Below are 226,289 nucleotides of genomic sequence, written 5' to 3'. Positions count from 1 at the left end.
TGGCGGGCGCCGTCGATGACGACGAGTTCGGTGGGACCGGCCACCAGCGCCGCGGCGGCGGTGAGCTCCTCGATGGAGCCGAACGGGTCGGAGGTGCCGTGGGTGAATACCGTGGGCACCGTGATGTCGGGCAGATGCTCGGTGCGCGCCCGTTCCGGCTTGCCCGGCGGGTGCAGCGGATAGGAGAAGAGCGTCAGTACATCCGGGCCCGCCCCGTTCGCCGCGACCATCGAGGTCATCCGGCCACCGTAGGAATGGCCGCCCGCGAGCACCGGGCCGTCGGCGAGCCCGCGGGCCAGCGCGATCGCCTCGGCGATGCCCTCCCGGTCTCCTGCCGCCGAACCCGACGGCGGTCCCTTGGGCCTGCGTCGGCGATAGGGCAGGTTGTAGCGGATGGCCAGCCAGCCGCGGGAGGCCCATTCGTCGCAGAGCTTGACCAGCATCGCCGAATCCCGGTTGCCGCCCGCACCGTGGGTGAGCACCACGACACCCGCCGGGGTGGCTCCGGGTTCGTGGGCGACGCCCGCGATCGCGTCGAGGTTCATGACTGCAATCGGAACAGGGCGTTCACCGGGCCGTGGCCGTGGCCCAGCGGATAGGCCGCCCGGATACATTCGGTCACCCAGGCCTTGCCGAACTCCACTGCCTGGGGAACCGAATAACCGTGTGCCAGTGCGCAGGCCGTCGCCGCAGCCAGGGTGTCGCCGGCCCCGTGGTCATTGCCGGTGTCGATCCGCGGCGCGGCGAACTCGTGGAACTCCGTGCCGTCGAACAGCAGATCCGGGCTGGCCGACGACGAGCGTAGGTGCCCACCCTTGACCAGGGCCCACCGCGGACCCAGCGCGTGCAGCGCGCGCGCCGCGTCCCGCTGGGAGGCCTCGTCGACGACCTCGACACCCACCAGCAGTCGCACCTCGTCCAGGTTCGGGGTGACCAGTGTGGCCAGCGGGAACAGTTCGGTGCGCAGCGCGTCCAGGGCGCTGTGGTGCAGCAGCGGATCGCCGTGCATCGAGGCGCACACCGGGTCGACGACCAGCGGTACCGCTTCCAGTCCTTCGGCCCGCCAGGTCTCGGCGATCGTGGTGATGATCTCCGAGGAGGCCAGCATGCCGGTCTTGGCGGCCTGGATCCCGATATCGGAGGTCACCGCGGAGATCTGTCCCGAAATCACGTCGCGGGGGATCTCGTGAAAACCCTTGACGCCGACCGAGTTCTGCACCGTCACCGCGGTGACCGCGACGCAGCCGTGCAGGCCGAGCATGGCGAAGGTCCGCATATCGGCCTGGATTCCGGCACCACCGCCGGAGTCGGACCCGGCGATCGTCATCACCCGCAGGGGGGTGTCACCCGCGGGGGTCAAGGGCAGGAAGTTCACGTCGGCCTCACGTGGTCAAGGGTAGATAGACGCGGTTGCCGTGGTCGGCGAACTCCTGGGATTTCTCCGCCATGCCGCGCTCGATATCCTCCGGGGCCACCCCGTCCGGGTAGGCGTCGCGGATGTCCTGCGTGATGCGCATCGAGCAGAACTTGGGGCCGCACATCGAGCAGAAGTGCGCAGTCTTGGCCGGTTCGGCGGGCAGCGTCTCGTCGTGGAACTCGCGGGCGGTGTCGGGATCGAGCGACAACGCGAACTGGTCGTGCCAACGGAACTCGAAGCGCGCCTTGGAGAGCGCGTCGTCACGCTGCTGGGCGCGCGGGTGTCCCTTGGCGAGGTCGCCGGCGTGCGCGGCGATCTTGTAGGCGATCACCCCGTCCTTGACGTCCTTGCGGTCGGGCAGCCCGAGGTGTTCCTTGGGGGTGACGTAACAGAGCATCGCGGTGCCGGCCTGGGCGATGATGGCCGCGCCGATCGCCGAGGTGATGTGGTCGTAGGCCGGGGCGATATCGGTGGTCAGCGGGCCGAGCGTGTAGAACGGTGCCTCCTCGCACCATTCCTCCTCCAGGCGCACGTTCTCCACGATCTTGTGCATCGGGACGTGGCCGGGGCCTTCGATCATCACCTGCACGCCATGGGATTTCGCGATCGTGGTCAGCTCACCCAGGGTGCGCAGCTCGGCGAACTGGGCTTCGTCGTTGGCGTCGGCGATCGACCCGGGCCGCAACCCGTCGCCGAGTGAGAACGTCACGTCGTAGCGGGCCAGGATCTCGCAGAGTTCCTCGAAGTGGGTGTACAGGAACGACTCGGTGTGATGTGCCAGGCACCAGGCCGCCATGATCGACCCGCCGCGGGACACGATGCCGGTGACGCGCTTGACCGTCAGCGGAATGTAGCGCAGCAGCACCCCGGCATGCACCGTCATGTAGTCGACGCCCTGCTCGCACTGCTCGATCACGGTGTCGCGGTACATCTCCCACGTCAATTTGGTGGGGTCGCCGTTGACCTTCTCCAGTGCCTGGTAGATCGGCACGGTACCGACCGGAACCGGCGAGTTGCGCAGGATCCACTCGCGGGTCTGGTGGATGTCCCTGCCGGTCGACAGGTCCATGATGGTGTCGGCCCCCCAGCGGGTGGCCCACACCATCTTGTCGACCTCTTCGCCGATCGACGAGGTGACGGCCGAATTGCCGATATTGGCATTGACTTTCACGCCGAACGCCTTGCCGATGATCATCGGCTCGGCCTCGGGGTGGTTGTGGTTGGCCGGGATCACGGCGCGGCCGCGGGCGACCTCGTCGCGCACCAACTCGGGCGAAACGCCTTCGCGCTCAGCGATATACGCCATCTCAGCGGTGATCTCCCCGGCGTGGGCCCGCTGCAGCTGGGTGCCCCGATCCGTCACCACCCCGACCCGTGGCGGCAGGCCGGCGTTCAGATCGATCACCGCGCCGTCGTCGGTGTACGGGCCCGAGGTGTCGTACAGGTCCAGGTGCTCACCGTTGGTGAGGTTCACCCGGCGGAACGGCACGCGCAAGGTTGTGCCGTCCTGGTTGATCTCGCGATAGACCTTGGTGCTTCCGGTGATCGGACCGGTCGTCACGGATGGGTCGGCTGTGCCCTTGAAAGCGGCGTCAAAAACATCACTCATTTTTCATCTCCCTACGCCGGCATTACCCGGTCAGGTTCGTACGGTCGACGGGCCTACCCGTCCTCTCAGTGCGCTCGTGCGCACTCCCGCGTGTGGATTGCAGGCCCCAACCTAGCGCAGAACCGGCGGCCGGGGGGAACCGGATGTCTCCCGATTTCGACGCCTGGGCGGCATTGAGCGTGCTGATACGACCCTCCGGTAGAAATCGGCGAGGTCCGCCGACGGCTTGGAGTTGCCCCACATTGATTTGCATAGCTAACATATGTGTTTTGCACGCTTCGGGCCGCCGATGGCCCCGATGCGGCCCTCCACGCGATCTGAGATGCGAACACCGAATGACGACTGAAGCCGAACTCGGCAACCCGCCAGGGGGCGACGCCGCCCCGGCCGAGACTGCCGATGGAAGCGGACGCCTGGATCACGACCACCCGTTCTACAAGTGGGTGGTGCTGTCCAACACCACGTTGGGCATCTTGCTGGCGTCGGTCAACGCGTCGATCGTGTTGATCTCGCTGCCGGCGATCTTCCGCGGCATCGGGCTGAACCCGCTCGCCCCCGGCAACGTGAGCTATCTGCTGTGGATGCTGATGGGCTACCTGGTGGTGACCGCGGTGCTCGTCGTTCCGTTCGGGCGTCTCGGAGACATGTACGGCCGGGTCCGCATCTACAACCTCGGCTTCGTGGTCTTCACCGTGGCCGCGATCGCGTTGTCCTTCGACCCGTTCCAACTCGGGGGCGGTGCGGTCTGGCTGATCGGCTGGCGCGTGATCCAGGGCATCGGTGGCGCCATGCTGATGGCCTCGTCGTCGGCGATCCTCACCGACGCCTTCCCCGCCAACCAGCGTGGGATGGCGCTGGGCACGAACATGGTGGCCGCCGTTGCCGGATCATTCCTCGGGCTGCTGATCGGCGGATTCCTGTCCGAGTGGCACTGGAAGGCCATCTTCTGGGTGGGCGTGCCGATCGGGATCATCGGCACGATCTGGAGCTACCGCTCACTCAAAGAACTGGGTGTCCGCACCGCCGGGCGCCTCGACTGGGCCGGCACGTTGACCTTCGGGCTGGGCCTGACGGTGCTGCTGATCGGCATCACCTACGGCATCCAGCCCTACGGCGACTCGACCACCGGCTGGACCAATCCGTGGGTGGTGGGCTCGATCGCCGTCGGCCTGCTGCTGCTGGTGGCGTTCTGCATCGTCGAGCTGAACGTGCCGTCGCCGATGGTCGACGTCCGGTTGTTCAAATCGGCGGCGTTCGGGATGGGCAACCTGGCCGGGCTGATGTCCTCGGTGGGCCGGGGCGGGCTGCAGTTCATGCTCATCATCTGGTTGCAGGGCATCTGGCTGCCGCTGCACGGCTACAGCTTCGAGTCCACCCCGCTGTGGGCCGGCATCTACCTGCTGCCGGTCACCGTCGGGTTCCTGGTCGCCGCACCGATCGCCGGGTCGCTCTCCGACCGCATCGGCGCGCGGCCACTGACCGTCGGCGGCATGCTGCTGATGGCAGCCACCTTCGTCGCGCTCCTGCTCATCCCGGTCAACTTCGACTACTGGGTGTTCGCCATCCTGGTGTTCCTCAATGGCCTGGGCGGCGGCATCTTCACCGCCCCCAACACTGCGGCGATCATGTCGAGCGTGCCGGCCGGCCAGCGCGGGGCGGCCTCCGGAGTGCGGTCCACCTTCTTCAACGCCGGCAGCTCGCTGTCGATCGGCATCTTCTTCTCGCTGATGATCGTCGGACTGGCCAACACCCTGCCGGCGGCGTTGACCACCGGCCTGACGCAGCAAGGTGTTTCGGCCTCGGTTGCCCACGACGTGGCGAACCTGCCCCCGGTCGGGAGCTTGTTCGCGGCGTTCCTGGGCTACAACCCGATGGCCGAGCTGCTCGCGCCCTACGGCGCGCTGCACCAACCGGGCGTGAACGCGGACGTGATCACCGGGCAGACGTTCTTCCCGCAGCTGATCACCGAACCGTTCCATTCCGGTTTGACGGTGGTGTTCACCGCCGCGGCGGCGATGATGGTGATCGGCGCGGTGGCGTCGATGTTCAGCGCGGGCCGCTATGCGACGGAGCCCGGAGCCGACGACGGGGCCTGAGCGGCCGGTCAGCAAACCGAATTCTGGTCGCCTCATGCGATACTCGCCGCCATGGTCGCTCAGACATTGGCCGCCGCCGGAAGCGGCGCAGAATCCGCGGGCTACGCCATTGGCACGGTCATTGGCATGCTGCTGATTCCCGGGTTGGGGCTGCTACTGCTCATCCTCGGTCTGGTCCGGCGTTCGTCGTCTGGGGCAAAGCTGAGCGGCCAGCCCGGGTACCCGCAGAGCTACCCACAACCTGGGTATCCCCAGGGCTACCCGCAGCCGGGTTACCCGCAACCTGGTTACCCGCAGGGTTATCCACACCAGGGTTACCCGCAGCAGCCCGGCTACCCGCCGGCCCCGCCGCAGGCCTACGGTGCGCCACCCAAGAAGTCGGGCACGGCACTGATCGTGATCGGTGTGGTGCTGCTGGTGCTCGGCCTGTTGGGATTGGCGGGGCGGATGGCCACCCGCGCGTCGGAGTCGAGCTCGAGTTCGGAGTCGAGCGCGAGCTCGCGCTCAGTGCCGAGCTCAGTGCCGAGTTCAGATCCCGGGTCCTCGAAGTCCCGGGGCGCTGGTGACTTGGCGGTGGGGGAGTGCATTACCAGCGATCAGTACGCCACGGCGGGCATGGACCTCACCCCGGCCGGCTGCAGCAACCCGGAGGCCATTTACAAGTTGGCGTCCAAAGGTGGCGGATCCGCGACATGCCCGGACGGCAAACGGGCCGACTCTGACTACTCCGTGCTCGCCGTCTGTGATTCCTTCTCACGCGCGGTGGCCTTCCCCGAGCCGGCGCGGCTCTACTGCGCGGGGAAGCCGTCGTAGCCCACCTACACTCGGGCTCGTGACCACCACACAGCGCCGCGGATTCAACGATGCGATCACGCGCTTCTGGAGTTTCGCCGCACCGGCCTACGACCAGGGCTGCCTCCAACGGTGGGTATACCGACCCGCCCAGGATGAAGTGATCGCCCAGCTGCAGCAGCGCGGTGCCCGTCAGGTCGCCGATATCGCCTGCGGCACCGGCATCCTGGCCGACCGTATCCAGCGTGAACTGCTCCCCGACGAGGTCTACGGCCTGGATATGTCCGACGGCATGCTCGCCCAGGCGGGCAAGCGGTCCGATCAGGTGCGGTGGAAGTCGGCCCCGGCCGAGGAACTGCCCTTTGCGGACGGCTTCCTCGACGCGGTGGTGACGACCTCGGCGTTCCATTTCTTCGACCAGCCCGCCGCGCTTGCGGAGTTCTACCGGGTGCTGGCCCCCGGCGGCATGGTGGCGGTGACGACGATGAGCCCCCGTGGGACCTTCCTGCCGCTGCACGCACTGTCGGCCGACCTGGGCGCACCCGCGCACAGCCCCACCGAGAAGGAGATGCGCGCGCTGTTCGAGGCGGCCGGATTCACCGTCGCCGAGCAACATCGGGTCCGCCGGCCGGTGTGGATACCGATGTCCGACGTCATCACCGTGGGGGTCAAGCCGACGTGACCGAGAACGACGACAGCCAGCCCCAGATTCGCGGTCCGGTGCAACTGCGCCGCGAACGTTGCATCACCACGACCGCCGACCAGCGCCTGCTGGACCGGCGCGGCCCCAGCGATTGGGTGCACACCGATCCGTGGCGGGTGCTGCGCATCCAGGGTGAGTTCGTCGACGGCTTCGATGCGCTCGCCGAAATGCCGAAGGCGGTAACGGTTTTCGGGTCGGCCAGGACGGAGCCGCATTCGCCGGAGTACCGGCTGGGCGAGGAACTGGGCGTCGCGCTGGTGCAGGCGGGCTATGCGGTGATCACCGGGGGCGGCCCGGGCTCCATGGAGGCGGCCAACCGCGGCGCCAGCCAGTCCGGCGGCTACTCCGTCGGACTCGGTATCGAGTTGCCCTTCGAACAGCGCCTCAACCACTGGGTCGATCTCGGTATCAACTTCCGCTACTTCTTCGTCCGCAAGACGATGTTCATCAAGTACGCGCAGGCGTTCGTGTGCCTGCCCGGCGGATTCGGCACCCTCGACGAGCTGTTCGAGGCGCTGACCCTGGTGCAGACCCACAAGGTCACCAAGTTTCCGATCATCCTGATCGGCGTCGACTACTGGTCGGGTCTGGTCGATTGGATCCGCAACACGGTGCTGCGCGAAGGAAAGATCTCCGAACCCGACCTGGCCCTGATCCACTGCACCGACAGCGTGGCCGAGGCCGTGGAGCTCGTCGCCGCGTCGACGCGGTAGCCGACGGCCGACAAACCTCAGCCGAGGTCGACGACCACCGGAGTGTGATCGCTGGGTGCCGTGGTGCCCTTCTTGGGGCGACGCTCGTCCTTGGCGATCTCGGCGTGGGTGACCCGTGCGGCCAGGCCGGGGGAGCCGAGGATGAAATCGATGCGCATGCCGCGGCGCTTCTGGAACGCCAGCTGGGTGTAATCCCAGTAGGTGTAGATCCCCGGGCCGGGCGTGAAAGGCCGCACCACATCGGTGAATTGGGCATCCTGCATGGCCTGGAAGGCAGCCCGCTCGGGCTCGGAGACATGCGTCTTGCCGTCGAACGCGGCCATGTCCCAGACATCTTCGTCCTGCGGCGCGATGTTCCAGTCACCCACCAACGCGATGGGCTGCTCCGGGTCGTCCTTGAGCCAGCCGGTGGCGGTATCCCTCAGGGCGGCAAGCCAATCCAGCTTGTAGGCGAAATGCGGGTCGGCCAGCGAGCGGCCGTTGGGCACATACAGGCTCCACACCCGCACCCCGCCGCAGGTGGCGCCCAGGGCGCGTGCCTCGGCGATGGCGTCCTCCTCGGGCTTGCTGCTCCAGGTCGGTTGACCCGCGAACCCGATCTCGACGTCGTCCAGGCCGACGCGGGAGGCGATCGCCACGCCGTTCCACTGGTTGAGCCCGACGTGCGCCACCTCGTAACCCAGCGCCGCGAACGGCATCATCGGGAACTGCGCGTCGGTGCACTTGGTTTCCTGCATGGCCAGCACGTCGACGTCGGCGCGTTCCAGCCAGTCGACCACGCGGTCCACTCGGGTTCGGATCGAGTTGACGTTCCAGGTGGCCAGGCGCATGGGGGTAGACCCTATCGGGTCAGTGTGAGCCGAGGGCATCGTCGGCAGTGACATAACGGGTTTGGTGGTGCAACCGGAAACCCAGCGAGGTGTACAGCGCGATGGCCGCCTGGTTGTCCACCTCCACCTGGACATAGGCCTGCCGGCCACCCGCCTCGGCGCCCCAGGACAGCAGTGCCTCGCACACCGCCAGGGCGTGGCCTCGGCGGCGGTGGGCGGGGGCGACGCGGACCGAGGAGATGCCCAGCCAGGCCGTGCCGTCCGGTGCGTGTGTCACTGCGCCGCGGCCGACCGCGCGATCGGGCAGCGTCGCGAAGGTCAGCTGCCCGTCGACGACGGCGGTCAACACGTCGACGGGGACGTCGCGTTCGTAGCTCCGGCGCCACTGGGCGTCCGGTTGCTGCGCCAGCGTGACGCTCGGCGTCGAGGGTTGCGCCGGCGTGACATTGGGCGCGGTGGCCGCGAGCGCGAGGGGTCGCACCATCACCCGGGCCGGCTTGATCCCGGGGGTGCGAATCGGCAGCAGCCGCTCGGGCAGGGCCAGCCAGGCCGGCAGGTCACGTTCCCGGTACCAGTCCCGCACCGCGTCCAGGTCGGCGATCTGCGCCGACACGTCCAACGGGATCGCGGAGTTGGCGCGGCTGGTGATTCCGCGTCCGGCGCGCAGCAGCCAGCCGCCCAGCCAGTGCTGCTCGACACCCGGCCACGCCAGTGCCGCCGCATGCTCGAGCGCGCGGATCTCCGAGGCCCGCACCGGGGCATGGGACAGCTCGCGCACGCTGACGATGTCGGTCGGCGCGATGTCCACGAGCGCACCGTCCTTGGTGCGGATCAGCACCGTCGGCTCCCGTTGTTCGAGGTGTCCGATGACGTCGGTGAGCGGCTTGGCCGACCCGACGGGCAGCTGATACCGCAGGCTGACGCGGGACCCGAGCGCGGGTAACTCAGACATCGGTGAGCGGCCTCAGTGGCCGAACGGGTCGGGATCCTCGCCGGGCATCCACGACAGCCCGGGAACACCCCAGCCGTTGCGCTTGACGGTCTTCTTCGCGGCCCGCGCGTGCCGGCCCACGAGGCGGTCGATGTAGAGGAATCCGTCGAGGTGCCCGGTTTCGTGCTGCAGCATCCGGGCAAACAAGTCGGTGCCCTCGAGCGTGACCGGGGAACCGTCGGCATCCAGGCCCGTGACCCGTGCCCAGTCGGCCCGGCCGGTCGGGAAATTCTCGCCCGGCACGGACAGGCAGCCTTCCTCGTCGTCGTCGGGGTCGGGCATCGTCTCGGGAACCTCGGAGGTCTCCAGTACCGGGTTGATGACGACTCCGCGACGCCGCGTCACCTGGCCGCGTGTCGGGGCGCAGTCGTAGACGAACAACCGCTTGGCCACACCGATCTGGTTGGCGGCCAAGCCAACCCCGTTCGCCGCGTCCATGGTCTCGAACATGGTCTGGATGAGGTCGGGCAGATCCGCGGGCAGCGAGCCGTCCGGGCCGACGGGCACCGGCTCGGTCGGTGTGTGCAGAACGGGATCCCCGACGATGCAAATTGGTACGACGGCCATGGGGGAAGCTTAAGGTGGCAATCCTTCACACCCGACTCGCGGGTTTATGTGTCAGCCCAACCCAGCAAGCCGTGGTTGAATAATCGCCGAACCACAGCGATGTTATTTCTCAAGTGTCGGAAGGGTCCAGGGAGCAATATGGACGGCGCCATGGCGCGGACTGAGCAATCCGGGGACGACTCTGACCTGGGTGACGGGCTCACCCGGCGCGAGCACGATATTTTGGGCTTCGAACGCCAGTGGTGGAAATACGCCGGCAGCAAGGAAGACGCGATCAAAGAGCTCTTCTCGATGTCGGCCACCCGGTACTACCAGGTGCTCAATGCGTTGGTGGACCGTCCCGAGGCGCTGGCCGCCGACCCGATGCTGGTCAAGCGGCTGCGGCGGCTGCGGGCGAGCCGTCAGAAGGCGCGCGCTGCGCGGCGACTCGGCTTCGATATCACCACCTAGAGGTCACGGGATGAGGCATCGGGCGGTTCGCTCGATACAGTGGTGCCGATGAATCAGCGAGACTCCTCCGGGTTGCCCCTACGTGCCATGGTGATGGTGCTGTTGTTCCTCGGGGTCGTGTTCCTGCTGGTCGGCTTCCAGGCGCTCGGCTCCGACGACGACTCGACGGATCAGTCGTCGTCCGTGTCCACCTCGTCCTCGACGACCACCACGAAGACATCGGTAAAGGCCGCACCCGCCCCCGAGACCAAGGCCGACGTGCGGGTGTACAACATCTCCGACGTGGCAGGTGCCGCCGAGACCACGGCCAACCGCCTGCGTGAGGTGCACTGGAATGTCACCGAGACCGGCAACCTGACGTTGGAAGGCGTCGCCGGCACCACGGTGTTCTTCGGTGACACTCCGGGCGAGAAGGAAGCTGCCGAAGCCGTGGGCAAGGCGATCCAGGCGCCCGTCGAACCGCGACGCCCCGAACTTCTCGAGCAACCACCGGGCGTGATCGTAGTCGTCACCGGCTAGGCTTTGGGCCATGCTGAAGCCCGTCAGTGTTGCCGTCCTGTTCGCTGCCCCTGTTGTCGCGTTGAGCGCCTGCAGCCCTCCCGGCCAGGTGCCCTCCGACACGCCCGGTACCACCCCGGCGATCTGGACCGGATCGCCTTCGCCCTCGGCCGCTCCCGGTGAGCACGGCAGCGGGCACGGTGCGCCGGGCCCCACCGGCGGCGAGACCCTGACCGCAGAACTCAAGACCGCCGACGGCACAGCCGTGGCCACCGCCGACTTCCAGTTCGCCGACGGCTTCGCGACCGTGACCGTCGAGACCACCACTCCGGGCAAACTGGCTCCCGGATTCCACGGTCTGCACCTGCACTCGGTCGGCAAGTGCGAGGCCAACTCGGTGGCCCCGACCGGCGGCGCACCCGGCGACTTCAACTCCGCCGGAGGCCATTTCCAGGTGCCCGGACACACCGGACATCCCGCCAGCGGTGACCTGAGCTCGCTGCAGATCCGCGCCGACGGCTCGGGCAAGCTGGTGACCACCACCGACGCGTTCACCGCCGAGGATCTGTTGGCCGGCTCCAAGACCACCATCATGATCCACGAGAAGTCGGACAACTTCGCCAACATCCCGCCGGAGAAGTACCAGCAGGTCATCGGCGGAGCCCCCGGCCCCGATCAGGCGACCATGGCCACCGGCGACGCCGGAAGCCGGGTGGCGTGCGGTGTCATCGGCGCAGGCTGACAGCCGCATCGATTTCGCCGGGTCACCCCGGCCCACCGTCGGCGTCGAGTGGGAGTTCGCTCTCGTCGACGCCGACACCCGCGATCTGAGCAACGGCGCCGCCGAGGTGATCGCCGAGGTCGGTGAGACCCCGCATGTGCACAAGGAATTGCTGCGCAACACCATCGAGATCGTCACCGGAATCTGTGCGAACACCGGTGAGGCGATGGATGACCTGCGGGGCACGCTCGGCCCGGTGCGCAAGATCGTGCACGACCGCGGCATGGAGTTGTTCTGCGCGGGCACCCATCCGTTCGCGAAATGGTCGGCGCAACAGCTGACCGATGCGCCGCGGTATGCCGAGCTGATCAAGCGCACCCAGTGGTGGGGCCGGCAGATGCTGATCTGGGGTGTGCACGTGCACGTCGGGATCTCCTCTGCCCACAAGGTGATGCCGATCATCTCCTCACTGCTCAACCACTACCCGCATCTGCTGGCGCTGTCGGCGTCCTCTCCGTTCTGGGACGGTGAGGACACCGGATATGCGAGCAACCGGTCGATGATGTTTCAGCAGTTGCCCACCGCCGGCCTGCCGTTCCAGTTCCAGGCCTGGTCGGAGTTCGAGGGTTTCGTCCACGACCAGAAGAAGACCGGCATCATCGACCACCTCAACGAGATTCGTTGGGACATCCGGCCGTCACCACACCTGGGCACCATCGAGGTGCGGGTGTTCGACGGAGTGTCGAATGTGCGTGAGCTCGGCGCGCTGGTCGCGCTGACCCACTGCCTGATCGTCGATCTGGATCGCCGGCTCGACGCGGGCGAGCAGTTGCCGACGATGCCGCCGTGGCATGTGCAGGAGAACAAGTGGCGCGCCGCCCGGTACGGGCTGGACGCGGAGATCATCCTCGACTCGGACAGTAACGAGCGGCTGGTCACCGAGGATCTCGACGAACTACTGAATCGCCTTGAGCCGGTAGCCGAGTCGTTGGGATGCGCCGACGAGCTGGCCGCGGTGACCGACATCTACCGCGGCGGCGGCTCCTATCAGCGGCAGCGGCGCGTGGCCGAGGAGAACGACGGCGACCTACGCGAGGTCGTCGACGCCCTGGTCGGCGAACTCCAACTGTGAGGGTGAGGGGTATGGGCGATGGCGACCGTGGTCGAGGCGATCAACAACAAGGTTCCGGGCTGACTTCCCTGGGGTGAATTGCCTTGTAGTACACCGCGATATACGGCCAGGCCTGCATCGCGGTCACCCCGTCCAGGCCGCGGATGCTCTCGTCGAGGACGTTGAGCAGATGCTCGTCACGGGCCGTCACCACCTCGGCCAGGACGTCCCAACGCCCCGCGGTCAGCGCCACATACGACACGGACTCCAGACGGGTCAGCGCCTCGGCGACCCGCTGGGCGCCGGACCGGCCGTCGGTGCGGATCGCCACCCAGCTGCTGTGCCGGTAACCGAGGCGCAGTGGGTGGGCGATGCACATCACCCGGGCCGCGCCGGTGTCCACCATCCGGCTGTAGCGCGAACGGATGGTCGTCTCGGACAAGCCCAGTGCGGAAGCAAAGTCGCGGAAAGCGGCCCGGCCGTCGACGGCGAGCCGGGTGAGGATCGCCCGGTCGATGTCATCGAGCGGGCGCGGCCGCACCGCGCCGTCAGCGAGCGCACCGGACAGCCGGGCCTGCTGATAGTGCAGCCGCAGGTAGGGGAGCAACTCCACCGAGCGCACCCCCGGCAGGGCCGCGATGCGGCCGAAGGCCACATCGTGCAGTTCCCGGGCGTCGGTGCAGACCAACTCCGCCACCACCCCGTACGGTCCCGTCGTGGCCGTCACGTAATCGGCTTCGGGTAACTCGGCGATCTCGGCGGCGAGTTCGACCGGGGTACGCGATCCGTCGACGGTCAGCAGGGCCAGACCCAACGCGTTGAACCCGAGGACGGCCGGATCGGTGACCGCGGCGACGGTCATGTACCCCTCGCTCAACAATCGCGAAACACGGCGTCGCGCAGTCTTTTCGGTGATTTCTGCCCGACGACCCAGCTCTGCGTAGGGGATGCGGCCGTCGGCCTGAAGCAGTTCGATCAACTGGCGGTCGACCGCGTCGAGGTCGGTGTAGCCCGGATCGGACAGCAGCGTGCGGGCTCGCTCAAGCTCCGCTGACGGTGACATCACCCGAGGCTACCGGCTCGTGCACATTGACCAAACCGCAGGCGAGGACGATTCTGGCCCCATGACGGTGTCACCGATGTTTCCTCTCGAAGTGGCGATGCTGCCCGGTCAGGAGCTGCCGCTGCGGATCTTCGAACCGCGCTATGTCGCGATGGTGGGCGACTGCATGGCCACCCCGGAGCCGTCTTTCGGGGCGGTGTTGATCTCGGCCGGTCGCGAGGTCGGCGGCGGTGACCGTCGGTGCGACGTCGGGGCCCAGGCCTTGATCGTGGACTGTCAGGAGTTCGGGGTCGGCAAGTACCGGCTGTTGTGTGTGATGGGTGAGCGAATTCGGGTGCAGCGCTGGCTCGACGATGACCCGTACCCGCGGGCCGACATCGAACTCTGGCCCGATGAACCGGGTGAGCCGGCGGACAACGCCCGGATCAGCGACGTCGAAGACCGGATGGTGGCATTGCTCGACCTGATCGGGCAGGCCCGAGGCACGCCGATCCGCAGCCGCGAGATCGTGGAGTCCGCCGGCCTCGACCCGGAGAACCGCCTGTACGCCTTGGCAGCTCGGCTGCCGATGGGCCAGGCCGACCGCTATTCACTGTTGGCCGCTCCGTCGGAGGCGGCCCGCGTCGAGGTGCTCAGCGAGGCCGTGGATTCGGTCACCGCGATGGTGGAGTTCCAGCTCTCGGAGTAGCCGCGCGTGATGCTTCGCGTCGGCAGGGCTGGTTACCGCGAATATGCCTCGGTCAGAACACCTTCGACGAACTCAGTGGACATGGTGCCCTCGGTGGTATCGGCGGGCAGGACGCGGTGATAGCGCGCCATCAGGTCATCGGCAGGTAATGCCGCCGCGTCCCAGCGGTGTTCACTCAGCCAGTCGGGGACATAGGCGCGGTCCTCGATGAACCACAATCGTTCCGGATCCGGCATGTCGTCGCCCGCGTCGGCGGCCCGGGCGCGCATCTGCTCGATGCGCTCACGGCGAAGCGCCAGGTGTTCTTCGGAGAAGAACGTGTCGCTGAACGCCTCGACGGCGATCCGGCTGTCCCGTGCCGACAGTGCGGTGATGCGCTCGAACAGCAGGTCCTGTGCTTCGGCGGGCAGGTAGGGCAGTAGTCCCTCGACTGACCATGCCGTGGGTTCGGCGGTATCGAAACCCGCGTCCTGCAAGGCTTTCGGCCAATCCTGACGCAGGTCGATCGGAACCGCGACATGCCTGGCCTTGGGCGCCACCCGATGCGCGGCCAGGACGTCCTCCTTGAACTGCAGCACCTGCGGCTGATCGATCTCGAACACCACGCTGTCGTGCAGCCAGGGCAACCGCCAGGCCCGGGCATCCAGTCCGGCCGCCAGGATCACCGACTGGCGGATACCCGCAGCACCCGCGGCGACGAAGAACTCGTCGAACCACTTGGTCCGGGAGGCGGCGTAATTGCCGATGGCTCGGATCCGCTGGGCCATCGCGCCGGCGGGTGGGCGCCAGCCCTGTGCGACGGCGGCATCGAGAAACATCTGCGCACACGGGTCGGTGAACAACGGAGTGTCGGATGCGGTCTCGTGAGCGCGGGCCATCGCCACCCCGAGCGCGGTGGCACCCACGCTCTCGGTGATGTCCCAGCTGTCGTCGTCAGTTCTCGTCATCGCTGTCAGTCTGCCCGAACTCGGTCAGCTCGTCGCGGGTCAGCAGGTCATCGCGGATGTTCTGTTCCTGATACGCCAATTGTCCGACGCGATTGGCGATCACCGGTGCGGTGATCACGGTGAACAACCCGGTGAGGATCACCATGCCGATATCGGCGTGGCCGCGCAGTCGGATCGCCGCACCCGCCAGTACCAGCAGCAGGCCGAGTACCTGCGGTTTGGTGGCCGCGTGCATGCGGGACAAGGTGTCGGGGAATCGGACCACTCCGATGGCTGCCGTCAACGACAGAATCGACCCACTGAGAATCAGTACGGCGGTGAGGATATCGAGGACGTTCATCGCTGCCCCCGCGGTGGCTGCGGCCGTGGATGTCGCCGGGGCCGGGGGTCGTCGATGTCGCGCACGCGGAACCGGGCCACGCTCACCGACCCGACGAAGCTGATCAACGCCAGCGCGGTCAGGCTGTAGGTGACCGTGGTGTCGAGGCTGAAGGCCGCCCAGGTGCCGATGCCGCACATCGTCACGGCGATCAGGGTGTCGAGCGCGACCAGTCGGTCCAGGGTGCTGGGCCCGGCCAGCACGCGGAACATGGTGATGGTGGCGGCGGCAGTCAGCATGACTGCGGCAACGATCCAAACAGTGGTCATGCGTGGCCCGCCCCCCGCTCGGCCGACGGCTGCCAATCGCTCTCCCGCTCGAAGGCCGCCACCAGCAGGCGCTGAATCTGGTCGACCTGACGGTAGAACCGCTGCACCGTGCTCTCCGAGCCGACGTCGATGACGTGCATGTAGAGAATGCGGCGGGCCTGGTCGATCTCCAGCACGATCGTGCCGGGAATCACGTTGAAGATGTTGACGGCCAGAGCCAGCACCAGATCTGACTTCAGAGCCGGCAGGTTGGCGCGCAGCACGGCGACCAGTGGTGGCGGGCCGGGCCGGATAGCCATCCAGGCCACCTGGAACGACGACAACGCCAGGTAATAGCCGACCACCACGATGAGTTTCAGCAGTGACAGCGGATGGAGCTTGCCTTCAACCGGCACCGACGGCATCGGCAGCAGCACCGTGATGACGAGGGCGACTGCCAGCCCACTGGCCACATTGCCGGCCGTGACCTGGCCCCACAACAGAACCCAGACCAGAATGAGGAAACACACCAGCCAGATCCGCAGCACGAAATGCCTCATCGAGACGTTCCCCCCAGCACCGCAGAGACATACTGCCCGCGGTCGAGCACCTCGGCGGCCGAGCGTTCGGTGTAGGCGAAGATCGGTGCGGCCGCGACGGTCAGCGCCAACCCCACGGCGATCAGCGCAGCCGTCGGCACCAACATGCCCGCGGGCATCCGTCCCACACTGTCGCGGTCGGCGTACTCGATGTCCTCGATGTCGTCGAGCAGCACCGCAGGCGCCGCCCCGGCCAGGTGCCCTTCGGGAGCGTCGGCCCGGGCCCGCCAGAACGCCTTCGTCCACACCCGAGCCACCACGTACAGGGTCAGCAGGCTGGTGACGACGCCGCCGGCGACCAGTGTCCAGGCCAGTGCCGACCCGTTCTCGGCGCCGGCCTCCATCAGCGCCACCTTCCCGATGAAGCCCGAGAACGGCGGGATACCACCCAGATTGAGCGCCGGGACGACGAACACGAACGCCAGCACCGGGCTGGCCGTGGCCAGCCCACCGAGCCGGTGCAAGGTGGACGCCCCGGCCTGACGTTCGATCAGTCCGACCACCAGGAACAGCGTGGTCTGCACGACGATGTGGTGGGCGACGTAGTAGATCGCACCGGCCATTCCCAACTGGTTTCCCAGCGCGACCCCGAACACCATGTAGCCGATGTGGCTGACCAGGGTGAACGACAGCAACCGCTTGATGTCACTCTGCGCGATCGCGCCCAGGATGCCGATGACCATCGTCAGCAGACCGGCCACCAGTAACACCGCGTCGAGGCTGCCACCGGGGAACAACAACGCGTGGGCCCGGATGATCGCGTACACACCGACTTTCGTCAGCAACCCGGCAAACACCGCAGTCACCGGTGCCGGCGCCGTCGGGTACGAGTCGGGCAGCCACGCCGACAGGGGGAACACCGCCGCCTTGATGCCGAACGCCACCAGCAGCACCGAGAACAGCGCATTGCGGGTGCCGGCGGGCACATCGTCGAGGCGCACGGCCAGCTCCGCCAGGTTCAGTGTGCCGGTGGCGGCGTACACCAGGGCGATGCCGATCAGGAAGATCAGCGACGACACCATCGACACCATCACGTACGAGATGCCGGCCCGGACCCGTTCCTCGCTGGCGCCGATGGTCAGCAGCACGAAGCTCGCGGACAGCAACACCTCGAAACCGACGAACAGGTTGAACAGGTCCCCGGCCAGGAACGCGGTGCAGACACCGGCCGAGAGCACCAGATAGGTGGGCATGAAGATCGACACGGGTTGGCGTTCGTCGCCGTCGCGGATGCCCTGCCCGATGGCGTAGGCGACCACCGCCAACAGCACAATCGCCGACACCAGCAGCATCATGGCCGAGAGTCGGTCGACGACGAGCGTGATGCCCAGTGGCCCCATGCCAGGCACGGTCTGGCCCCAGCCGCCGACGTGCAACACCAAGGTGCCGTCGCGGTCGGCCAGGTAGACCAGCGCCGCACACACCGCGACGACGGCGACGAGCGCGAGCTGGGTGATGAGCCGCTGCAAGTGCGGACGACGACCGGCGACGAGCGTGAGCGCCGCGGCCAGCGCCGGGATCAGCACCGGCAACGGGATCAACGCCTGGGCGGTCATTTCGAACCCTCGAATCCGGGCAACGCATCGAGTTCGTCGGGGGCATCGGTGTCGCGACTGATGTCGGCCTGGGGAATCTCGTCTTCCTCATCTTCGGCCTCGCGCTGCTGCGAAACGCGGGTGTCCTCGGGGTCGTTGCTGACCTCTTCGACGGTGGTCAGTCGGTAGGACCGGTACGCCAACGCCAGGACGAAGGCCGCGATGCCCATGCTGATGACGATCGCCGTCAAGATCATGCCCTGCGCCAGCGGGTCAGCCGTGGTGGTGGCGCCATTGCTGGTGCGTCCGCGGATCGGTGGATTGCCACCTGCCCCGCCCACCGTCAGGATCAGCAGGTTGACGGCATTGCCGGCCAGCAACAGGCCCAACAGCATTCGGGTCAGGTTGCGCTCGAGCAGCAGGTACACCCCGGCGCTGGTCAGACCGCCGATGAGGATCAGCGGAATCAGGACGGTCGTCATCGCGCCACCGCCTTCGAGGTTGCGGGAGCACCGGCCGTTTCCACGTCCACCCGCGCACCGAGGCTGCGCAGCACATCGAGCACCAGACCGACCACGATGAGGTACACACCGAGGTCGAAGAACAGCGCGGTCACGAGCTTGACGTGGCCGAACACCGGAATGTCGAACTGCAACACCGCCGAGGACAGTGCGGGCGCGCCCAGCAGGATCGAGGCGACGGCCGTCCCGGCGGACAGCCCCAGCCCGGTGCCCAGGATCTTGCCCGCGTCCAGCGGCAGCGTCTCGCCGAGCTCGTAACGCCCGCCGGCCAGATAACGCAACACCAGCGCCAGGCCGGCGGTGAGCCCGCCGGCGAATCCGCCGCCGGGCGTGTTGTGCCCGGCGAAGAAGAAGTAGGCCGACAGCACCATGATGAGCGGGAAGATCATGCGGGTGGCGACTTCCAGCACCAGCGACCGGTACCGCGGATCGCGCATTTCCGAGCCACGCAGCCAGGTGACGTCGCCGATCGCAGGGCTGTAGGCACCGACCGGACCGATGTCGGGTTGGCCCGCGGCCGTGCTGACCCGCGGGGCGGCACCGAACCGACGGTGCCGGAACACCAGTGAGGCCACACCCGTCGCGGCGACCAGTAGCACCATGATCTCACCCAAGGTGTCCCAGGCGCGGATGTCGACCAGCAGCACGTTCACGGTGTTGGCGCCGTGCCCGCGGTAGTAGGCCGCATCCGGCAACAACTCGGCGATGCCCGCGCCGGTGCGGGCGGCCATCGCGTAGACGGTCAGGGACGTGACGGCCGCACCGACTGCCAGCGCCAGCAGGATCCGGGGAAGGCGGTGGCTGTTGATCGCTTCGGCGTCGGCCTCGGCCGGCAGCGTCCGCAACACCAGCACGAAGATCACCAAAACCAGTGTCTCGACCAGGAATTGGGTCAGGGCCAGATCCGGGGCGCCGTGGAAAGCGAAGATCGCGCCGCATCCGTAGCCGGTCACACCGACCAACAGCACCGCGGCCAGGCGGTTGCGCATCATCGTCGCGCCGATCGCCGCAGCCAGCATCAGCAACCCGACCACCACGACCAGCGGCGAGTCCCACAGCGCGAAACCCGGTCGGTCGCGGGGGCCGAGCACCAACGTCGCGACCGGCAACGCGACGAGCGTGCACAGGATCACCGATTGCGTGGCCGGCAGCGAACCTCGCTGGGTCGACCCGGTCAACCGCAGCGAGAGCACGTCCAGGCCACGGATGGTGGCGTCGTACATGCGGTCGGCGTTACCCAGTGGCTGGTAGGCCAACCGGGCCCGGGGCAACCGGGTCCGTGCGATGAACGCGGCGGTACCGACTGCCAGCACGACGGCCGAGAGCAGGAGCGGAAGACCCGGCCCGTGCCACAGCGCCAGGTGGTAGCCCGACCCGCCGGGCAGGGTGCCTGCGTATTCGTTCAGCACCGCGTCCATCCCGGCGGGCCACAAGCCGAAGACCAGGCCGGCGATGGCGAGGAGGGCGGGTGCGGTCAGGAAAGTGGCTGAGGGACGGTGCATTTCGGCAACTCGGGTGCTGGGTTGCGACGCACCCTTGGTGGCGAATGCGCCCCATATGAACCGCAGGCTGTAGATGGTGGTGAACACCGAGCCGATCACGATGCAGGTCAACACATATGGTGCGGCGGCACCGAGAGCGGGGCTGTGCGCCACCGTCTCCAGGTCGGCCTCCTTGGCGACGAACCCGAAGAACGGGGGCAGGGCCGCCATGCTCGCGGTGGCCCCGACAGCGATGGCGAACAACGGTCGGTGGTGGCGTCCCAGCCCGGCCAACCGGCGGATGTCGCGGGTGCCGGTGGCGTGGTCGATCACGCCGACCACCATGAACAGCGCCGCCTTGAACATCGCGTGCGCGCACAACATGGCCAGCCCGGCCAGCATCATGTCGCTGCCGCCCGCGCCGACCATCACGGTGATCAGGCCCAACTGGCTCACCGTGCCGAACGCCAGGATCAGTTTCAGGTCGTATTCGCGGACCGCCCGCCAACCGGCCAGCAGCATGGTCGTCAGGCCCAGCCCCACCACCATGGGACGCCAGAACGAGGTGTCGGCAAACCCGGGCGTCATGCGTGCCACCAGGTAGACCCCGGCCTTCACCATGGCCGCGGCGTGCAGATAGGCGCTCACCGGGGTGGGCGCAGCCATGGCGCCCGGCAGCCAGAAGTGCAGCGGCACGATGGCCGATTTCGACAGGGCGCCGACGAGGATCAGCGCCACTCCGACCGCGGCGGCCGTCCCGGTCGGGGGAGCAGCGATCAACTCGGACAGTAGGTAGGTGCCGGCCAGGTTTCCCAGCACGACGATGCCGACCAGCATGGCCAGGCCGCCGAACGTGGTCACCAGCAGGGCCTGGGTCGCGGCCCGGCGACTGGTGGCCCGCTCGGCGTAGTGGCCCACGAGCAGGAACGACAGGACCGTCGTGGTTTCCCAGAAGATGTAGAGAACCAGCATGTTGTCGCTGATCACCAGGCCGAACATGGATCCGGAGAACGCGACCAGCTCGGCCGCGAAGCTGGGCAGCCGTTTCTCGATGCGGCCGTCGTGGTGATGGAAATACTCGCCGCAATAGAAGATCACGACCGCACCTACCGCCAGGACCAGCACACTCATGATCGCCGCGAGAGAGTCGAAGCGCAGCGTGATGTCCATCGACAGCCCGTCGACCCACGGGATGTTCAGGGTGGGGACCCGCTCATCGTTGGGCCAGTTCAGGGCGACCCAGGCCAGCGAACCCAACGGGACGAGTGCCAGTGGATAGAACGCCATCCGCCCCCATTTGGCCACCAGAAGCGGCGCCAGCGCGGTGGCGACCGCGTGGGCGAGCAGAACGGCAAGCATGGCACTCCGATCGGGTTGGGGTCGGGGTGTCGGCTGCCGATGAGCGCTTGCGCGAAGAGCATCGGCATGAGTGGCAATGGCTTTTCACGCATTCTACGTGGGCCGTTATGGCGACCAGTAGCCTGCGGTGGCTTCCTGCTCGGCCAGCGCCAGGCACACGTGCACGCGACTGCGGTCTGCGTCAGCCGTCGCGCCCCAGCCTCCGGATCATGCTGCGACGTCTGGTTGTGGACGTAGTTGTCGCGCAATGCGTGTGAGCGTTCGGCGCACGGCCACCACGTGGGCTCCCGAGCTGATCACCAGCGCGCGGTAGATCTTCCCGTGGATACCGGGGAAGGCCGCCCAGGTTTGTGACCGCACCCGGGTGCGATGGGGGCCGAGCTCGTCGAGTTCGAACACCCACTCGTAGATCGCGAAGGGGTGGCGGCCCTTGAGAACCAGGCGATGGCGCGGAGTGCACTCGCCGATGGCGAACCCGAACGGGGCGCGCGGTTCGACCGGGTCGCGGCACAACGTGCGTAGGACGGCGGCCCATGTCGTGGCGGCGTCGGCGTCGACGGTTATGGCATGCTCATCGATATAGGGTAAACGTTCCATATAGAAGGACTGTACTAGATCATGGCGCCTCCGCGGAAGCATGAAACCGACGCGATTCTGGATGCGGCGCGGGCATTGGTGCTCGGCGAAGGGCCCAGGGCGGCAAGTGTTGCCGCGATTGCCAAGGTCAGTGGGGCGCCGGCGGGAACCCTGTATCACCGGTTCGGCAATCGCAATGGAGTGCTGGCCGCGGCCTGGTTGCGGGCGCTCGAACGGTTCCAATCCCAGGCGATGGCGGCGTCCGGGGCGGACGCCTTGGAAGCGGCGGTCGCGATGGGTGTGGCCGCCGTCGGTTTCGCCCGCGAGGTTCCCGAGGACGCCCGGTTGCTGCTCACCCTCCGACCCCGTGACCTGCTCGACGGCGCTCCCGATGCGGAATTCACCGCGACGCTGGCGGCGATGAACGCCCCACTCATGGCACGCCTACGCGAACTGGCGCGCGGTATCTATGGTGACGACGACGCCCGCACGATGGATGCCATGTCGCGAGCCGTCGTCGACCTGCCCTACGCAGTGGTGCGGCGCTACGCCAACGATGCCGAGTTGCCGCCGTGGGTGGAAGAAGACCTGGCCGACGCCATCCGGAAGCTGCTGACGGTGTAGCGGATTCGTCACGGCCCGGCGCTTGGGTGTCGTTGTGCCCGCCTATCAGCGACAATCGAGCGACAATCGCCACATCCATCACCCCGGCAACTGTTGTCACAGGGTCGTCGTTTACTCGCATCACTGCGGCCTCATTGGCCTCGTGCGCAACGGTTTTCGGGTTGCCCACCTATCAGCGACAGTGTCGCTGTCAATCGGGCGGTGGGCTGGTGGGGCTGTGGAGGTCTCAGGTGCGCACGAGTCGGATGTGGCCACCTGCCCTGAGGTCAGTGCTACGCCTGTGACTCAGGAGACGATTGTCGCTCGATTGTCGCTGATAGCCGGGCAAGTGCAGTAGGCCCTCGGCAGCCGTGGCGCGTGGGGCATGTGTGACTCGCGGCCGGGATGCGCCCCGGCCGGAACCATCACCGCCCGGCGGCGAACTCCCGCAAGGACGCCACCTGCTCGGCCTCCAATGACGGCCGCACGGCCTCACGAGCTTTGGCGACATCGGCGGCGGTGACGTCGGCCGCATCGATGGACCGGCGCATCGCCGTCAACGCCGCCTCGCGCAGCAGTGCCACGCAGTCGGCTGCGCTGTAGCCGTCCAACTCGGACGCCAGGGCATCGAGATCGACCTCCGGGGCCAGTGGGATGGACTTTCCCGCGGTCCGCAGGATTTCGCGACGTGCCTCGGCATCGGGTGGTTCGACGAACACGAGTCGCTCGAGCCGACCCGGCCGCAGCAGCGCGGGGTCGATAAGGTCGGGGCGGTTGGTCGCGCCCAGCACCACGACGTCGCGCATCGGTTCGATGCCGTCGAGTTCGGTCAGCAGGGCGGCCACCACGCGGTCGGTCACCCCGGAATCGAAGCTCTGCCCGCGTCGCGGAGCCAGCGCGTCGATCTCGTCGAGAAACACCAGTGACGGTGCCGAATCCCTGGCCCGAGCGAACAGTTCGCGCACGGCCTTCTCGGATGAGCCGACCCATTTGTCCATCAGCTCAGCGCCTTTGACCGCGTGCACGGAGAGCTTTCCGGAGCTGGCCAGTGCCCGCACCACGAAGGTCTTGCCGCAACCGGGCGGACCGTACAGCAGCACACCGCGCGGGGGCTCGACGCCGAGGCGCTGGAACGTATCCGGATGCTGCAGCGGCCACAACACCGCCTCGGTGAGTGCCTGTTTGGTCTCGACCATGTCGCCGACGTCGTCGAGTGTCACCGAGCCGACCGACACCTCCTGGGCCGCCGACCTCGACAACGGTCGGATCACCGTCAACGCCCCGGTCAGATCCTCCTGCCACAGCACCGGCTCGTTGCCGTCGGCACTGGCTCGCGACGCTGCCCGCAGCGCTCCCTCGCGGACCAGGGCGGCCAGGTCGGCAACTACGAAACCTGGTGTACGGTCGGCAATTTCGTTCAGATTGAGATCGGCGGACGGAACTCCCCGCAGCAGCACCTCCAGCAGTGCCTTTCGGGTGGCGCCATCGGGCAGGGTGAGGGCGAGCTCGCGGTCGCAGAGGTCCGGCGCCCGTAGCCGGGAATCCACCCCGACAGGCACCGCCGACGTCGCGACGAACGCCACGCCGCGGGTGGCGACGGCCTCACGCAACTCGCCGATGATCAGGGCGGCGACCGGCTCGGGAGCCCGGTCGGCGGGGGCGGCCGGGAGCAGCGCGTCGACGTCGGAGATCAGTAGGACCCCGCCGTCGTCGCGCACGGTAGCGACCGCGGCGGACACGCGGCTGAGCCGGTCGTCGGCGGCCAGCGCCCCCACTTCGGGGCCATCGAGCTCCACCAACCGCCGCTCGGCGCACACCGTCCGCACCATGGTGGCCTTGCCGACGCCGGCCGGACCGGTCACCAGGACGCCGAGATGTGGTGTTGCCCCGAGCTTTTCAAGGAGCTGGGGTTCGTCGAGGGACAACTTGAGCCAGTCGGTGAGCTTGCCGGCCTGGGTGTGGGAGCCCTTGAGATCGTCGAAGCTGACCGCAGGCTCGGCGCGGGCGGGGCTGACCGTGTGTGCGCCGGTGGAATCCGACGACCCCGGCCCGGCACTCTCAAGGCCGGACCCCCACGACACCACCGAATTCGGTTGGATACTCACGGGTCCGGCCGGATCGACACCGGTCACCGTCAGCAGCTCCGAGGTCCAGGTGATGCCCACCGAGGAGCCCAGCGCCGCGGCGGCCGCCGACGTCGAGGTGCCCGGCCCCAGATCGCGGGGCAGCAGCGACACCGTGTCACCGACCGTCATCACCTTGCCCAGCAGCGCCTGGCGCAGCGTCGCCGACGAGATCGATTCGGTCGCCAGCTTGGACCCGGTCACCGTGACCGCGCGGGCGCCGTACACCGTCACCGGCGCCACGATCACGGGGGTGTTCTCCCGTACCCCGGCGTTGGACAGTGTCACGTCGTCGAGCAGGGCGGTCCCGGTCGGGGTGCCGCCGGGGGCCAGACCGACGACGGCGGCAGTGGTACGGGATCCGGTCAGTGACACGGCATCCCATTCGCGGATCCCGAGGGCGGCGATGGCCTCGGGATGCAGCCGAACCACCCCGCGACGCGAGTCGAGTGCCGAGGTGTTCAGCCGGGCGGTCAGGCGCAGATGTCCGAGTGCGGGTTCGTCGTCGACCTCGATCTGCGACATGTCAGCGGCCCGGCTTCCGCAGCCCCAGGCGTGCCATCGAACGCCGGTGCGGCTGGGCCCGGCGAGTCGCGCGACGGGTGGCGCGGCGCTGCTGCGGCTTGTCGTCCCAGGATTCGGGGTGGTTGGCGACCCACTTCTTGGTGCGGATCGCGAATGGAATCTGGATCACGTAGGCCACGATGATCACCATGATGACGATGTAGCCGTAGAACACCGATGCCGCCACGCCGATGCCGACCAGTGCGAGCAAGGGCGCCACCATGTTCGGCGGCACGGAGAACGTGTGGATCTTGCGCATCGGGATCCGGCTGACCACCAGGAGCGAGACGCCGATCATCCAGATCGACACCGCCCACTCGCTGGTCCACCAGCCTTCACCGAACTGCATCTTGGCGGCCAGCAGACCGATCGCGCCGATGGCACCCGCCGGGGCGGGCATGCCGACGAAGTACTCCTTCTCGTACACGGGCTGGTCCACGTCGAGCAGCGCATTGAACCGCGCGAGCCGCAACACGATGCAGACCGCGTACAGCAGCACCACGATCCACCCGATCCGGGAATGCGACAGCAGGGTGCCGTAAACGATGAATGCCGGTGCCACACCGAAATTCACCGCGTCGGCCAGCGAGTCGATCTCCTCGCCCATCTTGGAGGTGGCGTTGAGCATCCGCGCCACCCGGCCGTCCAGCCCGTCGAGAATCGCCGCGACCGCCAGAAACGCCATCGACTCGGTGGGCCGGTCGTCGAGTGCCATCTTGACTGCCGACAAGCCCAGGCAGATGGCGGCCACCGTCATCGCGCTCGGCAGCATCCGCACGGAGAACGGCGGCGATTTCATGCGGCCCTTGATCAACGACGGGGGCCTCACCCGGGGTTTGATCACGGCAACTCCGCCAGGACGGTCTCTCCGGCCAGCGTGCGCTGGCCCCGGGCGACGAGCAGTTTCGAACCGGCAGGGAGATAGGTGTCCAGCCGGGACCCGAAGCGGATCAGGCCGTAGGTCTCGCCGATGGCGAGCTTGTCGCCGACGTGCGCGTTGCACACGATGCGCCGGGCGATCAGCCCGGCGATCTGCACGGCGATCACCTCGGTGCCCTCGGCGGTACGGATGACGACGCTGTTGCGCTCGTTGTCCTCGCTGGCGGCCTCGAGCTCGGCCGAGTGGAAACGGCCGGGGCGGTGCTGCACGGCCACCACGTCACCACCGATCGGCGCTCGCTGCACGTGCGCATCGAGCACCGACAAGAAGATGCTTACCCGCGGGAGCGGGGTGTCGGGCAACCCCAACTCGGCCGGCGGGACCGCGTCCTCGATCAGGCACACCAGCCCGTCCGCGGGGGCGACCACCACACCAGGGCGGGTGGGCGACACCCGGGCCGGGTGGCGGAAGAACGCGGCGTTGGCGCCGGCGGCGAGCAGGCCGGCGCGGCGTACCCAACGGTGCTTGCGACCGAGGGCCGCGACGGCGAGGCTGGCGCCGACGAACGGCAACCCGGCCGAATGCATCGGCGGAACACTGGATCGCACCAGCGCCATGAGGCGTTCTGGTCCGGACTGCTGGAGATCGGGGCGTCTGGCCATCGGGAGGATTCTACGTGCGCCCGGTGACGGAATTGCTAGGTCAGGTCCCACACGGGAACCGTCGACCCGGCCGACAGTTCGGTGACGTCCTCGGCGATCTCCAAAAGACAGTTCGCCGAAGCGAGCCAGCGCAGGTGATGCGAGGCCGGGGGGCCGTAGCTACTGACCGAATCCCCGGTCAGCACACCCCGCCGGAACTGCCGTTTTCCGCGCGGAGAGGTCAGGTTCTCGGTCAGTTGCGCTGTGCGGCGCGGCCGACCCGGCTCAGCGTGGCCCATCGCGGCACGCAGCGGCGAGCGGACGAACACCTCGAAGGACACCAGCGCGCTGACCGGGTTGCCGGGCAGCGTGATGATCGGAACACCACCGACCGTGCCCGCACCCTGCGGCATGCCGGGCTGCATCGCCACCTTGACGAACTCCACCTGATCCGACAGTGAATCCTTGACCACCTCGTACGCGCCTGCGCTGACGCCGCCGGTGGTGATGATGAGATCCGCATCGCCTGCGTGGTCGGCGAGCGCGGTGCGGAAGGCGTCGACGTCATCGGCGGACATCGGGGCGATGGTCGCCTCGGCGCCGGCATCCCGGACCGCCGCGGCCAGCATCACCGCGTTCGACTCGTAAATCTGCCCCGGCCGCAGTTCGGTGCCCGCAGCCACCAGTTCGGTGCCGGTGGACATCACCATCACGCGCTGCCGCGGCACCACGGACAGCGTGGCCATCCCGAGTGCCGCGGCGAGCCCGAGCGCAGCCGGAGTGATCACCTGACCGGCGCGCAGTACCGGGGTGCCTGCGGTGACGTCCTCGCCGGCACGGCGGATGTGCTGGTTCTTCCGGGCAGCCACGCGGATCGTCACGGTGTCCGTCGCGCCGTCGGTCGCCTCGACCGGAACCACCGCGGTCGCACCGGACGGCAGCGGCGCCCCGGTCATGATGCGGTGCGCCGTTCCGGGTTGCAGCCTCAGTGGGTCGGTGCGCCCGGCCGGGATGTCCTCGGCGACCGGTAGTTGCACCGGGGTGTCCTCGGTGGCCGAGGCCACATCCTCGGCGACGACGGCGTAGCCGTCCATCGCGGAGTTGTCGAAGCCCGGTAGTGACAGCGGGGCGACGACATCGGCGGCCAGCACCAGGCCGAGCGTGTCGTTCAATGGAAGATCTTGTGGTGCAAGGGCTTTGATCAGCCCGGCGACCACCAACTGGTGTTCTTCGACGGTCCGCATCATCACACCGGGAAGCTGACGCCGGTGAGCTCTTCGGACACGGTCCACAGCCGGCGTTGCAGGTCCTCGTCGTGGGACTGCTTGCTGGAGGTCACCAGCTTCGGATTGCCGACCATCTCGCGGAAACCGGATGGGCCGTAGTACTGGCCGCCGCGAACATCGGGAGCCGTGGCGGCCCGCAGCGTGGCGAGCGCGCCTTTGGCCGGGCTGTTGGTGAACAGGCTCGCGACCTGGCTGTAGCCCGGCAGGCCGGTTCCCGGGATATGGCGCATGAGTTCGGTGTTGGACAGGCCGGGGTGGGCGGCCACCGCGATGGTCGGCTCGTTCTTTGCCGCCAGACGCCGCTGCAACTCGTAGGTGAACAGCAGGTTCGACAGCTTGGACTGCCCGTAGGCGGCCACCCGGTTGTAGCTGCGTTCCCACTGCAGGTCGTCGAAGTGGATGGCGGCCTGGATGCGGTGGGCGATGCTGGCGACCGCGACGACGCGCGACCCGTCGACCGGCAGCAGGTGATCGAGCAGCAGCCCGGTCAGCGCGAACGCGCCGAGGTGGTTGGTGCCGAACTGCAACTCGAAGCCGTCGACGGTGGTCTGCTTGGGCGGGTACATCACCCCGGCGTTGTTGATCAGCAGGTCGATCCGCGGGTAGGCGGCCTTGAGTTCGTCGGCCGCGGCGCGGACCGACTCCAGCGAGCCCACGTCCAACTGCTGCAGTGTGAGGTCGGCCTTGGGCACGGCGGCGGTGATCCGGTCGACGGCCTCGCGGCCCTTGTCCAGGTTGCGCACCGCGACGACGACGTGCGCGCCCCTGGCGGCGAGCACACGGGCGGTCTCATAGCCCAGGCCGGTGTTGGAACCGGTGACGATCGCGATCCGGCCGGACTGATCGGGGACGTCGGCCTCGGTCCACTTGGAATTGGCGCTCATGGGTCGAACATACGGAACGCGGGTGCTGGACGGCACCTCGGCGCCATAGCAGTCTGGGAACATGCGCACCCTGATTGATCCCGCGAAGCCACCCAGCAGTAAGGCGCCGCTGGTGTGGGCGATGGGCGCAGCCATCCCATGGGCCGTTCTGATACTGGCGCAAATGATCTGGTTCGCGATCGACCAGCAGATGGTGTGGCTGCACGGCCTGGCGGCGGCTGTCACGGTGCTCGGGACGGTGTTCTTCGTCGTGGTGGTCCCGATGTGGCGCTACCGGGTGCACCGGTGGGACATCAACGTCGACTCCGGGACACCCGCCGTCTACACCCGCACCGGGTGGTTGGTGCAGGAGCGGCGGATCGCGCCGATCTCGCGGGTGCAGACCGTGGACACCTACCGGGGCCCGCTGGACCGGCTGTTCGGCCTGGCCAATGTGACGGTGACGACGGCGTCCTCGGCCGGCGCCGTGCGCATCGTGGCACTCGATGACGACGTGGCCGAGCAGGTGGTGGCGCAGTTGACCGACATCACGGCGATCGGCGAACAGGACGCGACGTGACTGACGACGCTTGGCAGCGGCTGAGCCCCCGCATGCTGCTGGTTCACCCGGTACACGAAGTGCTGCAACAGATTCCACTGCTCATCGGCGCGGTGGTGCTGGGCTCGGCGACCGGGAACCAGAGTTGGACGATCGCGGCGATCGTGCTCACCGTCGGCGTCGGCCTGGCGCGGTGGTTCACCACCGGCTACCGCATCGAACCGGACGAGGTGCAACTGCGCACCGGGCTGCTGCAACGCAAGGTGTTGTCGGTGCCCCGCAACCGGATTCGATCGGTATCGACCGATGCGCGGCTGTTGCACCGGTTGCTCGGGCTGACCGTGCTGCGGATCAGCACCGGCCAGGAAGCCAAGGGCGACAGCGAATTCGCCTTGGACGCAGTCGAGGCGCAGCAGGTACCCCGGCTGCGCGCGATCCTGCTCGTCGATGCGGTACCGGCCGCCGAGGCGCCGGCCGGACGCGAGCTGGCCCGCTGGCAGCCATCCTGGCTGCGCTACAGCCCCCTGAGTTTCACCGGCCTGGCCATGATCGCGGCCGCGGCCGGGGTGATCTACCAGGCCGGCGTCGGCGCCGCACTACGGGACTCGGAGCTGGCGCAGTCCGGGATCGCGGTGGCAGAACGCCTCGGGGTCCTGGCCACCGTGGTGGTGGGGGTGCTGGTGGTTCTGGTGGCCTCGGTGGCGTTGTCGGTGCTCAGGTCGTTGCTGACCTACGGAAATCTTGTGGCGCGAAGAGATTCCGACGTTCTGCACCTGGAGCACGGTCTGTTGCGTCTGCGGCAGCACACCTACGACATGCGGCGGCTGCGCGGCGGCACTCTGCGTGAACCACTGCTGGTACGAGCCTTCGGCGGGGCCCGCCTGGATGCGGTGATGACCGGCGTCGGCGGCCAGGGGGAGGCGTCCCTGCTGCTGCCGCCGTGCCCGGCCGGTACCGCCAGGGGCGTGCTGGCCGAGTTGATCGGCAATCCCGGTGCGGTGGACGCGCAACTGGTGGCCCACGGATCGGCGGCGGTGCGGCGACGCTGGACCCGCGCGCTGGTGCTGCCCGGGGTACTCGGCGTGGCGCTGCTGGTGGCCGCGGTACCGGGCTGGCTCTGGGTGCTGTGGGGGCTGACCGTCGGAGGTGCCGGCCTGCTGGCCGCGGACCGGGCCAGATCGCTCGGGCATCTGGTGCGCGACGGGTGGCTGATCACCCGTGCCGGCAGCCTGGAGCGGCGGCGCGACCACCTGGAGGCCGCCGGGATCATCGGATGGACGGTGCGGCAGACGTTCTTTCAGCGCCGCGCCGGCCTGGCCACCCTGATCGCGGCGACCGCCGCCGGCGAGAAGCGCTACGCCGTGCTCGACATCCCGGCGACACAGGCGTGGTCGGTGGCGGCGACTGCCTCACCGTGGGTCGCCGACAACGGGTGGGCGGACGGCCCCGGGTTGCGCTGAACTCTCGGACGTTTACTGTCGCTGCATGGCTATCGGTGGAGTGCTGTTCGACATCGATGGTGTGCTGGTGACCTCCTGGCAGCCGATCGACGGCGCGGCACAGACGTTGCGGATTTTGGCTGAGCAGCAGATCGCCCGGTCCTACCTGACGAATACCACCACCCGTACCCGCGCGCAGATCGCCGATCTGTTGACCGCGGCGGGCATGGATGTCGCGGCCGACGAGGTGATCACCGCAGCGGCCCTGACGGCCGAATACGTCCGCGACCGCTACCCGGGCGCCCGATGTTTCCTCGTCAACAGCGGGCACATCGGTGAGGACATGCCCGGCGTAGACGTGGTGTATTCGAGTGAATTTACCGGGCCTGTCGCACCGGAAACCCCCGACGTGGTGCTGCTCGGCGGGGCCGGACCGGAGTACAACCACCTCACGCTCAGCTGGGTCTACGACTGGATGGCCCAAGGGGTGCCGGTGGTGGCCATGCACCGCAGCACCGCCTGGAACACCACCGACGGATTGCGGGTCGATACCGGCATGTACCTGGCCGGCATGGAGCAGACCTCGGGCCGTAAGGCCACGGCTGTGGGTAAGCCTGCGCCGGAAGGGTTTCTGGCCGCCGCCAACCGCCTCGGCGTCGACCCCGACGAGATGTACATGGTCGGCGACGATCTCAACAACGACGTGCTGGCCGCCCAGGTGGTGGGCATGGCCGGGGTGCTGGTTCGCACCGGGAAATTCCGCCAGGCCACGTTGGACCGTTGGGCCACAGACGAATTCGCGATGCAACCCAACCACGTCATCGACTCGGTGGCCGATCTGCCTGCGCTGCTGGGGCTGTAGGCGCCGCGTCGATCAGGCCGCGTCGATCAGGCCCCGTCGATCAGGCCGCGCCGTTTTCTACACCTGGGTCGCGGTTCTTCGACGAGCGCGACCCAGGTGTAGAAAACGGCGCACAGTGTGCGACTGAAGCGCGCTGCTACACCGTGTAGCGGCGGTCGTAGCCGGCCTGGCGGTCGGCGATCTGCTGCGCGCGGTCGTAGTTGAGCTGCTGCGGGTTGTAGTTGGGATTGTTCGGATCGCTCACGATGCCCTGGACCTCGGACGCCTTCACCACCCGCGTCGTCACCGTCGGCATGTTCGTCGCATCCGGGTCCACTCCCTGGAAACGCATCGAGATGGTGCCCTGGTTGAGGCCGCCGGTGGACACCCAGTTCGCCACGCCGGGATCGCTCTTGGACACCACGATGGTGTACGTGCCGTCCGCGTTCTTGATGGCCTGGCTGTTGTTCAGGCTGGTCTGCTGGTTGCGCGTGTCGTTGGTGATGGTCCAGTCGTTGGTCACCGGCACCACGAAGTACTCCGCATCACCGGGATCGACGGTGATGATCATCGCCTCGTCGTCCTTGAGCTGGAAGTAGCCGGCGCTCTGCAGTTGCGTGGACAGGAACTGCGCGTTGTGCTGTGGCGCCGACAGCGTGTTGGGCGCACCGGTGGCGGTGGCCACGGACATGTAAGTGTTCTCGCCGGTGATGCCGGTGACCAGCATCAGGATGGCGGTCTCGGCGGACGACAACAGCAGCGGCACCCTGTCGAACGGCGGGATGATCGACACCAGGCTCATCAGGATCGGATTCTCGATCACCGTCTTGCCGATGACCGGGATGGCGAACCCGCCGATCTGGCTGAACAAGCTGCTGGGCGGCCCGGCGGTCTTCTCGATGGTCAGCGCGATCGGCGTCTCGGTATTCCAGTTTCCCAACGTGTTTCGGGTGGCCAGGATGGTCGACTCCGGCGGGGCCTGGAGGTAGTTCATGCCCTTCTCGGGGTTGGCCGGCGCCGCGCCGGGACTCACCACGATGGTGAACGTCCCGTCGTCCCTGATGCTCAGCTCCTCGCCGTTGAGATTCGCGGCCGTCACGCCGTTGATTCCGGTCAGCACACTGAAATTGGTGTTGGCAGAGGTGGGGTGGGTGCTCGGGTCGGCCGGGTCATACCCCGCGACCTTGCCTTCGATCTTGTAGGTCGACGCGCCGTTGATGCCGGTGAACCGGTAGACGGTGTCGGGATTGTCGTACCAGATCCGCGTGCCGCCGGCGTTCTGCCCGTACCAACTGTGCGGCGGGTTGACCTGCAGCAGCAGTTTCGGCTCGTTCGAGTTCAGCAGCAGAAACTCGGTGGCCGACTGGTTGGCGAACTCGGTGGCGGCCCGGTTCAGCTGTGACAGGTTCGTGAAGTCGGGGCCGCCGACCGTGGCGAAGTTCTTCGCGGCCTCGACGTACCAGGCCGCCATCAGGACCACCTTGGCCAGCTGAACGAAGGGTGTGTTGACAATCTGGCTGACCTGCCGCTCGGCCGCGAGTTGTTGCTCGGTGGCCAGCATGCTCGTCGGCTCGGTGGTCACCTGGGAGGTCACCTCGCTCGTCACCTGGGAGGTCGCTTCCGGTGTGGTGACGCGTCCGATGGGTACCAGCCCCTGGCGGCCGTCACGGCGTGACCAGCTCAGCAGCGCGGCCATGCCGAGGTCCTGGATGGGGCTCACCGGCGATTCCGGGAGATGCGGTGTGAGCCGCTGCGTCACCGACGCCACCATCTCCGGTACGGTCTGCGTCACCGGGGCCTGGGTGCGGGGTTTCGACGGCGGAATCACCTGTTCGACAACATCTTTCATCACAGACTTGGTGACGACCGTCAGCGTTTCCAGGGGTGCGGCGGTATCGGCCTCGGCCGATGGTCGGTTGTCCAGCGTGGCCCGCCGGTGGCGGGGTGCGTCGGTGGCCGTGGTGAGTGCCCGTGACACCGACTGCCGCACCGTGTCGACCGATTCCCGGCCGTCCGATTTCCGTTCGGTCGATGCGGTTGACGATCGGCGTTCGCCGACCTTCACGCCGCCGAGCGCAGACTCCACCTTGGTGGCCACGTCACTGACTCGTTTGGTCAGCTTCTGCGGGTCCGGGAACGATGGTTTCCGGGGACCCTTCTTCGGGGTCGAGCTGTCCGTCTTCGTCGTGTCGGTGGTCTTTGAATGCGTTCCTGACGAGTCCGAACCACCGGTTTCGGCGGAGGCGATCGCGGTGCCGTTGGCTATTGCCACGCCGATGCCCAGTGCGACGGCGAGCGTGCCCACCCGCCCGATGAATCGGGCGCCTCCAGTGGTAGCGGTCGTCGGCGTCATTGCGTCTCCCCAGCTGTTTTGGCTGCTACAGAACAGAATTGGCCGACTGTAACAAGTTCCAGTTGGGTCTCGGGGGAGTTTGGGCGGACTGCTGTCAGGCCTTCAGATCCCGGATGGCTTCGATGCGCGCTTTCAGTTGATCGGTGGTCGCTGCGGCCACCGGAGGCCCGCCGCAGATACGGCGTAGCTCGTTGTGGATCCAACCGTGCGGCTTGCCGGTGCGGTGATGGGTGATGGTCACCAACGCGTTGAGCTCACGACGCAACTCCCGCAACTGGCCGTGCGTGGTGCGCGACGGCGGCGGACCACCCGATACCGCGGCCTCGGCCGTGCGTTTGGTGAGCTGCTCATCCTGCCTGCGCCGCAACAGGTCTCGCATCTGTTCGGCATCGAGCAGGCCGGGGATGCCGAGATAGTCGGCCTCCTCGTCGCTGCCGGCCGGAGTCGCGGTGCCGAAGGATGAGCCGTCGAAGATGACCTGGTCCAGTTCGGCGTCGGCGCCGAGCGACTCGAAGCCGTTCTCCAGGTCGTCCTTCTCGTCCTTGCGCTTTTCGGCGGCTTCGAGGGCCTCGTCGTCCAGCCCGTCGGATTCCCGGTGCGGCTTGCCCAGCACGTGGTTGCGTTGCGCCTCCATCTCACTGGCCAGCAGCAAGAGACTGGGCACGGACGGCAGGAAGATGCTGGCGGTCTCACCGGCGCGGCGTGACCGCACGAACCGGCCGATGGCCTGGGCGAAGAACAACGGAGTCGAGGCGCTCGTGGCGTACACGCCGACCGACAACCGTGGCACGTCGACACCCTCGGACACCATGCGCACCGCGACCAGCCACCGACTGGTGCTTTCCGAGAATTGGCTGATCCGGTCGGAGGCGCCGGGATCGTCGGAGAGCACCACGGTGGGCACCTCACCGGTGATCTTGGTGAGGAGATCGGCATAGGCGCGCGCGGTGGTCTGGTTGGTGGCGATGATCATGCCGCCGGCATCGGGCACGTGCTGACGCTTCTGCTGCAACCGTTTGTCGGCGGCCGCGATGACCGCCGGCATCCACTCCCCGGTCGGGTTCAGTGCGGTGCGCCAGGCCCGGGCGGTGTGCTCGGCGGTCAGCGGTTCGCCCAGGCGCGCCGCGTGTTCTTCGCCGGCACTGTCACGCCACCGGGCCTCACCGGAGTACGCCAGGAACACCACGGGCCGGACCACGCCGTCGGCGAGCGCATCGGAATAGCCGTAGACGTGGTCGGCCACGGACTGCTGGAAGCCGGCGCCGTCGGTTTCGTAGTTGACGAATGGGATCGGGCTGTCGTCGCTGCGGAACGGGGTACCGGTGAGCGACAGCCGCCGGGTCGCGTCGTCAAAGGCTTCGCGCATCGCGTCGCCCCAGCTCTTCGAGTCACCGCCGTGGTGGATCTCGTCGAAGATGACCAGCGTCCTGCGGTTCTCGGTGCGCACCCGGTGCCGGGTGGGATGGCTGGCCACCTGGGCATAGGTGACGACGACGCCGTGGTACTCCGCCGAGGTCTGCGAGTTGGAGTTGCTGAACTTCGGATCGAGCGCGATGCCATTCCGCGCGGCCGCCTGGGCCCACTGGATCTTGAGATGCTCGGTGGGCACCACCACGGTGATCGCGTCGACCGTACGGTCGTTGAGCAGCTCGGCCGCGATCCGCAGCGCAAACGTCGTCTTACCTGCGCCGGGTGTGGCCACCGCCAGGTAGTCCCGCGGTTTGGCGGTCAAATACCGCACCAGCGCCTTACGCTGCCAGCCCCGAAGTGCCTGGGTGCTGGGCGCTGCATCAGCCCGCACCCGAGGACTCCTCTCAGTCGGAAAGCAGTCTATGGCAGGGCGTTACGTCAGCGCATATCCGCAGGAGCGCGCCGGGCGTGTCGCTCAGATGAAGTGGTTGTCGTTCTTGGCGAACCATTCGGCGCGTTCGTCGTCGTCGAGGTCGGCCAGCTGGGCCAACCCTTCGAAATAGGCCTCCCGCGGCGCGCCGGGAGCAAACAACATCAGCAACGACGTCGGCGCGTCGGCCTCATTGCGGAAACCGTGGATGCCGCCCGGCGGGACGTACAGGAAATCGCCCTGGTTGCCGTCGCACCAGTCGGTGCCGTCATACAGCCTGACGGTGCCCGACAGGACGAAGAACGCCTCGGACATGGTCCGGTGAAAATGCGGGGCCGGGCCGCCGGCCTGTGGGCTGATGTCGACGCGGTACAGGCCGTAATCGCCATTGGTCTGTTGCTGGTTGGCCAGGTAGTGGTACTTGACCAGACCGAAGGAGTCGTAGTCAGGTGGCGCCCCGCCATTTTCGGGCGCGCGCCGGACCCAGGCGCTGACCTCGGGCTCGTCCTCGGTGTAGCGAGCCGGGGGATACGGCGGCACATCTCTGGGGTTCCACAGCGACATGAGCGTCAGCTTAGACGCGGTGACGGTGTTGACGCCGAGATCGACACCAGGGTTGTTCGCGGCGTGGTGAACCAGCCCTGCTGTCGAAAGCGGCGGACCGAATTCGGGCGCGCAAGTCCTGCCAGACGATGCAGACTTACAACGCAGACGTGGCCGAGCGGGTCACCGCGGGGTGTTCGACGGATTACGGGCGAAAGGGCAACGGTGACGACGCTTCATTTCATCTCGGGTCTACCGCGATCAGGGTCGACGCTGTTGGCGGCGCTGCTGCGGCAGAATCCGCGCTTTCAGGCCGGGATGTCGGGCCCGCTGGCCGGGTTGTTCGACGCCCTGCTGGCCCAGATGAGCGCCCGCAACGAGTTCTCGGTATTCCTCGACGACATCAAACGCGAACGGATCCTGCGCGGGTTGTTCGACAGCTACTACGCCGACAGCATCGCCCCGGTCATCTTCGACACCAATCGGGGCTGGTGTGCCCGGATGCCCGCGCTCGCGCAGCTGTTCCCGGACGCGAAAGTCATTGCCTGCGTGCGTGATCTGTCGTGGGTGATCGACAGCATCGAGCGGCTGGTGCAGCGCAACGTGTTCAGCCCGTCGTCGATCTTCAACTACAACCCCGGCGGCACCGTCTACACCAGAGCCAATGACGTTGCCGCACAGGAGGGAATGGTCGGCGGGCCCTACGACGCCCTCAAGCAGGCCTGTTACGGCGCCCAACGGGACCACCTGTTGTTGGTGCAGTACGAAACCCTGACCGTCGAACCGGCCAAGGTGATGAGCGCCATCTACGAGTTCATCGGTGAACCGGTATTCGAGCACGACTTCGGCCACGTCGACTACGACGTCACCGAGTTCGACGAACGCGCCGGGACGCCGGGGCTGCACACCGTGCGCGGTTCGGTGAAGGCCGAGCCGCGCGAGACCATCCTGCCGCCGGATCTGTTCGGGCGCTTCGTCAATGACGCGTTCTGGTGCGATCCGAGCCGGGTGCCAGACGGTCTGCGCGTGGTGTGAGCTGACGCGACAAAAAGAGAGGCCCGCCGTAGCGGGCCTCTCTCTTTTTAGTGTCGGCGATCAGGGATTGCTGGCACCGGTGGAGCCGGTGGTGCCGGTCACCCCGCCGGGCTGGCCGGTGCCGCCGTTGCCGCCGTTGCCGCCAGTGCCGGTCGTGCCCGTGTTGGTGGTGAAGTCGAAGCTGCCACCGATGCCGCCGTTGCCGCCCGCACCGCCCGCACCGTCGCCCACGGCGTTGCCGCCGTCGCCGCCGTTGCCGCCCTTGCCACCGGCATTGACCTGGTTGGTCGAGGTCTGGCCGTTGCCCTTCCAGAAGGTGCTGTTGCCGCCGTTGCCACCGTTGCCGCCGACGGCTCCGCCGGTGCCGTTGAGGCCGCCGTTGCCGCCGTTGCCGCCGGTCGATTTGCCGTTGGTGATGGTGGTGCTGGCTGGGGCCGACGGGTCGTAGGCCTGAATCCAGCCCATACCGCCGTCACCGCCGTTCCCGCCGTTGCCGATGCCACCGTTTCCGGAGGTTGCGGTGCTGCCGGTGATGCTTCCGTTCTGGGCTGCGATGTTGGTGAACCCGCCGGCACCGCCCGTGGCGCCTGCGGTGTTGGCTGCACCGCCGTCACCACCCTTGGCGGTGTTGCCGGTGGCAACGCCGGTGCCTGCGGCCATGATCAGCGAACCGCCACCGTTACCGCCGTGGCCGCCGTTCGTGGCGTTGCCGCCATTGCCGCCGGTGGTGGTGCCGCTGGCGGTACCACCGGTGAGGTTGCCGTACCCGGCTTGGATCTCCGCCCAGCCGCCGTTGCCACCGATGCTGCCGGTACCGGTGGCGGTTCCGCCGGACCCACCCTTCGCGGTGCCGCTGGCGGTTCCGGTGAGGTCGGTAGTAATTGCAGCGTTACCGCCACCACCTCCGACACCACCGTTGGTGCCCGCGCCGCCGGCACCGCCGGTGGCTCCGATCCCGGTGCCGGTCCCGCCGACACCACCGGTGGTGGTACCGGTGAGGTCGCCCGTCACCGAGGTGGCTGCCATGGTGCTGTTCCCGCCGGCGCCGCCCTTGCCGCCCGTCACCCCGGCGCCACCGTTGCCCGCCTTGGCCAGACCGTTGGCGACCTCGCTGCCGCCGGTGGCTGACACGGAAGCCGTTCCGCCATTACCGCCGAGGCCGCCGTTGGCGTCGCCCGCACCGGCGTTGCCACCGATAGCCTGGGTGTCCTTGATCGTGCCGCCGTTGGTGCTGAGCTGACCGATACCGCCGGAGGCCCCGGTGGAGCCGCCGCCACCGGAGGCCGTGCCGCCGGTGATGGAGTCGGCATCGGCGCTGGAGGTGCCGTCACCCTTCGCCGTGATATTGCCCGCACCGCCGTTGCCGCCGTTGACACCGCCCTGGCCCGCGCCGCCGTTCCCGCCGGTCGCATCGCCCTCCGCAGTGCTGTAGTCACCCGCCGCGGAGACGACACCTTGACCGCCGTTGCCGCCGACGACACTGTTGACGCCCACGACGCCGTCGCCGCTGCCACCGGCACCGCCGATGCCGGTGCCTTCGGCGTGCGAGCCGATACTCAGGGCGACTACCTGCCCGAGGGAACCCTTGCCGCCGGTTCCGCCGTTGGAGCCTGCGCCGCCCTTGCCACCGACCGTGGTGCCCGTGGCGGTGGAGTTGTCTCCGGTGGCGAGCACTACCGACATTCCGCCAACCCCGCCGTGACCGCCGGTGGTCGCGTCGCCGCCGGCACCACCGGTCGCTGTGCCCTCGGCCTTGCTGTTGGCGCCGGTGGCGTAGTAACCGGTCTGAATCCAGCCGCCGCCACCATTTCCGCCGGTGCTGCCCACACCGTCGGCGGTGCCACCGGCACCACCGATACCGGTGCCCGTGGCCTCGCTGTTGACCCGCTGAGCGAAGATTCCGCCTTGCGCGCCGGCGCCGCCCTTGCCGCCGCTGGTGGCGTTGCCGCCGGCACCGCCGGTGCCCACGCCGCTCGCATCGGCTCCGGCAGCACTGGCGCGGATCCAGCCGTCGCCTCCGTTGCCGCCGACGCTGCCCGTGCCGTCACCGGTGCCGGCGATGCCGCCGGTGGCGGTTCCGCTCGCGGTACTGCCCGCGCCCAGGGCCTCGATATAGCCCCCGCCGCCGGCGCCGCCCTTGCCGCTGTTGGTGCCCTTGCCACCATCGGTGCCCTTGGCGACACCGTCGGTGATGGCACCACCGCCGGTGGCCGTGACCGAGGCCACCCCGCCATTGCCGCCGATGCCGCCGTTGGCGTCACCGAACCCGGCGTTACCACCGGTGGCTTTGGTGTTGGTGACGGTGCTACCGGTACCGGTGGCAGTCACGGTCGCCGAGCCACCAACAGCGGTGTCGGACCCGACCCCGGCATTGGCGGAGCTGTTTGTGATTGAACCGCCGTTGCTGGCGAGCACGTTGCCGGCGCTCCCCGAACCACCAGTGCTCCCGCCGGCACCGCTAGCCGACGAATCTTTGATCGTGCTTCCGGTGCCGGTCGTCCTGAGCTCGCCTTGGCCTCCGGCAGCGCCGGTGGTGCCGTGTCCACCGGTGGCGATGGCACCGGTGTTGGTGTTGTTGTCGCCCTTGGTGACAATGCCGGCGTCGCCGCCCTTGCCGCCGCTGACGTTGTTCTGACCGGCGCCGCCGTTTCCGCCAGTCGCGGTGCCCTCCGCAGTCGAGTGGATACCACCACCGCCCGAGGTCCCCGAGTAGATCAGGCCCCGACCGCCCGCGCCGCCCGAGATACCGACACCGGTACCACTGCCGCCGGCGCCGCCGGTGGCAGTGCCACTGTCGTGGGTGTCATTGCCCACGGCCGCGATCTGGCCCTGTCCGCCGTTGCCGCCGGTGCCGCCGGCGTAACCGGCGCCGCCCGCGCCGCCGTAGGCGTTACCCGAAACCGTGGCGCCGGTACCCGCGGTGAGCAGGCTGGCGTCTCCGCCCTGTCCACCGTGCCCGCCGCCAGTTGCCTTGCCGCCGTTACCACCGATGGCGGTGCCGGAGGCCTTGCTGTTGTTGCCGCGGCCGTAATAGGACCACCCGGCTTGCACCCAGCCGCCGCTGCCGTTGCCGCCGATGCTGCCGGCTCCGTCGGCTGCCCCACCGGAACCACCGGTGCCGGTGCCTGTTGCTTCGCTACCGGGATACATGGCGAAAACCCCGCCCTGCGCGCCGGCGCCGCCCTTGCCGCCGGTGCGGGTAAAGAAATGAAACAGGTTCCAGCGGGCCGGGGTCTGCTGCTTACCAGGGGTGTCGCGCGATTCCACGGGGGTGCGACGGATGGTCCGCCCCCAATGAATAGCTCGAAAGCTGTGCGACAGAAGCCAGTTCGACAAACCTGAATTTTTGACGCTCGTGAGAATTGATATGAATTTGCCACGGCCTGGTCGGTGTCGTGTCGTGCAGCCTTCGGCCGTTTCCGCCCGGCGGAGGTTTCACAGCGGTGTGGATTATGTTGTTGCAACGACAAGAACCCGCGCTCTGGTGGCTTTCCGGCGCGAGATATCGCTGTTGGCGAGCGTGCTGGATGAGTGTTGCGATACCGCGAAATATGTTCTGGCCCAAAGCAAAACGTGTGTGTTGCTGAACTCGTGTGCGGATCTTGCCGTGGGCGTCGGCACCCCTGATGGTGCTGTTGCCTGACTCGCCATGGCCTGGCGAACCCCGTTCGTCGCCCGGGCTGCGCCGTAGGGGAGAGGTCGAAACCTCTCCGACTGTTTGCGGTGCCGGCACGCCGTGGGGACGCCATCTTCACAGCAAATTCTCAGCCGATGCACCAGGTTGCATTCAAGATGCGGTCCTACCGTCCGGCTGGTGATCACCCGGCGCTCATTCCTGTCGGCGGCGGCCGTCGGTTCGATTGCCGTTGGCTACGCGTTGCGGCCCGGGGTGCCCAGCGCCCACGCCGACCCGAACACCGTCGACCCGCCTTCGGTCGCGGTGCTCAACAAGACGCGGGTACCCACGCAGTGGGGAATGGCGTTGTCCGGAATCGCCACGTCCTTCGCTGCCGGCGGCCGGCAGATCGCCCTCACCTTCGATGCGTGTGACGGTGCCTGCGATGACGCACTCCTGGACACCCTGCAACGAAACGGGGTGCCCGCGGTGCTGATGCTCAACTCGCGGTGGATCGATCGGAACCCGGACCGGGCACGGCAACTGGCAGGCAATCCACTGTTCGAGATCGGCAACCACGGCACCCGTCATGTGCCGTTGTCGGTCACGGGCCGGTCTGTCTATGGGATCGCGGGACCCGCTCGGCCGCGGAGGTGGTCAACGAGGTGTGGGGTAACCACCAGCGATTGACCGCACTGACCGGTCGGCCCCCGATCTGGTTTCGGCCCGGCACTGCTCACTACGACGACGTGGCAGTCGATATCGTGCGCGAACTCGGCGAGCAACCGCTCGGATTCACCGTCAACGCCGACGACGGTGCCACGGCGTCAGCCGCTGCCGTGCGGGCCAACGTGATGAACGCGGCCCCAGGCTCGATCGTGCTCGCCCACATGAACCATCCCCGATCGGGCACACATGCCGGGTTCGCCGAGGCGATCCCGGCGATGCAGGCCGCGGGCTGGCAGTTCGTGACACCGACCGGGCGGGTCGTGCGATAGGGGCCGTCACCGCTTTTCTACCTAGGGGTTGCAACCCGGCGCCGGGAACAGCCCTGAGGTAGAAACCGGCGACGTATGGCGCATATCGCGCAAATGGATATGCGACGAGCGAACAACCTTGCACTCGCCCTGGTCGAGTGCTAAGAATGCAGTTGGCACTCTCGATCAGTGAGTGCCAGGTCGGGACGGTGAGACCGGGGCCGCACCTGCGGGAGCACACCCTGGTCGTCCGTCGCGGGCACTGAACCCGACCACAGAACGTGCGATCCCCGATCCGGAGGAATCACTTCGCAATGGCCAAGACAATTGCGTATGACGAAGAGGCCCGTCGCGGCCTCGAGCGGGGCCTGAACGCCCTCGCCGACGCGGTAAAGGTGACGCTGGGCCCCAAGGGTCGCAACGTCGTCCTGGAGAAGAAGTGGGGCGCCCCCACGATCACCAACGATGGTGTGTCCATCGCCAAGGAGATCGAGCTGGAGGACCCGTACGAGAAGATCGGCGCTGAGCTGGTCAAAGAGGTCGCCAAGAAGACCGACGACGTCGCGGGCGACGGCACCACCACCGCCACCGTTCTGGCTCAGGCCCTGGTTCGCGAAGGTCTGCGCAACGTCGCTGCCGGCGCCAACCCGCTCGGCCTGAAGCGCGGCATCGAGAAGGCTGTCGAGAAGGTCACCGAGACCCTCCTGAAGTCCGCCAAGGAGGTGGAGACCAAGGAGCAGATCGCTGCCACCGCCGGTATCTCCGCCGGTGACCAGTCCATCGGCGACCTGATCGCCGAGGCCATGGACAAGGTCGGCAACGAGGGTGTCATCACCGTCGAGGAGTCGAACACCTTCGGGCTCCAGCTGGAGCTCACCGAGGGCATGCGCTTCGACAAGGGCTACATCTCGGGTTACTTCGTGACCGACGCCGAGCGTCAGGAAGCGGTCCTCGAGGATCCCTACATCCTGCTGGTCAGCGGCAAGGTGTCGACCGTCAAGGACCTGCTGCCGCTGCTGGAGAAGGTCATCCAGTCCGGCAAGCCGCTGCTGATCATCGCCGAGGACGTCGAGGGCGAAGCCCTGTCGACCCTGGTGGTCAACAAGATCCGTGGCACGTTCAAGTCCGTCGCCGTCAAGGCCCCGGGCTTCGGCGACCGCCGCAAGGCCATGCTGCAGGACATCGCGATCCTGACCGGTGGCCAGGTCGTCAGCGAAGAGGTCGGCCTCTCCCTGGAGACCGCCGATATCGCACTGCTGGGTACCGCCCGCAAGATCGTGGTCACCAAGGACGAGACCACCGTCATCGAGGGTGCCGGCGATGCCGACGCGATCCAGGGCCGTGTCGCCCAGATCCGCGCCGAGATCGAGAACAGCGACTCCGACTACGACCGCGAGAAGCTGCAGGAGCGCCTGGCCAAGCTGGCCGGCGGTGTTGCGGTGATCAAGGCCGGAGCTGCCACCGAAGTGGAGCTCAAGGAGCGCAAGCACCGCATCGAGGACGCCGTTCGCAACGCGAAGGCCGCCGTCGAAGAGGGCATCGTCGCCGGTGGTGGCGTGGCCCTGCTGCAGTCGGCTCCGTCGCTGGATGAGCTGTCGCTCACCGGTGATGAGGCCACTGGCGCGAACATCGTGCGCGTCTCGCTGTCGGCCCCGCTCAAGCAGATCGCCTTCAACGGTGGTCTGGAGCCGGGCGTCGTCGCCGAGAAGGTGTCGAACCTGCCCGCCGGTCATGGCCTGAACGCCGCGACCGGTGAGTACGAGGACCTGCTGGCCGCCGGCGTTGCCGACCCGGTCAAGGTCACCCGCTCGGCGCTGCAGAACGCGGCGTCCATCGCGGCGCTGTTCCTCACCACCGAGGCTGTCGTCGCCGACAAGCCGGAGAAGGCCGGAGCGCCCGCGGGCGACCCGACCGGCGGCATGGGCGGAATGGACTTCTAAGAAGTCGCCTGAAGAGGCCCGGTCCCGTTCGCGGGGCCGGGCTTTTTCATGTCCGGTGGCCGACGACGACCGCTACGTGCTGGAAGGGAAACTGGCCGACGCCGAGTCGGAGTTCAAGAAGTCGCTGTCGCTGGTCAGCCAGGAGCGATCTTGTCCGGTGCGAATCAATCTCGAGGTGGTGCTGGAGGCCCTCGGCGATCTCAAGAACGCCGACCAGCTCCGGCACCAGGCGAAACCGTTGTGGATCGAGGCACTGAAGGTGACGCAGGAGGCGCCCGGCGGCTGCTTCGATACGACCACCGAGCCCGATGAGGAGCGCCGCAAGCACCTCAACGAAACCGAGCAGCGCCTCCAGGACAAGTTGAAGGACCCGCCGCCGTCGGAGGGTGGCGGCGGCGGTGGCGGCGGCGGTGGTGACCGGAGCGACGAGGGCCAAGGTGAGCAGGGCGGCCAAGGTGGGCAGGGCAGCCAGGACCAAAGTAGCCAGGGTGGCCAGGGTGGCCAGAACCAAAGCGGCCAAGGTGGCCAGGGCAGTGCCGGCCAGAGCGGTCAGGGTTCGGGTGGTGGCGAAGGCCAGCCAACGCCGGACACCGTCGGCGCGGACCGCATCGCAACCGAATCCGGCGGTGCGGCCACCCACGAGTTGAATCCGGGACAAGGTGACCCGGGCGACGTTCTCAAGCGGCTGCTGGAGGATTCCAACGCCAGCGGGACCGACCGTGAGTGAGCGGCATCGTCATGTCCAGTGGCCAGTTGTTGCACGCTTGGCCGCCAGACGCGTGACGTAACTGGCCACTCGGCACAGATAGTCACGGTGTCAGTTCTCCGACAAGACGATGCAATCGCTGTCGCACTGACCGGGCGGGCCGGGCTTGGCCGCCCTGCGATGCAGCACCGCGCGGCTGGGCACGATCTGATGTGCCTCGTCCTCGGTCGCACCGGCCTGGCCTCGTCCGTCGACGATCAGTGAATAGCCGCCGGGATTGTTCGGCGGACAGACCAGGGTGGCGCTCTCGTGTGAGGCGAGGTTTCTTCGGGTGTGCCCGCCGACCGCGCCGACGTGGATGACGCCGTCGACCAGGTGTGGCTCTACCGCGACGGTGTGCGCGTGGTAGTTGTCGTCGACCGTGACGAGGTAGGCGAACGTGTAGTCCGCCAGCTTGTCGGCCAGCTGGTTGAGATCCACTTTCACGCTCATTACGTGAGAATAGGCCGGTTGAGGACGCCGGGTGCCCGACCTGTCAGACGGGTGTGCACATACCGCTCGACTAGGCTCACCGATACCGGTGACGACGCCGGACGAAGGACTGGTTCTGGTGAGAATTGGGCGCCGCCGGTCGGCGTGGTTGTCGGCGGTGCTCGTGCTCGTGCTCGCCGCGTGCGGACCCGCTCCGGCGCCCCACGCCGGCCGCGAGACCGCACCGCAGCGCATCGTCTCACTCAGTCCCTCGGCGACCGAGATTCTGTGGGCCATCGGCGCCGGCGCCCAAGTGGTCGCCGTCGACGGGCAGTCGAACCATCCAGACGATGTGCCGACGCAGGCCGATCTGTCCGGTTACACGCCTAACATCGAGGCCATCGTGCGGTTCCAGCCCGATCTGGTCATCACTGCGGACGCCCCCGGCTACCTCGTCTCGGGCCTGCAGGCGGCCGGCATCGAGTTACTGACGCTGCCCGCTCCCGGGACGCTCGACGGCGCCTATGCCCAGATCGAGCAGATCGGCGCGGCGACCGGTCACGTCGCCGACGCCGCCGAGTCGGTTTCGCAGATGCGCCGGCAGATCAGGACGACCGTCGAGAGCACCCCCCAAACTCACCTGAGCTACTACCACGAACTGGACCCGGCGTTGTTCAGCGCCGCCGGGACGTCCTTCGTCGGCCGGCTCTACAGCCTGTTCGGCCTGGTCAACATCGCCGATGCCGCGGGCGGCGAGCCGTATCCGGAGCTGTCCGAGGAGTTCATCGTCACCGCGGACCCGGACCTGATCTTCCTGGCAGATGCGCAGTGCTGTGGTGTCGGCGCGGCGTCGGTCGTGGACCGTGCCGGGTGGGCGGATGTACCGGCCGTGCGAAACGGTCACATCTACGAGTTGGATGCCGACGTGGCCAGCCGGTGGGGCCCGCGCATCGTCGACATGGTGGAGAGGATCGCTGCTGTGGTCTCCGAGGTGCAGGCGGGCCATGCCCCTCGGTGACCGCCGCCGCGCCTTGGTGATGGCCGCGGCCGTGGCCGGTGTGCTCGGCGCGGCGTTGCTCGCGATCTTCGTCGGACCGGCCGGATTGCCGGCCCGCGGGATTCTGCTCGCACTGGCCGACGGATTGCCGGGCATCGACGTCGACCACGGGCTGACGGCGGCCCAACACGCGGTGCTCTGGCAGATCCGGCTACCGCGGGTGGTGCTCGGCGCCCTCGTCGGCGGCACCCTGGCCATCGCCGGCGCCGCGTACCAAGGGGTGTTTCGCAACCCACTGGCCGATCCCTATCTGCTCGGCGTCTCCAGTGGTGCGGGACTCGGTGCAACTGCGATGATCGTATTCGGCCTGGCCGCAACTGCTTTCGCGGTCCCCATGGCCGCGTTCGCCGGCGGCATCCTGGCAGTCACCGCCACCTACCTGCTGGGCCGCGGCGTGGGCGGGGGCCGCACCGAAGTGGTCATCATCCTGGCCGGGGTCGCGGTGGCCGCCTTCGCCAACGCCGGACAGACCTTCCTGCAGCAGCGTTACGACGACTCGATGCGCCAGGTCTACAGCTGGCTGCTCGGCCGGCTGAGCACAAATGGCTGGACCGAGGTGGGTGTCGTGCTGCCCTACGTGGTGGCGACGATCGCCGTGATCGTGCTGTTCGGCCGGGTCCTCGATGTGATGGCCGTCGGTGACATCGAGGCCGCCAGCCTCGGAGTCGACCCGGGACGGGTGCGCCTGCTACTGGTGGCCGTCGCGACCCTGGGCACCGCCGCGGTGGTCAGCGTCAGCGGGCTGATCGGGTTCGTCGGCATCGTGGTGCCGCACGCGGTCCGACTGCTGGCCGGACCCGGCCACCGGTTGCTGCTGCCGTTGTCGGTGCTGTTCGGCGCCGCATTCCTGATGCTGGCCGACGTGCTGGCGCGCTGGGTGCTGGCCCCGGCCGAGTTGCCGATCGGTGTGGTGACGGCAGCTATCGGTGCGCCCTTCTTTCTCGTGGTGCTGCGCCACGGTGGGAGGCTGACGTGACCGGTGCGGTGACGTGCGCAGACCTGACCGTCGTTCGGCGGGAGGCGACGGTGCTCGACGCGGTGAACCTGACGGTGTCTGCCGGTGAATGGGTCAGTGTGGTCGGACCCAACGGGGCGGGCAAGACCACGCTGCTCCATGTTTTGGCCGGACTCGTGCCGGATGCCAAGGTGTCCGGGAGGGTGCGGGTCACCGGCCTGGATCCGTTGGCGGTGCGGCGCAGGCAGATTGCCGCCGCGGTGGCGTTGATGCCGCAGCGCCCGATCGTGCCCGAAGGGGTGAGCGTGACCGAGCTGATCGACCTCGGCCGCACGCCGCACACTTCTCGGTTCGGTGCCTCGTCGGCCGTCGACCGCGACGTGGTGGCCGGGGTCATCGAGCGCCTCGACCTGCGGGATATCGCGGCCCGTCCGGCCACCGAGCTGTCCGGCGGTGAACTGCAACGGGTGGTGCTCGCCCGGGCGCTGGCGCAGCAACCGTCGGTGCTGATGCTCGACGAGCCCACCAGCGCGCTGGATGTCGGTCACCAACAACAGGTCCTCGAACTGGTTGACGCTCTGCGGGTGGCCGACGGCATCACCGTGATCGCCGCGATGCACGACCTGACGCTGGCCGGCCAGTATGCCGAACGGATGGTGATGCTGGCCGCCGGGCGGGTGGTCGCTGACGGCACTCCCGCCGAAGTGCTTACCGCACAACGGATCGCGGAGGTCTACCAGGCTCGTGTCGAGGTGGTCGAACGTGGCGGAGGAGTTGCCGTACTACCGGTTCGGGACAGGGCGCGTCGATGGACGTGATGTTGTTGGGCACCGGCAGTGCCGACGGCTGGCCCAGCCCGTTCTGCGGATGCCGGTCGTGTCGGTGGGCGCTGGCGGCCGGAGAGATTCGCGGACAGACCGCTGCCCTCGTCGACGACACCGTGTTGATCGACTGTGGTCCCGAAGCGCCCCGGGCGGCGCTGCGCGGGGGACGGAGCCTGGCCGCCGTGCGGCACATCCTGTTGACCCACGGCCATTTCGACCACGTCGGACCCGCAGCGCTGGTGATGCGGCACTGGGCGGGGCGGACCGAACCGCTCGACATCGTGGGTCCACCCGGCGCGCTGGACCAGTGTCGCGACTGGGTCGGGCCCGATGACCCGATCCGATTTCGCCCCGCACTTCCGGGGGATCAGCTGACCCTGCCGGCACCCGGTGGCGACTACACGGTGCGCGTGGTGGCCGCCGCGCATTCCGACGGGCTCGTCGACGACGCCGTCCTGTACGACGTATCCCGCTCGGGGACAAGACTTCTGTGGGCCACCGACACCGGCCCGCTATCCGACGAGACGCAGTCGGCCATCGCCGGCGCCGGGTTCGACGCGGTGTTCCTGGAGGAGACGTTCGGAAACCGCACCGAGCACGGCACCGACCACCACGACCTGCCCTCGTTTGCGCGCACACTGGCCCGGCTGCGGGAATCCGGTGCGGTCCGGGAACATACCGATGTCATCGCCGTGCATCTGAGCCATTTCAACCCTCCGGGCCCCGAACTGGCCCGGGTGCTGGGCGATTACGGTGCGCGAGCCGGTCGGGACGGCGAGGTGGTGCGGCTGGGTGCTCGCCGAGCGTCAGCGCCGTCGACGCCGACGACGCCTGCGCGCACCCTGATCCTCGGCGGCGTGCGCTCGGGGAAATCGGTGCGCGCCGAACGGATGCTCGCCGGGCAGGAACGGGTCGTGTATCTGGCCGCCGGCGGCCCGCGGGACGGCGATCCGGAATGGGATCGACGTGTTGAACGGCACCGGTCGCGTCGGCCGCCGGAATGGCAGACGGTCGAAACATCCGATATTGCAGCATATTTGCGCAGTGCGGAGTTGCCGGTCCTGGTGGACTGCCTGGGCACCTGGTTGGCGGCACGGATGGATCGTCACGGTTGCTGGGACGGCGGACGTCTGGCGCCCGTGGACGCCGACATCGACGAGTTGGTAGCGGTGTGGCGGCAGTGTGCGGTCCCGGTGGTGGCGGTGAGCAACGAGGTGGGCAGCGGTGTCGTGCCGGATACGGCCTCCGGGCGGCTCTTTCGCGATCTGCTGGGGGTGCTGAACATGCGGGTCGCCGCGGAATGCGACGACGTCGTGCTCATGGTGGCGGGCGTCGCGCTTCCGCTACGCGAGTGACCCTTACGCAGGTGCAGATCGGCGTCCGCGCACGAGCCGGCCAGGCCGGGCGTCGGTCGGCACCCCGTTCTCGGCGATGATCTCACCGGAGACGACCGTCGCGACGTAGCCGTCCGCGGTCTGGTCGAGGCGGCGTCCGCCACCGGGCAGATCGTAGGAGACGATCGGCCGGTGCAATCGCAGCGCCGCATGGTCGATGACGTTGAGATCGGCCTTGTAGCCCACCGCAATGCGACCGCGGTCGGACAGTCCGGAGACTCTGGCCGGCACCGAGGTCAGTTCGCGGACGGCAGCGGCGACGCTCAGCGTGCCCTCGCTCCGGTCGCGGACCCAGTGCGTCAGCAGGTAGGTGGGGAAGCTGGCGTCGCAGATCATGCCGTAATGCGCGCCGCCGTCACCCAGGCCGAGCACCACGTCGTCGCGCCGGAGCAACTCGGCGACGGTGTCGAGTGAGTTGTCGCGGAAGTTGGCCAGCGTGACCAGCAACATGGCGTGCCCGTCGTCGTCGAGCAGCCGGTCATAGGCCTCCTCGAGGGGGTCGACGTCGCGGGCCCGGGCCCGCGCCCCGATGGAATTCGACGGGTCGGGCTCGTAGTCGGGCTGCTCGTCCAGCGGGTACATGTAGTCCCAGGCCTGCACGGCGAACATCAGCGGATGTCCGTCACTGGCCGAGGAATCGGTCAGAATCCGTTGGCGGACTTCGGGTTTACGCATCTCGGCCACCCGGTCGGCGAGCGGTAGGTGGGCGATCTCCCGGTAGCTGGGGTAGAGGACGAACGGGTTGCCCGACAATTCGAGGCCGAGCACGAGCCCGATCGGGCGCGGGAAGATCTGGGCGGTGATCTGTGGACCGTCGGCGCCGGCATTGTCATTGGCCTTTTCGACCATGCGCAGGGCGTCCTCGAAGAACGCCGGGCCGGCGTTGCCGATCGCCAGCGTGAACGTCACCGGCAACCCGACGTCGGCGGCCACGTCGAATACCGTCTGCAGCGCCGGTTCATAGTCGCCTGCGACCAGGTCCGGCACGAACTGGATCAGGCCGCCTCCGGCGTCGTCGACGCCCCGGGCGATCGCCTCGATCTCGGCGTAGCCGGCGTCATAGCTTGGGATGGGCCGCCCGCTCTCGGTCTTGTGAATGGTCAGCCGCGACGAGGCGAATCCCAGTGCGCCGCACTGCACGGCCTCGGCGGCCAGCTTGCGCATCAGCGCCAGGTCTTCGGTGTTCGCGGGCTCTCGATCGATGCCGCGCTGTCCCATCACGTAAACCCGCAGCGGCGAGTGCGGCAGGAACGCCGCCACGTCGATATCGAGCTGTCTGGCCGCCAACGCGTCGAGGAACTCGGGGAATGTCTCCCAGGTCCACGGCAGACCGTCGACCATGACCACCCCGGGGATGTCCTCCACGCCGGCCATCACGTCCACGAGAACGTCGTGATCTCCCGCGCGGCAGGGCGCGAATCCGACGCCGCAGTTGCCCATCACGGCCGTGGTGACCCCGTGTGCCGACGAGGGGTTGAGCCGTTCCGACCAGATCGCCTGACCGTCGTAGTGCGTGTGCAGGTCGACGAAACCGGGGGTGACCAACAGCCCGGTGGCATCGATCTCGCGCTCGGCGGTCCCGGCGACAGAACCGATCTGGGCGATGACGCCGTCGCGCACGGCGACGTCGCCCACGTAGGGTTCACCGCCCAGGCCGTCGACGATGGTGCCGCCGCGGATACACAAGTCGTAGGTCACCTAACCAACGTACGACGCCACAGCCGTTCGGGGAACAGGCGCCAACGTGTCGGTGCCGAATGCGACGATCGACCGGTGATCGATCACTTTGGAATCAACTGCACGGACTGGGCCAAATCGAAGGAGTTCTACGACACTGTGCTGGGCGTACTCGGCTACCGCCGGCAATTGGACTACCAGGTCGCCATCGGTTACGGCAGTGAAGGTAAGCCCGACTTCTGGATCGCCGACGCCAGTGCCGGCGACGCCGGCGGGCCCAATCGGGAAATCCACGTCGCGTTTCATGCGGCCGATACCGAGGCCGTGCAGGCGTTCTACGACGCGGCCCTGAGCTTGGGTGCCGAGTCGCTGCACGCGCCACGCCTGTGGCCCGAATACCACCCGGGCTACTTCGGTGCGTTCGTTCGCGATCCCGACGGAAACAACGTCGAAGCGGTGTTCCACGGGGCGGCGGCGCAGTAGTCCCTAGAGCTGTTCGAGTTCCGAGATCCGCCAGGCGCCGTCGACGCGGGTCAGGCTGACCCGGTAGGCCAACGCGTCCTTGGTCGACGGACCGACGGCGGTCTCGGAACGCTGGTCGACGAACGCCATCACCTTGGCGTCATCGGCGGTCAACGACTCCACTCCGGTGTTGCGGACCGTCGCCTTCTGGGTGACGTCGGCGGGCTTCGCGCGGATCTGCTTCCGGTAATCCTCGACGGCGGAGCCGGTCAGCACCTCGGTCACCGCATCGATCTCACCCCGGCTGATCGTCGGGGTGAAGCTCAGCATTTTGACCACATTGGTCGCCACGAATTCGGTGACCTGTTCGCGCGCCTGGCCGTCGTCGGAGATCGGCACCGGCGCCGGCGCGCTCTTGACCGACAATTGCCAGAACCCGAGCCCGGCCGCGACGACGATCCCCACGACGACGGCGACGACCGACAGCGTCCAGCCTCGCGTGCCTGTGCCCATCAGTTCACGAACTCCAGCTTCGAGGCCTTGTAACTGCCGTCGACGTGCGCGACGGTGACCCTGACCCTCTGCAGCGAAACCACTCCGACCCGGTTGGTCGTGACGGTGACCTTGGTGTCGACGGTGACGAGTACGACGGCCTCGTCGGAGAACAACGATTCGATGCCGGCTCCGGTGACGGTCCCGTCGGTCATCACACCCAGGTCCGTGGCCTTCTTCTTGATCTGGGGGGCCTGGTTCTGCAGATCGGCGCGGAACTCGTCGGTGGCTCCGTCCATGATCATCGCGAGATCGGTGTCGACGGTGTCTGCGCTGACGGTGACGGTATGCAGCGCGAACGTCTCGGCGGCGTCCACGTACGGCTGCCACGACGGGGTGGTTTGCGCCACCGGGACGTCGCGGACGAATTGGCTGATCGCGAAACCGATGGCGCACAACAGGATTACCGCCAGCACGCTGGGCACCACAACCCTTGCCGCACTGACCTTCTGGGGGCGCCGAGGGTGTGGGATCGGGCTCGGTCCCGACCAGTGCGGGGAGGAATGCGGAGCGCCGACCACCGGGTGAGCGGGCGCGGTGAACCCCGGGGCCGTGATGACCCTCGGGGGCTCGGACGAGACGGGTTGTGGCCGTTGCGGTGCCGGGGGCTGCTGCGGGAGCGGGGCCGCCGGCCTGGCCGTCGGTCGGGCGCCGGCGAGCCCCTTGGCGAAATCGCTGCACCGCGGGTACCGGTCGGCCCGGTCCTTGGACATCCCCTTGAGCACCACCTCGTCCAGGTAGGCCAGTTCGGGGCGTTCGGTTCCCAGGCTCGGCGGGAGTTCGTTGAGTTGCTTGCTGATCACCACGGCCGGGTTGGAGTGATGGAAAGGCGAGTGACCGGCCAGGAGATGAAATGTACTGGCCGCCAACGCATATTGGTCGGCGCGGCCATCCACCGGCTGCCCCAGGAGTTGCTCGGGAGCGGAGTAGGCCATCGATCCGACGGCCATGTTCGTGGCGGTGAGGCCGCTGATGTCGTCGATGCGGCGGGCAACACCGAAGTCGGCCAACAGGATTCGGCGACGGGCCACTTCCGGTCCGGTCAGCAGGATGTTGGCCGGCTTTACGTCGCGGTGCAGCAGGTTGCGTTCGTGGGCGTAGTCGAGGGCCTCGGCGATCGCGGTGACGATCTCGACCGCCTCCCGCAGCGGCATCCCGTCGGGGTGACGGTCACGCACGTGTCGCGCGGCGTCGGTGCCGTCGACATAGTCCATCGCGATCCACAGCTGCCCCTCGTATTCACCGCGATCATGCAGGCCGACGATGTGGGGATGCCAGAGCGAGGCGGCGATGTCGGCCTCGCGATTGAACCGGTCGCGATACTGCGCGTCACCGGTCAACGAGGCCGGCATGATCTTCAGCGCGTCCTGGCGGGGGAGTCGCGGATGCCGGGCCAGATAGACCTCGCCCATACCGCCAGAACCGAGCAGGCGTTGAATCGTGTACCCGGCGAACATGTCACCGGAATTCAACGGCATCCCGTGATCGTAGTCGGGCCGGTGACGGCCCGGTTCGCGAGTAGCGTCGAGGCCATGAGTGCCGCTGATTCCGACGCTGATTCTGGTGCCGTCCGCGAACTGCTGCGCGACGGATTCACCCGGCTCATCGAGCATGTCGACGATCTCACCGACGGGCTGACCGAGGAGGTGTCGAGTTACCGGCCGACCCCGCAGGCCAACAGCATCGCCTGGCTGATCTGGCACAGCGCACGCTGCCAGGACCTGCAGTTGTGCGACGTCGCCGGGATCGAGCAGGTGTGGACCCGTGACGGCTGGAAGGACCGGTTCGGGCTCGACCTGCCGAGCAACGACATCGGGTACGGCCACAGCCCCGAGGACGTGGCGAAGGTGCATGCCCCGGCCGACCTGCTGGCCGGCTACTACCTGGCCGTGCACAAGGCGACGCTGGCCTACATCGCCGGGGTGACCGCCGCCGAACTCGGCCGCATCGTCGACACCCGGTGGAATCCGCCGGTGACGGCGAGCGCACGGCTGGTCAGCATCCTCGACGATTGCGCCCAGCATCTGGGTCAGGCGGCGTATCTGCGCGGCATCGTCGCGTGATCGTCCGGTGGTGGCCGGTGGTCGGCCTCACCGCCATGGTGCTGCTCGGCTGGGCGGTACGCACCGGACCGGTGCCGATCGATGACTGGTTTCAGCACGTCGGGGCCGAGCTCGGTTCGTATCGGATCACGTTCCTGGTGTTCAGCAAGCCGGTGGTGGTGGCGGCCGCGTTGCTCGTCGGCATCATCGTGGCACTGCGGCGGCACCGTCGACGGTTGGCGCTCGCCATGGTGGTGTGCCCGCTGTCGGCGATCATCATCGTGCGCGTCATCAAGCCGCTCTTCGGCAGGGAGAAGGGTGGCGCGCTGGCCTATCCCAGCGGCCACACCACCTTCCTCGTGGCCGTGACGAGCCTGCTCGTGCTGCTGGCAGGTATGCGGCTATGGGCTCTGCTCGTGGCGGTCAGCGTCGTCCTGCTCGCCGGGTTCGGCCTGTCGACGACCTTTCACTACTTCACCGACACGGTGGGCGGGGTGCTGCTGGGCGCCTCGGTGGTGGGTATCGCCGCGATTTTCGCCCGCGATGGACACCGTGACGGGGTGGATGGCCCCTCGCCGGACCTTCGCTGAGCGACCGTCTGTCGGCCGCTGCCGGCGCCGGTCATGGCAACGCATGTTGCGCAGCCGCCCGGGGCCGAACCGCGGGCGATTGTCTGCGGGCATTTTCAAGATCGATCAACCATCAAGTACCAGTTGAAAGTTCATGCTCGCTCCCCATTTCCTGGTGTTGCATTGCACAAGACTTTCGGTCGGGCGCCGCATGTCGGCAAACCGTGACCACGGGCTCGAACTGCGCCGATGGCTACTTCTGAGTTTTTGCGGCAACGGCGCAGCGGGCTCAGTTATTTGCATATGCAACGACTGACCGCCGGTCACCTGAGAAAAACCTGAGATCTTGATTAGTAACAGGTAAATTTCTGTGCGGGCCGAGTGTTCGGCCAAGCCCAAACAGCAAGTCATCGAGGGGATTTCATCTATGAACAGTCGTGTCTCGAGCGGTCTCACCGCTTGCGTCGCCGCCGCGACCGCCGGCGTCATCGCGGTCACTCCGGTCGTGTCGTCGACACCTACGCCGCCGCGCGTCGTCAGCGCCCAGGCCGCGCTGATGGCCAGCTTCGAGGGCAAGGATCAAATTGCCTTGACGATCATCGCCGGCGAGCGTCTGGCCGACCAGTTCGTGCAGGCGCCGCTCACTCCCTTCGTCCTTGCGGCCCAGCTCGCGGGCGGTGACAACGAACGACTGTTCTCCCAGATTCGCCAGATCATCGATTCGCCGATCTATGTCGCCGATCCGCTCATCGAGGCGATTGCCATCACCTTGCCGGAGGAGTTCGGCGGCGGTTCGGACCATGTCACCAACACCTCTGCCGGTGACGGCGCCTTCATGCAGTTCCGCAACAACGAGCTCCTGGGCCTCCGGGACGACATCAACGCTCAGTTCGCACAGCTGCTCGACGTCGACACCCCGTGGCCCAACGACAACTACGTCGCGGACCTCGCTCAAGCGCTGCAGGAGTCGGCAATGCGGAGTGTCAACGGCGTAGTGCTCGGGGCGGTGGGCCTGGTGGCCGTCGCACAGGCGATGGCGTCGGGCGACAACCTTCAGGTCTACAAGGCGGTCAAGGAATACATCGACGCTCCGATGTGGGCCGCGGATCCGGCGATCGAGGGGCTTGCCGGAGCGCTGCCGGATTCGCTCGGTGGCGGCACCAATCACGACCCGGCCGACCCGGCCGGTGACGGCGCCGTCATGCAGTTCCGCAACAAGCAGCTGATCGGTGCCCGCGATTCCGTGCGGATCGCTGCCGCCGACGTACTCGGTGTGCGCGACAAGGTGGACAGCACCGGCAACGTGATCACCAACAACAACGACGGCACCCAGCTGCGGTCGGTCACGAACGACGATTCCGACAAGGACTCGGCGGTGAACAACCTCAAGCCCCACGTCACCAGCCTCAACGCCCAGCTCGGAAACGCCAAGGACAAGGCGCAGAAGCGCGCGGACAAGACCAAGGCGAATGTGGACCGGGTGGTGAAGAAGGTGCAGACCGCGGCCGACACCACCGCCAAGAAGCTGGGCCTGAAGAAGTCTGAGAAGTCCGAGAAGTCGCAGAAGTCGCACTCGGAGGACTGAGTTGTGGGGGCGCAGTGGGCGACGAAGGGGGTAGTCGCCCACTGCGCAGCTCCCCACCGTCGAATGTGCACACAGATCGCAAAATTCGGCGTTTGGGCGACCTGGTTGCACGGTCGGCGCCAGCAGGGAACCGCCCGTACTTGACAGGTGTCAACCCCGATGCGACGTGCATCACAAACGGTGATTAACATAGGCCCCATGACAGCGACGCCAGATGTTGATCTGACCGGAGAGTTCACGGGTTCCGGCACCATTCACAACCCCGCGACCGGTGCCGTCGCCGGCCAGGTGACCTGGACCGACGCCGCCGACGTGCCGCGTATCGCGGCCGGACTGCGGGAAGCGCAGAAGGAATGGGAAGCCCGCGGCGCCAAGGGCCGCGCCAAGGTCCTGTCCCGCTACGCGGTGTGGCTGGGGGACCACCGCGACGAGATCGAGAAACTCCTGATCGCCGAGACCGGTAAGTCGGCAATGGACGCCGCGCAGGAAGTCCCGCTGCTGATCATGATCCTGTCGTACTACATCAAGGTGGTCGAGAAGGCGATGGCGCCCGACTCCCGCCCGGCCCCGCTGCCCTTCCTGTCCATCAAGAAGATCGCCGTGCATTACCGGCCGCGTCCCGTCATCGGCATCATCGCGCCGTGGAACTACCCCGTCGCCAACGCCATGATGGACGCCATCGGCGCCCTGGCCGCCGGCTGCGCGGTACTGCTCAAGCCGTCCGAGCGCACCCCGCTGACCGCCGAGGTACTGCTGCGGGGCTGGCTGGATTCCGGTGCACCTGAGGTATTCGCCTTGGCGCAGGGTGCGCGTGCGGTGTCGGAGGCCGTCATCGACAACTCCGACTACATCCAGTTCACCGGTTCCAGCGCGACCGGGGCCAAGGTGATGGAGCGTGCCGCCCGCCGCCTGACCCCGGTGAGCTTGGAGCTCGGCGGTAAGGACCCGATGATCGTGCTGGAGGACGCCGACGTCGACCTGGCAGCCAACGCCGCGGTGTGGGGCGCGATGTTCAACGCCGGCCAGACCTGTGTGTCCGTCGAGCGGGTGTATGCGCTTGAATCCGTCTACGACCAGTTCGTCGCCGCCACCGTGAAAGCCGTCGAGAACCTCAAGATGGGCACCGGCGAGGGCTACCACTTCGGATCGCAGATCGACGAGAGCCAGGTGGCGATCACCGAACGGCACGTCGACGCCGCCGTCGCCGCCGGCGCGAAGGCGCTGACCGGCGGCAAGCGCCCAGAAGGCGGCGGCAGCTTCTTCGAACCGACCGTCCTCGTCGACGTCGACCACTCGATGGCCTGCATGACCGAGGAGACCTTCGGGCCGACGCTGCCGATCATGAAGGTGTCCTCGGTCGAGGAGGCGGTCCGGCTGGCCAACGACAGCCCGTACGGTCTGAGCGCCTCGGTGTTCTCCAAGGACGTCGAGCGGGCCAAAGCGATTGCGCTGCAGCTCGATTGTGGTGCGGTCAACGTCAACGACGTCATCTCCAACCTGATGTGCACCACCGCCCCGATGGGCGGTTGGAAGACCTCGGGCATCGGTGCCCGCTTCGGCGGCGTCGACGGGGTGCGCAAGTTCTGCAAGCAGGAAACCGTGGTGGTGCCGCGCACCAACGTCGGCGCCGGCGGCAGCTACTACAACAACTCCGAGAAGGCGCTGGCCCGGATGAACAAGCTGATGACCAAACTGTCGTTGGCACGCCCGCGTCGTAAGGCCAAGTGACGAGGTATCGACCGTTCACCCCGGCGACACCTTGGTGTTCGACGGGGTGGATAGCGTCGGCCGGTGACTCTGGACATCACCGGCTACACGGTCCGTGACGACGACGATGACGACCCCGTGCTGCTGCTGGAACCCGGCGGCGAAGTCGTGGACACCTGGCGGGAGAACTACCCGTACTCCGACCGCATGTCGCGCCAGGAGTACGAGGAGCAGAAGCGACTGCTGCAGATCGAACTGCTGAAGCTGCAGAAGTGGAGTCAGGGCAACGGGTTGCGGCACGTCATCGTCTTCGAGGGACGCGACGCCGCCGGCAAGGGCGGCACCATCAAGCGGTTCATGGAGCACCTCAACCCCCGCGGAGCCCGCGTCGTCGCACTGGAGAAACCCACCGAAAGAGAACGCACCCAGTGGTACTTCCAGCGCTACGTGCAGCACCTGCCTGCCGCCGGGGAGATCGTCCTGTTCGACCGCTCCTGGTACAACCGCGCCGGGGTGGAGCGGGTGATGGGCTACTGCTCGCCCAGGCAGCACGCCGAATTCATCCGTCAGACCCCGTTGTTCGAGCAGATGCTGGTCAACGACGGCATCAGCCTGACCAAGCTGTGGTTCTCCGTCACGCAATCCGAGCAGCGCACCCGGTTCACCATCCGCCAGGTCGACCCCGTGCGGCAGTGGAAACTCTCACCCACCGACCTCGCATCGTTGGACAAATGGGACGACTACACCGCGGCCAAGGAAGACATGTTCGCCTGGACCGACACCGAAACGGCGCCCTGGACCGTGGTCAAGAGCAACGACAAGAAACGCGCCCGGATCAACGCCATGCGCCACGTGCTCGGTAAGTTCGATTACGACAACAAGGATTTTGAGGTGGTCGGCCACGCCGATCCGCTGATCGTGGGGCGCGCGCTGTCGGACTGACCGCCGCCCGGGAGTAGGAGGACGGCGTGCGATTCGTCATGACGCTGTTCCTGTGGGTGCTGACGACGATCCTGCTCGCCGCGGCGGTGCCGTCGGCGTGGGTGCAGAAGAACATCATCGACCAGCAGGGCTACTCGTCGTTCGCCGCAGGCGCGGCCGCCGACCCACAGTTACAGCAGGCCGTCGCCGGTGAACTCGCCACCCAGGTCCAATCCCTGGCGGCCCAGAGCGGGGCGAACGTGGACTCACGGCGGATCCGGGTCGTGGCCGGCGCCTACACCGCAGGGCCGGACTTCCCCGGACAGTTCGCGCTGGCCAACCAACTCGCGCACACCTGGATGTTCACCGACCGGTTGTCGCGGGATGAGAACGGCAGTTGGGTGATCGATGTGGCCCCGATGCTCAGGGATGCCTCGTTCCGCGAAACCCTGACCGGCTTCGGTATCGAAGTGCCACAGACACTTACGGTCCCCATCGCGTCGTCGGCGCCGGACAGTCTGCGGCCGGGGATCTTACGTCCGCTGGCGGTGTGGGGTCCGTGGGTCAGTGTGGGCGTGACGGTGCTGGCCGGCGTCTTCGCCCTGCTGACTCTGGCTGCCGCCCGAGCCCGCGGTAAAACCCTTGCTGCGCTGGGTATTTCCTCCTTGCTGGTGGGTGCAGCCGGGTGGGCCGGGTTGGAGGCCGGCCGGCGCTACCTCAACGAGGCGCTCAACCACACCAGCGGCGACATCCGCCAGATCGCCGACGCCATGACCGGCCACGCGATCGGCAGCCTGCACCACTGGCTCAACCTCACCCTGGCCGCCGGCGGTGCGCTGGTGGTGTTCGGGATAGTCGTGGCGCTTTTGGGTGGGTTGCGGCGTCGGCCTGTGTGAGCGCCGCCGTTTTCTACCCGGTGGTCGTTCCCGCGCGCTGACGACAACCGTGGCGTAGAAACCGGTGAGCTATCCGCCTCGCACCCGTTCCCACAGCCGCAGGTAGACCTCCGCGCCGTTGAACATGTCGGTCATGATCTGCGGCCCGCCGAGGACGCGGATCGCTTCGAGCCAGTCCGCGTAGCTGCCGTAGGTGGCGGTGCCATCGGTGTTGATATCGAAAGTGCGCTCGCCCCAACGTTCCCGGTCGAATGTCACCTGACCGTCGTGTGAGGTGAACGGGTACGTGACGACGCCGGCGCCGAGTGGCCCGCCCTGGGGTGCCAGGCCGTTCATGTCGGAACCGAAGCCGAAACCGAAGTCCGAGCTCGGGCGCGGCATGGCCCGGTATTGGCGCCACGCGCCGATGGCGCTTGCGGCTGGACCGGCGTACGGGGTGGCGAAACCGCCTACGGCGTAAACACGTTGGATGGTGCGATCTGAACCCCAGCTGTGCGAGGACACCACGCCGGGATACTGCCGCCGTTCGATGATGCTCATGACCTCGTCGGCGGTGACCTCGTCCAGGTGGTCGACCTCGATGAGAAAGCCCTGGTCCATCATGGCGTTGATCAGGTAATTGCCCATCGCTGTCAGACGGCGGACGTTGCAGTGGGGCCCTGGGGCATAGAGCGGCAGCGATGCACCGCCGATCAGGGGTCCGACGAGCCTGGCCAGGAATTGATTGATGTTGCCGGCCAGCGGCACCGAGGGCTGAGTGTTGTCGTGTTCGGGACCGGTGCAGGACTGGACATTCCAGAATGTGCCGGTCTGCATGAAGTTGCCCGCGTTCACCAAGAGGCCGGTGGCATCGCTGTCCATCTTGGTGCCGCCGAACGCGTTGTCGAACTTGTGGATCGGGAAGAAGCTACTGACACCGAGATTCCGGAGTTCTGCGAGCCAGCGGTCGACATCGCCCGGCCCGCATTTCGGCACGCCCAGCACCACACCGCAATTCATCGCGTCGGACACTTCCATACCGAGCACCACGGCGAGCTTGCCGGATGCGGCGACCCGGCGCGCTGAGGCGGGATCGGTGACGATGCGGAAGAACCCTTGCCCTGGCCCGCCGGCCTGGGCATCGATGTAGTCCTGCAGTGCGCGCAGGCTCGCTGCCTGGGTCCGCACGGAAGTCATGTCGTTGCATTGGTTTCGACGGCTGGTCATCAGCATGCACAGTGATTCGTTGTCGACCAGGTCGACGGTCATCATGCGCAGGCCGGCTTTCCAGGTCCGCTCGATACTGGTCCAGTAGGTGCCCTCGGTGCTGAGCACGGACGGCCTGGGCCAGTCGCGGAAGGTCGGCCAACCGCGAGTGTCGGTGGCGTGGAACGGTTCGCCGTAGTCGAGGAAACTGGCGACCAGGCCGTTGGTGCCGCCGCGGTACTGGGAACAGTCGGGCAGCGCGTAGGGCGCGCCGAGGGGATGCCAGGGCCGTCCGCAGTGGAAGTTACCGCCCATGAACTCGTAGGCGGTGACGTGCACATGCGTATCGATCGTTCCGACGATCGACCCGTCCGGGGCGACGCTCGGCCCCGGCATGCCGGTGGTCCCGTCGTCAGCCTCGGGGTACTCCGCGCACCCGGCCGCCGGCACGAAGGTGACAGCTCCGCTGAGCTTGGTTGCAGCGTTGGTGAGCGTGAAACCGGTTGCGCCAGAACCGTCTACCTGCCACACCGAGGTCAGCGACGGGGTGCTGAGGGTGTTGACCGAACCTAGCGTGGCGTTGAGCAGTTGCTGGTTCCGGCCGTAGAGGAGGTACTCACCGAGTCCGGTTGCGTGCATCCGGTAGGGCCCGGCGGCCGGTGCGACCGGTCCGGTCGGGGTGTCGATCAGGTAGCACCCGTTCACCAGCGAGTAGCGGGTCTGGGTGGGGTCGGCGACGGCCGAACCCATGGCCGGCCCGGCCGCCGCGGCGGTCAGCACCACTGCCATGAGCACCGCCAGAGGTTTCAATGGCCTTCTGGTGCTTGCGATCCCCGGGAATTTGCCCATGCGCGGACCAGCCGGCCTCATTCGTCGGAAGCTCCCCTTCTAGCGAACGCAGCACGCTGCGGTTGAAGCCGAAAACCATTGTCTCTGCGGGTGAAGCGGTCACCCAGTCGCCGAGATTACCCGGGCGGTACAGGCGGAGATGCCGACCGGGACCGATTGTCGGCATTTCGTGACCTGTCCGCTAGATACGGCCCTGAGCGGCGCTGAGGGGCGCTGTGGCGAAAGTGCAGCCTGTTGTCGAAAATTCCGGCTCAAAGTCAAGGTGCACCGCCTGGCGAGGTTCAGAAGAGCCCAAAAGGGACTGCCTCCATCTTCTTTGTCGCGCCGTGGCCGGCAAGTTTTTCGGGGCGGTTGCCAGCGGGCATCCGCACCGGCGTCGTGGCCATCCCGTGCGGGGCCGTGTTGAGTTGCCGATTCCCTGTGCCTGACCGTCGGAATCAGTTCTCGCTCGATGGCCGAACCCGCGGCGGCCGGTAAACGTGCCGTAGCCTCGCACAACAAGTGAAACATAATCCTTGACACCGTGTCACAGTTGTAGTTACGTGTGTCATTACTTGCCAGCGGGACCGCCGCATCGGCGCGAGTACCGGCATACTTCGAAGAGGCGAGGCTTGGTCTTGGTCACCTGGAACAACACGGTCAAGCCGATGCGTGAACTCGGCAGCTTCTTCGCCATGGCACTTGACACCATGGTGCTGCTCTTCCGGCCGCCGTTCGCATGGCGCGAATTCGTCCTACAAGCCTGGTTTGTCACGCGGGTGTCGCTCATGCCGACACTCACACTGTCGATACCGTTCACCGTCTTGACGACGTTCATCTTCAACATCTTGTTGGCCGAGTTCGGCGCGGCCGATTTCTCCGGCAGCGGTGCCGCGATCGGGGCGGTCACCCAAATCGGGCCGATTGTGACGGTGCTGGTTATCGCGGGGGCCGGCGCCACCGCAATGTGCGCCGACCTGGGTTCGCGCACCATTCGCGAGGAGCTCGACGCGCTTCGTGTGCTGGGGATCAACCCGGTGCAGCGGCTGGTGGTACCGCGGGTGCTGGCCGCTACGGTGGTCGCGCTGCTGCTGTCGTCGCTGGTGACCCTGGTCGGCCTCAGCGGTGGATACCTCTTTTCGGTGTATTTTCAGCATGTTTCGCCCGGAGCGTTTATCGCCGGACTCCCGCTCGTGGTGGGCCTCAGTGACGTGCTGGTGGCCCTGGTCAAGGCGGCGTTGTTCGGGTTCGCCGCCGGAATGATCGCCTGTTACAAGGGGATATCGGTCGGCGGTGGGGCCGCGGGAGTGGGGAACGCGGTCAACGAGGCCGTGGTGTTCTCGTTCATGGCGCTGTTCTTCATCAACGTGCTGGCCACCGCAGTCGGTGTGCAGGTGTCCAAATGACGACCGCCATGGCCGGCAGACAGCAGCAGCGGCTGCAGCGAATGCTGCGCCGGTGGGCCGACAGCTGGAACAACGTCGGTACCCAAACCCAGTTCTGCGGAACGGCATTGCGGTCGACCGGCGACGCGCTCATCCACTATAAGACCGAGATCATCCGGTTGATCGCACAGATGAGTTTGGGCACCGGGGCGCTGGCGGTCATCGGCGGCACCGTCGTCATCGTCGGATTCCTGACCATGTCCACCGGAGCGTTGATCGCGGTACAGGGATACGACTCGCTGGCCAACATCGGGGTGGAGGCTCTCACCGGATTCGTTTCGGCGTTTGTAAATGTGCGCCTCATTGCGCCGTTGACGGCGGGCATTGCACTGGCCGCAACGATCGGTGCCGGGGCAACGGCCCAGATCGGCGCCATGCGAATCAGCGAGGAAATCGACGCCCTCGAGGTGATGGGCATCCGCTCGATCGCCTACCTGGCGTCGACCAGGGTGATCGCCGGGGTCGTTGTCGTCATGCCGTTCTATTGCGTGGCGGTGCTCAGCTCTTTCACGGCAGCCCGGCTGGGTACCACCGTCATCTATGGACAGTCAGCCGGCGTCTACGACCACTACTTCAACACCTTCCTCAATCCGCTTGATCTGATCTGGTCGTTTCTGCAGGCCGTGTTGATGGCGATCGTCATCATGCTCGTGCATACCTATTACGGCTACACCGCCACCGGCGGACCGGCCGGCGTCGGTGAAGCAGTCGGCCGGGCCGTGCGGGCCTCCCTGATCGCGGCCACCTACGTGTGTGTAGGTGCAGCACTGGCCATCTACGGCCAGTCCGGCAACTTCACCCTGTCCGGATAGGCGCTGAGATGGAACCCCGCCCCGGTGAACGCCGCCTGCATCCTGGCTGGTGGACATTGATCATGTTGGTGACCGTCGTGTCCATGGTGTTTCTGATCGCCGCGCTTTTCACCCGCAGCTTCAACAGCGCTGTGCCGGTTACCCTCACAGCTGACCGTGCCGGTCTGGTGATGGAGTCGGGCAGCAAGGTCAAGATGCGGGGAATCCAGGTCGGTAGGGTGCGGACAATCGACAACGGAGGCGACGATTTCAGCCTCCAGCTGGACATATTCCCCGGTCAAATCAAATACATCCCGGCCAACGTCGGGGCCCAGATTCAGGCCACCACCGCCTTCGGCGCTAAATTCGTCGAACTCGTCTACCCCGCCGATCCGAGCTCGCAGCGCCTGGCGGCCGGCGCGGTGATCCGCTCATCGAATGTCAGCACCGAAGTCAACACGGTCTTTCAAAGCCTCGTCGATGTCATTCACCAGATCGACCCGTCCAAACTCAACGCGGTGCTGACCGCGATCGGCGACGCCGTGCGCGGCAAAGGCGAGCGCATGGGTCACGCGATCACCGACGCCGACCAAGTCCTGCACTCCCTCAATCCGCGCGCCGAAACCTCGCGGCGGGATTGGAAGTCTCTCAAAGGATTTGCCGACACATACGACGCCGCCGCGGACGACATCGTGACCGTGCTGGATGCCGCAACCACCATCGGCACAAGCGTTGTCGACAACGCCAGAGCCCTCGACTCGCTGTTACTGAACCTCGCTGGCTTCTCCGCCAGCGGCATCAACCTGCTGGCTCCGGTCACCCAGTCGCTGGTCGACGCCGTCGATGTCACCGCGCCGACCACCGATCTGCTGCTGAAGTACCACCCGTCATTCACCTGCATGCTGTTGGGCGGCAAGCACTTCCTCGACGACGGTGGCTACGAGATGGCGGGTGGCAACGGAAAGTCGCTCGTCGTCGATTCCACGCTCATGCTCGGCGACGACCCCTATCGCTTTCCGGACAACCTGCCGATCACCGGCGCCAAGGGCGGCCCGGGCGGCAAGCCGGGGTGCGGCTCTCTGCCGGTCGTCTCCGAGAACTGGCCGCAGCGCCAGCTGATCACCGACACCGGCTGGGGCACCGGCCTGGACCTGCGCCCCAACCCGGGGATCGGCTTCCCCGGATGGGCCAACTACTTCCCGGTCACCCGGGGCGTGCCCGAACCGCCCAGTCTGCGTAACCAGGGTGGCCCCGCTCCGGGGCCGGTGCCATATCCCGGCGCACCGCCGTACGGTGCGCAGCTGTACGCCCCCGACGGAACCCCGCTGTACCCGGGTCTTCCCGCAGCGCCCCCACCGGGGCAGCCGCGCGAACCCGAACCCCCACCGCCCGGCTCGGAACCTTTCGTGACGCCAGTTCCGGCCCAGCTCGGACCGACCCTACTGCCGCCACCGCCCTGACCCCACCGACCGTACGCACGCACCGAGAATGGAAGGCGCACAACCGTTGTGAGAGACAACCTCAAAGGCGCAGCCTGGCGCCTGGTGGTCTTCGTGACCGTCTCCCTCTTCGGAGCGTTCACTTTGATCGTCATTTTCGGGCAGCTGCGCTTTGACCGAGGCACCACCTTCAACGCCCTGTTCAGCAATGTGTCCGGTTTGGAGAAGGGAAATTTCGTCCGAATCGCGGGCGTGGAGGTGGGCAAGGTCTCCGAGGTCACGATCAACGACGACACGACGGTCAACGTCACATTCCGGGTGGAGGATTCGGTGGTTCTCACCGAGGGCACCCGCGCCGTCATCCGCTATGACAACCTGATCGGCGGTCGCTATCTCGCGCTGGAAGAAGCGCCCGGAGGGTCAAGGAAACTAGATGGCGGGCAGACGATTCCGCTGTCTCGTACCTCGCCGGCGCTCGACCTTGACGCTCTCATCGGCGGATTCCGGCCGCTGTTTCGCGCGCTGGATCCCGGGCAGGTCAACGCCTTGTCGACACAGCTCATCAGCGCGTTTCAGGGCCAAGGTGCCACCATCGGATCGTTCCTGGACCAGACCGCAGCGCTGACCAATACCTTGGCCGACAAGGATCAGCTGATCGGTCAGGTGATCGGCAATCTGAATATCGTCCTCGGTTCGTTGGGCGACCAGAGCAGCCAATTCGCCAAAGGCGTCGAATCGCTGTCGGAGCTGGTCGCGACGCTGGCCGATCGCAAGGGGGACCTGGCCAATGCCGTGTCCTACGGCAACTCCGCGGCAGGTTCGATCGCTGACCTGCTCACCCAGGCGCGGCCACCGCTGAGCACGGTGATTGACGAGAATGACCGCGCCAGCGGGATTGTCGTGGCCGATCACGAATATCTCGATGATTTCCTCAAGACGCTGCCGCACGCCTATCAGATCCTCAGTCGACAGGGCATGTACGGCGACTTCTTCAGCTTCTACTTGTGCGACATCGTGCTCAAGGTCAACGGCAAAGGCGGGCAGCCGGTCTACATCAAACTCGCCGGTCAACCGACGGGTAGGTGTACGCCGAGATGAAACTGTTCAGCGAACGAAACCCGGTGACCATCGGCCTGATCGGTATCGCGCTGCTGACCGGTACAGCCGTGGCCATCCTCAACTACCACAAGCTGCCACTGATCAATCACGACAAGCACTACTCGGCCTATTTCGCCGAGGCCGGTGGACTGACCTCGGGAGCCTCGGTCCAGGTGTCGGGCAGTCCTGTCGGTCAGGTCGACAGCATCGCTCTCGATGGGTCGCGGGTACTGGTCACGTTCACCATCTCCAACACGCTGCGGATCGGCGACCGCACCGAAGCCGCCGTGAAGACGAAAAGTCTTCTGGGCAACAAGTTCCTGGAGATCCGCCCCCGTGGGGACGGCCGACAGCAAGGTCCGATCCCGCTGGAACGCACCACATCGGCCTACCAACTGCCCGACGCGATGGGGGACCTCAGCGCGGCGATCAGCGGATTGAACACCGACCAGCTTTCGCAGTCGCTTGACGTTCTGGCCACAACCTTCCGTGACACCCCACCCGACGTCCAAGCCGCCGTGGCCGGCGTCGCTCGCTTCTCCGAGGTGCTCAACACCCGTGACACCCAGCTTCGAACACTATTGGCCAACGCCAACAAAACCTCCACGGTGCTTGCCGAGCGGGGCGACCAGATCGCCGGGCTGATCAAGAACACCAATGACCTATTGGTGGCGTTGCAAAGCCAAAGCGCTGCACTGGACCAGGTTTCAGCCAACATCGCTGCAGCCGCCAACCAGATCAGAGGCCTGATCGACGATACGAAGCAGACGTTCAGACCGTCTTTGGACAAACTCAACGGCGTCCTGGCACTCGTCGAGAACCGCAAGAGTGACGTGCAGAAGGCAATCAGGGGACTTAATACCTACGCCCTGTCGCTGGGAGAGTCGGTGGGTTCAGGCCCGTTCTTCAAGGCTTATATCGCCAACCTCATACCAGGGCAGATCCTCCAGCCGTTCATTGATGCCGCATTCTCCGATCTCGGGCTCGACCCCAATGTCTTGTTGCCCTCACAACGTGTCGATCCGCCAGTCGGTCAGCCGGGCACACCGGCCCTGCCGATTCCCTATCCGCGCACTGGCCAAGGTGGAGAACCCAATATGACACTGCCCGACGCGATCACGGGTAAGCCGGGCGATGCCCGTTACCCCTACCGTGAACCGCTGCCGGCGCCCACACCAGGGGGACCGCCGCCAGGACCGCCGGCACCGGCAGCGCCGGGGGTGGCGAGCACGCCGACACCGGAACCGACCTCGATTGAGCTGCCCGCGGCCCCGCCGCAGCCACCGTTACCGGCGCCACCCGCCGGGTCCGGCACCCAGGGAGGGCGGTAACCGGTGCGACAGCGAACCCGGATCGGGCTGGCGTTTGTGTTGATCGCCGTGCTGATCACCGGCACCACCGTCATCGTGCGCGGGCTTCCCGACTTCACCCGCAAGATCGTGGTGACCGCGTATTTCGACAACAGCAACGGCATTTTCGTCGGCGACGAGGTTCGAATCCTGGGCGTCCCCGTTGGCAAGATCGAGCGGATCGAACCGCAGCCGGATCGAGCGAAGATCACGTTCTGGTTCGACGACCGCTATCCGGTTCCGGCACGGGCCAACGCCGTCATCTTGTCCCCGTCACTGGTCACCGCCCGTGCCATCCAGTTGACGCCGGCCTATACCGGCGGGCCGAGGATGGCCGACAACGCAGTGATCCCCCAGGAGCAGACCGCGGTGCCGGTCGAATGGGACGACTTCCGTCGGCAGCTCCAAAGGCTCACCGAGACATTGCAACCCACTCAACCCGGTGGAGTAAGTACATTGGGGGAGTTGGTGAACACCGCCGCCGACAACCTGCGCGGACAGGGCCCAACCATCCGTGACACTGTCATCAAACTATCGCAGGCCATGTCGGCTCTCGGCGATCACAGCACCGACATCTTCAGCACCGTCAAGAACCTGTCGATCCTCGTCTCGGCACTGCAGTCCAGCGGTGATCTGTTACGCAACCTCAACGTCAACCTGGCCGCGACCACCGGGCTACTGGCCAACCAGCCCACCGAGATCGCCGACGCGGTGGCCTCGATCAACGGTGTCCTCGACGAGGTCAAGACTTTTGTCGGCGAGAACAGGGAAACCCTGGGCACGACATCGGACAAATTGGCCTCGGTCACCAGTGCGCTCACCGAGAGCCTCGCGGACATCAAGCAGACACTGCACGTCGCGCCGGGCACCCTGCAGAACTATGTGAACATCTATCAACCCGCCCAGGGCACCTTGTCGGGAGCGCTGAACGTCACGAACTTCGCCAATCCGATCAGCTTCCTCTGCGGCGCCGTGCAGGCCGCCTCCCGGCTGGGGGCTGAGCAATCAGCCAAACTGTGCGTCCAGTATCTCGCGCCGATCGTCAAGAATCGGCAATACAACTTCCTCCCCTTCGGCGAGAACCTCTTCGTCGGCGCCACCGCACGCCCTAACGAGGTGACCTACAGCGAGGACTGGATGCGCCCCGACTACATTCCGCCGAACGGAAATACCGCGCCGCCGGTGTCAGATCGGAGCGGCTCGGCCGCCGGCCTTGCGGGCATGATGCTGCCACCGGCGGGGAGCGGTCATGGGTAGCGTCGTGCGGCGGTTGAGCCGCAGCGTGGTGTGCGTGGTGCTGGGTGCAACCGTGCTCAGCGGATGCGGGAGTTGGCGCGGTCTCAATTCGCTACCTGTGCCGGGTACACAAGGCGATGGGCCAGGATCGTTCACCATCCAGGCGCAACTGCCCGATGTCAACAACATTCAGCCGAACTCCCGTGTGCGCGTTGGTGATGTGACGGTCGGCAACGTGACCAAGATCGAGCGGCAAGACTGGCACGCGTTGATCACCATGAGTATCGACGGTGGTGTGCACCTCCCGGCGAATACCACCGCAACCGTGGGCCAGACCAGCCTGTTGGGCTCGTTACACATCGAACTGGCGCCGCCGACCTCTGACCCTCCGCAGGGTGTACTGCACAACGGATCGTTGATCCCGTTGTCCCAAGGCGGTGCCTACCCGTCCACGGAACAGACCCTGGCCGCGATATCGCTACTGCTCAACGGCGGCGGAATCGGTCAGATCCAAGACATCACCCGGGAATTCAGCCGCGCCTTCGCCGGACGCGAAGCCGATCTACGCAGCCTCATCGAGCAGCTGGACACCTTCGCCGGTTACGTCAACGATCAAACCGGTGACATCATCGCCGCCACCGAAAGCCTGAACCGGGTGACGGGGCAACTCGCCACACAGCAGCCGGTAATCGACAAGGCACTCAAAGCGATCCCCGATGCGCTGGCGGTACTGCGCGATGAGCGCGTGCAATTCGCTGACGCATTGGATCTTCTCGGCAAGTTCGGCGCACTGGCGGCCGACTCGACCATTCGCACGAAAGAAAACCTCGTCAAGGAACTCAACGCCATCGGCCCGGTGTTGAAGTCACTGGCCGACGCCGGCCCGGCGCTGACCCGTTCACTGAGTTTCTTCTCCACCTTCCCGTTCCCGAAAGAGACTCTGGACAAATGGTTTCGCGGTGACTACGCGAACCTGACCGCCGTCATCGACATGACCTTGAGTCGTCTGGATGCGGCGATGTTCACCGGCACCCGATGGGAGGGCGACCTGACCGAACTGGAAATGCAGTGGGGACGGACCATCGGGCAGATGCCCAGCCCCTACACCGCCGGCAACCCGATACTCGTTCCTTACCACTGGAATCAGGGCCCTTGACATGATCTTGAGTCGTCGAATTCTGATCCAACTCGCCCTTTTCACGGTGGTGTCTCTGGCAGCCGGCCTGACGATGGCGCTGGGCTACATCAGGCTGCCTGTTCTGTTGTTCGGCGTCGGCCACTATGAGGTAGGGGTGGAACTGCCCCAATCAGCCGGGCTGTATCCGCGCGGCAATGTCACCTATCGAGGGACCGAAGTCGGCCAGGTCAAATCGTTGCAGCTGACCGATGCGGGTGTTCAAGCCGTGTTGTCACTACGGTCGGACATCAAGATTCCCTCCGATCTGGACGCTGCCGTGCACAGCCAGAACGCGATCGGTGAGCAGTACATCGCGTTGCTGCCGCGCAACGGCAGCTCCGCGCCGCTCAAGGACGGTGACGTCATTCCAGCTAATCGCACATCGGTGCCGCCCAACATCAACCACCTGCTCGATGCCACCAACCGTGGCCTGCAGGCCATTCCGGGCGACAACCTGCACACCGCGGTCGACGAGGCCTACACCGCGGTCGGTGGGCTGGGACCCGAACTGTCCCGCATCGTGGACGGTGCGACTTCGCTGGCCATCGATGCGCGCGCCAATCTGGACTCGTTCACCAACCTGATCGACAACGGTGGAGCGCTGCTGGATACCCAGACAGATACCGCCGATTCGGTGCAGGCCGCCGCTGCGCATCTGGCCACGATCACCTCGCAGCTGAAGACCAACGACACTGCCGTCCGCGGCATCCTGCAGGACGGTCCGGCCGCCGCCGACGCCGGCCGCCAACTGTTCGAGCGGATGCGACCCACGCTGCCGGTGCTGTTGGCGAACCTGGTCAGCCTCGGGCAGGTTGCGGTCACCTACCGCGCCGGACTGGAACAGCTATTGGTTCTGCTGCCCCAAGGTGCGGCTACGATGCAGGCGGCCGGCGTGGCGAACAAGGACACCAAGCAGGATTACAAAGGCGCCTATCTCAGCTTCAACCTCAACGTCAATCTGCCACCACCCTGCACCACCGGGTTCCTGCCGACGCAGCAGCAACGGACGCCGTCGGACGTCGACTACCCGGACCGTCCGGCCGGTGACCTGTACTGCCGAGTTCCGCAGGATTCTGCGTTCAATGTCCGTGGGGCGAAGAACATTCCGTGTGAAACGAAGCCCGGTAAGCGAGCGCCCACGGCGGCGATGTGTGAGAGCGACGAGACGTACGTTCCGCTCAACGACGGCTTCAACTGGAAAGGCGACCCCAACGCCACCCTGTCGGGACAGCCGATTCCCCAGCTGGGGCCCGGCGAGCAGCCGCAGGCTGCGCCGCCGCCACTGTTGGCGGTGACGCCGTACAACCCGGACACCGGAACTTACGTCGGTCCGGACGGAAAGGTCTACACCCAGTCCGACCTCGGTCGGACCGCGCAGGAGAAGACCTGGCAATCGTTGATCATGCCGCCGCAGTGAAGGGAATCTCTTCCATGATGATCGAGTTCCGACCGTCGGTTGTTGCGCTGGCTGCGATCTCGGCCGCCACAGCCGCGATCGTGCTGCCTGCGCCCGCAGCGCAGGCAGACAACAAGCGCCTCAACGACGGTGTCATCGCCAATGTGTACACGGTCGCGCGGCAGGCCGGATGCCGCACCGAGTTGAAAAACGACCCCCGGTTACGGCAGGCAGCGCAATGGCATACCCAGGATGTGCTCAACAACCGAAATCTCAGCGCCGACATTGGATCTGATGGGTCGACGCCACAGGACCGGGCGGCCGCGGCGGGATACCAGGGAACCGTCGCCGAAACCGTAGCCATCAATCCAGCACTCGCGATCAGCGGTATCGAGCTGATTCGCCAGTGGTATTACAACCCCGATTATCTGGCGATCATGCAGAACTGCCGCAACGTCGCGATCGGGGTGTGGTCGGAAAACAGTCTGGACCGCAGCGTCGTCGTTGCCGTCTATGGCCAACCAGTCGACAGCGCTGCGAACCGCCCCAGACCATGATCCGCCCCGTCACCTAGGAGGTCACGTATGCAAGAGAGCCTTGCCGAAGACGGCGACGTTGATGCGACCACCGATGAGCCGACCGACGGCAGTGCCGCCGATACGGAGGTCGACCCGTCCGGTGGTGCGTCCGGCAGTGCGCAATCCGGGTGGCTGAGATATTGGACCTCGCCCGTGGCGCCGGCGATGCTCACGGGTGTATTGATCGTTGCCGTGCTGACCGGGCTGGCAGGCTGGCTGGGTTTCCGGACTCAGCAGTCCGATAATGAGGCGGCGCGGCGGGATTTGTTCCTCCAGGTCGGCAGGCAAAGTGCGGTGAACCTGACAACGATCGACTGGCAGAGCGCCGACAGTGACGTCCAACGGATCCTGAATGGCGCGACAGGAAGTTTCTATGACGACTTCGCCAACCGCTCACAGCCGTTCATCGAGGTGGTCAAGCAAGCCAGATCCCAATCGGTGGGTACCGTCACCGCGGCCGGAATCGAATCAGCATCGGCCGATGCAGCTCAGATTCTCGTCTCCGTGGAGGTGAAGACCTCCAACGCTGGTGTCCCGGAGCAGGAACCACGGGCCTGGCGGATGCGGATCTCGGTCCAGAAGGTGGACGACCACGCAAAGGTCTCCAACGTCGAGTTTGTCGCGTGATCACCGGCCTTTTCGTCGGCGCACGCCGGCCTTCCGACGACACTGCAGGCACGGATCGCCTCGACAACGGTGGCACCGGGACGGTCCGCCGGTTCAGCTGGTCGCGCGCAATCGCCTCAGGGCTGCTACCGGTGATCGCGTTCGCGATCGCCGGGGTCGCGGCATTCCTGAAATGGCAGGACACGTCGGTGCGAGATTCCCAGACAGCCGGCCTCGAAGCGGTGCAGACCGCGCGCGACTCCACCGTCGCGATGCTATCGTATCAACCCGATACCGTCGACGAAAGCTTAACGGCAGCACAGGACTTGTTGACCGGGAAGTTCAAGGACTCCTACATCGCACTTGTCCGTGACGTCGTGGCGCCGGGCGCCAAACAGAAGCAGATCTCGGCGGTGGCAACCGTGCCGGCCGCGGCGGTGGTCTCGGCCGATCCGCGCCACGCCGTTGCTGTCGTCTTCGTCAATCAATCGATTGTGGTGGACAAGGGGGCGCCGACCGCGACGACCTCGGCGGTGCGGGTGTCCCTCGACAAAGTCGATGGACACTGGCTGATATCGAACTTCGATCCGGTCTGAGATCGGTGGATGGCTGTCACGAATGTTGGTGCAGCGGTGCACCTGAAAGCGTGAGCATGGCTTCGCCGAGCGCCTCATTCTGCGTCGGATGAGCGTGCAGGAACGGCCGAACCTCGGTCGGCAGTGCCTCCCAGCCGACGATGAGTTGCGCCTCGCCGATGAGTTCGGACGCGCGTTCGCCGATGCAGTGAACCCCCACGACGGGGCCATCTGCGTCGGCGGCCCCGCGACGAATCACCTTGATGCCGCCCGCTGTTCGCAGAATCTGACTTTTTCCGTTGCCGGCGAGGTCGTACACGGTCGTGGTGATGTCGCCGTATTGCCGGCGCGCCGCCTCCTCGGTGAGGCCGACCGAAGCCACCTCGGGGTGGGAGTACGTGACTCTGGGGATGACGTGGTCGGCCACCGGCGCCGGATTGCGCTCGGCGATCACTTCGGCGACGAAGATGCCGTGAGCGAAGCCTCGGTGTGCGAGCTGCGGACCGGCCACGAGATCTCCGACGGCGTACACGCCCGCATGGTTGGTCGCGAGCCGGCCGTCGACGCGCACGAAGCCCCGGTCGACAGCGATGCCGGCGTCAGCCAGCGCCGCCGACTGCGGAGCACGACCAACGGCGACCAGCAATACATCGGCGGTCAGCGCTTCACCGCTGTCGAGTGTCACGGTGACGTCGTGTTCGGACTGAGTTGCCTCGGTGACTGTCACACCGGTCTTGACAGCCGCACCACGACGGCGGATTGCGCGTTCAAGGCTTTCCGACGTCCAGGTATCCTCGCTGGCCAACAGCCGGGGCAGAGATTCCACGATCGTGACCGAGGACCCCAGTGACGTCCACAGGCTGGCGAACTCGACGCCGATGACTCCGCCGCCCAGCACAATTGCGGTTTCCGGGACATAGGGTAGTTCCAACGCCTGATCGCTGGTGATGATGCGATCGCCGATCGAGATACCGGAAATCTGGCGCGGCGCGGAGCCGGTCGCGAGCACGACGGCGTCGCCGGTGTAGACGGTCCCGTCGACGTCGACGGATCGTTGGCCCACATAGCGGCCGGTTCCGTGCACGACGGTGACTTTCCGGCTGGCGACGAGCCCTTCGAGTCCGTTGTGTAGTCGCGTGACGACGGACTCCTTGTAGGCATGTACAGCGGCCATGTCGACACCGTCGAATCGCGCCCGAATGCCGAAATCCGCAGCGGTGCGGGTGCTCTCGGCAATCTCGGCCGAATGCAGGAGCGCCTTGGTCGGTATGCACCCGCGATGCAGGCAGGTACCGCCGAGTTTGTCGGCTTCGATCAGTGTCACCGCCAGGCCAAGCTGGCCGGCGCGCAGCGCACAGGAGTAGCCCGCGGAGCCGCCGCCGAGGATGAGCACATCGCTGTGCTGGGGCGCAGTCACAGTCGGCCCAATGCTGTGACGGGGTTCTGCACGTAGTCGGCGAAAAGCCGCAGGAATCCGCCGGCCGAGCCGCCGTCGCAGACGCGGTGATCGAAGCTCAGTGACAGCTGGGTGACCTTTCGCACGGCCAGTTCACCGCCGACCACCCAGGGCCGGTCGATGATGCGGCCGACGCCCAGGATGGCCGCCTCTGGGTGGTTGATGATCGCTGCCGACCCGTCGACACCGAATACGCCGTAGTTGTTCAAGGTCACAGTGCCGCCGGACAGCCGCGCCGGCGCGAGTTTTCCATCGCGGGCCAACGCGATCACATCGGCAAGGTTGTTCGACAAGGTCATGGTGTCGAGCGTGTCCGCATGCGAGATGACCGGAACCATCAGCCCGCGCGGCGACTGCGTCGCCACTCCCAAGTGAATGTGGCTGTGCTGCACTATCTCCTGACGTTCAGCGTCGAAGGTGGCGTTCAGCTCGGGGAATTTCCGTAGTGCGGCGATGGTGAGTCGGGCCAGAAGCGCCAGGAGGCTTACCGGCTCTGTCTGGCAGAGGAGTCGCTTCGCTTCGAGCAATCCGGTCGCGTCGGCGTCGACCCAGGTGGTCGCTTCGGGGATTTCGCGGCGACTGGTGGTGAGCTTGTCTGCGATGGCCTTACGAATCCCGGTAACCGGAATGCGGTGTTCGGCGGTACCGACGACCGGGGCCGTCGAGATTGCACCGTCGACGTCGGCGCGGGTGATGATGCCGCCGGTGCCGCTGCCGGACAGCTGCGTGAGGTCGATGCCGTTGCCGAGGGCGAGCTTTCGGACGAGCGGTGAAATCACCTTCGCGGCAGGGCTGATCTGTTGCGTCGGGCTACGCCGCCGTCTGCGCTTGGGCGCGTCATCAACGTTGGTTCCGTAACCGATGAGTACGTTGCCCGAGCCGGCCCGCTCTTCTTCGCGGTGTTGTGCGAACGCGTCACTGTCGGCAGGGTCGTTGGTGCGTACGGTGATCAACGGCGACCCGACAGCCAGGGTGGCCCCCGGCTCTCCGTGGAGTTCGACGATTGCCCCGGCGAAGGGCACGGGTACCTCGACGGAGGCCTTGGCGGTTTCGACCTCGACGACCGGCTGATCGATCACGACGGTGTCGCCGACGCTGACCAGCCAGCCCGCGATCACCGCCTCGGTGAGTCCTTCGCCGAGGTCGGGCAGCACGAATGTCTGATCGCTCATGCGCCGGCCGCCCAGCGGTTGTCGGGTTGGTCATCCCACTGCAGGCGGTCGACCGCGTCGAGGATGCGGTCGCTGGTGGGTAGGTACCATCGCTCGAGTTTCGGTGCCGGGTAGGGGATGTCGTATCCGGACACCCGCAGGACCGGCGCAGCCAAGTGGTGGAAGCAGCGTTCCTGGATCCTCGCGGCGATTTCGGCGGCCACTCCGGCGAAGCCCTGCGATTCCTGGACTATTACGCAGCGGCCGGTCTTGCGGACCGACGCCGTCACGGTCTGGTCGTCAAACGGCGTGATCGATCGCAGATCGATGACTTCGATGTCTCGGCCGTCCTCGGCTGCTGCGGCGGCGGCCTGGAGCGCCGGTTCCACCGACGGGCCATAGGCGATCAACGTGACGTCTGTGCCGGGCCGCAGCACCTGTGCCTGACCGATTTTCACGCCCCGGCCGAGTGTGACGTCGGCGCGGGAGAAGTAGAGCCGCTTGGGTTCCAGAAACACCACGGGATCGGGATCTTCGATGGCCTCGCGCAGCAGGCCATAGGCGTCGGCGACGGTTGCCGGGGTGACGACTTTCAGTCCCGGGGTATGCGCGTAGTAGGCCTCGCTGGAGTCGCAGTGATGTTCTACACCGCCGATGCCGCCGGCGTAGGGCACCCGGATCACCATGGGCACCGACAGCACACCGCGTGTGCGGTTGCGCAGTTTGGCGACGTGCGACACGATCTGCTCGAATGCGGGGTAGGCGAACGCGTCGAACTGTATCTCGACCACGGGGCGGAAGCCTCCCATCGCCATGCCTACCGCGAACCCGATGATTCCCGATTCCGCCAGCGGAGTATCGAAACATCTGTGTGCGCCGTATGTCTCGGCGAGACGGTCGGTGACGCGAAAGACGCCGCCGAGCGCGCCGACATCCTCGCCGAACACCACCACCGAATGGTCATCCACGAGTGCATCGCGCAATGCCGTGTTCAGAGCTTGCGCCATCGTGGTCAGGGTCATTGTCGGTCCTCTGTGAGTTCAGCGGTGAAATCGGCGCGCGCCTGCTGTTGTTGTTCCCGGAGCGAAGGGGTGGGCTCCGCGTAGACATACCGGAACAAGTCATCGATCTCGACGGGCCGATCGCGGTTCATGCCGTCCCGGATCGTGGTGGCCAGGTCTTCTGCCTCGGAAGCCACAGCCGCGGCGTAGGAGTCGTCGATGAGGCCTTCGGCGCGCAAGTAGATCTCCAGCCGTCGGATGGGATCGCGGGCCAGCCACTCGGTCACCTCGTCGTCGGTGCGATACCGGCGCGGGTCGTCGGCGTTGGTATGGCCCGACACCCGATACGTGTGCGCTTCGACGATCACCGGCCCGTTCCCGTTCAGCACATATTCTCGGGCTTCGTTCATCACAGCGAGCATGGCAACAGGATCATTGCCGTCGACCTGCTCACTGCCGATGCCGTACCCAACCCCCTTGTGCGCCAGGGACGGCGCCACTGACTGGCGTGCCAGCGGAACGCTGATCGCGAAGCCGTTGTTCTGCACCAGGAAGATCACCGGCGCCCGGAATACCGCGGCGAAGTTGAGCGCCTCGTGGAAATCGCCTTCGCTGGTGGCGCCGTCGCCGCACAGGGCCAACACCGCCGCGCCGGTGGCCTTGCGGGCCTGGGCGTGTGCCAGGCCGGCGGCGTGGAGGAGCTGGGTGGCCAGCGGTGTGGACTGCGGAGCGGTGTGGTGCTGTGCGGGATCGAAGCAGCAGTGCCAGTCGCCGGCAAGTGATCTGAGGATGTCGACGGGGTCGATGCCGCGGGCCGACAGGGCCATCGAATCGCGGTACGTCGGGAAGAGCCAGTCCTCGGCGCGCAGGCACATCGCTGCCGCGATCTGGCAGGCCTCCTGCCCGCGAGAAGAGGGATAGACGGCCAGCCGGCCCTGTTTCGTCAACGCCGCCGCCTGCTCGTCAAAACGACGCCCCAGCACCATATTGCGATACATGGCGACCAATCGCTGACCGTCGGGCCGGGCGTAGCGGGCGGTGCTGGGGACCGGCTGACCGGTGGGGCCGAGGAACTGCACTGCCGCGTCGGCGGGAAGGAACTTCTGATAAAGCGATACGTCGGTCGATTCGACCACCGTCACGGTGTCCTCCAATGGTAACTTTCTGTCTTGTGATCGTCCGTAGTTGCAGGTGAAATGACAATCGGTCCGGCGATTCTGCGGACGAACTGCTGGTTCTCACTAGCGCAGATGGCGAAATGTCCATTTCGAATGTCATTCGAAGGTGAGCGGTGAACAGATGGATGAAGCGGTGACACACGTTCAACTCGATGAGATCGACCGGAGGTTGATCAGAGAGCTGGTCAAGGACGGCCGGGTGTCGATGCTGGCTTTGGCGCAACGCGCACACGTCTCCCGTACGCACGTCTACGCCCGGATCGAGAGGCTGGAAAAGGCCGGTGTCATCGAGGGTTTCACCGCTCGGATAAACATGGAGAAAGCCGGGCTTTCCACCTCGGCATTGATCGCTCTGACGATTCTGCAAGATTCCTGGCGGGGGCTGTCTGAGCAGCTGAAGACACTTCGCTATGTCGAGCGATTCACTCTGGTCGGTGGAGACTTCGACGTGGTGGTGATGGTGCGCACCCCCGACAATCAGACCCTGCGCGACGTCGTACTCGAGCGGATTCACAGCATGCCCGGAATCCGTTCGAGCCGTACGTGGTTGGTGTTCGAGGAGTGGACCGAGCAGGGCTACGAATGGTTGTGAAGCGTGCCTAGACCGCGACGGCCTCGAGCGAATCGGTGCGCCGACGCGCAAGGGTTCGAGCCGCCGTATCGGTGGAAACTCCCTCTGCGTCGCTGATTTCGTAGACCTGCGTCAGCGTCTGACCGATGCCTCTGATGTGGCCGGCCACTGTGTCGGCATCCCATCCGAGCACCTCGTGGCCGACAAGGTGAAATGCACCGCCCGCGTTGGTGACGAAATCCGGGGCATAGAGCACGTCGCGATCACGTAGGACCGATCCGGCTTCGTCGTCGGCAAGGGTGTTGTTGGCGGCCCCCACTACGGCAGACGCCGGCAGCTGACGCGCGATCGTGCTGTCGATCACTCCGCCCATCGCGCAGGGGGCGAAGATGTCGCATGGCGTAGCGGTCACCTCCGCGGGCGAGACTGGGCTGCAGCCGAAGTCCTGCGCCCACGCAATCCGCTCGCTGTTGACGTCTGTGACCAGTAGGCGAGCACCGGCCTGAGCCGCCATTGTCGCAAGGTGGCCGCCCACCGCGCCGAGGCCTTGGACGAGGACGGTCAGGCCGTCGAGGTCGCCGAGTCCGCGGAACTGTGCGGTGGCCTTCATCGCCTCGAACACCCCGACTGCGGTGTTGAGCGCACTCGAACCCGCGCCGCCTCGGTCGATCGAGCGACCGAACACGAAGTTCGTTGTGTCGCCGAGTATGTCCATGTCGGCGGAGCTCGTGTTGACGTCCGGACCGGTCCAGTACGCGCCGTTGAGCCTGTCGATGTTCTCGGCATGCAGGCTCAGGATTCGATTCCAGGTCGCCGCATCGATGTCCTGACGCGGCGCGGGCAGTGCGATGACGGATTTACCCCCGCCCATCGGCAGGTTGCTCACGGCCATTTTCAGGGTCATGGCGCCGGCCAGTCGGCCTGCGTCCTCCAGCGCGGCGGTAGGCGAGCCGTAGTGGGCTGCCCGCGTTCCACCCGCGGACCGGCCGTGCCGGAGCGAATCCACCCGGATGATGAACGTTGTGCCGGTCTCGGGGTCATGGCGGGTAAGCGTGAGTTCGCCATCCCACCGAAGTGCGTCATCCACATTCATTGGCGTGCCTTTCAATTCGACGAATGTGTATCGACGATAGGGTTTCGTATACAGATGGGATAGCCGCCGGGCGACAGGCCGGACAGAAAGTCCGATTGCCATGGTTGGATGTGACATCTGTCCACGTGCGTTGCTCGTCGCGGCGACCGGTGGACAGTCTGCTCAGGCCCTACCCGACCGGTACCCCGCGATGAATCACCGTGCGTACCCGCTCTGAAAGCCCCTCCACCGAGATCTCTGAGCCGTCCAGGATCACCAGATCGGCCCGCTTGCCAGGGGCCAGCTCACCTATCTCCGCGCCGGCATCGAGTAATTCGGCCGCCGATGTCGATGCGGCGCGCAGCGCATCGGCAGCCGAGATCCCCAGCCGTCCCATCAATTCGAGCTCGCGCAGGTTGTCGCCGTGGCGGGAAATGCCGGCGTCGGTGCCCATCGCAATTCGGACGCCTGCCGCGTAGGCGCACCGCACGGACGCCTCATGCGCCTCAAGCGCCGCGGCGGCTTTGGCCTGCATCGTCTCGGGTATGCCGCCCGAGGTCTCGGCCTGCCGCAGGATCGCGTGCGGCGCCGACAGTGTTGGCACCAACCATGTTCCGGACTTGACCATCATGTCGACGGCTTCATCGTCGAGATAGACGCCGTGTTCGATGGAACGCACACCGGCGCGGATCGCATTCTTGATGCCCTGTGTGCCCTGGGCGTGGGCCATCACATGGACGTGCGCGGCGCGGGCCTCGGCCATCATCACCGCGAGTTCATCGTCGGCCAACTGTGCACGTCGTGGATCGCTGCGTGGACTGATCACACCACCGGTGGTGGCGACCTTGATGACATCGGCTCCCGCGCGGACGAGTTCGCGTACAGCGCGGCGCATTTCGTCCACGCCGTCGACAACGGTGGATGGCCGGCCCGGGTGGGTGGGCCACAGCGCGTGTACGCACTCGCCTGACGGCATCCATTCGTCAGCGTGCCCGCCGGTTTGGCTGAGCATTCCGATGGCGATCTGCATATCGGGACCGTCCACCAACCCGGTGGCGACCGCCTGCTTGACACCGAGGTCGGCGCCCGCCGCGTCCCGGATTGTGGTCACGCCGGCGCGCAAAGTCAGGCGCAGGTTACGTGCGGCCTGAAAGTACCTCAGCGAAAAGGGAGTCTGGATCAGCCGTAACGTGTCGACGTCGTCGAGCATGACGTGCACGTGGCAGTCGATGAAGCCCGGGACCACCAGTTGGCCGGTGGCGTCGATCGCGGTGTCTGCGTCCAAGCCGGTTCCGACATCGAGAATCCGGTCGCCCTCGATGAGGACATCCCCGGGCCCGGCGCTTCCGCCGATCGGGTCAAAGACGTGGCCACCGCGGACCAATAGTCGCGTGGTCATTTGTCGTCCTCCGGGTGGGAAGTATGCCGACGTGCGTGCAGATCCGCCTGGTGGGTGGTCATGCGGTCGAGTTTCGCATAACTCGCACAGCAAGTGAAACAGCAACCTTGACACTGTGTCACAGATGTAGTTACGTAGACCACCACCCGAGCCGGTGCGGCATCTGCGCCACGCGTCCCGGGGTCATAGAAGGGGTTTGACGTAGTGCGACTGAGTTTGTCGTTCACCGGATTCGGCTCGATTCTCGCCGACCTGCCGGCTGTCCATGCCGCCGAGGAGTGCGGGTTCGACGGCGTGTGGTACGCCGAACACATCTGCGCTCACGATGCTGTGGTGCCCGCGACGCTGTACCTGCGGGAGACCGAGCGGCTGGAGTTGGCGCTGATGGGTATCAACGCCGCGGGCCGTCACCCCGGGCTCGCGGCGATGGAGCTCGCGTCGCTGGCCGAGATCGCCCCCGGCCGGGTGCGTGCTGCGATAGGCACCGGCGTGCCGGACATGATCGCCCAGCTGGGGCGCTCGGTGGAGAAACCGATCGCCTCGACCATCGCGTTGCACCAGGCGCTCAAGACGGCGCTTGCCGGCGGCGAAATCACCGAGGAATACCCGGGATTCAGCTTCGCTCAGTACAAGCTGAATCCGCTGGCGGCACCACCGGCATTGGACATCATGGCGGTGCGCCCGCGGATGGTGGATACCGCCGCACGATACGCCGACGGTATCTGTCTCAGTGCCGGCTCGTCGCTTGCCTACCTGTCCCGCACCGTCCAGACGGTCGAAAAGATTCTGGCCGCGACCGGCCGGACGCGAGAAAGCTTCCGGGTCTCGGTGGTGATTCCCGCGTTCATCACCGACGACAGCGAGGGCGCGCGGATGCAGGTCGCGGCCTTGCTGTCGTCATTCGACGCCGGTACCACCGAATATCTTGCGGCCGGAGCGATCCCGCCCGGAGCCTTAGTGGCGGCGGCGGCCTCCGGCCCGGCCGAGGCGATCAAGGTCTTCACGCCGGACGTGATCGATGCCGTGGCGATGGTGTGCTCGCCCGATGGCGTGGGCGAAAAACTCGCGGCCTACGCCGAAACCGGTGTCGATGAGATCGCCGTGGCGCCGTTCATGCCGCCTGAACAAGTGCCCGATGTCATCCGGTTGCTGGCCGCGAATCGGCCGGCAATGACCGCAGCATCTTGACATCACATTTCCACGAGAGAACGGAACGTAGATGACAGACAGCGCCACTGTGCTCGAGGGTGATACCGCCGAGATCATGCGACTGCACCGTGAATTCGTCGACGCCAACGGCCCCCTTGACTCCAGCTATCTGAGACGTCGCGTGACCGCCACCCCCGGCGAACTCGTTTGGTACAACCTCAACGGCCACAACTACATCGGGCAAGACCAGATCGCCGGGTTGTGGGACATGCTGTCGGCGAATATGACCGCACCGGCGCTGAGCACCGAAATCCATGACGAACGCGTCGAGGTGGAGGGTGACGTCGCATGGGTGACGTACCTCAGCCGCTACCAAGCAGATTTCGGTGCTGTGGGCACCTACGACGGTGGTATGCGTTCCACCGAGATCTGGCGCCGCCGCGACGGCAAGTGGGAGATCGTCCATACCCACTTCTCCGCCCCTGCTCCTGCGCAGACAAGCGGACAATGACCCTGCGGCGACGCGTCGTGCCGGGACCGGCCGGGCGCATCAGTTGCCTATGGGGCGAAGCTGATTCGCCGCACGTCCCGGTAGTGTTCGTCCACGGTATCAATGGGGCTGCCACGCAGTGGTCATCGGTGATCGACCAGGTCACCGAACGTGAGGTCCTCGCCGTCGACCTTCGCGGCCACGGTGGTTCGGAACCGGGCGGCTGCTACGGTGCTGCTGACTATGCCGCCGACGTCAGCGCGGCGATGTCGGCGGTGGGCATCACCCGGGCCCACCTGGTCGGCGCCTCGTTCGGAGGCGGTGTGTGCGTCACGCTTGCCGCGGCCGAGCCGGATCGTGTCGCATCGCTGACAATCATTGGTGGGGCACTGGGTATCGGCGCCGCCTCCGCCGGCTCCGATGTCGAAGCCGCAGTCGCCGCGCTGCGGCAGGTGGGCCTGGAGTCGTTCTTCGAGCAGGCCGCTGCGGTCGGCTTCGGGCCGAACACCGATGACGAAATGCTGCGAGAATCGGTGCGGTTGGCCTTGGGCCGGGACATAGCCGTCATCGAGGCGGTCCTACGCGCGGCACTGACTTCAGACGTCTCGGCGGCGGCCGCCCAGACCACGGCGCCGGCCCGGGTGCTGACCGGTGAACATGACCGAACCTGTCCTCCGGAACTGGGCGCGGCACTGGCCGCCTCGCTACAGGCCGACTGCACAGTGCTCCCCGGCCTTGGGCACATGGCTCATATCGAAGATCCAGAACAGATCGCGGGTCTGCTTGCCGCACACCTCGATCACGTCGAGCGCCCCGGCCAAGCCCATACGGTGCGAGGCTGTTGATGCGCCCGGCGCCGTTCGACTATGTCGCAGCCACCACTGTCGAGGAAGCCTGCGCCGAACTGGGTCGCGACCCCGATGGCACCCGGGTGTTGGCCGGGGGACAGAGCTTGATGCCACGAATGGTCCGGCGACAGGAACGCCCACGGTGTCTCATCGACATCACCAGAATCGCCGAACTGCACGAATTATCCACTACCGAAGGCGATTTGCGAGTGGGTGCCGCAGTCACCCAGCGGACAGCAGAGATGTTCCACGCACTGTCGGGTTTCGGTGTGCTGGCCCAGGCGCTGCCCCGAGTGGGTAAGGTGACCACCCGCAATCGAGGCACCATCTGCGGCAGCCTGGCAAACGCCAACCCGGCCGCAGAACTGGGGGTGTGTCTGTTGGTCACCGGTGGCGAGATCACCGCGATCTCCACCCGCGGCGTCCGGCACATCTCTGCGGAGAACTTCTTTCTCGCCCCACGTCGCACCGCCTTGGCTGACGACGAGCTGTTGCACACGGTGCGGTTCAACCGACCTGACGAGGGCATCATCGGGCATTTCGACGAGGTGACGATTCGCGGCGCGGGTGACACCCCGCTGTTGAGCGCCGCGGTCAGCGCCCGGATCGACGGTGACGGGGTCAGTGATGTACGCATCGGCGTGGGCGGCGAGGGGCAGCAGCCGGTGCTCGCCCCCACTGACATCACCGCGGCCCTGGCTGGATCGCTCGATGACGCCGCCATCGAGCACGCCGGCCGCTCGCTGGCCACAGGACTCGACTTCAGCGGTGACGCACGCGGCAGCGCCGATCACCGTCAACGACTCGCGATCAATGTTGTCGGTCGCCTACTGCGCCGGTTGAGAGAGGATCTGCCGTGACCCGGGCAAACGGACTGGACATCGAAGTACGGGTCAACGGCCGAACAGTTCAAGCTCACGTGCCGGCGCGAATGACACTCGTCGATTTCCTCCGCGAGCGGCTCGGACTGACCGGTACCCACATCGGGTGCGGCGAGGGGCTGTGTGGATCCTGCAACGTACTCTGCGATTCCCGCTCCACCCGCTCATGCCTGACGCTGGCCGCTCAGGTCGACGACATGGAGATTGTCACGATCGAAGGGCTCAGTCCGCCCGGGCGCCCCTCGAAAGTGCAGGAGAGCCTGGTGCGCCACCATGGGCTGCAGTGCGGCTACTGCACACCCGGCTTCGTCGTTCTGATCGAGGAGTTGCTCGCGGAGGTCGATGCGGGTCGGCGTCCGACGTCGACCCAGATCCGCGGGCACCTGAGCTCATCACTGTGCCGCTGTACGGGTTACGCGCCGATTCTCGCCGCGACCGAAGAATTGGTGGCCGAGAGAATCGCCGAGCTCCAACGATCGCCGGCGACCGCTCCCCGCGGCCACTGACCACAAGAACACATCAACTACGTACGGAGGCAGCCCCAATGAAGTACGCATCTCAGGAATGGTTGACCCGCCAGACTGAGCTTCAACAGTCATTCGAACTGCGCGCGGGAGCAACGGCGCGGGTGCAGTACCGGCTCACTGATGCACCCGGTGGTGGCGAGATCCGCTACTACGCCGATGTCCGCGACGGCAGGGTTGTCGAACAGCAGTTGGGCGATGATCCCGCCGCCGATGGCACCATGAAGTCGTCATTCGCCGATTCTGTCGCAATGCTGCGTGGCGAACTGGCGCCGACGACGGCGTTCATGGAAGGCCGAATCAAGCTAAGCGGTGATATGGCCAAACTCGGCAAGCTGATGCCGATCACCCAAACAGCGGAGTACAAGAAGCATTTCACCCAGCTGTGTGAGGAGACCGACTTCTCGTGACATTTTCCCTGCTCGCCCGCGATCCGGTCACGGGGCAGCTCGGCGTAGCGTCGCAGTCGCACTATTTGGGCGTCGGTTCCGTCGTGACATGGGCGGAGGCCGGTATCGGTGTGGTGGCGACGCAGGCGTTCGCGGTCCGAGGTTACGGGCCGCGCGGTCTGGCGCTGATGCGGGCCGGTAGTCCCGCGCCGGATGCACTTGCCCAACTGCTCGGAGCGGATGCCGACTGTGAGATGAGGCAGGTGGCTTTCCTGGACGCAGCGGGGGAGTTCGGAATCCACACCGGCACACGATGTGTCGGTTCAGCAGGCGTCGCTCGGGGCGAGCACGTCGTCGGGTTGGGTAACATGCTCGACAACGGAGATGTACCGCAGGCAATGGTGCGTGGCTTCCACGGTGACGACGGTGACCTCGCTCACCGGCTGGTTGCCGGCCTGCTTGCGGCCGATGAAGCCGGCGGTGATATCCGCGGCCGGCAATCCGCCGCGGTTCTGGTTGTCGACGGTGCGCCGACCGACGCACCGTGGGATGGCATCGTGCGAGATCTGCGGGTGGACGACCATCCCGATCCGATCGGGGAGTTGCATCGGCTGCTGGACCTCAACGATGCCGTCGACGACATGTCGCAGGTGGTGTTCGCTCCGAACGGTCCGATTCTTGGCCCGCCGCAACCCGACAGCGCCTATCGCTCGGCCGCCGCATCGTTGGCGGCAGTGGCGGAGCGCCTCGGCGACAACCCCGAGGCGACATTCTGGGAGGCGGTGCTGCAGGCTCGCTGGGGACGCGCCGGCGAGGCCAAAGGGCTGCTGGAAACCGCTGCCCGGCACAATCCGCGACTACCGACGTTCTTCTCCCGACTGGCCGACGCCGGAATCCTCACCCCCGAAAACATCTCCGGCCTGGTTTAGCTCCTCACAGTGTCTATCCATCATGAATCCGCAGTCAACGGAACCGAATTCGCGCGGCAGATGCTCGCCGACGATCGTGCCTCCGCGCATCTGGGCATGCGCCTTCTTCGCTGTGAGCCCGGGTCCGCGATGAATTGACCGCCCAAGCCGTTGAATGTGTCCGTCGCGGCCGCAGCGGGATCTGTGACGTCACGGTGCGGTGCGGGGAAGCGACGATCGCGGAGTGCCGGGGTAACAGCCGCGAGATTTCCTGCCCTGCTTCAGAAGGCGTTTCCTCGCAAGACCTCTGATGGTTGCAGTTGGCGCGCGGGCAGGGTGGGCGAGTCGATCGCGGCGAGCAGGCGATCGGCGGTGATGGGGATGGTGTCGACGATATCGGCGTGCTCGTCTCCGATGGCATCGCGGATCGCGTTGGCCAGTGCGGCAGGGACCGCAATACAGCCGCTTTCCCCGGTTCCTTTGGCTCCGTTGAGGGAGAAGGGGGAGGGTGTCTCAAGGTGGACCAGCTCGATCGGGGGCATGTTTCCCGGCAGCGGGGGTAGGTAGTCCCACAGCGATTGGACCATGGGTTGGCCGTCGCTGGTGTAGGGCAGCTGCTCATAGAGTGCCGCACCGATTCCCTGTGCAGTACTGCCGTGAATTTGTCCGGCGACCAGCGCGGGGTTGAGTTGGATGCCGCAGTCGTGTCCGAAGACCAGTCGCTGGACCGACACCGTGCCGGTGTCGCGATCGATTTCCACCACGACCGCTACCGCGCCGAAAGTGAAGGCGAAGTTTCGTGGATCGTAGGTATAGGACGATTCGAGCCCGGGTTGGGTGTCGGGAGGGAGATCGGTGGCGCGCCAGGCCGCATCGGCGACCTGGCCGACCGTGACGTGGGACCCGGATTCATCGGCGAAGCCGCCGGATTCGGTGTCGTGGACGGCGGCCGGATCAGAGACCTCGAGCAGGTGTGCGGCGAAACGACGCATCTGCTCGCGCAGCCCGCGTGCGGCCATCATGACGGCAGAACCGGCGACGCCGGCGCCACGGCAACCGCCGCTGGCGTAGCCGGTGTATGGGCTGGCCTGGGTGTCCCCGAAGAGCACCGAAACAGACTCCAGCGCAACGCCGGCGCCGTCGGCGGCGACCTGTGCCAGGGCCGTCTCCAGCCCCTGACCCATCGGGACCTGCCCGGTCAACACCGTCACCGAGCCCGTCGCGTCCATCCGCACCACCGCGCGGTCGTGGCCGGGGTTGTTGATACCCATCATCGCGGCGGCCGCCGACGGGCCGAAGTTGGTTGCCTCGACGTAACAGGAGGTGCCGACGCCGACCAGCCGTCCTGCGGCGCGGGCCTCGGCGGCCTCGCGCTGGGTCTGCGCCCAGCCGAAGCGATCGACAACCAGGTCGAGCAGTTCGCCGTAGCGCCCGCTGTCCAGGCACATCATCGTGGGCGTCCAGTACGGCAATTCGTCGGGGCGGAGCAGGTTGCGCCGCCGGATCTCGATCGGATCGATGCCGAGGCGTCGTGCTCCCTCGTCCAGCGCACGCTCGATGGCCAAGGTGGCTTCTGGCATACCGAACCCGCGGTAGGCCCCGATCGGGGTCTTGTTGGTCACCACCGCCACCAGCTCGCTGAGTGCGTGCGAGACCCGGTACGGGCCGGTCAACATGGCCGTCGTGACGATCCCGGACCCTGCGCCGGCCATGTATGGTGTTGCCCCGCAGTCGAGTACGACGGTGGCCCGGATGCCGGTGATCGTGCCGTCCGCGTTGAGGCCCAACTCCAGATCGACCGCCGTTCCCCGCCCGTGAACCGTGGCGGTGAACGCCTCGGATCTACTTTCGATCCACCGGACCGGACGGCGTACGGCGCGCGCGGCGAACGCGACCAGGGTTTCCTCGATGTACGCGCACGCCTTGTTCCCGAACGCACCTCCGACATCGGGGCAGAGCACGCGCACCCGGCTCTGGGGCATCCGAAGTGTGGATGCCAAGGAGGCGCGCACTTGATGAAGCGCCTGCGTCGAGGTCCATACGGTGACGGAGTCGCCGGTGATGTCCCACGCGGCGCGCACCCCGCGCGTTTCCAGCGAGAGTCCTGCCACCCGACTGCTGGTGTAGCGCCCGGCCACGACCAGCGCCGCATCCGCGAGGGCGGCCACCGGGTCGCCTGCCTCGAAACGGGTGCGGCCGAAGACGTTGTCCGGCCAGTCGTCATACAGCAGTGGTTCGCTGTCGGTGGTCGCTTCGACCACCGCGGGCAACCTGTCGTAGGTGACCTGCACGAGTTCGGCGGCGTCCTCGGCAAGATAGGCGTCGTCGGCGATGACGGCTGCGATCGGTTCACCCACATAGCGGACCCGATCGCCGGCCAGGCACCACGTCGGCGCCTCGGCCTGTGTCTGTGCCGTCCAGATCATCGCCATCGGATCGGTGGCGGGACGCACATCGGAGCCGACGATGACGGCGTGCACGCCCGGGGCCGCGCATGCCCTGCTCGTGTCGATCGAGATGCGCGCATGTGGTTCGGTGGCGCGGATCACCACCAGGTGAAGCTCGCCGGCGGCCTGCTCATCGGCGAGATAGCGACCTCCTCCGGCGGCCATCCGCGGGAGGTTACGTCCCGGCGGGCTTTGGCCGACGTTGCGCACGCGTGTTGTTTCGGGAGGCACGTTTCCACCACTTCTTTGACTCGTGGCCGATAAGTCGTAGCCGGTGCAACCGGCGCATCAGAGCGAACGTAACTACAGGTGTGACAACGTGTCAATGTTGTTGTTCAAATTGTAGTCAGCTAGGCTGCGTCGGCGACACGTTAATGCTCAACTAGATGTCTGCAGCCGCATTTCAGGTTCACAGACGCACTCCGACCGCAGGTAGGCTGATCGTCCTGACCACTCGACAAAGCGATTTGCAGGCGCGCAGACGCGAGCATCGGCGCAATGCCCGTCGCCGGCTGCTGGACGCCGCGCACGATCTGCTCGAACGGCAACGCTGGGCTGAGATTTCGCTCGATGACATCACGTCGGCGGCCGACGTCGCACGAACAGCGTTCTACCGCTATTTCGAAGACCGTCAGCAGCTGCTGATGGCGATGCTCGACGATGTCGGCATCGAGTTGGACCACGTCGCTGACAATTGGATGGCCGAAGCCGACGATCCGGTGGCCGAGCTGCGCGCGAGCCTCAGCGATCTGATAACCCTATTCGTCGAGCACGGGCGTCTCATCCAAGCCATCTCTGACGCGGCCCGAACCGATCCGGAGATCGGCGCGCTGTATCTCACCTTGGCCGAGAATCTCGCCACCGCGACCACGCGCCGAATCGAAGCGGATGTCGAGGCGGGACGAAGCAACATCGCTGAGCCAAAAGAGGTGGCCCGAGCGCTGACGTGGATGAACGAACGCTATCTGCTCGCATCCTTTGGGCACCCCCCGTTCACCGACGAGACAGCGGTCACCGAGGCCCTGACCATCGTCTGGCTCAACACCCTGTACGGGCCCGCCCACGTCAGCTGACTTCGGGAATGAACACGTCCCTCTTGTCCTGCAGCCATGACGTCAGCGAAAGCGCCTCGAACCCGAGCATTTCCGGTGTGAGGTGGCGTTCTCCGCCGCGCAAGTCGTTGCCGTGTCGCAAGAGCTCGTTGATGAACGGGACCTCGTGATGGCATTCCGCGAGGATGTGTTCGGCCGCGTCGTCGTGCTTGTAGTACCTGCGCAAGGCGGGCCCGAGGTCACGCAGAAACTCCTCGTCGGTACCGGCGTAGGCGATCGGCACGCCCCAAGCGGCGCTCATGATGTCCGCGATCTTGCTGAACTTGATCATGGTGTCGATGCCGTTCTCCAGGTGGAGTGTTTCGCCGGCCTCGGTCAGCGACGGATCGAGCAGCAGCTCAGCAGCACAACGGCCGATATCGCGGGTGGCGATGAAGTTCATCGGTCGGTCGGCCGCCATGACAAATGTGCGCTTGTCGCGGATCGGGTCGAGTAAGAATTCGGAGAAGTCTTCGAAGAACCACCCCGGGATATTCATGTAGACGACTGGTAGGCCTGCTGCCGTCAACACCTTGCGGGCCCGCAGGTGATGCAGGGCCGTTTCGTTCTGGTAGTCACTGCCCCGTAGTGCCAGCACCTCGGATTCGTCGCGGATTCCCGGTGGGTCGCCGATCAGCCGGATGAGCCGGACGAGCATTCCGGACGCTTTGACGGCACTGGCCACATTGGCCATGGCGACCTTCTCGTCGATGAAATCCGGGGTGAGGACGAACGCCGCGTGGATCCCGTCGAAGGCCGCGACCATGTCGTCGGCATTCAAATAGTCGGCGATCATGACCTCACCACCGGGGTGCATCTCAGCCAGATCGGCGGCCATCTCGGGCCTACTGGACACGATCCGGATGTGAGCCGTGGGGTGTCGCTCGGCGAGCCATTGAGCACACGGACGTCCGATGTGTCCGGCAGCGCCGAAAACGAGAAATGAGGGGTCGGGCGGTAACGTCACCATTGATTTCCTAAATCGCCGTGGGGTGTCTGGATGAACGAGCGGCCGCGAAACGCAACGAAGCGGCGTGTAACCCGGCCGAGGGCCGGCACACCGCTTCGGTGCGGTCAGCTGGTCAGCCCCGATCGATCTCTTCGGTGCGGTAGAGGGTCACGCCGCCGGTGGCGAAATTCGCGACATCGGCACTGGCAGCAGCCATCTCGGGCGACTTCAGCGCAGATTTCAGATCCTCGGCGGAGCTGAACATCAAGCTGGCGATCATGTAGTAGGGGGCGTCTCGGCCTGGCATCAGCGAGCGGGGCTTGCCCGTCGTGAAGCCGGCGAGACCGGGGACCTTTAACGTCAACGGCGTGTGCGTACTGGTGTAGTGCGCTTCGAATGCCGCCGGGTCGGTGGGTTGTCCGTAACAGACAGAGATGCGAAACATGGCTTTCTCCTTCGGCTTCAGTGGTCAATCCTGCTTCTTGGCGACGAGGGTCAGGACGTCGTAGGTGGCCACCGGCTCGTCGTCCTGATTGGTGACGACGGCATCCCAACGGACTTCGCCGTAGTCGGCGGATAGCCGCGGTGTCAATTGCTTCGCTGTCAACGTCACGGTGAGCGCGTCGCCGGCCTTCACCGGGGTAAGGAATCGCAAGCCATCGACACCGAAGTTCGCAAGCACCGGACCGGGGTTGGGTTCGACGAACAGCCCGGCAGCCAGCGACACCACCAGATACCCGTGCGCGACGATGCCGCCGAACAGCGGGTTCTCGGCTGCGGCCTTCGGGTCGGTGTGGGCGTAGAAGGTGTCGCCGGTGAATTCGGCGAAGTGGTCGATGTCTTCCAAGCTGACCACGCGGGGGCCACCCACGATGGTGTCGCCGATCTGCAATTCCTCCAGGTGCTTGCGGAATGGATGCACGTCGGTGGTGGTGCGGGCAGAGCCGGTGGTCCAGCGGCCGGTGATGGCCGTGAGCATGTCTGGGCTTGCCTGAATTGCACTGCGCTGCATGAAGTGCAGGACGCCACGGATGCCGCCGAGTTCCTCACCGCCGCCGGCCCGGCCGGGTCCGCCGTGCACCAGCGTCGGCAACGGTGAGCCGTGGCCGGTGGACTCCTTGGCGTCGTCACGGTCAAGAACGAGCACGCGGCCGTGGTGGGGCGCGATGCCGGTCACCACCTTGCGCGCCACCTCGGAGTCGTGGGTCACCAACGACGCGACGAGGCTTCCGTTGCCGAGGGCGGCGAGCGCGACGGCATCGTCGAGGTCGCGGTAGCCGATGACGGTGCTGACCGGACCAAAGGCCTCCACCTCGTGTACCACCGCGGCGGCGGGATCCTCGGCCCGCAGGAGCAGCGGCGGAAGGAAGGCCCCCGTTGCGGGGTCGGCGCCTTCGACGCTGAACGAATCTGGATCGCCGAAAACCAGTGTGGCGGAATCCGCTAGGCGCTGCAGTGACCTCAGCACCTCGTCGCGCTGATCCATGCTGGCCAATGCGCCCATCCGCACGCTGTCTACGGCCGGGTTGCCGACTACGATCTTTGACAGGCGAGCGATGGTGGCCTCGACAACGGCATCGAGCAATACATTGGGAACCAAGGCGCGACGGATCGCCGTGCACTTCTGGCCGGCCTTCGTTGTCATCTCTGCGACCAGCTGCTTGATGTACAAATCGAATTCGGGCGTATCGGGACTCGCGTCGGGGCCCAGAATCGAGCAGTTCAATGAATCGGCCTCGGCGTTGAACCGCACGCCGGCTTCCACCACGTTCGGGTGGCTACGCAGCTTGGCCGCAGTGGAGGCCGAGCCGGTGAACAGCACGGTGTCCTGGCCGTCGAGGTGGTCGAGCAGCGCATGCGGGCGGGCGCACAACAGCTGCACCGACCCCTCCGGTAACAAGCCGGAGTCGATCATCACGCGGAAGACGAGCTCGGTGAGGTAGGCGGTTTGATGGGCCGGTTTGACGATCGAGGGCACTCCGGCCAGGAACGCCGGGGCCAGTTTTTCCAGCATGCCCCAGACCGGGAAGTTGAAGGCGTTGATTTGGACTGTGACACCCGGCCTGGAGGTGTAGACGTGTTGTCCGACGAATGTTCCTGCGCGGCCCAGTGATTCGACTGGGCCGTCGAGGTAGATGGTGTCGTTTGGCAGTTCGCGGGTGCCCTTGCTCGCATAGCTGAAGAGGGTGCCGAAGCCGCCGTCGAGATCGATCGCGGAGTCGCGGGTGGTGGCGCCGGTGGCCGCGGACAACGGATAGAACTCATCCTTACGACTCATCAGCAGCTTGCCCAGCGCCTTCAAGGCGCCTGCCCGCTGGTGGAAGGTCAGGGCGCGCAAGGCGGGCCCACCGACCTCGCGGCCGTAGGTGATCGCCGCGGCGATGTCCAAAGGGCCCGTGGCAAACCGGGCCACTTCCTCGCCAGTGACGGCGTTGACGAGTGGAATCGATTCCCCGTCCGGGACGACCCACTTCCCGGTCACATAGCTTTCCAACACAGCAGTCACTGTCGACACTCCTTACCAACCGTCCATTCGTTCGGTAATCACTGTGTCAGCGTGGGTGTGGACACGTCAAGGCCCGGGAGGGGTTTGATGCAAGCCGACCGAACGGTCAGTGGGCAGCTGGGCGGGTGCGCAACCCGTCGAAAATCATCGTCGTCACCGCTTCGGAGACTTCGTCGGCCGCCAGGGTGCGGCTGGGCCGGTACCACTCGATCAGCGAGTTGACGGTGCCGAAGATGAGCCGGCTGGTCAGTCCGGGGTCGACGCCGGCGCGGATGCTGCCCTCGTTGCACGCTTCTTCGACCAGGTTGCCGACGATGTCATCGAGTTCCCGGCGGCGGGCCAGCGCGCGTCGTTCGGTGGTGGTGTTTCCGCGGATCCGCAGGAGTAGCGTGACGTACGGCAATTCTTGGGCCAGTACCTCGATACTGCGCTTGACCAGGTTTTCCAGCCGATCGATGGCCGGACCCGTGGTGGTGTCGGGAGCTTCGGTCGCGGCGAAGAGTGCATCAAGGGCGCGATCGACGGCGAGGCGTAGAAGTTCCTCTTTGCTGCTGACGTGGTGATAAATCGACGACTTGCTGATGCCGAGTCGCTTGGAGAGATCTTCCATCGACGTGCCGTCGTAGCCGCGCTGATTGAACACACCGACGGCAACGGTCAGCAACGAGTCCAAATCGTAGCCCGGTCGGCCCACCTGGCCACTGGAGCGGGTACGGGGCGTGGCCATGTCGACCATCTTCTCATGGCGCTGCCGCTCCGGCGGCGACTCTCCCCGGCGTCGCCATCGGTGTAGACAACCGACCGAACGATCGGTTATTAATGAAAACGATCGGAAGGAGTCCGCAGTGGAACAGGTCTTTGTGGTCGATGGGGTCCGCACGGCGCAAGGGCGCTACGGCGGAGCGTTCGCTTCGGTACGACCAGACGACCTCGGCGCCGTGGTGGTCGCCGAGGTGGTCGCGCGGGCCGGCATCCCGGCCGACGCGATCGACGAGGTGATCCTGGGCGCGGCCAACCAGGCAGGCGAGGACAACCGAGACGTCGCCCGGATGGCTGTCCTGTTGGCCGGATTGCCGAACACCGTCCCCGGCTACACGGTCAACCGCCTGTGCGCCAGCGGGCTGACCGCAATTGCCTCTGCGGCGCAGGCGATCCGATCGGGCGACGCCGACATTGTTGTCGCCGGAGGCATCGAATCAATGACGCGAGCGCCGTGGGTGATGGCCAAGCCCGGCACGCCCTGGGCGCGCCCCGGCGAAGTGTCCGACACCTCGCTGGGTTGGCGGTTCACCAATCCGCGGTTCACCAAGATGGACGCCGGCATCCCCGCCGACGCCGGACCCGGGACGGTGAAGATGACGCTGTCGATGGGGGAGACCGCCGAGGAAGTGGCGGCCCTGGACGGCATTACCCGTGCGGACTCCGACACCTTCGCCCTACGCAGCCACGCACGCGCCATTGCGGCACAGGACGCGGGCCGTTTCGTCAAGGAAATCGTTCCCATCGAGACCAAGGCCGGCATCGTCGATACCGACGAGGGACCGCGGCGTCAGGCGACGCTCGAGACGCTTTCAGCCCTGCGTCCGGTATTCCGAGCCGGCGGCATCGTGACTGCCGGGTCGTCTTCTCCGCTGTCCGACGGAGCCGCTGCCGTGCTGTTGGCGAGCGAAGACGCCGTGCGCCGACACGGATTGTCTGTGCGGGCACGGGTGGTGGCGGCCGCGAGCGTCGGCGTGCAGCCCAATCTGATGGGGTTGGGACCCGTTCCCGCTACGCAGAAGGTGCTCGACCGAATGGGTTGGCGCGTCGACGATATCGACGCTGTCGAGCTCAACGAGGCATTCGCCGCACAGAGTGTGGCGGTGATGCGGCGCCTCGGCCTCGATGACGGCATCGTGAACGCCGACGGGGGCGCGATCGCCCTCGGCCATCCGCTGGGGTGCTCGGGCGCACGTCTCATCGTCACGTTGATGAATCGGCTCGAACGCGAAGGCGGATCCCGTGGCCTGGCCACCTTGTGTGTGGGCGTCGGGCAGGGCGTCGCGATGTTGATCGAGGCGCTGTGACCGAATATCAAACCCTGCGCGTCACAACCGGCGACGACCGGGTGGTCGTCGAGTTGCATCGTCCCGCGCAGCGCAATGCGATCAACGCCGCGATGGTGGCCGACCTCCACGCTGTCTGCGCCCTGATCGAAGTCGAACCCCGGATCCTTGTCCTCACCGGCGCCGGCACGGACTTCGCGGCCGGTGCAGACATCGCCGAACTGCGCGGCCGGGGACGCGACGAAGCGCTGGCGGGGATCAACCGCACGGTGTTCGATCGGATCGCTGCATTACCGTTGCCGACGATCGCCGCAGTGGAGGGCAATGCGCTCGGCGGCGGTGCCGAACTGGCCTACGCCTGCGATCTCCGTGTCGCCGGCGCCTGCGCACGCTTCGGGAATCCCGAACCGGGACTTGGCATTATGGCTGCCGCGGGCGCGAGTTATCGGCTGACCGATCTTGTCGGCAAATCGGTGGCCAAGCAGGTGATTCTGGGCGGGCGCATTCTCGACTCTGCGGCCGCACTGCGGTGCGGCCTGGTCGCTGACGTCGTGGCCGATGGCGAGGCGCTGTCCACCGCCTCTGCATTGGCCGACCGCATCACCAGGCAGGCGCCGTTGGCCCTGCGACTGTCCAAGGCTGTTCTCGACGCCGAGTCGGCGCACCCGCTGATCGACGACATCGCCCAAGCGGTGCTGTTCGAGAGCACCGACAAGTCCGACCGCATGACGCGATTCCTGGAGAGGAAAACCACATGACCACCTACCCCCGGAAACTCCCCGCGATTGTCTCCGTGATCGGTGGCGGCCGCATGGGCGCCGGTATCGCGCAGGTGTTCGCGACCGCAGGCGCGACGGTCACGATCGTCGAAGCTGATCGCGCGGCCGCCGATGCCGCACTCCAGCGGGTGAGCGCCGGCATACACCGCGCGGCTGAAAAGGACGGCCTGGTCGATACGGCTGAACACGTCCTGTCGCGCCTGGGCACCGTCTGTTCGATCACCGAACTGCCCGCCGATTCCGAGCTGGTCGTCGAGGCGGTACCTGAAATCTTCAGTGCCAAGGTTGACGTGCTCACCGCCGTGGAGAAGGTCGTCCTGCCCACCGCGGTGCTGGCATCCAACACCAGTTCGCTCTCCATCACCGATTTGGCTGCGGCACTGGAGCATCCGCAGCGTGTGGTGGGCATGCACTTCTTCAATCCGGTGCCGGCGTCAGCGCTGGTCGAGATCGTGCGTGCACCCGAGACGTCAGACGAGATCGTGCAGACCGCGCTGGGATGGGTCCGAACTCTGGGCAAATCCGAGGTGGTGGTGTGTGATTCGTCCGGATTCGCCACCAGTCGGCTTGGAGTCCTGCTGGGACTGGAAGCGATCCGCATGCTCGAGGAAGGCGTCGCCGACGCCGAATCGATAGACCGGGCGATGGAGTTGGGTTACCGCCATCCAATGGGCCCATTGCGTTCCACCGATCTTGTCGGGCTGGACGTGCGGTTGGCGATCGCCGAGCATCTGTACGCCACCCTCGGCGCCCGCTTCCAGCCGCCGCAGTTGTTGCGTGACAAGGTCGCCAACGGCGACCTCGGCCGCAAGACCGGGCAGGGCTTCTACCACTGGCCCCGCTGAACACACTTCCCAGAGGAGAAATCATGACTGGAATTGATACGACCGCCGTCGCCTACTCGGTGGACGCCGGCGTCGCCACAATTGCGTTCAATCGTCCAGCAGCGTCGAATGCGCTCAACCGTGTGATGAAAAATGAACTGCTGCAAGCATTGTCGGCGGCAGATAGAGACTCCTCGGTACGGGCCGTGATCATCACCGCCGCCGGGAAGAACTTCTGCGTCGGCCAGGACCTCGCCGAACACGTCGAGGCGCTGCGGGCCGATCCGTCCCATGCGATGGACACCGTGCGCGAACACTACAACCCGGTCATGCAGGCCTTGGAGGCGATCAAGGTTCCGGTTGTCGTTGCGGTCAACGGCGCGTGTGTCGGCGCCGGTCTGGGATTGGCGCTGGGCGCCGACATCCGAATCGCCGGTTCCCGCGCGAAGTTCGGAACTGCGTTCACCGGTATCGGGCTGGCCGCCGATTCCGCGTTGTCGGCATCGCTGCCCAGGCTCATCGGGGCCAGTCGGGCGACGGCGATGTTCCTGCTCGGCGACAGCATCGACGCCGCCACCGCCCAGGCGTGGGGACTGGTGCACCAGGTGGTCGACGACGGCTCCCTGCTCGATGTCGCAACCGGCCTGGCCGGCCGCCTTGCGGAGGGGCCCACCGCCGCATTTTCCTCGGTCAAGACGCTGATCAGAGACAACGCTGTCGCACCGCTGTCGGACATCCTGGAACGGGAGGCCGTGGCCCAGCAGCGACTCGGGGACTCGCGCGACCACAGCACCGCCGTGGAGGCATTCCTGGCCAAGACCAAGCCCGTTTTCACCGGGCGCTAACCCCAATGCCACTTGTGCTCGAATCTGCGATCCGGCACACTGCAATAACCGATCATTCGGTCGGTAATTAGGAGGAATCGATGACTCTCGGCGACGCATCAACGCACGTTGGTACTGCTCTGGCTGATGAGTTCGACGCTATCGTCGCCGACGGTCTGCGTGTCGAACCGCGAGACTGGATGCCCGATGGCTACCGCAAGATGTTGATCCGCCAGATCGCCCAACACGCGCATTCGGAGATCATCGGCATGCAGCCCGAAGGCAACTGGTTGACCCGCGCGCCCTCCCTGCGCCGCAAGGCCATCCTCATGGCCAAGGTGCAAGACGAAGCAGGTCATGGGCTCTACCTGTACTCGGCGGCAGAGACCCTCGGCGCCGACCGCGCGGATCTCACCGCCAAGCTGATCGAGGGCAAGCAGAAATACTCGTCGATCTTCAACTACCCCACGCTGACCTTCGCTGACGTCGGGGTGATCGGGTGGCTGGTCGACGGTGCGGCGATCTGCAATCAGGTTCCACTGTGCCGCAGTTCCTACGGTCCCTACGCCCGCGCCATGATCCGGGTGTGTAAGGAAGAGTCGTTTCACCAGCGGCAAGGCTACGAACTGCTGATGACCATGATGTCGGGAACCGGCGCCCAACGCGCCATGGTCCAAGGTGCCGTCGATCGGTGGTGGTGGCCCGCGCTGATGATGTTCGGACCGCCCGACGCCGACTCGCCCAACACCGAACAGTCCATGGCGTGGGGCATCAAACGGCACACCAACGACGAACTGCGACAACGCTTCGTCGACATGAGCGTGCCGCAGGCGCAGATACTCGGTGTGACACTGCCGGATTCACAGCTGCGCTGGAACGAGGAGCGCGGGGCGCATGACTTCGGCACACCCGACTGGGACGAGTTCATGAATGTCGTCAACGGATTTGGGCCGGGTAACGCCGAGCGCATCACAAACCGGAAGCAGGCCCACGACAACGGTGAGTGGGTCCGCGACGCAGCAACCGCATTCGCCGACAAACACCGCGAATCAGAAGGTGGATCAAAGTGATGAATGTCGATTCCGACCCCGGTGACGGTCCGGACGGCACCGCGTCTGCGTCGGATGGCGCTCAAATCGCCCCGGAATGGCCTTTGTATGAGGTATTCGTCCGCGGCAAGCGCGGCCTCAACCACGTTCATGTCGGGTCGCTGCACGCCGCAGACGACGCGATGGCGTTGCGGCATGCCCGCGATCTGTACACCCGACGCAATGAAGGCGTCAGCCTATGGGTGGTGCGCTCGGTCGACATCGTGGCATCCAGTCCGGCCGAGAAGGATCCGTTCTTCGCGCCCAGCGGCGACAAGGTCTACCGCCACCCGACGTTCTACGACATCCCCGACAACGTCCCCCACATGTGAGATAGGAGGGCCGATCACCATGATTGACCACGACTCTGCCTACAGCAGCCTGGTCGACTCCGATGCGCATGACCAATGGGCCTTCGGCACCAGCTTCGACGATCCGCTGGCCGGCGTCGACACCACTCTGGCTGACGGCATCGACGGCGCCGATCTGGCGGCCTACTGCCTGATGCTCGCCGATGACGCCCTGATCAGCGCGCAACGACTGGCGCAGTGGTGCACTCGGGCACCCGAACTCGAGGAAGAGGTCGCACTGGCCAATATCGGGCTCGACCTGCTGGGCCAAGCGAGGTTGCTGCTGGCCCGCGCCGCGGCGGCCGATCCGACCATCGTCCCCACCCTGCCCGAAGGCTCACCTGTGCCCGCCGAGGACGCGCTGGCCTTCTTCAGAGACGAGCCGTTCTTTCGGTGCGTGCGACTGGCCGAATTGGACAACGGCGACTTCGCCGAGAGCATCGCGCGCCTGCTGATGTTCTCCTGCTATCGATTGGCCGTACTGGATCGGGTTCGCGAGTCCCGCGATCCCGTGCTGGCCGCCGTAGCCGCCAAAGGTGTCAAAGAACTGACCTACCATCGTGATTACGCTGCCCGATGGTTCATCACGCTGGCCGGCGGCACAGCTGAATCGCGGTGCCGAATCGAGCGGGCGATCACGTCGGTGTGGCCCTACGTGGACGAGCTGTTCACGCCGAATCCTGTGGAGCAGCGACTTCACGCTGCCGGCGCCGCGGTGGACTCGTCGACCCTTCGAGGTGAGTTCGACACCGTTGTCGAGCAAGTTCTGCGGGCATCCGAGTTGCCTTGGCCGACGGTGCGGGCGGCCGCGTTGGTGGCCGGTAGATCCGGGCGTGAGGGAATCCACACCGAAGCGTTGAGCTACCTATTGGCCGAGATGCAGTCCGTTGCCCGCGCGCATCCCACCGGGGCGTGGTGATGACGACGGACACCTGCGCACCGGACTCGTTGACCCGCGCCCGTGACATCTCCTGCACCGTAACCGATCCCGAGATGCCGATGCTGACCCTGGTCGACCTCGGTGTGCTGCGCGACGTTCGCCAAGACCTCGATGGCACCATCATCGTCACGATCACGCCGACCTACTCGGGTTGCCCGGCGATGGCCACCATGCGGGCCGATCTCGAACGTGCGCTTGCCGCCGCCGGTTACGACCGGGTGGAGGTGCGCACATCGCTGGCACCGGCGTGGAGTTCGGACTGGATCACCGACGATGGCCGGCGAAAACTCAAGCAGCACGGTATCGCCCCCGCGCATGTGGTGCGCGCCCAGTCTTCGGGACCCATCCCGCTGACGCTGGTTCGCCATCGCCCGATGGTGCAGTGTCCGCAGTGCGACTCGTTCGACACCGAGGAAACGTCCGAATTCGGTTCAACCGCCTGCAAGTCGCTACACCGATGCAGATGCTGTGGCGAACCGTTCGACCGAATCAAGGAACTCTGACATGACCACCGCCGAACTGTCCGCGTCCACCGCGGGGCGTGGCAGGCGCAACCGGCCGTTTCGCACGGTGCGGGTCGCCGAAGTGCAGAAGCTGTGCGACGACGCAGCCGCCATCGCGTTCACCGTGCCTGACGACTACGCCGACGAATTCACCTTCATGCCTGGCCAATCCGTAACCGTGCGGCGCAGTATCGACGGAGTCGAACAGCGCCGAACGTATTCCCTCTGCTCGCCGGTAGGGACCAGACCCCGCATCGGGGTCCGCGAAGTACCGGGTGGAGCGTTCTCGGGTTGGCTGGTACACGAGCTGTCGCCGGGGGACGAGATTGATCTGCAACCGCCGTCAGGAAGCTTCACCGCAGACACCGATACAGCGGCACACCACGTGCTGATCGCCGCCGGATCGGGTATCACACCGGTGCTGTCGATCGCCGCATCGGTGCTGGCGCATCCGCAGTCCCGGGTCACGCTTCTCTACGGCAATCGGCGAGCCAACACCGTGATGTTCGCCGACGAACTTGCCGACCTCAAGGACTCCTACGGCGCCAGATTGCAACTGATCCACGTGCTTTCACGCGAGCCGCGCGCGGCTGACCTCTTCAGCGGCCGACTCGACCGCAACCGCATTCGCGGGTTGTTGCAGAACCTGGTGCCGATACCCGCCATCGACCACGTCTGGCTGTGCGGCCCTTTCGGTATGGTCACCGACGCCCAGCAGGCGCTGCACGACCTGGGGGTGCAGGCTGACCGCGTCCACCAGGAGCTGTTCTTCGTCGAAGAAGCCGCACCGGCTCCGGTACGGCACGCTGAAGCAACGACAACGGGCCCGGTCAGTGATGTCACCATTGTGTTGGACGGTACGAAGAGCACCCTCAGCCTTCCCCGCGGCGCTTCGATTCTCGATTCGGCCCAGCGATCCCGGGACGACCTGCCATTCGCGTGCAAGGGCGGCGTATGCGGTACCTGCCGTGCCAAGGTGACCGCCGGTTCCGTCGACATGCGCCGTAACTACGCCCTCGAGCCGGCCGAAATCGAAGCCGGATTCGTGCTGACCTGCCAGTCCTATCCGACCACCGACTCTTTGACTGTCGACTTCGACGCCTAAAAATCCACCACCACACCGGAGTACGCCATGACCGAGATCGTCGACCGTCCGGCAGGCTGCAGCGTGACGCGTTCACCTGATGAGCTGGAGCCTATCGAGACTGCATCGCGTGACGAGATATCCGCACTGCAATTGATCCGGCTGAAGTGGTCGCTGCAACACGCCTACGACAACGTCACTCACTATCGAAAAGCGTTCGACCAAGCTGGAGTTCATCCCAGCGAGGTCAAAGACCTCGGTGATCTGGCCCTGTTCCCATTCACCACCAAGGCCGACCTCAGGAACAACTACCCATTCGGCATGTTCGCCGTTCCGCAATCGCAGGTGGCGCGGGTACACGCATCCTCAGGAACCACCGGGCGTCCGACCGTGGTCGGTTACACCGCCGCAGATATCGAAACCTGGGCGAACCTCGTGGCCCGTTGCCTGCGTGCGGCCGGCGTGCGATCAACCGACAAGGTTCACATCGCCTATGGCTACGGCCTGTTCACCGGCGGATTGGGAGCCCACTACGGCGCAGAGCGTCTTGGGTGCACCGTCATTCCGATCTCGGGCGGCATGACAGAACGTCAGCTGCAACTCATCACGGACTTTCAGCCAGACGCCATCATGGTCACGCCGTCATACATGCTCACCCTGCTCGACGCGATGGAGAGCGCCGGCATGGATCCGCGCGGCACCTCGCTGCGCACCGGAGTCTTCGGCGCCGAGCCTTGGACCGAGCAGATGCGTACCGAACTCGAACAAAAAATCGGTATCAACGCTGTCGACATCTACGGGCTGTCCGAAGTGATCGGGCCCGGTGTGGCTCAAGAGTGTGTGGAAACCAAAGACGGATTACATATCTGGGAAGATCACTTCTTTCCCGAGATCATCGATCCGGAGACCGGACGGGTTCTGCCGGACGGATCCGAAGGTGAGCTGGTGTTCACCTCGTTGACCAAGCAGGCGCTGCCCATCATTCGCTACCGAACCCGCGACCTCACCGCGTTGCTTCCCGGCACAGCCCGCAGCATGCGGCGTATGCGCAAGGTAACCGGCCGCTGCGACGACATGATCATCCTCCGTGGGGTGAACCTTTTCCCCACCCAGATCGAGGAACTGATACTCGGAATCGACGTGCTGGCACCACATTTTCACTGCGTGCTCGACCGCGTGGGACGGCTCGACACCCTTACCGTGCGGGTGGAGAACCGCCCTGGTGCGACACCCGACCAGCGCGCAAGCGCCGCCGGAACCCTGGCCAAGCGGATCAAAGATGGCATCGGGGTGCGGGTAGCGGTGGAGATCGTCGAACCGAATGCGATAAACCGGTCTGAAGGCAAGGCGAAACGGCTTTTCGACAACCGCTCGCGGGACTGAGCCGGTCACCGATCGTCCGCGCCATAGGCGGGTGCTGTTGCTGATGGCGAAAAGTGCGAACCGAAGATCGGTACCTACGTAGGTAGAAGTACTGGTGCCGAGGAAGGAGCGTGCACGACAGAATCGTGTCTCCAACAAGACAACCCACGACGATGGAGACAAGTAATGCGATTTGTGCTCTTCCAAGAGAACGGCGTCCTGCGAGGCGAAACCCATCACCGGCGCTTCATGGACACCATCGAGGAAGCGGTGTTCGCAGAAGAGATGGGCTTTCATGCCTGGGGAATGTCGGAGCACCATTTCTTCAGCGACATGGCGGTTACTCCAGTGCCCGAGTGCCTGGTCTCCGCGGTCGCGGTGAAGACCAACCGCATCAAGCTGCGGTACATGAGCCGCTTGATCTCAGCCATCCATCCGATCCTCATCGCGGAGCAGACTGCCGCTACCGACATCCTGTCCAACGGGCGAGTCGAGGTCGGTGTTGCGCGAGGAAACACGCTGCTACAGCTGGACGCCTTCGGAGTGTCCTTGGACGAGACCAAGGAGCGCGCCGAAGAAGCGCTCGATCTCATCATTCGCGGGCTCAGCGATGACACGTTCAGCCACGACGGAAAGCACTGGGGCAAGATCCCCGAGCGTCGGCTGACCCCGAAATGCGTTCAGGAGCCACACCCTCCGTTCTTCAAGATCGTGCAATCTGCAGAATCCGCTCGTGATGCGCGTCGCCGTGGCCTGGGCATGATCACCAGCGACATGTACACGGGGTGGCCGGCTCTCGCCGAGTATCTGGCGGCCTACAACGATGTCCCGGAAAGCGATCTCGCACCGGTTGTGCGCCGTCCGGTGAAGTCCGCCGCAGCGTTCGTCGGCACCGTCCGATGTGCCAAGACCAACGATTTGGCTCTGGAAGCCGCATTGGGCGACATGACCACGACGGCTCGCGCCATCATCAATGACATCTATGTGCAGCTTGCCGAACGGTCGTCGGCCGGATATGCGCACTTCGATCACATTCGCGAGCTGCGCGATAAGATCGATGATCCTGAGTATCTGCGGAACTGCGGTCCGACCGTCCTCGTCGGCGATCCCGATCACTGCATCAATCAGATTCACCGGATGGCAGAACTTGGTGCAGACGAGGTCGTACTACGGATCGACTACGGTACGCATGACGAAATCATGTCGACCATCGAGGCTTTCGGACGGTGGGTTATTCCGCACTTCAGTAATCCGGGCTCTGTCGTGCGCGACGGCTCAGTCGGCGTACTCCCCGGCGACCCACGTCAGCGGCCGAGCTACACGGCGAAGGCATACGCGTGATTGCCGTCAGCGACCTGAACCAACGGACGCTGCCGCTGTTTCACGAGGCTCTTGGCCGCGCGGTAACAGAGCGGGACGCCGCCGCGGTCGTCGAACTGTACACCGAAGAGTGCACGCTGATCCTGCCTGACGGCGCGGTGCTGCGCGGACGGAAGCAACTCGCGGAGGCGTTCAATCAGTGGGTTGGCGCGGGTTTCGCCGAACAATACGTCGAGAAGGTCACCGATCTGTTGGTCGGTGACTCGCTAGCCATCGAGGAGGGTGTTTCGCGTGGCATTTTCGTCACCGCCGATGGCCCAGTTGTCAAGCGCAACAACTACATCATCACCTTCGTGAAGGGCGAGAATGGAATGTGGTTGATGGACAAGGACATCTGGACGACCATTCCCGAGCTGCTTTCAGGGACACCGAGTTACTGATGCTCAGTTTTGACGAATACGCGCAGTTTGACGCGACCGACCTGGCAGAGCTGATCGGCACTGGCGAACTCTCGGTCGAGGAAGTGCACGAGTCAGCGCGATCAGCCATCGCGGCCCTCGACGAGAGGGTGCACGCCCTCGTCGAGGGCCCGTGGCCCACTCCGTTGAACTTCGCCGCCGACTCGCCATTTCGTGGAGTCCCGTTTGTTCTCAAGGACATCGGATGCCACGCCAAGGGCGTCAAGATGCGTATGGGCACCCGAGCACTGTCAAACGGATATGACTACGACGCCGACTCGATCCTTATGGCCCGGTTCAAGGCCGCGGGACTGGCGACCCTGGCGACGACGAAAACACCGGAACTGGCGTTGAACGCGGCTACCGAACCGCTGCTCAACGGATCGGTACTCAACCCGTGGAACACGCAGCGAAGCTCCGGGGGATCCAGCGGCGGCTCGGCCGCGTTGGTCGCCGGCCGGGCCGTGCCGATTGCTCATGCCAGTGATGGTGGTGGATCGATCCGGGTCCCGGCCTGTCACAACGGACTGGTCGGGCTGAAGCCGAGCCGCGGGCGCATTCCGGTAGGACCGAATCAGCAGGAAATCATGTTCGGCAACGCAATCGAGTTCGCCCTCACCCGCTCGGTCCGGGACACCGCTGCCCTACTCGACCACGTGCACGGATACGCGCCCGGTGAACGCTACGGCGCCCCGGCGCCGGATGGCTCGTTCCTCTCGGCAGTCGGGCGTCAACGCCGGCTTCGGGTAGCCGTCTCGACCCGGCAATGGTCCGAAACCAAAATCGACGATGGCGTGCGCACTGCCATGAGTTCGTTTGCGGGAGCGGCTGCCGACCTTGGACACCACGTCGAGCTCGTCGACCCGCCGCTGGACTGGGAGCAGTTGGCAGATGCCTTTACTACCATTTGGTGCTTCTGTACCGCCGCGACCGTGGACATGCTTGCCACCATGACCGGTAAACCCAAGAATCGGAACTGGTTCGAGGCAACTACCCTGGCCGCAGCGGAGGCCGGACACAAACTCGGCCCGATGCAATTGATGAATGCACTCGACGGGATGAACACCGTATCGCGCCGGATCGCCGACTTCATGGCGGATTGGGACATCTTGGCTACCCCCACCTGCAACACCGCGGCCCCGCCGATTGGCCACCTCAACCAGGACAATGTTGACGATACGGCCGCCGAGTGGGTGCGCCGCATCCTTAACCCCTATCCGACGTGTGCGCTCTACAACGTCACCGGGGCGCCCGCGATCAACGTTCCGGCGGGATTCAGCACGACCTTCGGCGTCCCGATCGGGATCCAGCTGGGGGCACGGATATTTCAAGAGGCGGACCTGATTCAGCTCGCGGCCGAGCTTGAATCGACTCGCTCATGGCACCACCGGATGCCCGCCATCTCAACCGAACTGTCAGACAACCTGCTCCGGCACCGAGCCGAGTGAACGAAGAAGGCAATGATGACTGAACTCACCAACTTCATCGGTGGCAAGTGGGTGCCGTCACACACCAGTGATGTCCTCCAGACGGTGGACCCATCGACGGAGCAGGTCGTGGCGCTGCTGCCTGCGGGTTGTAGTGCTGACGTGGATGCTGCGGTGGAAGCGGCGAAGGCAGCCCAAACCGGTTGGTGTAACACTCCGTTGGGCGAGCGCCTCGCGCTTCTCGAAGCGATGGCGGTTGACATCGAATCCATCGCTGGTGAACTCGCAGAACTCGAACACCGAGAGATGGGCAAACCCGTCAGCATCGCCCGGATGTTCATCGATGCGGGCCTGGCGGCTTTCCGTGAAGGACTTGCCGACGCGCGCAGCTACGCCTTCACAGAAGAATCGACAAGCCATCCCGACGGGCGAAGCTTTGTGGTCCACAATCCCATCGGCGTGGTGGCCAAGATCGTGCCGTGGAACGTCACGGTTGCACAGACACTCCTGGGGCTGGCCGCGATCTTGTCAGCCGGCAACACCGTTGTGATCAAGCCGTCGGAGAAGGCCAGTTTGTCCGCCCAACGAATGTTCGAGGTCATCGACTTACCACCCGGTGTGGTCAATCTCCTACTCGGCGACCGGCGTGCAGGCGATCCGCTGTCCAACCATCCCGATGTGGGTTTGGTGCACTTCACCGGCTCGGTAACCACCGGCCGCTCGGTGGCGGCCGCAGCCGCTCGCAAACTTCACCGCACGGTCCTCGAGCTTGGTGGAAACGACGCCGCGATCGTCGATGAGGATGTTTCTGTGGCGGATACCGCCACCGCGGTGGCGGTGGGTTGTTTCGCAAACACGGGCCAGATCTGCAACTCGATCGAGCGAATCTATGTACACCGCTCAATTTTCACGGAGTTCGCCGCCGCGCTTGCCGCCGAGGCACGAGCGGTGACTGATCAGCTAGGACCGCTGGTGGACAGGCATCAAAGAGATGTCGTCGTCCGCCACGTGGACGACGCGGTCAGCAGGGGAGCGACGGTGCTGGCCGGCGGCAGTGTGCCGGACCGGCGGGGATTCTTCTATCCGGCGACGGTCTTGGTCGATATACCATCGGATTGCCTGCTGATGCGTGAAGAGACGTTCGGTCCGGTCGCACCGCTGATCGCTTTCGATGACTTCGACGAAGCTCTTGCGCTGGCCGCTGAAGGCGAGTTCGGCCTCGCAGCAACATTATTCAGCAACAACGCCGAACACATCACTCGCAGCGGAACGCTCCCCGTCGGTGTGCTGTGGGTGAACAAGTGGCAGGGCGGAAGCGTCAATAGATGTTATGAACCAGCCGGGATCAGTGGAGTGGGGGCCGCCGGCGGTCGCGCCGCGTTCGATGCATCGACCAGACCCTCCACGATCTTTATCGCAGCACCGTAGCCGACCGGCAGCGCGGGGCCAGATCTCCAGCCGAGATATCTATGCGCGTCGTAGATCCCTGGCATCCGCGCCCGCAGCGCCAACGAGGTTCGCCACCTCCGACCGGCGGGAAACCCCGAGCTTGGCCAATATATGCGCCACATGGGTGTCGACGGTCCGGCGACCGATCACCAGCGCAGCGGCTATCTCCTTGTTCGTCATACCCTTGGCGACAAGCTGCGCAATCTCGTATTGGCGGTCGGTGAGGTCCGATAGCGCAGTCGATTCGAGGGGACGGCCCACGGGGACAAAGGCGTCCAGCTGGTGTGCGGTGGCGGGCTCCCTCGCGGTCGACACCCCTTCAATCACATCGGCCAGTTGCCGGAGCGTCGTGATAGCCAACACCGCCCCTTGCGCGAGGCGGTGTTGGAGTTGTTCTGCTCTGAGAGGGTCCACGCGAGAGTCTCGGCAACGAGAGCGACCCCGTGCTGATTCTCCGTAGCGGTCCGGAGATGTAGCGCGCGTACTGCATGATGTCGGGCTGCGACGAAATCTCCTTGGCGGTGACTGATCAACGTCCTGACCCACAGTACGTACAACAGAAGCCATTCATCGCCGTGATCGATGCAGATCATCTCCGCCTGAACGCAATCCGTTTCGGCGCCCCGAAAGTCCCCGCCAAAGCACCTGACCTCAGCCCGATTCTGCAGCAAGACAGCCAGACTCATCGGTTCACCGCCCTTCTGGGCGGCTTCGACGACCTGGTCGTACTGGTCGGTGGCGATGGAGAGGTCTGCGTCTACGGCCGCGCAAGCCGCAAGCAGCCCCTTCGACAAGCAGAGCCCGCTGACGTCGCCCTCATCCGCGGCGCGGACAGCGGCTTCGGTGACTAGATCGCGCGCGCCGGGAATGTCGCCGGACAACAGTGAGATCCACCCGCCGGTCCACAGTGATGCAATGCTCGAAGCACGGTTGAGCCGTTGGAATTGTCGGTGCAGCTTGTCGGCCCATGCACGGCCTTCTGCCAACCGCGCACTGACCCAAAACAGCCACAATCCCGAGAAAAGTGTATCGGCGACGTCATGGAATTCCGCACTCTCCAGCGCGTATTCGAATGCGACTCGAAGATCGGAGATGTTGGCCGCCGTAAGCTGGCTCGACTCTTGCTGTGCGCTGCCGAACCATTCGGTCGAAAGGGCCGAAACGAAATCCGCGTAGTACTGCAGATGCCGAACGCGCACCGGAGGCAGGGCGGAGTCGGGATCACTCTCCGAGAGCGGGGCCCATCGGCCGAATTCGCGTATGGTGTCTAGCATTCGAAACCGAATGCCCCGCTGCGTGTCTTCGACCGCCAGCAATGACTGCTGCACAAGTCCATCGACAACCCGCGTCGTGTCCGCGCCGCCGAGGTCACATATGCTCGAGACGGCGTCCATTGGCACCGCTCCCGCGAAGACGGAGAACTGCGTCCAGAGGCGCCTTTCCTCCGGGCTGCAATAGTCCCAACTCCACCGCAACATCGCATTGAGACTGTGATGGCGGACGGGCGCATCACGAGGGCCCCCGGTCAAGAGGTCGAAGCGTTGATCGAGGCCGGCCGAGATCTCCGGTACTGACATGATCCGGGCCTTGATTGCAGCAAGTTCGATCGCCAACGGCAGTCCGTCAAGGCGGACGCAAAGGTCGTTCACGGCGGCAAGATCCGACTGATCGAAGTCGCGGCCGGTGACGGCCCGGGCCCGGTCGATGAACAGACTCGCCGATTCGCTGGCCTTATCTACATCGCCCGACTCGATGCCGAGCGGTGCCACCCGCATGATGTGCTCACCAGTGATGCCAAGCGGAACCCGTGTCGTGGCGATGATCGCGACGCTTGGGCACCACGCCAAGATCTGCGAAGCGATCGAGCTGACCTTCTCAATGAGATGCTCGCAATTGTCCAGTACGAGTAGCAGTTCGGTGTCCGACAACTGGGCCACCAGTGTGCCCGCGTCGCGGACACCGGGGGTTGCATCCCGGATGAGCCGCACGATGATTTCGTCATCGAAGGCCTGGCCGAGATCGATGAACCGCGCGCCGTCGCGAAACGATCGGTACAGTCCGCCAATGGCTGCCTTGGCGAGTCGGGTCTTGCCGACACCGCCCGTGCCGGTAAGTGTGAGGAGGCGGGTGCGCACAAGAAGGTCGCGGATCTCTCGGAGCTCATGGGCCCGACCGATAAACGAAGTCGCTTCACTGGCAACGTTGTTCACTCTCCGCTGCGCGCGATCCGTGCATCGCCGAATTTTACGCCCTGAGGACTCGACGTTGGCTTCAGTAGGTATCTCGGCAATTGCACGGATGTGGTACACCGGCTTGCTCCGGCAGGCTGAACGATACAGGCGAACCCTCGCCACCAGGCCTGCGGAACCTAGGTGCAAAACTTCCAACTCTAGGCGGGATCGATGACGGCTGAGCCCATTCTCCTTGGCGATATCCGGATTGATCGTCATGGTCCACAGCGTTCGATCACCGTTTTCGTGGACCAGTCCGGGTGCGCGAGCCAATACTCCTTCATCGCGACGAGTGTGAGCACGCGACGACCGGTACTGGTCCAGGCCGACGACCTTCGATCCGCCTTGAGGGTCTCCAAAAGGCTGGATGCTGATCGAACGGATCAACAGCCGATGCCGATATTGGTGGTCAACGCGTCATCGGTCGACAGGCTACGAGGTCGAGGGGTGCGAGCCCTCCCGATTCCCTCGGCGATCGCCAGCCTCCTCTTCGACTGCGCCTTGATCAGACTGGCCGACGGAGCCGTGGTCGTGGTCGATCCCGAGATTGTCTCTGCTCCGGCGTTTCTGGATGAAGTCGCGAGGATTCTTCGGTCGCGAGGAATTATCGTCAATACCGAAATCGCGGGCTGGGAGCTGCGAGTTCGAACTGGTCAGGGTGGTCGTCTACAGGGTTAGGCGCGGTCCCCCAGCGTCTGCCAGAGGAACTCGTACGTCAGCGCCGCCTTGAACGCGGACTGCTTGTTGTCGGCCGCGCCGCCGTGGCCACCTTCGATGTTCTCGTAGTACAGCACCCGGTGCCCGGCGGCCTCCAGCGCCGCCGTCATCTTCCTGGCGTGCCCGGGATGCACCCGGTCATCGCGGGTCGACGTGGTGATCAGGATCGGCGGATATGGCGCTGACTCCGAAACATTCTGGTACGGCGAATATTTCGCCATGAACTTCCAGTCCGCCGGATCGTCGGGGTTGCCGTACTCGGCCACCCAGGACGCCCCGGCGAGCAGCAGGTGGAACCGCTTCATGTCCAGCAGCGGCACACTGCACACCAGTGCCCCGAACAGCTCCGGGTACTGCGTCAGCATCACACCCATGAGGAGACCGCCGTTGCTGCCGCCGGACGCGCCGAGCTGCGCAACCGTGGTGATGCCGCGGTCCACCAGGTCGGCGGCGATCGCCGCGAAATCCTCGTACACCAGGTGGCGGTTCTCCCGCATCGCCTGCGTGTGCCAGTCCGGACCGTACTCCCCGCCGCCGCGAATGTTGGCCTGCACGTATGTGCCGCCGCGTTCCAGCCAGGCACGCCCGGCGCCACCGATGTACCCCGGCGTCAACGAGTTCTGGAATCCGCCGTAGCCGTAGAGGTGGGTCGGGCTCGGTTCGTCACGGCGCCCCACGACGAAGTAGGGGACCTTCGTGCCGTCTTTGGAGGTCGCGAAGAACTGCTCGACGTCGATGCCGGTGGCGTCGTAGAACGCCGGTGCGGACTTGACTTCGACCAGCGCACCGCCGGCGGTGCCGTGTAACAGTTTCGACGGGGTGGTGAATCCGCTTGAGTTGTAGAAGACCTCGTCGCCTTCGCGATCGATGTCGACGACGATGGTGTCCGTCGCAGGCGGAATGTCCGGTGCGTCCCTGCGCTCCCACGTCCCGGGCGTGACGACCTCGACGTGGCTGGCGACATCGCGCAGTGTGATGAGGATCAGCTTGTCTCTCGTCCACTGGACACTGGACAGACTGCTGTGCGCGTCGGGCTCGTAGATCATCGTGAGATCGGTGGTGCCGGAAAGGAAATCATCGAATCTGGTGCCAAGCAGGGCTCCGGCCGGGTAGGTGACCGCACCCACCTGCCAGTCGGTGCGCAGTGAGATCAGCAGCCACTCGCGGTGCAACGACAGCGACGAATCGGTCGGGACCTCGATCTCGATCAACTCGCCGTCACGAACCTCGTAGCGGATGCGGTGGTAGAAGTCGGTGTAGCGGCCCAGGCGGGTGTGCTCGAACCCCGGCGTCCGGTCGACCGAGGCGATCACCCGCACGTCCGTCGGCTCGGCCTCGTACACGGTCTCGGCGTCGGCCAACGGCTGGCCGCGGCGCCAGCGCTTGGCGATGCGCGGATAACCGGATTCGGTCATCGAGCCTTCGCCGAAATCGGTGCACACCAGCAGGGTGTCCTCGTCCTCCCAGGACACCGAGGACTTGGCTTCGGCCAGCTCGAATCCGTTGCACACGAATTCCCTTGTCCGCATGTCGAACTCGCGCACCACGGTGGCGTCGGCGCCGCCGCGGGACAGGCTGATCATGGCCAGTGTGTACTCCGGCTCGATCACCTCGGGCCCGGCCCACACCCAGTTCTCGTTCTCGGTACGCGCCAGCTCGTCCACATCCAGGATCACGTCCCAGTCCGGACTATCGGTGCAGTAGCTCTCCAAGGTGGTGCGCCGCCACAGGCCGCGCGGGTTCGCCTCGTCGCGCCAGAAGTTGTACAGGTACTCACCGCGCCGGCCCGGATAGGGGATCCGCGCATCGGTGTCGAGGATCTCCAGCACCTCCGAGCGCATCGCCTCGAATCGCTCACCGCTCAACTGCGCGATCGTCGGCTCGTTGTGCGCCCGCACCCACGCCAATGCGTCGTCGCCGGTGATGTCCTCGAGCCACAGGTAAGGGTCCTTCGCCACCCGCCCATTGTTACCGCGCGCGTACTGTGAGCTGAACAACACCACGGTCGGCGGAAGCGAGGATGCGATGGGCCACCCACCCTCACGGGCCCTGATCACCGCCGCTGCCGCCGACCTGTTGGCGCGGCTCCAGGAGCGTCACGGGTCGCTGATGTTCCACCAGTCCGGCGGATGCTGTGACGGGTCCTCCCCGATGTGTTACCCCGACGGTGAGTTCATCGTCGGCGACCGCGACATCCTGCTCGCGATCCTCGACGTCGGCACCGGCGTACCGGTGTGGATCTCCGGCCCGCAGTTCGAAGCCTGGAAACACACCCAACTGGTGATCGACGTCGTCCCCGGTCGCGGCGGTGGCTTCAGCCTGGAAGCACCCGTTGGCATGCGGTTCCTGTCCCGCGGCCGGGCCTTCACCGACGCCGAGAACGACGCGGTGGCCGAGCAGCCACCGGTGACCGGCGCGCAGTACGGCGCCGGCGCCCGACCGCCCGATACCGGCAGCCACATCGTCGCCGAGGCCGCCGACGCCTGCCCGGTCCCCGGGGGACGCGCCGCGCAGATGTAGCGGTCGTCGGGGGTTGCGGCGTTATCGTCGAAGGGTGATTCCGCTGCCACGGGCGTGGCTGCTGACCAGCGCGATGTTGGTCGGCGTAGCGGTCGGGCTGCTGGCCGGGATCGCGACGACACTGCTGGTGACGGTCACCGTCCGACCCGATCTGGTGATTGCGCTCGTCCTCGGGGTGCCAGGTGTCCTCGGGATCCTGATGATCCTGGTTGCGGGTCGGCGGTGGGTCACCACGCTCGGCGCGTGCGTCCTGGCCATCGCGCCCGGCTGGTTCGGCGCGCTGGCGATCATCCAGCTGGCATCCCATGGCTGAGAACGTCGACACCTCCACCAAGGACTTCTCCCCGCTGTTCGACACCGGGGAGAACGAGATCGTCAGAGCTGAAGCCGACGAGGCGCCGGTCCAAACGACGTCCGCGGAGGACATGACCCCGGACCAGACGGACTCCGACGACGCGCCGTCGGCCCCGTTGCCCGCCCCGGCCCCGCCTCTCGTGGTGGAAGGCACCTACCTGTCGGTCAAGTGGTGGACGTTCGTGGGCATCCTGGCCGGGGTGTGGTTCGTCTCCGCGGCGGCAGGGGCGGGCCTGTACTACTACTGGTACCAGTCGGCCGACAAGACCTGGCCGGTGTTCGTCGCACTCGCCTACGTCGTCGTCATCACGGTCGGTGCGCTGGTCGCGTCGACGGCTCAGCGCAAACCCCTGGTATCGGCCCTGGCCATGGCACTGATGTCGGCGCCGCTGGCGGCGATGGCCGCCGCGGCGGTTTTCTACGGTGCCTACGTGTTCGGCTGGATCGCCCGGTAGAACCATTGCGCCGCCCATTAGGGTGGGGTCGTGACCCACTTTGACGTTGTCGTTCTCGGAGCTGGTCCCGGTGGATACGTCGCGGCTATTCGTGCCGCCCAACTGGGGCTGAACACCGCAATTGTCGAACCCAAATACTGGGGTGGCGTGTGCCTCAATGTCGGGTGTATCCCGTCCAAGGCGTTGCTGCGCAATGCGGAACTCGCACACATCTTCACCAAGGAAGCCAAGACCTTCGGCATCAGCGGTGAGGCCACGTTCGATTACGGCGCCGCCTTCGACCGCAGTCGCAAGGTCGCCGACGGCCGCGTCGCCGGCGTGCACTTCCTGATGAAGAAGAACAAGATCACCGAGATCCACGGCTACGGCGCCTTCACCGGGCCCAAGGCGATGTCGGTCAAGCTCAACGAGGGAGGCTCAGAGGAGCTCACCTTCGACAACGCGATCATCGCCACCGGATCGTCGACCCGCCTGGTGCCGGGTACCTCGTTGTCCGACAACGTCGTTACCTACGAAACCCAGATCCTCTCGCGTGACCTGCCCGGTTCGATCATCATCGCCGGCGCAGGCGCCATCGGTATGGAGTTCGCCTACGTTCTGAAGAACTACGGCGTCGACGTCACCATCGTCGAGTTCCTGCCGCGCGCGCTGCCCAACGAGGACGCCGAGGTCTCCAAGGAGATCGAGAAGCAGTACAAGAAGCTGGGTGTCAAGATTCTCACCGGCACAAAGGTCGAGGCGATCGCCGATGACGGCTCGACGGTCAAGGTCACCGTCAGCAAGGACGGTAAGACTGAGGAGCTCCAGGCCGACAAGGTGTTGCAGGCCATCGGCTTCGCCCCCAACATCGAGGGCTTCGGCCTGGAGGCGGCCGGGGTTGCACTCACCGACCGCGGCGCCATCGCCATCGACGACTACATGCGCACCAACGTGCCGGGCATCTACGCCATCGGCGATGTCACCAGCAAGCTCCAGCTGGCCCACGTCGCCGAGGCGCAGGCCGTCGTGGCCGCTGAAACCATCGGTGGCGCTGAGACTCTGGAGCTGGGCGACTACCGGATGATGCCGCGCGCCACGTTCTGTCAGCCGCAGGTGGCCAGCTTCGGGCTCACCGAGGAGCAGGCCCGAGAAGAAGCGGCACGACGAGGGTCTGAGATTGTCGTCGTCAAGTTCCCGTTCACCGCCAACGGCAAGGCACACGGCTTGGCGGACCCGACCGGTTTCGTGAAGCTGATCGCCGACAAGAAGCACCTGGAGCTGATCGGCGGACACCTGATCGGGCCGGATGTCTCCGAGCTGCTGCCGGAGCTGACCCTGGCTCAGAAGTGGGATCTGACTGCCAACGAGCTGGCCCGCAATGTGCACACTCACCCGACCCTGTCGGAGGCGCTGCAAGAGTGCTTCCACGGTCTGGCCGGCCACATGATCAACTTTTGAGAAACGAAATCGTTGCCGGCATAGCCGGATTGGTGGCCGGCCACATTCTGTGGCTGGCTGCCATCACGTTGGCGACCGAGGGCTCGCGGGTCAATATCTGGGTGCTGTTGGTGGCGGCCCTGTCCTTCATCGGCGGTGCCGCAGGCTGGTACTTCGGCCGGCGCAAATACCGGGAGAAGTCCCGGGTCTGGGCGGCGTTCCTGTGGGCATTGCCGGTGTCCCCGGTGGCGTTCTCACTCGTACTGCTGGGCGTCACATACCTCTAGCCCTTCGGGCGCGCCGATTTCTACGCCGTGGTTGTGCATTTTCGGCGGCCACTGCCCAGAGGGAGAAAACGGTAACGGCCCGGCCCCGGGGGTGGGCCGAAATCGCTCAGTCCGGGAAGTCCAGCGGGATGCGCAGCGTCGTCATCATGGCGGCCAAGCCGTCGTATTGGCCTGCCAGCATGCAGAATTCGATGAGCTGCGCCTTGGTGAAGATCGCCGACAGCGCGGCCCAGGTTTCCGCCGAGACCGACCGGGTGACGACGAACTCGTCGGTCGCGGTGATCAACACCCGCTGCCGGTCGGTCAGTCCCTCGGCGTCGGGGCCTTCGAAGATGCGGGCCTGGGTCTCGGCATCCACGCCGCGGCTACGGGCCAGCCGGCGATGCTGCTGCAACTCGTATTCGCAATCCCGCAGATGGCCCACCCGCAGGATGACCACCTCGGCGTCCTGACGCGGCAGCTTGCCGAGCGGGCCGAGCAGCATTCCGGAATACGGCAGCCACGCCAGGAACAGCAGCTTGTGCTGGCCCAGCACGTTCATCAAGGTAAACCGGGGTGCCCGGATGGCTCGGGCCCCCAGTTTGGCGATGGCCCAGTTGACCGGGCCCAGCTCGCGGAATCCGCCCGGCGCGATGCGGGCCGGCTCGAGTGCACTCACCCCGCCGAGTCTGTCACAGGTGGGGTGGCCGGGTGAGCGCACCGGTTTCTGCGGCTGGGCTGTTGATCGACGATTTCCACAGCCGACAGGTAGAAACCGGTGCAGGGCAAGCCACGGAAGCTACGGCTCGCGCACCAGGTACGGCGACACGGTCGAGCGGTGTTCGTTGAGGTCCAGGGCTTTGCCGAGTGCGGGGAATGCGCGTTGCGGGCAGTTGTCGCGTTCGCACACCCGGCAACCGGACCCGATGGGCGTGGCCACCTCGCCGGAGAGGTCCAGGCCTTCGGAGTACACCAGCCGATGGGCATGGCGCAGTTCGCATCCCAGCCCGATGGCGAAGGTCTTGCCCGGCTGGCCATAGCGTGAGGCGCGGCGCTCCACGGTGCGAGCCACCCACATGTAGTTGCGGCCGTCGGGCATCTGGGCGATCTGCACGCCGATCTTGCCAGGATTGCCGAAGGTCTCGTAGACATTCCACAGTGGGCAGGTGCCACCGGAGGAGGAGAAGTGAAAGCCGGTGGCGGACTGTCTCTTTGACATGTTTCCTGCGCGGTCGACCCGGACGAAGGAGAACGGCACCCCGCGCATCGACGGGCGCTGCAGGGTGGACAGCCGGTGTGCGATGGTCTCGTAGCTCGCCGAGTAGAACGCCGACAGCCGCTCCACGTCGTAGCGGAAATTCTCGGCCACGTCATGGAATTGGCGGTAGGGGAGCACGGTGGCGGCGGCGAAGTAGTTGGCCAGGCCGAGCCGGGCCAGGGTGCGGGATTCATCGCTGGTGAACATTCCCTCGTCGACCATTCTGTCGATGAGGTCGCCGAATTCCAGGAAGGCCAGTTCGGCCGCCATCTTGAACACCTGCTGGCCGCGGGACAGGTGGCTGCCCATCTCCAGGGTCTTGGTGGCCGGGTCGTAACGGTGCAGCACGATGTCGCCCAGATCGATGCGCCGCACGATCCGCACCCCGTGCTCGGCGGTCAGCCGGTTGGCCAGCTCGCCGGCCAGCTCACCGCGGTGCATCCGGATCTTGGCGGTCAGCTCTTCGGCGGCGGTGTCGAGCTCGTGCAGGTAGTTCTGCCGTTGGTAGAAGTAGTCGCGCACCTCCTCGTGCGGCATGGTGATCGAACCGCTGCCGCTGCCGTCGGAATAGCGGTCTTCGGTGGCGGCCGCCAATTGTGTGGTGGTCAACCGGTATCGCCGGTGCAGGTTGACCATCGCCCGGGCAAAATTCGGGTGGGCCGCCACCAGGTCGGCGACTTCGGTGACATCCATGTCTGCGCCGAGGTCGCGGTCCATCGCGACCTCACGCATCTCGGCAACCAGCCGGGTGTCGTCCTGTGGGGCGAAGAACGTCGCGTCCACCCCGAACGCCTCGGTGATGCGCAGCAGCACCGCGACGGTGAGTGGCCGTACGTCGTGCTCGATCTGATTGAGGTAACTGGGGGAGATCTCCAGCATCTGGGCCAGCGCCGCCTGGCTGAATCCACGCTCGCTCCGTAGTTGCCGCACCCGCGACCCGACGAACGTTTTTGCCACGTCAACGAGCCTAACAAGCGTGTGAAGGCGGTCTTTGCATTCTTGGCAGATCAGTCGGTACTGGCAGTATCGGGCTGCCTGGCATGATCGGCTCAGGCGACAGCTGACTGGGGAGATGATCATGACGGACGCCGTGCAGAAAACGACCACCGGGCTGAACAAGGTGATGATGCCGGTGCCCGATCCCCATCCCGACGTCTTCGACGTGGAATGGCCGCTGCGGATGGCCGATGTCGACCGCACCGGCCGACTGCGGTTCGACGGCGCGTGCAGGCACATTCAGGACGTCGGCCAGGACCAGTTGCGGGAGATGGGATACGAGGACGTCCACCCCGCGTGGATCGTGCGGCGCACGATGATCGATCTGATCCGGCCCATCGAGGGCGGTGACATTCTGCGGATGCGGCGGTGGTGTTCGGGTACGTCCAACCGGTGGTGCGAGATGCGGGTGCGTATCGACGGACGCAAGGGCGGCCTGATGGAGTCCGAGGCATTCTGGATCCACATCAACCGCGACACGCAGGGGCCCTCCCGGATCTCCGACGACTTCCTGTCCGGCCTGCGCCGCACCACCGACGAGTCCCGGCTGCGCTGGAAGTCCTACCTGAAGGCCGGCAGTCGTGAGGACGCCGCCGAGATTCGCGAGTACCCGGTGCGGGTGTCCGACATCGATCTGTTCGACCACATGAACAACTCGGTCTACTGGACGGTGATCGAGGACTACCTGTACTCCCATCCCGATCTGCTGGAGAAGCCGCTGCGGGTGACCATCGAGCACGATGCCGCGGTGGCCCTCGGCGAGAAGCTCGAGATCCTGTCGCATGTCCACCCCGCCGGATCGACCGACAAATTCGGCGAAGAGCTCTCCGACCGCACTGTTAGAACGCTCACATATGCCGTCGGCGACGAGACAAAAGCGATCGCATCACTGTTCTCGCTCTGACCCATCCCGGTTTAACAGTACGAGCGTACTGACCTGCGACTTTGAGCTACCTGTTGGTAGCTTCTGAACCGGTACAGCCATCATATTTCTTCGCAATCTTTGCAAGTTAACTAAGCGCTTTGGCTAAACTTGGCAACTGAAACGGGTGGACCTGCGGATATGGGCTGTGACATGGTCTGGTTAGCAATCCAGTGAAGCCGCCCCGACGTTAGCAATCAACGAGGCGAACGACGCGGCGGTGGAACTAGGGCGACTGAAACAAACCGAAGGAGCAGTCCTATGTCGACCGTGGGCACCCCCAAGTCACCGGAGCAGATCCAGCACGACTGGGATCACAACCCCCGCTGGAAGGGCATCACCCGTACCTACACCCCGGCCGACGTGGTTGCCCTGCAGGGCTCCGTCGTCGAGGAGAACACCCTCGCCCGCCGCGGCTCCGAGGTGCTGTGGGATCAGCTGCACGACATGGACTTCGTCAACGCGCTCGGCGCGCTGACCGGCAACCAGGCTGTGCAGCAGGTCCGCGCCGGCCTGAAGGCCATCTACCTGTCCGGGTGGCAGGTCGCCGGTGACGCCAACCTGTCCGGCCACACCTACCCCGACCAGAGCCTCTACCCGGCCAACTCGGTGCCGCAGGTCGTCCGCCGCATCAACAACGCGCTGCTGCGCGCCGACCAGATCGCCAAGGTCGAGGGCGACACCTCGGTCGAGAACTGGCTGGCCCCGATCGTCGCCGACGGTGAGGCCGGCTTCGGTGGTGCACTCAACGTCTACGAGCTCCAGAAGGCCATGATCGCCGCCGGTGTCGCCGGTTCGCACTGGGAAGACCAGCTGGCCTCGGAGAAGAAGTGTGGCCACCTCGGCGGCAAGGTGCTGATCCCCACCCAGCAGCACATCCGCACCCTGACCTCCGCCCGTCTGGCGGCCGACGTGGCCGACGTGCCCACCCTGGTCATCGCCCGCACCGACGCCGAGGCCGCGACCCTGATCACCTCCGATGTGGACGAGCGCGACCGCCCGTTCATCACCGGTGAGCGCACCAAGGAAGGCTTCTACCGGGTGCAGAACGGCCTCGAGCCGTGCATCGCCCGCGCCAAGGCCTACGCGCCGTACTCGGATCTCATCTGGATGGAGACCGGCACCCCGGACCTCGAGCTCGCGAAGAAGTTCGCCGAGGGCGTCAAGGCCGAGTTCCCGGACCAGATGCTGTCCTACAACTGCTCGCCGTCGTTCAACTGGAAGCAGCACCTGGACGACGACACCATCGCCAAGTTCCAGCGCGAGCTGGGCGCGATGGGCTTCAAGTTCCAGTTCATCACGCTGGCCGGCTTCCACGCCCTCAACTACTCGATGTTCGACCTGGCCCACGGCTACGCCCGCGAGCAGATGAAGGCCTACGTCGACCTGCAGGAGCGCGAGTTCGCCGCTGAGGAGCGCGGTTACACCGCCACCAAGCATCAGCGCGAGGTCGGCGCCGGCTACTTCGACCGGATCGCCACCACGGTTGACCCGACCAGCTCGACCACCGCGCTGGCCGGTTCCACCGAAGAGGGTCAGTTCCACTGAGCTTGCGAAGTGGAACCGACCAGCCGGAGCCACTGAGAACCTCTGAAGGTTGACAGCGCAGGCCCCGCTCAGAATTCTTGGGCGGGGCCTGTTGCGTTGTTCGAGTAGTGAGAAAGTGAACGTCCCGCACGCGAGGAGGACAGGACAACTATGAGCAATCAAATTGAACGTGTAGGTGTGATCGGTGCCGGCCAGATGGGCGCGGGTATCGCCGAGGTGTCCGCCCGTGCCGGCGTGGACGTGCTGGTGTTCGAGACCTCCGACGCCCTGGTCACCGCGGGGCGCAACCGCATGACCAAATCACTCGAGCGCGCGGTGAGCGCGGGCAAGGTCACCGAGCGGGAGAAGGACGCCGCGCTGGACAAGCTGAAGTTCACCACCACGATCGACGATCTGGCCGACCGGCAACTGGTCATCGAGGCCGTGATCGAAGACGAAAACGTCAAGGCAAAGATCTTCGCCGATCTGGATCGCGTGATCACCGACCCCGACGCGGTGCTCGCGTCCAACACCTCGAGCATCCCGATCATGAAACTCGCAGCGGCTACCCAGAATCCTGCCAGGGTGTTGGGCCTGCACTTTTTCAACCCGGTTCCGGTTTTGCCGTTGGTCGAATTGGTCAGCACCCTGGTGACCGCTGACGCGGCCGCTGCGCGTGTCGAGGAATTCGCCGGCACGGTTCTCGGGAAGCAGGTTGTGCGTTGTTCTGACCGGTCCGGTTTCGTGGTCAACGCGTTGCTGGTTCCGTACCTCTTGGCGGCGGTCCGGATGGTCGAAGGTGGCTTTGCCACAATTGACGATGTCGACAAAGCTGTGGTCGCCGGGTTGTCTCACCCGATGGGGCCGCTGCGGCTGTCCGATCTGGTCGGGTTGGACACGCTCAAGCTCATCGCCGACAAGATGTTTGACGAGTTCAAAGAGCCGCTGTACGCCGCACCGCCGCTGCTGCTGCGCATGGTGGAGGCGGGACAGCTCGGCAAAAAATCCGGCCAGGGCTTTTACAAGTACTGAGAATGGCCGCGCTGGCACTATGGCCGAGGCTTAGCTAGTCTACCCACAGTGGGGCCTGTTGGCTCGCTCTATAGAGTCTGCATGTAAACCAGGAGGCGGCCCCAAACCATGGGTCGTCAGCAGCAGAAACGCAAAGAGGTAATTTTTCGTATGTCTAATGTCGAGTCCGATCTTGCTCCGTACTACGAGGAGTCGCAGTCGATCTACGACATCTCGAATGAGTTCTTCGCCCTCTTCCTCGGGCCGACCATGGGCTACACCTGCGGTTACTACGAGCGCGAGGACATGAACCTCGAGGAGTCGCAGAACGCCAAGTTCGATCTGGCCCTGGGCAAGCTCGACCTCAAGCCGGGTATGACCCTGCTCGACATCGGCTGCGGCTGGGGTGGTGCGCTGGAGCGTGCGCTGATCAACCATGACGTCAACGTCATCGGGATCACGCTGAGCAAGGAACAGTCGGACTACGCCCGCAAGCGGCTGGCCAAGATCGACACCAACCGCAACGTCGAGATCCGGCTGCAGGGCTGGGAAGAGTTCAACGAGCCCGTCGACCGCATCGTCTCGATCGGCGCCTTCGAGGCGTTCAAGCAGGAGCGCTACCCGATCTTCTTCGAGCGGGCCTACAGCATCCTGCCGGAGAACGGCGGCCGCATGCTGCTGCACACGATCCTGGCGCACACCCAGCAGTTCTTCCGTGAGAACAACATCAAGCTGACGATCAGCGACCTGAAGTTCATGAAGTTCATCGGTGAGGAGATCTTCCCCGGTGGGCAGCTGCCTGCGGTCGAGGACATCGAGAAGCTCGCCGACGACTCGGGCTTCAAGCTGGAGCGCACCCACCTGCTGCGTCCGCATTACGCGCGCACGCTGGACATGTGGGCGGCCAACCTGGAGGCGGCCAAGGACGAGGCCATCGCACTGCAGGGTCAGGAAGTGTACGACCGGTTCATGAAGTACCTGACCGGTTGCGCCGACTTCTTCCGTCGCGGCATCACCAACATCGGCCAGTTCACGCTGGTCAAGTAGTTTCTTTCCAAAAGCGCCCCCGACACGGTCGGGGGCGCTTTTGTTTGTGCGAGAAGCTAGGCCTCAGCCAACCGCTTCTTCTCCACCTTTACGTCGAAGTCCGGCGGCGGCCACGCCATGTTGAGGCCTTTGAGCGCCTCGATGAGCAGTTCGGTGATGGCAAGCCGGCTGTACCACTTCTTGTCACACGGCACGATGTGCCAGGGTGCGTAGTCGGTCGAGGTCTTCTCCAGCATGGCCTGGTAGGCCTCCTGGTACTTGGGCCACAGCAGGCGCTCGTCGATGTCGGCCGGGTTGTACTTCCAGTACTTTTCGGGCCGTTCGAGCCGCTCGGCCAGCCGGCGCTTCTGCTCGGCGAGTGAGACGAACATGGCCACCTTCACCAGAGTGGTGCCGGCATCGACCAATTCGCGTTCGAAGGTGTTGATCTCGTCATAGCGGGTGCCCCAGACATCCGGCGGCACCAGGTTGTGCACGCGGACGATCAGCACGTCCTCGTAGTGCGAACGGTCGAACACCCCGATGTGTCCGGCCGGCGGAAGGGCGTTGCGAATCCGCCACAGATAATGGTGGGCCCGTTCCTCCTCCGTCGGTTTGCCGAAGCTGGTGTATCGGATACCTTGCGGATTTGCAGCTCCCACAACATGTTTGACGATGCCGCCCTTGCCTGCGGTGTCCATGCCCTGCAGGATCAACAGCACCGAGCGGTTGTCGTCACCACTCTTGCTGCGGGCGTAGAGCATTTCCTGCAGCGACGCGAACCGCAGGTTGCGCTCGATCTGCAGGGTGGGTGCGTCGCTCTTGTTCCCGCGGAATCCCGGTGTGCCGTGTGCGTCGATACGTGCGACTTCGTCGCCTGGGCGGAAGACCAATTCGTCGTGTGGTTCGTGGGTCCACAGGGCAGGCAGGTCGTTGTCGTTCACCCGCTCAGTCAAGCAGTTGTGGCGGCAAAACCGGTGACGGGTGGGGCAGCGAGTTGAACTTCTCCAGCGATCCGCCCACTTCGACGATGCCGCGCAGTGCGTTCCAGGACAGCATCGTGAGGTAGTCGATCAGGTCATCGGCGGTCATCCGGGGGTTCGACATCCAGGAGTGGGTGGCCAGCTGCACCCCGCCGACGGTGTGGAACGCCCACGCCTCGGCACCACGGGTGTCCATCCCGGCCTGGGCCATCCGACGGCGCAGCATCACGGCCAGCATGCGCGCGATGATCTGCTCGGAATCGGCGACGGCTTTGCTCTTGCTGGCCGAGTTGTTCGCCATCACGAACGGATAGATCTCGGGTTCGGCGGCAACGGTTTCCACGTACACCTTGATGATTTCGCGGGTGAGGTCGAAACCGTCGAGGTTCGAGGACAGGGCCGCAGCCATATTCGGGATCAGCGTGGTCTGGGCGAACCGCATCATCACGGCGGTGGTGAGGTCGTTCTTGTCGACGAAATAGCGGTACAGCACGGTCTTGGACACGCCGATCTCGGCGGCGATCTCATCCATGCTGACATTGCTGCCCCGGCTCCGGATCGCTTCCAGGGTGCCGTCTACAAGTTCGTTGCGCCGCTCCACCTTGTGCTGGTGCCAGCGCCGCTTCCGTCCATCGGTCTTCACCGTCGCCGGCGGAGTCTGCTGTGCCACAGTCGCAGTAGTCCCATTCCCTAGTTCCACTTGATACTACGGCGAATCTGCGGATACGGGCCTGAGGGTCGGACCGTCAGTCGCGGCGATAGCGCAAGATGGAATCGTGGCACATCGAACCGACGCGGGAGCCCGCGCGCATACGGGCCCGCGGCAGAGTTTTGCCGAGACGCTGGCCGGTGCGGACAGCGCTGCCGACGCCGAACGGCTACGGGGTTTGCGGACCATGAAGCTGGTAGCGCTGAGCTTCCTGGTCGGCGCTACCGTGATCTTCCTTTTGTGCACGTGGGCGCAGTCGCGGGGAGCGGGACCGGGGGGTCCGGCGCCGTGGATCGGATATGTTCGCGCGGCAGCCGAGGCCGGCATGGTCGGCGCGCTCGCCGACTGGTTCGCGGTGACCGCGTTGTTCAAGCATCCACTCGGTATCCCCATCCCGCACACGGCCATCATCAAGCGCAAGAAGGACCAGCTGGGCGAGGGGTTGGGAACGTTCGTCCGGGAGAACTTCATGTCTCCCGAGGTGATCGCGACCAAACTGCACGACGCCGAGGTGGCGGGCCGGTTGGGCAAGTGGCTGTGCGACCGTCCGCATGCCGAGCGGGTGGCCGCCGAGGCGTCGACCGTGCTGCGGGTCGGGGTCGAGATGCTGCGCGACGAGGACGTCCAGCACGTGCTGGACCGGATGATCGTCAAGCGCATCGCCGACCCGAAATGGGGCCCGCCGATCGGCCGGGTGCTCTCCACGCTGCTGCAGGAGGGCCGTCAGGAAGCGCTGATCCAGCTGTTGTGCGATCGGGCGTTCCAGTGGTCGCTGAACTCCGGTGAGGTGATCGAGCGGGTGATCGAGCGGGATTCTCCGACGTGGTCGCCGCGCTGGGTGGATCACCTGGTGGGCGAGCGGATCCACCGGGAGCTGATGGATTTCACCGACAAGGTACGCCGCAACCCCGACCACGAACTGCGCCGCTCGGCCACCCGGTTCCTGTTCGAGTTCGCCGACGACCTGCAGAACGACGAGGCGACGATTCAGCGCGCCGAGAACGTCAAGGAACAGATCATGGGCCGCGACGAGGTGGCGCGGGCGGCCGAGACTGCGTGGGCGGCGGCGAAGCGGATCATCCTGGAGTCGGTGGACGACCCGTCCTCGGCGCTGCGTACCCGGATCGCCGACTCGGTGATGCGCATCGGGGAGTCGTTGCGTGACGACGCCGAGCTACGCGACAAGGTCGACAACTGGATCATCAGAGGGGCAAAACACCTGGTCGCAGAGTATGGGACCGAAATCACAGCAATCATCACCGAGACCATCGAACGCTGGGATGCGGACGAGGCGAGTCGCCGGATCGAGCTCCATGTGGGCCGTGACCTGCAGTTTATCCGGATCAACGGCACCGTGGTGGGCGCGTTGGCGGGTCTGATCATCTACTCGGTAGCCCAACTACTCTTCTGACCTGCGCTAACTAGTGCTTGCAAAAGTTAGCACCCCGTCGTAGCGTGAATTGTGTCGTTAACGGATACAGGCCTACGAGGGGAATGACATGGCGCAAGACGAAAATCTCGCGGCTGTCGTCTCCAGCGCTGCGCAGGACATCGGAAGCTTCATCCGAGCCCAGCGTGAGGCGGCGCAGGTGTCAGTTCGGCAGTTGGCCGAGAAGGCCGGTGTCAGCAACCCGTACCTGAGCCAGATCGAACGAGGGTTGCGGAAACCTTCCGCCGACGTGCTCAACCAGATCGCGAAGGCACTTCGGGTGTCCGCCGAGGTCCTCTATGTGCGCGCCGGGATGTTGGAGCCCAGCGAGCCCAGCGAGGTCCGCGACGCCATCGTGAACGACGTGGGGATCACCGAGCGGCAGAAGCAGGTGCTGCTCGATATCTACACATCGTTCCGGCAGCAGAACGAAGCCGAAGCAGATGAGGAGCAGACATCTGAACCGACTGACTGACACCTCATCAGCTAACCGATAACTATTCGCACGAAAGTCATCCTGGGAAAGGAAATTCGCATGACCGACAAGACTCAGCCCACCATCGAAGACCTCAAGGCCCCGCTGCTGGCCGCCGTCGGCGCTGCCGATCTGGCCCTGGCCACGGTCAACGAGATCGTCGCCAGCCTGCGTGAGCGTGCCGAGGATGCGCGCACCGACGCCGAGGCCCGCGTCGAGGAAGGCCGCGCCCGGCTGACCAAGCTGCAGGAAGACCTGCCGGTCCAGTTCGACGAGCTGCGCGACAAGCTCTCCTCCGACGAACTGCGCAAGGCCGCCGAGGGCTACGCCGATCAGGCCACCGCGACCTACAACAAGCTGGTCGAGCGCGGCGAGGCGGCGCTGGAGCGCCTGCGCAACCAGCCGGCCATCGAGGAAGCCGCCAACCGGGTCGAGGGTTACACCGACCAGGCCGTCGAGCTGACCCAGGAGGCCCTGGGCACCGTGGCGACCCAGACCCGCGCGGTCGGCGAGCGTGCCGCCAAGCTGGTCGGCGTGGAGCTGCCGAAGAAGGTCGAGAAGGCCGCAGCACCGGCTGCCGCTCCCGCCAAGAAGGCCGCACCCGCCAAGAAGGCGCCCGCCAAGAAGGCCGCCACCCCGGCTGCCAAGAAGACCGCGGCTCCGGCCAAGAAGGTCACCCAGAAGTAGTACCGGTCGAGACCGTGTTCACAGGGACCTGAGCCCTGGGCGGTCGACGCTGACGATGAGGCCCGCATAGGCTGGTGAGGTGCAACTCGCCAACCTTGCGGGCCTCATTATTTTGGCGCTCGGTTATCTGGTCGTTCTCGCGGCCGTGTACGCCTTCGTGCATGCGGCCCGGCAGCGTCCCGACGCCTATACGGCCACCGGCAAGCTCACCAAGCCGGTATGGCTGGCCATCCTGGGTGTGAGCGCGGTGCTGACGCTGCTGGTGGGTGGGGTGTTCATCCCCGTCATCGCGGCCTGCGCCACCGGTGTCTACCTCGTCGACGTGCGGCCAAAGCTGCTCGAAATCCAGGGAAAGTCCCACTGACCCGATGCGTTCGCCACTGGCCGCACTCGGCGCGGTGTGCCTGACGCTGAGCGCGACCCTGACCTTCGTGCCCTGCGCAGCCGCCGAGCCCGGCCTCGAGCACAGCTACGTCGACCACGTCGAATGGGCGAAATGGGGCGACCTGTCCAGCCTGCGCGTCTATCCGACCGACGCCGCGCGGGCGCTCACCCGTCAGCCCGGCAACGCCGCGGACGCCGATCAGGCCTGGGCCCAGGTGCTGGCCCTGGCCCCGGATGCAGACCTTCCGGGGATGCGTGCGCAGTTCCTGTGCCACTGGACGTTCGCCGAACTCGTCGAGCCGGGTAAGACCAGTTGGAATCTGGAGCCGTGGCGGCCCGAGGTCGCCCCCGAGGTGATGCTGGCCGGCGGATGCAATCCCGGCGGCAGTGAGGAACCGTTCTGATGGGCAGCTACACCCGGGCTCAGGTCGCCGCACTGGTCGACCACACGCTGCTCAAGCCGGAAGCCACCGTGGTCGACGTCGAGAAACTGGTGGCCGAGGGCGCCGACCTCGGGGTGTTCTCGGTCTGCGTGTCGCCGTCGCTGGTGTCCGCCGCGGCCGCGGTCGCCCCGGGCGGCCTGGCGGTGGCCGCGGTGTCCGGTTTCCCCTCGGGTAAACACCTGGCCGAGATCAAGGCCCGCGAATCGCAACTGGCCGCGGCCGCGGGCGCCGTCGAGATCGACATGGTGATCGACGTCGGGGCCGCGCTGACCGGCGACCTGGACGCGATCGCTGCCGAGGTCGCCGCGGTGCGCGCGGCAGTACCCGGTGCCACGCTCAAGGTGATCGTCGAGTCCGCGGCGCTGCTGGAGTTCGCCGGCGAGGCGCTGTTGCAGGACGTCTGCCGGGCCGCCGTCGGCGCCGGGGCCGACTTCGTCAAGACCTCCACCGGCTTCCATCCCAGCGGGGGCGCCTCCACCCGTGCTGTCGAACTGATGGCGCGCGCGGTGGGTGACGGCGTCGGGGTCAAGGCCAGCGGCGGCATCCGCACCGCCGAGACGGCGGTGGCGATGCTCGACGCCGGGGCCACCCGGCTCGGCCTGTCGGGCACCCGGGCGGTACTCGACGGCCTCGCCGGTTAGGGCCGGGCTACAGCTTCGCGAAGCAGGGGTCGTCGGTGGGCTTGGGCATCGACGCGTTCGTCGCGGAGAACCTCGCCTGCACGCCGCTGTCGGTGACCTGCACGCTGTCGGCGTGGATCCCCATCGGATAGTTCTCGGTCAGCTGGGCGGTGAACTTGTCCAGGATCGGCTGCAGGGTCTCCCGCGGCCAGGACAGGCCGATCGCGCTCAGGTCGATGATCTGCAGCGAGATGCCCTTGTTGACCACCGTGGGCTTGGCCGTGATGGTGCCGAGCAGGCCTTTGAGTTCGATGGTGCCCTTGGACGGGTTGGTCCGCACATCCGAGATCGCCGAGCCGATGAACGGCAGCTGGACCATGTCGCCCACGGTCTCGCGGAGGCCGTCGGTGCTCCAGTCGATGTTGGCGACCAGCGAGCCCACGGTGCCGCTGGCGTCGGCGGTTTCCTTCACCCGCACGTCCCGGATGTCCAGCTTGACCTTCATGCCCTTGGCCTCACGGATCTGGTTGCCCGCGGTCTCGACGTTGATGTTCGTGTAGTGACCGGTCACGTGCTGCATGAGGAACGGCGGCAGCGGATCGAACGAGGCCTTCGCGCCGTCCCCGACGACGCATTCCACGATCGAGGCGACGATCTTGTCGGCACGGTTGCGGGCATACAGCTCGCCGCCGAGTACGCCGGCCGCGACCAGTGCCAGCACGATCACGAAGACCAGTACCACCGACAACGGATCCGACAGCAGCTTCTTGACCTTCGCCAGGGCCGACGTGTCCTGCGGCTGCTGAGCGTCGGATACCGGCTGCCCGGGCTGCTCAGGCGTCGGCGGCTGCGGCGGCACGTCCGCCGAAGGAGCTGGCGGGGACTGGTCGGTTGGGCGAGCCCAGGGATCGGTCACCCCAGCGATTGTGCCCTATCGGACTGAGCGAACTGTGAGCGGTTCTGCAGCACCGCGATGGTGTCGCGGACCTGGTTGGCGGCATCGAGGTCGACGTCGTAGACCAGTAGGTGCGGGTCGGCGTCGGCCGCGGCGAGAACCTCGCCGGTGGGGGAGGTCACCAGACTGCCGCCGACACCGGTCGGCCCGGCCTTGGCGATGTCCTCGCCCGGATAGGCCTGGTCGACCGCGGCGATGAATCCGGTGGTGTCCAGCGCGCGGGCCCGGGCCAGCAGGGTCCACTGCTCCAGCTTGCCGGGTCCCGATCCCCACGAGGCGTGCACGGTGATCAGTCGGGCGCCGCGACGGGCCAGCTCCACGTACAGCTCCGGGAACCGGATGTCGTAGCAGGTGCTCAGGCCGACGGTGACGTCGTCGACGGTGATCGTCACCGGCTCGAAACCCGGTGCCACAGTGCGTGATTCGGTGAATCCGAAGGCGTCGTAGAGATGGATCTTGTGGTAGTGCGCGTTCACCCCGCCCCCGGTGGCGATCAGGGTGTTGGTGACCCGCCCGTCCTGGCTGGGGACGAACATCCCGGCCACCACGACGACCCCGGCCTGCGCGGCGATGTCACGCACCGCCGTCGCCCACGGCCCGTCGAGATCCTCGGCGACGGGGCCCAGCGGCACCCCGAACCGGCACATCGTGGCCTCGGGGAACAACACCAACCGGGCGCCGTCAGCGGCGGCCCGCCGCGTGTACTCGTCGACCAGCGCCAGATTCGACGACGGATCTGTGCCGGTCGCGATCTGCGCCAGGGCGATTCGCATGTGGTTCAGCTTAGTGGCGCGACGGCTGCCCACGGGACCGTGAGTATCCCGTCCCGCATCCGACGGCGCGGTGCGGCGACGGGAAGCCCTTCGGCGCGCAACAACTCCACCATGGCCCGCCAGCGCACCCGCGGCCCGAACACCCCGTGTCCGGCCGCGCTGGCCCAGGCGCGGTCGGCCGCGCCGAGCAGCGCGTGGATCGGCTGTCCTTCGACGTTGTGGTGGATGAGCACCTTGGGCAGCCGTTCGGCCAGGTCCGACGGACGCTCGATGCGCAGCGGGTCACACGCCAGGGTCAGGCTCACCGGCCCGTCGGTGTCCAGCAACACCCAGCAGCATCGGCGGCCCAACTCGTCGCAGGTTCCGTCGAGGATCAGCCCGCCGGGCGCGAGCCGGCGCGACATCGCCGCCCAGGCCTCGGGTACCGCCTCGACCGGGTACTGGCGCAATACGTTGAACGCCCGCACCAGCACCGGACGCAGCCCGGCCAACTCGAACCCGCCGAGGGCGAAGTGGACGTCGCTGCTGCCCGCCAGCGCGCGTGCGGTGGCCACACGTTCGGGGTGGATCTCCAGGCCTACTACCCGGATACCGTCGCGGATCGATCTCAGCCGCGCGGCCAATTCGAGCGTGGTCACCGGCAGCGCCCCGTACCCGAGGTCGACCACCAGCGGATCGGCGGCGGCGCGCAGCACGCTGCGCACCCGCGGCGAGTGCGCCAGCCAACGGTCGCTGCGGCGCAGCCGGTTGTACCCGGTGGTGCCCCGGGTGACCGCTCCGACGGGTTTAGACGTGCTCGGCGATCCACTCAGCGGTGAACGCCCCCTCGATCGTGAACACGTCGTTGACGGACTGCAGGACCAGGTCTTCGAGTTTGCCCCCGATCAGCGGCATCGGCACTTTGCACGTGCTGTCGACCTGCAGCCGGCTGCCCGCCGAGACCTCGGTGAACACATAGCGGCCATCGAGCCGCCCCGGCACGTGTGACACGGACGCGGTGTAGTGGCCACTCGCGCGGCCCGCGCCGTTCGGGTCGAAGGGGCCGAAAGAATGCTTGCGGATGATGGCCATATCGAGCGGTATCACCGACCGCAGGATGGCGGGCAGCTCCGCGCGCGGCAGCACCTGCCGGAACTCGACCTCGATCCCGCTCTCGTCGGCGTTGAAGGCCGTGAGGTCGGATTTTCCGGGAGTGAGGTTGTCGTAGCGGTCCATCATGGCCTGCCAGTACGCGGCGTTCGCGTACACGGCGTAGATGGTTTCCACGGGTGCGTCGAACGGCATCGTTGTCTGCCGGGATCGGCTCATGGTTACCGAAGATACCGCCGGGCTCAGTGGTGTTCGGTGATCCACACCGAGGTGAACCGTTGCTCGGCGGTCAGGAGGTCGACCAGCTGCGTGCCGATGAAACTCTCGATCTTGCCGCCGACCAGCGGCACCCTGACCTCGACCGTGATGTGTACCGACAGCCGGGACCCGCGGTCGGTCGCGGCAAGCGTCGCGGTCCCGGACAGCGACACCGGCGCCCCGGCGACCGAGCCCCGCACCGTGCCGTGCGACGCGCCATGCCGGATCGGCTGCCACCGCTCCTCGCGCCGGATGTGCAGATCGCCGCGGTGGAACTGCGACACCAGCCCGGGCAGCTGGTTGGCGCGCAGGGTCTGGGTGGTGACCGCCGTGATATCGCCGGCGTCGGTCACGGTCAACGCGTCCAGCGCGGTCGCGTCGGCCCCGGAATCGGCCAGCCGGGCCAGCCAATACTGTTCGTCACCGAATGCCCGGTGGACCTGTTCGACGCTGCCCTCGTAGTCGCTGGCCATGTCGAATGATCGCGGCATACCTGGTCACGCTACCGTTACGGCCCGTGGTCAGTTCGTATGTTGCCGGTGTCGCGGTCGACGAGTCGGTTGCGCTGGCCCCGCTGACCACCCTGCGGGTCGGGCCGGTGGCGCCCAGGGTGTTGACCTGCACCAGCACCGATCAGCTCATCGATGTGCTGCGCGCGGTGTCCGATCCGATCCTGGTGCTCGCCGGCGGATCCAACGTCGTGCTGGCCGATGACCTGGCCGACACCATGCCGGATCTCACCGTGGTGCGCGTGGCCAACACCGCCATCACCGTCGAGGGTGATCTGCTGCGCGCCGAGGCCGGTGCCGTGTTCGACGACGTCGTCGTCGCCTCGCTGCAGCACGGGCTGGGCGGGCTCGAATGCCTGTCCGGGATACCGGGATCGGCCGGGGCCACCCCGGTGCAGAACGTGGGTGCCTACGGGGCCGAGGTCGCCGACACCATCAGCCGGGTCCGGTTGCTCGACCGGCGCACGGGTGAAGTCCGTTGGGCTGCAACGGAAGAGCTCAAATTCGGCTATCGCACCAGCATCCTCAAACACTCCGATGCCGTGATCGTGCTCGAGGTCGAGTTCACCCTCGATCAGACTGGCCGAAGCGCACCGCTGCGTTACCGCGAACTGGCCACCGCACTGGGTGTCGAACCGGGGGAGCGCGCCGACCCGATGCGGGTTCGCCAGACCGTGCTGGGTTTGCGCGCCGGCAAAGGGATGGTCCTCGACGCGCACGACCACGACACCTGGAGTGTCGGGTCGTTCTTCACCAACCCGGTGGTGTCGCAGGCCGAGTTCGAGCGGGTGCAGGCCGGGGCCGACGCCGCGGGGAAGGGGGCGGTGCCGAACTACCCCGCTCCGGACGGGGTCAAGCTCGCTGCAGGCTGGCTGGTCGAGCACGCCGGGTTTGGTAAGGGATACCCCGGTGACGGTGCTCCGGCACGGCTGTCGACCAAACATGCGCTGGCTCTGACCAATCGTGGCGAGGCGAACACCGCTGATGTGATTGCCCTGGCCAGAGCGGTGCAGGCGGGTGTTCTGGACCGCTTCGGCATCACTCTGCAGCCCGAACCGATTCTGTTTGGGTGCGATCTATCAGTACCCTAGATCCACGTGAGCCCTGCCGATGATATAGAGGCCGGTGCGCCGTTGCTCAATCGGCGGCGCGCCCTGACGGTGCTGACCGTCGGAATGGGTGCCGGGGTGCTGGCTGCCTGCTCGGCAGGATCATCGGTCTCCGGACCTCAGGCCCAGGAATCGACCGCGCCGACGGTGACGTACGAGCCTGCCGCCGACGCCGAGGACGTGCTGCCGACCGCGCCGGCCGGAGTGAAGGTCGACAACGGTGTGTTCCAGCGCGTCAGCCTGACCAACGCCAACGGCAAGGTGGTCGCCGGCAAATTCAACAGCGACCGCACCGCGTTCACTGTCACCGAGCCCCTCGGCTACGACTCCACCTACACCTGGGCCGGCTCGGTGGTGGGCCCGGACGGCAAGGCCGAATCCGTACAGGCCACCTTCTCCACGGTCGCCCCGCAGAAACAGGTCAGCGGTCAGTTCCAGCTCGCCGACGGACAGGTTGTCGGCGTGGCCGCGCCGATCATCCTGCAGTTCGACGCCGCGATCGACGACAAGGACCGGGCGACCGTCGAAAAAGCCCTTCAGGTCACCACCACACCGCCGGTCGAGGGCAGCTGGGCGTGGCTGCCCGACGAGGCCGGAGGCTCGCGGGTGCACTGGCGGACCCGGGAGTACTACCCGACCGGAACCAAGGTCAGCGTCAAGGCGCCGTTGTACGGCGTCAGCTTCGGCGATGGCGCCTACGGTGCGGCCGACTCGACGCTCGACTTCGAGATCGGACGTCGCCAGGTGGTCAAGGCCGAGGCGTCCAGCCACCGCATCCAGGTGCTCGACGGGGCCGGCGCGGTGATCATGGACTTCCCGTGCAGCTACGGCGAAGGCGATCTGGACCGCAACGTCACCCGCAGCGGCATCCACGTGGTGACCGAGAAGTACGAGGACTTCTGGATGACCAACCCGGCCGCCGGGTACTCCAATGTGCACGAGCGCTTCGCGGTGCGGATCTCCAACAACGGTGAGTTCATCCACTGCAACCCCAACAGCATCGGTTCGCAGGGCAACACGAACGTCACCAACGGTTGCATCAACCTGAACCTGGAGAACTCGCAGCAGTACTTCAACAGCGCGATGTACGGCGACCCGGTCGAGGTGACCGGCACCCGCATCGACCTGTCCTACGCCGACGGCGACCTCTGGGACTGGGCGGTGGACTGGAGCGAGTGGAAGTCCATGTCGGCGCTGTCCTCGCAGGATTCGCCGGCGAATCTTCCTGCGACGGCCCCGGCGACGCCGACCGACGCTCCGACCCTGTCCGGCATACCTACGACCACCACGCCGCCCAAGCCCACACCGGGCGGGTAAATCGGTCGCCGTTTTCGACTCAAGGGTCGTGAAAATTGAGTCGGCGCGGCCGTGAGGTCGAAATCGACGAGCCGCAGGAGGCGTGGATGCCTCCGGCGCATCACACTTTCCGGCTGAAGCGTCCGTGCGGGGCCTGATCGCGCGGCCGGATCACGATCTGATCCAGGTTGACGTGTGACGGGCGTGACGCGACGAACCCGATCACCTCGGCGACGTCCTCGGCCACCATCGGGGTGATGCCCCGGTACACGTTGTCGGCGCGTTCCCGGTCGCCGTCGAAGCGCACCAACGAGAACTCGGTCTCGACGGCACCCGGCGCAATCTCGGTGAGCCGCACCGGTTTTCCGAGAAGCTCACCGCGCAGCGTGCGGTGCAGGGCACCCTGGGCGTGTTTGGCCGCGGTGTATCCCGAGCCGCCGTCGTAGGTCTCGAATGCCGCGATCGAGGTGACGGTGACGATCAGGCCGTCGCCGGAGGCGATGAGCTTGGGCAGCAGCGCCCGGGACACCCGCAGGGTGCCGAGCACGTTGGTTTCCCACATCCACCGCCAATGCTCCAGGTCAGCGTCCAGGACGGATTCCAGCCCCCTGGCCCCGCCGGCGTTGTTCACCAGCACATCCACCCGATCCAGCTGGGCCGCCAGGGCGTCGACCGCGTCCTGGTCGGTGACGTCCGCCACCACCGCGGTGCCGCCGATCTCCTCGGCCAGTGACTGGACCCGATCGGCCCGACGGGCCGCGCAGATGACGTGAAAGCCCAGGGCAGCAAGGGATCTGGCTGTCGCGGCACCGATTCCGGCGCTGGCGCCGGTAACCACTGCCACGCGTTTGTCTGACTGTGGTGTCGTCATCTGACCAAGACTAGATGGCGTGCTAGGTTCTCCGTATGTCCCGGAATCTCCAGTCCCGCTCCGCGCGGCGTGCGTGTTGTTGTCGCGCACCCCGCCGCGCCTGACTGACCCGGACCTGTTTTCCCGTCCTGCTGAGTCGCCAGGTGTGGTCCCACCCCACCTAGTCGACAACCAGTAAGGACCATTCTCGTGACCACCGCCATTGCCGCTCCCCGCCGCAGCTCCACCCCTACGGTCCGGCCGATATCCGCCGCCGCGCGCTACCCGCAGTCGCGGCTGCTACAGATCGTCGCCCCGTCGCTGAAGGTGCCCGACACCGCCGTGGCGTCGGTGTTCAGCGCCGTCCGCGCCCGCGGGCCGATCGCCCGGGATGCCGTCGCGCAGCTCACGCAGTTGAGCATCGCGACGGTCAACCGTCAGGTCACCGCACTGCTCGACGCCGGAATCCTGCGTGAGCGTGCCGATCTCGCTGTTTCGGGGGCCATCGGCCGGCCCCGCGTGCCCGTCGAGGTCAACCACGAGCCCTACCTCACGCTCGGTATCCACGTCGGTGCGCGCACCACCAGCATCGTGGCCACCGACCTGTTCGGTCGCACGCTCGACGTGGTCGAGACGCCCACCCCGTCGGGGCCCCAATCCGCGGCGTTGGCCACGCTGGCCTCCAGCGCACGCCGGTACCTGAGTCGCTGGCACCGTCGCCGCCCGCTGTGGGTCGGGGTGGCCGCCGGCGGCGTCGTCGACAGCATCACCGGGTATCTCGATCACCCGCGGCTGGGCTGGTCCGATGCCCCGGTGGGTCCGGTGCTCGCCGAAGCGCTGGCGCTGCCGGTGTCGGTCGCCTCGCACGTCGACGCGATGGCCGGTGCCGAACTGCTGCTGGGGGGACGCCGTCCGTTCCCCGAGACCACCGGCGCTCCGGCGCGGACCAGCCTCTACGTCTACGCCCGCGAAACCGTCGGCTACGCGTTGTCGATCGACGGCCGCGTGCACACCCCGGCCGGCGGGCCCGGAACGATTGCCGGCCTGCCCGCACAGTCCGAATTACTCGGTGGCTCAGGGCAATTGGAGTCCACGGTGAGTGACGAGGCGGTGCTCAACGCGGCCCGCGCGCTGCGGATCGTCCCGGCCGAAGGTCCGTCCTCGACGCTGCCGGCGGTGCTGCGCGCGGCCCGGCAGGGCAACGGGAAGGCCCGCGAACTGCTGGCCGATCGGGCCCGCGTGCTCGGCGAGGCCGTCGCGTTGCTGCGCGATCTGCTCAACCCCGACGATCTGGTGCTCGGCGGCCAGGCCTTCACCGAATATCCCGAGGGGATGCCCGTCGTGGAGCAAGCCGTCGCGCACCGTTCGGTACTCGGACCCCGCGACATCCGGGTGACCGCGTTCGGCAATCGGGTCCAGGAGGCCGGTGCGGGAATCGTTTCGCTGGGCGGCCTGTACGCCGATCCGATCGGCGCCATGCGGCGCGCTCAAACCCGCCGATCCGCGGCGGTGTAGACATGTCTGTGTGCGTCTAGCCACGGACCTCGAGACTCCACGCCGAGTTGCGGTCATATCCGTACACACGTCGCCGCTGGCGCAGCCGGGTACCGGTGACGCCGGCGGGATGAATGTCTACGTGCTCCAGACAGCGTTGCAGCTGGCTCGTCGGGGCGTCGAGGTGGAGATTTTCACCAGGGCCACCTCGTCGTCGGATGCCCCGGTGGTGGCGGTGGCGCCCGGCGTGGTGGTGCGCAACGTGGTGGCCGGGCCGTTCGAGGGCCTGGACAAATATGACCTGCCCACCCAGCTGTGCGCGTTCACCGCGGGGGTGTTGCGCGCCGAGGCGACCCACGAACCCGGCTATTACGACGTCGTCCACTCGCATTACTGGCTGTCCGGTCAGGTCGGCTGGCTGGCCCGGGATCGCTGGGCGGTGCCGCTCGTGCACACCGCACACACCCTGGCCGCGGTGAAGAACGCCGCACTGGCCGCCGGTGATCTGCCCGAGCCGCCGCTGCGCGCCGTGGGGGAGCAGCAGGTGGTCGATGAGGCCGACCGGCTCATCGTGAACACCGAACATGAAGTACAGCAACTAGTTTCGCTTCACCACGCCGATCCGGGACGTATCGATGTGGTGCATCCAGGGGTCGACCTGGATGTCTTCACCCCCGGGGATCGCGACGCGGCGCGGGCAGTGCTCGGCATTGCCCGCGACGAGCAGGTGGTCGCGTTCGTGGGCCGCATCCAGCCGCTGAAGGCGCCCGACGTGCTGTTGCGTGCCGCCGCGAAACTGCCCGGGGTCCGGGTGCTGGTCGCCGGTGGGCCCTCCGGCAGCGGCCTGGCCGAGCCCGACACCCTGATTCGTCTGGCCGACGAACTGGGTATCACCGATCGTGTGACGTTCCTGCCCCCGCAATCCCGCGAACAACTGGTCACCGTGTTCCGCGCCGCCGATCTGGTCGCAGTGCCCAGCTACTCCGAATCCTTCGGCCTGGTCGCGATCGAGGCCCAGGCATGTGGGACGCCGGTGGTGGCGGCCGCGGTCGGCGGTCTGCCCGTCGCGGTGGCCGACGGGGTCAGCGGTGCCCTGGTCGACGGGCACGACGTCGACGACTGGGCGGCCGCGATCGACGAGGTGCTGCAGCGCGATCCGGCTCCGTTGCGCCTGGCCGCCGCGGCTCACGCCGCGCAGTTCTCCTGGGCGCACACCGTCGATGACCTGCTGAACAGCTACGCCCACGCGATGAGCGACTACCGGTCCCGGCACCGCAGGCCCGCTGCCCGACGTGCGGGACGCCGGTTCGCGCTGCGCCGGGGGGTGCGGGCATGAGCGTCGAAAAACTGATCACCGACACCCTCGACGAGCACGAACTCGTCTACCACCGGCATGACGGCGCCCACGGCGGCCTGCCCGGTCTCATCGTCGAACTGCCGGGGGAACGCAAGCTCAAGACCAACACCATTCTGAGCGTCGGCGAGCATTCGGTACGTGTCGAGGCATTCGTGTGCCGCAAACCCGACGAGAACTTCGAAGGTGTCTACCGGTTCCTGCTCAAGCGCAACCGCAGGCTCTACGGGGTCGCCTACACCCTCGACAACGTCGGCGACATCTATCTCGTCGGCCGGATGGCGCTGAGTTCGGTCACCGCCGACGAGATCGACCGGGTGCTCGGCCAGGTGCTCGAAGCCGTCGACTCCGACTTCAACACCTTGCTGGAACTGGGCTTCCGCTCATCCATCCAGAAGGAGTGGGAGTGGCGGGTCTCGCGCGGTGAGTCGCTGAAGAACCTCAAGGCGTTCGAGCACCTGATCGACGATTAGCCGCCCGTGAGAAGATCACGGGCATGCCGACGCTGATCCTGCTCCGCCACGGTGAGAGCGACTGGAACCAGAAGAACCTGTTCACCGGATGGGTCGACGTCGACCTCACCGAGAAGGGCCGCGCCGAGGCCGTCCGCGGCGGCAAGCTGCTGGTCGAGAACGGCCTGCTGCCCGATGTGCTCTACACCTCGCTGCTGCGCCGCGCGATCACCACCGCCAACCTGGCGCTGGACGCCGCCGATCGGCACTGGATTCCGGTTCACCGGGACTGGCGGCTCAACGAGCGGCACTACGGCGCCCTGCAGGGCCTGGACAAGGCCGCCACCAAGGACAAGTACGGCGAAGAGCAGTTCATGGCGTGGCGGCGCAGCTACGACACCCCGCCGCCGCCGATCGAGAAGGGCAGCGAGTACAGCCAGGACGCCGATCCGCGTTACGCGGAGATCGGTGGCGGCCCGCTGACCGAATGCCTCCAGGACGTGGTGGCCCGGTTCGTGCCGTACTACGAGGCGACGATCTTGCCCGACCTGCGGGCCGGCAAGACCGTGCTGATCGCGGCCCACGGAAACTCGCTGCGTGCGCTGGTCAAGTACCTCGACGGAATGTCCGCTGAGGACGTCGTCGGCCTGAACATCCCGACCGGCATCCCGCTGCGCTATGAACTCGACGACAACCTCAAGCCCCTCGTCGCAGGCGGTGAGTACCTCGACCCCGAGGCCGCCGCTGCCGGGGCCGCCGCGGTTGCCGCGCAGGGCGCCAAGAAGTAGTTCGCCCGACCTTCGGGCCTGCGGGCAAACAGCAGGTTACCGACGGTTAACGACAGCCGAACAGCTGTATTTGGCGGTGTGACTTGTCCCGTTTTGGTCGCACGCTGCTGGGATGACGTTCACCGGATGCGTACGCTTTTCGCGTGAGCTTGATGTCGGCGTTACTGCTGACGGCGGTCGTGGCGTTGCTCGCGCTGATCGTCGGTGCGGGGGTGGCCGCCGTGGTCGCCCCCCGCATCGTGGCCGCACGGCAGCGGCGCGAGGCCGATGAGGCCGGCCTGACGGTGTCGCAGATGCTGCAGCACATCGTGTCCGCATCGCCCAACGGCATCGTCGTCGTCGACACGTTCAACGACGTGGTCTATGCCAACGACCGGGCCACCGAACTCGGTGTCGTGCGTGACCGGCTCCTCGACGACCGGGCCTGGCGCGCTGCCGAGCAGGTGTTCGCCACCGGTCAGCCCATCGAGGTCGACCTGTCCCCGCGCAAGCTCCCACACCCCGGACGCCTGGGCATCTCGGTGCGCGGCTGGGTGCGGCCACTGAGCACGGAGGACCGCCGCTTCGCCGTCGTCTATGCCGACGATGAGTCCGAGCACGCCAGGATGGAAGCCACTCGCAGGGATTTTGTGGCCAATGTCAGCCATGAGCTCAAGACCCCGGTGGGCGCCATGCGGGTGCTCGCCGAAGCGCTGCAGGCCTCCGCGGACGACCCGGACATGGTGCACCGCTTCTCCGACAAGATGGTGGCCGAATCGCTGCGGTTGGCCGACATGGTCGGCGAGCTGATCGAGCTGTCCCGGTTGCAGGGTGGCGAGCGGCTGCCCGACCTGGACGTCGTCGACGTCGACTCCGTGGTGTCCGAGGCGCTGTCGCGGCACAAGGTGGCCGCCGACAAGGCCGACATCTCGATCACCACCGACGCCCCGACCGGCTACCGGGTCCTGGGCGATCAGACGTTGCTGGTGACCGCCGTCGCCAATCTGGTGTCGAATGCCATTGCCTACTCGCCCAACGGATCCGGCATATCGGTCAGCCGGCGCCGGCGTGGCGGCAGTGTCGAGATCGCGGTCACCGACCGCGGCATCGGAATCGCCAAGGCCGATCAGGAACGGGTCTTCGAGCGGTTCTTCCGGGTCGACAAGGCCCGTTCGCGCGCCACCGGCGGCACCGGGCTGGGCCTGGCGATCGTCAAACACGTGGCCGCCAACCACAACGGAACCATCCGGCTGTGGAGTCAGCCGGGGACCGGGTCGACGTTCACGTTGTCGATCCCGGCGTATCCCGAAACCGACGAGTCCGCAGGTGACTCGAACGACCGAGAGGATTAGCGAGACCGATGACCAGCGTGTTGATCGTTGAGGACGAGGAGTCGCTGGCCGATCCCCTGGCCTTCCTGCTCCGCAAGGAAGGTTTCGAGGCCACCGTGGTGGCCGATGGTCCCTCTGCACTGGCCGAGTTCGAGCGCTCCGGCGCCGATATCGTCCTGTTGGACCTGATGTTGCCGGGGATGAGCGGTACCGATGTCTGCAAGCAACTACGTGCCCGCTCCAGCGTGCCGGTGATCATGGTCACCGCCCGCGACAGCGAGATCGACAAGGTTGTCGGTCTCGAGTTGGGTGCCGATGACTATGTCACCAAGCCGTATTCGGCCCGCGAGCTGATCGCGCGGATCCGGGCGGTGCTGCGCCGCGGCTCCGACACCGACGACGGTGCGATCGGTGACGGCGTACTGGAGGCCGGCCCGGTCCGGATGGACGTCGAACGTCACGTCGTCAGCGTCAACGGCGATCAGATTACGTTGCCGCTCAAGGAGTTCGACCTCCTGGAGTACCTGATGCGCAACAGCGGACGGGTGCTCACCCGCGGTCAGCTCATCGACCGGGTGTGGGGTGCGGACTACGTGGGCGACACCAAAACCCTTGACGTGCACGTCAAGCGGCTGCGCTCCAAGATCGAGGCGGACCCGGCCAACCCGGTGCACCTGGTCACCGTGCGCGGTCTCGGCTACAAGCTGGAGGGCTGAGGGGGCTACTGGGCGGCGCGGGTCGCGGGATGCACGGCGACCAGTCCGAGGGCACTGCGCCGCCGGCACATCGCGGCCAGCTCGGCGTAGGCCTTCTCGCCGAGCACCGCGGTGAGTTCGGGGCCGTAGGACTCGAACACCGGGCGGGCGCCCACATGGGCGGCGGGATCACCGGTGCAGTACCAATGCAGGTCCGCTCCGCCCTCGCCCCAGCCGCGCCGGTCGTACTCGGTGATGACGGTGCGCAGGACCTGCGTGTCGTCGGGCCGAGTGACCCATTCCTGACTGCGCCGGATCGGCAATTGCCAGCACACGTCGGGCTTCATGGTCAGCGGCTCGACACCGAGCTTGAGCGCCTTGCTGTGCAGGGCGCACCCGATTCCGCCGGCGAACCCCGGGCGGTTCAGGAAGATGCACGCCCCCTTGTACTTCCGGGTCCGCTGGTTGGGCTTGCCGTCGTACTCGTCGTCCTCCAGATAGCCCTTGCGGCCCAGGCCCTTGTCCCGGAACTGCCAGTCCTCGTCGGTCAGCTGGGCGACCGCGTCGTCGAGCCGCGCACGATCGTCGTCATCAGAAAGGAACGCGCCATGCGAGCAGCAGCCGTCGTCCGGGCGGCCCTCGACGGTGCCCTTGCAGGCCGGTGTGCCGAACACACACGTCCAGCGGGACAACAACCACGTCATATCGGCCGCGATCAGATGCGTCGCGTCCTCCGGGTCGTAGAACTCCACCCATTCGCGGGCAAAGTCGAGTTCGACTTCGCCGGGATGCACATCTGCCACGGCGCAAACGGTACTCCCATATGCCTGAACACATTTCCCGACCGCGGCGTGACGCGTCGTGGGACGCACCACAATCCCGGCGTGCGGGTGCGGCGGTTCGGAGGAGGTCCGGCCACGCCGCGCTGGTCGGCTGCGGTTAGGTTGGTTCAGTGCGGTTAGGCGTGCTCGATGTCGGGAGCAACACGGTGCATCTCCTCGTGGTGGATGCCCGTCGTGGCGGACACCCGACCCCGATGAGCTCCACCAAGGCCGCACTGCGCCTGGCCGAGGCCATCGACGACTCCGGCAAACTGACCCGCAAGGGCGCCGACGGGTTGGTGGCCACGGTGGACGAGTTCGCCAAGATCGCCACCAGCTCGGGATGTGCCGAATTGATGGCGTTTGCCACCTCTGCGGTGCGCGACGCCACCAACTCCGAGGAAGTCCTGGCCAGGGTGCGGGCCGAGACCGGGGTGTCCCTCGGTGTGCTCAGCGGTGTCAACGAATCCCGCCTGACGTTCCTGGCGGTGCGCCGCTGGTACGGCTGGAGCGCGGGCCGCATCATCAACATCGACATCGGCGGTGGCTCGCTGGAACTGTCCAGTGGGGTCGACGAGGAGCCCGAGGTGGCGCTGTCGCTTCCCCTGGGGGCGGGCCGGCTGACCAGGGAGTGGCTGGCCGAAGACCCACCTGGGCGACGCCGAGTCGCGATGTTGCGGGACTGGCTGACCACCGAGCTCGCCGATTCCGGCACCACCATGCGTCGGGCCGGAAACCCGGACCTCGCGGTGGCGACGTCGAAAACCTTCCGGTCGCTGGCCAGACTCACCGGGGCGGCCCCCTCGGGCGCCGGCCCGCGGGTCAAGCGGACCCTCACCGCGACGGGATTAAGACAGCTCATAGCTTTCATCTCTAGGATGACAGCGGCTGACCGTGCCGAACTGGAAGGAGTGAGTGCCGAGAGGGCACCACAGATCGTGGCCGGTGCTTTGGTAGCTGAGGCTAGTATGCGAGCACTGGAGATCGATTCCGTCGATATTTGCCCCTGGGCATTGCGAGAGGGGTTGATTCTTCGGAAGCTCGACAGCGAGGCCGACGGTTCAGCCTTGGTAGAGACGTCGGCGCGGGACGCCGGACGTTAAGGAAAAGCTAGTCCCGAAGGCAACGTAGGTATGACAGGACCAGAGAACAGCCCATCCGGCACCCGACCGATCTCGGTCGCGGAGTTGCTGGCGAAGAACGGGACGATCGGGGCGCCCCCGGTCGGCGGTCGCCGTCGGCGTCGCCGCGGAAACAGTGACGCGGTGACCGTCGCCGAACTCACCGGTGAGATCCCGGTCATCACCGACGACTACGAACCCGAGCCCGCACGTCGCGACGAGCCGGTTCCCGCGCCTGACCCGCTGGTCGACACTGCCGTCGTGGCGCCCATCCTGGACGAGCCGCGGGTCCGCAACGGCGGCCTCCGGTCTCCCCGGGTCAAGCCGCCCATCAGGTCGGCCGAACCCGACGACGTCCGCACCGAGGCCGAGGACGATTACGACGCGCATCTGGCGGCGCGTGACGTCGATCCCGAGCCCGTCGAGTTCCGGCCACGTCCGCGCCGCGGTCAGTCCAAGCCGGCGCGTGACTACCGATCGTCGGGCACCGGTGCCGAGCGGATGAGCCCGGACCCCCTCGACGACCTTGACGCCGACGATGCGGCCGGGTCGGCCGACGCGCTGGTCGAGTCCGACGGTCGCGATCTGCACGGCGCGGTCGACACCGATTACGGCGACTACGCGGACGACGACTATGACGGCGACTACGGCGATAGTTCGTACTCGTCGCTCGGGCCGTTGTTCGGCGCAGGATCGTTGGCCGACAAGGACCTGTCCGAGGGCACCGGCGACTACGACGAGCACGACGAATTCGACGAATTCGATGATGATCAGCCGCCCCCCTCACCGCTGGTTCGCGGGATGTGGATCGTCGGTCAGTGCGTGATCGCGGTGGCCTTCGGTGCCGGCCTGTTCATCGCCTTCGATCAGCTGTGGAAGTGGAACACCATCGTCGCGCTGGTGCTCGGCGTGCTGGTCATCCTCGGCCTGGCCGGGGGTGTGCGGGTGGTCCGCAAGACCGAGGACATCGGCAGCACACTGACCGCGGTGGCGGTCGGGGCCCTGGTCACCTTCGGTCCGTTGGCGCTGCTACAGGCGAGTTAGGTCCCCGCACACGCGAGGAACGAAAGCACGTCAGTACACAATTGGGTTGTGCGCCCCGCCATCAAGATCGGTCTGTCCACCGCCTCGGTCTATCCGCTGAGGACGGAGGCTGCGTTCGAGTGCGCCGCGCGCCTGGGTTATGACGGTGTCGAGCTGATGGTGTGGGCGGAGTCGGTCAGCCAGGACATCGACACGATCGCCAAGATGTCGGCGCACTACGGCATCCCGGTGTTGTCGGTGCATGCCCCCTGCCTGCTGATCTCGCAGCGGGTGTGGGGGGCCAATCCGATCTCGAAACTCGAACGCAGCGTGCGGGCCGCCGAACAACTCGGCGCCCAGACCGTTGTCGTGCACCCGCCGTTCCGCTGGCAGCGCCGCTACGCCGAGGGGTTCAGCGAGCAGGTCGCCCGGTTGGAGGCCGACAGCGAGGTCCTGGTGGCGGTGGAGAACATGTTCCCGTTCCGGGCCGACCGGTTTTTCGGGTCGGGTGGCACATCCGTCGAGCGGATGCGTAAGCGCGGCGGCAGGCCCGGCCCCGGCATCTCCGCGTTCGCGCCGTCCTACGACCCGCTGGACGGCGATCACGCGCATTACACGCTCGATCTGAGCCATACGGCCACGGCCGGCACCGACGCCATCGAGATGGCCCAACGAATGGGCGACGGCCTGGTGCACCTGCATCTGTGCGACGGCAAGGGGGCATCCACCGATGAGCATCTGGTTCCCGGGCGGGGCACTCAGCCCACCGTCGAGGTGTGCCAGATGCTGGCGGCGGGCAATTTCTCCGGCCACGTCGTCCTGGAGGTCACCACGTCGGCTGCCAAGACCACCGCCGAACGCGAGGCGCTGCTGACCGAGTCGCTGCAATTCGCCCGCACCCACCTCCTGCGCTGAAAACCCCCACCTGCAAAGGACCGCACATGACCGGCTCCACCCTGTTCACCGATGCCATGGCACTGACGCCGGCCGGCGACGGCGTCTATCACGGCGAGCTCAACGAGCACTGGACGATCGGGCCCAAGGTGCACGGCGGCGCCATGCTCGCGCTGTGTGCCAATGCCGCCCGCACCGAGCTGGGCGCGTCCGCGCAGCCCCTGGCGATCTCGGGAAACTTCCTCTGGGCGCCCGATCCCGGTCCGATGCAGGTGGTCACGACGGTGCGTAAGCGGGGCCGCCGGATCGGCCTGGTGGACGTGGAGCTGCGCCAGGAGGACCGCATCGCGGTGACGGTGTCGGTCACCCTCGGCGAACCCGAGCATCACGTGCCCCCGCTGCTGTCGTTCAACCCCGTGGTGCCGCTGATGACGCCCGAACCGCCGCCCGGGCTGGAGCCGATCGGCCCCGGTCATCCGATGGAGCATGTCGTGCACCTGGCGCATGGTTGTGACATCCGCCCTGCGCTGCACACGATGGGGCCGCGTACCGACGGTGGGCCGCCGGTGTTCGAGTACTGGGTGCGTCCCAAGGGTGTCGCTCCCGACGTGCTGTTCGCGCTCCTGTGCGGCGATGTGTCGGCTCCGGTGACGTTCGCTGTGGAACGCACCGGTTGGGCGCCCACGGTCCAGCTGACGGCCTATCTGCGGGCACTACCGGCCGACGGCTGGCTGCGGGTGATGTGCACCTCGGTGCAGATCGGTCAGGACTGGTTCGACGAGGACCACATCGTCGTCGACTGCGAGGGCCGGATCATCGTGCAGACGCGGCAGTTGGCGATGGTCCCCGCGCGGGGCTGACTCCGCCGGGACATGGAATGCTGTCGCCCATGTCGAGAATCGCGATAATCGGCGGCGGAAGCATGGGCGAGGCGCTGCTGTCAGGGCTGTTGAGGGCCGGCCGGCAGGTCAAGGACATGGTGGTCGCGGAGAAATACCCGGACCGCGCCAAGTACCTGTCGGAGAAGTACTCGGTGCTGGTGACCTCGGTGGCCGATGCCGCCGACAACGCCGCCTACGTGGTGATCGCGGTGAAGCCGACCGACGTCGCGAATGTGATCGACGAGATCGCCGATGCGGCGGCGAGCGCCGATTCCGACGCCGCCGAGCAGGTGTTCGTCAGCATCGCCGCCGGTGTCAGCACGTCGTACTACGAGAACAAGCTGCCGGCCGGGTCTCCGGTCATCCGCGTGATGCCCAACTCCCCGATCGTGGTCGGCGGCGGGGTGAGCGCGTTGGCGGCGGGCCGGTTCGCGACTGCCGAGCAGCTCAAGGAGGTCTCGTCGATCTTCGATGCGGTCGGCGGCGTACTCACCGTGAACGAGTCGCAGTTGGACGCGGTGACGGCGGTGTCCGGGTCGGGGCCGGCGTACTTCTTCCTGATGGTCGAGGCTCTGGTCGACGCGGGCGTGGAATCGGGTCTGTCGCGTGCGGTGGCCACCGATCTGGTGATCCAGACGATGGCCGGCTCGGCGGCGATGCTGCTGGAACGTCTCGATGAGGTAAACGCCGCCGGGGGCGCCGCGCTGGACACCACACCGGCTCGATTGCGGGCGATGGTGACCTCGCCGGCCGGCACCACCGCCGCTGGGCTGCGGGAACTGGAGCGTGGGGGATTGCGGGGCGCGGTGTCCAATGCCGTTCTGGCCGCGAAAACGCGCTCTGAGCAGCTCGGAATTACATCTGAGTAATTAGATTAATTCAAACTGATTAGCCCACACCCGTCGCAGTAACCCCACCCGCCACGCTATTCTCCCTTTGTATGCGCGGGTCGGTGCCAGCGGTGGGGAAGCCGCTGGAACTGCCTGTGCCTGATTGATTGGGTTGCGATGACGTCTATGAACGGGCCATCGGCGCGGGATGCTGGCGACGGTCAGCCTCGAGCTCAATTTCTGACGGTCGCCGAGGTGGCGAGCTTGATGAGGGTCTCGAAGATGACGGTGTACCGGCTGGTGCACAACGGTGAACTGCCTGCGGTTCGAGTGGGCCGATCGTTCCGGGTCCACGCCAAGGCAGTCCACGATCTGCTGGAGTCTTCGTACTTCGACGCGGGCTGACATCCCGGTTCGACAGCGCGGCCGTACCAGCTGAGCGCCCAGAGCAGGCTGGCGTTTTCCGTTTCGGTGACCGGCCTGGGTAAAGTAACCAGGTCAATCATCAGCGTCAGTAGCGGAGACACCAGGGTTTATGGGCTCAGTCATCAAGAAGCGGCGTAAGCGTATGTCGAAGAAGAAGCACCGCAAGCTGCTTCGCCGTACCCGGGTGCAGCGTAGAAAACTCGGCAAGTAGCCAACTGCTGCGGCCGCTAGGCTGAGCCGATGGATTCTGAAGGTCGTTCAGGGGGACGCCCGACGGGAGTCCCCGGATCCGGTTCGGATACTTCCGGTGCGGGACAGGCCGCAGATGCGTCGCCCGCTCCGAAAGTAGTTCTGGTCACGGGTGCGTGCCGGTTCCTCGGTGGTTATCTGACCGCCAGGCTGGCGCAGAACCCGTTGATCGAGCACGTCATCGCCGTTGATGCGGTGGTGCCGAGCAAGGACCTGATGCGTCGGATGGGGCGGGCGGAGTTCGTCCGCGCCGACATCCGCAACCCGTTCATCGCCAAGGTGATCAGAAACGGCAACGTGGACACCGTCGTGCATGCCGCGGCGGCGTCCTACGCGCCCAGGTCCGGAGGCCGGGCCACGTTGAAGGAACTCAACGTGATGGGCGCGATCCAGCTGTTCGCGGCCTGCCAGAAGACACCGTCGGTACGTCGGGTCGTGCTCAAGTCCACCTCCGAGGTGTACGGCTCGAGCTCGCGTGATCCGGTGATGTTCAGCGAGGAGAGCAGTGCTCGCCGTCCGCCGGGTGACGGGTTCGCCCGCGACAGCATGGACATCGAGGGCTACGCCCGTGGCCTGGCCCGGCGTCGCCCCGACATCGATCTGACGATCCTTCGGCTGGCCAACATGATCGGGCCCGCGATGGACACCGTGCTCTCGCGGTATCTGGCCGGGCCGGTGGTTCCCTCGGTCATCGGCCACGACGCACGGTTGCAACTGCTGCACGAACAGGACGCCCTCGGTGCCCTGGAACGTGCGACAGTGGCCGGCCGGGCGGGCACGTTCAACGTCGGCGCCTTGGGCATCATCATGATGAGCCAGGCGATCCGGCGCTCGGGACGGGTGCGTTTGCCGGTGCCGAGCGGGGCGTTGTCGGCGATCAATTCGCTCAGTCGCGCAACGGGTTCCGCCGAGATCGACCGCGATCAGATGAACTATCTGAGCTACGGCCGGGTGATGGACACCACGCGAATGCACAGGGATCTGGGCTACAGTCCCAAGTGGACGACCGCCGAGGCATTCGACGACTACGTCCGTGGTCGTGGATTGACGCCGATACTCGATCCGCGATGGGTACGCTCAATGGAGAGTCGCGCCGTGGGGATGGCGCAGCGTTTGGGACATTAGTAGTGGCTCTATCCGGGGTGGGAGAAGGTATCGAAGTGGCGGGTGAATCAAAAGCGAAAGTCATTCCGCTGCATGGCAACTCGAATCGTTCTGCGGCACGCCGTGCGGCCGCTCGGTCCGACAGTGCCCGCCGACATCCTTCGGTCCTGGCCGATCCGGGAAGCCGTGCCACGGCCGAGCAGATCGCCGCGGTGGTGCATGAGATCGATCAGGCACGCGGTGGCGCCTCGGGCCAGTCGGGCACCGACGACGGCCCCAGCGAACTCGCCAAGGGCATCGCGGCGGTCTCGGAATTCGTCCGCACCCGGATGGCCGGTGAGTACTCGGTGGACGAGTTCGGGTTCGACCCGCACATCACCAACGCAATCTTCTTGCCTTTGCTGAGAACGTTTTTCAGGTCCTGGTTCCGGGTCGAGGTGTCGGGCATCGAGAACCTGCCCTCCAACGGTGCGGCGCTCGTGGTGGCCAACCACGCCGGGGTGCTGCCCTTCGACGGACTGATGACTCAGGTGGCGGTGCACGACCACCACCCGCTCAACCGCGATCTGCGTCTGCTCGCGGCGGACCTGGTGTTCGATCTGCCGATGGTCGGGCAGGCCGCACGTAAGGCCGGGCACACCATGGCCTGCACCGCCGACGCGCACCGGTTGCTCGCCAACGGTGAGCTCACCGCCGTGTTCCCGGAGGGCTTCAAGGGGTTGGGCAAGAACTTCAAAGATCGCTACAAGCTGCAGCGGTTCGGCCGCGGCGGCTTCGTTTCCGCAGCTCTGCGAGCCCAGGCGCCGATCGTGCCGTGCTCGATCGTGGGCTCGGAGGAGATCTACCCGATGATGGCCGACGTCAAGCTGCTGGCCCGGTTGCTCGGTCTGCCGTACTTCCCGGTGACGCCGCTGTTCCCGCTGGCCGGCCCGCTCGGCCTGGTGCCGTTGCCGTCGAAGTGGCACATCCAGTTCGGTGAGCCGATCGCGACGACCGGCTATGACGAGAGCGCCGCCGACGATCCGATGATCACCTTCGAGCTGACCGATCAGGTCCGCGAGACCATCCAGCACACGCTGTACCAGCTGCTGGCCGGCCGTCGAAACATGTTCTTCGGCTGACCCTTACACCGCTCGCGCAACGAAAAATCAGGCGCCGGACTTTTGCCCGGCAACCATCTTGGCGATCGCGGCGTCGCGCGCCGCGGCGATCTGTGAACTGATCTCGTCGGCTTCGTCGATGGCCGCCTCGCCGAGCATGGTGACGATGCTGGTGGCAACCGGGTTGCCGTCGTCGTCGGTGACCTCGGCCCGAACCTCGGCGATCACAGTGCCGTGCGATTCGATGACCGAGTCCAGGTAGGAGTCGAACCACAGCTTGTCGCCGACCATGATCGGCCGGTGGAAGATCAGCTTCTGGTCGCGGTGCAACACCCGCTCCAGGTTGATCGGGATGTCGAAATTCTCGAACAGGTCCAGCTGAACGCGTCGACCGGCGACCGCCAGGAACGTCACCGAGGCCACCACCGAGTCGTAGCCGTACTCCTTGGCGGCCTCGGCGTCGTAGTGCGCGGGATGGTCGTCCTTGACCGCGTGGGCGAACTCACGGACCTTCTCCCGGCCGACCTCGAAGTAGTCGGGGTACCGGTAGTGCGTTCCGATGATGTTTGCGGCGATGCTCATATTCCCTGCGCTGTTCGGTATGCGGTGCGCGGTGCGCACAAACGTGCCTGACTGCCAAGCCGCTGGCGCGGCCCGCCGCGGAAGCTTATAACGCGGCCTGCTACCTCAGCGAATGTCGTGGCGGCGTGACGCGGCAGCGGCCAGCGCGCCACCCAGCGCACCGAGCGCCAGCGCCGAGGGCACGCCGATGCGCGCGGCCTTGCGTGCGGTGCGGAAGTCGCGGATCTCCCAGCCGCGCTCCCTGGCCACGTCGCGCAGCGCGGCGTCGGGGTTGATCGCCACCGCGGTACCGACCAGCGACAGCATCGGTACGTCGTTGAAGCTGTCCGAGTAGGCGGTGCACCGGCGCAGGTTCAGACCTTCGCGGATGGCCAGGGACCGCACCGCGTGGGCCTTTCCGGTGCCGTGCAGAATGTCGCCGACGAGCCGGCCCGTGAACACTCCGTCGACCGACTCGGCGACCGTCCCCAGCGCACCCGTCAATCCCAGCCGCTTGGCGATCGTGGCGGCCAGCTCGTAGGGGGTCGCGGTGACGAGCCACACCTGCTGACCGGCGTCCAGGTGCATCTGTGCCAGCGCTCGCGTCCCCGGCCAGATCTTGTCGGCGATGATCTCGTCGTAGATCTCCTCGCCCAGCGCCACCAGTTCGGCGGTGGACCGGCCCTCGATGAATGCCAGGGCCTTCTGCTTGCCCTCGGCGACGTCGTCGCTGTTCTCCTTGCCGGTGAACTGGAACTTGGCCTGTGCGAATCCGATGCCGAGGATGTCGCGGTAGGTGAAGTACTTGCGTGCCGCCAGGCCGCGGGCGAAGTGCACCAGTGACGATCCGTGGACCAGGGTGTTGTCGACGTCGAAGAATGCCGCGGCAGTCAGATCGGGCGGCGGTGCCGGTGTGGGGGCGTCGTCGGTGTCGGGCTCGAGCTCGGTGACGGCGAGTTCGGCGCTGGCCTCGGCGGCAAGCTCCTGTTCGAGTGCATCGGCACTACCGGATTCGGGCACGTTTTCACCCTAAGTCACGCAGCCGGGATACTGGCGGTGTGGAGTGCGAGCAGGCGGGAACGGGCGGCCGAACCACTGTGACGTTGCTGACCAGGGCCGGCTGCAGCATGTGTGAGCGGGCCGCGCACCAGCTGGCCGTGTTGCGTGACGAACTGGACTTCGAGCTGGTGACCACCGATATCGACGAGGCCGCCGCAGCGGGCGACTCGGCGCCGCGGGCCCGGTTCGGCGATCTGCTGCCGGTGGTTTTGCTGAACGGGATCCAACACAGCTACTGGGAAGTCGACGAGCAGGGGCTTCGGGCCGAGATAGCACCGAGATGAAATTTGGTGGCCGGGCCGGAAACGATTACCTTGGTGACGTGGTGATGACGCCGTGAGTGTGCTGCTATTCGGGGTTTCGCACCGCAGCGCGCCGGTGTCTGTTCTCGAGCAGTTGAGCACCGACGCATCGGATCAGGCCAAGATCATCGACGAGGTCCTCCGGTCCTCGTTGGTCACCGAGGCCATGGTCCTGGCCACGTGCAACCGCGTCGAGGTGTACGCCGTGGTCGAGGCTTTCCACGGCGGCCTGTCGATCATCGGGCAGGTGCTTTCCGACCATTCCGGCATGTCGCTGAACGACCTCACCAAGTACGCCTACGTGCGTTACGCCGAAGCCGCTGTCGAGCATCTGTTCGCGGTGACCAGCGGCTTGGACTCGGCCGTCATCGGTGAAGCCCAGGTGTTGGGCCAGGTGCGTCGCGCCTATGCGACGGCCGAGGAGCACCAGACCGTCGGGCGCACGCTGCACGAGCTGGCCCAGCGGGCCCTGAACGTCGGCAAACGGGTGCATTCGGAGACCGGCATCGACGCCGCGGGCGCGTCGGTGGTCTCGGTGGCCCTCGGGATGGCCGAAACCAAACTCAGCGGCGGGCTCGCCGGGCGGACCGCGGCCGTGATCGGCGCGGGCTCGATGGGCGCACTGGCCGGTGCGCACCTGCTGCGGGCGGGGATCGACCGGGTCAACGTGGTGAATCGATCGCTGCCGCGCGCCCAGCGCCTCGCGGCGAACCTCACCGAGCAGGGCGTGCCTGCGCAAGCGTTTTCCCTGGACGAACTCTCCGAAGCGCTGGCCGATTCCGATGTCGTGGTCAGCAGCACCGGGGCGGTACGGCCGGTGGTATCCCTGGCCGACGTGCACCATGCACTGGCGCAGCGCAACCCGGCCGCCGTTGATCGGCAGCTGGTCATCTGTGACCTCGGTATGCCCCGCGACGTCGATCCGGCGGTGTCCGGGCTGCCCGGTGTCTGGGTCGTCGACATGGACCGGATTCAGCGGGAGCCGTCGGCACGGGCCGCGGCCACCGATGCCGATGCGGCCCGCACGATCGTGGCCACCGAGGTTGCCAACTACCTGGCGGGCCAGCGGATGGCCGAGGTCACCCCGACCGTGACGGCGCTGCGGCAACGCGCCGCCGACGTGGTGGAGGCCGAGCTGCTGCGCCTGGACAACCGGCTGCCCGAACTGGAGTCGGCGCACCGCGACGAGGTGGCCAAGACGGTCCGCCGCGTCGTCGACAAACTTTTGCACGCACCCACGGTGCGGGTGAAACAACTCGCCAGTGCACCTGGCGGGGACAGCTACGCGGAGGCTTTGCGGGAGCTGTTCGAACTCGATCCGCAGGCCGTCGAAGCTGTGGCGGCCAGCGAATTGCCCTTCATGACAACAGATCTCGATAAGTCTGAGTAGGCATTGGTAGAAACGCGCGATACGGTGATCCGGATCGGCACCCGGGGTAGCCTGCTGGCGACCACGCAGGCCGGCACTATCAGAGACGCTTTGCTGGCGGCAGGTCACCCCTGCGAGTTGGTGATCATCACGACCGAGGGCGACCGCAATCAGGGGCCGATCGCCCACATGGGCGTCGGGGTGTTCACCGCCGCGCTGCGCGACGCGATCCACGACGGCCGTGTCGACATGGCCGTGCACTCCTACAAGGATTTGCCCACCGCACGGGATGAACGGTTTGTGATCGCCGGGGTCCCGCGCCGCGAGGACCCCCGCGACGCCCTGGTGGCGCGTGACGGCATGGTGCTCGGGGAGTTGCCGACGGGCTCCACGATCGGCACGTCGAGCCCGCGCCGGGCCGCGCAGCTTAGAGCACTGGGTCTCGGTTTGGAAATCCGCCCCCTACGAGGCAACCTAGATACCAGGTTGAACAGGGTTACGAGTGGTGATCTCGACGCCATCGTGGTCGCCCGTGCGGGTCTCGCCCGTATCGGACGTGTCGATGCAGTCACCGAGACGCTCGAGCCGGTGCAGATGTTGCCAGCGCCGGCTCAGGGTGCGCTCGCGTTGGAATGCCGCTCCGGCGACACCGAGCTGATTTCGGTGCTGGCGGAGTTGGACGATGCCGACACGCGCGCCGCGGTCACCGCCGAACGGGTCCTGCTCGCCGAACTGGAGGCGGGCTGTTCCGCACCGGTTGGCGCGATCGCAGAAGTGGTCGAGTCGATCGATGAGGACGGCAATGTCTTCGTGGAGCTGTCGTTGCGCGGCTGCGTAGCGACGCTGGACGGATCCGACATGATCCGTGCGTCCGGCATCGGAACTCCCGATCGGGCCGCTGAGTTGGGTGTCTCGGTGGCGGCGGAGCTTTACGAGCTGGGTGCACGCGAGCTGTTGGTAGAGCGCGGGAGTGAAGAATGACCATGCGAGGTCGCAAGGCCAAGCCCGGCCGCATCACATTTGTGGGTTCGGGCCCGGGAGATCCGGGGCTGCTGACGGCACGGGCGCAGACTGTACTGGCGCACGCCGAGTTGGTGTTCACCGATCCCGACGTCCCAGAAGCCGTACTGGCGCTGATCGGCACGGAGCTGCCCCCGGCGTCCGGCCCGGCACCGGCTGAGCCGGCCAAGGCCGCCGCCGCAGGCGATGACGCCACCGGAACCCCCGACGCGGCGCAAGCCGCCGTCATCGCGGGTGGTCCCGAGGTGCGCCCCGCGCTGGGCGATCCCGCCGAGGTGGCCAAGACACTGGTCTCCGAGGCCCGCCACGGCTACGACGTGGTGCGCCTGGTCGCCGGTGACCCGCTGTCCGTGGACGCCGTCATCACCGAGATCGGTGCGCTGGCCAGGTCCCATGTGAACTTCGAGATCGTCCCCGGTCTGCCCGCCACCAGCGCAGTGCCCACCTACGCGGGCCTGCCGCTCGGGTCGTCGCACACCGTGGCCGACGTCCGCGGTGACGTGGACTGGGCGGCGCTGGCCGCCGCACCCGGGCCGCTGATCCTGCACGCGACCGCGTCGCACCTGCCGGACGCCGCGCGCACCCTGATCGAATTCGGTCTGGCCGAGAACACTCCGGCGGTGGTGACCGCGAGCGGTACCACCTGCCAGCAGCGTTCGGTGGAGACCAGCCTCGGTGGACTGACCGACAAGGCGGTGCTGGAGAAGCCGGCCGGCAGTGAGCTGGCGGGCCCGCTGGCCGGGCCGCTGGTGGTCACCATCGGCAAGACCGTGGCCAACCGGGCCAAGCTGAACTGGTGGGAGAGCCGCGCCCTGTACGGCTGGACCGTGCTGGTGCCGCGTACCAAGGATCAGGCCGGCGAGATGAGCGACCGGTTGGTGGGCCACGGCGCCCTGCCGATCGAGGTGCCGACCATCGCGGTCGAGCCGCCGCGCAGCCCCGCCCAGATGGAGCGCGCAGTCAAGGGTCTGGTCGACGGCCGGTTCCAGTGGGTGGTGTTCACCTCGACCAACGCCGTGCGTGCGGTCTGGGAGAAGTTCAACGAGTTCGGTCTGGATGCGCGGGCCTTCTCCGGGGTGAAGATCGCCTGTGTCGGACAGGCCACCGCCGACAAGGTGCGGGCGTTCGGCATCAACCCCGAGCTGGTGCCGTCGGGGGAGCAGTCCTCGCTGGGTCTGCTCGACGAGTTCCCGCCGTTCGACGAGGTTTTCGATCCGGTGAACCGGGTGCTGCTGCCGCGCGCCGACATCGCCACCGAGACGCTGGCCGAGGGCCTGCGTGAGCGCGGGTGGGAGATCGAGGATGTCACGGCCTACCGCACCGTGCGTGCCGCTCCGCCACCGGCGCAGACCCGCGAGATGATCAAGACCGGCGGGTTCGACGCGGTCTGCTTCACCTCCAGTTCGACGGTGCGCAACCTGGTCGGTATCGCCGGCAAGCCGCACGCCCGGACCATCGTGGCCTGCATCGGGCCGAAAACTGCTGAAACCGCAGCGGAATTCGGCCTGCGGGTGGATGTGCAGCCCGAGACGGCCACCGTGGGGCCGCTGGTCGACGCGCTCGCCGAGCACGCCGCTCGACTGCGGGCCGAAGGGGCACTGCCCCCGCCGCGCAAGAAGAGCCGCCGCAGGTAGATTTCGCCGAAACGGTATTCCAGCAGGCCTGCACTCGAAGTTCTTCTGCCGGAATACCGTTTCGCGGAGAAGCGCAGAAGGAGGCCCCGCAGTGTCCTATCCACGGCATCGTCCCCGTCGTCTGCGCTCGACACCTGCGATGCGCCGCCTGGTGGCCCAGACCTCTTTGGAGCCGCGCCATCTGGTGCTGCCGATGTTCGTCGCCGACGGTCTGTCGGAGCCGCGGGCCATCAGTTCCATGCCCGGCGTGGTGCAACACACCAGGGACTCGCTACGGCAGGCGGCCGCGGATGCGGTGGCGGCCGGTGTGGGCGGGCTGATGCTGTTCGGGGTGCCCCGCGACGAGGACAAGGACGCCGTCGGCAGCATCGGTACCGATCCGGACGGCATCCTCAACGTGGCGCTGCGTGATCTGGCCAAGGATCTCGGTGATGCCACCGTGCTGATGGCCGACACCTGCCTCGACGAGTTCACCGACCACGGACACTGCGGCGTGCTGGACGCCGCGGGTCGGGTCGACAACGACGCGACCAATGTGCGCTACACCGAACTTGCTGTGGCACAAGCGGAGTCGGGTGCCCACGTGGTGGGTCCCAGCGGCATGATGGACGGTCAGGTGGCCGCCATCCGCGACGGGCTCGATACGGCCGGACACACCGATGTCGCGATCCTGGCGTATGCGGCCAAGTTCGCCTCGGCGTTCTACGGCCCGTTCCGGGAAGCGGTCTCGTCGAGTTTGCAGGGCGATCGGCGTACCTACCAACAGGATCCGGGCAATATCCGCGAAGCCGTGCACGAGGTCGAACTCGACATCGACGAGGGTGCCGACATCGTGATGGTCAAGCCTGCGATGAGTTACCTGGATGTGGTGCGCGCCGCCGCTGATATTTCACCGGTACCCGTTGCCGCGTACCAGATTTCGGGTGAGTACTCGATGATCTGTGCTGCCGCGGCCAATGGCTGGATCGATCTGCAGGCGGCCGCCCTGGAATCCCTGACCGGAATCCGGCGGGCCGGTGCCGACATCGTGCTGACCTATTGGGCGGCCGACGTGGCCGGCTGGCTCGCGTGACCGGTCAGCAACCGAGCCCCACCGGACGTCCCGAGGACGTCGACACGGGATTCTGGTTGTGGGCGGCCGCGTTGGTGCTCATGGTGGTCGGGTACCTGATCGACGTGCTGACCGGATCCGGTGGCGGCGTGCAACGGTCCATGACCGTCGTCTTCTCGGCGATGTTCCTGGTGGTGTTGTCCTCGATCGTGGTGGCGTTCCTGATCTTGATGCGCCAGGGGTATCGCTGGGCCCGCACCCTGCTGACCAGCGGCGGACTCGTCTCGGCCCTGCACGCGATCAGCAGCCTGCTGACCGGTGAACGTCAGGCCGCGGCGGCGGTGGGCTACGCACTCACCGCGATCGTCGGGTCCGTGCTGATCGCGGGCGGGCTGTACCTGCTGTACCGCAAGGACGCCGACGGCTTCTTCGTGCGTTGATTTCGCTAGGCTTCCCGACAATGTCCTCATCTCCGGCGTCCCCATCCGCGGCGTCGCGCCGCGCGACCATCGCGTTCAGTTGTTGGTTGGTCGGTGCTGTGTTGTTGATCGTCGGTGGACTGATCGCGGCCTCGGTGTCGTGGCCCAGCGCCGAGAGCACCCTGTTCCGCGCCGTGGGTGTGCTCACGTCGCTGGCCGGTGCCGGGATGGCGTACCTGGCGGGCCGCAGCCGTTCGGGCAGTGTGCGACATCGTCGCGCCGCCGTTGCACTGTCGATGGCGATCGTGGTGGTGGTCGGGTTGATGGCGACGCTCAGGCTGGCTCCGGTGCACATCCTCACGCTGCTGGCGCTGCTGTTGCTGATCGTAGGAACCGGCTTGAGCGCTGCACCGTTGCGAAGGGGTGATCATGGAGAGTGAACCGGTGAACAAGGTTGCCGCTGACGTGCTGTTCTACGAGCAGGGCGCCAGTTGGGCCTGGCTGCTGTTGGGTCCGTTCGCAGGGGGCGGCATGGCGATTCTGCAGATGACCGGCGGATACGGTCACGATCTGTGGATTCCGATCCTGTTCCTGGTCTTGGTGTCGGCATTCGTGGCCATCCAGATCAAGGCCGCGCGCATCCACACCTCGGTCGAGTTGACCGCCGAAACCCTGCGACAGGGCGCCGAGATCCTGCGGATCGACGAGATCGTGAAGATCTTCCCCGAAGCAGAGCGTTCGGAGTCGCCGAAATGGGAGTCCGATCGCGCCCTCGGCGAATTGTCCGGGATACCGCGGGGCCGCACCGGCATCGGGCTGAAACTCACCGGCAACCGTGGGGCCCAGGCCTGGGCGCGCAAGCACCGGAAGCTGCGGGAAGCGCTGACGCCGTTGGTCGAGGAGCGCACTCCGTGAAACCGCGGGCCGTCCTGGAGTTCGTGGTTGCCGCCGTTGCGGCGGTGGGCTGTGTGCTGAGCTGGGTCGCGGCCGCGACGACGATCGAGGTGGCGCCCGTGCTGGAGGGTGAGCCGACTACGACGGCCGTCAGTTACTCGGCGCCGCTGCTGGTGCTGGCCTTGGTGCTGGCGGGTCTGGCGGGCGTGCTGATCGTGTTGGGTGTCGCCCGGTTGCGCCGCTGACGCCTGTGACCGACTGGGAGCCCGTCACAGCGGGTGAATCCGGCGCCCGGGTGTTCCGCAGTGCCGACGGTTCCCGTTACGCGAAAGTGGTCGGCCCGACGACGGCAGCCGATCTGGCCGCGGAGCGGGACCGGGTGTCGTGGGCGCACGATCAGGGATTGCCGGTCCCCGCCGTGATCGACTTCGGCGGCGGCGAGGATGGCGGTGCGTACCTGGTCACCAGTGCCATCGGCGGCGTCGCGGCCGATCAGCTCGCGGAAGCAGACCTACGGACGGCGTGGCCCTCGGTCGTGCGGGCGATCCGCGACCTGCACGGCATCCCGATCGACGACTGTCCCTACGGGCGCGACCTCGACGGCATGCTGTCGCTCGCCCGGTCGGTCGTCGCCGCGGGCGCGGTCAACCCCGACTTTCTGCCCGACGAGGACAAGGACGTCCCGCCTGCCGAGCTGCTGATGCGGGTCGAACGGGAGGCCGACCGGCGTCGCCGCCAGGAGGCCGCCGATCGGGTGGTGTGCCACGGTGACCTGTGCCTGCCCAACGTCCTGATCGACCCGGACCGGCTCGCCGTCGAGGGCTTCATCGACCTGGGCCGGCTGGGTCTCGCGGACCGGCACGCCGACCTCGCGTTGGTGCTGGCCAACACCGCCGACACCTTTCCCGGCTTCGCCGCGGACGCGTCGGCAGGTCTGGCCGCGGGCTATCCGGCGGCGGTAGATGAGGACCGGCTGCGGTTCTACCTCGCATTGGATCCGCTCACCTGGGGGTGAGAGCCCAAGGCGCGGTTCAGGAATCGAGCCAGGCCAGCTCGTCGGACAGGTGCGCGCGCCAGAAGTCCTGATCGTGGCCGCCGGGGTAGAAACCGACGGCCGGGGTCCTGGGCAGTTGGTTGACGAACATTCGGGTCGCGGCGTAAAACCCGTCCCCGGTGCCGCAGTCGATGCGCAGCGGGATCGACCCCAGCGCCGGTAGCAGTCTCAGCGCTGAGTTCTGCTGCCAGTCTTCCAGGCTGTCGAAGGCATCCGGCGGCGCGCCCCAGTACGTGAGGTAGAGCGCCGGGCTGATCGCGCAGACCGCCGCGGTGCGCGCGGCGCCCAGTCTGGCACCCAACAGCATGGCGCCGTAGCCGCCCATCGACCAGCCCATGAAGGCCACTCGTGAGGTGTCGATGCCCTTGGTGGCCAGCATCGGGATCAACTCGTTGAGCACCATCGCCCCCGAGTCCTCCCCGGAGGCCCGACGGCGCCAGAACGAGTTGCCGCCGTCCACACTGACCACCGCGAACGGCGGCCGGCCGGCCGCGGTCAGTTGGGCCAGCGCTTCCGGGATGCCCAGGCTCATCACGCCGGCGGCATCGTTGTCCATCCCGTGCAAGGCGATCACCGGACGCAATGGGCCGTGCTGGCCGGGTGGGCGGGCGATGATCCAGTTGGTTTCCACACCGCCGCGGGCCGCGGAGGTGAACGACCCCGAATCGCGGGTCGGCAACGGGGCGCCCGCCGGGCCCGTTTGGTTGGGGCCCGGAGACGCGCGGGGCAGCGGCGGATTGAGCAGGCTGCCCAGCGTCATCAGCCCCGCGGCACCCGCACCGGTGATACCTAGACGCAGTGCGTCACGGCGGGTCAGCGAAGTCACCTGCGCATCATTCCAACTAGGGGTCTCAGCCCGCGACACGGTGCGGCAACGGGGCGATAACGCCGCCCACCACTCGGTGACCCCGATCACATAACACTTGGTACAAAGTGCGAAATCTGTAACACTGTGTCTATGACCGAACTGGCCGATCAGCCGCAGCAGACCGACGCCCTGCCCCTGGGACCGCAATCGCTGGTCTGGAAGTACTTCGGGGACAACCGGATGTACCTGATCGGGCCGCGGCCCGCCGTCCTGCAGAACATGCTGGCCGAGCTCGGCCAGGGCGTGCTGGACCATTCGGTGTTCTTCGCCGACACCTCGGCGCGGATCAAGCGCTCGCTGCCGCCGATCTACCGCACGGTGTACGGCGCCGAGGACGACAACACCGGGACCCAGGTCCGCGACTTCCACCATGGCATCAAGGGCGACATGCCGGACGGATCGCGGTACCACGCACTGGATCCCGATACCTACTTCTGGGCGCACGCCACCTTCGTCGAGCAGGTCCTCTACTTCGCCGACACCTTCGTCAAGCGGCTCAGCGACGCCGAGAAGGAGCAGATCTACGCCGAGTCCAAGACCTGGTACCGCCGCTACGGGGTCAGCGATCGGCCGATGCCGGCCACCTACGCCGAGTTCGAGCAGTACTGGGACCGGATGCTGAACGAGGTGGCTGTCCCGCACAAGTCCGCCCGCTACGGCGTCGGCTATGTCACCAAGGGCTTTCCGTGCCCCAAGGGTGTTCACCCGGCGGTGTGGCGCGTGGTCGCGACGGTGTTCGACCCGGCCGCGGCCTTCCTCACCGCGGGAGGCCTGCCGCCGCGCGCCCGAGACCTGCTCGACCTGCCGTGGAGTGACCGCCAGGAACGCAACTACCAGCGATTCGCGGCGTTGTGGCGGTCGGCTCCGGTGAACTGGGTGTGGGATCATCTTCCGATGAGCGTGCGCTACAACAAATTTGCGCAAAAGGGCTATGCCCAAAGCTGATCCGGTGCAGGGCATCCTGGACGCGGCCCTCGTCGAATTCGAGCGGCACGGCCTGCGCCGCGTCGCGCTCGACGATGTCGCGCGCCGGGCCGGGGTCAGCCGCACCACGATCTATCGCCGATTCACCAACCGTGACGAACTCGTTGCCGCCGTGATCGAGCGGGAGAACGTCGCGCTGTTCTCCGATATCGCCCATGAATTGAAAAATGCCGGGCCGCAATCGAATTACTACGTCGAGGCGTTCACGTTGTCGATCCTGCGGTTCCGTCGTCATCATGTCCTCAACAAGCTGATCGCGGACGAGCCGGCCCTGGTCATGGAGATGCTGCACACCCACTACGGCGCGGCGATCGAGCGGATGGCTGCTGCGCTCAAGGTGATCTTCCCGGCCGGGTTCGCCGACCGGATCGGCGAGCAGGCGGTGAACGACCTGGCCGACACCATCCTGCGCTACGCGGGGATGGTCCTGCTGCTGCCCAGCGTCGAACCCCTCGACACCCCCGAGGACATCCGGGCGTTCGCCACCCGCCATTTCCTGCCCAGTCTGCCGCTCTCGGTTCGTACCGTCACCGCCTGATTGCCATCGACGGGTGGCGCCAAGTGTTGTTTGGCGGCGCGTATTTCCGGGCAGCCGTGAGGTATGAGTACCGAGAAGCCGCCACCTGTCACCGAACAACACCACAAAGAAGCCGAACGGATCATGCAGTCGTATGACGAGTCCCGGCCGACCGCCACCCTGCCCGGCAGCCTTGGCACGGTCTCGGGCACCGCTGTCAACGACTGGCTGGACGACGACGGTAAACCGATCTACGGCCGGCGCGATGGCGAGCGGTAACCGCGAACCCGTCTCCCCATCGTCTGGCCGATGCCTACTGTGGCTGGTGTGACTGCGGCCCCGCTCGAACGAATTGCGCCTACTTTCGTGACGATGGCCCACGAGATCGTGTGGGCGTCGGTGGCCACGGTCGACGCCGACGGTCAACCCCGCAGTCGGATCCTGCATCCGATCTGGGAGTGGGACGGCACCGATCTGTTCGGGTGGATCGCCACCGTGCCCAGCCCGGTCAAGCGGGCGCATCTGGCGGTGCATCCGTATGTCTCGGTCAGTTACTGGACTACCAACCACGACACGTGCGCGGCGGACTGCCTCGTGGAGTGGTACACCGACGACGAGACCTGCACGCAGGTGTGGGACCGCTTCGCCAACGGCCCGGCGCCGGTGGGCTATGACCCGCACATCATCCCGCAATGGAGCAACGGGCCGACCTCGGATCAGTTCGCGGCACTGCGGTTGACTCCTTACCGGCTGCGGGTGATGCCGGGCACCGTCATGACAGCGGGGTCCGGCGAGGTGCTGAACTGGCAGGCGTGACCTCGGTACCGCCCACCACCGGGTTCAGCGGCCACCGCCGCCGATTATCGGCGGCGGCGCCCTGCTGCCAGGTCACGACGGCATCCGCGACGTCGCGAACGTCGTCGGTGTCGAGCACCGCATAGCGGGCCACGAGTTCGGGCAATCCGTTGACCAGGCATTCGTAGCTGATCCGGTGTGTGAGGCCACGGGTCCACTGCAGCGCGATCGCCCGGCGGCCAGGAGGTAGCCGCCGGGCGTCGCAGATCAACAGGACCCGACGCGCCCCCACGGTGAGGGCCGTTGCGGTCGCCAACTCGCATGCTTCGTTCGCGTCGGCGCGTAACCTCCGACGCGACACCCGACGGCCCCCGAAACGGGAGTCCACCCAGTCTCCGTCGAAGATCGCGATCACCGATTCGATCGAGTCGATCTCCGCGGCACTCAATGCGAACCCGGGCACCCGAACACCGGGCGGGTGTGTGTGCCGGACCGCGATGCCGTGGCGTTCGAGCTCCGCGACGATCGACCTGGACACGTCGGTCAGCCAGCCGAACATCAGCACCTGTGGTCCGGCGGCCTCATGTTGTGCCACCGCAAAATCACCACTCGTTCTCGAATTTTTCCGGAAATTGGCATGCGGTGATAGCGCATTATTTTTTGCACGACAATCCACGGTCATCGAATAATGTGGCGTGCGGTCGGGTGACAAAAAATCACCACGAGAAATAGCGGAATTTCGGTGCGAATCTATTCCGTCACGATCCGTTTTCAGGTCGCGGCGGTACCGCGCACCGAGCCTGGTAAACCCAGAAAGCCTGCACTGCAGGCGGCTACGCGCGTTCCGGCCGCTTCCTTCTGGAGATGATCTCGCCGGACTCGGCGGCCTTGTCCCGTTTCGCTGCCCGTCGTTCTTTGAGCGACATTGCCGGTTTCTTTTGCGCGCGACTCTTATCAGCCATCGTTGCTCCTTTTACTCGCAAACAATCACTGAGGCCGACCATACCGTAGAAAAAATTAAAAGCCAGTCGGCAGTTTTCGACCGCCACGCCACGTTGAACTGCCGCTATGCCGGCCGGTGTCTGACCTTCGGCGTGGGGGCGTCGTGGCCCGCGTGCAGTCCGGGAACCAGCATCCCCACCCGGCGCCGGTAGTTGAGGTACGGATCACCCAGGTGGTCCACCAGGTCGCGTTCTTCGAGTTGGATCGCCACCAGGATGTAGGCGGTGCTGACGGCGGCGAACAGCAGATGGCCCGCGGTCATCGTCGGGGTGGCCCAGAACGCGACGATGAACCCGGCCATGATCGGGTGCCGAATCACCCGGTAGAACATCACTGTCTGGAACCCCAGTTCGCGATACGGCCGGCCGCGCCAGTTCAGCCACACCTGCCGCAACCCGAACAGGTCGAAGTGGTTGATCATGAACGTCGAGGCGAACACGGTCGCCCAGCCTGCCCAGAACAGTGCCCACAGAATCGCCCGTCCCGCAGTGGATTCCACGTTCCATACGATCGCGGGCATGGTACGCCACTGCCAGTACAGAAGGAGCAGTGCGAGGCTGGACAGCAACACGTAGGTGCTGCGTTCGATGGCGTGCGGGACGATCCGCGTCCATCGGTCCTTGAACCACGGCCGGGCCATCACGCTGTGCTGAATGGCGAACACCGACAGCAGCAGAAGGTTGACGAGCACCGCCTCGGCGATGGGTGCGGCGATGGCGGAATCGACCGTGCGTGGCACGACGAAGTTGCCGACGAAGGCGATCGCATAGAGGAAGGACACGACGAACAGGAGATAGCTCGCGATGCCGTAGCCGATGATGAGTAGGCGCTTCATGGTGACCTCCTGCCACCGATGGGACAGATGCCGCGCCCTGCTGCCGGCCGCAGTAGTGACCTATCAACGGTAGACCTTGTATCCCCAGGTGAACAGGGCTAACCGGCCGCGTCCGCAGCTACTCGACGGGTGCCTCTACTTACGCGGAGCGCTCCGCCCTGGCGGCCTCGCGGGCCAGCATGCGGTCCCGTTGCTCCTCGAACCTGAGAACCTGCTTCTCGAGGTCCTCCAGGTAGGTGGCCAACTGTTCGCGGCGCTTCTCGCCGACCGCGGTCACGTCGTTGCGCTCGAAGATCCGCCACTTCTTGACGTTGGGCATGACGACCTCTTCGAGGTGCTGACGCAGATCGTAGATGCCGTGCTTGGCCATGATCACGCTGTTGCGCCGCCAGTTCGGCATTCCGCGCCCGGGCATCCGGAAGCCTTCGATGATGGCGCACACAGCCTCCATCGCCTGGTCGGGGGCGAGGTCGAAACCGGCGGAGAACACGTTGCGGTAGAACACCATGTGCAGGTTCTCGTCGGTCGCGACGCGCTGCAGCATCGACTCGGCGAGCGGATCGTCGCAGATCTTGCCGGTGTTGCGGTGGCTGACGCGGGTTGCGAGTTCCTGCAGGGTGGCGTACGCCGAGATCATCAGCGGGCCTGGCTCGTGGATCTCGCGCTCTTCCTCGTCGGGGTCGTATCCGTTGCGCATGTGCTCCATGCGCATGCGCTCCAGGGCGACGGGGTCCACTCCGCGGGTGACCACGAGGTAATCGCGGATGACGATGCCGTGGCGGTTCTCCTCGGCAGTCCACTGGTTGACCCAGTGACCCCAGGCACGGTCGAGTGAGAAGTGATTGGCCGCCCCGCGGTGATAGGAGGGCAGGTTGTCCTCGGTGAGCAGGTTGGTGATCATCGCGACCTTGGCGACCTCGGACAGCCCGGACTGCTCCGGTGCCCAGTCTTCGCCGCCCAGCGCCGCGAAGTTACGGCCGAGGTCCCACGGAACGTAGTCGTGCGGATGCCACTCCTTGGCGACCTTCAAATGGTGATTGAGGCCTTCTTCGGCAACCGGCTCGAGCTCGTTGAGGATCTCGGCGTCGGTCAATTGTCTCTGCATCTGCGTCCCATCACGTCGTCACCCGAAGGTTGTCTAGCTACGACGGTAGCCCGCGCACCCCGTACCGCGGTCGGTCGACGCTTCGAATCAGCACAATGGGCGGGCTCCGGGGGCCTAGATCGGCATGCGGTAGCCGTAGTATTCGTGGTCCTCGTTGTAACCGCCGTGTCCCCATCCGACCGTGCGGAAGTCGGCCACGAATTCGATGGCTCCGATCCATTTGATCGCCTTCCTTCACGGCCGCTGACCGCCGAGCGTCGAGGGGCGGCGGTCAGTGACGCGCCCGTGGGCGTCAGATCCGCCGCAGCAGCACCGCCTGCTCGAACGGCAGCCGGGGGAATACCCGCCGCATCGGCCCCTTGACGTGGGGTGCAGCCTCGGACTTGGACACCACTTGAGGATCGGCGAGTCGGATGGTCCGGCCGTGGCGGCGCATCTCGGCACCGCCTGCCGCGGTGATGTTCTTGAGCCAGTCGCGGTTGGGACCGTAGGTCAGCAGGATCGCCACACCGGTATCGGTGGAGAAGACGGTCAGAGGAGTCCGATATGTCGTGCCTGACCTGCGGCCGACGTGTTCGAGGATGCCGAATGTGGGCGCCCATCCAGCCCAAAGTCGCTGGATGGGGTTGGTTACGTGCCGATTGAACCGGGCCAGCCATTGCGGGAGTTGCATGGCCCCATTCAATCGCTGCCGTGACGGCGGTCACAACCTACTGTGGCCGGATTTTCAGTCACCCACTTCAGCCGGCTCGCTTGAGCAACAGCGTGTGCTCGACACCGGCGTACCCCAGCAGTTGGCGCCACGGCGCCTTCAGATGTGGCAGGGCCTCGGTCGTGGGCACGATTCGGGGCTGATCCACGGCGAAGGTGCGCCCTTCGAACTTCACCCGGCCGCCACCGGCGCGCTGCAGATTCTTCACCCAGTCTCGTTGCCGTCCGTAAGGCAGCAGCACCGCCACTCCGTCGTCGGTGCTGAACACCGTCACCGGCGTGCGGTAGACCGCGCCGCTGCGTCTCCCGGTGTGCTCGATGATCGACCAGATCGGCAGGTACCCGGACAGGGGCCGGAAGATCGGGTTGGTGACGCGTCGGTTGAACCGTGCCCGGCGTTCTGAGAATCGCACCATCGCCCCATCTTGCCGTGCCGGGCGAGTGAGCCGAGACTGAAGTCATGGCCTATCTCAAACCGCCGTGGTTCGTCCGCACGGTGTTCAACCGGATCGCGATGGCCACGGGTATCGGCCACAGCGAGACCCTGACCGTCACCACCCGGACCAGCAGGCAACCACAGCAGATCCCCGTCGTGGTTCCCGAGGTGGACGGGGTGAAGTACCTGGTCTCCACCCGTGGTGAATCGGCATGGGTGCGCAATATCCGGGCCAACCCGCAGGTGACGTTGGGGAAGTCCAGCTACGTCGCGGCCGAGGTTCCGGTCGAGCAGCGGGCGCCGATCATCGCGGCCTACCGTCCGTTGGCCGGCAAGGTGGTGGAGGGTTACTTCCGCGACCTGCCCGACGACGCCGACCACCCGGTGTTCGCGCTGACGCCGGTGGGGTGACGTGGTCAAGTGATACTGACCACTACACCCTGTAGTTGACGGGTTTGCACCGGCTGGGACACTGGTGGCCATGCCTGTGGAAAAGCAGACTGAGCGATCGGCCCAGCTGTTCGCCGACGCCTGCGCAGTGATCCCCGGTGGCGTGAACTCCCCGGTGCGTGCCTTCAGCTCGGTCGGCGGCACCCCGCGGTTCATCACCTCGGCCAAGGGCTACTGGCTGACCGATGCCGATGACAACCGCTACGTCGACCTGGTCTGTTCGTGGGGACCGGCGCTGCTCGGCCACGCCCATCCCGCGGTTGTCGAGGCCGTGCAGAAGGTGGCGGTCAACGGGCTGAGCTTCGGCGCCCCGACCCCGTCGGAGACCGAACTGGCCGCCGAGATCATCAACCGGGTGGCCCCCGTCGAGCGGCTACGTCTGGTCAACTCCGGCACCGAGGCCACCATGAGCGCGATCCGGCTGGCCCGCGGCTACACCGGCCGCGCCAAGATCATCAAGTTCTCCGGCTGCTATCACGGGCACAGCGATGCGCTGCTGGCCGACGCCGGTTCGGGTGTGGCCACCCTGGGGCTGCCGTCCTCGCCCGGTGTCACCGGTGCGGCCGCGGCCGACACCATCGTGCTGCCCTACAACAACGTCGCCGCGGTGGAAGAGATCTTCGGCCGGTTCGGCGACGAGATCGCTTGTGTCATCACCGAAGCCAGCCCCGGCAACATGGGCACGGTGCCGCCGCTGCCCGGCTTCAACGCCGCATTGCGCCGGATCACCGCCGCCCACGGTGCGCTGTTGATCCTCGACGAGGTGATGACGGGCTTCCGGGTGAGCCGTGCCGGTTGGTACGGCCTGGATCCCGTCGACGCCGACCTGTTCACTTACGGCAAGGTGATGAGCGGCGGCCTGCCCGCCGCGGCGTTCGGTGGCAGTGCCGAGGTGATGGGGCGCCTGGCCCCGCTGGGGCCGGTCTATCAGGCCGGAACCCTGTCCGGGAACCCGGTGGCGATGGCGGCGGGCCTGGCCACGCTGCGCAACGCCGACGCCGCCGCCTACGCCCGGGTGGACGCCAACGCCGACCGGCTGGCCGGACTGTTCACCGATGCGCTGACGGACGCCGGGGTGGCGCACCGGGTGCAGCGCGCGGGCAGCATGCTCAGCGTGTTCTTCACCGACGAGCCGGTCAACGACTTCGCCGCGGCCAAGGCCACCGAAACCTGGCGGTTCCCGCCGTTCTTCCACGCCCTGCTGGAAGCTGGCGTGTACCCGCCGTGCAGTGCGTTCGAAACCTGGTTCGTCTCAGCGGCATTGGACGACAAAGCGTTCGAGCGCATCGCCGACGCGCTGCCCGGAGCGGCCCGCGCCGCCGCGGAGGCCAAGCAGTGACACGAACGACGGTGCACGTGATGCGTCACGGCGAGGTGTTCAACCCGGAGAAGGTCCTCTACGGCCGGCTGCCCGGCTATCACCTCTCCGAGCGGGGCCAGGCCCAGGCCCGGGCCGCCGCCGACTGGCTGGCCGGCAGGGACGTCGTCCATGTGGTGGCCTCCCCGCTGGAGCGGGCGCAGGAGACGGCCACGCCGATCGCCGAAAGCCACAAGCTGCCGATCGCCACCGACGGCGACCTCATCGAGTCGTGGAACATGTTCGAGGGGGAGCGGGTGGCCCCCGGCGACGGCGCCCTGCGCGACCCGAGGAACTGGCCGAAGCTGCGCAACCCCGCCAAGCCCTCGTGGGGTGAGCCCTACGCCGAGATCGCACCCCGGATGATGGCGGCCATGCACCGGGCGCGCGAGAAGGCCGCCGGGCACGAGGCGGTCTGCGTCAGCCATCAGCTTCCGGTCGAGACGCTGCGCCGGGCGATGACCGGGCGCAAGCTGGCCCACCTGCCGTTGCCGCACAGCCGGCTGTGCAATCTGTCCTCGATCACGTCGTTCACCTTCGAGGGCGACACGCTGATCCGATGGGGCTACACGGAGCCCTGGGGAATCTGAATGACGTCGTGGGTCGCCCGGGTGGGTGCGGCAGTGCTGGCCGGGCTGGTGCTGCTCACCGGATGTTCCACGGGTGACGACGCGGTAGCCCAGGGTGGCACCTTCGAGTTCGTCGCACCCGGCGGTAAGACCGACATCTTCTATGACCCTCCTGAAAAGCGCGGCACCCCAGGTGAATTGAGCGGCCCCGACCTGCTCGACCCGGCCAAGACCATCTCGTTGGACGATTTCGCCGGCAAGGTCGTGGTGATCAACGTGTGGGGCCAGTGGTGTGGGCCGTGCCGGGCCGAGATCGGCGAGTTGGAAAAGGTGTACACCGAGACCCGCGACCAGGGCGTGGCGTTTCTCGGCATCGACGTCCGGGACAACAATCGCGAGGCCGCAGTCGATTTCGTCACCGACCGCAACGTCACCTTCCCGTCCATCTACGACCCGGCGATGCGCACCATGATCGCGTTCGGCGGCAAGTACCCGACCACGGTGATCCCGTCGACCGTGGTGCTGGATCGTCAGCACCGGGTGGCCGCGGTGTTCCTGCGTGAACTGCTGGCCGAGGATCTGCAACCGGTCGTGCAACGCCTGGCAGCCGAACGGCCTGTGCAGTGACCGGATTCGCCGAGATCGCCGCCGCCGGACCGGTACTGCTGGCGCTGGGGGTCAGTGTGCTGGCCGGGTTGGTGTCGTTCGCTTCGCCGTGCGTGGTGCCGTTGGTGCCCGGCTATCTGTCCTATCTGGCCGCCGTCGTCGGGGTCCAAGAAGCCCCGGTGGCCGACGAGGCCGGATTGACGAAGCAGGCCACCAAGACCGCTCGGTTGCGGGTGGCCGGCGCGGCCGCCCTGTTCGTCGCAGGTTTCACCGTGGTGTTCCTGCTCGGTGCGGTGGCCGTCCTCGGGATGACCACCACGTTGATCGCCAATCAGGTTCTGCTGCAACGCATCGGCGGTGTCGTCACGATCGCGATGGGTCTGGTGTTCGTCGGCTTCGTCCCGGCGTTGCAGCGTCAGGCCCGGTTCGCCCCGCGGCAGTGGTCCACGATGGCCGGGGCGCCGCTGCTGGGTGCGGTGTTCGCGCTGGGCTGGACCCCGTGCCTGGGCCCGACGCTGACCGGGGTGATCGCGGTGGCCTCGGCCACCGACGGCGCCACCGTGGCGCGCGGGGTGGTGCTGGTGCTGGCCTACTGCTTCGGGCTGGGTATCCCGTTCGTGCTGCTGGCGCTGGGTTCGGCGCGGGCGGTGACGAGCCTGGCCTGGCTGCGCCGCCACACCCGGACCATTCAGATCTTCGGCGGCATTCTGCTGATCTTGGTCGGCACCGCCCTGGTGACCGGTCTGTGGAACGAGTTCGTGTCGTGGGTGCGCGACGCCTTCGTCAGTGATGTGAGGCTGCCGATATGACCGAGTCCATTGCGCGAACAGACGCAGAGGTACCCGTAACACCGCGTCCCGGGGTACCGCAGCGTCTGCTCGCGCCGGTTCGGAACACCTGGCGGACCCTGACGTCGATGGGCACGGCGCTGGTGTTGCTGTTCCTGCTGGCGCTGGGCGCGATCCCGGGGGCGTTGTTGCCGCAACGCAGCCTCAACGAGTCCAAGGTCGACGAATATCTGGCGGCCCACCCCACGCTGGGTCCGTGGCTGGATCGCGTGCAGGCCTTCGACGTGTTTTCCAGCTTCTGGTTCACCGCCATCTACGTGCTGCTGTTCATCTCGCTGGTGGGTTGCCTGACACCGCGGATCATCGAGCATTTCCACAGCCTGCGGGCGCAGCCGGTACCCGCGCCGCGCAACCTGGGCCGGTTGCCCAAACACCATGCCGAGCAGGTAAACGCGCAGGCGGGCCAGGTCGCCGAGACCGTCACGCGACGGTTGAGGGGCTGGCGCACGGTCACCCGGGAAACCGATGCCGGCATTGAGATTTCGGCCGAGAAGGGCTACCTGCGGGAGTTCGGCAACATCGTGTTCCACTTCTCGCTGCTCGGTCTGCTGGCGGCGGTGGCCGCGGGCAAGCTGTTCGGCTACGAGGGCAACGTCATCGTCATCGCCGACGGAGGGCCCGGATTCTGCACCGCCTCGCCGGCCGCCTTCGACTCGTTCCGGGCCGGCAACACCGTCGACGGCACCTCGCTGAGCCCGATCTGCCTGCGGGTCAACAGTTTCGACGCGGACTATCTGCCCACCGGGCAGGCGCTGTCGTTCGCCGCCGATATCGACTATCAGTCCGGCGACGATCTGGCCGCCAACACCTGGCAGCCCTACCGCCTCGAGGTCAACCGTCCGCTGCGCATCGGCGGTGACCGCGTCTACCTGCAGGGACACGGGTATGCGCCGTCGTTCACCGTGACGTTCCCCGACGGCCAACAGCGCAGCCAGACCATTCAGTGGCGGCCCGAGGAGCAGATGACGCTGCTGTCCTCGGGGGTGGTGCGCATCGACCCGCCGGCGGGCACCTACCCCGACGCCGACGAGCGTCGCAAGCACCAGATCGCCATCCAGGGCCTGTTCGCGCCGACCAAGCAACTCGAAGGCACCCTGCTGTCGTCGAGTTTCCCTGCGCTCAACGACCCCGCGGTGGCCATCGACATCTACCGCGGCGATACCGGCCTGGACACCGGCCGGCCGCAGTCGTTGTTCTCCCTCGATCCCCGGTTGATCGATCGCAAACAGCTGACCAGGGCCGCCCGGGTCAACCTGGTGAAAGGCCAGGACACCCGGCTCGATGACGGCACCAAGGTCCGCTTCGACGGCGCGGTCCCGTTCGTCAACCTGCAGGTCTCACACGACCCCGCCCAGATCTGGGTGCTGGTGTTCGCGATGTCCATGATGGCCGGGTTGCTGGTGTCCCTGGTGGTGCGCCGGCGCCGCGTCTGGGTTCGAATTCACCCCGCTACTGCGGGTACGGTGAACGTCGAGCTGGGCGGGCTGGCCCGTACCGACAACTCGGGCTGGGGCGATGAGTTCGAGAAGCTGACCATGCGGTTGTTGGAGGGCTACGAGCACCCGGCGGCAGGAGAGAAGGCGGAACAGCAGTGAATACCGATCACATCGACATCGGGCTGGCCAGGTACTCAGACTGGGCGTTCACCTCGTCGGTCGTCGTCCTGGTCGGGGCGCTGATCCTGCTCGCCGTCGAACTCGCCTCCAGCCGTGGCCGCCGTGTCGATGAGCGTGAGCTGGTCGGCGCCACCGTCGGCGCCGACAGCGCCACGCCCGGCGTCGTCGCCGAGCAACCCCGACGCACGTTGGATGAGCGCATCGGCCAGACCGGCCTGGCGCTCACCTACGTCGGCATCGGCATGCTGTTCCTCTGCATCGTGTTGCGTGGTCTGGCCACCTCGCGGGTGCCGTGGGGCAACATGTACGAGTTCATCAACCTGACCAGCTTCTGCGGCCTGATCGCGGCTGCGGTGGTGCTGCGCAAGCCGCAGTACCGCGCGCTGTGGGTGTTCGTCCTGGTTCCGGTGCTGATCCTGCTGACGGTCTCGGGACGCTGGCTGTACTCCAACGCCGCGCCCGTGATGCCCGCGCTGCAGTCCTACTGGCTTCCCATCCATGTGTCGGTGGTGAGCCTGGGCTCCGGGGTGTTCCTGGTGGCCGGTGTGGCCAGCATCCTGTTCCTGCTCAAGATGTCACCGCTCGGGGAGCCGGGACGGGAGGGCACCGTGGCGCGCATCATCCAGCGGTTGCCCGACGCGCAGACGCTGGACCGGATTGCCTACCGCACCACGATCTTCGCGTTCCCCATCTTCGGTTTCGGCGTGATCTTCGGCGCGATCTGGGCCGAGGAGGCTTGGGGCCGGTACTGGGGCTGGGACCCCAAGGAGACGGTGTCGTTCATCGCCTGGGTCGTGTACGCGGCGTATCTGCATGCGCGCTCCACGGCGGGTTGGCGGGACCGTAAGTCGGCCTGGATCAACGTGGTCGGTTTCGTCGCGATGGTCTTCAACTTGTTCTTCATCAACCTGGTGACGGTGGGCCTGCATTCGTATGCGGGGGTCGGCTAGGCGCCGTCGGATTGGTGAGGTGACCGTGCGCCCCAAGGGCGGGGCTGCGGTCCGGACGGAAGCGTGTGGAGAAGAGGGGAATTCGTGTCCGAGCCAGTGTCTGAGCCCGTAGTGGAGCCGGTGGTGGAGCCGTCCGAAGCGCAGGACCCTGCGCCGCAGGACACCGGCGAACCGGCACCAGACACACCGGCACCAGACACACCGGTCTCCGAGCCGCCGCTCGTCCCGTCGGTGTTCGCCCCGATACCCGGATTCCGCGGTCAGCAGCGGTTCAGCAATCCCTCTGAGCCCGGTGTCTCCACACCGCTGCCCGCCGAGTGGACCGCCCCGACACCGCCGCACGGTATCCCGGTGATCACCGCCCCGCCGGTACCCGCCAGTTTCGACGGACCGCCGGCCCGCATCTTCGCCGGCCCCGCGCCGGGACATCCCGTCGCGCCCGGACCGCCGGTCGCGGGAATGGATGCGCGACCCGCCGCGGGAGACTTCGCCACGCCGTACCGCGACCTGTCCACCGACGCACTGCTCGGCCAACGCAAGAACCCGCCCACCTCGGGCTGGCGCAAGGCCCTCTACGTGGCGTCCTTCAAGCAGATCAATGTCGGCGAGAGCCCGAAGACCACCCATCACAACACCCTGCTCGGCGAGGTCAGTCAGCCATTGCAGGGCTGCTACCGGATCGCGGTGATGTCCCTGAAGGGTGGCGTGGGCAAGACCACGATCACCGCGACCTTGGGTGCCACGTTCGCCTCGATCCGCGGTGACCGGGTGGTGGCGGTGGACGCCAACCCCGACCGGGGCACGCTGAGCCAGAAGGTGCCGTTGGAGACCGCTGCGACGGTGCGCCACCTGCTGCGCGACGCCGAAGGCATCGAGCGCTACAGCGACGTGCGGGCGTACACCTCACAGGGGCCGAGCCGGCTGGAGGTGCTCGCTTCCGAAAGCGACCCCGCGGTCTCCGAGGCGTTCAGCTCCGACGACTATCTGCGCGCGTTGGAGGTGTTGGAGCGGTTCTACAGCCTGGTGCTCACCGACTGCGGAACGGGTTTGATGCACTCGGCGATGTCGGCGGTGCTGTCCAAGGCCGACGTACTGGTCGTGATCAGCTCGGGTTCGGTGGACGGTGCGCGTAGTGCGTCGGCGACGCTGGACTGGCTCGATGCCCACGGGCATCAGGATCTGGTGCGCAACTCCATCGCGGTGATCAACGCGGTGCGCCCACGCTCGGGCAAGGTGGATCTGTCCAAGGTGGTGGACCACTTCTCCCGGCGCTGCCGTGCGGTGCGGCTGGTGCCGTTCGACCCGCATCTGGAAGAGGGCGCCGAGATCAGCCTGGACCGGCTCAAGCCCCGCACCCGGGAGGCACTGATCGAGCTGGCTGCGGTGGTGGCGTCCGACTTCGCCGGCGCACGTCGCTCGGCGAACCGCACGCCCGAGACCCGCTAGTTGCGGGGGTTGTCGCCGTGCCCGAGTCGACGCAGGAAATCTGGGTCGTCGTCGGGACCGATCACCCGGGTTTTGGGTTGACTGCCAGAGACCCGCGCCAGCCGCCAGCCGAGATACACCAGGCTTGCCGCGGCAAAGAGCAGGAGTAGATACGCCACTCGAAACCTCCTTGATCCGAATATACGCGTCGTCGGTAGGCTCGGAGCGTGTCAGGAAGTGGTTCGACCTCCCGCATGGTCACCGACGTCGTGGTTTACCTCATCGCCAGGCTGGTGCTGGTCGCCGTGCTGGCCGCCGCGATCTACGGGGTGGGGCAATTGGTCATCGCAGATTTCCCGGTCGTGGTGGCGCTGCTGTTCGCCATCGTGATCGCGCTGCCGGTGGGCATCTGGTTGTTCCGGCCGTTGCGGGAGCGGGCGACCGCGTCCATCGCGTCGGTCGACGAGCGGCGGCGCAAGGACCGTGAGCAGCTGCAGGCCCGGTTGCGCGGCGAAGAGCCGCCGAAGGGCTGACCTTTCGCGCCTTATCGGATGAAGGCCGCGCCCTTCTCCCGGTCCAGGTAGGTTTCGGTCTTGTTCTTGAGGAAGAACACGTACACCACCAGCGAGACGGCGATACATACCGTGACGTAGGTGATGAACCACGGCACGTGGTCGCCCTGCTCGAGCGCCTTGTAGATCACCGGTGCGGTCCCGCCGAACATCGAATTCGCCAGTGCGTAGCCGACTCCCACACCCAGTGCCCGCACGTGGGAGGGGAACAGCTCCGACTTCACCAACGCGTTGATCGAGGTGTATCCGGTCAGGATCACGTACCCGACCCCCACCAGGAGGAAGGACTGAATCGGTGAATGCGTCTGGGGCAGATAAGTGATCAGGATGTAGGTGTAGATCACGCCGCCGACACCGAACCACACGAGCAGCGGTTTGCGGCCGACCCGGTCGCTGATCATGCCGCCGATCGGCTGGATCGCCATCAGGAAGATCAGCCCGATCAGGTTGATCCAGGTGGCCGTCATGGCCTGGTCCTTGTAGGTGGACTTGACGATCGCCGGTGCGTTGACGCTGTACGTGTAGAACGCGACGGTGCCGCCCAGGGTGATCAGGAAGCACAGCAGCAGAGGTTTCGCGTACCGGGTGAGCAGCTCGCTCAGCGAGCCCGAGCTCTTGTCCTTGCCTTCCCGGATGGCTTCGAGTTGTTCCTCCGACAGCGATTCGTCCATCGTGCGGCGCAACCAGAACACCACGATCGCGGCCACGCCGCCGATGGCAAAACCGATGCGCCAACCGAATTCGTGGACCTGCTCGGTGCTGAACGTCGTCAGGATGATCAGCAGGGTGAACTGCGCCAGCACGTGACCGCCGACCAGCGTCACGTACTGGAACGAGGAGAAGAAGCCGCGCCGTTCCCGGGTGGCGGCTTCGGACATGTAGGTCGCCGAGGTGCCGTACTCGCCGCCGGTCGCGAAGCCCTGCACCAACCGGCACAGGATCAGGATGATCGGCGCTGCGACACCGATGGTTTCGCGCGACGGCACGAGTGCGATCACCAGTGAGCACAGCGCCATCAACGAGACGCTGAACGTCAGTGCGGCGCGGCGGCCACGGCGGTCGGCGAAGCGGCCGAAGAACCAGGAGCCGACCGGTCGGGTGAGGAACGTGACCGCGAAGATCGCGTAGACGTAGATCGTCGCGTTCTTGTCGGCCGGGTCGAAGAACTGCGCTTCGAAATAGGTGGCGAACACGGTGTAGACGTAGACGTCGTACCACTCGACGAGGTTGCCCGACGAGCCCCGGATGGTGTTCCAGATGGCGCGCCGGGTTTCGGCGCGCCCCGACGGTGCGGGTTGGTGCGCCTCGGTCGAAGTGGTCATGCGCATCCCCCGGTGGTTGCCATTGCGGGCCGACGGTCACGTTAGTGCACCGCTGCGGTGTGACGCGTGGTTTGTGCTCGCCGGAGTTCGCCGAGATCGACGCCTGGGTCGTGGCTGTCGACGGTCGACGACCCAGGCGTGGAAAATGGCGAACGGCTCCGGGCGGGGAAGGGGTTTGGGCGGGGGAGGGGTTACCCCAGGTACAAGGCCAGCGAGACCGCGACGGCCCACACCAGCATGGTCAGCCCGGTGTCGCGCAGCACCGGGATCAGCTGGGCGCCCGTGCTGCCGTCACGTACCGGTCGCAGTCCCCGCACCGCCGGTACGACCGCGAGCAGGCCGACCGCACACCACGGCGTGGCGAGCATCAGCACCAGGGGCAGCACCAGGGCTACGGCGACCAGCAGTTGATACAGCAGGCGGGTGCGGGCATCGCCGAGGCGCACGGCCAGCGTGATCTTGCCGGACTCGGTGTCGGTGGGGATGTCGCGCAGGTTGTTGGCCACCAGCACGGCCGAGGACAGCGAGCCCATGGCCACCGCCGCGACCAGTCCGACCCAGTCGACGCGCAGGGCCTGCGTGTACTGCGCGCCCAGGACCGCGACCAGGCCGAAGAAGATGAACACGGCCACCTCGCCCAGGCCGAGGTAGCCGTAGGGCTTCTTGCCACCGGTGTAGAGCCAGGCGCCGGCGATGCACACGGCGCCGACCGCGATCAGCCACGGCGCGCTGAACGCGGCGAGCACGAGCCCGGCCACCGCGCCGATGCCCAGGCTCACGACCGCCGCGGTCAGCACGGCCCGCGGTGACGCCAGCTTGGAACCCACCAGCCGTAACGGGCCCGACCGCACGTCGTCGGTGCCGCGGATGCCGTCGGAGTAGTCGTTGGCGTAGTTCACCCCGATGATCAGTGCGAGCGATACGGCCAGCGCCAGCAACGCTTTCCACCACACCGCCGACCCCGTCCAGGCGGCGGCGCCGGTGCCGGCGAGCACCGGGGCGACGGCGTTGGGCAGGGTGCGGGGACGGGCGCCTTCGATCCATTGCGCGAAACTGGCCACGACGGCCATCGTATGAGCTGACCGGGTGCCATCCCGCGCGGACTCCTACACTGAGCGTCATGAAGGAGCAGCTCAGCAAGACCGAGATCGGCAAGGACGTGCTGCAGGAATCCGTCGAGGCCGTGGCCTCGACGGTCGGGCAGGTCACCTCGATCATCACCACGGCCGTCAAGGACGTCGCGACGGTCATCGGCGGCCTGGCCACCGATGTCTTCGAGATCGCCGACGGCGCCCGCAAGGCCAACGAGGATTTCGACGACTTCGACGCGGAATTCGGGGCCCCTGAGGCCGACGACGTCGCGGCCGACGCCGCGAACCCCGACAAGGGCGAATAACACTGCATGCTCGGCGTCATCGGCGGTAGTGGGTTCTATTCGTTCTTCGGGCCGCAGGCCCGAGCCGTCACCGTGGACACTCCCTATGGGGCGCCGAGCGCACCGATCACGGTCGGCGAGGTGGGTGGGCACGAGGTCGCGTTCCTGCCCCGGCACGGGGTCGACCACGAGTACTCGCCGCACACGGTGCCCTATCGGGCCAACATGTGGGCGCTGCGCACGCTGGGCGTGCGGCGGATCCTGGCTCCGTGCGCGGTGGGCAGTCTGACGGCCGAACTGGGCCCGGGGTCGATCGTCGTGCCCGATCAGTTGGTCGACCGCACCCGCGGCCGCGTCGACACGTACTTCGATTCCGGCGGCATCCACGTCGGTTTCGCCGATCCGTACTGCCCGGCATTGCGGTCCACCGCCGCCGCGCTTCCGGGTGTGGTCGACGGCGGCACCATGGTGGTGATCCAGGGCCCGCGGTTCTCCACCCGCGCGGAGAGCCGGTGGTTCGCCGATCAGGGTTTCACCCTGGTGAACATGACCGGTTACCCGGAGGCGGTGCTGGCCCGTGAGCTTGAGATGTGTTATGCGGCAATTGCTTTGGTTACGGACCTGGACGCCGGGATCGAGGCCGGCTCGGGGGTGACGACGGTCGACGTCTTCGGCGAGTTCGAGCGCAACCTGGTGCCGTTCAAGAAGCTGGTGCACGAGGCGCTGGAGGCCGTCGAGACCGAACGCGCCTGCACGCACTGCCTGGCCCACGACGGGGTGACACTGCCCTTCGAGCTGCCCTGATCCCCGGGGTACTTGACACCCGTCAAGTACCGGTGGCAATACTGACGGGGTGAAACCCGCCATCTGTGAGCAGTTCGGTATCGATTTCCCGCTCTTCGCCTTCAGCCACTGCCGCGACGTGGTGGCCGCGGTGACCAACGCCGGGGGCTTCGGCGTGCTGGGCGCCACCGCCTACACCCCCGAGCAACTGGACCAGGAGCTGTCCTGGATCGACGAGCAGGTCGGCGGCAAGCCCTACGGCGCCGACATCATCGTGCCGGCGAAGTTCGAGGGCAAGGGCGAGAAGCTGTCGCGGGGACAGCTCACCGATCGCATCCCCGCCGAGTACCGCGAATTCGTCGCGCAGCTGCTCGCCGATCACGACATCGAGCCCGAGGAGAAGCAGCGCTTCGGTGGATCCTCGCTGTCCGGCGACACCGGCCGCGAACTGTTGGACGTCGCGATGAGCCACCCGATCAAGCTGATCGCCAACGCGCTCGGGGTGCCACCGGACTACATGATCGAGGCGGGCCGTGAGCGCGGGGTTCCCGTCGCGGCGCTGGTGGGAGCCCGCGAGCACGCCCTCAAGCAGGTGCAGGCCGGGGTCGACCTGATCGTCGCGCAGGGCACCGAGGCCGGTGGGCACTGCGGTGAGGTGTCGACGCTGGTGCTCGTGCCGGAGGTACTGGAGACGCTGGAACAGGCGGGTAGCGACATCCCGGTGCTGGCAGCCGGCGGCATCGTCACCGGACGGCAGATGGCCGCGACCGTCGCGATGGGCGCCGCGGGGGCCTGGACCGGGTCGGTCTGGCTGACCACCGAGGAAGCCGAGACCGCGCCGCACACCGTGCAGAAGATGCTGGAGGCGACCTCGCGGGACACCGTGCGTTCCACCGGGCGGACGGGCAAGCCGGCCCGCCAGCTCCGCTCGGAGTGGACCGACGCCTGGCAGCCCAATGCCGACGGCCACCCGACTCTTCCGCTACCGCTGCAGAACATGCTGGCCGAGCCGATCATCCGCCGGGTGGATGTGCTTGCCGCCCAGGGGCATCCGGGCGCGCAGGCGCTGGCTACCTACTTCGTCGGGCAGGGCGTGGGACTGATGAACAAGGTCAAACCGGCCCGCGAGGTGGTCCGCGAGTTCATCGAGGACTACCTCGCGGCCACCGAACGGTTGAGCAACTCACTCCCGGACTGACGCGCGGGACTGACGCGCGTGCGTCAGCGCCAGTTCCACACCGACATGTCGTTGGGTGGGTAGTTCTGGCAGATGTCGGTGGTGTTGGCCGCGACGCCCTTGTTGTTGAAGAACAGCTTGGCCCAGTTGGGCCAGCGCCAGGACATGTTCTCGAAGAAGGCGTTGGTGGCCATGTTCTCGGAGTACTGGCGGCGGCCGGCGTAGTCCATGGAGAAGAACCAGTGGATGCGGTCCTGGGCGCCCTGCTGGTCGGCGACGGGCTTGTTGTTGTAGTCGATCATGTAGCGCTCGTAGTAGACGGGTTCGACGTCGCGGGCGGCGGCCATGATCTGTTCGGCGGTGCAGGGGGTGCGCAGGATCCGGTTGGGGATCGGGTAGTCGTCGGTCGCGTCGGCGTTGACGATGCCTGCGGTGGCCAGGCTGCCGGCCACGGCGCAGGCGGCGACGCCGGTGCGGATCAGGGTTTTGACGCTGGTGCGGTTGGACATGGTGCTCCCAAAGTCGGTTAGTGCGCGGCCCGTTCGTAGACGCCACGCTGATCGGGGCAGTAGTAGTTGATGGCGGTGCCGGTGAACTGCCAGGCCTGGGCGTCGCTGCTGTCCTTGGCCAGTTGCTTCTTGACGAACTTCACCGAGTCCTGGGCAGTGTGGTCGACGCCGTTGCGCAGTCGTTTGCACATGATCTTGCCGATCCAGGCGTTGTAGTCACGCTGCCCGTAGATGCCGAAGGTGTGCAACTCGTTGGCGAAATCGGTATCGGGATCGGCATAGGCCGGCGCCGAGACGGCCAGACCGGCTGCGGCACAGATCGACAGGGCGATGATGAGGCGTTTCATCAGGTCAGGGCCTCCTCGGGATCTCGTTGGACGGGTTTCGGCCAGGGTTTCGGCACCGGACGTTGACGGACGTGCTGAGGCCACCAGAACCAGCGCCCGAGGAGCGTGGCGATGGACGGCGTCATCAACGACCGAACCACGAGGGTGTCGAACAGCAAGCCTAAGCCGATCGTGGTGCCGACCTGACCGATAACGATCAAACTGCTGACCGCCATCGAGGCCATGGTGAACGCGAAGACCAAGCCCGCCGACGTCACCACGGCGCCGGTGCCGACCATGGCCCGGATGATTCCGGTCTTCAGCCCGGCGTGGATCTCCTCCTTTATTCGTGCGACGAGCAGGAGGTTGTAGTCCGCGCCGACGGCCAGCAGGACGATGACCGACATCGGCATCACCATCCAGTGCAACGGGATTCCCACGATGTGTTGCCACAGCAGCACCGACAGTCCGAAGGCCGAGGCGAGACTGAGCACCACGGTGCCGACGATCACCGCGGAGGCCACCACGGCCCGGGTGAGCACCAACATGATGATGAAGATCAGGATCAGTGCCGCCGCGGCGACGATGATCAGGTCGTAGTCCGCACCCAACTGCATGTCGTGGTAGGTCGCCGAGCTGCCGCCGAGGTAGATCTTGGCACCCTCGAGCGGGGTTCCCTTGATGGCGTCGGCCGCCGCGATCTTGAGCGGTTCGATGCGTGCGGTGCCTTCGGGGGTCAGCGGATCACCCTGGTGAATGATGGTGAGCCGCACCGCATGTCCGTCGGGCGACATGAACAGCTTGAGGCCCCGCTGGAAGTCGGCGGTCTCGAACGCCTCCGGCGGCAGGTAGAACGAATCGTCGTTCTTGGCCGTGTCGAACGCCTCGCTCATGGCGGTGGCGGTGTTCTGCATCGCCATCGTCTGGTCCTGCTGGGCCTTCTGCACCTGGTACTGGTTGAGCAGCAGCTCTTTCTGATGCTTCATCGACTGGATCTGCCGCGGCATGGTGGCGACCATCTTCGGCATCAGGTCCGCCATGCGCTGCATGTCGGGAACCAGGTCCTGGAAGTCGTCGGACAACTTGTTGATGCCGTCGAGTGAATCGAAGACCGACCGCATCGACCAGCAGATCGGGATGTCGAAGCAGTGCGGTTCCCAGTAGAGGTAGTTGCGCAGCGGCCGGAACTGGTCGTCGAAGTCGGCCAGGTGATCCCGGACGTCGTTCATGTCGCCCGACGTCGTCTTCATCTTGTCGGCCATGCTCTGTGACACCGCGGCCAGATCCGTCTGGATGCTCATCATCTCGGTCATGGCGTCGATGCTGGTCTGCAGGTCGTCGGCCTGGTCGAGCAGATTCTGCAGATTGGCCTGCGCGTAGTCGTTGTTCATCAACTGGGTCGTGCCGCTCTGGCCCAGCGCGTAGGGGATCGTCGAGTGCTTGATCGGCTCGCCGTCGGGACGGGTGATGGTCTGCACCTGGGCGATGCCGTGCACGTTCTTGAGGGCCTTGGCGATCTTGTCGATCACCAGGAAGTCGGCCGGGTTCCGCAGATCGCGATCGGACTCGATCATCATCAGGTCCGGGTTCATCTTCGCCTGCGAGAAGTGGCGGAACGCCGCGTCGTACCCGACGTTCGTCCCCACGTCCTTGGGCAGGAAGATGCGGTCGTTGTAGGTGGTGTGGTAGCCGGGCAGGGCGAGCAGGCCGATCAACGCAGCGACGATGGCGCACACCAGGATTGCGCCCGGCCAGCGGACCGTGGCGGTACCGACGCGGTGCCATCCGCGGGACTTCGAATGCCGCTTGGGCTCCAGTATCTTGCCGAATCGGCCGAACACCGAGATGACGGCCGGCCCCAGGGTCAGCGCCATGGCGACCACGACCACCATGCCGACCGCCAGCGGGATGCCCATGGTCTGGAAGTACGGCAGGCGGGTGAAGTGCAGGCACAGCGTCGCGCCGGCGATGGTCAGGCCCGACGCGAGCACGACGTGGGCCGTGCCGTGGAACATGTCGTAGTAGGCCGCTTCTTTGTCCTCGCCGGATCTTCGGGCTTCGTGATATCGGCCGATGAGGAAGATTGCGTAGTCGGTGGCCGCGGCGATGGCCAGGGTCACCAGCATGTTGGTGGCGAACGTCGTGAGACCGAAGAAGTTGTGATAGCCCAGCAACGCGACCATCCCACGGGCGCCGGACAATTCGAGTAGGACCATGCCCAGCACGATCAGCGTCGTGATGATCGACCGGTACACGCCCAGCAGCATCACCGCGATGACGCCGAACGTGACGAACTCGATGAGCTTCATGCTCTCGTCGCCGACGATGTTCTGGTCGGTGCTCGATGCCGCGGACCCGGTGACGTACGCCTTCACGCCGTCAGGTGCGGGGCTTTCGGTGGCGATGCGCCGCACCGCCTCGACGGACTCGTTGGCGAGCGTCTCACCCTGGTCGCCGGCGATGTAGACCTGCACGTAGGCGGCCTTGCCGTCGCGGCTCTGGGCGCCCTTGGCGGTCAGGGTGTCGCCCCAGAAGTCCTGCACATGCTGTACGTGGGTGGTGTCGGCGCGCAGGTCGCGCACCATCTGGTCGTAGAAGATGTGCGCCTCGAGGCCCAGTGGCTTGTCGCCTTCGAGCACCACCATCACCGAGCTGCTGGTGTCGTACTCCTGGAACTTCTTGCCGACCTCTTTGATGGCGATCATCGACGGTGCGTCGTTGGGGCTCATCGACACTGCGCGCATCTTCCCGACGACCTCGAGTTGCGGGACGACGGTGTTGAGCAGCGCGACGATCACGATCCACGCCAGGATGATCGGCAGGGCGAACGTTCGGATGAGGCGCGGGATCAGCGGGCGCTCAGGTGCCGAGTGGCGCCCGGTGGCAATGGCGTCGGTCGGGGTCTCGTCGGTGGGGGTTTCTCCCCTGGGGCCGCTCATGCTGCCTTCACAAAGCAGAAGGTCTGTGCGTTCAATCCAGTAGCCGTTCTCTCTTCTTTGACCTCGTCGTCGACGGTGACCCGGCAGCTGATGCTGTCCCCGTCACCTTGCGCCATGATGTTGGGCTGCACCGACGGCAACGTGGTCTGCAGCGTCACGGTCCATGGCAGGGGCACGGTTCCGGTGCGCTGAGGTCTGCCTTCGAGGTCCATGTAGTTGATGACGGCAGTGCCGCCGGTACCGAAGATCTCGTACTTCACGACCTTGGGATTGAAGTCCTCGGCATTGTCCGATGTGGTCTCGGTGATGATGACCGGATGCGCGCCGAAGACCTTGCGGACGTTCATCACGATCAGCACCCCGGCCCCCATCGCGATGACGATCAGGAAGGGGAGCCAGATTCGGCGGATGACCTTCAGCATTGCGGTTGCGAGTGGAGGGCGGTGACGTGTCGTCGTGCCTGGACGGCAATCAATGTGGTCTCCCAAACGTTCGTTGCGCCTCGCTACGACCTGGGTATTCGGCAGCCTACGCAGTTCGTCGCGTAAAGTTAGCGGAATAAGTGGATAGTTTCAATCCACTTATGAGATCCATCACTTAGGCTGTGGGATATGACCGAGGAGACACGCCGTGTGCTGCGCAGAGATGCCGAGCGCAATCGGCAGCGGGTGTTGACCGCGGCACGGGAACTGTTTGCCGAGAAAGGCCTCGAAGCCACGCTGAACGACGTGGCGCGTCACGCCAACGTCGGGGCGGGCACCGTGTATCGGCGGTTCGCCACCAAGGAGGAGCTGATCGAGGCGATCTTCGTCGACGGCATGGAGCAGCTCACCGCACTGGCCAAAACTGCACTGCAACACGAAGATTCGTGGTCAGGGTTCGCGTGGTACGTCGCGAGCATGTGTGAGATCACCGCGACCGATCGAGGGCTACGGGAAATCGCGTTCAGCAAGGTCTACGGCGGCGACCGGGTGAAGGCCTGCCAGGAAGGTCTCGTCCCGGTGTTGACCGCGCTCGTCGAGCGGGCGCAGCGCGACGGTCATCTACGTCCGGAACTGTCGTCGACGGACATGCCGCTCCTCGGGTTGTTGTCCGGCACGGTGAGCGAGTTCGCCGGGCATGTCGACCCCGAGCTCTGGCGTCGCTACGTTGCCATCCTGCTGGAAGGCATGCGTTGTCAGCCGGGTCAGTCACCCATTCCGGTGCAAGCGCTCGACGGTGAAGCGCTCGACGCCGCGATGAGGACGTGGGCGCCGGCCGGGCCGCCGCGGTGAGCAACGGGAACCCGCGGGCGGACGGGGCGCAGTTGTTCTGCGGTGTCGATCTGGCCCGGCGCATCGAGAAGGCCGAGGCGGGTCTGATCGTGGCGGCGACGCACGCGGCCGGGGACCGTGGTGCCGACGGGTTGGTGTTGCCGGTGGCCGGCGGATTCGCCTGTTTCGCCGAGACGGATTCACCGATGAACAAGGTGGTCGGACTCGGCTTCGAAGGTGTCCCCGACGAGGCGGTGCTGGGCGAGATCGAACGGGCCTTCGCGGCCCGAGGCAGCGAAACCCGGGTGGAACTGTCCAACCTGGCCGATCCCGAGATCGCCGCCCTGTTGTCGGGCCGCGGTTATCGGCTCGTCGAATTCGAGAATGTGCTCGGCAGGCCGGTGGGGGACGAGCGCTCGCCGGCGTCGGACGTACAGGTGCGCCGGGCCGAGGACCTCACTGCCTGGGTGAATGTCGTGGTGGAGGGGTTCGCCCATCCCGACGACGGTCCGGTCAGCCATGAACAGTTCCCGGCCGACATTCTCGAGCGAGCCGAGCGGGACATCGAAAAAGCTGGCGCCACAGCGTATGTCGCGCTCCGTGACGGAGTCGTGGCCGGTGGCGGGATGATGCGGCGGGCCGACGGGATCGCGCAGCTGTGCGGGGCGGCGACGGCGCCGGCCCACCGGCGCCGCGGTGTGCAGGCCGCGCTGCTGGCGGCGCGGCTGGCCGAGGCTGCCGACGCCGGATGCGAGATCGCCGTGGTGACGACGGCACCCGGCTCGAAGTCTCAGAACAACGTGCAGCGCCGAGGTTTTCAGCTGCTCTACACGCGGGCGATCCTGGTGAAACCGGTTCAGTAGAGGATCTTGCGCAGATTGTCCTCGCGGTAGTACTCGTCGAGTTCGGCCCGGCTCTGATCGGGTTTGAACTCCTTGGCCATCTGGGCCACCGAGGGCGCCGCCGTCGGATTCCAGGTCTCGGGCTTCCACGTGTCCGAGCGCAGGAATGCCTTGGGGCAGTGGAAGAAGACCTCGTCGACGGCGATCTCCAGGGCCAGGATCGGTCGCTTGCCGTTCACCGCCATGGTGTCGAAATAGTCGGCATCGGAAAGGATCTGCGCGGTGCCGTTGATCCGCAAGGTGTCGCCGCGGCCGGGGATGACGAACACGGTGCCGACGTGTGGGCGTTCCAGGACGTTGAGGTAGCCGTCGGCGCGCCGGTTGCCGGGCCGTTCCGGGATCGCGATCGTGGTGTCGTCGATGATGTGGACGAAACCGGGCGGGTCACCCTTGGGGGAGACGTCGACGCGGCCCTGTGCATCGGTGGTGGCCACGAAACCCAGCGGTGACTGCTTGAGCCAGACCTGCTGTGCCTCCGACAGTCTGGCCGTCACCTTGTTGACGGCGGCCGCGGTGGGGTGGCCGACGAGGGCACGCAGGTCGTCCACTGAGGTCACTTCTCGGCGCATGCCTCCATCATGCCTGCGGTGGCGAATGGTTTATCGCTCACCGAATCGCGCCATGAGCGCCCGGCGGTCCACCTTGCCGATGCCGCGCCGGGGTAACTCGTCGACGACGTGCACCTCCCGCGGTGCCGCGGTGGCATCCAGCGTTTGCGCCACGTGGCCACACAACTCGGCCACATCGGGGGCCGACGAACCGGGGGTCAGGACCAGTGCGGCGGCCACCCGCTGTCCGAGCCGCTCATCGGGCACTCCGAACACCGCACACTCGGCGATCGCCGGGTGGCCGGCCAGTGCCGATTCGACCAGTTGTGGCAGCACCGTCAAACCGCCGGTGCTGACCGCGTCGTCGACCCGGCCCAGGACCCGCAACACGCCCGAATCATCCACGGTGCCAAGGTCATCAGTGCGGAACCAGTCGGGCTCGGCGAACGGATCGGGGGTGATCGTGTTGCGATACCCCTTGGCGACGGTGGCGCCGCCGAGCAGGATGCGCGAATTGTCCACGCGCACGTTCACCCCGTCGAGCGCCACGCCGTCGTACACGCAGCCGCCGGCGGTCTCGCTCATCCCGTAGGTGCGCACGACGTGCACCCCGGCCGCCTCGGCGCGGTCGGCGACACCCGCGGGCATGGGCCCGCCGCCGATCAGCACGGCGTCGAGGTCGGCCAGTGCTTCCGCCGCGCCCGGATCACGCAGCGACTTGTCCAATTGCACCGCCACCAGCGACGCGTAGCGTCGGCCACTGCCCAAAGCAGCTACCGCAGAAGGTAATTCGCTCGGGTCGAAGGAGGCCGAGACAGCGACGGGCGTGGTGCCTGCGAGTGTGCTGCGGACCAGGACCTGCAGGCCGGCAATGTGGTAGGCGGGCAGGGCGAGCAGCCACCGCCCCGCGCCGCCCAACCGGGCGTGCGTCGACTCGGCGCTGGATCGCAACGCCGCCGCGGTCAGCATCGCGCCCTTGGGTTCACCGGTGGTGCCCGAGGTCGAGATCACCACGGCAACGTCGTCGTCGATTTCCTCGCCGGCGCGCAAAGTCGTTGTCAGCAGGGACCTCTGACGTTCGTCGTCGGCGGGCACCGGCAGGATCGCCGACCCGTTTCCGGTCAGGACGTCGTCGAGGGCCGCCGCCAACGTGTCCGTCGCGGATCCGACGGCGACGGGGCGCAGGACGGCTATGCCGGGCCCCCTGCGTCTTTCGGGTCGACGCCGTTGTTGCGGGCTTCGTCGGTGTCGAGCGAGCCCTCGGTTTCGCGCGGATCGTCCAACGGCCAACCCTTGGCGGCGAGTCGTTCCCGGACCCGCTCGACATCCTGGACGCGGGGCAGTTCGTCGGTGATCTGGGTGATCAGCACACCGATGTCGATGTGATCGAAGTCACCGCGATCGATGAGATCCCGTGCGACGGCTTTGACTTCGTCGTTGGTCAGTCGCCGGGTCAGTAGTGCCAACAGCGGCACCCGGTCTGGTCCGGGCACCCCGTCGGGGTACCCGGCGTTCAGCCAGGCCGCGATCTTCGCGAGAAATTCGTTCACTGCGCCTACTCCTGATGGTGCACCCCGAGGCTGCTGTCCCCGATTCGGCGGGACAGGAACCGGAAGACGGCATTGATCGTAGTGCTGCCGGCCGACTCTGGCTTGCAACGAATTTATCGGCTGCTCCGGGATCGGCAAATGGCCCCGGCAAACAGTGCGCGTTGCGCAGGTGAACACTGGGTGAACTCATCCGGAGCCTATCCGAATTACCAGCTCAGCAAGGTGTTTCCGGCTGGTCAAATACACCTGCGGTCCGACAGAATTACCGCCATGAGCTCTGAGCTGATCGTCCTGGTGCTATTGATAGCAACAGCACTGGCTTTTGACTTCACCAACGGCTTTCACGACACCGGTAACGCCATGGCCACCTCGATCGCCACCCGCGCTCTCAAGCCGAAGACGGCGGTGCTGCTCGCCGGCGTGTTGAACCTGGTCGGTGCATTTCTGTCGGTCGAAGTCGCGATCACCGTCACGAGCTCGGTGCTCAAGATCCAGGACTCCACTACCGGAGCCCTGATCCCCTCGATCGATGCCTCGACCGGGCTGACGATCATCTTCGCCGGCCTGATCGGCGGCATCCTGTGGAATCTGCTGACCTGGCTGTTCGGTATCCCGTCGAGCTCGTCGCATGCCCTGTTCGGTGGCCTGATCGGTGCCGGCCTGGCGGCCATCGGCCTGGCCGGGGTGAACTGGTCCGGCGTCAGCCAGAAGGTGCTCATCCCGGCGGTGGCCGCACCCGTGATCGCCTGCCTGGTGGCGTGCTGCGGCACCTGGCTCGTCTACCGGATCACGCGCAACGTCGCGCAGAAGCGTCGCGAAGCGGGCTTCCGCTGGGGCCAGATCGCCACCGCCTCGCTCGTCGCGCTCTCCCACGGAACCAACGATGCGCAGAAGACCATGGGTGTCATCGCGCTGGCCCTGATCACCACCGGCCACCTCAGCGGGGACGTGAAGAACAACGGTCTGCCGTTCTGGATCATCGCCTCGTGCGCGCTGGCCATCGGCCTGGGCACCTACATCGGCGGCTGGCGGGTCATCCGCACCCTGGGCAAGGGCCTGGTGGAGATCGAATCCCCGCAGGGTCTGGCGGCCGAGGCGTCGTCGGCCGCGATCATCCTGAGCTCGAGTGCCGCCGGTATGGCCCTGTCCACCACCCACGTGGCGACCGGTTCGATCCTGGGCAGCGGCGTGGGCAAGCCCGCCGCCGAGGTGCGTTGGGCGGTCGCCGGCCGCATGGCCGTGGCCTGGCTGGTCACGCTGCCCGCCGCGGGTTTCGTCGGCGCGCTGGCCTTCTGGCTGTCGCACGGTATCGAGTCGCTGACGTCCTCGTCGCTCGCCGGTGACGGGCTGATCTTCCTGGTGCTGGTCGCCCTGTCCGGTTACATGTGGTGGCGCGCCCAGCAGCAGAAGGTCGACCCCAGCAACGTCAACGCCGATTGGGACCACTCCACCAACTCGGTGGTGCCCGCCGAGTTGCGTGAGGCGTCCAACTCCACCCCGAACAGTGACAAGCCTGCCGGTACCGCAACGTCCGGGGCCGACAAGGCTGCGGTCTGACACAAGGAATCGCAATGACTTATCTGGAAGCCATTCTCAAGGTTCTCGTGGTCGGGCTGATCCTCGGCGCCGGCCTGCCTGCGGTGTTCGCCGCGGGACTCGTGGCCTACTCCAACGGTGACGGCGGTGTGGACGCCGACGGCACCACCCATGCCCCCAACGCGGCCCTGAGGTTCCTCGGCCTGGCGTTGTTCGCCCTGGTCGGTGTGGTGATTCTGGTGGCCATCGCGTGGATCACGCGGACCACGATCATCCACCACACCGGTGTCGACCTGTTCCCGTTCCTGCCCACGAAGTGAGGTGAGCGTCATGGCCGAGGCGAGCTTCCTGGACAACGTGCTGCGCTGGCTGCGTGCCGGTTATCCCGAAGGGGTGCCGCACAAGGACCACTTCGCGCTGCTGGCGCTGCTGACCCGATCACTCACCGAGGACGAGGTCGTCAAGGCCACCCACGACATCCTGCGGTCCAGTGACGGGGCCCGACCGATCACCGACGACGAGATCCACGTCGCGGTGCACAACGTCATCGAGAAGGAACCCAACCCCGAAGAGATCAACCAGGTCGCCGCGCGGCTGGCCTCGGTGGGTTGGCCACTGTCGACACCGGCGCGCTGAGCAGCGTTCGTCGCGCAAACCTAGTCGCGGGTGTCCCGGCGCAGCGGATGGGTGTCGGGCACCTGGACGAAAATCAGGGTGATGCCGTCGGGGTCGGTCACGTGCATCTCGTGCAGACCCCACGGCTCCTGGGTCGCGGGCCGGGCGATCGTCACTCCGCGGCCTTCCAGCTCGGCCTGGGTGGCGTAGACGTCGCGCACCTGCAGCCAGAGACTGCCGCCTGCCGACGGAGCGCCGTGGCCGGCCAACTCGATCAGTGACTGCCCCGCGTAAAACACTGTGCCGGCACCGTATTCACGCGCGATGGCCAGACCGATCCGGTCGCGGTAGAACTCGACCGACTTCGGGTAGTCGACCGGCCGGATCAACATCCGGCTGGCCAGGATTTCCATGATCCTTGTCTACCACCGCGGCCGGACCGGCCGCGGCATGACACGTCAGACCGGCTGGACCCGTTGCCGTTTCATCACGGCGTCGACCAGTCCGGGTGCCACGGTGTTGAGGGCCTTGGCCGTCACCGCCATTCGCGGTGCGATCTGAACCGGGCGGGTGCGCACCGCGGTGAGCATCCACTCGGCGGCCTCGGCGGCAGACAGTCCGGGCAGCCCGTCATAGGCGCGGGTGGGGGCGATCATCGGGGTCTTCACCAACGGGTAGTACAGCGTCGTGGAATGCACACCGACGGCGGCCCATTCGGTTTCGATGACCCGGCTGACCGCGGCCAGGGCCGCCTTGGAGGCGTTGTACACGGCGAACAGCGGCGAGGATTCGTTCATCACGCCCCAGGTGGCGACGTTGATGATGTGCCCGTCGCGACGCTCGCGCATGCCCGGGGCCAGTCCGCGGATGAGCCGCAGCGGGGAGTAGTAGTTGAGCGTCATGGTGCGTTCGACGTCGTGCCAGCGCTCCAGCGATTCGGCCAGCGGACGCCGGATCGAACGGCCCGCATTGTTGATCAGGATGTCGACGCCGCCCAGGTCGCGTTCCACGGTGGCCACCAACTCGTCGACGGCGTCCAGGTCGGACAGGTCGACCGCATGGGCGCGGGCGTCGCCGCCCTTGGCGGAGATCCGTCCGACCAGATCCTCGAGCAGTTCCTGGCGGCGGGCCACCGCGACCACGGTCGCGCCCTTCGCGGCGAACTTCTCGGCCGCAGCCTCGCCGATACCCGACGAGGCGCCGGTCAACAGGATCCGCTTGCCTGCGACGTCGATGTCGGCACGGGCCTGTAGCCGTTCGGTCAGTGGCGGACGCATGCTGGTCAGCAGCACCTGTTCGGACAGCCGACGCAGCGGGTTCTTACTCATGCGGTGAGTTTAGGTCGCCTACCTTTCTGCGATGACTTGTGGGCGCCTCCCGAGTCGATATGGCTATGACGATCACCGGCAAGCTTGACCAGCGCTTCAGTGAGGCGACCGAGGCGACGAGTTGGGAGTCCACCGCGGGCGCTCTCGCCGCGGCCGGCCTGTACTGGCTCACGACCGTGCGCGGCGACGGGCGACCCCACGTCACGCCGTTGGTCGGGGTGTGGGTCGACGACACGTTCGTGTTCTGCACCGGGTCCACCGAACAGAAGGCCCACAACCTGCAGGCCGGCACGGACGTCGTCGTCACCACCGGAACCAATACGTGGAACTCCGGCCTCGACGTCGTGGTCGAGGGCACCGCCGCGCGCGTGACCGGACGTGACCGGCTGAAGGCGCTCGCCGACGCCTACCGGGCGAAATACGGTGACGATTGGGACTTCGACTGCGACGACGAGGTTTTCGAACCGCAGGGTCAGGCCGCGATCGTCTACCGGGTCACCCCGGCGAAGGTGCTGGCGTTCGCGAAATCCCCGCACGGTCAGACTGCTTTCCGGTTCTGACCCCGCGATTTGGGTGCGTCTGGTGTCGCTGACCGTTACCAAACGCACCCAAATCACTCAGAAGTAGCGCGGGAAACCGCTCCAGTCCGGGTCGCGCTTCTCCAGGAAGGAATCCCGGCCCTCGACGGCCTCGTCGGTCATGTAGGCCAAGCGGGTGGCCTCCCCGGCGAACACCTGCTGGCCCACCAGGCCGTCGTCGATCAGGTTGAACGAGAACTTCAGCATCCGGATGGCCTGCGGTGACTTGCCGTTGATCTCGGCGGCCCACTGCAGACCGACGGACTCCAGGTCAGCGTGGTCGACGACGTCGTTCACCGCGCCCATCTGATACATGGTCTCGGCGTCGTAGGCGCGGCCCAGGAAGAAGATCTCGCGGGCGAACTTCTGGCCGGTCTGGCGGGCCAGGTAGGCGCTGCCGAACCCGCCGTCGAAGCTGCCTACGTCGGCGTCGGTCTGCTTGAACTTGGCGTGCTGGCGGCTGGCCAGGGTCAGGTCGCACGTGACGTGCAGGCTGTGCCCGCCGCCGGCCGCCCACCCGTTGACCAGGCAGATCACCACCTTCGGCATGAACCGGATGAGCCGCTGGACCTCGAGGATGTGCAGCCGCCCGGCCCGCGCCGGATCCACGGTCTCGGCGGTCTCCCCGTCCGCGTACTGGTAGCCGGACCGGCCGCGGATGCGCTGATCGCCGCCGGAGCAGAAGGCCCAGCCGCCGTCTTTTTCCGACGGGCCGTTGCCGGTCAGCAGCACCACGCCGACATCGGGGGACATCCGGGCGTGGTCGAGCACGCGGTACAGCTCGTCGACGGTGTGGGGCCGGAACGCGTTGCGTACCTCGGGTCGGTCGAACGCGATCCGCACCGTGGGCTGCCGGGCGCCGTCGGCGACGTGACGGTGGTAGGTGATGTCGGTCAGATCGTCGAAGCCGGGCACCGGCTCCCAGACTGTCGGGTCGAACGGGTTGTCTGCACTCACGTGCTCGACTGTAGAGCGAACGAATCCAGAGGTTTCACAGGTACCGTCGCGGGGTACCAAATCCGGCGCGATGACGCGTACGGCGCGTCACCAGACGAGGGAGAGCCACGATGACGAAGTTGGCAAAGGTGTTGATGGCGGGTGCGGTTGCGGGTTCGGTGCTCGTCGGATGTTCACCCGCGATCACCGGCGGGGACACCAAGTGCAAGGACTTCATCGGCCAGGACGAGAAGACGCAGAACGACGCGGTGGCCAAGATGCTCAAGGACGAGAAGGGCGCGGACGCCTCGCAGCTGGAGATCACCGGAACGCGGTTGGCGGCGCAGACCTTCTGCCAGACCGTGGGCAAGCAGGACTCCAAGATCAAGGAGGCCCCGCACCTGTGAGCTGACGGGTCAGATCGGGTCCAGCCGGAACACCGGGCAGCGTCCGGCCAGGGCCTCGAATTCGTCGGGGTGGGGCCCGGTCACCAGTCCGAGGTTGCGCATGAAACCCACCCCCGTCGGCACCAGGATCGGGAATTGGCGTAGCAGCGGGCGGGCCTGCTCGACGGGCATTTCCACCATCCGTACCCGCTGGTCACGACGGCCCTGGTGCACCGTGGCCGCACCGGCCGCGCGGGCATTGGCGGCCCAGTCGCCCTTCGGCAGCCCGCTGACGATGTAGCGGTGCCCGTCGACGGTCATCGGCGTCACCGGCGTCGACCGGGGTTTCCCGGACTTGCGGCCCGGCACGGTCAGCACCACCGGACCCTTGTCACCGCCGACGCCGAGCTTGTTCAGCCCGATCATCACCTTGTTGACGTACTTCAGCCACCACGGTGGCCGCATGCGGTCGTCAGCCATGACCCCACACTAGGCGCGGATACCGACGCCCTGCAGGGCCGCGATGAGGCCGTCGGGCCGCTCGGCGGTGGGCAGCGGGTCGACCAGTGCGAACCGGCAGCCGACGGCACGGGCACCGCCGTCGGCCTCCTCGCTGTCGCCGACCATCAGGGCGTCCTGCGCCGGCACGCCGAGGCGTTGCAGCGCCGTGGTGAAGATCGCCGGGTCGGGTTTGACCGCGCCGACTTCGAAGGACAGCACGAACTCGTCGACATGTTCGGCGGCGCCGATCGTGGTGAACGCCGGCCGCACGTCGAAGGCGATGTTGGAGACGACGGCTGTCCGGAGTCCTTGTGCCTTCAGGTTTTTGAACACCCGGGCGGTGTCAGGGTAGGCGGTCCAGCTGGCCGGGTCGATCACCCGGTCGTACAGCGATTCGGCGTGATGGTCGGGCAAGCCGGATTCCCGCAGCACGTGCAGATAGGCCTCACGGTGCAGATGCGGCGCCAGGTCGCGGTTGGCCCAGGCCCGGTACTGCTCGTCGGTCATCGCCACGGAACGTCCGGTCGGGGCGGTGAGTCGGCGCATCAGCTCGCTCTGGACATGGCCGTCGACCGCGCGTTCGTCGACGGCCATCCCGGCGAACCAACTTTCGTCCTCCTCCAGGCGGAACAGGGTCCCGGAGAAGTCGAACAAGACGGCCGACACCATGTCCGCCATCGTGCCACGATCCCGTCCGGGATCAGGTGCGTTCGTGGATGGCCTTGTCCGCCAGCACCTCTCGCTCGCGTTCGTTCTCGGTCAGGGCCGCGGCCCGGTCGAACTGTTCGGCCGCCTCGGGATGCCGGCCGAGGCGGGACAGCAACTCGCCGCGCACGCTGGGCAGCAGGTACGAGCCGTCCAGCCCCTCGATGCCGTCGACGATCGCGAGTGCCTCCTCGGGGCCCGAGTGCATCGCGACGGCGACCGCCCGGTTGAGTTGCACGACGGGGGAGGGCGCGATCTGCAGCAGCGCGTCGTACAGGGCGACGATGCGCGCCCAGTCGGTGTCGGCGGCGGTCGGAGCGATCGCGTGGCATTCGGCGAGCGCGGCCTGCAGCGCATACGGTCCCCATCCGCGCTGCTGCCGTGCGGCACCGGAGCGTTCGAGGGCCGCGGTGCCGCGTTGGATCTGGGCCCGGTCCCAGCGGGCCCGGTTCTGGTCCTCCAGCAGGATGGGCCGGCAGTCGGCATCGGTGCGGGCCCCGAACCGTGAGGACTGGAATTCCATCAAGGCCACCAAGCCGTGGACCTCGGGTTCGTCGGGGACCAGTGCGGCCAGCACACGGCCCAATCGCAATGCCTCGGTACACAATTCGTCGCGGATCCAGCGTTTTCCGGCGGACGCCGAGTAGCCCTCGTTGTAGATCAGATAGAGCACCGACAGCACCGCGGAGAGCCGTTGGGGATACTCGTCGCGCGGTGGTACCTCGAAGGGTGGGTTGGCCTGGGTCAGGGCCTTTTTGGCCCGGGTGATGCGCGCGGCCGTCGTGGCGGTCGACGTCAGGAACGCCCGGGCGATCTCGTCGGTGCTCAACCCGCCCACCATGCGCAACGTCAGCGCGACCTGGGCCTCACGCGACAACACCGGGTGGGCGGCGATGAAGATCAGTCGCAGGACATCGTCGTCGATCCGGTCGGGGTCCCAGGCCTCGTCGACATGCTCGGCCAGATCATGGGCCAGCACCGCATATTTGGCGTCGAGGTTCTCCGCGCGTCGCCAGTGGTCGATGGCCTTGCGTTTGGCCACCGTGGTCAGCCAGGCGCCGGGATTGCGTGGCACGCCGGTCTGCGGCCATTGCGTGAGCGCGTCGAGCAGGGCGTCGGATGCGAGATCCTCGGCCAGCCCGACGTCGCCGACGGTCCGGGTCAGCGTGGCCAGGATCTTGGCCGCCTCCATCCGCCAGACCGCGTTGAGCGTCCCACGCATGTCGGCCACGTCGCCATTGTGCCGACCAGACACAAAACTGCCCATTTTCCAACGGAAAAGGGCAGTTCTATGTCTGCTCGCGCAGAGAAACTCAGCCGATCGAGCGGGCGGAGCCCTCCCAGAACTGGGCCCGGACGGCCTTCTTGTCGGGCTTGCCGAGTGCGGTCACCGGCACGGAGTCGACGACGACAACCTGCTTGGGCGACTGCACCGAGCCCTTGCGGTCCTTGACCGCGGCCTGGATCTCGGCGGTCACGCGCGCCACGGCCTCCTCGCCGGAGTCAGCGTCGGGACGCAGCACGATCACCGCGGTCACGGCCTCGCCCCACTTCTCGTCGGGCGTGCCGATCACACACACCTGCGCCACCGAAGGATGTTCGGCCACAACATCTTCCACCTCGCGCGGGAACACGTTGAACCCGCCGGTGACGATCATGTCCTTGACCCGGTCGACGATGAACCAGTAGCCGTCCTCGTCCTCGCGGGCCATGTCGCCGGTGTGCAGCCAGCCGTCCTTGAACGTATCCGCGGTGGCCTCGGGCAGCTTCCAGTAGCCGCCGGCCAGCAGCGGCCCGGACACGCAGATCTCGCCGACCTCGCCCTGCGCAACAGGCTGGCCGGACGCGTCCAGCAGCGCGGTGCGCGCGAACAGGGTGGGCCGGCCGCAGGAGGTCAGCCGCTTCTCGTCGTGGTCCTTCTTGCCGAGGTAGGAGATCACCATCGGGGCTTCGGACTGGCCGTAGTACTGCGCGAAGATCGGCCCGAACCGCTTGAGCGCCTCGGCCAGCCGCACCGGGTTCATCGCCGAGGCGCCGTAGTAGACGGTCTCCAGCGACGACAGGTCGCGGGTGTGGGAATCGGGGTGGTCCATCAGCGCGTAGATCATCGACGGCACCAGCATGGTCGCGGTGATGCGCTGCTCCTCGATCACCCGCAGCACCTCGGCCGGGTCGAACTTGGTCAGCACCACCAGTTCGCCGCCCTTGACGATCGTCGGCGTGAAGAACGCCGCGCCGGCATGCGACAGCGGGGTGCACATCAGGAAGCGCGGGTTCTCGGGCCACTCCCACTCGGCGAGCTGGATGGTCGTCATCGTGGAGATCGAACGCACCGTGCCCATCACGCCCTTGGGCTTGCCGGTGGTGCCGCCGGTGTAGGTCAGCCCGCCGACGTGGTCGGGGGCCAGTTCTGCGGCCACCAGTGGCACGGGGGAGTACTTGGCGGCCTCGGCCGTCAGGTCGGAGACCGACGCGCCGGCGGCGGCCAGCGCCTCGGGCACCGGGCCGATCGTCAGCACCTGCCGCAGCGACGGCACCTTCTCCAGCAGTCCCAGAGCCCGCTCCACGAAGGCCGGCGTCGGGTCGATGATCAGGGTGCTCACCTCGGCGTCGGACAGCACGTAGGCATGGTCGTCCAGCGAACCGAGAGGGTGTAGTGCCGTGCGCCGGTACCCCTGGGTCTGGCCGGCGCCGATGATCATCAGCACCTCGGGGCGGTTCAGTGACAGCAGGCCGACGCCTGCGTCGGTGCCCGCACCGAGCGCTTCGAACGCCTGAATGTACTGGCTGATGCGTTCCGCGAGCTCACCACCGGTCAGGGTGGTGTCGCCGAGGAACAGCACGGGTTTGTCCTTGTTGCGCTTGAGCGCACCGACGGTGAGGTGACCGGAATGGATGGGATGGTGCAGCAACGCATCACTCATGGACTACAGATTAGAACGTGTTCCAGAAATTGTTGAGCCGATCCCCCGATGTGGGTGTAACACGAGGTCATTGCGGAGCGAAACACAGGTAGTGCGCTACGCGTGTCGACATGGTCGGCGCTGCTTAATGTCGTCAGATGTGGGGGGCGGAGCCGAGCCCCGGCGGGTTAGGGACCGCCGGGGCTTGTGCTCCGATCAGCGATCGGCCGCCGCGCGGGCGACCTTGGCCACCTTTTCGGCCAGGTCGGCCTTCCACTGGATCTCTTTCTGAACCCACTCGTTGTCCTGCGGGAACTCCTCGGTCTCGCTGACCCGGCGGACCTCCAGTTTCACGCCGCAGCCCAGCGGGCATTTCCGGGCCCACTGCTTGGCCTCCTCTTTCGAGGACACCTCGAGGATCCAGAACCCGTTGAACAGTTCCTTGGCCTCGGTGTAGGGGCCGTCGGTCACCACCGGGGGATCGGCGTTGAAATCGACGACGAAGCCCTCCTCGGGCTCGGTCAGGCCCTCGCCGGCCAGCATCACACCGGCTTTGATCAGCTCTTCGTTGTAGCGACCCATCTGGGCGATGACCTCGTTGAAGTCGACGTTCTCCTCGACCATCGCGGCCTCGGCCTCGGGGGTGGACCGCATGATCAGCATGTAGCGCGACATTGTGTGTCTCCTTCGTGCGTCGGGAAGGGGCCCGTTCATCGTGCCCTCGTAACCACGTCGATTGGCAACCCCCGGAAATCGACATGACGCGCAGAATTTCTTCCGGACGTATCTCACCAGCCCTAACATCGCGGGCATGGGCAGTCCGAACGCGACAGCTGATCTCGTCCTCTACGGCACCATCCTCACGGTCGACGACTCGCAACCCACCGCCGAGGCGCTCGCGGTCTCCGGTGGGCGCATCGTCGCCGTCGGCTCCCGGGCCGAGGTGGCCGGCTGGGTGGGTCCGGGCACCGACGTTCGCGAGGTCGACGGCTGTGTCCTGCCGGGTTTCGTTGAGGCGCACGGCCATCCGTTGATGGAGGCGGTGGCGTTGTCGGGCCGCATCGTCGACATCCGTCCGGTGACGCTGGCCGACGCGCAAGAAGTGCTCGACGCCGTCACCGCCGAGGTGGCCCGGCGCGGAACCGACGGAGCATTCCTGAACGGTTGGGATCCGTTGCTGCAGAACGGGTTACCCGAGCCCAGCCTGGACTGGCTGGACCGGATCGCGCCCGAGACGCCGTTGGTGATCGTGCACAACTCCGGTCACAAGGCCTTCTTCAACACGGCGGCGGCCCGCCGCGCCGGGCTCACCCGCGATACCCCGGACCCCAAGGGCGCGAAATACGGCCGCACCGCCGAGGGTGAACTCGACGGCACGGCCGAGGAAACCGGGGCGGTGTTTCCGCTGCTCGGCGGCGCCATCTCGGCGAGTGACTATCCGGCGATGCTGGCCGCCGAATGCGCGCGGCTGAACCGGGCCGGATTGACCACATGCTCGGAGATGGCGCTCGACCCGATGTTCCGGCCGTTGCTCGCGCAGCTGCACGACCAGCTGACGGTGCGGCTGCGCACCTACGAGATGTCCACCGCGGCACTGCACACCGAGGCCACTCCGTTCGACGGCGACGACGTGGTGCGTCAGATCGGTATCAAGATCTGGGTCGACGGGTCACCCTGGGTCGGCAACATCGACCTGACGTTCCCGTATCTGGACACCGACGCCACCCGGACCATCGGCGTGGTGCCGGGGTCCTGTGGCCACGCCAATTACACGCGAGAGCAGCTCAGCGAGATCGTCGGCACGTTCTTTCCGCAGGGCTGGCAGCTGGCCTGTCACGTGCACGGTGATGCCGGGGTCGACACCATCCTCGACGTCTACCAGGAAGCTCTGGAGCGCTGGCCCCGTGACGATCACCGGCTGCGGCTGGAACACGTCGGTGCCATCACGCCCGCCCAGTTGCAGCGTGCCCATGCCCTCGGGGTCACCTGCAGCCTGTTCGTCGACCATCTGCACTACTGGGGCGACGTCCTCGTCGACGGACTGTTCGGCCCCGAGCACGGTGGCCGGTGGATGCCCGCGGGCTCGGCGGTGGCGACCGGCATGCGGATCTCCCTGCACAACGATCCGCCGGTGACACCGGAGGAGCCCCTGCGCAACATCAGCGTGGCGGTCACCCGGACCGCGCCGAGCGGGCGGGTACTGGCCCCCGAGGAGCGGCTCACCGTCGAGCAGGGGATCCGGGCGCAGACTATCGATGCGGCGTGGCAGTTGTTCTCCGACAATGTGATCGGCTCGCTCGAAGTCGGGAAGTACGCCGATCTGGTGATCGTCTCGGCCGATCCCCGGGTGACGGACCCGGCGAGCATCGCGGACCTGGAGGTACGGGCCACGTTCCTGGCCGGGCGGCAGGTTTATCCGAAAGCCGGTTGACGTTCCGCGCGCCGTGGCACGCTCAGGTGATGTCCGATTTGCCGCCTCCGAAGTTCCTCGACGAGCGCGCTGCGCACTGGGCAGCGACCAAACCTGACGAGGAGGCGGTCACCTATCTGGGCCGCACCTGGACCTGGTCGCAGTGGTATGACCGGGTCCGGCGGTTGGCCGGCGCGCTGAGTGCGTGGGGTGTCGGCCGCGGCGACGTCGTCGCCTTCCTGGACAAGAACCACCCGGCGTGCGTGGAGATGACACTCGCGGCCGGGATGCTCGGGGCGGGCAACGCGATCATCAACTTCCGGCTGGCGGCCGACGAGTTGGATTACGTGCTCAACGACTGCGGGGCCAAGGTGCTCGTGGTCGGTGAGGAGTTGCGGCCGGGTATCGACGCGATCGCCGACCGGCTCACCGCCGTCGAGCACATCGTCACCGTCACGCCCGAGGGCGGTGACGGGGACGAATACGAGGCGCTGCTCGCCGGGGCGTCGCCGGTGGACCGTTCACCGGAGGTGACGCCCGAGGACACGGCCATCGTCATGTACTCCTCGGGCACCACGGGCCGGCCCAAGGGCATCGCGCTCACCCACTCCAACGTCATCGCCCACACCCTCAACGCGTTCGAGGGCTGGCCACTCGGCGACGGCGACAAGAGCCTGGTGGCGATGCCGCTGTTCCATGTCGGCGGCTCGTCCTACATGCAGTGGGGCCTGCACCACGGGGCGCCGTCGTACATGACCCGCGATATCGACGGCATGGCGTTGGCCGGCGGAATCCTCGCCGGAGCGAACCGGACGTTCCTCGTGCCGGCCGTGCTGTCCAAGGTGTTCGAGACCGGCGACGATGCGGTCAAGCTGTTCGGGGCGCTGAAGACCTTCGCCTACGGCGCGTCGCCGATGCCGTTGCCGCTGTTGCGTTCTGCGCTGGCAGCGTGGCCGGAGACGGAGTTCATCCAGGTCTACGGGCTGACCGAGGTGTCGGGGGCGATCAGCCGGCTGGGGCCCGACGATCACCGCGAGGCCAGTGAAGCGCGGCTGATGAGCGCGGGCACCGTGGTCCCCGGCTCCGAGGTCAGGGTGGTCGACCCCGACACCGGTGACGAGGTGCCCGTCGGCGAACAGGGTGAATTGTGGTTCCGCTCGCCACAATTGATGAAGGGCTACCTGAACCGGCCCGACGACACGGCGGAATCGATCACGCCCGAGGGCTGGTTCCGCACCGGCGACATCGGCCGCGTCGACGACGGTGGCTACATCTTCGTCGAAGACCGGCTCAAGGACATGATCATCTCCGGCGGCGAGAACATCTACTCGATCGAGGTCGAGCGGGTGCTGGCCGAACATCCCGCGGTCAGTGAGGTCGCGGTGATCGGCGTGCCCGACGAGAAATGGGGCGAGTCGGTGAAAGCCGTTGTGACACTGGACGGAGACGTGTCCGAATCGGATCTGATCGCGTTCGCCCGCGAACATCTGGCCGCCTACAAGTGCCCCAAGTCGGTCGACATCGTCGACGAGCTGCCCCGCAACCCCACCGGCAAGATCCTCAAGAAGGATCTGCGCAAGCCCTACTGGGAGGGCCGCGACCGCACCACGGTGTGAGGCACTATGGAGGGGTGTTGCCGGAGCTGGACGACCTCTTGGAGCGCCTTCACGTCGTCGCCCTGCCGATGCGGGTCCGCTTCCGCGGCATCACGGTTCGTGAAGTCGCACTGATCGACGGCCCGGCCGGCTGGGGTGAGTTCGGCGCATTCCCCGAATACGAGGCGCCCGAGGCCGCGGCATGGTTGGCGGCCGGGATCGAGGCCGCCTACCGGCCGGCCCCGGTGGTGCACCGCGACCGCGTCCCGATCAACGCCACCGTGCCTGCGGTCCCTGCCGCCCAGGTGCCCGAGGTGCTGGCCCGGTTCCCGGGCGCACGCACGGCCAAGGTCAAGGTCGCCGAACCGGGGCAGACACTGGCCGACGACGTCGCGCGGGTCGACGCGGTGCGCGCGCAGGTTCCGGTGGTGCGGGTCGACGCCAACGGCGGCTGGACGTTGCCGCAGGCCGTGGCCGCCGCCGCGGCGCTGACCGCCGACGGGCCGCTGGAGTATCTGGAACAGCCGTGCGCGACGGTCGAGGAATTGGCCGCGTTGCGCCGCCGGGTGGATGTGCCGATCGCCGCCGACGAATCGATCCGCAAGGCCTCCGATCCGCTGCGGGTGGTGCGGGCCCGCGCCGCGGACGTCGCGGTGCTCAAGGTGGCGCCGCTGGGCGGGGTCTCGCGGATGCTCGACATCGCCGCGCAGATCGACATCCCGATCGTGGTGTCCAGCGCCCTGGATTCGGCGGTGGGCATCGCGCGGGGACTGCTCGCCGCCGCCGCGCTGCCCGAGCTGGTGCACGCGTGCGGGCTGGGCACGGGAGGATTCTTCGTGGAGGACGTCGCCGAGGTTCCGGCGCCGGTCGACGGGTACCTGCCCGTCGGGACCGTGGTGCCCGATCCCGCGCGGCTGTCCGGCCTGGCCGCGACGCCGCAGCGACGGCAATGGTGGATCGAGCGGCTGCGGGAGTGCTACCCACTGACATTCGAGTAGCTCCCTACTCTAAGCAAATCGGTCCGGGCGTCCGACACTCGTTGAATGACTCGATTTCGGGTCGGCATCACGGACCCCCTGATCGCCGCACGTCCCACCGTGGACACGTTCACCAGGGCCAATTACCTGAGTGCGGTGGCCGGGCGGGTGGACTCGCTCTGGGTGCCCGACCACCTCAACGCGCTGTTCCCCCGATCGTTGTGGCAGCCCAAGTTCTGCGGCGGCGCCAGGATGCTGCCGTCGGCCGATGCGTACCTGGAGCCGTGGACGATGCTGGGTGTTCTCGCTGCCCGCAATCGGGTCGGCCGGCGCACGCTGGGTGTGTCGGTAACCGATACGGGCCGGCGCAACCCCGCCGTCACCGCGCAGGCCGCCGCGACGATGAACCTGCTGACGAAGGGCCGGTTCATCCTCGGTGTCGGCACCGGGGAGCGTGAGGGCAACGAACCCTACGGGGTCGACTGGGACAAGCCGGTGGCCCGGTTCGAAGAGGCGATGGCCACGATTCGGGCGTTGTGGGATTCCAAAGGTGAGCTGGTCAACCGTGATTCACCGTACTTCCCGCTGCGCAACGCGATCTTCGACCTGCCCCCGTACCGCGGGCGGTGGCCCGAGATCTGGATCGCCGCGCACGGTCCACGGATGCTGCGGGCCACCGGCCGATACGCCGACGGGTTCTTTCCCGCATTCCCCCATGCGCCGCAGGAGTACGCCCGGCGTCTCGACGTCGTGCGGTCGGCGGCCTCCGATGCCGGGCGCGATCCGATGGCCATCACCCCCGCCCTCTGGATGATGGTCGTGCCGGGGCGCACTCCCGACGACCTTGACGAGGCGCTGGATTCCGCGGTCGTCAAGGCCGGTGCGTTGAACGCGCCCGATGATTTCTATGCCCGCCACGGCGCGCAGCACCCGCTCGGTGTAGGTTTCTCGGGCGCGCAGGACATCCTGCCGCAGGACTGGGACGAACAGACCGCGCTGTCCTACATCAAGGCGATTCCGCGGTCGTTGCTGCGCGAGATGTACTTCTGCGGGACACCGGCCGAGATCGTCGAACAGGCGATTGAGTGGCGTGACAACGGTGTCCGGTACCTGGTGTTGGCCAACGTGGGTCCGGTGCAGCGGAGTCTGCGCAAGGGGTTGGCGTCGCAGTTGCAGTTCAACCAGGCCGTCAGCAAGCTCAAGAAGCTCTGATCCGGATGGGTGGATTGCAGGTCGGCCTGCTGGACCTGATCACCGCGGGACGGCCGTCGGCAGATTCCTTCACCCGCGCCGGGTATCTGGCCGCCGTCGGGTCCGGCATGGATTCCTTCTGGGTGCCGGATCATCTCAACGCGATATTCCCGCGGGCGTTGTGGCAGGAGAAGTATTGCGCCGCAGCGAAACTGGTTCCTTCGGTCGATGCCTGCATGGAGCCGTGGACGATGCTGGGGAAGATCGCGGCGCGCAATCGTCTGGCGCGGCTGCCGCTCGGCATCTGTGTCACCGATGCCGGCCGCCGCAACCCGGCCGTCAGCGCGCAGGCCGCGGCAACGATGCAGCTGCTGACCAAGGGGCGCTTCATCTTCGGTATCGGCCCCGGTGAACGTGAGGGCAACGAACCCTACGGGGTCGACTGGGAGAAGCCGGTGGCCCGTTTCGAAGAGGCGATGGCGACCATCAAGGCGCTGTGGGATTCCAAAGGTGAACTGGTCAATCGTGATTCACCGTTCTTCCCGCTGCGCAACGCCATCTTCGATCTGCCGCCTTATCGGGGCAGGTTTCCGCCGGTCTGGGTCGCTGCGCACGGACCCAGGATGTTGCGTATCGCCGGGCGCTACGGCGACGGGTTCTTTCCGGCATTTCCGCATTCGCCGCAGGACTATGCGCACCGGTTGGATGTCGTGCGCGGCGCCGCCTCCGACGCGGGTCGCGATCCCATGGCGATCACCCCGGCGCTGCTGGTGATGGTGGTGACGGCGCGTACCCGCGCCGAGGTCGACGATGCCCTGGAATCCGAGGTGATGAAGGCGGGTTGCCTCAGTGCCTCCGATGAGTACTTTGCGCAGCGTGGCGCCCAGCATCCGCTCGGGGTGGGTTTCTCCGGCGGGCAGGACATCCTGCCCCAGGACTGGGACGAACAGACCGCGCTGTCGCACATCAAAGGCATCACGCCGGACCTGATGCGGGACATGGGGCTGGTCGGTACGCCTGACGAGGTTCTGGACCGGGTCGCGGAGTGGCGGGACTGCGGTGTGCGTCACCTGGTGCTGACCAACGGCGGCCTGATGCAGCGCAGTCTGCGGCGTGGGGCGGCGACGTTGTCGTCGTTCTACCGGGTGGTGCGCGGGATCAAGAAGCTCTGACGCAGATGTCCTGATATGTGGGGTACATGGCGTAGACGCCATCGCCGGCGTCGCGAACACTGAAGACGTGACGCGATCGGTGGTGATCCTGGGCTACGCCGGGGTGCAGGCATTGGACCTGGTGGGGCCCTTCGACGTGTTCTCCACCGCCACGCTGGCCCTGGTCGGCCAGGGCAGATCCGGCGACGGCTATGCCGTCACGGTGGCCTCGGTGGACGGTCAGCCCGTCACCACGCTCACCGGGTTGGAGTTCGTCGCCGCACCACTACCCGACCCCCACGTTCCGATCGACACCATCGTCATCCCCGGCGGAATCGGTGCCGATGCCGCCCGGGCCAACCCGGCGGTCATCGACTGGATCAGGATCGCCGCGCACCACGCGCGGCGCGTCGTCAGCGTCTGCACCGGCGCATTCCTGGCCGCCCAGGCCGGGCTGCTCGACGGTTGCGCCGCCACCACCCACTGGTCCTCGGCCCGTCGAATGGCCGACGAATTCCCCGAGGTGGCAGTCGATCCCGAGCCGATCTTCGTACGAAGCTCCGAGCGGGTATGGACGGCGGCCGGGGTGACCGCAGGCATCGACCTCGCCCTGTCGCTGGTCGAAGACGACTACGGCACCGACGTCGCCCAGACGGTGGCGCGCTACCTGGTGCTCTATCTGCGCCGACCCGGCGGTCAGACCCAGTTCGCCGCCCCGGTCTGGATGCCGCGGGCCAAACGCGCCCCGATCCGCGTCGTGCAGGAATCCATCGAGTCCGAACCCGGTGGGATGCACAGCATTTCCGAGCTCGCCCGGCGCGCGGCGATGAGCCCCCGGCACTTCACCCGGGTGTTCACCGACGAGGTCGGTGAGGCGCCCGGTGCCTACGTGGAGCGCATCCGCACCGACGCCGCCCGCCGCCAGCTCGAGGAATCCGACGACACCGTCATCGTCATCGCCGCCCGCTGCGGGTTCGGCACCGCCGAGACCATGCGGCGCAATTTCGTTCGACGCCTGGGTATTTCGCCCGACCAATATCGAAGAACGTTCGCGTGAGAGGAAAAACCATGCAGATCGCCATCGTCCTGTACCCGAGCTTCACCGCACTGGACTTCATCGGACCCTACGAGGTGCTGCGCAACCTGCCCGACACCGAAGTGCGGTTCGTCTGGCACGAGCCGGGCCCCGTCACCGCCGACTCCGGCGTACTGATGGTGGGCGCCACCCACAGCTTCGACGAAACCCCGGCACCCGATGTGGTGCTGGTACCCGGCGGACCCGGCACCACCATGGCCGCGCGCGACGACAAGGTCCTCGACTGGCTGCGGCAGGTCTACCCGGGCACGACCTGGACGGCGTCGGTGTGCTCGGGTTCGGTGGTGCTGGCCGCGGCGGGCCTGCTCGACGGGAAACCTGCCACGTCGCACTGGTCGGTGCTCAGCGCGTTGAAGCTGATGGGCGCCACCCCGGTGGGGGATCAGCGGATCGTGCGCGCCGACCCCGACGGCAAGGTGATCACCGCGGCGGGCGTGTCGGCGGGGATCGACCTGGCGATGTGGCTGGCCGGCCAGATCGGCGGCGAGGCGAAGGCCAAGGCCATCCAGCTGATGATCGAGTACGACCCGCAGCCGCCGTTCGATTCCGGACACCTGTCGAAGGCCAGCGCGGTCACCAAGGCCGGCGCCACCGCGCTGCTGGGCCGGGACATGATCAAGCCCGAACCGCTCAAGGCCGGGGTGCTGCTGGCGTGGGATCAGGCGATCCGAAAGGTGCGCGGGCGGCGCAGCGCGTCGACGGCCATCAAGTAGCGTCGGCCGGGTGAATCTGGCATATGAGGAGCGAGGCAAGGGCGATCCGGTGCTGTTCATCGCCGGTCGCGGAGGCGCCGGCCGCACCTGGCACCTGCACCAGGTCCCGGCGCTGCAGCGGGCCGGCTACCGCGTCATCACCTTCGACAATCGCGGGGTCGGCGCGACGGAGAACGCCCAGGGGTTCGGCACCGAGCAGATGGTGGCCGATACCGCCGAGCTGATCGAGAAGCTCGGGGCCGCTCCGGCGCACATCGTGGGTGTGTCGATGGGTTCGTTCATCGCGCAGGAGCTGATGTTGGCCCGTCCGGACCTGGTGCGATCGGCGGTGTTGATGGCCACCCGCGGCCGCCACGACCGGGCGCGCGAGTTCTTCCGCATCGCCGAGCGTGACCTTGCGGCCTCGGGTGTGCAGTTGCCGCCGACGTTCGACGCCAAGCTCCGGATGATGGAGAGTTTCTCGCCCAAGACGCTCAACAACGATGTGTTGGTGCGCGACTGGAGCGAGATGTTCACCATGTGGCCCACCAAGCAGACCCCGGGTCTGGTCGCCCAGTCCGACGCCTCCCCGGTGGGCAACCGGCTGCCGGCGTACCAGGCCATCACGACTCCGGTGCTGGTCATCGGTTTCGCCGATGACGTGGTACTGCCCCCGCACCTGGGCCGTGAGGTGGCCGATGCGATTCCCACGGCCCGCTACGTCGAGATCCCCGACACAGGTCACCTCGGCTTCATCGAGCAACCCGACGTCGTCAACGCCACACTGCTCGAGTTCCTGGCCGGGCAGACCGGGCAGACCGGCCAGTACTGACGAATAAGGTGGACTGGTGAACCCATCGACGGCACAGGCGCGCGTAGTCGTCGACGAACTCATCCGCGGCGGTGTCCGCGACGTCGTGCTGTGCCCGGGCTCGCGTAACGCCCCGCTGGCGTTCGCGCTGTCCGATGCCGACCGCGCCGGCCGGATCCGGCTGCACGTCCGCATCGATGAGCGCACGGCCGGTTACCTGGCGATCGGGCTGGCGGTCGGGGGAGGCACCAACGAACGGTCCCCGGTCTGCATCGCGATGACCTCGGGCACCGCGGTCGCCAATCTGGGGCCCGCGGTCGTCGAGGCCAATTACGCCCGGGTGCCGCTGATCGTGCTGAGTGCCAACCGGCCCTATGAGATGTTGGGCACCGGTGCCAACCAGACCTTCGAGCAGTTGGGTTATTTCGGTAACCAGGTGCGGGCCAATGTGAGTCTCGGCCTGGCCGAAGACCGTCCGGAACAACTCGATTCGCTCAACGCCCAGTGGCGTTCGGCGACCTGCCGGGTGCTGGCGGCGGCCACCGGATCCCGCACCGCCAACGCCGGCCCGGTGCAGTTCGACATCCCGCTGCGCGAACCGCTGGTCCCCGACAACGCGCACGGGGACACATCGTTCCCGGCGGGGCGCCCGGACAGCAAACCCTGGACCTACACCCCGCCGGTGAGCTTCGACCAGCCGCTGGACATCGACCTCACCCCGGACACGGTGGTGATCGCCGGGCACGGCGCCGGCGTGCATCCCGACCTGGCCGGACTGCCGACGGTGGCCGAGCCGACCGCCCCCCGGCCGCAGAACCCGCTGCACCCGCTGGCGCTGCGCCTCGTGCACCCCAAGCAGGTCATCATGCTGGGCCGGCCCACCCTGCACCGGCCGGTCTCGGCGCTGCTGGCCGATCCGGCGGTCCCGGTCTACGCGCTGACGACGGGTCCGCGCTGGCCCGATGTCTCCGGCAACTCGATGGCCACCGGCACCCGGGCCGTGACCGCAGGCACCCCGGACCCGGCCTGGCTGCACCGCTGCGCCGAGGTCAACCGGCACGCCGTGGCGGCGGTGCGTCAACAACTCGCGACGCACCCGCTGACCACCGGCCTGCACGTGGCCGCGGTGGTGGCCGATGCGCTGCGCCCGGGGGATCAACTGGTGCTCGGGGCATCCAACCCGGTGCGCGACGCGGCCCTGGTCGGGCTGAACGCCGAAGGCGTCACGGTGCGTTCCAACCGGGGTGTGGCCGGTATCGACGGCACCGTGTCGACCGCGATCGGCGCGGCGCTGGCGCACGACCGGGCGGGCGACGGGAACGGGCCGCGTCGGACCATCGCGCTGATCGGGGATCTGACCTTCGTGCACGACAGCTCGGGTCTGCTGATCGGGCCCACCGAACCGGCTCCGCAGAACCTGACGATCGTGGTGTCCAACGACAACGGTGGCGGCATCTTCGAGCTGCTCGAACAGGGTGATCCGCGGTTCTCCGACGTGTCCTCCCGGGTGTTCGGTACCCCGCACGATGTGGACATCGCGGCGTTGTGCCGGGCCTATCACGTCGAGTGCGGGCAGGTAGAGGCCGGCGCGCTCGCCGCGGCGCTGGCCGAACCCTTCGACGGCATGCGGGTGCTGGAGGTGAAGGCCGACCGTTCATCGCTGCGTGCCCTGCACGCGTCGATCAAGGCTGCCCTGTGAGGCCCGCGCAGATCGCGGCGCGATTCCGGGCACTGGCGCAGACATTGATCCCGCACCTGTACGGAGAACCGGGGGAGACGCGCTCGCAGCGGATCATCCGGCGGGTGCGGATCGGCGTGGTGATCGCCGCCTGCCTGGTCACGCTGCAGTCGGGGCTGTTGGTGATGGGCGCGTGGCGCAACGACCGGCAGATCGAGCAGAACATGGGTGTGGCGGCGGCCGAGGTGCTCAGCGCCGGGCCGCGGCGCTCGACCATCGAGTTCGTCACGCCGGACCGGGTGACCTACCGGCCCGAACTCGGGGTGCTGTATCCCTCCGAGCTCGACGCCGGGATGCGGATCTACGTCGAGTACGACAAGAACAATCCGGACCTGGTCCGGGTGCGTGACCGCAACGCGTCACTGGCGATCATCCCCGCCGGATCGATCGCGGTGGTGGGCTGGCTGGTGGCGGCCGCGGCGCTGGCACTGCTGGCCTTCCTGCAGCGGCGGCTCAGCTCAACCGTCAACTCCTCGGTGTAGCAAGCAGTTTGGCCAGCCAGTCCGGGTCGCTGGTGTCCACGACCTCCTCGCCGACGAGGTCGTAGACCGCCGGGGTGGACACCTCGTACTGGGTTTCGCCGAGCAGGTCGGCGTTGGCCTCGTTGAGCTGTTCGGAGTCGACGGCCTGCGCACCGGCGGCGATCTTGTCGGTTTCCTCGGCGCCGACCCCGCTCTCGGCGGCCATGGCGGCAAGGGCGTCGTCGGACGGGCCCGGTGAGCCCTCGCTCTGCTGATTGCCCCAGAGATCCTGCACGAATGCCTGGAACGCCGTCCCCGTGGTGTTCGGGCCGGCGGCCAGGAACATCGCGTTGGCCACGTTGGCCGAGTACTCGGTGATCCCCTGATCGAGAAAGGTCAGCGGCCGATAGGTCACGGCCAGCCGGCCCTGGCCGACCGCGGACGCGATGGCGTCGCCGAACTCGTGTTGCAGATGCGCACACGCCGGGCACTGCGGTTCGGTGAACAGCTCGATCCGGGCCGGCGCATCCGGAAAGCCGATCTGGACACCCCAGCCGTCGTGGCTGATCTCGCTGCCGGGCTTGCTGCCGTTGGCCTGCGCGGTGCCGTCGACCAACCGGGTGCAACCGGTGGTGGATCCGGCAACTCCCAAGGCCAGCACGGCCAGCATTGCTGCAGCAACGCGCGACAATCGCATGTCGCAACACTAGCCCCGGGCATCAGGTTTTAGCGTGTCGTATCCCCGGGCGCTACCTGGGCGACAGGTGCCGCTGGGAGCATTCTGGTGTGCGCGTTGCGATCGTTGCCGAGTCCTTCCTCCCGAATGTCAACGGCGTCACCAACTCGGTGCTTCGGGTGATCGAGCACCTCCGCCGTACCGGCCACGAGGTACTCGTCATCGCGCCGGACACCCCGCGCGGTCAGCGGCCGGCCGAACGTGTGCATGACGGTGTGCGCGTGCACCGGGCGCCGTCGCGAATGTTTCCCAAGGTCACCTCGCTGCCGTTGGGTGTGCCGCGGCCCCGGATGGTGAATGTGCTGCGGGGCTTCGACCCCGACGTCGTGCACCTCGCCTCACCTGCCCTGCTCGGCTGGGGTGGCGTGCACGCCGCCCGCCACCTGGGGGTGCCGACGGTGGCGGTGTTCCAGACCGATGTCGCCGGTTTCACCGAGAGCTACGGCGTCGGCGTCCTGTCCCGGGCGGCGTGGGCCTGGACCCGGCGCCTGCACGGCAAGGCCGACCGCACCCTGGCCCCATCCACCTCGGCAATGGAAAACCTGGAGGCCCAACACATTCCCCGCGTGTTCAAGTGGGGACGCGGGGTCGACATCGCCGGGTTCGCCCCGTCGGCCCGCGATCAGAGGTTGCGCGCGTCATGGTCGCCCGACGGTAGGCCGATCGTCGGTTTCGTCGGACGGTTGGCGCCGGAGAAGCACGTGGAACGGCTTGCCGCGCTGGCCGAGCGCGACGACCTGCAGCTCGTGGTGGTCGGTGACGGGGTGGACCGGGCCAAGCTCGAAACCGTCTTGCCCTCCGCGGTTTTCACCGGAGAACTGCACGGCACGGAACTGGCCGCTGCCTACGCGAGCATGGACGTGTTCGTGCATCCCGGTGAGCACGAGACGTTCTGCCAGGCGGTGCAGGAGGCGATGGCGTCCGGTCTGCCGGTGATCGCTCCCGACGCCGGTGGGCCCCGGGACCTGGTGGCGCCGTACCGCACCGGCTTGCTGCTTCCGGTGGACGAATTCTGCTCGGCGCTGCCCGCGGCCGTCGAACATCTGATCGCCGAGCGACCGCGCTATTCGGTGGCGGCCCGGCGCAGTGTGCTCGGCCGCACCTGGCCGGCCATCTGCGACGAGTTGATCGCCCACTACGAGGCCGTGCAGCTCCCCTCTTCCCCGCGAGCAGACGCGGAAGTGCCCATTTCCCGGGCGTGGCGGGTACCTCAACGTCTGCTCGCCGGTGGAACGGGCGGGTGAACTTGGGTGAAGCTAGCCCTGTGCCGCCAGCCACGGGATGAGCCCGCCGGCCAGCACGTGCTGGATCTGGCGCGGTGAAAGGTGATGGCGCACTTCGAAACTTGTTTCCTGCGTCGTGTTGCGGACGGTGATGGGATCACCGTCGGCCAACGCCTGGCGCAGGTTGGTGAGGGAGAGCACGTCGTCCTGCGCGACGCCGTCGTAGTCGGCGGCATCATCGAACTCCAGTGCCAGCACACCGAAATTGGCGAGGTTCTGCCAGTGGATGCGCGCGAAGGACTTGGCGATCACGGCGTGCAGCCCGAGGTAGCGGGGTGCGATCGCCGCGTGTTCGCGTGACGAACCCTGGCCGTAGTTCTCCCCGCCGACGATGATGTGGCCGTTCTCGGCGGACTGCGCCCGTTCCGGATAGCTCTCGTCGATCTGGGTGAAGCTGAACATGGCCAGCTTGGGGATGTTGGACCGGAACGGCAGGGCCCGCGCACCCGCCGGTGAGATCTCGTCGGTGGAGATGTTGTCGCCGACCTTGAGAAGAACCGGGGCTGTCACGTCATCGGGCAGCGGGGTCAGCTCGGGAAGGCTGGAGATGTTGGGGCCCTTGATGACCTCGACGGTCATCGCCTGCTCGGGCGGGCACGGGGCGACCAGCATGGCGGTGTTGACGCTGAAGTGGGTGGGCAGATCCAGTTCCGGATACTCGATGCCGTTGTCGGCGGCCCATTGCCGCGGATCGGTGATGACACCTGTGATCGCCGATGCCGCAGCGGTTTCCGGCGAGCACAGCCACACCGAATCCTCCTTGGTGCCGGACCGGCCGGGGAAGTTGCGGGGCATGGTCCGCAGTGAGTTGCGGCCGGTGGCCGGGGCCTGGCCCATGCCGATGCAGCCCATACAGCCGGCCTGGTGGATGCGCGCGCCGTTGATGACGAGTTCCGTCGTGGCGCCCATCCTGGTCAGGTCGGTGAGGATCTCGCGGGAGGTGGGATTGACGTCGAAGCTGACGTCGGGCGAGGTCTGGTGGCCGCGCACCATGGCCGCTGCGATCGCGAAGTCACGCAGTCCGGGGTTGGCGCTGGACCCGATGACGACTTGCGCGACGGGCTCACCGGCCACCTCCGAGACCGGGACGACGTTGCCCGGCGATGACGGTTTGGCGATCAGCGGTTCGAGCGCCGACAGGTCGACGACCTCGTCGATGTCGTACTGCGCTCCCTCGTCGGCGACGAGTTCGGTCCAGTCGTCACCGCGATCCTCGGCGATGAGAAAGTCACGTACTGCGTCGTCGCTCGGGAAGACGGTGGTGGTGGCCCCGAGTTCGGCTCCCATGTTCGCGATGACGTGCCGGTCCATGGCCGACAGGCCCGCCAGGCCGGGTCCGTGATACTCCAGGATGCGGTTGACACCGCCCTTGACGTCGTGGCGCCGCAGCATCTCGAGGATGACGTCCTTGGCTGAACACCATTGCGGGAGTTCGCCTTCCAGTCGGATGCCCCACACTTCGGGTGCGCGTAGGTGCAGCGGCTCGCCGGCGATGGCCAACGCCACCTCGAGCCCACCGACGCCGATCGCCAGCATCCCCAGCGATCCGGCCGCCGGAGTGTGGGAGTCCGAGCCCACCATCGTCTTACCGGGTATGCCGAAGCGTTGCATGTGGGTCGGGTGTGAGACGCCGTTGCCGGGTTTGGAGAACCACAGCCCGAAACGCTGCGCCGCGGTCCGCAGGTACTCGTGGTCCTCGGCGTTCTTCTCGTCGGTCTGCAGCAGGTTGTGATCGACGTACTGCACGCTGACCTCGGTGCGGGCCCGGTCGAGCCCGAGGGCCTCGAGTTCCTGCATCACCAGCGTGCCCGTCGCGTCCTGGGTCAGGGTCTGGTCGATCCGGATCGCGATCTCGTCCCCGGGCGTCATCGACCCGGACACCAGATGCGAACCGATCAACTTCTGTGTGACGCTCTCCGGCATTTCCATAGCGTTCCCGCGTACGCACTCCGCGAAACCGGCCGCACCTTGTCCTCCCGCTCTTCCCGCGAGCCCCTTCCCGCGAGCAGGCGCGCAGGTACCCGGATAACGGCGTTACGGGGTACCGGAGCGTCTGCTCGCGGGGAAAGGTGAGTCGCCCGGTAGCGTCGTCACCGTGAGTCGAGCGAGCCTGGAGAAGAACCCCCACGAAGTGGCGTCGATGTTCGATGCCGTGGCGCGGCGCTACGACCTGACCAACACGGTGCTCTCGCTCGGGCAGGACCGGTTCTGGCGTCGCCAGACCCGTGCGGCGCTGGGCATCGGGCCCGGCGACAAGGTGCTGGACCTGGCGGCGGGCACCGCGGTGTCGACGGTCGAGCTGGCGTCATCGGGCGCGTGGTGCGTGGCCGCGGACTTCTCGGTGGGCATGCTCTCGGCCGGGGCCTCGCGCCCGGTGCCCAAGGTGGGCGCCGACGCCACCCGGCTGCCGTTCGCCGACGGGGTGTTCGACGCGGTCACGATCAGCTTCGGGCTGCGCAACGTCGTCGACCACGTGGCCGGCCTGCGTGAGATGGCCCGGGTGACCCGGCCCGGCGGCCGGCTGGTGGTGTGCGAGTTCTCCACGCCGACCAACGGTGCGTTCGCGACGCTCTACAAGGAGTACCTGATGCAGGCGCTGCCGCGGATGGCCACCGCGGTGTCGAGCAACCCGGATGCCTACGTGTACCTGGCCGAGTCGATCCGGGCCTGGCCGGATCAGGCCGAGCTGGCCCGGCGCATCGGCGAGGCCGGCTGGTCACAGGTCAAATGGCGCAACCTGACCGGCGGCATCGTGGCGCTGCACGCCGCGACCAAGCCGCCTGCCCCCTGAGCACCGCGAGCGTGCGTGTCTGCTGCCCGGCACGCCGCGAAATGCCGGCAGTTTGCGCACACTCGCGCGCCAGTCGGTTCAGCGCCGGGCGTTGGCGACCAGTTTCGTGACGATCGTGGCGGCCTGATCGCGGATCTGGTAGCCGCACACCTTGGCATCGACGGACATCTCGGCCACCAGTGACTGGGCACGTTGACATGCCCATCCGTCGGTGCCGTCGCGGGTGGTGGTCTGGGTGATCAGGTCGCCGTCGACGACGAGATCACCGATGTGCCAGAGGCGGTCACTGCTCTCGTCACCAGACTTCTCGCGGAGTGGGATCGTGGATCCCGCACATTTTCCCCACCACTTCTCGGAACTACCGAGCGTGAACCGGGCGTCGTCCTCCGACCTGAAGAGCACGGCGGCCTGTTGTACCCAGTGGCGATGGTCGGAGTCAGGATCCTGAGCCACTTGGGTGCGTACCGCCCTCCAGTCGCTGAACAGGTAGACGAGGTCTTCGGCGGGAAACTGTGCACCCAGGCACTTTTCGTCGCGAATCTTCCAGAAGTTGTCGTTCATCTCTGCGGACTTGCTGGTGAACCTCAGGTTGTCGGCCCCGACGATCGCCTTCAGTTCCTCGATCGGCAACATGATCTGCTCGAGCTTGTTCTCCTCCGACGACGGAGCCTGCGTCAAGGCCGTGCCGGATATCGTGCTCGTACACCCGGTGAGGCCGACCAGGGCTGCCACCGCGACGATCACGCACCACGTTCGAGTTCTGCGCACCTGGTCATTCTGTCCGCTTCTCTCGCCGAAATGGCATTCCAGCAGGATTTGTTCGAGTAACCACCTGCTGGAATGCGATTTCGGCGGAAGGGGGTGGCGGGGTCTCAGGACAAGGCGCGACTGGTCAGCGCGAACCGTCGCAGGGAGCGCCGATCACGCGCGCTGACCTCGATGCCCGTCAGTTCGACCGCCCGCGGATGCTGCATGGCCCGGATCGCCCGGTGCGGCACGGCCCGCACCCACCAGTCGGTCGGCGCGAACATCTGACGGCGGAACGGCTCGAAATGCTCGCCCGCCGACAACTGGGTACGGCAGGCATCCTCGAAATAGGTACAGAACTCGGGCCAGCTCGCCGGCATCGGGCGGGTGGAGATCCCGTAGCGCCCGTACCACGCGCAGCACTCCTGGTATAGCTGTTCGTGTTCGTCGTCGTCCAGCTTCCGGATGAACGTATTCACCATCACCACAAGGCTTTCCACATAGGTGGCGTGGGTGAAGTGGAATACGTCGGGCGTCAGTGCGTGGTACTTGCCGCCGGTCGGGTCGCGGCCTTTGACATGCTCGTGGGCGAACCGGATGTGGGGCCGCATGTCGACATCGGTGTAGGCGATCTTGATCGCCTGGGACACAGTCCGCTTCTTGTGCAACCAGATTCGCTCCCGCAGCAGCGCGTGGTCGGATATACCGGTGGCGATCGCAGGGTGCAGGAGTTGCAGACACACCGCCCGCGGCAGGACGAACAGGTAGCGCCGGTCGTCGAGGAAGCGCCACAGCAGTGTGTCCGGGCCGAGATCGGTCCCCACGGGTGTCAGATCAATGCCTTCTTGCGGCGGATCCGTCGGCGGACATCGTTCATCAGCACCGCATAGTTGCCGTTGCGCAGGGACTTCGGCAGGAACCGGTTGACGAACGCCACGAACAGGAAGAGGTGTTCGAAGCGGCGCCGATCGGTGTCGGTCCACTCCAGTTCCATCGCGTCGCGGAACACCGGGGCCAGAAAGCCGATCGTCAGGAACCGCAGCAGCGGTGCCAGCATCTTCCGCATCGGCCAGTTGATCATCCGCAACTCCACCAGAACCATGAGGTAATCCCGTACGAACGGGTTCATCTCGACGCGTTCGCACGCGGTGTTCCAGTACGCGTCGAAGTCCGCGCGGGTGGCCGGCCACATCTCCTCGAGCACCTGCAACGTGGTGCCGATCGTCATGGCGCTCTGATAGAACCCTTCGGCCTGCTCCTCGGTCATCGTGCCGTAGAGCAGTTGATGGGTGTCTTCGTAGAAGATGAAAAGACAGGCCGCGACCCACAATTGCAGTTCGCGGTTGAAGGCGTTGTACTTGACCGGGCTGTCGTCGGTGGACCGGACCTGCCGGTGCGCGACGTTGACCGCCTCGCGGTAGGCGTTCTTCTCCTCGTCGGTGCCGAGGATCGCCACGGTCAGGTATTGGGCGGTGGTGCGTAGCCGCTTCCACGGGTGGTGCACCAAACTTCCTGACTCCACCCGGCTTTCCGCCACCCCGTACCCGACCTCGGGCCAGCTCATCTGCATGATGACGTTGGCGGCCGCCCCGGCGGCCGACCAGAAGTCCAGCGCATCGGAGAGGTCGACCTCTTTCTTCCTGATCCACCGCGGCACGCGCTGCGTGACGGTGATCCGGGTCTCGGCGGTGGTCAGGCGCGGTGGTGCCTCGAGATCGACGTAGGTGGCGGGCATTGAGGGTCCTTTCCGGTCAGACGGTTTGAACGTCGTCGACGATCCAGCGGTCGCCGCTGCGCACCAGCTTGGCCACCATCCGGTACTTTTGGTTGCTGCCTTGTGGCGCAGTCACATTGGTCACGTGCTGGTCGACGAATGCGATGACGGTTGCGGTGTCACCGTCGAATGAGTCGACGACGACGTGGTCGGCCGTCGCGGTCGCGACCCCCTTGCTGGTCACCACGATGTCGCGCAGGGCCTTGACCATCTCGTCGTACTTGGCCGCGAACCCCGGGGTGGAATTGGCGACGATGTGCTCGCGGTTGGCGTCCATCTTCTGGTAGTCGAAGGCGGCCATCGCCACCAGATAGTCGCGGGACGTCTGCACGGCCTCGGCGCGCAGGGCGTCGTCGCGGCGGTGGTGGTACTCGCTGATCGACAACACCGCCAGAGCGGCGGCGGTCGCGAGGGCCACCAGTGCGATCAGCACCTTCACCAGGCGGGTCCGGCCGGGCGGGCTGGGTTCGGACTCGGGTACGGCGAGCTCAGATTCCTCGGCGGGTTCCTCCAACGTCAGCACCGATTCTGCGCGCTCGTCGGCGGGAGAGTCGGCGGAGTCTTCGGATTTGCTCACTGCGGGCCACCTTTCAGGATGCTGCGCCATTTGTAGGCCAGCTGGGCCAGGGTCGGGATCTTGACCGGATCGGTGACCACCTCGGGTCCGATCGGATATCCGGGGGTCTGGGAGTTCTGCAGGCCGAGATCGTTGGGTCGGGGTGCGTTGACCGCCCCCCGCATCAGCATGTCGGGTGCGGGCGGGCAGTACATCACCAGGTTGGGTTCGATGGGACTGACATCGCCGATGGCCCGACGGTCCACGTCGTAGTTGCAGACCGGTCCCTGGGTGGCGATCAGGGAGAAATCGGCCCGGGTCTGGCCGGTCGCGTCGACCTTGACGATCGAGGTCAGATCCTGCAGGCCCTTCGGGATCGTCGACAGCCCGGTCTGCAGCGAGTCGGTGCGGTCACCGATGATCGGGGTGACGGTCGCCAGGTTGGCCAGGGTGGCACCGAAGGTGCCCTGGTAGGTGTCCAGAACGTGCTGAAGGGATTTCAGCGCGGCCGGTGACCGGTCGGTCAGGTACAGGAACGCCGGTCCGCTGCCGTCGAGCTGGTTGGCCAGTCGCGCGCTCGCTGCCATGCCGCGCACGAACGGGTCGCCCTGGCCGGCCATCGTGGTGACCAACTCGGCGGTGCCGTCGATCAATGGCTGCAGCTGGCCGGTCTGGTTGCGGATGCGGGTGGACATGTCCGACGCGTTGTCGATCAACATGGCCAGGTCGGGGCCCAGCCCGTCGAACGCGTTCGACAGCTCGGTGCCGACGTCGCGAACTGCCTTGGTGTCAATGCCTTTCACCAGTTGCGCGGTGTCACCCATGATCCGGTCCATCTGGACGGGCTGGCTGTCGGCGGGTGCGGCGATGGTGTCCCCGGAGGCCAGGTAGGGGCCGCCGTCGGACTGCGGCATGATGTCGACGCTCTGGATGCCCGCGGCGGTACCCATCCCGACGGTCAGGATCGCATCGCGCGGAATCCGGGTATCCGGGTCGATGGCCAACCGCACCATCGCCGTGCCGTCGGGCGACAGCCAGACGTCGTCGACGGTGCCGACCTGCACGCCGCGCACCGTGACGCTGGTCCCGGCGGTCAGTCCGAACGCGTCGGCCATCGTCGCCGTCAGCGTCATCGGCGTCCGGAAACCCTGCGGCCCGGCCACATAGCGGATGCCGAACGGGATGACGATGGCGGCGATCACCGCGAAGATCGCCAGCTGAACCACGACCAGTCGTCTCACTTCAGACCTCCCGACAAGAACCCCTCCAGGGCCACGTCCCCGGTGATCGGGGTGCCGTTGACGATCAACCCTCCGGTGAGGAGTTTGTCGATGGTGCCCGGAATGTCCAGGGCGCCATCGAACATCAGGTAGTCGCCGTGGACCGAGTTGCCGAACTTCTCCAGGAAGGTGTTCATCGCGGTGAGCATCCCGCCGAGCCGGTCGTTGAAGGCGCCCATCGTCTGCACGACGGTGCCGGTGTCGGTCACCATGGCGCTCAGGTCGGTCGACGACAGCACGCTGTTGGCCGTGGCGGCCAGCGCGGTCGTGGAGGAGAACAGGGTCTGGAGCTTGGCGCGTTGCACATCGAGCATCGCCACCACCTTGGGCACCGCGTCCAGGTAGCCCGCCACGGTCTTCTGCTCGTGGCCGAACTGCCCGGTGATGTTGGCGGCCAGGCTCATTGCCTGGTCGAACTCACCCTGGTGTTCGGAGGCCTTGGCGGCCAGCAGCGACATCGAGTCGATCAGTCCGCGCACCTTGTCGGCGCGCCCGCTGAATGCCTTGTCCAGTTCGGTGACGATGGTGGCCAGCTGGTCGACGCCACTGCGCGACAGCAGCGCGCCGAATGTGGCCAGCGCACTTTCGATCTGGGGCCCCAGCTCGGTGTGGCTGGGCGGGATCACGTCGCCGTCGCGCAGCGCCCGCTCCGGCAGCTGCCGGGGACTGCTGAGCCGCACGAACGGATTGCCCAGGGCCGAGGGCAGTTCCACGCTGGCCACGGTCCCGGAATCCAGGCCGTCGGCGTCGGCCAGGCTCAGCTGCACCGATGCGCCCGAGGCGGCCAGGTCCATCCCGCTGACCCGCCCCACCACCTTCTGCCCGTTGCGGACGTCGGCACCGATCGTGATGCCGTCGGCGGTGGGCAGCACCACCGTGACGGCCATGGTGTCCGTGGGGGACGTGCGACCCAGCGGCAGATCCTGAATGCCGACATCGCTCAATGCCCACACGCCGGCAGCGGCGACGACGACGGCGCAGCCGGTGGCGGTGCGAGCCAGAGATACGCGCATGGTCACCTCGGATACTTCGGGTTCGGCGCCGGTGCGTTCCCGGTCACGGCGGATACGATGCCCAGCGGATCCGAGCGGCTGATCGGGTAGGAGATCGGGTTGGTGATCCCGGCGCCCACGCACATCGGCAGCATGTTGCGGTCGCAGAAGTTCTGGGCCGCGGCGAACTGGGTGAGCACCGTGGACACGTTCAGCCGGATCCGGCCGCGCCGATCCTGGCCGACGGTGTTGGACAGGTTCTGCATCATCAACGGCACCAGGTCCATGAACTCGGCCAGCTGCGGTTGCTTGGCGGTCAGCACGTCGCCGACGGCGTTGAGGTTGGCCGCGATCGTGCCGAGATCGTCACCGTGCTGGGCGACGAAGGTGTCGACCTGATCGAGGACGACCTTGAGATCGGCCATGGGCTGGGCGATGTCGACGTTGGCGTCGGCCCAGCTGCCGCCGACCTGCCCGAGTTCGTCGACCATCTGGTTCAGCGACACCTGCCTCTGATTGAACGCGGCCATCAGCGTGCTGAGGTTGTCCACCACCGCGCCGATGTCCTCGGCCCTGGCGCCGAGCACGCCGCTGGCGGCACTGAGGTTGCGCATCGCGGAGTTGAACAGCTTGCCCTGGTCGCGCCACTGGTCGGCACCGCGGGTCAACACCGCTCCGATGTCGCCCTGTTGCGGCCCGATCGCCGAGGTCAGCGTGCTCAGGCTGCCCAGCATGCTGTCGAAGGTGATGGGGGAGTGGCTGTGGTCGGCGGGTATGACGTGTCCGTCGGCCAGGGTGGGCCCGGATCCGCTGTAGGCCGGGCCGAGTTCGACACTGCGGTCGCTGATCAGTGCCGGGCTCACCACGTAGGCGTCCGGGTCGGCGGGCAGTGCGACGTCGTCGGGCAGGGTCATGGTGACCCGCACCGTGGTGCCCTGTGGTGTCACCGCGGTGACCCGTCCTACCGGCACGCCGAGCACGGTGACCTTGCTGCCCGGGTAGATGCCGTTGATGTAGCCGAAGTCGGCGTGCACGGTGCGGGCCCGGTCGGTGTGGCCGAAGACGTACCAGCCGCCGGCCACCAGACACACGGCCATGAGGACCGCGAGCCCAACGTTGCGTCTCATCGGCACTCCCGCTGAACGTTGAGGAAGCACAACAGGTTGTCGGGCATCACCACGGACGGCGAGTTGACGTCGGCCCAATGGCCGTTGCCGGTGGAGTTGGTGACGGCGCGGATCGCCGGGGGCATCTTCAACAGGGTCTGATCGATCTTGTCCACGTTGGCTTTCAAGGTTCCGGTGACCGCGGTGAGGCCGGCGATCAGGCTGCCGAAATCGGCCTGCTTCTCGGTGTAGATGGCGGCCAGGTGCCGCATGATCGCGGTCAGGTTGGTGACGATGTCGGTGAGTGCCTGACGACGCGCGGCCAGTGACGACACGATGTACTGCGCGTTGGCCGCGGTGTCGGCCAGTGAATCCGTCTGGTGGGACAGCATTTCGGCCATCGACCGGCTGATCCGCAGGATCTCGTCGATCTTGTCGCCGTTGTCGGCGAAGGCCGAACTGGCCGCACTGATCCCGGCCAGCGCCTGGCCCAGTTCGGTGCTGTCGCCCGGCATGGTCTCGGCCAGCGTGTTCATCATGGCCGTCAACGGCTGTGGGTCGAGGTGCTCGGCGGTGTTCGCGGCCTTGCGGCCCACCTCGTCGAGGCTGTAGGGCACCGTCGTGCGCGACAACGGAATCACGTTGGAGTCCATTCCATTGACGGTTCCGGCCGGCATGACGTCGAGGAATCGCTTGCCCAGCACGGTCCGCAGTCGCACCGTGACCGTGGTGCGGTTACCGAGGGCCTGGGCCTTGTCCAGCCGGAACCCGACGCGGACCCGGTCGACGGCCAGGGCCACGTCTTCCACCCGCCCGGCCGGCACCCCGGCGACGTACACCGGGTCACCGCCGGACAGGCCGCTGGCGTTGGCCAGCTCGGCGACATAGGCATCGGTCCGCACGTGGTAGACCGCGCGGGGGATCCCGACCGAGACCACCATGATGCCGACCAGGGTGACCGTACCGATCATGCCTAGCGCCAACGGAATTGACGGATTGTGTTTGCGCTGATCCTTGACGAAGAGAAAGATCACCGCGCCGACGAAGAGGTCGATCAGCTTGACGAGGAACATCACAGGCACACCTCGGAGTGTCTGCTGCCGAAGATGTTGGCTTCATGGCTGCGGATCTTGAGGGTGAAGTTGCACAGGTAGAGGCTGACGAACCCGCCGTAGCTGGAGGTCCGGTTGATCGCATCGCCGAACTCCGGCAGCCGGGCCAGCAGCGTGGTGAACTGCTCGGTGTTGGGCTGCCAGGCCTGCAGCATGGCATCGAGGTTGGTGATGGTGTCTCCGTAGGCGGCGCTGGAGTTGTTGACCGTGTTGGCCAGCGTTGCCAGCACGGCGTTGCCCTGGTCGATGAGCATCTCGAACTGCCGGTCACCGGAGGTCACCGCGGCGCTGAGCCGGTTGAGCCCGTGCAGCATCTGCTCCAGCTGAGGCTGGCGGGTGTTCATCGTGCGCATCAACGTCGACATGTTGTCGATCAGCTGGGTGAAAATCCCCGCGTTGTTGCTCAACGACGAAGTCATGGCGGCGATCTGGGTGAGCAGCGTCGTCAAGGTCTGGGCCTGGCCGCTGAAGGTCTCGACGAATCCCCGGGTCAAGGTGTTGACCTGCTCGGGAGCCAGCGCGTCGAACAGTGGCTTGAACCCGTTGAGCAGCGCCGTCAGATCCACCGCCGGAGAGGTCTGGGCGAGGGGGATGACGCCACCGGCGGCCAGGCGCGCCGGCGGCTCGTCGGTGGAGACATCCATGATGGCACCGCCCGGATCGGCAAGAGCCACATAGCGGGCGCCGAGCATGTCGCCGTAGCGCACCGCCGCGGTGACATTGCTGGTGAGGGTGAAGTCGGAGCTGACCTCGATGTCGACGTCGGCCCGGCTGGTGCCGTCGGCGTTGGGGGCGAACCGGATCGAATCCACCCGTCCGATCCGAATGCCGTTCATGGTCACCGGGTTTCCGGCATTGAGGCCCTCGACGCTGGTGAACTGCGCCTGGTAGGTGACGGTGCTGCCGCGCACCGGCACCGACAGGGTGTTGATCACCAGCACCGCGCTGAGCACCCCGGCCGTGCCGAAGGCGCCCAGCTTGGCCCACGACTGCCACCGGCCGTTGCGGTTCATGAGACCTGCACCTCCGTGCCGCGCACCAGGGGGCCCAGCATGAGCACCGTGGCGATGTTCGGCTGGGTCGAGGGGGCTCCGGCCGGGGGAGCCAGTTCGTCCTGCAGGACCGCCAGGGCGTGGGCCTGGCGGTCGGCGTCGACGACGGCCGACGCGGGCGCGGCACCCGGAACCGCCTCGGCGGGCAGCGGTTCCGTGGGGATCGGCGCCGACTGCGGCAGCCCGGGCCCGGGCGGGAGGAACGAATTCGTGGGCAGGTGCGGGGCCGGGGCGGTGAACGGCGTGACGGGCAGGTCGGCGGCCGGGCGGGCCAACACGTCCTCCGGCTGATCCGGCACCTCACCCGACGGTGCGGATTCGGCGCAGCGGGCGCCCTGGGTGTTCCCGTACACCGGACAGTCCTGCAGCGAGTACGGCATCGGTCCGGCGAAGGTCGCCACGGCCGTGATGTTGAACTTGCCCGTCGCGAACACCTTGGCGCCGGCCTCACCGAACGACTGGGCGCCGGCCAGAGTGTCCACCAGTCCCAGCGGCTGGGCGGCCGTGGTCGCCATGATCTTGCCCGCCGAGTCGACCACGGTGATCAGCTGCTCGCGGTGATCGGACATGAACGAGGTGAGCACCGAGGAGAACCGGGCGAAACCGTCGATGGCCGAGGCGAACTTCTTCTGGTCGTCGACCATCCGGTCGGACACCGACGTCGCGGCTGACAGGGTGGAGATGATGTCGGGGGTGGCGGTGTTCAGCGAGGCCATCACATCCCGGAATTGCGGTGTGGTGTCGAGGAACCGGACCAGCGATGGAGTGAGCACCTCGGCACTCGCGCTCAGGTTGTCGATCGTGGTGCCCAGCTCGGAGCCGCGGTTGCGCAGCGACTGGCTGATCGAGGTGAGTGCGCTCTGCATGCGTTCGGGTTTGATCTGCGAGAACAGGTCGACGATCTTGGTGAACACGTCGTAGAGCGCCATCGCATCGGGGCTGTCGTCGATCGCGACGGTGTCACCGGCCTTCAGTCCGGTCGCCGACCGGTTGCCTTGCGGATCGACGAGTTGCAGATAGATGTCGCCGAAGAAGGTCCGGGGCACGATCCGGGCGACCGCCGAGGACGGGATGAGGCGCAGGGTGTCAGGCTCGATCGCCAGCCGGACCCGGGAGATACGGGTGCCCGATTCGATGTCGGCGATGCGTCCGATGTTGACGCCGTGATAGCGCACCGGAGATCCGCCGGTGATCAGCCCGGCCGACACCGGAACCCCCACGAACACATCGGCACTGCGCTCCAAGTGTCCAGATGCCCGGGCCACCAGCACCGACGCCACCACTATCGCTGCGGTGGCGGCGGCCAGGCCGCGCAGGGCCAGTCTCGCCCGGCTGGGCTCAGCGCGCCCGGTTTGCTTGAGCCGCTTCACATTCCCATCCCGGGGATCTCGGGGACCAGGCCCCACAGCGCGAAGGTCAGCAGCACGTCGAGGATGCCGACCGCGAGGATCGCGGTGCGCAGTGCGCGGCCCGCGGCCTGCCCGACCCCGGCGGGCCCGCCCGAGGCGAAGTAGCCGTAGGTGCAGTGCACCAGCGCCACTACGATCGCGAAGACGATGGCCTTGATCCCGGAGTAGAGCAGGTCTCGCGGACCGAGGGCCAGGTGGAAGAAATAGTCGTAGGTGCCCGGTGAGGCGCCGTTGAAGAACACCACCACGGTGCGGGTGGACAGGTAGCTCGCCAGCAGTCCGATCATGTAGATCGGGATGACGCAGACCACCGAGGCCAGTACGCGGGTGCCGACCAGGTAGGGGATCGAGCGCAGCGCCATCGCGTCCAGCGCGTCGATCTCGTCGGAGATCCGCATGGCCCCGATCTGGGCGGTGAAACCCGTTCCGACCTTGGCGGCCAATGCGATTGCCACCACCACCGGTGCCAGTTCGCGGGTGTTGGCGATCGCCGCCAGCATGCCCGACAGCGTGTTCATCCCGACCAGGTCCAGGCCGCGCTGGGTCTCGACACCCAGCATCATGGCCGCGGCCAGCGACATCGCGAACACGATGCCGATGGTTCCGCCGCCGGACAGTAGCGAGCTGGTGCCGAAGGTGACCTCGCCGATCTGGCCCAGGGTGTGCTTGCGGTAGCGCACCAGGGCATACGGCAGGGACCTGAGGACCTTGGCGTAGAACGTGACGTGCTGGCCGGCCACCGCGAGTGCGTTGTACCCCGCGACCGCGGGCCGTGAAATCCGTTGCAGGGCAGCGCTGCTGGTGACCGCGGTCATCGGTAGCTGCCCACGGCCGGAACCACCACGGTGTAGAGCGCCGACATGGTGGTGTTGAGGATGAAGACCAGCGCGAAGGCCAGCACCACGGCCTCGTTCACCGCGTTGGCCACCCCGCCGGCACCGCCCTTGGTGTGCAGACCCTTGAAGGTGGCGACCAGGGTCGCGGTGAGTCCGAACACCGCCGACTTGATCAGTGCCATCACGAAATCCGACACCTGACCGTACTGGCTGAACGTGGCCAGGAACGTTCCGGCGGGCAGGTTCTGCACGCTGATGTGGTAGACGTAGCAGGCCATCACGCCGCCGAAGGTGACGATCGAGCACAGGGCCAGGGCCACGATGACGGCGGCGACCAGCCGGGGCGCGACGAGGCGCTCGATCACGTCGAGCCCCATGACCTCCAATGCATCGATCTCCTCGCGGATGGTGCGTGATCCCAGGTCGGTGCAGATCGCCGAACCGGCCACGCCCGCCATCATCAGCGCGCACACCAGGGCCGCAGCCTGGCCGACGATGATGAACGCCACCACTGCGCCCGAGTAGCCTCCGGCACCGATGCGTCCGGCCAGCTCACCCACCGACACCGCGATGAACACGCCGATCGGCATCATCAGCAGCAGGGCAGGTCCGGTGCAGACCCGACCGATGAACAGGGTCTGATTGACGACCTCGTCGAGTACCAGGCGTCGGCGTACCACCGCGGTGACGACGCTGACCAACGCCTGGACCGAGAAGCCGAGCACGTAGCCGCCCTGCACCAGAACGTCCCGAACAGGGCCCTTGGACGCTGGTAGCTGGTAGGTCATCGAGTTCCTTCCGCGCGTGTCGTGGCATGCGCGGGGCCGGCCGGTCAGCTGGTTGTGCTGAGCACCGTTTCGACCCCCCGGTCGCCTGTGGAGCATGTCACATTTCGGGACCCCATTGCAAGGATTAAGTGAATCATCATTCTCGAGTCTAATTTCCTCGTATCGTCAGGTAACCGTGAGTTATAAGGCCTGGTTTGTGATCAGCAGATCGCACGAATTGGGCTGAATTCAACTCGGCGTGTCGGGCCGGTGCGCGGCAGAATTACCGTTAACTTATCGCCCACATGAGTTGCCGAGCTGAGGTGGTGTCGGTATGTCGGGTGGGGTCGGGGAGCGTCAGTTGACACGGCGGTCGTTTCTGGCCGGGACGGCGACTGCGGGGGTGGCCGCCGCGGCGCTCGCCAGGCCGGTGGCCGCGCGCGCCGCACCGGGTTCGACGGTGGCCATCTTCGGTGCCGGGGTGGCGGGTCTGACCGCCGCCCACGAGTTGGCCGAGCGCGGGTATCGCGTCACGGTGTTCGAGCGAAAGGCACTGGGCGGCAAGGCGCGTTCGATCGCGGCGCCGTCCCCGTCGGGCAGCCCGCTGCCGGCGGAGCACGGCTTCCGGTTCTTTCCGGGCTTCTACCGCAACGTCACCGACACCATGCGACGTATCCCCTTCGCCGGCAACACGTTCGGCGTCTGGCAGAACCTGACCCGGGCCACGTCATACCTGCACTCGGGCCTGGGGCGG

The 226,289-nt window shown here is 66.6% G+C and carries 235 protein-coding genes, 1 pseudogene and 1 riboswitch (2 of these 237 running past the window's edge); of the genes and pseudogenes, 141 read left to right on the top strand and 95 right to left on the bottom strand.

Annotated features, from left to right (window positions below; genetic code table 11):
* The 3 genes from G6N44_RS14255 to thiC all read right to left on the bottom strand — a co-directional run.
* Window positions 1-545, bottom strand: the 5' portion of a protein-coding gene (locus G6N44_RS14255) for an alpha/beta hydrolase family protein (protein ID WP_163664983.1). Its footprint begins 82 nt before the window's first position; only the first 545 of its 627 coding nucleotides appear in the window; it begins with the start codon at window positions 543-545; its stop codon lies off the left edge, out of view.
* A complete protein-coding gene (thiD, locus tag G6N44_RS14250) occupies window positions 542-1,375 on the bottom strand; it encodes a bifunctional hydroxymethylpyrimidine kinase/phosphomethylpyrimidine kinase (RefSeq protein WP_163664981.1) in 834 nt (277 codons plus the stop codon). The genes G6N44_RS14255 and thiD overlap by 4 nt, the downstream gene beginning before the upstream one ends.
* A gap of 7 nt (window positions 1,376-1,382) precedes the next feature.
* Window positions 1,383-3,026, bottom strand: a complete 1,644-nt coding sequence (gene thiC / locus G6N44_RS14245) for a phosphomethylpyrimidine synthase ThiC (protein ID WP_163664979.1) — start codon at window positions 3,024-3,026, stop codon at window positions 1,383-1,385.
* A riboswitch (TPP riboswitch) is annotated at window positions 3,017-3,126 on the bottom strand. Its footprint overlaps the gene before it by 10 nt.
* A 235-nt stretch (window positions 3,127-3,361) precedes the next feature.
* On the opposite strand from thiC, the gene G6N44_RS14240 reads away from it, so the two are divergent.
* Genes G6N44_RS14240 through G6N44_RS14225 form a run of 4 tightly spaced genes read left to right on the top strand, consistent with a single transcriptional unit; the run spans window position 3,362 to window position 7,330 of the window.
* Window positions 3,362-5,122 (top strand): MFS transporter, encoded by a 1,761-nt coding sequence (locus G6N44_RS14240; protein ID WP_163664977.1) that lies wholly within the window; start codon window positions 3,362-3,364, stop codon window positions 5,120-5,122.
* 51 nt (window positions 5,123-5,173) lie between these two features.
* A complete protein-coding gene (locus G6N44_RS14235; RefSeq protein ID WP_163660024.1) occupies window positions 5,174-5,935 on the top strand; it encodes a hypothetical protein in 762 nt (253 codons plus the stop codon).
* Window positions 5,936-5,954: 19 nt separating this feature from the next.
* On the top strand, window positions 5,955-6,596 hold the full coding sequence (locus G6N44_RS14230; protein ID WP_163664975.1) for a class I SAM-dependent methyltransferase: 642 nt from the start codon (window positions 5,955-5,957) through the stop codon (window positions 6,594-6,596).
* Window positions 6,593-7,330 carry an LOG family protein gene (locus G6N44_RS14225; RefSeq protein ID WP_163664973.1) on the top strand — a complete coding sequence of 246 codons (738 nt, stop codon included), beginning with the start codon at window positions 6,593-6,595 and terminating at the stop codon, window positions 7,328-7,330. The genes G6N44_RS14230 and G6N44_RS14225 overlap by 4 nt, the downstream gene beginning before the upstream one ends.
* A 17-nt stretch (window positions 7,331-7,347) precedes the next feature.
* On the opposite strand, the gene G6N44_RS14220 is transcribed toward G6N44_RS14225, so the two are convergent.
* Genes G6N44_RS14220 through G6N44_RS14210 form a run of 3 tightly spaced genes read right to left on the bottom strand, consistent with a single transcriptional unit; the run spans window position 7,348 to window position 9,718 of the window.
* Entirely contained in the window at window positions 7,348-8,160 is an 813-nt protein-coding gene (locus G6N44_RS14220) for an exodeoxyribonuclease III (protein ID WP_163664971.1), read from the bottom strand.
* A gap of 19 nt (window positions 8,161-8,179) precedes the next feature.
* On the bottom strand, window positions 8,180-9,112 hold the full coding sequence (locus G6N44_RS14215; protein WP_163664969.1) for an N-acetylglutamate synthase, CG3035 family: 933 nt from the start codon (window positions 9,110-9,112) through the stop codon (window positions 8,180-8,182).
* Window positions 9,113-9,124: 12 nt separating this feature from the next.
* Complete coding sequence (locus G6N44_RS14210) at window positions 9,125-9,718, bottom strand: peptide deformylase (protein ID WP_163664967.1); 594 nt, start codon at window positions 9,716-9,718, stop codon at window positions 9,125-9,127.
* 138 nt (window positions 9,719-9,856) lie between these two features.
* Between G6N44_RS14210 and G6N44_RS14205 the strand changes: the two genes are divergently transcribed.
* The 4 genes from G6N44_RS14205 to G6N44_RS14190 are packed head-to-tail and all read left to right on the top strand — an operon-like array spanning window position 9,857 to window position 12,519.
* Entirely contained in the window at window positions 9,857-10,168 is a 312-nt protein-coding gene (locus G6N44_RS14205; protein ID WP_163664965.1) for a nucleoid-associated protein NapA, read from the top strand.
* Window positions 10,169-10,216: 48 nt separating this feature from the next.
* Window positions 10,217-10,687: a LytR C-terminal domain-containing protein gene (locus G6N44_RS14200; RefSeq protein WP_179964378.1), complete on the top strand. Its 471-nt coding sequence runs from the start codon at window positions 10,217-10,219 to the stop codon at window positions 10,685-10,687.
* Between the two features lie 10 nt (window positions 10,688-10,697).
* A complete protein-coding gene (gene sodC / locus G6N44_RS14195) occupies window positions 10,698-11,408 on the top strand; it encodes a superoxide dismutase[Cu-Zn] (protein ID WP_163664961.1) in 711 nt (236 codons plus the stop codon).
* Complete coding sequence (locus G6N44_RS14190; RefSeq protein WP_163664959.1) at window positions 11,389-12,519, top strand: glutamate--cysteine ligase; 1,131 nt, start codon at window positions 11,389-11,391, stop codon at window positions 12,517-12,519. Before sodC ends, G6N44_RS14190 begins: the two co-directional genes overlap by 20 nt.
* A 40-nt stretch (window positions 12,520-12,559) precedes the next feature.
* Here the strand turns inward: G6N44_RS14190 and G6N44_RS14185 are convergent, their stop codons facing one another.
* Entirely contained in the window at window positions 12,560-13,561 is a 1,002-nt protein-coding gene (locus G6N44_RS14185) for an Lrp/AsnC family transcriptional regulator (protein WP_163664957.1), read from the bottom strand.
* Window positions 13,562-13,622: 61 nt separating this feature from the next.
* Here G6N44_RS14185 and G6N44_RS14180 point away from each other — a divergent pair, with 61 nt between their 5' ends.
* Window positions 13,623-14,249, top strand: a complete 627-nt coding sequence (locus tag G6N44_RS14180) for an LON peptidase substrate-binding domain-containing protein (protein ID WP_163664955.1) — start codon at window positions 13,623-13,625, stop codon at window positions 14,247-14,249.
* Window positions 14,250-14,281: 32 nt separating this feature from the next.
* Here G6N44_RS14180 and G6N44_RS14175 read toward each other — a convergent pair whose 3' ends face one another.
* From G6N44_RS14175 to G6N44_RS14140, 8 genes are all read right to left on the bottom strand, one after another.
* On the bottom strand, window positions 14,282-15,196 hold the full coding sequence (locus tag G6N44_RS14175; RefSeq protein WP_163664953.1) for an SAM-dependent methyltransferase: 915 nt from the start codon (window positions 15,194-15,196) through the stop codon (window positions 14,282-14,284).
* The gene (gene mnhG / locus G6N44_RS14170) at window positions 15,183-15,536 is read right to left on the bottom strand and encodes a monovalent cation/H(+) antiporter subunit G (protein ID WP_163664951.1); all 354 of its coding nucleotides are present in this window, start codon (window positions 15,534-15,536) and stop codon (window positions 15,183-15,185) included. Before mnhG ends, G6N44_RS14175 begins: the two co-directional genes overlap by 14 nt.
* Window positions 15,533-15,844 carry a monovalent cation/H+ antiporter complex subunit F gene (locus G6N44_RS14165; RefSeq protein WP_163664949.1) on the bottom strand — a complete coding sequence of 104 codons (312 nt, stop codon included), beginning with the start codon at window positions 15,842-15,844 and terminating at the stop codon, window positions 15,533-15,535. Before G6N44_RS14165 ends, mnhG begins: the two co-directional genes overlap by 4 nt.
* On the bottom strand, window positions 15,841-16,383 hold the full coding sequence (locus G6N44_RS14160; protein WP_163664947.1) for a Na+/H+ antiporter subunit E: 543 nt from the start codon (window positions 16,381-16,383) through the stop codon (window positions 15,841-15,843). Before G6N44_RS14160 ends, G6N44_RS14165 begins: the two co-directional genes overlap by 4 nt.
* Window positions 16,380-17,978, bottom strand: a complete 1,599-nt coding sequence (locus G6N44_RS14155; protein WP_163664945.1) for a Na+/H+ antiporter subunit D — start codon at window positions 17,976-17,978, stop codon at window positions 16,380-16,382. Before G6N44_RS14155 ends, G6N44_RS14160 begins: the two co-directional genes overlap by 4 nt.
* Entirely contained in the window at window positions 17,975-18,439 is a 465-nt protein-coding gene (locus tag G6N44_RS14150; protein WP_163664943.1) for a Na(+)/H(+) antiporter subunit C, read from the bottom strand. Before G6N44_RS14150 ends, G6N44_RS14155 begins: the two co-directional genes overlap by 4 nt.
* The gene (locus tag G6N44_RS14145; RefSeq protein ID WP_163664941.1) at window positions 18,436-21,318 is read right to left on the bottom strand and encodes a Na+/H+ antiporter subunit A; all 2,883 of its coding nucleotides are present in this window, start codon (window positions 21,316-21,318) and stop codon (window positions 18,436-18,438) included. Before G6N44_RS14145 ends, G6N44_RS14150 begins: the two co-directional genes overlap by 4 nt.
* Window positions 21,319-21,525: 207 nt before the next feature.
* Window positions 21,526-21,915 (bottom strand): hypothetical protein, encoded by a 390-nt coding sequence (locus G6N44_RS14140; protein WP_163664940.1) that lies wholly within the window; start codon window positions 21,913-21,915, stop codon window positions 21,526-21,528.
* A gap of 21 nt (window positions 21,916-21,936) precedes the next feature.
* On the opposite strand from G6N44_RS14140, the gene G6N44_RS14135 reads away from it, so the two are divergent.
* Window positions 21,937-22,518: a TetR/AcrR family transcriptional regulator gene (locus G6N44_RS14135; RefSeq protein ID WP_163664938.1), complete on the top strand. Its 582-nt coding sequence runs from the start codon at window positions 21,937-21,939 to the stop codon at window positions 22,516-22,518.
* Window positions 22,519-22,922: 404 nt separating this feature from the next.
* On the opposite strand, the gene G6N44_RS14130 is transcribed toward G6N44_RS14135, so the two are convergent.
* Genes G6N44_RS14130 through G6N44_RS14110 form a run of 5 tightly spaced genes read right to left on the bottom strand, consistent with a single transcriptional unit; the run spans window position 22,923 to window position 28,875 of the window.
* A complete protein-coding gene (locus G6N44_RS14130) occupies window positions 22,923-25,145 on the bottom strand; it encodes an AAA family ATPase (RefSeq protein ID WP_163664936.1) in 2,223 nt (740 codons plus the stop codon).
* A 1-nt stretch (window position 25,146) separates the two neighbouring features.
* Window positions 25,147-25,998 (bottom strand): CDP-diacylglycerol--serine O-phosphatidyltransferase, encoded by an 852-nt coding sequence (gene pssA / locus G6N44_RS14125; protein ID WP_163669936.1) that lies wholly within the window; start codon window positions 25,996-25,998, stop codon window positions 25,147-25,149.
* A gap of 26 nt (window positions 25,999-26,024) precedes the next feature.
* Window positions 26,025-26,726 (bottom strand): phosphatidylserine decarboxylase, encoded by a 702-nt coding sequence (locus tag G6N44_RS14120; RefSeq protein ID WP_163664934.1) that lies wholly within the window; start codon window positions 26,724-26,726, stop codon window positions 26,025-26,027.
* A gap of 35 nt (window positions 26,727-26,761) precedes the next feature.
* Window positions 26,762-27,949, bottom strand: coding sequence for a molybdopterin molybdotransferase MoeA (gene moeA / locus G6N44_RS14115; RefSeq protein WP_163669935.1), 1,188 nt, complete (start codon window positions 27,947-27,949; stop codon window positions 26,762-26,764).
* 2 nt (window positions 27,950-27,951) lie between these two features.
* A complete protein-coding gene (locus G6N44_RS14110; RefSeq protein WP_163664931.1) occupies window positions 27,952-28,875 on the bottom strand; it encodes an SDR family NAD(P)-dependent oxidoreductase in 924 nt (307 codons plus the stop codon).
* 61 nt (window positions 28,876-28,936) lie between these two features.
* Here G6N44_RS14110 and G6N44_RS14105 point away from each other — a divergent pair, with 61 nt between their 5' ends.
* From G6N44_RS14105 to G6N44_RS14095, 3 genes are read left to right on the top strand one after another with little or no spacing between them, the layout of a single operon-like run.
* Window positions 28,937-29,434 (top strand): PH domain-containing protein, encoded by a 498-nt coding sequence (locus G6N44_RS14105; RefSeq protein ID WP_163664929.1) that lies wholly within the window; start codon window positions 28,937-28,939, stop codon window positions 29,432-29,434.
* A 32-nt stretch (window positions 29,435-29,466) separates the two neighbouring features.
* Entirely contained in the window at window positions 29,467-30,873 is a 1,407-nt protein-coding gene (locus G6N44_RS14100) for a PH domain-containing protein (RefSeq protein ID WP_163669933.1), read from the top strand.
* A 25-nt stretch (window positions 30,874-30,898) separates the two neighbouring features.
* Window positions 30,899-31,714 (top strand): HAD-IIA family hydrolase, encoded by an 816-nt coding sequence (locus tag G6N44_RS14095; RefSeq protein ID WP_163664926.1) that lies wholly within the window; start codon window positions 30,899-30,901, stop codon window positions 31,712-31,714.
* Between the two features lie 136 nt (window positions 31,715-31,850).
* Here G6N44_RS14095 and G6N44_RS14090 read toward each other — a convergent pair whose 3' ends face one another.
* From G6N44_RS14090 to G6N44_RS14080, 3 genes are all read right to left on the bottom strand, one after another.
* On the bottom strand, window positions 31,851-34,046 hold the full coding sequence (locus tag G6N44_RS14090) for a DUF1214 domain-containing protein (protein ID WP_163664924.1): 2,196 nt from the start codon (window positions 34,044-34,046) through the stop codon (window positions 31,851-31,853).
* 94 nt (window positions 34,047-34,140) lie between these two features.
* Complete coding sequence (locus G6N44_RS14085) at window positions 34,141-35,847, bottom strand: DEAD/DEAH box helicase (RefSeq protein WP_163664922.1); 1,707 nt, start codon at window positions 35,845-35,847, stop codon at window positions 34,141-34,143.
* Window positions 35,848-35,931: 84 nt separating this feature from the next.
* Complete coding sequence (locus tag G6N44_RS14080; RefSeq protein WP_163664920.1) at window positions 35,932-36,450, bottom strand: cupin domain-containing protein; 519 nt, start codon at window positions 36,448-36,450, stop codon at window positions 35,932-35,934.
* 204 nt (window positions 36,451-36,654) lie between these two features.
* On the opposite strand from G6N44_RS14080, the gene G6N44_RS14075 reads away from it, so the two are divergent.
* Entirely contained in the window at window positions 36,655-37,464 is an 810-nt protein-coding gene (locus G6N44_RS14075) for a sulfotransferase family protein (RefSeq protein WP_163664918.1), read from the top strand.
* A gap of 60 nt (window positions 37,465-37,524) precedes the next feature.
* Here G6N44_RS14075 and G6N44_RS14070 read toward each other — a convergent pair whose 3' ends face one another.
* Window positions 37,525-40,731 (bottom strand): hypothetical protein, encoded by a 3,207-nt coding sequence (locus G6N44_RS14070; RefSeq protein ID WP_163664916.1) that lies wholly within the window; start codon window positions 40,729-40,731, stop codon window positions 37,525-37,527.
* A 547-nt stretch (window positions 40,732-41,278) separates the two neighbouring features.
* Here G6N44_RS14070 and G6N44_RS29510 point away from each other — a divergent pair.
* The 4 genes and pseudogenes from G6N44_RS29510 to G6N44_RS29180 all read left to right on the top strand — a co-directional run.
* Window positions 41,279-41,770, top strand: coding sequence for a polysaccharide deacetylase family protein (locus tag G6N44_RS29510; protein ID WP_235682730.1), 492 nt, complete (start codon window positions 41,279-41,281; stop codon window positions 41,768-41,770).
* On the top strand, window positions 41,767-42,078 hold the full coding sequence (locus tag G6N44_RS29505; protein WP_235682729.1) for a polysaccharide deacetylase family protein: 312 nt from the start codon (window positions 41,767-41,769) through the stop codon (window positions 42,076-42,078). The genes G6N44_RS29510 and G6N44_RS29505 overlap by 4 nt, the downstream gene beginning before the upstream one ends.
* Before the next feature lie 293 nt (window positions 42,079-42,371).
* Window positions 42,372-43,997, top strand: a complete 1,626-nt coding sequence (gene groL, locus G6N44_RS14060; RefSeq protein ID WP_163664914.1) for a chaperonin GroEL — start codon at window positions 42,372-42,374, stop codon at window positions 43,995-43,997.
* A 61-nt stretch (window positions 43,998-44,058) separates the two neighbouring features.
* Window positions 44,059-44,724, top strand: a pseudogene (locus G6N44_RS29180) (hypothetical protein); the annotation flags it as partial.
* Window positions 44,725-44,814: 90 nt separating this feature from the next.
* On the opposite strand, the gene G6N44_RS14050 reads toward G6N44_RS29180, so the two are convergent.
* The gene (locus G6N44_RS14050; RefSeq protein WP_163664910.1) at window positions 44,815-45,195 is read right to left on the bottom strand and encodes a pyridoxamine 5'-phosphate oxidase family protein; all 381 of its coding nucleotides are present in this window, start codon (window positions 45,193-45,195) and stop codon (window positions 44,815-44,817) included.
* Window positions 45,196-45,313: 118 nt separating this feature from the next.
* On the opposite strand from G6N44_RS14050, the gene G6N44_RS14045 reads away from it, so the two are divergent.
* From G6N44_RS14045 to G6N44_RS14030, 4 genes are read left to right on the top strand one after another with little or no spacing between them, the layout of a single operon-like run.
* Entirely contained in the window at window positions 45,314-46,192 is an 879-nt protein-coding gene (locus G6N44_RS14045; RefSeq protein ID WP_163664909.1) for an ABC transporter substrate-binding protein, read from the top strand.
* Window positions 46,179-47,207, top strand: a complete 1,029-nt coding sequence (locus tag G6N44_RS14040; protein ID WP_163664906.1) for a FecCD family ABC transporter permease — start codon at window positions 46,179-46,181, stop codon at window positions 47,205-47,207. The genes G6N44_RS14045 and G6N44_RS14040 overlap by 14 nt, the downstream gene beginning before the upstream one ends.
* Window positions 47,204-48,004, top strand: coding sequence for an ABC transporter ATP-binding protein (locus G6N44_RS14035; RefSeq protein WP_163664904.1), 801 nt, complete (start codon window positions 47,204-47,206; stop codon window positions 48,002-48,004). Before G6N44_RS14040 ends, G6N44_RS14035 begins: the two co-directional genes overlap by 4 nt.
* Window positions 47,995-49,365, top strand: coding sequence for a bifunctional adenosylcobinamide kinase/adenosylcobinamide-phosphate guanylyltransferase (locus G6N44_RS14030; RefSeq protein WP_163664902.1), 1,371 nt, complete (start codon window positions 47,995-47,997; stop codon window positions 49,363-49,365). The genes G6N44_RS14035 and G6N44_RS14030 overlap by 10 nt, the downstream gene beginning before the upstream one ends.
* A gap of 3 nt (window positions 49,366-49,368) precedes the next feature.
* On the opposite strand, the gene G6N44_RS14025 is transcribed toward G6N44_RS14030, so the two are convergent.
* Window positions 49,369-51,102 carry an N-acyl-D-amino-acid deacylase family protein gene (locus tag G6N44_RS14025; RefSeq protein WP_163664900.1) on the bottom strand — a complete coding sequence of 578 codons (1,734 nt, stop codon included), beginning with the start codon at window positions 51,100-51,102 and terminating at the stop codon, window positions 49,369-49,371.
* 75 nt (window positions 51,103-51,177) lie between these two features.
* On the opposite strand from G6N44_RS14025, the gene G6N44_RS14020 reads away from it, so the two are divergent.
* The gene (locus G6N44_RS14020; RefSeq protein ID WP_163664898.1) at window positions 51,178-51,564 is read left to right on the top strand and encodes a VOC family protein; all 387 of its coding nucleotides are present in this window, start codon (window positions 51,178-51,180) and stop codon (window positions 51,562-51,564) included.
* A 3-nt stretch (window positions 51,565-51,567) separates the two neighbouring features.
* Here the strand turns inward: G6N44_RS14020 and G6N44_RS14015 are convergent, their stop codons facing one another.
* Entirely contained in the window at window positions 51,568-52,056 is a 489-nt protein-coding gene (locus G6N44_RS14015) for a hypothetical protein (RefSeq protein WP_163664896.1), read from the bottom strand.
* Window positions 52,056-53,573: a serine/threonine-protein kinase gene (locus G6N44_RS14010; protein WP_163664894.1), complete on the bottom strand. Its 1,518-nt coding sequence runs from the start codon at window positions 53,571-53,573 to the stop codon at window positions 52,056-52,058. Before G6N44_RS14010 ends, G6N44_RS14015 begins: the two co-directional genes overlap by 1 nt.
* 54 nt (window positions 53,574-53,627) lie before the next feature.
* Here G6N44_RS14010 and G6N44_RS14005 point away from each other — a divergent pair, with 54 nt between their 5' ends.
* From G6N44_RS14005 to G6N44_RS13980, 6 genes are all read left to right on the top strand, one after another.
* Window positions 53,628-54,158 (top strand): mycothiol transferase, encoded by a 531-nt coding sequence (locus G6N44_RS14005; RefSeq protein ID WP_163664892.1) that lies wholly within the window; start codon window positions 53,628-53,630, stop codon window positions 54,156-54,158.
* Window positions 54,155-54,727 carry a phosphatase PAP2 family protein gene (locus G6N44_RS14000; protein WP_308213878.1) on the top strand — a complete coding sequence of 191 codons (573 nt, stop codon included), beginning with the start codon at window positions 54,155-54,157 and terminating at the stop codon, window positions 54,725-54,727. The genes G6N44_RS14005 and G6N44_RS14000 overlap by 4 nt, the downstream gene beginning before the upstream one ends.
* Window positions 54,728-55,133: 406 nt before the next feature.
* Complete coding sequence (locus G6N44_RS13995) at window positions 55,134-56,291, top strand: hypothetical protein (protein WP_163664890.1); 1,158 nt, start codon at window positions 55,134-55,136, stop codon at window positions 56,289-56,291.
* 198 nt (window positions 56,292-56,489) lie between these two features.
* Complete coding sequence (locus G6N44_RS13990; protein ID WP_163664888.1) at window positions 56,490-58,019, top strand: aldehyde dehydrogenase family protein; 1,530 nt, start codon at window positions 56,490-56,492, stop codon at window positions 58,017-58,019.
* A 63-nt stretch (window positions 58,020-58,082) separates the two neighbouring features.
* Window positions 58,083-58,940: a polyphosphate kinase 2 gene (gene ppk2 / locus G6N44_RS13985; RefSeq protein WP_163664886.1), complete on the top strand. Its 858-nt coding sequence runs from the start codon at window positions 58,083-58,085 to the stop codon at window positions 58,938-58,940.
* A 26-nt stretch (window positions 58,941-58,966) separates the two neighbouring features.
* Window positions 58,967-59,815, top strand: a complete 849-nt coding sequence (locus tag G6N44_RS13980) for a hypothetical protein (protein ID WP_163664884.1) — start codon at window positions 58,967-58,969, stop codon at window positions 59,813-59,815.
* A 69-nt stretch (window positions 59,816-59,884) separates the two neighbouring features.
* Here G6N44_RS13980 and G6N44_RS13975 read toward each other — a convergent pair whose 3' ends face one another.
* Entirely contained in the window at window positions 59,885-61,795 is a 1,911-nt protein-coding gene (locus G6N44_RS13975) for an amidohydrolase family protein (RefSeq protein WP_163664882.1), read from the bottom strand.
* A 701-nt stretch (window positions 61,796-62,496) separates the two neighbouring features.
* Here G6N44_RS13975 and G6N44_RS13970 point away from each other — a divergent pair.
* The 11 genes from G6N44_RS13970 (at window position 62,497) to G6N44_RS13920 (ending at window position 73,539) form a co-directional block, all read left to right on the top strand.
* Entirely contained in the window at window positions 62,497-63,234 is a 738-nt protein-coding gene (locus tag G6N44_RS13970; RefSeq protein ID WP_163669928.1) for an MlaE family ABC transporter permease, read from the top strand.
* Between the two features lie 41 nt (window positions 63,235-63,275).
* A complete protein-coding gene (locus tag G6N44_RS13965; RefSeq protein ID WP_308213881.1) occupies window positions 63,276-64,085 on the top strand; it encodes an ABC transporter permease in 810 nt (269 codons plus the stop codon).
* Between the two features lie 8 nt (window positions 64,086-64,093).
* Entirely contained in the window at window positions 64,094-65,524 is a 1,431-nt protein-coding gene (locus G6N44_RS13960; protein WP_163664878.1) for an MCE family protein, read from the top strand.
* A 48-nt stretch (window positions 65,525-65,572) separates the two neighbouring features.
* The gene (locus tag G6N44_RS13955) at window positions 65,573-66,601 is read left to right on the top strand and encodes a virulence factor Mce family protein (protein ID WP_163664876.1); all 1,029 of its coding nucleotides are present in this window, start codon (window positions 65,573-65,575) and stop codon (window positions 66,599-66,601) included.
* Window positions 66,598-67,932, top strand: a complete 1,335-nt coding sequence (locus G6N44_RS13950) for an MCE family protein (protein ID WP_163664874.1) — start codon at window positions 66,598-66,600, stop codon at window positions 67,930-67,932. The genes G6N44_RS13955 and G6N44_RS13950 overlap by 4 nt, the downstream gene beginning before the upstream one ends.
* Before the next feature lie 3 nt (window positions 67,933-67,935).
* Entirely contained in the window at window positions 67,936-69,207 is a 1,272-nt protein-coding gene (locus G6N44_RS13945) for an MCE family protein (protein WP_163664872.1), read from the top strand.
* Entirely contained in the window at window positions 69,200-70,342 is a 1,143-nt protein-coding gene (locus tag G6N44_RS13940; RefSeq protein WP_163664870.1) for a virulence factor Mce family protein, read from the top strand. Before G6N44_RS13945 ends, G6N44_RS13940 begins: the two co-directional genes overlap by 8 nt.
* Before the next feature lies 1 nt (window position 70,343).
* Window positions 70,344-71,780: an MCE family protein gene (locus tag G6N44_RS13935; RefSeq protein WP_163664868.1), complete on the top strand. Its 1,437-nt coding sequence runs from the start codon at window positions 70,344-70,346 to the stop codon at window positions 71,778-71,780.
* Window positions 71,781-71,794: 14 nt separating this feature from the next.
* The gene (locus G6N44_RS13930) at window positions 71,795-72,316 is read left to right on the top strand and encodes a CAP domain-containing protein (protein ID WP_163664866.1); all 522 of its coding nucleotides are present in this window, start codon (window positions 71,795-71,797) and stop codon (window positions 72,314-72,316) included.
* A gap of 27 nt (window positions 72,317-72,343) precedes the next feature.
* Window positions 72,344-72,964: an Rv1363c family protein gene (locus tag G6N44_RS13925; protein WP_163664864.1), complete on the top strand. Its 621-nt coding sequence runs from the start codon at window positions 72,344-72,346 to the stop codon at window positions 72,962-72,964.
* Between the two features lie 131 nt (window positions 72,965-73,095).
* On the top strand, window positions 73,096-73,539 hold the full coding sequence (locus G6N44_RS13920; protein ID WP_308213877.1) for an Rv1363c family protein: 444 nt from the start codon (window positions 73,096-73,098) through the stop codon (window positions 73,537-73,539).
* A 16-nt stretch (window positions 73,540-73,555) separates the two neighbouring features.
* Here G6N44_RS13920 and lpdA (G6N44_RS13915) read toward each other — a convergent pair whose 3' ends face one another.
* The 4 genes from lpdA (G6N44_RS13915) to G6N44_RS13900 are packed head-to-tail and all read right to left on the bottom strand — an operon-like array spanning window position 73,556 to window position 78,268.
* Complete coding sequence (lpdA, locus tag G6N44_RS13915; protein WP_163664860.1) at window positions 73,556-74,935, bottom strand: dihydrolipoyl dehydrogenase; 1,380 nt, start codon at window positions 74,933-74,935, stop codon at window positions 73,556-73,558.
* Window positions 74,932-76,146 carry a dihydrolipoamide acetyltransferase family protein gene (locus G6N44_RS13910; protein WP_163664858.1) on the bottom strand — a complete coding sequence of 405 codons (1,215 nt, stop codon included), beginning with the start codon at window positions 76,144-76,146 and terminating at the stop codon, window positions 74,932-74,934. Before G6N44_RS13910 ends, lpdA (G6N44_RS13915) begins: the two co-directional genes overlap by 4 nt.
* On the bottom strand, window positions 76,143-77,147 hold the full coding sequence (locus G6N44_RS13905; RefSeq protein ID WP_163664856.1) for an alpha-ketoacid dehydrogenase subunit beta: 1,005 nt from the start codon (window positions 77,145-77,147) through the stop codon (window positions 76,143-76,145). The genes G6N44_RS13910 and G6N44_RS13905 overlap by 4 nt, the downstream gene beginning before the upstream one ends.
* Window positions 77,144-78,268: a thiamine pyrophosphate-dependent dehydrogenase E1 component subunit alpha gene (locus tag G6N44_RS13900; RefSeq protein ID WP_163664853.1), complete on the bottom strand. Its 1,125-nt coding sequence runs from the start codon at window positions 78,266-78,268 to the stop codon at window positions 77,144-77,146. Before G6N44_RS13900 ends, G6N44_RS13905 begins: the two co-directional genes overlap by 4 nt.
* A gap of 157 nt (window positions 78,269-78,425) precedes the next feature.
* Here G6N44_RS13900 and G6N44_RS13895 point away from each other — a divergent pair, with 157 nt between their 5' ends.
* Window positions 78,426-78,896 (top strand): Lrp/AsnC family transcriptional regulator, encoded by a 471-nt coding sequence (locus G6N44_RS13895; RefSeq protein WP_163669926.1) that lies wholly within the window; start codon window positions 78,426-78,428, stop codon window positions 78,894-78,896.
* Between the two features lie 7 nt (window positions 78,897-78,903).
* Here the strand turns inward: G6N44_RS13895 and G6N44_RS13890 are convergent, their stop codons facing one another.
* Together G6N44_RS13890 and G6N44_RS13885 are read right to left on the bottom strand one after the other, a co-directional pair.
* A complete protein-coding gene (locus G6N44_RS13890; RefSeq protein WP_163664852.1) occupies window positions 78,904-79,968 on the bottom strand; it encodes a Glu/Leu/Phe/Val dehydrogenase family protein in 1,065 nt (354 codons plus the stop codon).
* Between the two features lie 169 nt (window positions 79,969-80,137).
* Window positions 80,138-81,346 carry a metal-dependent hydrolase family protein gene (locus G6N44_RS13885; protein ID WP_163664850.1) on the bottom strand — a complete coding sequence of 403 codons (1,209 nt, stop codon included), beginning with the start codon at window positions 81,344-81,346 and terminating at the stop codon, window positions 80,138-80,140.
* A 204-nt stretch (window positions 81,347-81,550) separates the two neighbouring features.
* On the opposite strand from G6N44_RS13885, the gene G6N44_RS13880 reads away from it, so the two are divergent.
* From G6N44_RS13880 to G6N44_RS13850, 7 genes are read left to right on the top strand one after another with little or no spacing between them, the layout of a single operon-like run.
* Entirely contained in the window at window positions 81,551-82,534 is a 984-nt protein-coding gene (locus G6N44_RS13880) for an LLM class flavin-dependent oxidoreductase (RefSeq protein WP_163664848.1), read from the top strand.
* A 31-nt stretch (window positions 82,535-82,565) separates the two neighbouring features.
* A complete protein-coding gene (locus tag G6N44_RS13875) occupies window positions 82,566-83,006 on the top strand; it encodes a YybH family protein (RefSeq protein ID WP_163664845.1) in 441 nt (146 codons plus the stop codon).
* Window positions 83,003-83,830, top strand: a complete 828-nt coding sequence (locus tag G6N44_RS13870) for an alpha/beta fold hydrolase (RefSeq protein ID WP_163664843.1) — start codon at window positions 83,003-83,005, stop codon at window positions 83,828-83,830. The genes G6N44_RS13875 and G6N44_RS13870 overlap by 4 nt, the downstream gene beginning before the upstream one ends.
* Window positions 83,830-84,693, top strand: coding sequence for an FAD binding domain-containing protein (locus G6N44_RS13865; protein ID WP_163664841.1), 864 nt, complete (start codon window positions 83,830-83,832; stop codon window positions 84,691-84,693). The genes G6N44_RS13870 and G6N44_RS13865 overlap by 1 nt, the downstream gene beginning before the upstream one ends.
* Window positions 84,690-85,220 (top strand): (2Fe-2S)-binding protein, encoded by a 531-nt coding sequence (locus G6N44_RS13860; protein ID WP_235682727.1) that lies wholly within the window; start codon window positions 84,690-84,692, stop codon window positions 85,218-85,220. Before G6N44_RS13865 ends, G6N44_RS13860 begins: the two co-directional genes overlap by 4 nt.
* A gap of 38 nt (window positions 85,221-85,258) precedes the next feature.
* A complete protein-coding gene (locus G6N44_RS13855) occupies window positions 85,259-85,648 on the top strand; it encodes an SCP2 sterol-binding domain-containing protein (protein ID WP_163664838.1) in 390 nt (129 codons plus the stop codon).
* Window positions 85,645-86,556, top strand: a complete 912-nt coding sequence (locus G6N44_RS13850; RefSeq protein WP_163664836.1) for a DUF1028 domain-containing protein — start codon at window positions 85,645-85,647, stop codon at window positions 86,554-86,556. Before G6N44_RS13855 ends, G6N44_RS13850 begins: the two co-directional genes overlap by 4 nt.
* Before the next feature lie 260 nt (window positions 86,557-86,816).
* On the opposite strand, the gene G6N44_RS13845 is transcribed toward G6N44_RS13850, so the two are convergent.
* Window positions 86,817-89,147 (bottom strand): xanthine dehydrogenase family protein molybdopterin-binding subunit, encoded by a 2,331-nt coding sequence (locus tag G6N44_RS13845; protein ID WP_163664834.1) that lies wholly within the window; start codon window positions 89,145-89,147, stop codon window positions 86,817-86,819.
* 302 nt (window positions 89,148-89,449) lie between these two features.
* On the opposite strand from G6N44_RS13845, the gene G6N44_RS13840 reads away from it, so the two are divergent.
* Window positions 89,450-90,055, top strand: coding sequence for a TetR/AcrR family transcriptional regulator (locus tag G6N44_RS13840; protein ID WP_163664832.1), 606 nt, complete (start codon window positions 89,450-89,452; stop codon window positions 90,053-90,055).
* Here G6N44_RS13840 and G6N44_RS13835 read toward each other — a convergent pair.
* From G6N44_RS13835 to G6N44_RS13820, 4 genes are all read right to left on the bottom strand, one after another.
* The gene (locus tag G6N44_RS13835; protein ID WP_235682726.1) at window positions 90,048-91,043 is read right to left on the bottom strand and encodes an SDR family oxidoreductase; all 996 of its coding nucleotides are present in this window, start codon (window positions 91,041-91,043) and stop codon (window positions 90,048-90,050) included. The two genes, G6N44_RS13840 and G6N44_RS13835, sit on opposite strands and share 8 nt — an antisense overlap.
* Window positions 91,044-91,155: 112 nt before the next feature.
* The gene (locus G6N44_RS13830) at window positions 91,156-91,467 is read right to left on the bottom strand and encodes an EthD family reductase (protein ID WP_163664828.1); all 312 of its coding nucleotides are present in this window, start codon (window positions 91,465-91,467) and stop codon (window positions 91,156-91,158) included.
* Between the two features lie 24 nt (window positions 91,468-91,491).
* Window positions 91,492-93,528 carry a phenylacetic acid degradation bifunctional protein PaaZ gene (gene paaZ, locus G6N44_RS13825; RefSeq protein ID WP_163664826.1) on the bottom strand — a complete coding sequence of 679 codons (2,037 nt, stop codon included), beginning with the start codon at window positions 93,526-93,528 and terminating at the stop codon, window positions 91,492-91,494.
* Window positions 93,529-93,634: 106 nt separating this feature from the next.
* On the bottom strand, window positions 93,635-94,255 hold the full coding sequence (locus tag G6N44_RS13820) for a TetR/AcrR family transcriptional regulator (protein ID WP_163664824.1): 621 nt from the start codon (window positions 94,253-94,255) through the stop codon (window positions 93,635-93,637).
* 118 nt (window positions 94,256-94,373) lie between these two features.
* On the opposite strand from G6N44_RS13820, the gene G6N44_RS13815 reads away from it, so the two are divergent.
* The 14 genes from G6N44_RS13815 to G6N44_RS13750 all read left to right on the top strand — a co-directional run bounded on the left by G6N44_RS13815 (window position 94,374) and on the right by G6N44_RS13750 (window position 107,960).
* A complete protein-coding gene (locus G6N44_RS13815; protein WP_163664822.1) occupies window positions 94,374-95,594 on the top strand; it encodes a thiolase family protein in 1,221 nt (406 codons plus the stop codon).
* Complete coding sequence (locus G6N44_RS13810) at window positions 95,591-96,331, top strand: enoyl-CoA hydratase/isomerase family protein (protein WP_163664820.1); 741 nt, start codon at window positions 95,591-95,593, stop codon at window positions 96,329-96,331. Before G6N44_RS13815 ends, G6N44_RS13810 begins: the two co-directional genes overlap by 4 nt.
* Window positions 96,328-97,197 (top strand): 3-hydroxyacyl-CoA dehydrogenase family protein, encoded by an 870-nt coding sequence (locus G6N44_RS13805; protein ID WP_163664817.1) that lies wholly within the window; start codon window positions 96,328-96,330, stop codon window positions 97,195-97,197. The genes G6N44_RS13810 and G6N44_RS13805 overlap by 4 nt, the downstream gene beginning before the upstream one ends.
* A gap of 23 nt (window positions 97,198-97,220) precedes the next feature.
* Window positions 97,221-98,021: an enoyl-CoA hydratase/isomerase family protein gene (locus G6N44_RS13800; protein WP_163664815.1), complete on the top strand. Its 801-nt coding sequence runs from the start codon at window positions 97,221-97,223 to the stop codon at window positions 98,019-98,021.
* Between the two features lie 80 nt (window positions 98,022-98,101).
* Complete coding sequence (gene paaA, locus G6N44_RS13795) at window positions 98,102-99,070, top strand: 1,2-phenylacetyl-CoA epoxidase subunit PaaA (RefSeq protein ID WP_163664813.1); 969 nt, start codon at window positions 98,102-98,104, stop codon at window positions 99,068-99,070.
* A gap of 65 nt (window positions 99,071-99,135) precedes the next feature.
* The gene (gene paaB / locus G6N44_RS13790) at window positions 99,136-99,420 is read left to right on the top strand and encodes a 1,2-phenylacetyl-CoA epoxidase subunit PaaB (protein ID WP_163669922.1); all 285 of its coding nucleotides are present in this window, start codon (window positions 99,136-99,138) and stop codon (window positions 99,418-99,420) included.
* 19 nt (window positions 99,421-99,439) lie between these two features.
* Window positions 99,440-100,357, top strand: coding sequence for a 1,2-phenylacetyl-CoA epoxidase subunit PaaC (gene paaC / locus G6N44_RS13785; protein WP_163664811.1), 918 nt, complete (start codon window positions 99,440-99,442; stop codon window positions 100,355-100,357).
* Window positions 100,357-100,881 (top strand): 1,2-phenylacetyl-CoA epoxidase subunit PaaD, encoded by a 525-nt coding sequence (gene paaD / locus G6N44_RS13780; protein WP_163664809.1) that lies wholly within the window; start codon window positions 100,357-100,359, stop codon window positions 100,879-100,881. Before paaC ends, paaD begins: the two co-directional genes overlap by 1 nt.
* A 1-nt stretch (window position 100,882) precedes the next feature.
* Window positions 100,883-101,986, top strand: coding sequence for a 1,2-phenylacetyl-CoA epoxidase subunit PaaE (gene paaE, locus G6N44_RS13775; RefSeq protein WP_163664807.1), 1,104 nt, complete (start codon window positions 100,883-100,885; stop codon window positions 101,984-101,986).
* A gap of 27 nt (window positions 101,987-102,013) precedes the next feature.
* The gene (paaK, locus tag G6N44_RS13770; RefSeq protein ID WP_163664805.1) at window positions 102,014-103,348 is read left to right on the top strand and encodes a phenylacetate--CoA ligase PaaK; all 1,335 of its coding nucleotides are present in this window, start codon (window positions 102,014-102,016) and stop codon (window positions 103,346-103,348) included.
* 165 nt (window positions 103,349-103,513) lie between these two features.
* Complete coding sequence (locus G6N44_RS13765; protein WP_163664803.1) at window positions 103,514-104,668, top strand: LLM class flavin-dependent oxidoreductase; 1,155 nt, start codon at window positions 103,514-103,516, stop codon at window positions 104,666-104,668.
* Window positions 104,665-105,087: a YybH family protein gene (locus G6N44_RS13760; RefSeq protein WP_163664801.1), complete on the top strand. Its 423-nt coding sequence runs from the start codon at window positions 104,665-104,667 to the stop codon at window positions 105,085-105,087. The genes G6N44_RS13765 and G6N44_RS13760 overlap by 4 nt, the downstream gene beginning before the upstream one ends.
* The gene (locus tag G6N44_RS13755) at window positions 105,087-106,553 is read left to right on the top strand and encodes an amidase (RefSeq protein ID WP_163664799.1); all 1,467 of its coding nucleotides are present in this window, start codon (window positions 105,087-105,089) and stop codon (window positions 106,551-106,553) included. The genes G6N44_RS13760 and G6N44_RS13755 overlap by 1 nt, the downstream gene beginning before the upstream one ends.
* Before the next feature lie 15 nt (window positions 106,554-106,568).
* The gene (locus tag G6N44_RS13750) at window positions 106,569-107,960 is read left to right on the top strand and encodes an aldehyde dehydrogenase family protein (RefSeq protein WP_163664797.1); all 1,392 of its coding nucleotides are present in this window, start codon (window positions 106,569-106,571) and stop codon (window positions 107,958-107,960) included.
* A 39-nt stretch (window positions 107,961-107,999) separates the two neighbouring features.
* Here the strand turns inward: G6N44_RS13750 and G6N44_RS29500 are convergent, their stop codons facing one another.
* The 3 genes from G6N44_RS29500 to G6N44_RS13735 all read right to left on the bottom strand — a co-directional run bounded on the left by G6N44_RS29500 (window position 108,000) and on the right by G6N44_RS13735 (window position 112,887).
* Window positions 108,000-108,296, bottom strand: coding sequence for a response regulator transcription factor (locus G6N44_RS29500; RefSeq protein WP_163664795.1), 297 nt, complete (start codon window positions 108,294-108,296; stop codon window positions 108,000-108,002).
* An 8-nt stretch (window positions 108,297-108,304) separates the two neighbouring features.
* Window positions 108,305-110,431 carry an ATP-binding protein gene (locus tag G6N44_RS29495; RefSeq protein ID WP_163664793.1) on the bottom strand — a complete coding sequence of 709 codons (2,127 nt, stop codon included), beginning with the start codon at window positions 110,429-110,431 and terminating at the stop codon, window positions 108,305-108,307.
* Window positions 110,432-110,886: 455 nt separating this feature from the next.
* On the bottom strand, window positions 110,887-112,887 hold the full coding sequence (locus G6N44_RS13735) for a prolyl oligopeptidase family serine peptidase (RefSeq protein WP_235683028.1): 2,001 nt from the start codon (window positions 112,885-112,887) through the stop codon (window positions 110,887-110,889).
* A 67-nt stretch (window positions 112,888-112,954) separates the two neighbouring features.
* On the opposite strand from G6N44_RS13735, the gene G6N44_RS13730 reads away from it, so the two are divergent.
* Genes G6N44_RS13730 through G6N44_RS13710 form a run of 5 tightly spaced genes read left to right on the top strand, consistent with a single transcriptional unit; the run spans window position 112,955 to window position 115,961 of the window.
* Window positions 112,955-113,449: a DUF779 domain-containing protein gene (locus G6N44_RS13730; RefSeq protein WP_163664791.1), complete on the top strand. Its 495-nt coding sequence runs from the start codon at window positions 112,955-112,957 to the stop codon at window positions 113,447-113,449.
* Window positions 113,450-113,483: 34 nt separating this feature from the next.
* Window positions 113,484-113,762 (top strand): putative holin, encoded by a 279-nt coding sequence (locus G6N44_RS13725; protein ID WP_179964525.1) that lies wholly within the window; start codon window positions 113,484-113,486, stop codon window positions 113,760-113,762.
* The gene (locus G6N44_RS13720) at window positions 113,755-114,258 is read left to right on the top strand and encodes a hypothetical protein (protein WP_235683027.1); all 504 of its coding nucleotides are present in this window, start codon (window positions 113,755-113,757) and stop codon (window positions 114,256-114,258) included. The genes G6N44_RS13725 and G6N44_RS13720 overlap by 8 nt, the downstream gene beginning before the upstream one ends.
* 30 nt (window positions 114,259-114,288) lie before the next feature.
* Window positions 114,289-115,695 (top strand): dihydrolipoyl dehydrogenase, encoded by a 1,407-nt coding sequence (gene lpdA / locus G6N44_RS13715; RefSeq protein ID WP_163664789.1) that lies wholly within the window; start codon window positions 114,289-114,291, stop codon window positions 115,693-115,695.
* Window positions 115,692-115,961 (top strand): hypothetical protein, encoded by a 270-nt coding sequence (locus G6N44_RS13710; protein ID WP_163664787.1) that lies wholly within the window; start codon window positions 115,692-115,694, stop codon window positions 115,959-115,961. The genes lpdA (G6N44_RS13715) and G6N44_RS13710 overlap by 4 nt, the downstream gene beginning before the upstream one ends.
* A 106-nt stretch (window positions 115,962-116,067) precedes the next feature.
* Here G6N44_RS13710 and G6N44_RS13705 read toward each other — a convergent pair whose 3' ends face one another.
* Complete coding sequence (locus tag G6N44_RS13705; protein WP_163664785.1) at window positions 116,068-116,619, bottom strand: carboxymuconolactone decarboxylase family protein; 552 nt, start codon at window positions 116,617-116,619, stop codon at window positions 116,068-116,070.
* Window positions 116,620-116,739: 120 nt separating this feature from the next.
* Window positions 116,740-118,155, bottom strand: a complete 1,416-nt coding sequence (gene ramB, locus G6N44_RS13700; protein WP_163664783.1) for an acetate metabolism transcriptional regulator RamB — start codon at window positions 118,153-118,155, stop codon at window positions 116,740-116,742.
* 121 nt (window positions 118,156-118,276) lie between these two features.
* Between ramB and G6N44_RS13695 the strand changes: the two genes are divergently transcribed.
* The 4 genes from G6N44_RS13695 (at window position 118,277) to G6N44_RS13680 (ending at window position 122,701) form a co-directional block, all read left to right on the top strand.
* A complete protein-coding gene (locus G6N44_RS13695) occupies window positions 118,277-119,098 on the top strand; it encodes an acyl-[acyl-carrier-protein] thioesterase (RefSeq protein WP_163664781.1) in 822 nt (273 codons plus the stop codon).
* Between the two features lie 279 nt (window positions 119,099-119,377).
* Window positions 119,378-120,664, top strand: a complete 1,287-nt coding sequence (aceA, locus tag G6N44_RS13690; protein WP_163664779.1) for an isocitrate lyase — start codon at window positions 119,378-119,380, stop codon at window positions 120,662-120,664.
* 150 nt (window positions 120,665-120,814) lie between these two features.
* The gene (locus tag G6N44_RS13685) at window positions 120,815-121,675 is read left to right on the top strand and encodes a 3-hydroxybutyryl-CoA dehydrogenase (protein ID WP_163664777.1); all 861 of its coding nucleotides are present in this window, start codon (window positions 120,815-120,817) and stop codon (window positions 121,673-121,675) included.
* 150 nt (window positions 121,676-121,825) lie between these two features.
* Window positions 121,826-122,701 (top strand): cyclopropane mycolic acid synthase family methyltransferase, encoded by an 876-nt coding sequence (locus tag G6N44_RS13680; protein WP_163664775.1) that lies wholly within the window; start codon window positions 121,826-121,828, stop codon window positions 122,699-122,701.
* Window positions 122,702-122,757: 56 nt separating this feature from the next.
* Here the strand turns inward: G6N44_RS13680 and G6N44_RS13675 are convergent, their stop codons facing one another.
* Entirely contained in the window at window positions 122,758-123,624 is an 867-nt protein-coding gene (locus tag G6N44_RS13675) for a polyphosphate kinase 2 family protein (RefSeq protein WP_163664773.1), read from the bottom strand.
* Between the two features lie 4 nt (window positions 123,625-123,628).
* Window positions 123,629-124,333: a TetR/AcrR family transcriptional regulator gene (locus tag G6N44_RS13670; protein ID WP_163664771.1), complete on the bottom strand. Its 705-nt coding sequence runs from the start codon at window positions 124,331-124,333 to the stop codon at window positions 123,629-123,631.
* A gap of 106 nt (window positions 124,334-124,439) precedes the next feature.
* On the opposite strand from G6N44_RS13670, the gene G6N44_RS13665 reads away from it, so the two are divergent.
* The 6 genes from G6N44_RS13665 to deoC all read left to right on the top strand — a co-directional run bounded on the left by G6N44_RS13665 (window position 124,440) and on the right by deoC (window position 128,431).
* Window positions 124,440-125,783: a DUF445 domain-containing protein gene (locus tag G6N44_RS13665; protein ID WP_163664769.1), complete on the top strand. Its 1,344-nt coding sequence runs from the start codon at window positions 124,440-124,442 to the stop codon at window positions 125,781-125,783.
* 88 nt (window positions 125,784-125,871) lie between these two features.
* Complete coding sequence (locus G6N44_RS13660; protein WP_163664767.1) at window positions 125,872-126,276, top strand: helix-turn-helix domain-containing protein; 405 nt, start codon at window positions 125,872-125,874, stop codon at window positions 126,274-126,276.
* Window positions 126,277-126,336: 60 nt separating this feature from the next.
* Window positions 126,337-126,963: a heparin-binding hemagglutinin gene (locus G6N44_RS13655; RefSeq protein WP_163664765.1), complete on the top strand. Its 627-nt coding sequence runs from the start codon at window positions 126,337-126,339 to the stop codon at window positions 126,961-126,963.
* 79 nt (window positions 126,964-127,042) lie between these two features.
* Window positions 127,043-127,327, top strand: coding sequence for a DUF2516 family protein (locus tag G6N44_RS13650; RefSeq protein ID WP_163664763.1), 285 nt, complete (start codon window positions 127,043-127,045; stop codon window positions 127,325-127,327).
* Window positions 127,328-127,331: 4 nt separating this feature from the next.
* Window positions 127,332-127,751 (top strand): DUF2599 domain-containing protein, encoded by a 420-nt coding sequence (locus tag G6N44_RS13645; protein WP_163664761.1) that lies wholly within the window; start codon window positions 127,332-127,334, stop codon window positions 127,749-127,751.
* Entirely contained in the window at window positions 127,748-128,431 is a 684-nt protein-coding gene (gene deoC / locus G6N44_RS13640; protein ID WP_179964581.1) for a deoxyribose-phosphate aldolase, read from the top strand. Before G6N44_RS13645 ends, deoC begins: the two co-directional genes overlap by 4 nt.
* A gap of 7 nt (window positions 128,432-128,438) precedes the next feature.
* On the opposite strand, the gene G6N44_RS13635 is transcribed toward deoC, so the two are convergent.
* From G6N44_RS13635 to G6N44_RS13615, 5 genes are read right to left on the bottom strand one after another with little or no spacing between them, the layout of a single operon-like run.
* The gene (locus tag G6N44_RS13635; RefSeq protein WP_163664759.1) at window positions 128,439-129,326 is read right to left on the bottom strand and encodes an LmeA family phospholipid-binding protein; all 888 of its coding nucleotides are present in this window, start codon (window positions 129,324-129,326) and stop codon (window positions 128,439-128,441) included.
* Window positions 129,323-130,138, bottom strand: coding sequence for a carbon-nitrogen hydrolase family protein (locus G6N44_RS13630; RefSeq protein ID WP_163664758.1), 816 nt, complete (start codon window positions 130,136-130,138; stop codon window positions 129,323-129,325). The genes G6N44_RS13635 and G6N44_RS13630 overlap by 4 nt, the downstream gene beginning before the upstream one ends.
* Window positions 130,139-130,143: 5 nt before the next feature.
* On the bottom strand, window positions 130,144-130,950 hold the full coding sequence (locus G6N44_RS13625; RefSeq protein ID WP_163669914.1) for a class I SAM-dependent methyltransferase: 807 nt from the start codon (window positions 130,948-130,950) through the stop codon (window positions 130,144-130,146).
* Window positions 130,925-131,446, bottom strand: coding sequence for a DUF2505 domain-containing protein (locus G6N44_RS13620; RefSeq protein ID WP_179964524.1), 522 nt, complete (start codon window positions 131,444-131,446; stop codon window positions 130,925-130,927). The genes G6N44_RS13625 and G6N44_RS13620 overlap by 26 nt, the downstream gene beginning before the upstream one ends.
* 23 nt (window positions 131,447-131,469) lie before the next feature.
* Window positions 131,470-131,976: a DUF2505 domain-containing protein gene (locus tag G6N44_RS13615; protein ID WP_163664757.1), complete on the bottom strand. Its 507-nt coding sequence runs from the start codon at window positions 131,974-131,976 to the stop codon at window positions 131,470-131,472.
* A gap of 26 nt (window positions 131,977-132,002) precedes the next feature.
* Between G6N44_RS13615 and G6N44_RS13610 the strand changes: the two genes are divergently transcribed.
* Window positions 132,003-133,085 (top strand): UDP-N-acetylmuramate dehydrogenase, encoded by a 1,083-nt coding sequence (locus G6N44_RS13610; RefSeq protein WP_163664756.1) that lies wholly within the window; start codon window positions 132,003-132,005, stop codon window positions 133,083-133,085.
* 6 nt (window positions 133,086-133,091) lie between these two features.
* Window positions 133,092-134,420, top strand: a complete 1,329-nt coding sequence (locus G6N44_RS13605) for a L,D-transpeptidase (RefSeq protein WP_163664755.1) — start codon at window positions 133,092-133,094, stop codon at window positions 134,418-134,420.
* A gap of 100 nt (window positions 134,421-134,520) precedes the next feature.
* Here the strand turns inward: G6N44_RS13605 and G6N44_RS13600 are convergent, their stop codons facing one another.
* On the bottom strand, window positions 134,521-135,270 hold the full coding sequence (locus tag G6N44_RS13600; protein WP_163664754.1) for an SDR family oxidoreductase: 750 nt from the start codon (window positions 135,268-135,270) through the stop codon (window positions 134,521-134,523).
* Between the two features lie 189 nt (window positions 135,271-135,459).
* Here G6N44_RS13600 and G6N44_RS13595 point away from each other — a divergent pair, with 189 nt between their 5' ends.
* The 6 genes from G6N44_RS13595 (at window position 135,460) to regX (ending at window position 141,363) form a co-directional block, all read left to right on the top strand.
* The gene (locus G6N44_RS13595) at window positions 135,460-136,764 is read left to right on the top strand and encodes an ROK family protein (protein ID WP_308213874.1); all 1,305 of its coding nucleotides are present in this window, start codon (window positions 135,460-135,462) and stop codon (window positions 136,762-136,764) included.
* A 10-nt stretch (window positions 136,765-136,774) separates the two neighbouring features.
* Window positions 136,775-138,079 carry a D-inositol-3-phosphate glycosyltransferase gene (mshA, locus tag G6N44_RS13590; RefSeq protein WP_163664753.1) on the top strand — a complete coding sequence of 435 codons (1,305 nt, stop codon included), beginning with the start codon at window positions 136,775-136,777 and terminating at the stop codon, window positions 138,077-138,079.
* Entirely contained in the window at window positions 138,076-138,570 is a 495-nt protein-coding gene (locus G6N44_RS13585; RefSeq protein ID WP_163664751.1) for a type III secretion system chaperone family protein, read from the top strand. Before mshA ends, G6N44_RS13585 begins: the two co-directional genes overlap by 4 nt.
* A 23-nt stretch (window positions 138,571-138,593) precedes the next feature.
* Window positions 138,594-139,337: a phosphoglyceromutase gene (locus tag G6N44_RS13580; protein ID WP_163664750.1), complete on the top strand. Its 744-nt coding sequence runs from the start codon at window positions 138,594-138,596 to the stop codon at window positions 139,335-139,337.
* A 143-nt stretch (window positions 139,338-139,480) separates the two neighbouring features.
* Window positions 139,481-140,668, top strand: coding sequence for a sensor histidine kinase (locus G6N44_RS13575; RefSeq protein ID WP_163664748.1), 1,188 nt, complete (start codon window positions 139,481-139,483; stop codon window positions 140,666-140,668).
* 8 nt (window positions 140,669-140,676) lie between these two features.
* Window positions 140,677-141,363, top strand: coding sequence for a two-component sensory transduction protein RegX (gene regX / locus G6N44_RS13570; RefSeq protein WP_163664746.1), 687 nt, complete (start codon window positions 140,677-140,679; stop codon window positions 141,361-141,363).
* A 5-nt stretch (window positions 141,364-141,368) separates the two neighbouring features.
* On the opposite strand, the gene G6N44_RS13565 is transcribed toward regX, so the two are convergent.
* A complete protein-coding gene (locus G6N44_RS13565) occupies window positions 141,369-142,145 on the bottom strand; it encodes a DUF3109 family protein (RefSeq protein ID WP_163664744.1) in 777 nt (258 codons plus the stop codon).
* Window positions 142,146-142,294: 149 nt separating this feature from the next.
* Between G6N44_RS13565 and G6N44_RS13560 the strand changes: the two genes are divergently transcribed.
* The 9 genes from G6N44_RS13560 (at window position 142,295) to G6N44_RS13520 (ending at window position 149,812) form a co-directional block, all read left to right on the top strand.
* Window positions 142,295-143,266: a Ppx/GppA family phosphatase gene (locus tag G6N44_RS13560; RefSeq protein ID WP_163664742.1), complete on the top strand. Its 972-nt coding sequence runs from the start codon at window positions 142,295-142,297 to the stop codon at window positions 143,264-143,266.
* 30 nt (window positions 143,267-143,296) lie between these two features.
* A complete protein-coding gene (locus G6N44_RS13555; protein WP_163664741.1) occupies window positions 143,297-144,328 on the top strand; it encodes an Rv0497 family membrane protein in 1,032 nt (343 codons plus the stop codon).
* Window positions 144,329-144,376: 48 nt separating this feature from the next.
* Window positions 144,377-145,222, top strand: a complete 846-nt coding sequence (locus G6N44_RS13550; RefSeq protein WP_163664739.1) for a sugar phosphate isomerase/epimerase family protein — start codon at window positions 144,377-144,379, stop codon at window positions 145,220-145,222.
* Window positions 145,223-145,248: 26 nt separating this feature from the next.
* A complete protein-coding gene (locus G6N44_RS13545) occupies window positions 145,249-146,061 on the top strand; it encodes a thioesterase family protein (RefSeq protein ID WP_163664737.1) in 813 nt (270 codons plus the stop codon).
* A 29-nt stretch (window positions 146,062-146,090) separates the two neighbouring features.
* Window positions 146,091-146,951 carry a pyrroline-5-carboxylate reductase gene (gene proC, locus G6N44_RS13540; RefSeq protein ID WP_179964523.1) on the top strand — a complete coding sequence of 287 codons (861 nt, stop codon included), beginning with the start codon at window positions 146,091-146,093 and terminating at the stop codon, window positions 146,949-146,951.
* Between the two features lie 138 nt (window positions 146,952-147,089).
* Entirely contained in the window at window positions 147,090-147,317 is a 228-nt protein-coding gene (locus G6N44_RS13535; RefSeq protein ID WP_003882954.1) for a cell division/environmental response transcriptional regulator, read from the top strand.
* Window positions 147,318-147,447: 130 nt separating this feature from the next.
* Window positions 147,448-147,549: a 30S ribosomal protein bS22 gene (locus G6N44_RS13530; protein ID WP_003402602.1), complete on the top strand. Its 102-nt coding sequence runs from the start codon at window positions 147,448-147,450 to the stop codon at window positions 147,547-147,549.
* A gap of 29 nt (window positions 147,550-147,578) precedes the next feature.
* Window positions 147,579-148,712: an SDR family oxidoreductase gene (locus G6N44_RS13525; RefSeq protein WP_179964522.1), complete on the top strand. Its 1,134-nt coding sequence runs from the start codon at window positions 147,579-147,581 to the stop codon at window positions 148,710-148,712.
* A gap of 35 nt (window positions 148,713-148,747) precedes the next feature.
* Entirely contained in the window at window positions 148,748-149,812 is a 1,065-nt protein-coding gene (locus G6N44_RS13520; protein WP_163664733.1) for a lysophospholipid acyltransferase family protein, read from the top strand.
* A 27-nt stretch (window positions 149,813-149,839) separates the two neighbouring features.
* Here G6N44_RS13520 and G6N44_RS13515 read toward each other — a convergent pair whose 3' ends face one another.
* Window positions 149,840-150,373 carry an FAS1-like dehydratase domain-containing protein gene (locus G6N44_RS13515; RefSeq protein ID WP_163664731.1) on the bottom strand — a complete coding sequence of 178 codons (534 nt, stop codon included), beginning with the start codon at window positions 150,371-150,373 and terminating at the stop codon, window positions 149,840-149,842.
* A gap of 105 nt (window positions 150,374-150,478) precedes the next feature.
* On the bottom strand, window positions 150,479-151,372 hold the full coding sequence (locus G6N44_RS13510; protein WP_163664729.1) for an HAD family hydrolase: 894 nt from the start codon (window positions 151,370-151,372) through the stop codon (window positions 150,479-150,481).
* A gap of 38 nt (window positions 151,373-151,410) precedes the next feature.
* Between G6N44_RS13510 and G6N44_RS13505 the strand changes: the two genes are divergently transcribed.
* From G6N44_RS13505 to G6N44_RS13460, 10 genes are all read left to right on the top strand, one after another.
* Window positions 151,411-151,695, top strand: a complete 285-nt coding sequence (locus tag G6N44_RS13505; RefSeq protein WP_264033089.1) for a glutaredoxin family protein — start codon at window positions 151,411-151,413, stop codon at window positions 151,693-151,695.
* A 52-nt stretch (window positions 151,696-151,747) separates the two neighbouring features.
* Window positions 151,748-153,103, top strand: a complete 1,356-nt coding sequence (locus G6N44_RS13500; RefSeq protein WP_163664727.1) for a glutamyl-tRNA reductase — start codon at window positions 151,748-151,750, stop codon at window positions 153,101-153,103.
* Between the two features lie 24 nt (window positions 153,104-153,127).
* Entirely contained in the window at window positions 153,128-154,063 is a 936-nt protein-coding gene (hemC, locus tag G6N44_RS13495; protein ID WP_163664725.1) for a hydroxymethylbilane synthase, read from the top strand.
* On the top strand, window positions 154,060-155,736 hold the full coding sequence (locus tag G6N44_RS13490; RefSeq protein WP_163664723.1) for a bifunctional uroporphyrinogen-III C-methyltransferase/uroporphyrinogen-III synthase: 1,677 nt from the start codon (window positions 154,060-154,062) through the stop codon (window positions 155,734-155,736). The genes hemC and G6N44_RS13490 overlap by 4 nt, the downstream gene beginning before the upstream one ends.
* Window positions 155,737-155,827: 91 nt before the next feature.
* A complete protein-coding gene (gene hemB / locus G6N44_RS13485; protein WP_163664721.1) occupies window positions 155,828-156,808 on the top strand; it encodes a porphobilinogen synthase in 981 nt (326 codons plus the stop codon).
* Window positions 156,805-157,227 carry a hypothetical protein gene (locus G6N44_RS13480; RefSeq protein ID WP_163664719.1) on the top strand — a complete coding sequence of 141 codons (423 nt, stop codon included), beginning with the start codon at window positions 156,805-156,807 and terminating at the stop codon, window positions 157,225-157,227. Before hemB ends, G6N44_RS13480 begins: the two co-directional genes overlap by 4 nt.
* Before the next feature lie 20 nt (window positions 157,228-157,247).
* Window positions 157,248-157,646, top strand: coding sequence for a hypothetical protein (locus G6N44_RS13475; RefSeq protein WP_163664715.1), 399 nt, complete (start codon window positions 157,248-157,250; stop codon window positions 157,644-157,646).
* Window positions 157,636-158,121, top strand: coding sequence for a transport-regulating membrane protein Mce1N (locus G6N44_RS13470; protein WP_163664713.1), 486 nt, complete (start codon window positions 157,636-157,638; stop codon window positions 158,119-158,121). Before G6N44_RS13475 ends, G6N44_RS13470 begins: the two co-directional genes overlap by 11 nt.
* Window positions 158,118-158,345 (top strand): hypothetical protein, encoded by a 228-nt coding sequence (locus G6N44_RS13465; protein WP_163664711.1) that lies wholly within the window; start codon window positions 158,118-158,120, stop codon window positions 158,343-158,345. Before G6N44_RS13470 ends, G6N44_RS13465 begins: the two co-directional genes overlap by 4 nt.
* Window positions 158,342-159,115 (top strand): APH(3'') family aminoglycoside O-phosphotransferase, encoded by a 774-nt coding sequence (locus G6N44_RS13460; protein WP_163669907.1) that lies wholly within the window; start codon window positions 158,342-158,344, stop codon window positions 159,113-159,115. Before G6N44_RS13465 ends, G6N44_RS13460 begins: the two co-directional genes overlap by 4 nt.
* A 16-nt stretch (window positions 159,116-159,131) precedes the next feature.
* Here the strand turns inward: G6N44_RS13460 and G6N44_RS13455 are convergent, their stop codons facing one another.
* Window positions 159,132-159,980: an alpha/beta hydrolase gene (locus G6N44_RS13455; RefSeq protein WP_163664708.1), complete on the bottom strand. Its 849-nt coding sequence runs from the start codon at window positions 159,978-159,980 to the stop codon at window positions 159,132-159,134.
* A gap of 132 nt (window positions 159,981-160,112) precedes the next feature.
* Here G6N44_RS13455 and G6N44_RS13450 point away from each other — a divergent pair, with 132 nt between their 5' ends.
* The 4 genes from G6N44_RS13450 to G6N44_RS13435 all read left to right on the top strand — a co-directional run bounded on the left by G6N44_RS13450 (window position 160,113) and on the right by G6N44_RS13435 (window position 162,339).
* Window positions 160,113-160,967 carry an oxygenase MpaB family protein gene (locus G6N44_RS13450; RefSeq protein WP_163664706.1) on the top strand — a complete coding sequence of 285 codons (855 nt, stop codon included), beginning with the start codon at window positions 160,113-160,115 and terminating at the stop codon, window positions 160,965-160,967.
* Complete coding sequence (locus G6N44_RS13445) at window positions 160,954-161,544, top strand: TetR/AcrR family transcriptional regulator (protein ID WP_163664704.1); 591 nt, start codon at window positions 160,954-160,956, stop codon at window positions 161,542-161,544. Before G6N44_RS13450 ends, G6N44_RS13445 begins: the two co-directional genes overlap by 14 nt.
* A gap of 63 nt (window positions 161,545-161,607) precedes the next feature.
* Window positions 161,608-161,802: a hypothetical protein gene (locus G6N44_RS13440; RefSeq protein WP_163664702.1), complete on the top strand. Its 195-nt coding sequence runs from the start codon at window positions 161,608-161,610 to the stop codon at window positions 161,800-161,802.
* A gap of 93 nt (window positions 161,803-161,895) precedes the next feature.
* Complete coding sequence (locus G6N44_RS13435) at window positions 161,896-162,339, top strand: pyridoxamine 5'-phosphate oxidase family protein (protein ID WP_179964578.1); 444 nt, start codon at window positions 161,896-161,898, stop codon at window positions 162,337-162,339.
* On the opposite strand, the gene G6N44_RS13430 is transcribed toward G6N44_RS13435, so the two are convergent.
* The 6 genes from G6N44_RS13430 to G6N44_RS13410 all read right to left on the bottom strand — a co-directional run bounded on the left by G6N44_RS13430 (window position 162,296) and on the right by G6N44_RS13410 (window position 166,387).
* Window positions 162,296-162,913: a hypothetical protein gene (locus G6N44_RS13430; protein ID WP_163664698.1), complete on the bottom strand. Its 618-nt coding sequence runs from the start codon at window positions 162,911-162,913 to the stop codon at window positions 162,296-162,298. The two genes, G6N44_RS13435 and G6N44_RS13430, sit on opposite strands and share 44 nt — an antisense overlap.
* Before the next feature lie 238 nt (window positions 162,914-163,151).
* Entirely contained in the window at window positions 163,152-163,280 is a 129-nt protein-coding gene (locus G6N44_RS29690) for a hypothetical protein (protein ID WP_264033086.1), read from the bottom strand.
* Between the two features lie 104 nt (window positions 163,281-163,384).
* A complete protein-coding gene (mddA, locus tag G6N44_RS13425; RefSeq protein WP_163664696.1) occupies window positions 163,385-164,155 on the bottom strand; it encodes a methanethiol S-methyltransferase in 771 nt (256 codons plus the stop codon).
* Window positions 164,156-164,294: 139 nt separating this feature from the next.
* On the bottom strand, window positions 164,295-165,260 hold the full coding sequence (locus G6N44_RS13420; RefSeq protein WP_163664694.1) for an acyl-ACP desaturase: 966 nt from the start codon (window positions 165,258-165,260) through the stop codon (window positions 164,295-164,297).
* Window positions 165,261-165,552: 292 nt separating this feature from the next.
* Window positions 165,553-165,933 (bottom strand): nitroreductase family deazaflavin-dependent oxidoreductase, encoded by a 381-nt coding sequence (locus G6N44_RS13415; protein WP_163664692.1) that lies wholly within the window; start codon window positions 165,931-165,933, stop codon window positions 165,553-165,555.
* Between the two features lie 67 nt (window positions 165,934-166,000).
* Complete coding sequence (locus G6N44_RS13410) at window positions 166,001-166,387, bottom strand: nitroreductase family deazaflavin-dependent oxidoreductase (protein ID WP_179964521.1); 387 nt, start codon at window positions 166,385-166,387, stop codon at window positions 166,001-166,003.
* 44 nt (window positions 166,388-166,431) lie between these two features.
* Here G6N44_RS13410 and G6N44_RS13405 point away from each other — a divergent pair, with 44 nt between their 5' ends.
* The 8 genes from G6N44_RS13405 (at window position 166,432) to G6N44_RS13370 (ending at window position 174,249) form a co-directional block, all read left to right on the top strand.
* Window positions 166,432-166,818 carry a nitroreductase/quinone reductase family protein gene (locus G6N44_RS13405; RefSeq protein WP_163664690.1) on the top strand — a complete coding sequence of 129 codons (387 nt, stop codon included), beginning with the start codon at window positions 166,432-166,434 and terminating at the stop codon, window positions 166,816-166,818.
* A 70-nt stretch (window positions 166,819-166,888) separates the two neighbouring features.
* Entirely contained in the window at window positions 166,889-168,196 is a 1,308-nt protein-coding gene (gene hemL / locus G6N44_RS13400) for a glutamate-1-semialdehyde 2,1-aminomutase (protein ID WP_163664688.1), read from the top strand.
* Window positions 168,197-168,216: 20 nt separating this feature from the next.
* The gene (locus tag G6N44_RS13395; protein ID WP_163669905.1) at window positions 168,217-168,804 is read left to right on the top strand and encodes a histidine phosphatase family protein; all 588 of its coding nucleotides are present in this window, start codon (window positions 168,217-168,219) and stop codon (window positions 168,802-168,804) included.
* A complete protein-coding gene (locus G6N44_RS13390) occupies window positions 168,805-169,410 on the top strand; it encodes a TlpA disulfide reductase family protein (RefSeq protein ID WP_163664686.1) in 606 nt (201 codons plus the stop codon).
* Complete coding sequence (locus G6N44_RS13385; protein WP_163664684.1) at window positions 169,407-170,198, top strand: cytochrome c biogenesis CcdA family protein; 792 nt, start codon at window positions 169,407-169,409, stop codon at window positions 170,196-170,198. The genes G6N44_RS13390 and G6N44_RS13385 overlap by 4 nt, the downstream gene beginning before the upstream one ends.
* Window positions 170,195-171,832: a cytochrome c biogenesis protein ResB gene (resB, locus tag G6N44_RS13380; protein ID WP_163664682.1), complete on the top strand. Its 1,638-nt coding sequence runs from the start codon at window positions 170,195-170,197 to the stop codon at window positions 171,830-171,832. Before G6N44_RS13385 ends, resB begins: the two co-directional genes overlap by 4 nt.
* Window positions 171,829-172,803 carry a c-type cytochrome biogenesis protein CcsB gene (ccsB, locus tag G6N44_RS13375; RefSeq protein ID WP_163664680.1) on the top strand — a complete coding sequence of 325 codons (975 nt, stop codon included), beginning with the start codon at window positions 171,829-171,831 and terminating at the stop codon, window positions 172,801-172,803. Before resB ends, ccsB begins: the two co-directional genes overlap by 4 nt.
* 63 nt (window positions 172,804-172,866) lie before the next feature.
* Window positions 172,867-174,249: a MinD/ParA family ATP-binding protein gene (locus tag G6N44_RS13370; RefSeq protein ID WP_372508258.1), complete on the top strand. Its 1,383-nt coding sequence runs from the start codon at window positions 172,867-172,869 to the stop codon at window positions 174,247-174,249.
* On the opposite strand, the gene G6N44_RS29065 is transcribed toward G6N44_RS13370, so the two are convergent.
* Window positions 174,246-174,407 carry a hypothetical protein gene (locus G6N44_RS29065; RefSeq protein WP_170309396.1) on the bottom strand — a complete coding sequence of 54 codons (162 nt, stop codon included), beginning with the start codon at window positions 174,405-174,407 and terminating at the stop codon, window positions 174,246-174,248. The genes G6N44_RS13370 and G6N44_RS29065 overlap by 4 nt on opposite strands.
* Window positions 174,408-174,482: 75 nt before the next feature.
* On the opposite strand from G6N44_RS29065, the gene G6N44_RS13365 reads away from it, so the two are divergent.
* Window positions 174,483-174,761 (top strand): DUF4229 domain-containing protein, encoded by a 279-nt coding sequence (locus G6N44_RS13365; protein ID WP_163669902.1) that lies wholly within the window; start codon window positions 174,483-174,485, stop codon window positions 174,759-174,761.
* An 11-nt stretch (window positions 174,762-174,772) separates the two neighbouring features.
* Here the strand turns inward: G6N44_RS13365 and G6N44_RS13360 are convergent, their stop codons facing one another.
* Together G6N44_RS13360 and G6N44_RS13355 are read right to left on the bottom strand one after the other, a co-directional pair.
* Window positions 174,773-176,122: an MFS transporter gene (locus G6N44_RS13360; protein ID WP_163664678.1), complete on the bottom strand. Its 1,350-nt coding sequence runs from the start codon at window positions 176,120-176,122 to the stop codon at window positions 174,773-174,775.
* A 191-nt stretch (window positions 176,123-176,313) separates the two neighbouring features.
* On the bottom strand, window positions 176,314-177,183 hold the full coding sequence (locus tag G6N44_RS13355) for a 1,4-dihydroxy-2-naphthoate polyprenyltransferase (RefSeq protein WP_163664676.1): 870 nt from the start codon (window positions 177,181-177,183) through the stop codon (window positions 176,314-176,316).
* Window positions 177,184-177,242: 59 nt separating this feature from the next.
* Here G6N44_RS13355 and G6N44_RS13350 point away from each other — a divergent pair, with 59 nt between their 5' ends.
* From G6N44_RS13350 to G6N44_RS13340, 3 genes are read left to right on the top strand one after another with little or no spacing between them, the layout of a single operon-like run.
* Window positions 177,243-177,518, top strand: coding sequence for a hypothetical protein (locus G6N44_RS13350; protein WP_163664674.1), 276 nt, complete (start codon window positions 177,243-177,245; stop codon window positions 177,516-177,518).
* 6 nt (window positions 177,519-177,524) lie between these two features.
* Window positions 177,525-178,301: an S-methyl-5'-thioadenosine phosphorylase gene (locus G6N44_RS13345; RefSeq protein ID WP_163664672.1), complete on the top strand. Its 777-nt coding sequence runs from the start codon at window positions 177,525-177,527 to the stop codon at window positions 178,299-178,301.
* A gap of 49 nt (window positions 178,302-178,350) precedes the next feature.
* Entirely contained in the window at window positions 178,351-179,478 is a 1,128-nt protein-coding gene (locus G6N44_RS13340) for an NAD(P)H-dependent flavin oxidoreductase (RefSeq protein ID WP_163664669.1), read from the top strand.
* 23 nt (window positions 179,479-179,501) lie between these two features.
* On the opposite strand, the gene G6N44_RS13335 is transcribed toward G6N44_RS13340, so the two are convergent.
* From G6N44_RS13335 to G6N44_RS13320, 4 genes are read right to left on the bottom strand one after another with little or no spacing between them, the layout of a single operon-like run.
* The gene (locus tag G6N44_RS13335; protein ID WP_163664667.1) at window positions 179,502-179,966 is read right to left on the bottom strand and encodes a DUF5078 domain-containing protein; all 465 of its coding nucleotides are present in this window, start codon (window positions 179,964-179,966) and stop codon (window positions 179,502-179,504) included.
* 17 nt (window positions 179,967-179,983) lie between these two features.
* On the bottom strand, window positions 179,984-180,313 hold the full coding sequence (locus tag G6N44_RS13330; RefSeq protein WP_163664665.1) for a DUF732 domain-containing protein: 330 nt from the start codon (window positions 180,311-180,313) through the stop codon (window positions 179,984-179,986).
* Entirely contained in the window at window positions 180,313-183,231 is a 2,919-nt protein-coding gene (locus G6N44_RS13325; RefSeq protein ID WP_163664663.1) for an MMPL/RND family transporter, read from the bottom strand. The genes G6N44_RS13330 and G6N44_RS13325 overlap by 1 nt, the downstream gene beginning before the upstream one ends.
* Window positions 183,228-183,653: an MmpS family transport accessory protein gene (locus tag G6N44_RS13320; RefSeq protein WP_064848180.1), complete on the bottom strand. Its 426-nt coding sequence runs from the start codon at window positions 183,651-183,653 to the stop codon at window positions 183,228-183,230. Before G6N44_RS13320 ends, G6N44_RS13325 begins: the two co-directional genes overlap by 4 nt.
* Before the next feature lie 189 nt (window positions 183,654-183,842).
* Between G6N44_RS13320 and G6N44_RS13315 the strand changes: the two genes are divergently transcribed.
* Window positions 183,843-184,505, top strand: a complete 663-nt coding sequence (locus G6N44_RS13315) for a TetR/AcrR family transcriptional regulator (protein ID WP_163664661.1) — start codon at window positions 183,843-183,845, stop codon at window positions 184,503-184,505.
* Entirely contained in the window at window positions 184,478-185,347 is an 870-nt protein-coding gene (locus G6N44_RS13310) for a GNAT family N-acetyltransferase (RefSeq protein WP_235683026.1), read from the top strand. The genes G6N44_RS13315 and G6N44_RS13310 overlap by 28 nt, the downstream gene beginning before the upstream one ends.
* Here G6N44_RS13310 and G6N44_RS13305 read toward each other — a convergent pair.
* The 3 genes from G6N44_RS13305 to G6N44_RS13295 are packed head-to-tail and all read right to left on the bottom strand — an operon-like array spanning window position 185,341 to window position 187,484.
* Window positions 185,341-185,955 carry a pyridoxamine 5'-phosphate oxidase family protein gene (locus G6N44_RS13305; RefSeq protein ID WP_163664659.1) on the bottom strand — a complete coding sequence of 205 codons (615 nt, stop codon included), beginning with the start codon at window positions 185,953-185,955 and terminating at the stop codon, window positions 185,341-185,343. The two genes, G6N44_RS13310 and G6N44_RS13305, sit on opposite strands and share 7 nt — an antisense overlap.
* A gap of 30 nt (window positions 185,956-185,985) precedes the next feature.
* Window positions 185,986-187,083 (bottom strand): o-succinylbenzoate--CoA ligase, encoded by a 1,098-nt coding sequence (gene menE / locus G6N44_RS13300; protein ID WP_163664657.1) that lies wholly within the window; start codon window positions 187,081-187,083, stop codon window positions 185,986-185,988.
* Window positions 187,084-187,124: 41 nt separating this feature from the next.
* Entirely contained in the window at window positions 187,125-187,484 is a 360-nt protein-coding gene (locus tag G6N44_RS13295) for a DUF3349 domain-containing protein (RefSeq protein ID WP_163664655.1), read from the bottom strand.
* Between the two features lie 270 nt (window positions 187,485-187,754).
* Between G6N44_RS13295 and G6N44_RS13290 the strand changes: the two genes are divergently transcribed.
* From G6N44_RS13290 to G6N44_RS13280, 3 genes are read left to right on the top strand one after another with little or no spacing between them, the layout of a single operon-like run.
* Window positions 187,755-189,041, top strand: coding sequence for an inorganic phosphate transporter (locus G6N44_RS13290; RefSeq protein WP_163664653.1), 1,287 nt, complete (start codon window positions 187,755-187,757; stop codon window positions 189,039-189,041).
* 14 nt (window positions 189,042-189,055) lie between these two features.
* Entirely contained in the window at window positions 189,056-189,340 is a 285-nt protein-coding gene (locus G6N44_RS13285) for a hypothetical protein (protein ID WP_163664651.1), read from the top strand.
* A gap of 10 nt (window positions 189,341-189,350) precedes the next feature.
* Complete coding sequence (locus tag G6N44_RS13280) at window positions 189,351-189,656, top strand: DUF3349 domain-containing protein (protein ID WP_163664649.1); 306 nt, start codon at window positions 189,351-189,353, stop codon at window positions 189,654-189,656.
* Between the two features lie 20 nt (window positions 189,657-189,676).
* Here the strand turns inward: G6N44_RS13280 and G6N44_RS13275 are convergent, their stop codons facing one another.
* Together G6N44_RS13275 and G6N44_RS13270 are read right to left on the bottom strand one after the other, a co-directional pair.
* Window positions 189,677-190,048: a VOC family protein gene (locus tag G6N44_RS13275; protein ID WP_163664647.1), complete on the bottom strand. Its 372-nt coding sequence runs from the start codon at window positions 190,046-190,048 to the stop codon at window positions 189,677-189,679.
* Between the two features lie 45 nt (window positions 190,049-190,093).
* On the bottom strand, window positions 190,094-190,963 hold the full coding sequence (locus G6N44_RS13270) for an SDR family oxidoreductase (RefSeq protein WP_163664645.1): 870 nt from the start codon (window positions 190,961-190,963) through the stop codon (window positions 190,094-190,096).
* A gap of 65 nt (window positions 190,964-191,028) precedes the next feature.
* Here G6N44_RS13270 and G6N44_RS13265 point away from each other — a divergent pair, with 65 nt between their 5' ends.
* Window positions 191,029-191,523 carry a pyridoxamine 5'-phosphate oxidase family protein gene (locus tag G6N44_RS13265; RefSeq protein ID WP_163664643.1) on the top strand — a complete coding sequence of 165 codons (495 nt, stop codon included), beginning with the start codon at window positions 191,029-191,031 and terminating at the stop codon, window positions 191,521-191,523.
* A gap of 57 nt (window positions 191,524-191,580) precedes the next feature.
* Here the strand turns inward: G6N44_RS13265 and G6N44_RS13260 are convergent, their stop codons facing one another.
* Entirely contained in the window at window positions 191,581-192,498 is a 918-nt protein-coding gene (locus G6N44_RS13260; protein ID WP_163664641.1) for a 1,4-dihydroxy-2-naphthoyl-CoA synthase, read from the bottom strand.
* A 110-nt stretch (window positions 192,499-192,608) separates the two neighbouring features.
* Here G6N44_RS13260 and G6N44_RS13255 point away from each other — a divergent pair, with 110 nt between their 5' ends.
* Window positions 192,609-192,884, top strand: coding sequence for a hypothetical protein (locus tag G6N44_RS13255; protein ID WP_163664639.1), 276 nt, complete (start codon window positions 192,609-192,611; stop codon window positions 192,882-192,884).
* A 9-nt stretch (window positions 192,885-192,893) separates the two neighbouring features.
* On the opposite strand, the gene G6N44_RS13250 is transcribed toward G6N44_RS13255, so the two are convergent.
* From G6N44_RS13250 to G6N44_RS13230, 5 genes are all read right to left on the bottom strand, one after another.
* A complete protein-coding gene (locus G6N44_RS13250) occupies window positions 192,894-193,343 on the bottom strand; it encodes a nitroreductase family deazaflavin-dependent oxidoreductase (RefSeq protein WP_163664637.1) in 450 nt (149 codons plus the stop codon).
* A 9-nt stretch (window positions 193,344-193,352) separates the two neighbouring features.
* Complete coding sequence (locus G6N44_RS13245; protein WP_163664635.1) at window positions 193,353-194,042, bottom strand: HAD family hydrolase; 690 nt, start codon at window positions 194,040-194,042, stop codon at window positions 193,353-193,355.
* Between the two features lie 22 nt (window positions 194,043-194,064).
* Window positions 194,065-195,291 (bottom strand): RNA polymerase sigma factor, encoded by a 1,227-nt coding sequence (locus G6N44_RS13240; protein WP_235683082.1) that lies wholly within the window; start codon window positions 195,289-195,291, stop codon window positions 194,065-194,067.
* A 91-nt stretch (window positions 195,292-195,382) separates the two neighbouring features.
* Window positions 195,383-196,993 (bottom strand): fatty-acid--CoA ligase FadD8, encoded by a 1,611-nt coding sequence (fadD8, locus tag G6N44_RS13235; RefSeq protein ID WP_163664631.1) that lies wholly within the window; start codon window positions 196,991-196,993, stop codon window positions 195,383-195,385.
* A 195-nt stretch (window positions 196,994-197,188) separates the two neighbouring features.
* The gene (locus G6N44_RS13230; protein ID WP_163664629.1) at window positions 197,189-197,647 is read right to left on the bottom strand and encodes a YciI family protein; all 459 of its coding nucleotides are present in this window, start codon (window positions 197,645-197,647) and stop codon (window positions 197,189-197,191) included.
* Window positions 197,648-197,783: 136 nt separating this feature from the next.
* On the opposite strand from G6N44_RS13230, the gene G6N44_RS13225 reads away from it, so the two are divergent.
* From G6N44_RS13225 to G6N44_RS13180, 10 genes are all read left to right on the top strand, one after another.
* Complete coding sequence (locus tag G6N44_RS13225) at window positions 197,784-199,403, top strand: amidohydrolase (RefSeq protein WP_163664628.1); 1,620 nt, start codon at window positions 197,784-197,786, stop codon at window positions 199,401-199,403.
* Window positions 199,404-199,432: 29 nt separating this feature from the next.
* Window positions 199,433-200,998, top strand: a complete 1,566-nt coding sequence (locus G6N44_RS13220) for a long-chain-fatty-acid--CoA ligase (RefSeq protein WP_163664626.1) — start codon at window positions 199,433-199,435, stop codon at window positions 200,996-200,998.
* A gap of 68 nt (window positions 200,999-201,066) precedes the next feature.
* Window positions 201,067-201,975, top strand: a complete 909-nt coding sequence (locus G6N44_RS13215; RefSeq protein WP_235683081.1) for an o-succinylbenzoate synthase — start codon at window positions 201,067-201,069, stop codon at window positions 201,973-201,975.
* Between the two features lie 45 nt (window positions 201,976-202,020).
* Window positions 202,021-203,166: an LLM class flavin-dependent oxidoreductase gene (locus G6N44_RS13210; RefSeq protein WP_163664622.1), complete on the top strand. Its 1,146-nt coding sequence runs from the start codon at window positions 202,021-202,023 to the stop codon at window positions 203,164-203,166.
* 5 nt (window positions 203,167-203,171) lie between these two features.
* The gene (locus tag G6N44_RS13205) at window positions 203,172-204,317 is read left to right on the top strand and encodes an LLM class flavin-dependent oxidoreductase (RefSeq protein ID WP_163664620.1); all 1,146 of its coding nucleotides are present in this window, start codon (window positions 203,172-203,174) and stop codon (window positions 204,315-204,317) included.
* Between the two features lie 67 nt (window positions 204,318-204,384).
* Window positions 204,385-205,353, top strand: coding sequence for a GlxA family transcriptional regulator (locus G6N44_RS13200; RefSeq protein ID WP_179964520.1), 969 nt, complete (start codon window positions 204,385-204,387; stop codon window positions 205,351-205,353).
* 11 nt (window positions 205,354-205,364) lie between these two features.
* Window positions 205,365-206,105: a DJ-1/PfpI family protein gene (locus tag G6N44_RS13195; protein WP_163669899.1), complete on the top strand. Its 741-nt coding sequence runs from the start codon at window positions 205,365-205,367 to the stop codon at window positions 206,103-206,105.
* Window positions 206,106-206,115: 10 nt separating this feature from the next.
* On the top strand, window positions 206,116-206,916 hold the full coding sequence (locus G6N44_RS13190) for an alpha/beta fold hydrolase (RefSeq protein WP_163664618.1): 801 nt from the start codon (window positions 206,116-206,118) through the stop codon (window positions 206,914-206,916).
* Between the two features lie 16 nt (window positions 206,917-206,932).
* Window positions 206,933-208,594: a 2-succinyl-5-enolpyruvyl-6-hydroxy-3-cyclohexene-1-carboxylic-acid synthase gene (gene menD / locus G6N44_RS13185; protein WP_163664616.1), complete on the top strand. Its 1,662-nt coding sequence runs from the start codon at window positions 206,933-206,935 to the stop codon at window positions 208,592-208,594.
* Window positions 208,591-209,115: a DUF3592 domain-containing protein gene (locus G6N44_RS13180; RefSeq protein ID WP_163664614.1), complete on the top strand. Its 525-nt coding sequence runs from the start codon at window positions 208,591-208,593 to the stop codon at window positions 209,113-209,115. The genes menD and G6N44_RS13180 overlap by 4 nt, the downstream gene beginning before the upstream one ends.
* On the opposite strand, the gene G6N44_RS13175 is transcribed toward G6N44_RS13180, so the two are convergent.
* The gene (locus tag G6N44_RS13175) at window positions 209,099-209,791 is read right to left on the bottom strand and encodes a DsbA family protein (protein WP_235683025.1); all 693 of its coding nucleotides are present in this window, start codon (window positions 209,789-209,791) and stop codon (window positions 209,099-209,101) included. The two genes, G6N44_RS13180 and G6N44_RS13175, sit on opposite strands and share 17 nt — an antisense overlap.
* A gap of 89 nt (window positions 209,792-209,880) precedes the next feature.
* Here G6N44_RS13175 and G6N44_RS13170 point away from each other — a divergent pair, with 89 nt between their 5' ends.
* On the top strand, window positions 209,881-211,074 hold the full coding sequence (locus tag G6N44_RS13170; RefSeq protein ID WP_235683024.1) for a glycosyltransferase family 4 protein: 1,194 nt from the start codon (window positions 209,881-209,883) through the stop codon (window positions 211,072-211,074).
* A gap of 12 nt (window positions 211,075-211,086) precedes the next feature.
* Here the strand turns inward: G6N44_RS13170 and G6N44_RS13165 are convergent, their stop codons facing one another.
* The gene (locus G6N44_RS13165; protein ID WP_163664612.1) at window positions 211,087-213,036 is read right to left on the bottom strand and encodes an aconitate hydratase; all 1,950 of its coding nucleotides are present in this window, start codon (window positions 213,034-213,036) and stop codon (window positions 211,087-211,089) included.
* A 172-nt stretch (window positions 213,037-213,208) separates the two neighbouring features.
* On the opposite strand from G6N44_RS13165, the gene G6N44_RS13160 reads away from it, so the two are divergent.
* On the top strand, window positions 213,209-213,904 hold the full coding sequence (locus G6N44_RS13160) for a demethylmenaquinone methyltransferase (protein ID WP_163664610.1): 696 nt from the start codon (window positions 213,209-213,211) through the stop codon (window positions 213,902-213,904).
* A gap of 78 nt (window positions 213,905-213,982) precedes the next feature.
* Here G6N44_RS13160 and G6N44_RS13155 read toward each other — a convergent pair whose 3' ends face one another.
* From G6N44_RS13155 to G6N44_RS13100, 12 genes are all read right to left on the bottom strand, one after another.
* Complete coding sequence (locus G6N44_RS13155; protein WP_163664608.1) at window positions 213,983-214,672, bottom strand: sensor domain-containing protein; 690 nt, start codon at window positions 214,670-214,672, stop codon at window positions 213,983-213,985.
* A 104-nt stretch (window positions 214,673-214,776) separates the two neighbouring features.
* Window positions 214,777-215,475 (bottom strand): oxygenase MpaB family protein, encoded by a 699-nt coding sequence (locus G6N44_RS13150; protein WP_163664606.1) that lies wholly within the window; start codon window positions 215,473-215,475, stop codon window positions 214,777-214,779.
* A 5-nt stretch (window positions 215,476-215,480) separates the two neighbouring features.
* Window positions 215,481-216,386, bottom strand: coding sequence for an oxygenase MpaB family protein (locus tag G6N44_RS13145; protein WP_163664604.1), 906 nt, complete (start codon window positions 216,384-216,386; stop codon window positions 215,481-215,483).
* A 16-nt stretch (window positions 216,387-216,402) separates the two neighbouring features.
* Window positions 216,403-217,002, bottom strand: coding sequence for an Rv1363c family protein (locus tag G6N44_RS13140; RefSeq protein WP_163664602.1), 600 nt, complete (start codon window positions 217,000-217,002; stop codon window positions 216,403-216,405).
* The gene (locus G6N44_RS13135) at window positions 216,999-218,222 is read right to left on the bottom strand and encodes an MlaD family protein (protein WP_163664600.1); all 1,224 of its coding nucleotides are present in this window, start codon (window positions 218,220-218,222) and stop codon (window positions 216,999-217,001) included. Before G6N44_RS13135 ends, G6N44_RS13140 begins: the two co-directional genes overlap by 4 nt.
* Window positions 218,219-219,274, bottom strand: a complete 1,056-nt coding sequence (locus G6N44_RS13130; protein WP_163664598.1) for an MlaD family protein — start codon at window positions 219,272-219,274, stop codon at window positions 218,219-218,221. Before G6N44_RS13130 ends, G6N44_RS13135 begins: the two co-directional genes overlap by 4 nt.
* 2 nt (window positions 219,275-219,276) lie before the next feature.
* The gene (locus G6N44_RS13125; RefSeq protein WP_163664596.1) at window positions 219,277-220,380 is read right to left on the bottom strand and encodes an MCE family protein; all 1,104 of its coding nucleotides are present in this window, start codon (window positions 220,378-220,380) and stop codon (window positions 219,277-219,279) included.
* The gene (locus G6N44_RS13120) at window positions 220,377-221,432 is read right to left on the bottom strand and encodes an MCE family protein (protein WP_163669897.1); all 1,056 of its coding nucleotides are present in this window, start codon (window positions 221,430-221,432) and stop codon (window positions 220,377-220,379) included. The genes G6N44_RS13125 and G6N44_RS13120 overlap by 4 nt, the downstream gene beginning before the upstream one ends.
* Complete coding sequence (locus G6N44_RS13115; RefSeq protein ID WP_163664594.1) at window positions 221,432-222,484, bottom strand: MCE family protein; 1,053 nt, start codon at window positions 222,482-222,484, stop codon at window positions 221,432-221,434. Before G6N44_RS13115 ends, G6N44_RS13120 begins: the two co-directional genes overlap by 1 nt.
* Complete coding sequence (locus G6N44_RS13110) at window positions 222,481-223,893, bottom strand: MCE family protein (protein ID WP_163664592.1); 1,413 nt, start codon at window positions 223,891-223,893, stop codon at window positions 222,481-222,483. The genes G6N44_RS13115 and G6N44_RS13110 overlap by 4 nt, the downstream gene beginning before the upstream one ends.
* Window positions 223,890-224,747 carry an MlaE family ABC transporter permease gene (locus G6N44_RS13105; RefSeq protein WP_163664590.1) on the bottom strand — a complete coding sequence of 286 codons (858 nt, stop codon included), beginning with the start codon at window positions 224,745-224,747 and terminating at the stop codon, window positions 223,890-223,892. Before G6N44_RS13105 ends, G6N44_RS13110 begins: the two co-directional genes overlap by 4 nt.
* A complete protein-coding gene (locus G6N44_RS13100; protein ID WP_163664588.1) occupies window positions 224,744-225,556 on the bottom strand; it encodes an MlaE family ABC transporter permease in 813 nt (270 codons plus the stop codon). The genes G6N44_RS13105 and G6N44_RS13100 overlap by 4 nt, the downstream gene beginning before the upstream one ends.
* Window positions 225,557-225,869: 313 nt before the next feature.
* On the opposite strand from G6N44_RS13100, the gene G6N44_RS13095 reads away from it, so the two are divergent.
* Window positions 225,870-226,289, top strand: the 5' end (the start) of a protein-coding gene (locus G6N44_RS13095) for a hydroxysqualene dehydroxylase (protein ID WP_163664586.1). It continues 1,365 nt past the right edge of the window; only the first 420 of its 1,785 coding nucleotides appear in the window; its start codon is at window positions 225,870-225,872; its stop codon lies off the right edge, out of view.

Source organism: Mycolicibacterium alvei (assembly GCF_010727325.1).
Taxonomy (GTDB): Bacteria; Actinomycetota; Actinomycetes; order Mycobacteriales; family Mycobacteriaceae; genus Mycobacterium; species Mycobacterium alvei.
Note: the sequence above shows the minus strand (reverse complement) of the source record. Positions and strands in the feature narration are given on the sequence as shown.

Bases quoted from the DNA above. Each gene is read 5' to 3' on its own strand.
- thiC (WP_163664979.1), bottom strand. From the start codon at position 3,026: ATGAGTGATGTTTTTGACGCCGCTTTCAAGGGCACAGCCGACCCATCC.
- G6N44_RS14240 (WP_163664977.1), top strand. From the start codon at position 3,362: ATGACGACTGAAGCCGAACTCGGCAACCCGCCAGGGGGCGACGCCGCC.
- G6N44_RS14235 (WP_163660024.1), top strand. From the start codon at position 5,174: ATGGTCGCTCAGACATTGGCCGCCGCCGGAAGCGGCGCAGAATCCGCG.
- G6N44_RS14220 (WP_163664971.1), bottom strand. From the start codon at position 8,160: ATGCGCCTGGCCACCTGGAACGTCAACTCGATCCGAACCCGAGTGGAC.
- G6N44_RS14215 (WP_163664969.1), bottom strand. From the start codon at position 9,112: ATGTCTGAGTTACCCGCGCTCGGGTCCCGCGTCAGCCTGCGGTATCAG.
- G6N44_RS14210 (WP_163664967.1), bottom strand. From the start codon at position 9,718: ATGGCCGTCGTACCAATTTGCATCGTCGGGGATCCCGTTCTGCACACA.
- G6N44_RS14205 (WP_163664965.1), top strand. From the start codon at position 9,857: ATGGACGGCGCCATGGCGCGGACTGAGCAATCCGGGGACGACTCTGAC.
- G6N44_RS14200 (WP_179964378.1), top strand. From the start codon at position 10,217: ATGAATCAGCGAGACTCCTCCGGGTTGCCCCTACGTGCCATGGTGATG.
- sodC (WP_163664961.1), top strand. From the start codon at position 10,698: ATGCTGAAGCCCGTCAGTGTTGCCGTCCTGTTCGCTGCCCCTGTTGTC.
- G6N44_RS14185 (WP_163664957.1), bottom strand. From the start codon at position 13,561: ATGTCACCGTCAGCGGAGCTTGAGCGAGCCCGCACGCTGCTGTCCGAT.
- G6N44_RS14180 (WP_163664955.1), top strand. From the start codon at position 13,623: ATGACGGTGTCACCGATGTTTCCTCTCGAAGTGGCGATGCTGCCCGGT.
- G6N44_RS14175 (WP_163664953.1), bottom strand. From the start codon at position 15,196: ATGACGAGAACTGACGACGACAGCTGGGACATCACCGAGAGCGTGGGT.
- mnhG (WP_163664951.1), bottom strand. From the start codon at position 15,536: ATGAACGTCCTCGATATCCTCACCGCCGTACTGATTCTCAGTGGGTCG.
- G6N44_RS14165 (WP_163664949.1), bottom strand. From the start codon at position 15,844: ATGACCACTGTTTGGATCGTTGCCGCAGTCATGCTGACTGCCGCCGCC.
- G6N44_RS14160 (WP_163664947.1), bottom strand. From the start codon at position 16,383: ATGAGGCATTTCGTGCTGCGGATCTGGCTGGTGTGTTTCCTCATTCTG.
- G6N44_RS14155 (WP_163664945.1), bottom strand. From the start codon at position 17,978: ATGACCGCCCAGGCGTTGATCCCGTTGCCGGTGCTGATCCCGGCGCTG.
- G6N44_RS14150 (WP_163664943.1), bottom strand. From the start codon at position 18,439: ATGACGACCGTCCTGATTCCGCTGATCCTCATCGGCGGTCTGACCAGC.
- G6N44_RS14145 (WP_163664941.1), bottom strand. From the start codon at position 21,318: ATGCTTGCCGTTCTGCTCGCCCACGCGGTCGCCACCGCGCTGGCGCCG.
- G6N44_RS14140 (WP_163664940.1), bottom strand. From the start codon at position 21,915: ATGGAACGTTTACCCTATATCGATGAGCATGCCATAACCGTCGACGCC.
- G6N44_RS14135 (WP_163664938.1), top strand. From the start codon at position 21,937: ATGGCGCCTCCGCGGAAGCATGAAACCGACGCGATTCTGGATGCGGCG.
- G6N44_RS14130 (WP_163664936.1), bottom strand. From the start codon at position 25,145: ATGTCGCAGATCGAGGTCGACGACGAACCCGCACTCGGACATCTGCGC.
- G6N44_RS14120 (WP_163664934.1), bottom strand. From the start codon at position 26,726: ATGGCCAGACGCCCCGATCTCCAGCAGTCCGGACCAGAACGCCTCATG.
- moeA (WP_163669935.1), bottom strand. From the start codon at position 27,949: ATGCGGACCGTCGAAGAACACCAGTTGGTGGTCGCCGGGCTGATCAAA.
- G6N44_RS14110 (WP_163664931.1), bottom strand. From the start codon at position 28,875: ATGAGCGCCAATTCCAAGTGGACCGAGGCCGACGTCCCCGATCAGTCC.
- G6N44_RS14105 (WP_163664929.1), top strand. From the start codon at position 28,937: ATGCGCACCCTGATTGATCCCGCGAAGCCACCCAGCAGTAAGGCGCCG.
- G6N44_RS14100 (WP_163669933.1), top strand. From the start codon at position 29,467: ATGCTGCTGGTTCACCCGGTACACGAAGTGCTGCAACAGATTCCACTG.
- G6N44_RS14095 (WP_163664926.1), top strand. From the start codon at position 30,899: ATGGCTATCGGTGGAGTGCTGTTCGACATCGATGGTGTGCTGGTGACC.
- G6N44_RS14090 (WP_163664924.1), bottom strand. From the start codon at position 34,046: ATGACGCCGACGACCGCTACCACTGGAGGCGCCCGATTCATCGGGCGG.
- G6N44_RS14080 (WP_163664920.1), bottom strand. From the start codon at position 36,450: ATGTCGCTGTGGAACCCCAGAGATGTGCCGCCGTATCCCCCGGCTCGC.
- groL (WP_163664914.1), top strand. From the start codon at position 42,372: ATGGCCAAGACAATTGCGTATGACGAAGAGGCCCGTCGCGGCCTCGAG.
- G6N44_RS14050 (WP_163664910.1), bottom strand. From the start codon at position 45,195: ATGAGCGTGAAAGTGGATCTCAACCAGCTGGCCGACAAGCTGGCGGAC.
- G6N44_RS14040 (WP_163664906.1), top strand. From the start codon at position 46,179: ATGCCCCTCGGTGACCGCCGCCGCGCCTTGGTGATGGCCGCGGCCGTG.
- G6N44_RS14030 (WP_163664902.1), top strand. From the start codon at position 47,995: ATGGACGTGATGTTGTTGGGCACCGGCAGTGCCGACGGCTGGCCCAGC.
- G6N44_RS14015 (WP_163664896.1), bottom strand. From the start codon at position 52,056: ATGGGCACAGGCACGCGAGGCTGGACGCTGTCGGTCGTCGCCGTCGTC.
- G6N44_RS14010 (WP_163664894.1), bottom strand. From the start codon at position 53,573: ATGCCGTTGAATTCCGGTGACATGTTCGCCGGGTACACGATTCAACGC.
- G6N44_RS14005 (WP_163664892.1), top strand. From the start codon at position 53,628: ATGAGTGCCGCTGATTCCGACGCTGATTCTGGTGCCGTCCGCGAACTG.
- G6N44_RS13995 (WP_163664890.1), top strand. From the start codon at position 55,134: ATGAACAGTCGTGTCTCGAGCGGTCTCACCGCTTGCGTCGCCGCCGCG.
- G6N44_RS13990 (WP_163664888.1), top strand. From the start codon at position 56,490: ATGACAGCGACGCCAGATGTTGATCTGACCGGAGAGTTCACGGGTTCC.
- G6N44_RS13970 (WP_163669928.1), top strand. From the start codon at position 62,497: ATGCGTGAACTCGGCAGCTTCTTCGCCATGGCACTTGACACCATGGTG.
- G6N44_RS13965 (WP_308213881.1), top strand. From the start codon at position 63,276: ATGCTGCGCCGGTGGGCCGACAGCTGGAACAACGTCGGTACCCAAACC.
- G6N44_RS13960 (WP_163664878.1), top strand. From the start codon at position 64,094: ATGGAACCCCGCCCCGGTGAACGCCGCCTGCATCCTGGCTGGTGGACA.
- G6N44_RS13950 (WP_163664874.1), top strand. From the start codon at position 66,598: ATGAAACTGTTCAGCGAACGAAACCCGGTGACCATCGGCCTGATCGGT.
- G6N44_RS13940 (WP_163664870.1), top strand. From the start codon at position 69,200: ATGGGTAGCGTCGTGCGGCGGTTGAGCCGCAGCGTGGTGTGCGTGGTG.
- G6N44_RS13935 (WP_163664868.1), top strand. From the start codon at position 70,344: ATGATCTTGAGTCGTCGAATTCTGATCCAACTCGCCCTTTTCACGGTG.
- G6N44_RS13930 (WP_163664866.1), top strand. From the start codon at position 71,795: ATGATGATCGAGTTCCGACCGTCGGTTGTTGCGCTGGCTGCGATCTCG.
- G6N44_RS13925 (WP_163664864.1), top strand. From the start codon at position 72,344: ATGCAAGAGAGCCTTGCCGAAGACGGCGACGTTGATGCGACCACCGAT.
- G6N44_RS13910 (WP_163664858.1), bottom strand. From the start codon at position 76,146: ATGAGCGATCAGACATTCGTGCTGCCCGACCTCGGCGAAGGACTCACC.
- G6N44_RS13905 (WP_163664856.1), bottom strand. From the start codon at position 77,147: ATGACCCTGACCACGATGGCGCAAGCTCTGAACACGGCATTGCGCGAT.
- G6N44_RS13895 (WP_163669926.1), top strand. From the start codon at position 78,426: ATGGATGAAGCGGTGACACACGTTCAACTCGATGAGATCGACCGGAGG.
- G6N44_RS13890 (WP_163664852.1), bottom strand. From the start codon at position 79,968: ATGAATGTGGATGACGCACTTCGGTGGGATGGCGAACTCACGCTTACC.
- G6N44_RS13885 (WP_163664850.1), bottom strand. From the start codon at position 81,346: ATGACCACGCGACTATTGGTCCGCGGTGGCCACGTCTTTGACCCGATC.
- G6N44_RS13875 (WP_163664845.1), top strand. From the start codon at position 82,566: ATGACAGACAGCGCCACTGTGCTCGAGGGTGATACCGCCGAGATCATG.
- G6N44_RS13870 (WP_163664843.1), top strand. From the start codon at position 83,003: ATGACCCTGCGGCGACGCGTCGTGCCGGGACCGGCCGGGCGCATCAGT.
- G6N44_RS13865 (WP_163664841.1), top strand. From the start codon at position 83,830: ATGCGCCCGGCGCCGTTCGACTATGTCGCAGCCACCACTGTCGAGGAA.
- G6N44_RS13855 (WP_163664838.1), top strand. From the start codon at position 85,259: ATGAAGTACGCATCTCAGGAATGGTTGACCCGCCAGACTGAGCTTCAA.
- G6N44_RS13845 (WP_163664834.1), bottom strand. From the start codon at position 89,147: ATGGCCGCCGGAGGAGGTCGCTATCTCGCCGATGAGCAGGCCGCCGGC.
- G6N44_RS13835 (WP_235682726.1), bottom strand. From the start codon at position 91,043: ATGGTGACGTTACCGCCCGACCCCTCATTTCTCGTTTTCGGCGCTGCC.
- G6N44_RS13830 (WP_163664828.1), bottom strand. From the start codon at position 91,467: ATGTTTCGCATCTCTGTCTGTTACGGACAACCCACCGACCCGGCGGCA.
- G6N44_RS13820 (WP_163664824.1), bottom strand. From the start codon at position 94,255: ATGGCCACGCCCCGTACCCGCTCCAGTGGCCAGGTGGGCCGACCGGGC.
- G6N44_RS13805 (WP_163664817.1), top strand. From the start codon at position 96,328: ATGACCACCTACCCCCGGAAACTCCCCGCGATTGTCTCCGTGATCGGT.
- G6N44_RS13800 (WP_163664815.1), top strand. From the start codon at position 97,221: ATGACTGGAATTGATACGACCGCCGTCGCCTACTCGGTGGACGCCGGC.
- paaA (WP_163664813.1), top strand. From the start codon at position 98,102: ATGACTCTCGGCGACGCATCAACGCACGTTGGTACTGCTCTGGCTGAT.
- paaC (WP_163664811.1), top strand. From the start codon at position 99,440: ATGATTGACCACGACTCTGCCTACAGCAGCCTGGTCGACTCCGATGCG.
- paaD (WP_163664809.1), top strand. From the start codon at position 100,357: ATGACGACGGACACCTGCGCACCGGACTCGTTGACCCGCGCCCGTGAC.
- paaE (WP_163664807.1), top strand. From the start codon at position 100,883: ATGACCACCGCCGAACTGTCCGCGTCCACCGCGGGGCGTGGCAGGCGC.
- paaK (WP_163664805.1), top strand. From the start codon at position 102,014: ATGACCGAGATCGTCGACCGTCCGGCAGGCTGCAGCGTGACGCGTTCA.
- G6N44_RS13765 (WP_163664803.1), top strand. From the start codon at position 103,514: ATGCGATTTGTGCTCTTCCAAGAGAACGGCGTCCTGCGAGGCGAAACC.
- G6N44_RS13755 (WP_163664799.1), top strand. From the start codon at position 105,087: ATGCTCAGTTTTGACGAATACGCGCAGTTTGACGCGACCGACCTGGCA.
- G6N44_RS13750 (WP_163664797.1), top strand. From the start codon at position 106,569: ATGACTGAACTCACCAACTTCATCGGTGGCAAGTGGGTGCCGTCACAC.
- G6N44_RS29495 (WP_163664793.1), bottom strand. From the start codon at position 110,431: ATGACGATCAATCCGGATATCGCCAAGGAGAATGGGCTCAGCCGTCAT.
- G6N44_RS13730 (WP_163664791.1), top strand. From the start codon at position 112,955: ATGGGCCACCCACCCTCACGGGCCCTGATCACCGCCGCTGCCGCCGAC.
- G6N44_RS13720 (WP_235683027.1), top strand. From the start codon at position 113,755: ATGGCTGAGAACGTCGACACCTCCACCAAGGACTTCTCCCCGCTGTTC.
- G6N44_RS13695 (WP_163664781.1), top strand. From the start codon at position 118,277: ATGACGGACGCCGTGCAGAAAACGACCACCGGGCTGAACAAGGTGATG.
- aceA (WP_163664779.1), top strand. From the start codon at position 119,378: ATGTCGACCGTGGGCACCCCCAAGTCACCGGAGCAGATCCAGCACGAC.
- G6N44_RS13685 (WP_163664777.1), top strand. From the start codon at position 120,815: ATGAGCAATCAAATTGAACGTGTAGGTGTGATCGGTGCCGGCCAGATG.
- G6N44_RS13680 (WP_163664775.1), top strand. From the start codon at position 121,826: ATGTCTAATGTCGAGTCCGATCTTGCTCCGTACTACGAGGAGTCGCAG.
- G6N44_RS13660 (WP_163664767.1), top strand. From the start codon at position 125,872: ATGGCGCAAGACGAAAATCTCGCGGCTGTCGTCTCCAGCGCTGCGCAG.
- G6N44_RS13655 (WP_163664765.1), top strand. From the start codon at position 126,337: ATGACCGACAAGACTCAGCCCACCATCGAAGACCTCAAGGCCCCGCTG.
- G6N44_RS13645 (WP_163664761.1), top strand. From the start codon at position 127,332: ATGCGTTCGCCACTGGCCGCACTCGGCGCGGTGTGCCTGACGCTGAGC.
- G6N44_RS13630 (WP_163664758.1), bottom strand. From the start codon at position 130,138: ATGCGAATCGCCCTGGCGCAGATCGCGACCGGCACAGATCCGTCGTCG.
- G6N44_RS13620 (WP_179964524.1), bottom strand. From the start codon at position 131,446: ATGAGCCGATCCCGGCAGACAACGATGCCGTTCGACGCACCCGTGGAA.
- G6N44_RS13615 (WP_163664757.1), bottom strand. From the start codon at position 131,976: ATGCCGCGATCATTCGACATGGCCAGCGACTACGAGGGCAGCGTCGAA.
- G6N44_RS13600 (WP_163664754.1), bottom strand. From the start codon at position 135,270: ATGACGACACCACAGTCAGACAAACGCGTGGCAGTGGTTACCGGCGCC.
- G6N44_RS13585 (WP_163664751.1), top strand. From the start codon at position 138,076: ATGAGCGTCGAAAAACTGATCACCGACACCCTCGACGAGCACGAACTC.
- G6N44_RS13580 (WP_163664750.1), top strand. From the start codon at position 138,594: ATGCCGACGCTGATCCTGCTCCGCCACGGTGAGAGCGACTGGAACCAG.
- regX (WP_163664746.1), top strand. From the start codon at position 140,677: ATGACCAGCGTGTTGATCGTTGAGGACGAGGAGTCGCTGGCCGATCCC.
- G6N44_RS13555 (WP_163664741.1), top strand. From the start codon at position 143,297: ATGACAGGACCAGAGAACAGCCCATCCGGCACCCGACCGATCTCGGTC.
- G6N44_RS13545 (WP_163664737.1), top strand. From the start codon at position 145,249: ATGACCGGCTCCACCCTGTTCACCGATGCCATGGCACTGACGCCGGCC.
- proC (WP_179964523.1), top strand. From the start codon at position 146,091: ATGTCGAGAATCGCGATAATCGGCGGCGGAAGCATGGGCGAGGCGCTG.
- G6N44_RS13535 (WP_003882954.1), top strand. From the start codon at position 147,090: ATGACGTCTATGAACGGGCCATCGGCGCGGGATGCTGGCGACGGTCAG.
- G6N44_RS13530 (WP_003402602.1), top strand. From the start codon at position 147,448: ATGGGCTCAGTCATCAAGAAGCGGCGTAAGCGTATGTCGAAGAAGAAG.
- G6N44_RS13525 (WP_179964522.1), top strand. From the start codon at position 147,579: ATGGATTCTGAAGGTCGTTCAGGGGGACGCCCGACGGGAGTCCCCGGA.
- G6N44_RS13515 (WP_163664731.1), bottom strand. From the start codon at position 150,373: ATGAGCATCGCCGCAAACATCATCGGAACGCACTACCGGTACCCCGAC.
- G6N44_RS13490 (WP_163664723.1), top strand. From the start codon at position 154,060: ATGACCATGCGAGGTCGCAAGGCCAAGCCCGGCCGCATCACATTTGTG.
- G6N44_RS13475 (WP_163664715.1), top strand. From the start codon at position 157,248: ATGTCCTCATCTCCGGCGTCCCCATCCGCGGCGTCGCGCCGCGCGACC.
- G6N44_RS13470 (WP_163664713.1), top strand. From the start codon at position 157,636: ATGGAGAGTGAACCGGTGAACAAGGTTGCCGCTGACGTGCTGTTCTAC.
- G6N44_RS13450 (WP_163664706.1), top strand. From the start codon at position 160,113: ATGACCGAACTGGCCGATCAGCCGCAGCAGACCGACGCCCTGCCCCTG.
- G6N44_RS13445 (WP_163664704.1), top strand. From the start codon at position 160,954: ATGCCCAAAGCTGATCCGGTGCAGGGCATCCTGGACGCGGCCCTCGTC.
- G6N44_RS13440 (WP_163664702.1), top strand. From the start codon at position 161,608: ATGAGTACCGAGAAGCCGCCACCTGTCACCGAACAACACCACAAAGAA.
- G6N44_RS13435 (WP_179964578.1), top strand. From the start codon at position 161,896: ATGGCCCACGAGATCGTGTGGGCGTCGGTGGCCACGGTCGACGCCGAC.
- G6N44_RS29690 (WP_264033086.1), bottom strand. From the start codon at position 163,280: ATGGCTGATAAGAGTCGCGCGCAAAAGAAACCGGCAATGTCGCTCAAA.
- mddA (WP_163664696.1), bottom strand. From the start codon at position 164,155: ATGAAGCGCCTACTCATCATCGGCTACGGCATCGCGAGCTATCTCCTG.
- G6N44_RS13420 (WP_163664694.1), bottom strand. From the start codon at position 165,260: ATGCAGAGACAATTGACCGACGCCGAGATCCTCAACGAGCTCGAGCCG.
- G6N44_RS13415 (WP_163664692.1), bottom strand. From the start codon at position 165,933: ATGCAACTCCCGCAATGGCTGGCCCGGTTCAATCGGCACGTAACCAAC.
- G6N44_RS13410 (WP_179964521.1), bottom strand. From the start codon at position 166,387: ATGGTGCGATTCTCAGAACGCCGGGCACGGTTCAACCGACGCGTCACC.
- G6N44_RS13405 (WP_163664690.1), top strand. From the start codon at position 166,432: ATGGCCTATCTCAAACCGCCGTGGTTCGTCCGCACGGTGTTCAACCGG.
- hemL (WP_163664688.1), top strand. From the start codon at position 166,889: ATGCCTGTGGAAAAGCAGACTGAGCGATCGGCCCAGCTGTTCGCCGAC.
- G6N44_RS13395 (WP_163669905.1), top strand. From the start codon at position 168,217: ATGCGTCACGGCGAGGTGTTCAACCCGGAGAAGGTCCTCTACGGCCGG.
- G6N44_RS13390 (WP_163664686.1), top strand. From the start codon at position 168,805: ATGACGTCGTGGGTCGCCCGGGTGGGTGCGGCAGTGCTGGCCGGGCTG.
- resB (WP_163664682.1), top strand. From the start codon at position 170,195: ATGACCGAGTCCATTGCGCGAACAGACGCAGAGGTACCCGTAACACCG.
- G6N44_RS13365 (WP_163669902.1), top strand. From the start codon at position 174,483: ATGGTCACCGACGTCGTGGTTTACCTCATCGCCAGGCTGGTGCTGGTC.
- G6N44_RS13360 (WP_163664678.1), bottom strand. From the start codon at position 176,122: ATGACCACTTCGACCGAGGCGCACCAACCCGCACCGTCGGGGCGCGCC.
- G6N44_RS13350 (WP_163664674.1), top strand. From the start codon at position 177,243: ATGAAGGAGCAGCTCAGCAAGACCGAGATCGGCAAGGACGTGCTGCAG.
- G6N44_RS13345 (WP_163664672.1), top strand. From the start codon at position 177,525: ATGCTCGGCGTCATCGGCGGTAGTGGGTTCTATTCGTTCTTCGGGCCG.
- G6N44_RS13335 (WP_163664667.1), bottom strand. From the start codon at position 179,966: ATGTCCAACCGCACCAGCGTCAAAACCCTGATCCGCACCGGCGTCGCC.
- G6N44_RS13330 (WP_163664665.1), bottom strand. From the start codon at position 180,313: ATGAAACGCCTCATCATCGCCCTGTCGATCTGTGCCGCAGCCGGTCTG.
- G6N44_RS13325 (WP_163664663.1), bottom strand. From the start codon at position 183,231: ATGAGCGGCCCCAGGGGAGAAACCCCCACCGACGAGACCCCGACCGAC.
- G6N44_RS13320 (WP_064848180.1), bottom strand. From the start codon at position 183,653: ATGCTGAAGGTCATCCGCCGAATCTGGCTCCCCTTCCTGATCGTCATC.
- G6N44_RS13315 (WP_163664661.1), top strand. From the start codon at position 183,843: ATGACCGAGGAGACACGCCGTGTGCTGCGCAGAGATGCCGAGCGCAAT.
- G6N44_RS13305 (WP_163664659.1), bottom strand. From the start codon at position 185,955: ATGCGCCGAGAAGTGACCTCAGTGGACGACCTGCGTGCCCTCGTCGGC.
- G6N44_RS13290 (WP_163664653.1), top strand. From the start codon at position 187,755: ATGAGCTCTGAGCTGATCGTCCTGGTGCTATTGATAGCAACAGCACTG.
- G6N44_RS13285 (WP_163664651.1), top strand. From the start codon at position 189,056: ATGACTTATCTGGAAGCCATTCTCAAGGTTCTCGTGGTCGGGCTGATC.
- G6N44_RS13280 (WP_163664649.1), top strand. From the start codon at position 189,351: ATGGCCGAGGCGAGCTTCCTGGACAACGTGCTGCGCTGGCTGCGTGCC.
- G6N44_RS13275 (WP_163664647.1), bottom strand. From the start codon at position 190,048: ATGGAAATCCTGGCCAGCCGGATGTTGATCCGGCCGGTCGACTACCCG.
- G6N44_RS13270 (WP_163664645.1), bottom strand. From the start codon at position 190,963: ATGAGTAAGAACCCGCTGCGTCGGCTGTCCGAACAGGTGCTGCTGACC.
- G6N44_RS13265 (WP_163664643.1), top strand. From the start codon at position 191,029: ATGACGATCACCGGCAAGCTTGACCAGCGCTTCAGTGAGGCGACCGAG.
- G6N44_RS13255 (WP_163664639.1), top strand. From the start codon at position 192,609: ATGACGAAGTTGGCAAAGGTGTTGATGGCGGGTGCGGTTGCGGGTTCG.
- G6N44_RS13250 (WP_163664637.1), bottom strand. From the start codon at position 193,343: ATGGCTGACGACCGCATGCGGCCACCGTGGTGGCTGAAGTACGTCAAC.
- G6N44_RS13245 (WP_163664635.1), bottom strand. From the start codon at position 194,042: ATGGCGGACATGGTGTCGGCCGTCTTGTTCGACTTCTCCGGGACCCTG.
- G6N44_RS13240 (WP_235683082.1), bottom strand. From the start codon at position 195,291: ATGCGTGGGACGCTCAACGCGGTCTGGCGGATGGAGGCGGCCAAGATC.
- fadD8 (WP_163664631.1), bottom strand. From the start codon at position 196,993: ATGAGTGATGCGTTGCTGCACCATCCCATCCATTCCGGTCACCTCACC.
- G6N44_RS13230 (WP_163664629.1), bottom strand. From the start codon at position 197,647: ATGTCGCGCTACATGCTGATCATGCGGTCCACCCCCGAGGCCGAGGCC.
- G6N44_RS13225 (WP_163664628.1), top strand. From the start codon at position 197,784: ATGGGCAGTCCGAACGCGACAGCTGATCTCGTCCTCTACGGCACCATC.
- G6N44_RS13220 (WP_163664626.1), top strand. From the start codon at position 199,433: ATGTCCGATTTGCCGCCTCCGAAGTTCCTCGACGAGCGCGCTGCGCAC.
- G6N44_RS13215 (WP_235683081.1), top strand. From the start codon at position 201,067: ATGCGGGTCCGCTTCCGCGGCATCACGGTTCGTGAAGTCGCACTGATC.
- G6N44_RS13210 (WP_163664622.1), top strand. From the start codon at position 202,021: ATGACTCGATTTCGGGTCGGCATCACGGACCCCCTGATCGCCGCACGT.
- G6N44_RS13205 (WP_163664620.1), top strand. From the start codon at position 203,172: ATGGGTGGATTGCAGGTCGGCCTGCTGGACCTGATCACCGCGGGACGG.
- G6N44_RS13195 (WP_163669899.1), top strand. From the start codon at position 205,365: ATGCAGATCGCCATCGTCCTGTACCCGAGCTTCACCGCACTGGACTTC.
- G6N44_RS13175 (WP_235683025.1), bottom strand. From the start codon at position 209,791: ATGCGATTGTCGCGCGTTGCTGCAGCAATGCTGGCCGTGCTGGCCTTG.
- G6N44_RS13165 (WP_163664612.1), bottom strand. From the start codon at position 213,036: ATGCCGGAGAGCGTCACACAGAAGTTGATCGGTTCGCATCTGGTGTCC.
- G6N44_RS13145 (WP_163664604.1), bottom strand. From the start codon at position 216,386: ATGCCCGCCACCTACGTCGATCTCGAGGCACCACCGCGCCTGACCACC.
- G6N44_RS13130 (WP_163664598.1), bottom strand. From the start codon at position 219,274: ATGCGCGTATCTCTGGCTCGCACCGCCACCGGCTGCGCCGTCGTCGTC.
- G6N44_RS13125 (WP_163664596.1), bottom strand. From the start codon at position 220,380: ATGAGACGCAACGTTGGGCTCGCGGTCCTCATGGCCGTGTGTCTGGTG.
- G6N44_RS13120 (WP_163669897.1), bottom strand. From the start codon at position 221,432: ATGTTCCTCGTCAAGCTGATCGACCTCTTCGTCGGCGCGGTGATCTTT.
- G6N44_RS13115 (WP_163664594.1), bottom strand. From the start codon at position 222,484: ATGAACCGCAACGGCCGGTGGCAGTCGTGGGCCAAGCTGGGCGCCTTC.
- G6N44_RS13105 (WP_163664590.1), bottom strand. From the start codon at position 224,747: ATGACCGCGGTCACCAGCAGCGCTGCCCTGCAACGGATTTCACGGCCC.
- G6N44_RS13100 (WP_163664588.1), bottom strand. From the start codon at position 225,556: ATGACCTACCAGCTACCAGCGTCCAAGGGCCCTGTTCGGGACGTTCTG.